Origin of the sequence: Ochrobactrum vermis (assembly GCF_002975205.1) — a bacterium.
GTDB classification, from domain to species: domain Bacteria; phylum Pseudomonadota; class Alphaproteobacteria; order Rhizobiales; family Rhizobiaceae; genus Brucella; species Brucella vermis.
Genome location: NZ_PCOC01000002.1, coordinates 1,440,862 through 1,671,547 on the forward strand (window position 1 = coordinate 1,440,862; position 230,686 = coordinate 1,671,547).

The window sequence follows — 230,686 nt, forward strand, 5'->3', positions numbered from 1 at the left end:
AACGCCCCAACAATTGTCGTTGGAATGATATTGCTCAGAAAGCCTGTAATGCTCTGCTCATGTGCCTTGGCGGCATAATTGGCAACGGCTTTCGGATCAAGCGACGCCGGGTCGATATGCATTCCTGCACCTGGCTGCACCACATTGGCGACGATAAGCCCGATGATCAAGGCAAGCGTCGAGAATGTCAGGAAGTAGATCATTGCCTTACCGGCAACCCGACCGACCTTCTTCATGTCAGTCATTCCGGCAATGCCGGTTGCAACGGTCAGGAATATAACTGGCGCGATAATCATCTTCACAAGCTTGATGAATGCATCGCCAAGCGGCTTCAGTTGCGTGCCCAATTCCGGATAGAAATGGCCGAGCAGAATACCGGCAGCAATAGCCACCAATACCTGTACATAAAGATGCTTGTAAAAGGGAATTGGCGCGCGCGGCTCGACCGCTGCCCCTGTCGGTATTGCAATCATGATGTCCTCCGTTTGGCCCAGCATGGAGCTTCGTCCAGCCTCCCGAGCCTTTCAGTCTCAAACCTCAGCGGTCCGACCCGCTGCTAATATTGTTGATTGCAATGTCCGTGCCAGTTTCCTGACCTTTTCTTAACTTATTGTTTTTATTTGATTTATCGTCATTCAAAATGATAGACGTACAAAAAATGTGCGATTATCCGCACATTTTTATTTCCGATTTGTGTGAAGTATTGCACAATGACAATAATGAGCTCGAGCCCTTCAACTGTGGACATCCAAACCCGCCCTGCAAGTTCCAACCGCCGCACATGGGCGTTGTTCGGATTGTTTTGGGCTGCAGTTTTCGCGCTTGCTTTCTGGATTGTCGGCGATATGGCGCGAGACAAAGCCGTCCTCGCGTTGAGCGAACAGGCAGGGATCGATGCCAACCTGAATACCGCTTTGTTACGCGCCGTTCTCGACAAGCAACGGGCGCTTCCTCTGGTGTTATCAAAAGATAGGGCGCTGGAAGCGGCGCTACAGGACAAAACACCTGCAACGATCGATCCGCTGAACGAGAAGCTAGAGACGCTGGCTGAAGGTACGCAAGCAGCCGTCATCTACCTTGTGGGCATGGATGGCATTGCCATTGCTGCAAGCAATTGGCGCGGGCCAGTCAGCTTCGTCGGCAACGATTATAAATTTCGCCCCTATTTCCACGACGCATTGAAAAATGGCGCTGCAGAATATTTCGCGCTCGGCAATGTCAGCAACCGTCCAGGTCTGTATATATCCCGCCGTATCGACGGTCCCGACGGCCCGCTCGGTGTGATCGTCGTCAAGCTGGAATTCGATCGATTGGAGAGCGACTGGAACGATGCCGGGCGACCGACCTTTGTAACGGATGAGCGCAATATCGTTCTGATTACAAGCCTGCCTTCCTGGCGTTTCATGACCATTGGTTCAATCGGTCAGGAACAGCTCCAGTCCATTCGTGATAGCCTTCAGTTCGGCGATGCTCCCCTGAGCCCCTTGCCGCTGTCGGTGAAATCAATTGATGGCGACGATGTTCTGCTGATTGATGCCTTGTTGCCCGGCAATGCCCGCAATACCGATTTTCTAGCTATCCGTTCGGCTGTACCGTCCACGCCTTGGCAAATGTACAGTCTCGCGCCAATTCGTCCGCAAATTCCTGCTGCCATCCGGGAAGCCCGATTGTTCACTTTCATCGCACTGGCTGCAGCGGCAATGGTCGGCGGACTGCTTCTAAGACGCAGACAAAAGATCGTGGCACGCATTGCCGATGCCCGGCGCACGCAGAGAGAACTGGAAGAACGCGTTGAAGAGCGTACCCGCGATCTCAGTCTGGCACGCGACAGACTGCAATCCGAGATCAGCGACCACCACCGTACCGAAACAATGCTGCAAGGTGTGCAGCAAGATCTTGTTCATGCCAACCGGCTTGCCATTATGGGACAAGTGGCGGCGGGCGTGGCACACGAAATCAATCAGCCAGTTGCAACCATTCGCGCCTATGCAGACAACGCAAAAACCTTCATCGAACGGAAACGCCTTTCAGATGCATCTGAAAATCTCAGCGAAATCGCCGCGCTGACAGATCGCATCGGCACGATCACAGGCGATCTGAAGGCGCTCGCGAGGAAAGGACGCTCACCCTCCGAGCCGACTTCGCTCCGTCAGGTTATTTCAGGTGCGCTGGTGTTGCTGCGGAGCCGTTTCTCCGGGCGCATGGATCAACTTGATATCGCTTTACCACCGCCCGAACTGCGCGTCATCGGTCATTCAATCAGGCTTGAGCAAGTTTTCATAAATCTGTTTCAAAATGCATTGGAAGCCATTGATTTAGAAAAGAATGATGGACGAGTAGAAGTTCGCACTCACGAAAGCGACGGCAAGGTAATTATAACGGTTTCCGACAATGGAGCGGGCATGCCGCGACATATTCGAGACAATCTGTTTTCCCCCTTCAATACTTCGAAAGAAAAAGGTCTTGGCCTTGGTCTTGTGATCGTCAAGGAGATCGTCACCGATTATGGCGGGACCATATCCGCCGAAAGCAGCGCCATGGGCACATCTTTCCGCATAGAACTGAGAAAAGCATGATGGATAAGTCACCCTCGGTCATTCTTGTCGACGACGACAAGGCGCTACGCCGCGCCACCCGTCAAACGCTTGAGCTTGCCGGTTTCGATGTTGCTGATTTTCCAAATGCCCTCGATGCCTTGAACAGCGTCACCTCCGAATATGAAGGCGTGGTCGTTACGGATGTCCGCATGCCGCAGATTGACGGCCTCCAGTTCTTTGCGCGGATCAAGGCGATTGATCCAGATATGCCTGTAATCCTGATTACCGGCCACGGTGATATTCCGATGGCCGTGCGGGCCATTCAGGACGGCGCATATGATTTCATTGCCAAACCTTTTGCAGCCGACAGGCTTGTGCACAGCATCCGCCGCGCATGGGAAAAACGCCAGTTGATCGTTGAAAACCGCGCGCTGCGCGAAGCGGCCAATAATGTGGAGGGTGATCTACCGCTGATCGGCCAGACACCCGCGATGGAAAACCTGCGCAGGACTTTGCGCGATATTGCCGACACGGATGTCGATGTGCTCGTGGCTGGTGAAACTGGTAGCGGCAAGGAAGTCGTCGCGCAATTGCTGCACAATTGGAGCCGTCGCCGCAAAGGCAATTTTGTGGCGCTGAACTGCGGGGCCTTGCCCGAAACGGTGATTGAAAGCGAGTTATTCGGTCACGAGGCAGGCGCTTTCACCGGGGCCCAGAAAAAGCGGCTGGGGCGTATTGAGCATGCAAGCGGTGGTACGCTGTTTCTGGATGAAATTGAAAGCATGCCCGCTGCGACACAGGTGAAACTGTTGCGCGTCATTGAAATGCGGGAGATCACTCCGCTCGGTACAAATGAGGTTCGCCCCGTCGATCTGCGCGTCGTGGCAGCAGCAAAAATCGACCTTGGCGACCCCTTACAGAGAGGTGATTTCCGAGAAGATTTGTATTACCGGCTGAATGTCGTCACGCTTTCCATCCCACCGCTGAGAGAAAGACGGGACGATATTCCATTGCTTTTCGCACATTTTCTGACGCGAGCTTCAAAGCGCTTCAATCGAGATGTGCCAGAAATCGATACCGCCACACACCGCCATCTAAAGCATCACAACTGGCCGGGAAATGTCCGCGAACTGGCGCATTTCGCCGACCGTGTGGCACTTGGCGTTGCCAAACAGACTTATTCGCCGCAGCCAATGATCAGCGATCAAGAACCCCTTCCAAAACGGCTCGAACGCTACGAAGAAACTCTTATCCGCGAAACGCTCGCCGCCAATAATGGCAATGTTCAGGAAACAATCGACGCGCTCGGTATTCCACGAAAGACCTTTTACGATAAGATGCAGCGCCATGGCATCAATCGTGCGGATTATCGCGCCAATGGTGATTGAAGTTCATCTGCCATCTGTCTGGGAGGACCATGATGACCTTGAAACTCTACCTTCATCCGTTCTCATCATATTGCCAGAAGGCGATAACAGCCTTCTATGAGAAGGACATAGCCTTTGAAATCAGAATGCTCGACGGTACGGAACCGGTAGCCAGCGAGTTCGCTGCACTTTGGCCCTTCGGGAAATTTCCAGTACTATCGGACAATGGAAAACTGGTGTTCGAAGCGACTGGTATCATCGAATATCTTGAGGCTGCCTATCCTCAAACCAAGCGATTGATCCCGTCCGATCCACTTGCCAGTGCAGATGTGCGAATGTGGGATCGATTCTTCGATAACTACATAAACTATCCACAACAGCGCCTTGTTTATATTGCACTTGGCCGAGAACACGATGACGGCGGGAACCGCTGGCGAGCGGCGTTCGATACAGCCTATGCATTTCTGGATCGGCATATGGAGCAGCGAGAGTGGGTCTCGGGCGATGATTTCAGCCTGGCCGACTGCGCTGCCGCACCTTCCCTGCTCTACGCAGACTGGACCTATGCCATTCCCCCCAAATTTACCAATGTTTGGGCCTATCGCAAACGCCTGCTTGCACGACCGAGTTATGCCCATGCGCTCGATGAAGCACGGCCTTTTCGTCAGCTATTTCCGTTGGGAGCGCCTGAAGAAGGTAGAGACTAGAGGCCTACCGTGGAGAGGCGATCAGCTGGCCTGTAGAGACGTGCTGCATGACTTCCATCGGAATACCATAGATTTCCTCAAGGCGTTCCGGCACCATGATCCCCTTGGGTGTCGATTGCGCAATCAACCTGCCGCTGTGAAGCGCGAACACCTCATCGCAAAAGCGTGCAGCCATGTTCACGTCATGCAGCACGACGAAGACGCTCAGTTCCTTTTCGTGTGAAAGCTTACGCACAAGCGATAGAACTTCGATCTGGTGCGCGATATCAAGCGCCGATGTCGGTTCGTCAAGCAAAAGGCATTCTGCGTCCTGAGCGACCAGCATGGCAAGCCAGACACGCTGACGTTCACCGCCTGAAAGCGTATCGACCAATCGGTCCGCGAAAGGGCCGATCCCGGTCAGCTCAATGGCCTCCTCCACTTTCTGACGGTCGGTTGCTCCGAAGCGGCCAAGGGCGCCATGCCACGGGTACCGTCCCAAAGCGACGAGTTCCTTGACCAGCATGCCTGCGGCAGGCGCCGTCTGTTGTGGCAGATAGGCGAGCTTACGCGCAAATTCACGGTCGCCCCATTCACCGAGTGCTTTGCCTGCAAAGCGTACAATGCCCCCCGAGGCTGGCTGTTGCCGGGCCAGGATTTTCAGAAGTGTCGATTTGCCTGACCCATTGTGCCCGATAAGCGCTGTCAGACTTCCCGCCGGTATCGACATTGTCAGCGGATGCAACAGGGTGCGTCCAGCGACTGAAAAAGTGACATTCTCAAGTTCGAACAGAGCGGAGGTCATCGATCTCATTCCTGATTTTGGTCAACTCTAGGGTCAGGACCTAGATATCTGCCCTGCAATAAAGCAGTTCATCAAAGGTTGATAGTAAAATATGAGAAAGATATACATGTTTTGAGAACCACCATCAGGAAGAAGAATTTGGGCTTCCATCCGCACATGAAGAGCCACATCGAGGACGTCAGCTTGCTGGACGATCTTCATTATCGCGTTTGGAACGGCGCAATAGCCGACGTATGGTCAGTCAATTGCGGGCCAGGCGCACGCGGAGAATATGTTTCAGAAGCGCCGCGCCTTTTTCTAGTCCTTGAAAACAGAGGCGAACTGGCCATCTGCCCTGAACAGACCAGTCGTGCGCTGGCCGATGCGCAACCGCAGCAAAGGCTTTGCTATATCCCCGCGGGCATGACGATATGGAGTCGTGTAACACGCCCGGGAAAACTCAAACATCTCGATCTGCATTTCGATATCGCCGCCCTGCAACAACGCTTCGGTTACGTGCTAAGCAGAGGCAGCATGGAGAAACCACGCCTGCTCTTCTCGAACCCGAAGATCGAACAGATCGGTTCCCTGCTGGCAGAAGAATGCATTTCCAAGGCACCTATGCACGACCTTTATGGGGAGGGTCTGCTAACTGCACTTGTTGCCGAACTCTTTGAATTGCAACTGGAACAACGGACCCGCAACAGCAAACTTTCGCCGCGACAGCTGCGCCGTGTGACCGAATTCATGGAAGTCAATTACGCACGTGTTATCCGCCTGCAGGAATTGGCAGCACTCGCCGGATTGTCCGAATCCTATTTCTGCAGCGCGTTCAAGGCTTCAACCGGCATTTCACCACACGCCTGGCAGATGCAGAAGCGCATCGACCGCGCCCAGATACTGCTTCTGCAACTGAGCGTGTCACTTCCGCATATCGCAGCACTCACCGGCTTTGCCGATCAGGCGCATTTCACACGTGTTTTCAAAAAACTGACCGGCATCACGCCTGCCGCCTGGGTCAGACAGCAGCTCCACTAGACTCGGATCAAGTGATATTCGAGCGGCATTATACATTAGCCAAAGATCATTCAATCAGGCGAAACAACGAGCAATCTTCCAGAAATATCTTGATGTAAACACTCATATTAATTCGCGCTGCGTCGCAGCGCTGACGCATTCGTCGCACCCGGCTATAGCCCTGACGGGCATCAACAAGCCGGAGCACATATGGGATTACTCGAGGGGCTTGCACCGGATGACGACATCGATAAAGCAACATTTCCTGACCCTGCTGGCCAGCGGCGCGGCGCTTGCAGTTCTGCCGCTTTCGACAGCCGGTGCACAAGACGCTAACAATGCGGTTCGCCTCGACACCGTTGTTGTGCAGACAGGAAATGGCCGCAGCGATGAAGGCGTTGCGCCCGTAAACGGCTTCGTACCGACGGCAACGACGACGGGTTCGAAAGACAGCGTTGCCATCGAAAAAATTCCGCAGGCTGTATCGGTCGTGGGCCGGGAGCAGATGGATGCCATCGGCGCGCAGAAACTGGATGAAGCGCTCCGCTATACACCAGGCGTGTTAGGACAGCCTTTCGGCGTCGATAACGACACCGACTGGCTCTATATTCGCGGTTTCGAAGCCACCCAGTACGGCACTTATCTCGATGGCTTGCAGAACTTCAGCTACGGCTTCGGCGGTTTCCTGATCGATAGCTTCGGCATTGAACGTATCGATGTTCTGCGCGGTGCGTCGTCTGCTCTTTACGGCGGCTCAAATCCGGGCGGTATCGTCAACTACATCAGCAAGCGCCCGACCGGCGAACGGTTGCGCTATCTCGAAACAGGCATCAATAGTTATGGCAACGCCTATCTCGGTTTCGACGTCGGCGACAAGGCCAGCGATACAGTCAACTACCGTGTGAACGGTAAGATCCAGGGCGGTGACAATTATACGGACTTCGCAAAGGAGTTTCGCGGCGTCATCTCGCCAAGCATTGAATACAAGCCAGACGAAGCGACAAAGCTGACCATTCTCGGCAACTACACCCATCTTGATCTGACCCACGATGGCGGTGGCTTTCTTCCCTATTACGGCACGGTCGTCCCCACAGAATTCGGCAAAATTTCGCGCAAGCGGAACTTCACCGAGCCTGATATCGACTCTTACAAACGCGAACAGGCTTCCATCGGTTATGAATTCGAACACCAGTTCGACAATGACTGGACTGTGCGCCAAAACGTCCGCTACGGCTTTTCCCATGTGAAAGAACACAGTCTCTATGCGTATGGTTACGAAGGCTTCCTGCCGCAACCAGCGCCAGGCAATCCGAATATTGCCCGCATCAATTTCAAGCACGATACGACGGTCAACACTTTCCTTGCTGACAATCAGCTTGAAGGAACGGTCGAAACCGACGCACTGACACACAACCTTCTGTTCGGTGTGGAGTACCGTTATTTCCGTATCGATCAGATGCAACAGACGGGCGCAGCGACCGTCATCGATGGTTTCAACCCGGTCTACGGTGAGCCGCAGGGGCCGATGTTCGATCCCTATATCGATCAGGATCTGCGACGTCATCAGATCGGCATTTATGCTCAGGATCGAATGGAGTTCGGCGATGGCTGGATCGCGACGCTCAACGGACGTTACGACTATGTTAAGACCGACGCGACAGGATTGCCGAGCTATGAATACAACAAGGGCAAGGCTTCCGGGCGCGCTGGTCTCGGCTATGAGTTCGACAATGGCATAACGCCTTACGTCAGCGTTGCCACTTTCTTTAACCCGATCATCGAAACGCTGGCTGACGGCAGCTACGCTCAACCGGAGACGGGAACGCAGTATGAAGTGGGTGTCAAATACCGTCCGGAACTTTTCGACGGATTGATTACCGCTTCGCTGTTCGACCTAACCAAAGAAAATGCCCTCACCGGTTCCAGTTTCGCTCGCGAACAGCTTGGCAAGGTCAACTCTCGCGGTTTCGAACTGGAGGTTCAGGCGAATATCACCGACGCATGGAAATTGACCGCTTCGGTAACTGCCTATGATCTGAAGATCAAAGAAAACGACAGCAACCCCGATATCATCGGTAATCGCCCCTATCTCCTGCCGGAACAACAGGCCAATGTCTTTGTCGAGTATAAAGTACCGGACGGTGCATTTCAGGGCGTGACCCTCGGTGGCGGTGTACGTTATCTCGGCTCATCCTATGCGGACGAAGAAAACACGCTGAAGGTGCCGGCTGTGGTACTGGCAGACCTGAAACTGGGTTATGAGAAAGACAATTGGGGCGTTGACCTCAATGTCACCAATCTGTTTGACAAGAACTATGTTGCAGGCTGTCAGGGCATCTATGTCTGCGGCTATGGTGAAGGGCGCAAGGCGCTCCTGAAAATCCATACAAAGTGGTGATCTAAAGGCTGGATTTCGAAGGGTGCCGCAGAGCTACGGCACCCTTCGGAGCTGCCTAGATAGTTTGCATGAACTCATGAAGGACGACTGCTTGATTGTGCTCTTCGTCCTTCGCGCCGTATAATAGTGTCAGTCGACCACCTCTTGCCTTGGCACCGGCGATCAAATCCTTCAGCGCTGGCTTTCTTCCTTCGAGTTCCTGGCGATATTTTTTCTGAAAATCATTCCATTTCGCGGGATCATGGCCGAACCATTTACGAAGATCGGTCGACGGCGCGATATCCTTGGCCCAAAGGTCTATATCCGCCTTCTCCTTCGTCATACCGCGCGGCCAGATACGGTCCACAAGTACGCGGTAGCCATCATCTGGCGAAGGAGCTTCATAAATCCGTTTCAATTCAATCGTTGTCATAGGAACCGCTCCTCAATGTCTTTCCGACACATATGGCGGCTGAAACACCTTCGGCAAGGCTAATCCGGCCTCCACGGATGGAAGAAAAAGGCCGCTGCGAATAGGACGATTAACGTCCGACAGGCAACGGCCTTTGATGGCTCAAGCGAAGACGGTCGCGACTGCCTTTTTCGTGGCGGCTACAACCTTGTCTGCTTCCTCGGGCGTGAGGCAGAGCGGCGGAGCAAATCCCAGAATATCTCCTTCCGGCATGGCGCGCCCAATAACATCATTGGCCAACAGCGCAGCAGAAACCTGTGCGCCGACCTTCAGCGACGGGTCGAAAAACTTGCGGTCGTCGCGATCATCGACAAATTCGATTGCCGCCATCAGACCTTCGCCGCGAATTTCGCCGACATGCTTGTGATCGCCAAGCGCATCCTGCAGCGCCTTGCGGAAATAAGCGCCTGTAGAACCGGCATTTTCCACGAGGTTCAGTTCATCTATCAGCTTGAGATTGGCGACACCTGCTGCTGCGCAAATCGGATGGGCGGAATAGGTCCAGCCGTGGCCGATCGGCCCCATCTTGTCTGATCCCTGCACCAGCACCTGCCACATGCGGTCGGAAACAATCGACCCCGAAAGCGGGGCATAGGCTGATGTAAGGCCCTTGGCGATGGTGATCAGGTCAGGCTTCATGCCGTAGTGATCAGAACCGAACATGCTGCCCAGACGGCCAAAGCCAGTGACGACTTCATCGGCAACGAGCAGAATGTCATAGCGATCAAGAACGGCTTGAATTTTCTGCCAATAGCCAGCCGGTGGAGGGACGATACCGCCAGTACCCAGAACAGGCTCGCCGATGAAGGCTGCAATGGTATCCGGCCCTTCTGCAAGGATCATTTCCTCGAGCGTGTCTGCGCAATGTTGCGAAAACTGCTCTTCGCTCATCGAACGGTCAGTACGGCGGAAATAATAAGGGGACTCCGTATGCAGGATCGGCGCGCGCGGCAAGTCGAATGCGTTGTGGAAAGTCGGAAGTCCGGTCATGCTGCCCGTCATCACGCCCGAACCGTGATACCCGCGCCAGCGCGAAATGATCTTCTTCTTCTCGGGACGGCCAAGAATATTGTTATAGTACCAGATCAGCTTGATGTTGGTTTCATTTGCATCCGAGCCCGAAAGACCGAAATAAACCCGGCTCATATGCTCCGGTGCGCGGTCGATAATCATCTTGGCGAGCGTGATGGATACTTCAGTGCCGTGACCGACATAGGCATGATAATAAGCGAGCTTGCGCGCCTGCTCCGCAATCGCATCTGCAATTTCCGTGCGGCCATAACCAACGTTGACGCAATAAAGACCTGCGAAGGCGTCGAGGCTCTTGCGGCCATTTACGTCGGCAATATACACGCCCTCGCCGCCTTCCAGCACACGCGTCGGCGTTTCACCACGGGCGTGCATGCCCATGTGCGTGGACGGGTGAAAGAAATGATCGCGATCCCAGGCGGTGAGTTCATTGCTATTGTTCAACATGGGTATGTTCCTTTCCTGTCGCCACGTTTTCACGCGGCGGTATCGATGCAGAGGTATTTGAGTTCGGTGAAGGCTTCGATACCCTGATGGGAACCTTCGCGGCCAAGCCCGGATTGTTTCCAGCCTCCGAAGGGTATCGGTGCGCCGGTGATCTTTGCGCGGTTGATGGCCACCATTCCGTATTCGAGCGCACGCCCCATGCGAAGCTGCCGTGCACCGTTTGCCGTTACAACGTAGGCAACGAGACCATATTGTGTGGCATTGGCACGTGCGATGACTTCGTCTTCATCATTGAAAACCGTGACTGCGGCTACCGGTCCGAAAGTCTCCTCATGCATGATCGCAGCGGCGTCTGGCACATCGACCAGCAATGTCGGCTCGAAGAACAGTGCATTTTCTCCAGGCCGTTTGCCGCCAACGAGTACCCTGCCGCCCCGCTTCTCGGCGTCATGCACCTGCTCTTCTACCTTGTCGACCGCACGACTATGCATCAGGGGCCCAATTTCTGTTGCCGGATCGAGCCCGTTACCGACCTTCAGCGCAGCAATGCGTGCAGCGAAGGCTTCGGTGAATGATTTCAAGATACCACGCTGGACAAAGATGCGATTTGCAGCAAGGCAATCTTGGCCGGAAGTGGCAAATTTTGCAGCCATGGCGACGTCGACCGCCCGCGTGACATCGGCGTCATCGAAGATGATCAAAGGTGCATGCCCGCCGAGTTCCATGACAAGCCGCTTCACGGTGTTGGCACATTTGGTGGCGATCAGCTTGCCAATTTCCGTTGAGCCCGTGAAGCTCAACGCCCTGACACGCTCATCGCGGCACATTGTGTCGACGATTGGCGCGGCCTTACCGGTTACTACATTGAAGATGCCCGCGGGCATTCCGGCACGTTCGGCCAACTCTGCCAGGGCAAGCGCTGAAAGCGGTGTTTCAGAAGACGGATGCACGACGACCGGACAACCGGCAGCAATCGCTGCGGCTGCCTTGCGCGTAATCATGGCATTCGGAAAATTCCACGGTGTAACAAGCGCCACAACACCAAGCGCCTCATGACGCACGAGCATCTCGGCATCCGCTAGATGGCTTGTTATGGTTTCGCCATTCAGCCGCTTGGCCTCTTCCGCAAACCATTCGATGAAAGATGCGCCATAGTCGATCTCACCACATGATTCTGTCAGTGGCTTGCCCTGCTCCAGCGTCATCAGCAATGCGAGATCCTCGCGATTTGCCGTAACCAGCTCAAACCACCGCCGCAAAACAGCGGCTCGTTCCTGCGGCAGCTTATTCCGCCATGCCGGAAAAGCCTTTACCGCAGCATCGATTGCAAGCGTCGTCTCCGCTTCACCAAGGCCTGCTACACGGGCCAGCCGTTGGCCCGTTGCAGGATCGATAACAGGGAAGGTTTCTGCCTTTTCTCCCGCTACCCAGCGTCCATCGGCATAGCCAAGTTCACGGAAAAGATGCTTGTCCCGAAGCCTGTTAAGCCCGTCATGTTGTATCGGATGATCCAGAACGGCGTTCATTGTTCTTCTCCCAATTCTGGAAGAATCTTGTCACAGGATCGCCCTGGATTCGGACCAAAGGTACATCGACAGACATGCGAGTTGGACTAAATTTTAAAGCCAGACAGTCTGTTTGGGCTAGTCCGTCACGTCCTTGAACAGCGACAAAGGCGCGCTCGCTTTTTCGTCTTTGACCAGCTTCGTCACGATATAGGTGAAGTATCGCTCTATGCCAATGTTCTGGTCCAGAAGGCGGTCGATCAGGCGCTGATAGCCATCGATATCGCGTGCAACGATCATCAAAAAATAGTCCACCCCACCGCCAACCGACCAGCAGGACACAATTTCCGGGATGGCCATGATAGCCCTCTCGAACCGGTCAAAATCGCTTTGACGATGATTACCCAGAGTGATCTGCACAATGACGTGCGCAATGGGGGCTATTTTTCGATAGGCAATGCGTGCGTGATAGCCAGTTACGATACCCGCCTCTTCCAGCTTGCGTAGTCGCAGCCAGCAAGGCGTTGCAGAAAGCCCGGCCTTTTCCGCCAAGGCAAGCTTGGTGATCCGCGCATTCTCCTGAACGGCTTCCAGAATACGCAAATCGACAGCGTCTAGCTTCAAGGAGGCTTTCATTTTGTTGATCCAGCATCTGCAAATATTCCTATTCTCATTGGCATGCCCATGCGTCACTGACAAGGCTGGGGCGTCGAAAAGTCGTTACAGATCAAAATTGTAATGATCCAATATAATTATTGACATGATCACAATGGTCTTTCACACATAGAGCCAAGAACAAAAATCAAGCATATGGGGAACGAGGATGCGGCCTTACGGTTTCGCACGTGGCGCATTATTGCGCCTTCCGTCTGCTCTTTTAGTGCAGCATACGGCGAAACCTGACGCAGTTCTCCCCATTGCATGACGCTATGAGAGGCGGCGCCGTGTCAAAGATGACTGCTGCAATGATTGGTCTTGCTGAAATCGAATCCGCTCGCGACAAGCTGAAAGGTCTTGTCGTGAAAACGCCGCTTACGCATTCTGAGTATCTCAGCGAACTTGCCGGAACTCCCGTTTATCTCAAGCTTGAAAATCGACAGACGACCGGCAGCTTCAAGCTGCGCGGCGCGACCAATGCCGTCCTTGGCCTGTCGCTGGAAGACCGTGAACGCGGAGTTGTGACTGCATCAACCGGCAATCATGGACGCGCCCTTGCACATGCTGCATCCGAACAAGGATTGACCGCTACCGTTTGCCTCTCATCGCTCGTGCCTCGTAACAAGGTCGATGCAATCCGCGACCTTGGTGCAGACGTGCGCATTATTGGGAAATCCCAGGACGATGCCATGGATGAGGTCGCGCGGCTGGCCCGCGAAGATGGAATGAACGTCATTCCGCCATTCGACGATCCCCGTATTATTGCCGGACAGGGCACAATCGGCTTGGAAATAATTGATGACAATCCCGACACTGAGACCGTTCTCATTCCTCTTTCAGGTGGGGGCCTTGCTGCTGGCATTGCGGCGGCGGTGAAAGCCCGGCGTCCTCATAGCCGCGTGATCGGGATTTCCATGCGTCGCGGCGCAGCCATGGATGCCAGCCTTAAAGCAGGCAAGCCGGTCAATGTCGAAGAACTGGATACGCTTGCGGATTCGCTGGGCGGCGGCATCGGGCTCGACAATCATTGGACTTTTGCGATGTGCCGCTCGCTGCTGGACGACGTGATCCTGCTCGATGAAGAGGAGATCGCAGCCGGGATAAGACATGCCGCGACACGGGAAGGTGAAGTCATCGAGGGTGCCGCAGCGGTCGGCATTGCCAGCTTGTTGAGCGGCAAGATCAGGCCAACCGGACCAACTGCGGTCATCTTATCCGGTGGCAATATTGATCCTGAACATCACCGCGCAATCGTGGAAAATCGCTATCGGAGGGCGGGCTGATGGCTGAGATGAGAATTCTGACTGAAGCCGACCTGCGACAGATCATAGCCCTCGACATTGAAAGCGTGTCTTGTGTGGAGGGTGCATTCCGCGCGCTCGCCAGCGGCGGCGTCAACATGCCGCCTATTCTTCGGCTGGACATCCCGGCCGAACGCGGCGAAGTCGACGTGAAAACGGCCTACATTCCCGGACTTGACAGCTTTGCCATAAAGGTTAGTCCCGGCTTTTTCAACAATCCCTCCATCGGCCTGTCATCCACCAATGGACTGATGATCCAGTTTTCGGCCAAGACCGGGCTTATCGAGGCGCTGTTGCTGGACAATGGCTACCTGACCGATGTGCGCACGGCTGCAGCCGGTGCCGTCGCTGCAAAATATCTGGCGCGGGAAAATGCCCGTGTCGCCACTATCTTCGGTGCTGGCATGCAGGCAGGAATGCAGCTTGAAGCGTTGACACTGGTGCGACCCATCAACGAAGCGCGGATATGGGCACGCAACGTCAATAACGCGCAAAAAGCGGCAAGAATCTTGAGTGAAAAACTCGGAATTTCAGTGAAGGCAGTCGCAGACGCACAAGAAGCTTGCAACGGCGCCGACATAATTGTCACGACAACCCCATCGGAAACACCGCTCGTCAAGTCCGAATGGCTGGTCCCCGGCCAGCACGTTACTGCGATGGGTTCGGATGCCGAGCACAAGAACGAGATCGATCCTGCCCTGTTCCGGCGTCCAATCATCTATGTTGCTGACAGCCTGTCTCAGACGCGCAGGCTTGGTGAGTTGCATCACGCAATTTCGGCAGGGTTTGTTGCGACGGATACCGTCTTCCCAGAACTCGGCCAAATTGCTCTCAATGTCCCAACATTCCAGCGAAAGGCAGAGGATATAACCTTCTGCGACCTCACCGGAACGGGTGTTCAAGATACGGCAATCGCTCATCTCGCGACGGAGCGCGCCAGCCTGCGCGATGCAGGCACAAAAATCGATTCAACCAAAACTGCAGGAGCCAGTCGATGAGTGTGGAACTCAACTTCACCCGCGCGGAATACGATCAGCGGATAGCCAAAACCCGTCGCGCCATGGAGAAGGCAGGCTTCGATATCATCATAGTCACCGATCCATCCAACATGCATTGGTTGACCGGCTATGACGGCTGGTCCTTCTATGTTCATCAATGTGTTGTGCTTTCAATGGACGGCGAACCGATCTGGTACGGTCGCGGTCAGGACGGTAATGGTGCGAAACGCACTGCATGGCTCAACCACGACAACATTATCGGCTATCCTGATCATTACGTGCAGTCGCTCGAACGTCACCCTATGGATCTTCTGGCATCAATGCTGGAGGAAAAAGGCTGGGGTAACAAGACAATCGCCGTCGAGTTCGACAATTACTGGTACACGGCTGCCGCTCATCACGCTTTGCAGAAGCACTTGCCAAATGCCCGGTTCAAGGATGCGCAAGGACTGGTAAACTGGCAGCGTGCCGTCAAAAGCCCGACGGAAATCGACTATATGCGCAAAGCCGGCCGCATAGTGGAAGCCATGCACCGGCGCATCGTCGACAAAATCGAGCCAGGCATGCGTAAATGCGATCTGGTCGCGGAGATCTACGATGCAGGCACGCGCGGCGTTGACGATTTCGGCGGGGATTATCCGGCCATTGTGCCGCTGCTGCCTTCCGGGCCCGACGCATCCGCGCCGCACCTGACCTGGAACGATCAACCGATGAAGACTGGCGAAGGCACCTTCTTCGAAATCGCTGGCTGCTATAAGCGCTATCATTGCCCGCTGTCGCGCACCGTATTTCTCGGCAAGCCGACACAAGCGTTTCTTGATGCCGAAAAAGCCACGCTCGAAGGCATGGAAGCGGGGCTTGCTGCCGCTCGACCCGGCAACACCTGCGAAGATATCGCAAACGGCTTCTTCGCTGTGCTGAAGAAATACGGGATCATTAAGGACAACCGCACCGGCTATTCAATTGGCCTGTCCTATCCGCCGGATTGGGGCGAGCGCACGATGAGCCTGCGCCCCGGCGACCGCACCGAATTGCAGCCAGGCATGACCTTTCATTTCATGACAGGTCTCTGGCTGGAAACCATGGGGCTGGAAATCACCGAGAGCATCGTAATCACCGAAACAGGCGTCGAGTGCCTGTCGAATGTGCCCCGCAAGCTCGTGGTCAAGGATTAGGACGCTGCGATGATGCACACGTCGCCTCCCTCACGTCCCTCCCCGATCACGCCGACCGTCGATCTCAACCGTGACGGCGTGCAGCACGGACATCTGCGACTGCCGTGGTCCAGAGACGATTCCGCATGGGGATCGCTGATGTTACCGATCTGCGTGATCCGGAATGGAGACGGCCCAACGGCTCTCCTGACAGGCGCCAACCACGGCGATGAATATGAAGGTCCGGTCGCGCTTTACGACCTCGCCGCCAATCTGAAACCGGAGCATATCAGCGGGCGCGTCATCATTGTTCCGGCAATGAACTATCCAGCCTTTCTAGCCGGGACGCGGACATCCCCTATCGACAAAGGCAATCTCAACCGCAGTTTCCCCGGTCGCCCGGATGGAACCGTGACGGACAAGATCGCGGACTACTTTACCCGCTATCTTCTACCCGCAGCCGATATCGTCATGGATTTTCACTCCGGCGGACGAACACTCGATTTCCTGCCTTACGCTGCCGCACATGCCTTGCCCGATACAGCACAGGAAGCGCGTTGCTTTGCCGGTGTGAAAGCCTTTTCGGCCCCCTTTTCCATGCGGATGATCGAAATCGACGCCGTGGGCATGTATGACACCACCGCGGAAGAAGCGGGCAAGGTGTTCGTGACAACCGAACTTTCCGGCGGCGGCACGATTTCAGCCCGCACGGCTTCAATAGCCAAACGCGGCATTCGCAACCTTTTGTGCCATGCGGGCATTTTGCATGGAGAGGTGGAGCTTTCCCCTACGACCTGGCTCGATATGCCATCGCAGGAATGCTTCGGTTTTGCTGATACCGAAGGTTTGCTCGAGCCATTGATCGACCTCGGCGCGGATGTACGCAAGGGCGATCTCATTGCGCGTGTTCATACTGTGGCCCGCACCGGCGTGGCTCCGCAGGAATATCGCGCCGCACTCGACGGGATTCTCGCTGCCCGTCATTTTCCTGGCCTTATCAAGATGGGTGACTGCCTGTCGGTCATTGCCACGATCAGCGAGGAACCGACCTCGGGATAAATCGAATAATACCAGCCAACTGACAAGCCGGACAACAAAACAACCGGCATTCAAAAAGAGGAGTGAACACGATGCACATGAAACTTCATACGATTTCCGCCCTGTTTTCGGCAGCGGCAGTCCTGGCTCTCACGCTTCCGTCCCAGGCCGTTACGGTCGATGATCTCAAGAGCGCGGGCTTCGTTCGTGGAGCCACCGCCAACGAAGTGCCATACGGTTACATGGATGAGAGCGGCGCGGCCAAGGGCATTGGTCCTGACGTCGCCGCTGCAATTTTCAAAAAGCTTGGCATTGAGGAAGTCGATTGGACAGTTACTCCATTCGGCTCGCTCATTCCCGGCCTGAAAGCCAAACGGTTCGAGTTTGTCGCGGCTGAGCAGAATGTCCTGCCGGATCGCTGCAAACAGGTGCAATTCACTGTTGCAAATTCGAGTTACGGCGAAGGTCTTCTGGTCCCCAAGGGTAACCCGAAGAAAATTCATTCCTATGAAGACATCAAGAAGGATCCGTCGCTGAAAGTTGCGATCGTTTCAGGTGCAGACCAAATCGATTTCCTGCATGGAATGGGTATCGATGAATCACAAATCGTCATGATCCAGGGCAATGCCGATGCGCCGTCGACGGTTCAGACCGGACGCGCTGATGCCTATGCCGCAACGGAGTTGACGGTGGCCAAACTGGTCGACAATTCGCCGGAACTGGAACAGGCGCATCCATTCACCGATCCTGTCGTCGACGGCAAGTCTGCGAGAAGTTTCGGCGCCTTCAGCTTCCGTCCGGAAGATAAGGAGTTCTACGAAGCCTTCAACAATGCGCTCATCGAGTTCAAGAAGACTGACGACTATAAGAAAATCCTTATGACCTATGGACTTAGCGAGGAAAGCGTAGAAGCTGCCCGAACTGTGGATACGGCCAGCCTCTGCAAGGCAAAGTAAGTTGAATTACAGCCCGCCGAACCGGTTAACGGCTCGGCGGGCCTTGTCTCATCTCAACCGGGAGACGAACATATGCACTGGACGGAATATCTTCCTGCCCTCTTCAAAGGGGCGCAAATCACCGTCGTTCTAGCACTCAGTTCGATGGCCATCGGGACTATATTGGCATTCGCTGCCGGGATTGCCCGATTTGCCGGTGGGCCGATCCTGTCAACGATTGCGGTGATCTATATCGAGATATTCCGCGGCACCTCGCTGCTCGTGCAGCTATTCTGGCTCTACTATGCCTTGCCATTGATCGGCATTTCATTTGATCCGATCACGACGGGCATCATGGGGCTTGGGTTCAATATTGGTGCATATGGCGCCGAAGTGGTGCGCGGTGCCTTGCAGGCTGTTCCGGAAGCACAGCATGAAGCGGCGCGTGCGCTCAACTTCAGCAAGAGCCATACCTTGTTTCATGTCATTCTGCCGCAAGCGGTGGTCGAAATGATGCCAGCGTTCGGTAATCTCGCCATCCACAATCTCAAGGATACCGCGCTTGCATCGCTGATCGCAATCAGCGACCTCACCTTCCAGGCCCAACGCCTGCGCAATCTGACACTCGACAGCGTGACGATCTATACATTGACCCTGTTTGGCTACTTCGCAATGGCACTCGTACTTGCTTCGGCTATTCGTTGGCTGGAACGGCGTCTGAAACGCCAGACCATGGCTGGAGGTTTCGCATGATCTACGGCTATGCCTGGGACACCTCGTCCACGCTTTCTTTCGCAATTTCCATTCTGCCAATTCTGGCGATTGGACTTACCGTAACTCTGAAAGCCGCTGCTACCGGCTTTGCAATTGCGCTGGTTCTTGGCCTCGTTTTCGCACTTCTGCGCCGCAGCCCTTACAAGATCATTTCATGGCCAACAGCAGTCGTGGTGGAATTTCTGCGTGACACGCCGCTGCTGGTGCAGCTGTTTTTCCTCTACTACGTGCTCCCGGTCTATGGCATTGTTCTGCCCGCTTTTCTAACTGGCGCTCTGGCACTTGGCCTTCAATATTCAGCCTATACGTCAGAGGTTTATCGCGGCGGCATAGAAGCTATTCCGCGCGGACAATGGGAAGCGGCACGCGCCCTGAACCTTACGCCATGGCGCACCTATCGCGATATTGTCATTCCGCAAGCCGTGCCCAGGATTATTCCAGCCATGGGTAACTACCTTGTCTCCATGCTCAAGGAGACCCCGGTTCTATCTGTCGTCAGCATTGTCGACATGCTGAACCTCGCCAATCTGATCGGCGACCGTACCTTCGAATATCTGGTGCCGCTGTCGATGGTCGGCCTGATCTTCCTCGTACTGACCATTATCTGTTCGACGCTGATACGCCTGCTCGAACGCACACTTCCAAAGAACGGGATCGCTCTGAAATGACCCAAGAAATTATCCGCTTTCAGGACGTAACCAAGCGCTTCGGGGCGCTGACGGTACTGGATCGCTTCAATTTTTCGGTCAAAACCGGTGAGAAGGTCACGCTCATCGGCCCATCGGGATCGGGAAAATCGACAGTGCTTCGCATCCTCATGACGCTGGAGCCCTTTCAGGAAGGCACGCTCGAACTCGCCGATATGTCCTATCACGAGCCAAACGGAAAAGGACAATTTCAGGCGAGCGAAGGCCATTTGCGCAAAATCAGATCGCATGTCGGCATGGTCTTCCAGAGCTTCAATCTGTTTCCGCACATGTCGGTGTTGCGCAATATCATCGAGGCCCCAATCCATGTTCTGGGCATGAAGCGTGGAGAAGCGGAGGCTCGTGCACTCGATCTGCTCTCGCTTGTGGGTTTGACAGACAAGAAGGATCACTATCCTTCACAGCTTTCAGGCGGTCAGCAACAGCGCGTAGCCATCGCACGTTCTCTGGCCATGCGTCCGCGCGTGCTCTTGTTCGACGAACCGACATCCGCGCTTGATCCGCAGCTTGTCGGCGAAGTTCTTTCCGTCATTCGCGGCCTGGCGCAGGAACATGACCTGACCATGCTTCTTGTGACACATGAAATGCGTTTTGCCCGGGAAGTATCTGACCGTGTTTGCTTTTTCGACAAAGGACGCATCTGCGAACAAGGCACACCGGAGCAGATATTTCAGGCACCCACCGAGGCCCGCACCAAGGAATTCCTCCAGTCCGTGCTTTAGGGCAACAACAGGTCAACCGCCTAAGCGATTGACCCCACATCATAGACAGGCGGCAATTGGGCGAAGGTCTCGCGGATCGTTTCGAGTGCCGTCTGCAGAGCGGAACGTGAGAGCCGCCCGCCAAGGCAGATGCGAATGCCGCCCTTACAACGATCGGCGCCTGCCACGAATGGATCGGACGGCGTGACCGCTACGCCTTTGTTGGCAAGCGCACGCACCAAACCATCCTCAGACCAGTTGTGAGGAATTTTCAGCCAGGCACACAGCGACAGCGGATTGCTGCCCGCCACATGCGAACCCAGAGTATCGGTAACTTGTGCTTGACGGGATCGCAGTTCACTACGCTGCATTTCAATCAGCTCGGCTGCAGTGCCATCTTCGATCCAGCGGCTGGCCATTTCACCCATAAGATTGACTCCACTCCAGCTTGTCACGCGCAAAATGGATGTAACCCGAATGGAATATTGGGTCGGCACAACGAGATAGCCAGTGCGCAAGCCGGTCATGACCGTCTTGGTGAAGCTTGTTACAAAGAAGCCCAATTCCGGCAAAAGTTCCGGCATGGAGGGCAGTTTCTCTTCGAGAATAGGTTTGTAGACTTCATCCTCGATAACGCATACCGCATATCGCCGCGCTATTTCAGCAATTGCAATTCGGCGTTCGGTTCCCATCAGGTGGCTGGTCGGATTACCCAGTGTCGGGATCATCACAAGTGCACGAATGTCGCCGGCCTTGCACGCGGTCTCAAACGCATCGGGGAGAATGCCTTGCTCATCAATCGGAAGCCCGCGCAGAGTGAACCCAAGTACATTCGCAAGACCGATAATACCATGGTCGGTCAGGCTCTCTGTGAGGACCACCTCCCCAGGTTGAACGACCGCAGCGACGGCGAGAAACAGCCCATGTGCGGCACCATTCGTGATGATGATCCGGCCAGGATCGACGTCCACTGATAAGCTGCGCAGCCAGTCCCGCGCGATCGCGCGATGCCGATCCAGCCCCGCGATCGGACGACACGGACGCATAAAGCTGGCATTGTCGGACTGACTCATTTGCTCTAGCAGGCGACGCGAGGCATTCTCATGCGCTTCAGTATAAACTGCACGAATGATGGACAGATCTGCGGTTCCGCTAGGATCCCGGTCAAGCATGAACCGATCGGCCCGTTCCGTCACACGGTTGCAGACATAGGTTCCTCGACCAACCTCACCACGTAAATAGCCACGTCGTTCCGCCTCTTTGTAGCTAATACTGACTGTCTGAACCGAAAGCTCAAGCTTGTGAGCCAGATCGCGATGGGTCGGCATACGCGTGGCGGGCAGAAGAACGCCCTTCTCGATATCGTCGACGATTTTATCCGTCAAAAGCCGGTGCTTGGTCACGCCTTTGCGCATTTCCAATATGGGTTCCCACATTTGTCAACCGACTCCATCATGACATATCCCGGATTGTCTTATTATACTGAAAATTCATCATGACAATCTAGTCAAAACAGTAAATATGGAGAAGTCTGTCTCGCTGGCGATGACCGACGCCGATAAGATATAAAACCCAATGAGCCGATCGCCCGTGAGTGTCTGAGATGTGCATAATACTGCACCCAAAATGGCGTTCGGAAACGCCTATGCAGCATCATAAAAGATGACAACACCTACAAAACAAGCTATTGATAGATAAAGATAATTCTATCTTTATCTATACACATCGCTCCTCGCTGCCGGTCGAAATGCGCATGAATGAAAAACGGAGCCCGCAGGCTTCCAAGCCGCAAAATCCAGCCAAACCGTTCCTCGAGAACGAACGCCCGACGCTGAAGACTATTGCATTCATGACCGGTCTCGGTGTGACAACCGTTTCACGCGCCCTGAAGGACGCACCGGAAATCGGTCCGGAAACACGCAAGCGGGTACAGTTGATCGCGCGGCAGATCGGCTATCGCCCTAATCGTGCGGGTGTGCGACTTCGGACCGGCAAGACGAATGTCATTGCGCTCGTCCTGAATACGCAGGACGAGATCATGGGCTTTACCAGCCAGGTCATTCACGGTGTTGCGGATGTTCTGGCTGAAACGCAATACCATCTTATTCTCACGCCCTATTTCCATTCACGGGCACCGATCGAGCCGATCCGCTACATCGTGGAAACGGGTTCAGCCGACGGAATTATATTCTCACGGACTGAACCAGATGATCAGCGCGTTCATTATCTGACAGAGCATGATTTTCCGTTCGCCACTCACGGTCGCACAGATACGGGCATCGAACACCCATATCACGATTTTGATAATTTCACTTTTGCGCTGGATATGGTCGGTAAACTATCCGCGCGCGGACGAAAGCGGCTCGCTTTGCTGACCCCGCCCGCGCATCTCACCTATTACCGGCATATGGTGAGTGGGTTTTATGAAGGGCTGCGGGCTTTTCATTGCAGCGGATCGCCACTTGAGGGCATTGATCTGGATACACCGCTTGAGGACTTGCGGCAGCATATTGCTCAGTTGATGAAAAGACCTGATCGACCGGATGGTATCATCTGCTCCGGCAGTGCAGCAGCGCTGGCAATCGTCGCCGGTGTCGAAGATGCCGGATTGAACATAGGCAATCAAGTCGATGTGGCAGCCAAACAATCGACGCAGATTTTGCATTGGTTTCGCCCAGGGCTGATTGTCGTCGAGGAAAGCTTCAAACTGGCCGGGCAACAACTTGGTAAAGCCATTCTGGGCCGGATCAATGGCGTCGATGTCAAATCCTTGCAGACAATCGGGTAAAAATGGGCGGAGGCCACTCCGATCCCGCAGGATCGGAGTGGCCTCCTATCGCTCGGGAGGAGCGATGCAAAGTCAGTTTGCCGCCCGCTTTTTTCTATTCTCTGCTGGCCGCAACAAGGATTCTGCTGCGGCAATATCGAGTGCTTCCGGGCGAGTGCAGCGTGTTTCAATATCGATGAAACGCTTTTCTTCGCCCGACTTTAGAATAGCCAGCATGACATCGACCCCATGCAGTGCGCGTTCCAGAGAACAACGCATATCGCGACCGTCGAGAACGGCAGCCGCCATATCCGCCAGACCCGCTGTTCTATAGTTGGCCATCATACCTTGCGAATGCTGTTCATTGGCAATACCAAAAGGGTGTTCCCAATTCTCGACAGGTTTAGCCGGCTCACCTGGCTTCGCCAGTTGCACTTCCCCTCCAAAAAAGTTGGGGTCCGGCAGATAGAGCGATCCTTCGGTGCCATATAGTTCCATATTCGCATGGCGGTGCGCCCAGACATCCCAGCTCGCTGAAAGGGTTATTGTTGCCCCCTGTTCGAATTCCAACAGTGCGTGAATGGTTGTCGGCGTCTCCACCGGCACGGTATCGCCTTTGCGCGGTTCCGAACTGATCGTGCGCGTGGGGGTAGCGGCAGAAGTCAAAGCTGCAACACGCTTCACTGGCCCGATGAGATTGACAAGATTGGCGATGTAATAAGGCCCAAGATCAAGGATCGGCCCCCCGCCCTGTCGGAAGAAAGAGTCAGGGTTCGGATGCCAGTGCTCCATGCCATGGCTCATGACGTGACATGTGCCCGACGTGATGCGACCGACATTACCGTTATCGATCTCACGGCGTGCCAACTGGTGTGCACCGCCAAGAAACGTGTCGGGTGCGCAACCCACTTTCAGATTCCGACCATCGGCAAGTGCCTTCAGTTCCAGCCCCTGTGCCATCGAGAGAACCAGTGGCTTTTCGGAATAGGCGTGCTTGCCTGCGGCGAGAATCTGCTTCGTAACAGCATAATGGGCATCGGGAACTGTCAGGTTGACGACAATATCGATATCGTCATTCTGAAGCAGCTCATCGATAGTCTGCGCTTTTATGCCAAACTCTTCCGCACGTAACTGGGCAGCGGCGGGATTAATGTCGGCGCATGTTCTTATTTCGATGCCTCGAAACATGGGAGACAGCCGCAGATAGGCTGCGGATATATTGCCGCAACCGATAATGCCGACACCAAATGTCTTGGTCATTTCGTTCTCCTACTCAGAAATTCCTGACAGTTTCGATAGAACGGCTCGCAAATCGGCTGTCATCCGACGGATTGTCGTGTTCCATGACGAAATAGCGGACAGGTGTCTTGTGCAAAGCCGTAAACAGTTCAGCCCAGTCGACAGTTCCGTGCCCAACATCTTCCCAGCCGTCTTCGTCTGCTTTTTCACCGGTTATAGCGATGTCCTTGACGTGGACCGCAAGAATGCGGTCGCCATAACGTCCGATCCATTCAAGCGGATCAGCACCACCCTTAATGATCCACGCAATATCCGCCTCCCAAGCGAGGTCGGGTGACGCGTCAAGAATGTGTTCCTGCGGCACCGAACCATCTGCCAAAGGACGGAATTCAAAATCGTGGTTGTGCCAGCCAAACGCATAGCCTGCCTTGCGATAAGGCTCACCGGCTGCAGTCAGGCGCTTTCCGAATTCCTGCCAACCGGCAACGCTATCCGGGCGGCGATCCGCATCAAGATAGGGGCAGAAAATCGCCTTCATATTGGCGACCCTGGCAATTTCCAGAACGCGGTCGACTTCGTTTTCCAGCATATCCAGACCAAAGTGCCCGGTAGGCATGGAGAGCCCCAAGGCGTCCAGGTCTTTCTTTAGCTGAACCGGATCACCGTAAATTCCGCCATAGCCCTCTACCCTACGATAACCGAGGTCACGCAGCATGGTGAGCGTGCGCTCCAATGGCTGGAAATTGCGGGAGCTGTAAAGTTGATAGGAATATCCGTTCATGTCCTCATCCTTCAAACTCTGTCCTGAATGGTGTCGGGCTTTCTTGCGGGCAAAATATTCCCGCACGGCCCGAAGCGATCTTCGTGCCATTCACTGAAAGCCAATAGCTTCGCCTCTTGCAGAAGGCTCTTATGGGGAGCGCTTTTCGTTATTCATCTAAAGTCTCTCCTCCGTATGGGCATCGAAAAGCGATAGGGCATCGGGTTTGAAGCCTATCCTGACCTTCTCACCTGCCCGGTAACGTTTACCGGCCTCCACCCTCGCCGCTAGCGGATGACCGTTCAAGCGAAGCCAGACCAGACTGTCGGCACCCATCGGCTCGTCCAGATCGACGGTGGCTTCAAAACCATTTTCGACGTCAAGCCTGATATGCTCTGGTCGAATACCGAGGGTCACCTTCTGTCCTGGCACCAGTCTCCCGTCATATCCATCGAGCCGCACGGCAGTCTCTCCGATATGGAATATGGGGCCGGCTTTGGCGGCCGTGATTTCTCAGGAAAAGAAATTCATCGACGGCGAGCCAAGAAAACCTGCGACGAAACGGTTCTTGGGGCGATGGTAGATCGTCAGCGGATCAGCCAGTTGCTGAACCACGCCACCCTTCATCACTGCAATGCGATCAGCCAATGTCAGGGCTTCGATCTGGTCGTGGGTGACATAGATCATCGTATTGCCAAGCTTCTGGTGAAGTCGCTTGATCTCGACCCGCAGTTCAGAGCGCAATTTTGCATCAAGATTGGAAAGCGGTTCGTCGAACAAAAACACATCGACGTCTCGCACCAGAGCGCGGCCGATCGCAACACGCTGACGCTGCCCGCCCGACAGTGCCGAAGGTTTGCGCTGCAGCAGGGATTCAATCTGGAGAATTTCGGCCGCACGCTTGATGCGCTTGTCGATCTCCGCTTTCGGCAAACCGGCAACCCGCAAGCCAAAGGAAAGGTTCTTTTCAACAGTCATCTGCGGGTAAAGCGCATAGGACTGAAAAACCATGCCGATGCCGCGATCCTTCGGCTCTTCCCACGTAACGTTACGCCCATTGATGAAGATGCTGCCTTCCGAGATATCGAGAAGACCCGCCACACAATTGAGCAGCGTCGACTTTCCGCAACCGGAAGGTCCGAGAAGCACGAGGAATTCGCCCTCCCCGATTTCCAAGTCGAGATTCTGCAACACGTTGACTGAGCCGAAGTCGAGTGAAAGATCCTGGATGGAAACGCTTGAACTCATAAACTCATCCCTTCACTGCACCGGCGGCGATACCGCGAACAAAATAACGGCCTGAAAGAAAGTAAACGAGTAGCGGCACGGCACCTGTGAGAATGGTGGCGGCCATATTGACGTTATATTCCTTCACACCCTGCATGGAGTTGACGATATTGTTCAGCTGGACAGTCATCGGAAAATTCTGCGTTCCCGCAAACACCACGCCGAACAGAAAGTCGTTCCAGATGCCGGTCACTTGCAGAATGATGGCGACGACGAAGATCGGCAGCGACATCGGCAGCATGATCTGGAAGAAAATGCGCCAGAACCCGGCACCGTCCACACGCGCAGCCTTGAACAGTTCCGGCGGCAGACCGGCGAAATAATTGCGGAACTACAACGTCAGGATCGGCATACCGAAGATGGTATGGATAAAGACAACGCCCGTCAGTGTGCCGAATATCCCAAGCTCGCGCGTAATTATAACGAGCGGATAAAGCATGACCTGATACGGAATGAATGCCCCAAACAACAGGACAGAAAAGAAGATTTCCGATCCTTTGAACTTCCAGTTTGCCAGGGCATAACCATTGACCGAAGCAATGGCGATGGAAACCATCACACTCGGCACGGTGATCTTGATGGAATTCCAGAAACCCGCGCTGATCCCCTCACAGTAAAGACCGGTACAAGCCTGACTCCATGCCTTGACCCATGGTTCGAATGTGACCTCGACCGGCGGTGAAAAAATATTGCCGAGCCGGATTTCCGGCATGCCTTTTAGGGATGTGACAACCATCACATAGAGCGGCAGCAGGTAGTAAACGGCTGCAACGAACAAAATGCTGTAGAGCATGATGGTAGCTGGCGCAAAACGGCGTTTTGGTTTGCGACCCCGAGGTTGCGAAGCCTGTCTCTGTGCCAGACGGGTCTGGGTTGCTCCCTCGATTTCGGTTGGCATCTTCCTGTTCAGGACAGCTTCCGTCATCGGGCTTTCCTCCGGCTATATTCTAGCATCGTCCACGGAACAAGGATGATCAGAACGGTGGTCAGCATGACTGTGGACGCGGCAAGCCCCTGCCCCAGATTGGCCCAGCCGAACATGAAGTCGTAGACATATTTTGCCGGTACTTCCGATGCGATGCCGGGACCGCCATTGGTCATGGCTACAACCAGATCATAGAGTTTGACGATGCCTGTCGCGATCAATACGACGGTCGTGACCAGAACTGGACGCATCATGGGCAAGATGATGAACAGATAGGTTTTCCACTTCGGAATTCCGTCAACGCGCGCGGCTTTCCAGATTTCATCGTCAACATTGCGTAGCCCGGCCAGCATCAGAACCATGACCAGACCCGTCATCTGCCAGAGCCCGGCAATGACAATGGCATAGATGACGTAGGTCCGGCTCGACAGGATCGCCATCTGGAAATTGTCGAAGCCGATGTCGCGAATGACCTTCTCCAGCCCGAGCTGCGGATTGAATATCCACTGCCAGACAAGACCAGTCACAATGAACGACAGGGCATAGGGATAAAGAAAGATCGTGCGAAACGTGTTTTCGAAACGGATTTTCTGATCCATCAGCGCTGCGAGCGCAAACCCCATCACAAGCGAGAAGCCCATGCAGAGGATGCCATAGATCGCCAGATTGCGGACAGACACGTACCAGCGGGTTGCGGAAAACAGGCGCGTATATTGGTCGAAGCCGACAAAGTTCCACGTCGGCAGCGATTTGGAAGACGTGAAGGAATAGAAGACCGTCCAGAGCGTGCAGCCGACGAAGACCACGAGAACGGTCGCGATCATCGGAAGCGCTGCAACCTTCGCATTGAGATTGCGAAATATTCCCAGTGGTTTTCGACGATTAGCCTCGTCCATGACGGCCATAATATTCCTCCCTGTCCCGGATTTCGGGCAACCTTGCACCGTCGTCTTCCGCGACGTGCAAGACCTGAACGAGACTATTGTGCCTGTTCGATAATCTCCGCAAAACGCTCCTGAATGTCATCGACCGTCATGTCGGGATTGGAGAAAAACTCAGCCGCCAGACTTTCGATCTGCCCCTGCGTATCCGGTGCGCGCAACTGCTCCACGGACGGGACGATATTGTCTGGATCTTTCAGAATATCGATACCGGCGCGCATGCAACTTGAAGCTGCATCAAGATCAACATCGCCACGGATTGGAAGCGACCCCTTGGCAAGATTGAAAGCAACCTGCGTCTCCTTGGAAACGAGCATGCTTGCCAGTTTGAGCTGCGCTTTGGTAACTTCCGGATCCTTATTCTTCGGGAAGTAGATCGCGTCGCCGCCGGTATCCAGATACTGGTGATTACCAAGGCCGGGCAGGCAGTCATAATCCTTGCCTGCAACCTTGCCCGCAGTACCGAACTCGCCCTGCGCCCAGTCTCCCATAATCTGGGTACCGGCGCGACCAGTCAGCACCATATTGGTTGCCTCGTTCCATGAACGACCGACATACCCCGGATCGGCCAATGATCGCGCCTCTGCCAGCGCTTCGAAGACCTTTTTCATTTCCGGGCCACGCGCTGCCTCGGCATCCTTATCCTTATTCACCTTCAGATAGAGATCTTTACCGCCAATTGCGGTTGTCAGAACGGTCAGCATGCCGTTCACCTGCCAACCGTCGCCGGTTGCCAATGGTACGATGTTCTTTTCCTTGAGCTTGGGACCGGCAGCGACAAGATCATTCCAGTTTTTCGGCGGCTCGGCTCCCGCATCACGGAATGCCTGCGGATTGATCCACATCCACTCCCAGGAGTGAATATTCAATGGCACGCAATAAAGACGCCCTTTATAAGTGCAGGATTCCAGAAGGCTCTTCGGGCGAACGAAGTCTGCCCAGCCTTCCTTCTCTGCCAGTTCCGTCAGATCGGTCATCAAACCGCCCTGAACCAGCTCTTCGGCCTGCCGTCCGTGATTGAGCTGCGTGGCCCCCATGGGATTGCCGCCAAGAATACGGCTGATAATGATCGGGCGCGCGGTGGCGCCGCTACCGGCAATTGCGCCATCAACCCATTTGTCGCCGCCGAGCGCGTTATACTTTTCGGCCAGCACCTTGACCGCAGCAGCTTCGCCACCCGATGTCCACCAATGCGTAACTTCGAGATCGGCAGCCGAAGCCGAACTTGTTATTGTCAACGTTGTCATAGCCAGACAAACGGATGCGGCGAGTACCTTTTCTCTTCCAGACAACATTTCATATCCTCCCAAATCTGAAACGTTACAGGTATGGAATTCAAAAAGACTTCTCTTGCAAGCCCTTAATTTTCGACAATCGAGATTTGGTACCAAAATGCCAAATAATTCATTGATTTATCTTGTTTTTCTCGAATCACGCTTCCTCATTGAATGGCTCTTTTTTACTCATTACCCCCATTGGAGCTCACCAATAAGTATCCAGATTTATATAATCTGTAACGTTACAGATTGTGATCACGCAAGAAAAAGGGCACCCATGAGGGTGCCCTTTTTCTTAATTCAGAATACCCTTGTATCAGGCTGCCTTACTCACGAGGCCATGCGGATCGAGAACGAACTTCTTCGCGGCACCCTGATCGAAGCTCTCATAGCCTTTCGCTGCGTCCTCCAGCGAAATGACCTGAGCATTGACAACTTCCGCGATATTCAGGCGCCCATGGAGAATAGCCTGCATCAGCTGACGATTATACTTCAGTACCGGTGTCTGGCCGGTATGGAATGACTGCGCTTTAGCCCAACCGAGACCGAAACGAAGTGACAGGCTACCCTGTTTCGCAGCTTTATCGACCGCGCCAGGATCTTCAGTGACATAGAGTCCTGGAATGCCGATAGCCCCAGCAGGACGGGTTATCTCCATCATCTGGTTCAACACGATAGCCGGTTGCTCGCCGCCGCTATGACCGCGCGCCTCGAAACCGACTGCATCGATAGCGCTATCGACCTCGTTGCTTCCTGTGACCTCTGCAATCATGTCGCCGAGACGGTCGCTCGCCGAAAGATCGATGGGTTCGAAGCCGACCTTTCGCGCATGATCAAGGCGCTCCTTGTTGAAATCGCCGATCATGACGACCGCAGCGCCCAGAATACGTGCGGATGCGGCGGCGGCAAGGCCGACTGGCCCCGCGCCCGCAACATACACAACCGAACCAACCCCGACGCCAGCTTTGACCGCACCGTGAAAACCTGTCGGCAGGATGTCGGAAAGCATGGTCAGGTCGCGGATTTTTTCCATCGCCTGCTCGCGATCAGGAAACTTCAACAGATTGAAATCTGCATAGGGAACCATGACATAGCGGGCCTGCCCGCCAATCCAGCCACCCATATCGACATATCCGTATGCACCGCCAGCGCGTGATGGATTAACCGTCAGGCAGACACCTGTGTCCTGTGTTTTACAGCAGCGGCAGCGCCCGCAAGCGACATTGAACGGCACCGATACGATGTCGCCGACATCGAGCATTTCGACATCACTACCCTTCTCAATGATCTCGCCAGTGATTTCATGGCCAAGCACAAGGCCCGGCATCGCTGTGGTGCGTCCGCGAACCATATGCTGATCCGAGCCGCAAATATTGGTCGAGATTACCTTTAGTATAACGGCGTGTCCCAGCTTCCTCCCGTCCGGTGCCGCTAACGCTGGATCTTCAATATCGCGCACTTCGACTGTCCCGGGCCGCAAATAAACGACGCCACGGTTCTTGCTCATGTCTACCTCCTCCAGGTCGAACAACACTGACAGATTTCAAACAATGCAATGATCGATGATTTTCGGGCATAAATAGAAAACACCCGTTTGAAGGAGGTTACAGACTGAAAGCAACGAGCTCAGTCTCAATCGCGACACGTCTCATTCTAATTGACCTTGGGACGATGGAGTACGACATCCTCAATGTACAGGAAGTTTCGTGTGCCCTGCACCTTCATCGAAAATGAAGGCTGGACCGACAACACGTACATTGCGGTCAGTTATCGGCGCAAAAGATGTTGTCGAAACACTGGCGTCGTCGTTGCGGGCCGGTCGCGTGTCCGGCATCGGAACAACGACGTTTCTCAACGCCCGGCCGCCTTTATTATTGGCGCGCAACTCGCTGATCTTGCCGACATAACCGGCCCAGTCGCATTTCCTGAAATCACTGCCCCCCTGGTAATTATAGGCCGTGGGCAACTCGATATAGGGCTTGCCACTTGAAACTGAGACCATATCCGCAGTCTCACCATTCGGATCGCTCAAAATATAAAGATCGACATTTTCGCCCTGACAAATGAAGCGACATTGCGCCATTGCTTCGGTCACGTTGTCGGATCTCTGAAACTGCGAATGCGGCGCCGGAAAAAGATAGCCATCCGACAAGCGCACACAGTAAGTCAAAGCACCTTTAATGCCGTTCGGCACCCATGGCTTGTTGTTTGTGGCAACGGACAAGGCTTTCGGTCGATCGAGTTTCACTTTTGTGGTTTGACTCGCCGCCGGTTGTTCAGCACATGACCTGGAAGAAAGCGAACTGGAGGAAAGCTGACGCTGGATTTCAGCAATCCGTTGAGCAAGATCACGGCATGGGTTGAAGAAACCTCCACGTCCATCGTCTCCCTTGCAACCACGACTGCGTTCCATCGCGCGTAACGCTGAAAGCTGGCGTTGCGTTATCAAATCCGCTGCACCGGCTGCTCGCGTACAGGACGCGGCAGCCAATTGCGGATAACAAAACAGTCCAATCAAAAGCAGTAAGGCGAAAGATTTTGCCACAACCAACACCTTTGAAACCTATGACTTCTGACGTTTATCTTGCCGACAAGAGGTGAAGTGGCCTTTCCATTTCTGAATTCCCGCGCTTGGAATTCAGCACTTTATCCGGATCCATTTCCGATACCAAAGCAGCCAGCGCCAGCCGCAGATAAAGAGGCGCGTCAGTGCGATCAATCGCCTTCAGCGCAACTCGCGAAATACCGAGAGAGTGGGCCAGCTCCTGCTCGGACGTGTTCAGGGATGCACAGATTCTCGCGAGCTTTTCATATGCGCGTCTACCCATTACCGTTGTTCCCTCCTCTGTAATTGGCGATCATTTTCGACAGCCTTTGTGCTTACCATTTTATGTTCAGTCCCAAATTGCCTTCCCATATCCGGTTGCGCTCGCCACCAAGATTGGTCGTATAATCCGCTGTCGCAAACAGACTGGCTTTCTCGGTAATATCCAAAGTCAGCCCGCCCCCCAGTTCCAGCGAAGTGCCTTTGAGGTCAGTTGCAATCGGATCGGTGGCAAAACGCACGGACTGGTCCGATGAAAAATTCTGCCAGAGATTGGCTTTCAGATATGGCCGCAGTTTTCCGACCGATGTTTCCTGTTTGCCCTGCAGTCTGAAGCCGATCCGTCCAGTCCATGCATCGTCTGTGTCGAACGATACCGAGGAATATTGATCAGCTTGATCGTCGAGCGAAAGACGTTGCCAGATCAGCTGCGCCTGCGGCTCCAATGTCCAGCTCTCGCTCAATGCGATAGGATAACCTCCTTCAAGCGAAGCCGTAACCCCATGCCCGTCAAGATCGATACTCTGGCCCTCGTTCGAGGCTGCATCTCCGCCGAACCAGGTTCCCATAAGTATGGCATCAAGATACCAGCCTTGCGGCCCGATATGAGTCCAGTACCCACCGAAACTCGTACCCGTAACTTCGAGATCGCCGACAGCGAGATCGTTCCAGCCGAGCGCTTGCCCGGTGACGTCGCCTGTTGCACGGGCATAACCGAAGAATAGGCCAAAACGGTCAAAATGCCCGTCGTCCGTTTCGCGCCCCAGAATATCCTGTCCAGCCTGAATACCAAAGAGCTTTCCGTCGAGACCTGGCGCGACAGTGCCTTTCCATTTCATATCGATGTCCTGTCCGAAAACTCTGGCCCAGCTGGCAGGCAGATACCCGGCAGTTTCCAGGAGATCCTGTTCACCGCGACGCTCATGAAAGGTCCCCAAGGTGGAAAGCGCCAGATGATGCGCTACTGGCGGCAAGGCAGAATAAACCGGCACTTCCACACGATAGAGCGGTATCACGTCGCCCTTGACCCGCGTTGCTCCCGGCGAAGGCGGGACTGCGCCATCAAAGGGAAGTGCAACCTCCTGTTGCTGACCCGTTGTGTTATCGGGAGGGTTGGGTGCTTCAGCCGACACTGGCGGTGGAGGTGCATCCGGCGCGGGAGTATCTTCCGTTACCGGAGTTGACGTATCGTCGGGGTTTCCTTCATTGGGATCGACCGGCAACACCGCTGGCGGTTGCTCAAGTGCAGGTGGTGGCGCGGTTGTTTCAGGCTCTTCCGGCGTGACGGCGGTTCCATCCGTCGCAGCAGGCGGTTCGCTCCCACGCACCAAAGTGGATCTCAAATACCAGTTCTCGGTCGTGTTCGCCGATACACCGCCCTTGAACAGAAAGTATTCATAGGCGCCGGCTGCAGCACGACCGTTCAGCGAGAACGCATTCTGGCTGGTAGAGCCACCATTCAGCGCTTCGACAACCATGATACCGTCTGCATTCGTCGCGGCACCCGCCCCACCGGCATTGGCGACCGCAATACTGGTACTTCCAGATGCGACGCCCGTATCGATCACGAGCTTATCAGAAGGCGAATTATCGGGGCCAAGAACGGTATCGACAAACAGAAGGCCGTTCTGCCCGACATAGTTGCCCTTGATCGTAAATGTATCGGCCGTGCTTGTCCCACCGTTGGTGAGATCAATGCGCCCAGCGTTGAAAACATTGGCTAACTGACCCGCAGTGAAGGGATTGACGCTGCTCTTTGCGGCACCACCATAAACCGTACTTGTCGCATCTATATTGAGTGTTCCCGTTCCGGTGCCAGCATCGCCCAATGTAAGAGCATTGTCGAAAACGAGCCGCGTGTCACTGGTAAGGTTGATCGCCTCCCAGCTGTCGAAACGGGCAACGTTTCCGGCTTTTACATTGCTGAATGTGAGAGCATCACTTCCCTCGCCGCCGGTAAGCTGTTTGGTCGCGCCTATATTGGCATCCGTCAGATTGGCTAGAACGGCAGTATCGTTATCAGGGCCGAGATCGATCTTCCCATAGATTATGCCACCGCCATTCCATGAGAACTGGTCATTACCGAAGCCGAGAAGAACATCGCCCGCAACCGTGCCACCCGTCATTGTTACACTGTCGGTTCCGCTACTGATGCTTATATTACCGCCAATCATCCCCCCCGAAACGATAATCGTATCGTTGCCCAGCCCGGCGATCAGGTTGCGGTCAATCGTTCCGCCAGACATGTTGAAGTAATTATTGTCGAGTTTGAGATTGACGCGCCCGATACGGCCATCCGTCATGACGGCATAATCGCCGTCGTCAAAGGCATCGACGATCCGCCCACCCGACATGAAGAAGCGGTCGTAACCGTTACCCTGATTAAGCGAACCAATTTCGCCGCCCGTTATCTGGAACTCGTCGATATCATTTCCCTGACGAACGTTGCCTGTAACGTTCCCGCCCGAGATAAGAAAACTATTGAGACCGTCTCCCTGATTGACGCTACCCACAATCGAACCGGAATGGACCTCCACGCGATCTACACCAGAGCCAAACGCAACATTTCCATTGAGGATCCCTGTTCCACCCGTTGGCAAAAGCAACGTATTGTTTCCGTTGAGATCTGTAAGACCGCCGGGTGATGTGCCGCTATCACAAATGAATGTATCGTCACCGAGTGTCGGCGAAAATGAACATGCGGCAGTGGCTGGAGTGCTATGCAACAAAACCGCGCCTAACGATATCAGCGCTGTACTGGATAGAAAATGGAACGCGCACGAACCGATGTTGCGACGACGCATTGAAACCCCTCAGCTACCTGCAATGATCTGCTCGCAACAATAGAAGGGCATTTTCTTTGATTAGGCAACGCAAAATATCAGTTAGAAAATGAAACTACTTCCACAAAAAAAAGATAATCAAGCAAACAAAGCAACCCTATCGATTGAGCCAATATGACGTCCATATTTTCCGTGTAAACCGTCATAGAATATATTTTAATTCGTAACCCACTATTTTTATTATAAGAATCTCTCTAACCCCCCTAAACACGGGGATAGCCTTATGCGTAATTCCTGCAATCCTTGATTGAATTAATGATTATATTCGAGCAGCGATTGCTGCCTGTCGAAGATTTCAAAAGTGAGACAAATATTAACTTTAACGGCGGGAAGCCTCCCTACCGGCAGCTCTTGAGCGCCTCTTGACCCAAAACAGAAGGCACAGATTGATTGAACTATAAAATGAGCGAAGATTCGCTGGTGCGGTAGGCGGTTGTGATATGACAAGCAAAATGGACGCGATCAGAATTCGACTGTTTCAGACAGAGGACACGGAAAGTGTTTTCGCTTTAATTCTGCCTATACAACAAAACGAGTTCGACATTGCGATTACCACGGGAGATCAACCGGACCTGCGAGACGTAGATGGTTTCTATCGTCAGGGTAACGGTGATTTCTGGGTGGCTGAAGCCGATGGTCACATCGTTGGCACCATAGCCCTCAAGGATATTGGGCAAGGTCAGGCCGCTTTACGAAAAATGTTTGTTGCTGAATCTTATCGTGGTTCCGAATTCGGTACAGCACGCAAGCTGCTTGCGACGCTCATTTCACACGCTCGCGAACACTCCATCACCAAGATACTGCTTGGAACGACAGATAAGTTTCTGGGCGCGCACCGATTTTATGAGAAGAACGGATTCTTCGAGATTTCACGTGAAGACCTGCCGCGAAGCTTCCCGCTCATGGCGGTCGACACAAAATTCTACGCGATAGAATTATTTTGACGCGCAACCGCTTCACGCGGCACGAGCTGCATGATCACGATCATACATATGCTTCTAGAAATCGTCCCTGTGGCGGATCGATTGTAGATAGGCATAGGCTGTGCCCACAAGCACAGGCACGATTACCAAAGCGGTCCAGAATAGAATGTTGCTCATCTCTGCCCTCCCTCCCACGGTGCGTAGCGATGTGCCTTCTGCATCTCTGCATGTTTTATTCTAACACGTAAAAAGCCGTTTTGTTCCGGATTCTTAACGAGGGGTTAATACCCTCCACCCTCAGAATATCCTAATAGTTGTAGATACTTCCTATTCGCCTTGACAGTTTGTCGCGGTGAGGCTTCACATGAGCCGGATTCTTTTCGCCTTTTCTAATAGAATTGGAATTGGCACCGTTCGTCGTGAGGGACGCAAATGCGTATTGGTTTTAACCGGCTTTTCTGGGCCTTTGCAGTTACCGCCTGCCTGTCGGCAGGTCCACACAGCACGCAAGCCGCCGAAACCCGGCGGATAGAGATCACCAAAGATAGCGATTATTTCGGTTTCGACTTGCGTACGGAAAAGAATGTCTCGCTTGAGCAATGCAAAAGCGCCTGTCTCGGTGACAATGCTTGCGGGGCCTTCACTTATAATCCGAAGGTCAAATGGTGTTTTCTCAAGTCGGATTTTAACACGCTCAATCATTCCATCGGCTCCATCGCCGGTAAGGTCGTGACGCAGCCTGCTGCTGCCCGCGAAGTTGAAGACATTGGCGCTCCGCCTTCGATCTCTTTCTTTGCCGCCAATCTGATTGACGAAGCACGTCGCCTGAAAAAAGATCTTGCTTCAACCGATAGCACAGAGGGGCTGAGCACACTGAAAAGCGAAGCCGCTGCTGCCGCTCTCAATGGCGATCCGCGCACGGCGATGGAAAAGTTTCGGTTAACGGCCGGCATTTCGCCGGATGAAAGTGAAAGCTGGGCCGGATATGCGCTTTCAGCGCTTGCGACCGAGCCGTCCAATGGCCAGGAGCGTTCCAAGTTCCAGCGCGATGCGACGTCGGCCTCGTGGTTTGCCTACCAGACCTCACGCACCAGGGACGAGCGCGCGCAAGCGCTTGCCGTCATGGCGCACGCGCTGGAAAAGCGCGATGCATCGCGCCCAGCCTTGCAGGCCTATGAAGCGAGCCTTGATCTCGTTAATTCCGCATCGGTTCGTGCTGCCTATGAAGATCTGAAAGCCCGCAAAGGCTTCCGCATCGTCAATAATACGGTCGATAATGACAATGCCGCGCCGCGCATCTGCGCGCAGTTCTCGGAAGAACTGGTGGAAAGCGGTGTCGATTATTCGAGCTTCGTTACACTCGATAATGGCGCGCCAAAAGCTGTTGACGCCAAGGACCGCCAGATTTGCGTCGAGGGTCTGGAACATGGCCGCAATTATACGGTGACGTTCCGTCAGGGTCTGCCATCGGCTGTTGGCGAAGTGCTGCCAGCTCCGGTCAATCTTTCGATCTATGTGCAGGACCGCGCGCCATCGGTACGCTTTACCGGCGACAGCTTCGTGCTGCCTGCGAAAGCCCGTCGCGGCATTCCGCTGGTCAGCGTCAATTTGAGTACAGCCAAGGTCAAGCTCTACCGCGTCGGCGACCGTTCGCTGGCACAGCTTCTCTCCGGCTATCAGTTCCTGCGCCAGTTGGACAGCTACGACATCAGCACGGTTTCCGATCAGATGGGTGCGCCTGTCTGGGAAGGTGAGATCGAGGTTGCAGGCAATGAGCTGAACAAGGAAGCGACGACCAGTTTCCCGGTTGATGAAGCGCTGCCGGAACGCAAGCCCGGCGTCTATGTGCTGACCGCTGAACCACTGGTTCAGAAGTCCGATGATGAATATGGCACCAAGGCAACGCAGTGGTTTGTCGTTTCCGACATCGGCCTTTCGACCTATACCGGACAGGACGGCATCAATGTGTTTGCCCGTTCGCTGGAAAGCGCAGAGCCGCTTAAAGGCGTGAAGCTGACGCTGCTTGCACGCAACAATGAAGTGCTGGGCGAAGCGACCACCGACAGCGATGGCCGTGCGACGTTTACGCCGGGACTGACACGCGGCACAGATGGCATGGTGCCAGCGGTGCTGATGGCAAGTAGCGATGATGAGGATTTCACATTCCTCGATATGGCGCGCGCCGGTTTCGATCTTTCCGATCGTGGTGTGACGGGCCGTGCCGTGCCGAAAGCGCTTGATCTTTATGCATGGACAGAGCGCGGTATCTATCGTGCTGGCGAAGTTGTGCATGTAGGCGCGCTTGCGCGTGACGACACCGCAACCGCAATCGATGATCTGCCGCTCACCTTCATCTTTACGCGTCCCGATGGCGTGGAAGATCGCCGTCTCGTTTCCGATAGCAAACTGGCCGGTGGTCATGCCATCGACCTGACCTTGCCGTCGAACGCCATGCGCGGCACCTGGAATGTTTCGGTCTATACCGATCCCAAGCAGCCAGCGATTGCCACGCAGATGTTCCTGGTTGAAGATTTCGTGCCGGACCGGATCGAGTTCGATCTGGCGTCTGACAAGCCGGAAATCGCTGTTGGCGAAACCGCCAATATCACCGTAGACGGTCGTTTCCTCTATGGCGCGCCTGCCGCCGGTCTTGCGCTTGAAGGCGAAGTCACGCTTTCGACCAAGCGTCAGTGGGACCGCATCAAGGGCTATTATTTCGGCCTCGCCGATGAAGAACAGGGCGAAGCCACGCGTCTGCCGCTCGATGGTCTGTCAAAAGTCGATGACAATGGCAAGGCGACTTTCCCGGTTACAATCGATGAAATGCCGTCAACAACGCGCCTCGTAAATGCAGCCGTGACTGTTCGTATGCGTGAAACGGGCGGTCGTGCGGTTGAGCGTAAGATCGATGTTGCCATTCAGCCGGAAACCGATCTGATCGGCATTCGCCCGGATTTTGCTGGCGATGAAGTTCCGCAGGGTGGCACTGCAAAGTTCAGCCTGATCGCCTCTGACAGCAAGGGTGATCGCAAGGCGCTTGATGGCGCACAATGGTCGCTGGTCAAGATCGAGCGTAATTATCAGTGGTATCGCAGCGGCAACAGCTGGAACTACGAACCAGTGACTTTCACCAAGGCGATTGCCAACGGCAAGATTGACCTTACAACCGATAGCGAGGCTGAAATCAGTCTGCCGGTCGATTGGGGCCGTTACCGTCTGGAAATCGAAACAGCTGATGCTTCCGGCCCGGCCACAAGCTATGAATTCGATGCGGGCTGGTTTGTCAGCTCAACCTCGACCGAAACACCGGAAGGGCTCGAAATCGCGCTCGACAAGGAACATTATGCGGCAGGTGACACGGCAGAACTGAAAGTGTCCCCGCGTTTTGCAGGTGAGCTGCTCATCACAATTGGTGCGGAAAAGCTGCTTAAGACAATCACCGCAAGCGTGCCGGAAGGTGGCACAACCATCGATATTCCGGTGGGTGAGGATTGGGGTGCGGGCGCCTATGTAACAGCAACGCTGTTCCGTCCGGGTGAGGCTATTGAAAGCCGTATGCCAGCCCGTGCGATTGGTCTTAAATGGCTGAAGGTCGATCCTGCCGACAAGCAGCTTGCTGTCAAGCTGACCCCGCCTGAAAAGATCACGCCGCGTTCCACACTTTCCATCCCGGTTTCGGTTGAAAATGCGGGTGGCGAGCAGGCCTATGTCATGGTCGCGGCAGTCGATGTCGGCATTCTCAATCTGACACGCTATCAGCCGCCGAACCCTGAAAACTGGTTCTTCGGCCAGCGTCAGCTGGGCCTTGAAATGCGCGATATGTATGGTCGCCTGATCGATGGTTCGCTCGGCGTCACCGGCAAGCTGCGCACAGGTGGCGATGGTGGCAATATGGCAGCGGAAGGCAGCCCGCCCACCGAAAAGCTGGTTGCGCTGTTCTCCGGCCCTGTTGAACTCGACAGCGACGGCAAGGCAACAATCACTTTCGACATACCGCAGTTCAATGGCACCGCGCGCGTCATGGCGGTGGCATGGACCAAGAAGGCAGTCGGCCATGCGGTGACAGATGTCATCATCCGCGATCCTGTGGTCATCACCGCTGGTCTGCCACGCTTCATGGCCCCTGGCGATCAGGCCAATATCCGCTTCGATATTGCCAATACGGATGCACCGGACGGCGATTATCGTGTGAGCCTTGAGACCACCGATAATCTCGGTGTTGAGGTTGGCTCTTATCCTGAAAGCATCGCGCTTAAAGGTGGCAAACGGCAGTCGATCACCGTTCCACTCAATGCTGTGGCCACGGGTGCGGGTGGTGTGACGATCCGGCTTTCCAACGATGCAGGTCTCAATGTTGAACAGGCTTTGGCATTGCCGGTGCGTCCGGTCGATCTGCCGGTCACGAGCCGCCATGTCGTCAATCTCACGGCCAATGGCGGAAGTGTGCGAGTCGATGGCGGACTTCTGTCTGAAAGCCTGCTTGATGGTGCTTTTGTCAGCGTTGGTGTGACGCGAAGTGCCGCATTTGATGTGCCAGCTTTGTTGATGGCGCTCGACCGCTATCCTTATGGCTGCACAGAGCAGACCACCAGCCGCGCACTGCCGCTGCTTTATTTGAGCGAAATGGCTGCAGGTACGGAAGCGGCAGCGGGTCTGGAAAGTCAGGAAGAACTTAAAAAGCGCGTACAGGATTCCATCTTCCGCGTGCTCAACAACCAGTCTTCAAGCGGGTCGTTTGGCCTCTGGTCGCCGGGATCGGGTGATCTCTGGATGGACGCCTATGTGACCGACTTCCTGACGCGTGCCCGCGAAAAGGGCTATGACGTGCCGCAGCAGGCGATGCTGTCCGCACTTTCTAATCTGCAAAATGCGCTCGGCTATACCACCGACGTCAAGGAACGCGGCAACGTCATTGCCTATGCGCTTTATGTTCTGGCACGCAACAAGAAGGCTTCTGTTGGCGATCTGCGATACTTTGCCGATACCCAGCTTGAAAACTTTGCAAGCCCGATGGCCGTTGCCCAGCTTGGTGCAGCATTAGCGCTTTATGGTGATCAGCCGCGTTCGGAACGCGTGTTCAATGCGTCGCTCCAGCTCGCAACCAGCCAGTCCAGCTATGACTATAATCGCTCCGATTATGGTTCGCCGCTGCGTGATGGCGCGGCAATGCTGGCTCTTGCGTCGGAAACCAAGCCTGCGCCGAAAGTGCTGCCATCGCTGATTACGCTGGTCGAGTTCCAGCGCGAAAAGGCACGCTATCTCAGCACGCAGGATCAGGCATGGATGCTGCTTGCAGCACGCGGGCTTCAGGATGACAATGGCGCAATCAGCCTCGACATCAATGGCACAGCGCATCAGGGCGCGTTCTCCGAGCGTCTCAATGGTGCAGCCCTTGAAACGCAGCCGCTGGTCGTCACCAACAAGGGGCAGGGTTCGGTTGATGCGGTCGTCACGGCTGTTGCAGCACCCGCTCAGTCACTGCCTGCGGGTGGAGAAGGTTTCAACATCGAGCGTACTTATTATACGCTCGATGGCGAGCCGGCCAATGTCACCGGGGTCAATCAGAATGAGCGCTATGTTGTTGTTCTGAAAATCGACGATCTGCAGGAATGGCAGTCGCGTCTGCTTGTGACCGATCTGCTGCCAGCTGGTTTCGAGATCGACAATCCGGGCCTTGTTTCCAGTGCCGATCTTGGCAATTTCCCATGGCTTGAAAGCACACAGGCAGCGCATCTCGAATTCCGCAATGATCGTTTTGTGGCCGCTTTCGACCGCTCTGCAGGCGAGAAGAAGCCGATCACGCTCGCTTATGTGGTGCGTGCAGTGACGCCCGGTCTTTACACCCATCCGGCAGCAACGGTTGAGGATATGTATCGTCCGCAATTTGCAGCGCGCACGGCGACAAGCATGATGGAGGTGGCTGCACCGTAAGCCATGATCCCGAAAAGTGGGAGCCGGTTTTCGGACAAGATCATGCTCAAACAAATGAAAAGGCGTTGGAAAATAGCGATTGGCGGTGCCGTGTTTCTCGGCATCGCTGCACTCGGAACCGTAGTCGATCTTGACTGGCTCGACCGCGCCTATCCTCCGCCTTTGCCGGAACGGCTGACCATTTCCACTGAAGTTATGGATCGCGACGGCGCTTTGCTGCGTGCCTATGCAACGCCGGACGGCTATTGGCGCTTGAATACGCGGATTGAGGATGTCGATCCGAAATTTGTGAAAATGCTGATCGCCTATGAGGACAAGCGTTTTTACGATCATGGCGGCATTGATTTCACAGCGCTTCTTCGGGCCGCGTATCAGCTTGCAGGGAGCGGCCGTATTGTTTCCGGCGGTTCCACACTTTCCATGCAGCTTGCACGCCTTATCGAGCCGCGCGAAAGCCGCAGCTTCGGCTCCAAGTTCCGCCAGCTGGCGCGTGCAGTTCAAATTGAGCGACGGCTGAGCAAGTCTGAAATTCTCGAACGTTATCTGACACTCGCGCCCTATGGCGGCAATCTGGAAGGCGTACGGTCGGCATCGTTAGCCTATTTTGGCAAGGAGCCGCTGCGCCTCACCATATCGGAAGCAGCGCTTCTTGTGGCTTTGCCGCAATTGCCGGAGCGCCGCCGCCCGGATCGCGAGATGGAAAACGCGGTTGCCGCGCGGGATCGCGTTCTAAAACGCATGGTTTCGTCTGATGTTTTCACGAGCGAAGAAGCCGAGCGGGCATCGCGTGAGCGCATATCCGCGACGCGTCATCCCTTGCCTTCATTGGCCGCTCACTTTGCCGATCTCGCTTTGAAACAGGCGCCGACCGAGGCCCGGCATCAGCTGACGCTTAAGAAGTCGGTGCAGGCTGGGCTTGAAGTTGTGGCACGCGAAGCTGCTGCGAAGCTTGGGCCAAAAGTATCGGTCGCCATGGTGCTGGCCGACAGTCGCAATGGCAATATCTTAGGCGAAGTCGGCTCCGCTGATTATTTTGATGGCAAGCGGCAGGGCTGGATCGATATGACCCGCGCCGTGCGCTCGCCGGGTTCCACGCTCAAGCCTTTCATCTATGGGCTGGCCTTCGAGCAGGGACTAATTGCGCAGGAAACCATCATCGAGGACCGCCCGCAGGATTTTGCAGGCTATCGTCCGCGCAATTTCGATATGAGCTATCAGGGCGATGTCAGCATCCGTCAGGCGCTGCAAATGTCGCTGAATGTGCCGACCATCAGCCTGCTCGATGCAATTGGTCCTGCGCGGCTCACCACGCGTATTCGACAGGCGGCGGTCAATTTGCAATTGCCGAAAGGTGAAGCGCCGGGACTGGCTATCGGCCTTGGTGGCGCGGGCATCAGCCTGCGCGATCTGGTGCAGCTTTATACTGGCCTTGCCAATGGCGGTCGCGGCGCAGCACTTCGTGACGGCACCGAAGGTTCAGAACCTGTGCAGCCATCGGCTCCTATTCTGAGCGAGCAGGCATCGTGGCAGATTGGCGATATTCTGGCCGGTGTCGTGCCGCCGCAAGGCGCGAAACGCCTCGGCCTCGCTTACAAGACCGGCACGTCCTATGGATATCGTGATGCTTGGTCGGTCGGCTATGACGGGCGTTATGTGCTGGGTGTCTGGGTCGGGCGAGCCGATGGCGGCTCGGTGCCGGGCCTTGCCGGTTATGTTTCGGCAGCGCCCATTCTATTTGAAGCCTTTGTGCGTTCGGGCGTTGCTTCCGTGCCGTTACCGCGTGCGCCTGCTGGCGCGTTTCGTACGGCGCGCGCCGATCTTCCTGTGACGCAGATACGTTTTTCGTCCGCGAGCGATCCTCTGCCGGTTCTCAAAGCCACGATTGAGCCAGCACCGCGCATCGTGTTTCCGCCTGATGGCGCGCATGTCGAACTGAAAGCCCTGACCGACAATGCCTCGCCGCTGGTGCTGAAATTGCAGGGCGGACGCGCACCGTTCCGCTGGCTTGCCAATGGCAAACCGATTGCCGAACCCAACCGCCGCCGCACGGCAAACTGGCAACCTGACGGAACTGGATATTCGACATTGACCGTGGTTGATGCTGCCGGACGGGCCACCAGCGTCAACATTTTTGTAGAATAGTGAACTATTGAGCAGCTTCCGATAGAACCGCGTTTGCTGCGGTTTTCTTCTCCAGCGACATGACTTTCAAGTTGCCGGAAAACAGGATGCCGGTGATCGGAAGCACCGGTTCGGCAGGCAGTTCCTCGTGGTGGGCGCTGTCTTTGGGAACATGCAGCTTGTGTTCCAACCCCTCTTCGGCGCTGGACAGCGTAAGCGCCACATTCCCGCGGGCTTCCAACAATTTTGTCCCATACAAAAACTCGAAGCTCAGCATCGACACCAGGAACTTGTAGGTTGCGTCGCGTACGCCACCCTTCATCATCGCAGCGCGATGCACTTCCCCGCCCATTGCCACATCAAGCGGTGGAATGCGCGGATCGCAGACATAACCAAGCGCCAGCAATTGCCCGTTGTCGACTTCAAAGCGCATTCTGTCCGAACCAAGATCGAGCGCCGAGATTGAGAAGCGACGATTGCTGTACTGGACCGGAACGCGTCCTAACCGCTTGCAAAGCTGCTCACCACTCAAGGCACGCGCATTGGCGAAATGGTCTGGATCGATGGCGAATGGCAGCGCCTTTGGACGATGCGGAACCGACAAGGCCGGTTCGAGAACATCCGCGATCAAATTCGCAACGATGGTTGTCGAAACAGGTCGCGCATAATGGCCCTGATCAAGATAGAAAGCCGGATTGCTCACAACGTCGCGGCCATATTGCTGCATCAGCATTCGCGAGACATCGGCTGAGATCGTTCCATACCATTGCGAGATGTAATTGATGCCTGCGTCAATCGAGGGAACAGAATTCAGAAACGAGCCATTGCGCGCGCCAAATACGAGCGTCGCTATGCGCAGGTTCGGATTGCGTTCAAGCGCGTAGCGAATAATTCCCTCGTAAAAACGTGCCCAATGACGGAATGGACGCCGTTCATCACCATAGACGAAAGCATCATTGATGGCATATTCGATCAGCAGCAGCTCGCAATCTTCGAGCTGTTCAAATTGCTTGAGCTGATAAAGACCAAGCGCGCTCGTCGTGCCACCCACTGCGAGATCGGCGACAATGTCGAGTTCCACACCGCGCCGCGCCATGGTTGACAGAAGCGTCGGCAGATAGCCGGGCAGCATGACCGTGTTGGAACCGCCAATAATTACAGTCTTGAGTTTCATTTTGTCACCGTTGCAGCCCTTGTTGCAGCTTTACCGGCCGGCGTCAGCGATCCGCAACGCCACACACCGTAAGTGCTCGCATCCCAATCAAAATAATAAGCGGCAGCGATCTGGCCGCTATCCATCATCTCGCGGAAGCGGTCGCGTGCCTTCTCGACCAGTTGTTCACGATTATTGTCATTGGCCGGGCAGGCCTTTGACGTATTGGCAAAGCCCCATTCCGTGATCCAGCAGGGCTTGCCATCCGCACCGCCGCAGAAAGATAGCGCGTTGCTGATGTGTTTCGCCCGCGCAGCCCGCGTGCCACTGCTGCCCGGATAAATGTGAATGCCGTAGCCGTCCGCAGCGTCATCCAGACCATATTTCTTGAGAAGATCGGTAAAGGCGGCGGGATCAACAGTGTCTATTCCGCGCCGGTCGGCATCGATAAAGGGAATATCGGACAAGCCCGCCGATACGACCTTTGCCTTGGCGCTTTGTTTGGTCTTCGCCAGTTCCACCCGCACAATACGCAAAAGTTCGACGTATTTTTTCGCGCCCTTTTCGACCAGAGGACGCTTTTCCATCTCGCTTAAAGAGCGTGCGGTCTTCATCTTTTCCTTGGGCAGAATGGCAAGATCGCCATTATAGGCGCCCCAGTTGATCTCGTTGCCCGGTTCGACGGCAAGCAAAGGCACCCCAAGTGCGTCAATCTTTTGCAAGGCATCTGCGGTCGCCTGCTGAAAGCGCTCGGGAGATATGTCGGAAAGCCGATACATATCCCAGATGCGGCCACGGCCGGATCGAGGCTTTGTGTCTTCCGGATAGAAATCTGCGTTGTTGAGCGAGATTTCGAGAAGGATGGCTAGGCCTTTTTCATGCGCGAGGCGCACGGCATCGATACTCTGATCGAGCGGTCGTGTTAGTGACAGCCGAACCGCCGCCACACCATTTTCCGCCATCTGATCGAAAATCTGTTCGCGCTCTGCGGCAGGCAACCAGGCCATATTGACCCGGTTGACGCCAAAGCGCGTGTCGGCAAGAGCACCACCGGGTGCGCTGACAACCAAGACAACGCCAAGCAACGCCGCCATTGCCCGTTTCGTGCCCCCGGCGCTCCTGACCGTCAGTTTCATCGGATACCGATATCCTTCAGCGCGCCGTTGAAGTTGGCTTCACATTCCGAATAGCGGTTGATGGCTGCGGGCACATCGATCTTCGAAAGGAAGTCACGCAGGTAAGCCTTCTTCTGCGGCTCGCGGTTCCAGACGCTGGCATCTATATGTGGAAAGCCGACAAAGCCCAGCATTTCGCGCATGCGATCATCGACCGCGATCATCAGCCCCGGAATACCGGACTGCATGCCGATGATCGTGCCATGGAAGCGACGGCTCAGGCCGAAATCCTGACTGGAAATCCAGCTGCGCCATTTGTGCGTATCGAAAAACACCAGTAGCTCGTTTTTGCGCTGCCATTTATCCATATGCTTGTATTCGACGGGGGCCGTGATGCGGCTTGCCGCCTGATCATAGGCTTCGGAGTGGTCTTCGCCCGCCATGTTCATGTTGTAGACGATCACCTCGTCCTGAAGGACATAGCTTGCGACACTGTCCTTTTCGAGCAGCGCATGCGCATCGACAATCGTATCGGCAACGCTGCCCAGATAGCCGCCGAACGAAATCTTCTGCGCATCTGCAAGGCTTGGATCAGCAAGACGGCTCAGCGAGCGCTTCATCTGATCCGGCGCGTAGTAGAGCGAAGGACAGCCTGTCGGACGGACATATTTCATGCCTGCATCTTTCAGGAACTCTTCCGTGAAATGGCCGCGTGTCAGGAAGAAACTCTCCTTGCGGCGCAGAATTTCAAGGAAGCGGCGCGTGCCTTCCGGCAATTCCGCCTTCAGATTTTCCTTCTTCTGGATGCCAATGCCCATAACCACAATCGGCATGTTCAGCTTTTCAAAGACGAAGGATTCCGTTGTTGCCGCATAACCGGGACGCAGAAGATTGGCCGATGCGAACAGACACAGATCGAAGCTTTCATTAAGCTTCGCATAGGTATCCGGCGAGTTGAGGCTATTAGCCAGATGCCAGAACGGAACATAGGTCACGTCGTGGCCGCGCACGGCGTTGGCTGCCCCTTCACCGATGAGATAATTGCCCGTATTGGCAATTTTCTTGACCTGATCGATCACGTCCTTCTTCGTGCGGATGGGTTCGAAATAGGGGCGATGCTTCACGCTCGCCCCGGAAACGCTTTCGACGGTCCGCATCAAATAGGACGGAATGCCGGTGATCATTATGCGCATGATGGTCCATCTTCGCTGGAGTTATAAAACGGTTTGGATTGGGAGTTATCCAATGCCGATTTCTGAAAGCACGCTTCGGAAATTGCGTTCGCGCGCCGAATATTTTTCCACCACGTCGGGGATATTCATTGCGGCGATATGATCGCTTACGAAGGCACGCCGGTCATTGGCTGCGTTGAGATCGCGAGCATCGATCTTTGGCAGACCGGAGAAATTAAGCATTTCGCGCATACGATCATCGACGGCCACCATCAGGCTCGGCACTCCAGCCTGCATGGAGATGATATTACCGTGGAAGCGGCGACCGAACGAGAAATCCATGGTCGAGCACCAGGCACGCCATTGATTGGTATCGAGGAAGGCGTGAACGCTGATCTTCTTCTTGAGATCGCCTGAACCTTTATAGGTCAGCGGGCCAACCAGTTCGCCCGTTGTCGAATCATAGGCGCGGCCATTGGCATCCGGCTCAAGCTGCATGTCAAAATGCAAAAGCTCATCCTGCACGACATAGGCCGAGCGTCCGTCATCGGAGCTGAGCGCATTCATGTCGCCGATAGTTTCCAGTTCTGCGCCCATGTAGCCGGTAAAGACGGTGCGGCCTTCGCCCACCTTCACATCCGGCAAGCGGTTGATCGCCTTGCGCATATTGTCAGGGCGGAAATAGAGCGACGGGCAACCGACCGGGCGGACGTAGGAAAAGCCCTGATCGCGAAGATAGCTCGCTGCATTTTCACCGCGGGTGAGGAAATAGTGTTCACGGCCTTTCAGCACTTCGAGCAATTTCTTCGTGCCCGCAGGCAAACCGTCTTCGCCCTCAATGTCGGGACGGTTCTGGATGCCGATACCGAGCATCACCACAGGCATGTCGAGCTTGGACAAAACAAGCGCTTCCGCATCTGCAGACAGGCCCTTGCGCAGAAGATTTGCGCAAGTGAAGACACAGATATCAAACTCCTTGTTAATCTCTTCGACGCCCGTTCCATTGTTCACGCAATTATAAAGATGCCAGAACGGAATATGCTTGGCTGATGGCAGAAGAGCGGTCATTGCCCCCTCACCGATCAGATAGTTGCCGGTATTGGAGATGTTCTTCAGCTCCTGGATAAAATTATCCCTGGATTCTGAATCTCGTTGCTTTTCCGAGTAATGAACCTGCGCCTTGTCCGCACGCTGGATGAGGCGCGTCAAATGGCTCGGAATGCCGGTGACGAGGATTCTTGGATTGGTTGGGCGGCTCATAGGTCGACCTTTCTGGTATAATCAGGCAACTGCACGGCCAGGGAGAATGGCAATCGTGCGGACATCGTCTGCAACATCCGGCTGGGACGACCGGGATTTCGGATAGACCGGGCTTATTTCATTGGCCCAATCGGTAAATTCGGAGAATGCCGCACTCCAGGTACGGTTCGCTGCGGAAGCGAGAGCGCCTTCTGCGGTGCGCATCAGGGCTTCGCGATCCTGTGCAAGAATGGTCAGGATGCGCGTCATATCGGCCACAATCTGCGCGTCGTTGCCATTGCGAATGAGAATGCCGTCACGACCATGATTGATCAGTTCATCAACGGCGCCAACCGCCGTCGCGACCGGCACGCAGCCAAGCTGCTGCGCTTCGGCAATCATCAACGGTGCGCCCTCCCAGCGCGACGGCATCAACAGCACATCGGCCCAGGCGAGATGGTTCGCAATATCCCTGCCATCAAAGACGGGAGGAGAAACTTTCACCCCTACATCTTTAAGCCGGGTCATCCACGAAGCACTTGGATCGTCGGAGAGGATCTCACCACCAATCGCTTGTGCCTCGAATGCGATGCCCTGTTCTTTGAGCTTGACGATGGCGTCATGCAGACGGTCGATCCCCTTTTGCCGGTCGAGACGCCCCATATAGAGCATCCGGATCGGCTCGCCTTTGCGGACCTGTTTACGGGCGGCTGTAACCTGTGCACGCAGTTTTGTATCGATTGAAAAACTGGCTCCGTTAGGCACAGAGAACACCTTTTCGTACGGTACGCCGAAACTGTGCAGATAGATTTTTAGCTGATCCGAACAGGTGAGAAAAGCATCATAGGCATGCTCAAAGGCAATCGCCGCATAGGGCTGTCCGGCCTGACGGCGGAAGACCGTTTCGTCCACCACATGCAGATAACAGGCCGTGCGTGTGCCTTCCGAACGCAGCTTGCCCATCAGTGGGTGTGCTGCCATGACGTGGTTGTTCACGACCAGATCGAAGCCCGAAAGCTGGCCACGCAGAATGCCCCAGTCAAGCGGGTGATCTTCGGTTATGAAATCCTGACCAAGGAAGCGGTTTGTGTCGCCCCAAGCAGGAATGCCGTCTTTCCAGAAATGCAAATAGTCGAAGGACTGGTCGAACTCGTCGAGCACATCCATGCGCTCATTGCCGAGAACAAAGAGGTGGGTTTCAAAACCCTGGTTCTTCAACTCGCGCCCGGCTGCATAAGCAACCTTTTCAGCGCCCCCGAACGAGGCATTGGGAACCAGTACTGCGGCCGTCTTTTTGCGTGCCGAATTATGTGCAAGCGGCAGAACCGGGCCGCCACCCATTTCATTGCGCAGAACCTGATACATTTCAGAAAGCGCAGGCAAGCGACGCGGACGCCAAGTCCAGCGCATGGCCGCGCTTTGCTTGAGCGGGCTCGTAGCGATTGACGTCACCAGATTGAGCATTGACTGCTCAGGCCGCGACAACGCCCGGCGTTGACGTACACGCGGGAACGGGAAGCGTACCTTCATGCGCGCGGAGGTCGGCCACAATTGCTGGGTGCCAAGCGATGCGAACCAGTCGAGCGCGTCATTTTCGATGATTTCGCGGAGAAGCCGGGTCGAAATAAAGATCAGATCGGCATGCGGCTGGCGGGTACCCGACGGCATGATTTCGGTATCGATACGCCGCTCGTCTTCAACGTTGCTCAGTTCCACGAAAATGATGTTGGCCTGTTCGGCCAGTTTCTCAAGCCGGGACAGGATATTGGGCAGCAATCGCGAACGCGCCAGAAGCTTCAACGTCTCGGTATTGGACGAGGCAAGAAACGGCGGAAAATGAAAATTGTCCGGTTCGGAAACGCTGCCCCAGAATGCGCGGATAGCATCATCGAACTTAAGATCGGTCGTGCCAAGGCTGAGGTCGGTGAAAAGGCTGACCGTCCCCTCACCTGCGCGGATCACGCCATAGCGTGGACATTCCTCATGCTCGAAGCCAACAAGTGTCGGGCGACGAAACAATGCCGTATGCCGCTTGCGAAGAAAATTAATCGAGCCGGAACGGTCGCGATTGGCTTCCTTGAAGCGGCTCTCAGCCCGCAGACGATATTCAAAGCCGGTATCATGGCAGGGTGCCCCAACAAAGCCCGCTTCAATGGCCGAGAGCCAGAACTCCCAGTCTTCAAAGCCATTCTGCCGGTCATCGTCGAAGCGCACACCACTGCGGAAGACGTCCGCTGAAATCATTGAGCCAGTATCACAGATATTGTCGGTGATGCAGTGGATGAGCCGCGAATACGTATCGCCATAATGCGCACGCCAGTTGACCGAGAACGTGTCGATATTGGTGTAAACCCAGCCTGCATTGCTTGCCAGAAGCTTGCGATAAAGTGTGTCGATTGTCTGTGGCTGCACGCGGTTATCGGCGTCCACGAAGTAGACTGCCTTCACCTCCGGCATCTCTTCGAGAATATAGTCGACTGCGCGATTGCGTGCACCGCCGGGGCCGGCATTCTCACCAAAGATGACATGAATATTGGGATGCGCTGCCGCATAAAGCGTCAGACTGTCAAAGACCTCGCGACGTGGATCACCGTCAACGGAGACGACAATCTGGGTTCGGAACACCGTTTCCGATGCCAGCACAGTTTCCAGTGCTTCAAGCGCGAGCGCCGCATGACCGTAAAGCGGCATGGCGACGACGATCAAATCCTTGGACCTATCGTACATTCGCGGCCTCTTTGGCTAATTCCTGAACGGGCTGTGCCTCAATGTGCTTGACCAGCCGGAAGTTGAAAACTTTGAGCCAGGAAAAGTCGACAGAATCTGCGGCTGCCTTACTCAGGACAACGAGATCCATCGTGCGACCGATCGGCTCTTCAAGCATGAAGTTGATGTCGATGGGGCGATTGGGTGCGACTTCCGACCAACCGCTGAACAGCACCTGCTGGCGACGGCGGTCGAGACTGGAAATCGCTTCGATTTCTTCCTTCACATCCGATGCCAGATTGACCAGTAACAGCCCCACCGCGCAGGGCTGGCCTTCGGGATGATCAATCACGGCCCGTGCAGAAACCCGCACGGTGCCTGGTGCAACCACACGGCGGATCGCCGCCGCAGTGATGCCCTCCTCAAGGGGGTGGCATCCGATGGCATCCTCATGCTCCAGAAAGCGAACCGTTGGGAAGTCAGGCGTCAGCGGAGTGACGGAAACGTTGGCCACGTTGCGCAACAATTCAATCGGCAGACGATAATCATCAACCTTGCGACCATCGATCAGCGAAGTCGGCACGATGGCGTTCGGCAGCGATGCTGGACGCACACCCGGCAGGCCCGTGAAAATCCGCAGCGCCAGCGGACGCATATCGAGATCGGCATGCGGAATTCGTGCACGCGCTGCATAACGCTCGTTGGCAATCACGTTACCGAGCGACAGTTCGGGGGGGACGCCGCCTGTTGCAGAGATGCGTAGCCGCAACGTACGATGGCTACCGTCACATGCCTTCGGGAGGGAGAAGAAGTTCCACTCCGAATGCAGCGCACCGTAAGGCACCAGCCATTCGGCAATTCCTTCACCATTTTCAAGATAGTCCAGCGTCACGATTAACTGGCCGTTGCGATTGGCGGGCAGATCGCGGAAATGCAGGGCAAAGCCAGAAACGGCGTAACTCGATACCGGGAAAAGCTGTTCGATCTCCGATTCGCGCAGCAGACGCGCAAAGCCTTCGTCCTTCGGATCAACCAGAGGGGCATGGCTGAAGATCTCCGTCGAAGAATCCCAGTTGCGAGCATGAAATGCATCCTCGATTGCCCGGTAATTCTCGAACATCGTTTCGCGTTCGCGACGCAGCATGGCAAGCTCGGTATGAACCTTGCTGACATGGCCGACGAGACGATCAAGACTGCTCTCAAGCAACTGCGTAACCAGCAACGGCACAGTTTCTGGCGTCGCATCATCGATCCGCACAACAGGAAGTTCTGGAATGGTGCTTAGACGATAAACCTGCTGCAGAATCGTCTGCAGCTCGTTTTCGCCTTCTTGCGAAGCGGCAACCGCGATGAGCGGAAATGTATTCGCCAGACGAAGGCGTTTGCCATCTCCTTCGACAAAGGTGGTCAGCTCGCCCAGAGACGTCGCTTCCAGCGCTTCACGATCACGCATCGAAGCAATGGCATATCGGCGGGATTTCCGCGCCGAGATCGCAGGAAGTGGTGTGCTCAACATAATCATCCATTGTGTGATAGCCGACTTGGGAGTCTCGGCCTGCGCCTACAATGAGAAAATACAGATCATGTATTGTCAACAGACATATAGCATCAACTATATGATAATATTACGAATATTTGGAATGGTTTTAATTCAAATTTTGAAACAATGTTCGTATATATTGTATCTACAGCGTAAACACGCAGAAATACGGTATTTTATATTTCATTATCGGCCTTTCCATGCCCGATTGTCGCCACATACTGATTATCGCCCGGTCAATACTGCATCGATCAAGGTTTTTTGCTGCTGTAAACAATCCGACAACCTGAACCGATTTTCGACAGTCCGGCGCGCCGCAGCCCGCATCTGAAGACACGCATCAGGGTCACGCAGGACGTTCATGATCACTTCCGCCAACACGTCCTTATCGAAAAACGGCACAAGCAGGCCGTTCTGCCCCGAGCGGATCACTTCCCGTACGGGCGGCGTATCCGAACCGATGATAAGCGCGCCGCAAGCCATCGCTTCCACAACTGACCAGGACAAGACGAACGGGTAGGTCAGATAGATATGCGCGGTCGATATCTGATAGAGCTTGCGCAACTGGGCATGCGGAATTGTGCCTGGAAATACGATACGATCCGGCGGCAGATCCAAATTCTTGACGAGATGCTCGCGCCAGGAGCCGCCGCCCGGCGGCGGCGTTCCATAGCTGACGCCATCGCCGCCGACAAAAACGAAAATCGCATCATCGTTCTGCCGAATGACCTTGGCGGCGGCTTCCAACGCTTGCGGAAATCCACGATATGGCTCGAGATCGCGGGCAACAAATGTAATGACACGCGATTCCCCTGCTTTCAACGTCCGTCCATCCGGCAATTGAATCGTTGCATGGCGATCAGGATAGAAGAGTTTTGTATCAACCCCTTCGTGCACCACGGCAATGCGATTCTGCACGGAACGCGGGTAGAGGCTTTTCTGCCAATGCGTCGGGCTAAACCCGCCATCGATTCCCTCAAGGGTAACGAGCTGCGCCATGTTGCGCAGGCGCAGGCGCTTGCGGGTCTCGATGTCCGGCTTGTCACCGGGAGCAAAACCCACATCCGCGCCATTGGCGCGGTAGAAAAACTCGCAGTAACCAAGAGCGGCAGCTGAGGGCAGCACGTCCTTGACGAACATCATGCTGCCCCAACCTATATGACCGACAACGATATCGGGCGCTTGACCGTGATGGGCCATGGATTCCAGGGTTTCGGCCACACGGTACCCGATCCTCGTATGATGATCGGGCACTTCAAGATATCTGGCCATCGCACCGCCGGTGCGAGGACCAGATTCTACTCTGTGACGGATGACGCGGACCGCTGGGAGGCGACGGTCCACTGTCTCGCAAATCAGGCTTACATCATGTCCGCTGGTAGCCAGATCCTCGGCTAACGCAGCGAACTGGCCAAAACCACGCCGGTGCACAAATGCTATACGCATGTTACAAAACGTGCTCGGCTGGTGACCGATAATCGTCGCAACGCATCAAATGCCAAATCGTGCGGCATTACCCCACACGAGTTCGAGTCTGTGCAACGTCTGATAGGCAATCTCAAGATTTCTGAGATCGTCGTCGTCTCGAGTGAGGATATGATTGTAGGCCCGGCTTGCATTCCGCAAGCTTGCACACAGCCGTTCACCCTTGTCCGTCAGACGGATACGTGCGGATCGTTTGTCCCTCTGCGAGGCGACGCGATCAACATACCCACCATCGGTAAGCTGTTTAAGATAATAGGAAATGTTGGAACCGACGTAATGTCCGCGATCCAGTAATTCACCCACAGTGAGTTCGACATCGCCGATAGCCATCAGAACCAAGGTCTGGGCCGGACCGATATCCTCCACGCCTAACTTCGTCAGCTCGGTTTTCAGCAAGCTCACAAAGCGGCGGTTCACTCGTTCTATCATCCGGGCCAGTTCGAAATGCGTGATAACGACTGTATGGACCGGATGTCTGCGTTCCTGTTTTTCGGCGGTAACTTCAGGAAAATCAACGGCAGTAAAGCCATCGACTGATGTTTCGACTTCCACTCCCTCGTGTAGAAGTTTTTGCATCTTTTGCTCTCCATTTTCAATTTTACTTCAAATTTTGAAGAAATTTGCAGTTATATTTTCTTTGCTCCTTTCGCATTTCCCCGCCGTAAGAACCTTTATTCTGTCACATTCTCTGCAGTATTACTTTACTGAACTTGAGAAGTAGCACACAGTTTTTAGGGATATCCGCCACCTGTGACCATACCAAGGCAGATAGCGTATGAATGATACTCGCGAAATCAAATCGATTGGCAAGAGCCCCACGCACAAAAAGGGGCAGGACGATTCGGTAACTACGCCCAAAGGCCTGATTTTCAAGGCCCGCCGCGTTTTCCTATCGGGACTACTTTATGCGGTACTGCTGAGTGCCTGTATCAATTTGCTACAACTCACTGTACCCCTCTATATGTTGCAGGTGCATGATAGGGTACTGAACAGCCGAAGCATGGACACGCTCACCATGCTGACGGTGCTTGCTATCGGTGCCATGCTGGTGTTCGGCGTGCTGGAATATATCCGCTCGCTGTCCTTCCAGGCCATGGGCAGTGCGCTAGTGCGTCGCCTGAACCTCGCGGTTCTGACAGCGGCAGTGCAAGCCTCCGTGAATCAGGGCATGCCGAAAGCGACGCAGACACTTCGCGATCTCAACGAATTGCGCAGTTTTCTTACATCACCGGCCATCAATGCTCCGCTTGACGCGGCATGGTCGCCGATCTTCCTCGGCGTGCTGTTCCTGTTACACCCGATGCTGGGTGTGATCGGCCTCGTTGCCGTCGTCATTCTTATCGCCTGCGGTGTGCTGACGGACCTCCTGACCCGCAATCTGATTCAGGAGGCGAATCAAGCCAACATCGAATCGGTTTCAAAGATCGGCAGCAGCTTGCGCCATGCCGAAGTCATCGAAGCCATGGGCATGCTCCCGGCGCTCGCTCGCCGCTGGCGCACGATGCAGCTCAATTCGCTCGAAGCGCTTGACCTTGGCGGAACCCGCGCCCGCGCTCTTTCCTCGATTGCCCGCACGGCCCGCTTCATCATCCAGATCGGATCGCTCGGTATAGGCACGCTCCTCGCCATGCAGCAGGAGATCACGCCTGGTGCGATGATCGCGACCAGCATCATCATCGGCCGTTTGCTGATGCCATTCGATCGTATTGTGGAAAACTGGCGTCAGTGGGTCAGTGCAATCGCAAGCTGGAAGCGCGTTCAGTCATTGCTGTCTGAAAATCTGGCGGTACGCCAGACGATGCCGACGCCGAGGCCCAATGGCGATCTCGTGATCGACAAGCTGATCTATGCAGCTCCCGGCGTTGATGTTCCGATCATCAAGGGTATCTCTTTCTCGATTTCGCCAGGTGAAGTACTGGGCGTCGTCGGCCCCTCGGCAGCGGGCAAATCGACACTGGCCCGATTGTTGATCGGGATTGTGAAACCATCTTCAGGCGGCGTTTTCCTCGACGGTAATAACGTTTATCTCTGGGAACGCGGTTCGTTCGGAGAGATTGCCGGCTACCTGCCACAGTCCGTCTCCCTGCTTGATGGAACGATCAAGGACAACATCGCCCGCATGGGCGACAGCGACCCGCACCGAGTGCTGGAAGCCGCACGCCTTGCCGATGTCCATGAAATGATCGGACGCATGCCGCTCGGCTATGATACGCCGGTTGGCGACGGTCGCCTGACACTGTCCGGTGGCCAGCGTCAGAGAATCGGATTGGCCCGCTGCCTCTACAACCGCCCTCGCCTCATCGTCCTCGATGAGCCGAACTCGAATCTCGACGCCGTCGGCGAACGTGCACTGATCCGCGCCGTCGAACACGCTCGTGACGATGGCGCCATTGTCATCATGATCGCACATAGACCATCTATCATGCAGGTCGCCGACAAGCTGCTCGTACTCGACAACGGGCGTATCTCGCAGTTCGGCCCACGCACCGATGTCGTCGCTTCACTGACACCTGCCAGTAACGGCCCGCAAATGGGAGCAGCAACCGCATGATGGGTAAATCTGTTATTCCTCGTCGTGTTTCCAGTCTGCTCGCGCCGCGTGCAGAATCGTCGGATCACAAGGCCCTCACCCGTTTCGGTAGTGTAAAGCCTGAATGGGCGCTCGATCTTGAGCGTGAAGATTCAAGATCGCCTTTGCGTGGCCTCATCATTGCGGGCCTGGCCACAATCGCTGTCGCTTTCGGTGGCTTCTTCGCCTGGGCCTATTCCGCCAATCTGGGAAGTGCTGCGGTCGCAATGGGCACGGTGATCGTTGATTCCAAACGCAAGACAATCAGCCATCTCGAAGGCGGCATTCTTGATCGCCTGCTCGTACAGGAAGGCGATATAGTCAAGGTCGGCCAGCCGCTCCTCCGGCTTGACGACACCAAAGCCCGCTCCGATCTCCAGTCACTGGAAAGCAGACGCGTCGGCTTGATTGCTAAACTGGCTCGCCTGCGGGCCGAACAATCGGGTGCGAAGGAAATCAGCTTTCCCGATGGCTTTGCAGATGACGGCGAGAACGCGCAGAACGCCATCCGCGCCGAAAACATCTTTTTCCAGAAGCGGCTTGCGCAGAAATTGAGCAAGATCGATATCCAGCAGAAGACCATCGAGCAATATACCGAGCAGGCAAAGGCTTCCACATCGCAGATAGCGGCCACAGATCGGCAGATCGAACTCATCAGCGATCAGCGTAAAGCCATCGCCAGCCTCGTTGCAAAAGGCTTTGCCCAGAAATCGAAACTCACGGAAATCGATACACGTCTCAGCCAGCTTGCTGGCGATCGTGGTGAATATGCCGGTGACAAGGCAAAGGCCGAACAGGCAAAAGCCGGAGCGGAATTCGCCCTGACGGGAATCGAAAGCGATCTCCAGTCCGAAATCGCCGGCGAAATCACGTCAAGCCAGGTCGAACTTTCGGACGCACAGGAGCGTATCGTTGCGGCCAAGGATGTGATGCGGCGCGTGGAAGTTCGTTCGCCGCAGGATGGCATCGTCGCAAATATCCGGCTACGCACACCGGGCGGCGTTATCGCGCCGGGCGAAGCGATCATGGATATCGTTCCCGAAAACGAACCTCTCGTGGTCGAAATGAAAATCAGCCCGCGTGATATCGACAGCATTTCGGTTGGTGCAGGCGCACAGATCCGGTTGACTGCCTATAATCAGCGCTCCATGGCACCGCTCGACGGCAGATTGACCTATATCGCCGCGGATCAGTCGCTCGACGAGAAGACGGATACTGCATTTTTCGTAGCACGTGCCGAAATTACTCCGGCGTCACTTGCTGCAAATCCGACTGCCCGACTTTATCCTGGTATGCCCGCTGAAATAATCATCGTGCACAAGGAACGTCGCGCTATCGATTACTTGGTTTCACCTATCACAGATAGTTTGAACCGGGCGTTCCGCGAGGATTAGACGCAATAGTATTTTATAGTAAAACTCAAATCTAGGTTGAAATTCTGAAAAACTATATAGCCACGCATGAAACCTCATGCGTGGCTTCATCTTATTGAAATTAATTCACATTTTTGTCACAATCTGCATTTCATTCAAATTTTGAAGCAATTTCATTACAAATACAATATAAATATAAATTATAATGACGATAAATATATTTCATATTTCTGTTTACATAACTGCAATATAAATTAATGGTAATAATTTGTTACTTACAAGCGCCCAAATTATACCAATTACTGATGTTGCAATTCCAGTTAATGCAGAGCAGACTACTAAGAGCATAATGGTCGGAGCATTCCGGCTTGTGGAAACCCCATACAGGAACACAAGGAGAAGCAGATGGCCACTTTAGAAGGCGGCGCCTACGACGACGTGTTGTTCGGCTCCCGCTTTGACGATTTCATCCGCGCCCATGGCGGTGATGATCTCGTATTCGGAGGCGATGGTAACGACACTGTCTTCGGCGGTAACGGGAGTGACATCCTTTTCGGCGGCACGGGTAACGATACCCTGTTCGGCGAAAACGGGAACGACATTCTCTTCGGTAATGAAGGAAACGACGTCCTGAGCGGCGGCAATGGCAGCGACGTGCTGTATGGCGGCAATGGAGATGACATTCTCCAGGGCGGCAACGGCTCCGACCTGCTCTATGGCGGCGCACATAATGACATTCTCTACGGTGGGAACGGCAACGACATCCTAGATGGCGGCGCTGGAAACGATGTTCTCATCGGCGGAAATGGCAGCGATACATTCCTGTTCAATGGTGGCGGCGGAAACGACGTCATTCTCGACTTCAATCCCGGCGAAGACATTCTGCAGATTCAGAAGGGCATTAATGGCCTTGATGTCTCTTCCGCAGACGATCTTGCCGATCGTGTCACGCAGGTTGGTGGCAATGTCCTTGTCGATCTCGGCAATGGCGACACCGTTACCCTCGTGAACACCAATGCAGACGACGTACAGGCTCATCCGGACCAGTACTTCACTGTTCACTAATTGAACAATTGAGAGCGTGCCCGGCAATCCTCCCGCCGGGCATGTTTCGTCTTCACCGGGCACGCATCTTCCCCATTTTTGCGTGCCCGGACCTTCCGGCAAGCTAGATCTTCCTGCAAGCCGGATCTTCCTACAAGAATGAAAGGGCCTCACATTGAACCTCGACCATTCGGCGGACACTGAAAGCAAAACCGAGAACCTCTCCATTTGCCGTCTTTGCGCCGATGTCGCTGTAGTCATCTGGGATATCCCAGGCCCGGCTCGCACGACTACCAAATGCACATTTGAAATGCCGGTTCAGCCGGTTCCCCTGCTAAGCGTTGGCATTCCGCTCGAAAATGGCGGTCTACGCATGTTCTGGGCAATGCGTACTGGCAATGAGCCCGTTGAACTTTCGCTCTCCGCGGGTTCACTTGGCCCGACGGCTCAGGCTATCGTGTATCCGGCCAACGAACTTGCTCCCTTCGACGTTGAATATGTCGTGAGCGAACTCACCCTGCCCGGACATATCAAGCTTCTCACAAATATTCTGACCACGTGGCGCAGCGCTTTCCGTCTTTCGCGAAACCAGACTTTCGCATCCCTCGTGCGGGACCTGACTTTCGCGTTGACGCCGGAACCGCGCGAGGCCCAGCATTGCGGCGAACCGGTTCAGGGGCACCATCTCCTTGAAACAGCGGTCGACCCGATGCTGGGCGAGATTTCGGCCATCTACGGCATCACTTCCGGCAGCGTCATGGTCATTCCGCCGAGATTTGTGGTGGGCAAACAGGCCCGTAACGCCTGGCAGCCATGTCACTTTCTACTGGAAGCGGCGCAAGATCTGCCATCGTCGCTGTTGCTGGTACTCACCGGTCCGAAAGGCGTTGCCGTTCGCAAACTTGCCGCGACGACCGGCGAACAAACGGATTTTGCCAAGTGGTGGACCAAATGGCAGGGCAATGGCGCGTTGCGGGAGTTTCTCGTTCGCCAGCTCGGCAAGCTAAGTCCCGCCGGTGCAGCAGTCGCCATTGATCTGCAAACGCGCGCTCCGCTGCCCATTCGCCAGATCGCGCAGTCCGCCACCCACCCGGCGGCGGAAATTGATCTCGCTCTGGCGCTTGACGGCGGATTGATCGTGGGCGGATGGATGCACGATCCGGCCACCATGCTTGCAGATATCGAATATCTACCGGAAGGCGGTAGCGCATTGTCGTTGAAGCCCAACTTTCATAAATTTCCGGCCAAAATTGCAAAACGGGAAGATGCACCTCAGCAGGATGTGACAGGCTTTGTCGCCTGGCTTCCCTCGGTGCAGAATCTTGGCCCTCTCTTGCAGCCGCGATTTCAGATGCGTCTTGCGTCCGGCACGACCGCGCCCCTGATACCCGCACCGCAGCCCTTCGAGCCGTCGGCGCAGCGTAACCGCATTTTGCGGTCTGTACCGCCCCAACAGGCGAAGCCGCACATCTTTTCCCATATTCTGGGACCGGCTCTCACCGAAGTCGAAAAGAAGCTCGCTACAACCGTGCGCATATCCGAAGTGAAGGATTACGGAACGACGCCAGCCTCCCCGCTCGCATCCATCGTCATTCCACTTTATCGCAATCTCGACTTCCTACGGTTCCAGTTTTCATCGATGGCGACGGACCCTTGGCTGGTGGAAAATGCCGAGTTCATCTTCGTGCTGGATTCGCCCGAGATTCAAGACGACACCGAACATATGCTGGGCGGGCTGCACATTCTGCACGACATGCCGTTCAAGCTCGCCATCATGAACCGCAATAGCGGATATGCCCGTGCCTGCAATGCAGGTGCAAGTATTGCAACCGGAACGACCATTGTAATGCTAAATTCCGACGTTGTTCCGGCAGAACACGGCTGGTTGCAGCAATTGGTACAACCGCTGTTCGACCAGCCCAAGCTGGGAGCAATCGGCCCTCGCCTTCTGTTTGAGGACGGCTCGCTTCAACATGCGGGGCTTTACTTCGCCCGCGACCGCCAGGGCATCTGGCTGAATCACCACTATTACAAGGGTATGCCGGGCAACTATCCGCCTGCGCTCCGTTCGCGCGAGGTGCCCGGCGTCACCGGTGCCTGCCTCGTCACGCGCAAGGATATCTACGATCTCGTCGGTGGCTATACTGAAGACTATGTCATCGGAGACTACGAAGACAGCGATCTGTGCCTGAAGATCAGACAGCTTGGCTTCCAGATATTCTATGAGCCTTCTGTAGCACTTTACCATTTCGAGCGCCGCTCGATCCGCCGCAGCGCGGACTACATGCGCGGGCTCGCCAGCCAATATAACTCCTGGCTCCACACACAGCGCTGGGATGATGACATTACCGAATTGATGGTCCTGCCGCAGGAACAGGAAGGCACTGCCGATCTGTCGAACGTGATCATGACCAAATCTGAAAGGAGCGCCGCTTGACGGACGTGGTAGCGCTGAAACAGCCAGAACCTGAAGCCAAACCAGCAATACCGGATGCACAGATCGACTGGCTGATGCAGTCGGTTCTGAAGAACCGTTTTCTGCCTTCACCCGACCCGAACAATGTGTTCGTCGGCGACGGTGACTATCGTGCAGTTGGTGCCGAGTTTCTCGGTCATTTCATTCGTAAGGGCGGGCTTCGTCCGGATGCGCGCGTGCTCGACATCGGTTCGGGGATCGGTCGCATGGCTGTGCCGCTGACGCAGTATCTTGATTCAGCGAAGACACGCTATTCCGGGATTGATCCCGTGGTAGGTGGCGTGAACTGGTGCCGCCAGAACATCACGTCGCGCTATCCGAACTTCGAGTTCCGCCACATCGATATTGCCCACGATCTCTATAATCCCAAAGGTTCGGTCAGCGGGCTTAGTCTTGTCCTGCCGTTCGCAGACAAGAGCTTCGATTTCGTCATCATGACATCAGTGGTCACGCATTTGCCGTCAGATGAAGTCAAAACCTATCTCGATCAGGTTTCTCGCGTTCTCGCTCCCGGTGGAAAGCTGTTCATGACAGCTTTCGTGGTGGATGACGTGGCCGCGCGTGACCGCCACGGCAAACGCGACAAGCGACTTGCATTTGAACGCCACGGCAGCGGACCATGCTGGTTTGTTCCGGAATTGCCACCGCTTGCAGCAGTGGGATTTGAAAACGGTTTCCTGGATCGCGCGCTCGCCGGTGCAAAACTGACGCTCGACACCAAATCCTTCGGTCACTGGCGCGGCATCGAGGCGGATCACTATCAGGATATTTTCATCGCCTCGCGAGGTGTTGCCTGATGGCTCAACGTGTCCTCATTGCAGCACATAACCATCCGTCACTGCATCCCGGCGGAACGGAAATTTTCGCACACGACCTGTTCCGGGCCTATCAGCGCGCCGGTTGCGAAGCCATGTTCATGGGCGCTACCAACAAGGTGCATCGTGAGGCCCGACCCGGCACAAGCTTTCAGAGCATCGGCAATGGCGGCGACGAGATCCTGCTCTGGTCTGGCCATTTTGACCGTTTTTACATGAGTCAGATCGACCTTTATGGGATCGTTCCCGACATCGTTGAGCTATTGCAAGATTTCCGGCCCGATGTTGTCCATCTGCACCATCTGCTTTTGCTTGGTGCCGAATTCCCGCATATCGTGCGGCGCACTTTACCAGATTGCCGTATCGTTCTGACTTTGCACGACTATTACCCCATCTGCCATCATGACGGATTGATGGTGCGCACCACTGGCAAGGAACTGTGCCATGGGGCCGATCCAGACCGGTGCCATGCCTGTTTCAAGGACATAGCCCTGGATAAATTTGTACTGCGCGAGCGGCATATTAAATCACTCCTCACTGCAGTCGATGCATTCGTTTCACCGAGTGAGTTTCTGAAGCAACGTTATGTCGAATGGGGCCTTGATGAAGAACTGATCAGCGTCATTCCCAATGGCCAGCCGGAACGGCCTGTGGTCGAAGCGCAGCAGGTTGAACGCAGCAAGCCGGTCTTCGGTTACTTCGGCAATCTTAATCCGTGGAAGGGTGCAACAGTCCTGCTTGAAGCAGCGCAGCAGCTTATTTCAGAGGGTTTCGATTTCGAACTTCGCGTGCATGGTGCAGCACCATTTCAAAGCGAGAGTTTCGTCAGTGAAATCGAGCGGCTCTTTGCCGAAACATATCCCTTCGTCCAGCGCCGGGGCGCCTATCGGCGGAATGACATCGCCCAGCTTATCCAGGCAGTCGATTGCGCCATCATGCCGTCGATCTGGTGGGAAAATGCCCCGCTTGTCATTCAGGAAGCACAGGGACAGAACCGCCCTGTCATATGCAGCAATATCGGTGGAATGGCCGAGATGATCGAAAATGAGGTGAATGGCCTCACCGTTCCGCCGAATGATCCGCTCGCGCTCGCCCAGGCGATGCGTCGAATGGCGGAGAACCCGGATTTGCGCCAATCGCTCAGCGAGAACGCGCGTCATCCGGACACCATCGACACGACCGCCGAACGCTATCTCGATCTGATCGGGACATTACGTATCGCCCGTGTCGAGGCAGCATAAGAGGTAAATCATGAACATCGCGACCAAAGTTCCATCCGAGGGGGAAACAAAGCAGGCAGCGGCACCCAATGCCTCTGCCGGGCCTCAAAGGACCGAAGCCATGAAAGGACGCGTTGACGCCATTGAGGAAGGCCGTCTCTATGGTTGGGCCTTCGATCCTTCCGTTCCAACGGAAAGGCTTCTGATCCGCGTTCTGCTGGACGACAAGCCTATTGCCGAGGCGCCTGCCGATAAGGATCGTCCCGACCTGAAACGCAACGGCATCGGCGACGGCAAGCACGCTTTCGAAGTGATGCTGCCGCAATTTGCTGCGGCTCGTGCAGGCGAACTCGTCGTTGTCGCCGCCAATCCGTCCGGCGCGGAGCAGAAGCTGCGCGTGCCTAAGCCCGATGAACAGGCCGCCGAAGCGCTTATCGCTGCCCCGATGACGCGCATTCTGGACAAGCTCGACATGCTGATGGCAGCGCAACGCCAGTTGCAAGTCAACCAGCGATCGTTGCAGCGTGTCGCGCCAACCCTTGATGCGTCTGGCAATGCCGCCCCCGCCGAACTGCTTGACATTGCAAGTTCCGTCGACGGACTGCGTACTGATCTCCATCAGCGCATGACCGAACTCGACGTGCATATAATGCGCATGGACGGCGTTGTTGCAGGGCTGGAACAACGCATGGACGAAGTGCGCAAGCGCGGCGGCGGCGACCTCAAGTTCCTGTTCTTGCTGGCTGCCGTTTTGGCCGGTTTCGTCGCCGGTGCCCTACTCACCCTTGCGGTTATGCCCTGAGGAAACATCTCATGGCGCAAGACGAAAGACCTATTACGCAGCAGCCGACCGCCCGACCGACCCGGTCACCGGATCGTCCCCCCATGATGATGGAGGGCGAGATGGTCGTTGGCAGCGTGATCGAAGACACGCTGGTACTGGTGCTCGGCATCGGCAGTGCCACAAACGATCAGGTGACGGCTTTTCTCAATGGCGATCCCGCCATGAGCGTAAAGACAAGTCTGATTACATGGCCACTCAAAGAGCCTTCACCAGCCGGGACGCATGGCTTTGTCGCCATCGTACCAACAGGTGCTTTGCGCCGCGGCACCCTCAAGACGATTATGTTCCAGCACCGGGCAAAGGTTGCACGCTACAATTTCGCGTCACGTTCCGCTTCCATCGCAGATTTTGTCGCTATGATAGGCGATCTTGCCGGACCGAGCTTGCCGGGTGTCATCGATGAACTCGTGGAAGGACTGATTTCCGGCCCTATCAGCCGAAAGAAACTTTCGGCCATCACCGTCCTGTTGCAGGCTGGAGCCCGTTCCGACGGCTGCATCGAACTCATCGGCGGTAGCGATGAAGGCGAGATTTTTGTGCAGGGCTGGGCACAGGATCTGACACCCTCGGTTACCCGCCTGTTGATCAGCGGTAAGAACCCATCGCTTGCAGAATGTGCAGTCAGTGTTTTTGCGCGGCCCGATCTCAATGATGAAGCGTCCGGATTTGCAGGCCTTCTGCTTGCCAATGAGCCGGTCGAACCCACCGATATCGAACGGCTTTTGTTTCGCGGACGACGGGGCTGGCGATTTACCGAAGTCTACGATCGCAGACTGCTGTCCGGTTCCCGGGAAACGCCGAGCCATATCCGGGCGATCCTGCCGCGGGTACGCAGCTCGACCGACATCCTGCTGCGCATGCGTTCCGCCGCAAATCGCTTCGATGGCGCCGACACGGTATCCGGCCTGCCCTTTCCCGTCAGGATGGGGATAGACAATGTTTTCCGGGTTGAAGGCAGCGGTATACTGGTTTCTGGCTGGCTGCTTGATCCCGACAGTCATGTGGAAAGCGTGAAGCTGCGCCGTCATCGCGGTGAAATCCAGATCGATAACACCTGGACTCGCATCGACCGACCGGACGTCACCCGCGAATTCGACAATCAATCGCCCTTCAATGCAGGTCTTGATCCCAGCCGTCACGCTCATGGCTTCGTTGCTTTTGCGCCGGAACTTGCCGGTGACAGCACCTCGCCATTCTATCTCGAACTTGCGATCAGTGATGGACGGCGTGCCTTCTTTCCATTGACGCCGACCCGCCTCACGTCACGTGACGCCATCGTCCGGCAAATCCGGGCAACCGATCCGAATGCATGGGCTCTGCGCCATATTGTCGATCAGCAGCTCGTGCCTTTGCTGCGCGGCGTCAACCGTCCTGCGCCGGAAGTCTTTGGCGTGGTCGATCTCGGCCCCTTCGAAGACGCGATCGGACCTGCGGTCATCATCGGCATCGACGAACGCGTCGAGGAAATCGAACCATTGCTCGCGCTTCTTGCGCTCGATCCCGAAACCCGGATCGCGCCGATTGTGATCGCGGCTGCGACCGAGATTATTGATCGCGTCGGCGTACAGATCAGGCGTCTTGCAGATTTCTATCGCCTGCGTATCCGTCTCGTTTCCGCTACAGGCTCGGAAGACCTCTACGATGCGCTGGAAGTCGGCGCCCGCACAGTTTCAACGGATCAGGTTATATTTCTGGCCGGATCGCTGCTGCCGCGCCGCTCCGGCTGGCTCAACAAGCTCATCAGCGCCTACGAAGCCCACAAGGATTGCGTTCTGTCTCCCACTCTTGCCTATGAGGATGATTCAATCCGCTGGGCCGGAACCTGGGTAGCCGGGCCGCAATCTGACCGCGCCCTGATCAGTCGCTATGCCGGTTATCCCATCGACGCCGTTTCGGGCATGTCATTGACGGAAGTGGCAACGGCAACGTTCGAGTGCTGCATTCTTCCGCGTGAAGCCCTGTTTTCCGTGGGCGGTTTCACGCGCGGTTATCTCGGTACCCATGAAAAGGGATTGGATCTCGGGTTGAAACTGAAACAATCGGGCTTGCGCTCCTACTGGTTGCCTTCAGCACAGATGCTGGGAGCTGACGACACATCCGTAACCGACAGGGCATCGACCATTGCCTTGATCGAACGCATCGACCGGCAGGTCTTCGACGCACGCTGGTCCTCCATTCTCGCTGGCCGACGCAAGATAGAAACGGAGGAACCCGCATGAGCGACAAACTTCGTGTTCTCGTGATCTCGCACGCTCACCCTTCGATCTCGCTCGGGGGCGGTGAAATCGCTTCCTACAATCTGCACAAGGGGTTGAACGCTGTTCCCGGTGTGCAGTCGGTCTATCTGGCACGGGCCGCTCACCCAATCCCGCGGCACGGCACGACAGCGCTGATGAGCATGCGGCGCGCCAGCGACGAAATCCTGTTCCATGCCGACGAGTACGATCATTTCTATCTGTCGAACAAGAACACCGATGAAATCCGCCGTGACCTGTTGCGCTTTGTCCGCGACTTCGACCCGGACATCGTGCATTTTCATCATGTTCTCGGGCTCGGGCTTGAAACTCTCTATGCCATCCGCGAGGCGCTGCCAGATCGCGTCATTCTGGTGACGTTTCACGAGTTTCTATCCATCTGCAACAATGACGGCCAGATGGTCAAGGCTGGCACGTCCAAGCTCTGCAACGAGGCATCACCCATCGATTGCCACGCCTGTTTTCCGCAGATACCACCAGCACGTTTCCTGAAACGAGAGCGTTTCGTACGCGGCATGCTGGAATTGGCCGACGCCTTCGTCTCGCCGAGCGAGTTTCTTGCCAACCGCTATCTCGATTGGGGCCTCAACCCGGACAAGATGGCCGTTATCGAGAATGGCATCGCCATCCGCGACGTCACGCCCGCACGTGAGTTGACCGGCCCGAACCCACGTCGCAGCCGCTTTGCGTTCTTCGGTCAGATCAATCCGTTCAAGGGCATAGATGTGCTGGTCGATGCCGTATCGCGTGTACCAGAACAGGTTTGGGGTGAAGATTCTCGCCTGATGATCTTCGGTGGCAATCTGGAAAAGCAGCCGCCCGCCTTTCAGGAACGCATGCAGAAACTGATCGAAGAAGCCGGCCCGCGCGTACGGTTCTACGGCGCCTACCAGAATGCTGAAATGCCACGTCTGATGCAATCAGTCGACTGGGTAGTTATGCCCTCGATCTGGTGGGAAAACTCACCCATTGTCATTCAGGAGGCGCTGCACCATCGCCGTCCGGTCATCTGCTCGAATATAGGCGGTATGGCTGAGAAGATCCGCGACGGCGAAGACGGCCTGCATTTCCGTGTTCGCAGCGCCGAGGATCTGGCCGACCGCTTTACAGAAGTGCTCAGCGAGCCGAGCATATGGGACGGGTTGCATCATTCCATCCGCAATCCGGTCCACTATGTTGATTGCGCGAAGGAGCACCTCGATCTTTATAAACGGCTGCGTGAGTCAAAACCTCGCAGACAGAAACCGGCAGTTACGCAAACTGCTCTTTCTCAGGCAAGCTGAGCCTGGCTTACCTGTATCTTTAGAAGAAGGAAGACCGTATGGCACGCGCCCTCGTCATGATCCCTGCGGGAGAAGTGTACGATCACGACAATGTCCGCTGGTATCGTCACACCGACGTTCAGGGCAGCATCAATCACTATCACAATATCGGCGATGCCTTCGTCTTCGAGTCATCACTGAAGCTGATGAATTACGAAAAGGCTTCCGAACTCCCGATCACCAATTTCTCACCGGAGAAAATCGATCAGCTTCGTGAAGAATATGATTATGTGATCCTGCGTGGCTCGAATTATATCAACAAGGATATGAACTGGCGTGACACGATCCCGGTATTGCAGCGGCTGAAACTGCCGGTCATCGCATTCGGCGTCGGAGCGCAAGCGCCGGTCAGAGGGGAAATACAGCTTTCCGAAGAGACGAAGGCGGTCCTGCGCATCATTGCAGACTCCACGACGTCCATCGGTGTGCGCGGCGCTTACACGGCCCAGGTGCTGAACGATATCGGCATCCGCAATGTGCGCATCATCGGTTGCCCGACCGCGTTTCGTCGCAACAACCAGCATTTGCGTATCAAGTTGCCGCCGCTGGAAAACGTTGCCCAAGTCGGCGTTACGGTTCGCCGCGAGGTTTCCCCCGCCTATGCGCAGGACATCGAGCAATATCTGACCCGTCACCGCGACCTCATCAAATCCATGGCCGGACGCTTCGATGTAACATTGATGGCGCAGGGCGAGATCGACGAAAAGAAGATGGTCTTCGGCACAGCGGAGCAGAAGGAAGAGGCTATCGCAGCCCTCAAGAACCACCGCTGGACAGCGGACTGGTATTTCGATGAAACGATAGAAAACCTCTATCGCAATCGCATGTTCTATTCGGACGTCGTCGCCGATTACGAGGAACTGGTGCGCAGGCAGCAGCTCGTCCTTGGTTATCGTCTGCACGGCAATCTGATGGCGCTGGCCAATGGCGTGCCGTCCATCTATTTCACCTATGACAGCCGCACAGCAGAATTCGCTGAAACCTACAAGATACCGAGCTATGACGTCTTCAGCGACAAGCCTTTCCGGCTGGAAGACTATTGGGATCAGTCGCTGTTCGACAAATATAATCGGGCATGGTTCGAGACCTATGCCGAGATGAAGCAGTTTCTCGATGAAAACGGCGTCGACAACAAGATGACCGAAACCGGCATTCCCATCGCCGAACTGAAAGTCGCTTAGAGATTTAGTCTTTTGGCAGTTGCGCAGAACCCTTGCTCTTCTGCTCTTCTGCCAGAAGCGACCAGGCAGCAATGAACATCGCAGCAATCAGCGGTCCGACCACAAAACCGTTGATCCCGATCAGTGAAATGCCTCCAACCGTGGAGATCAGGACAACATAATCCGGCATCCGGGTGCCTTTTCCGACGAGCGGCGGACGCAGGAGATTATCAACTAGTCCGATCACGAATACGCCGACGAAAACCAGAATGCTTCCACTGATCCATTCCCCGCTTGCGAAGAACCACGCGGCGGCAGGCACCCAGACAAGTGCGGCACCGACGGCTGGCAGCATGGAAAGGAAAGTCATCAACACGCCCCAGAGCAAGGCTGCTTCCAAGCCCAGGAACCAGAAAGTCACGCCACCTATCGTGCCCTGAATGATGGCAATGATGATATTGCCCTTCACTGTCGCACGAATGACGGCGGTAAACTTTTCCAGAAACTGTCGTGTGTAATCGTCATTGAGCGGAATGGCCTGCCTGATCTTCCGTCCGAGATCCGCACCGTCGCGGAACAGAAAGAACAAGAGATAAAGCATGATGCCGAAGCCGATGAAGAATTGCAGTGTGTTCTGGCCGAAACTGACCAGCTTTCCGGCAAAAAGCTGACTGCCCTGCATGATCGCAGTCGATATGCGCGAACGCCATTCCGCAAAGTTACCCAGTTCGAACCGGGTCAGCCATTCCTCCAGTGAATCCGGCAGGGCGCTGAGAATACGTGAAATATAGCTGTTCAGATCGAACTCGCGGCTGCTCAGGCGTTGATAGAGAGAATTCCCCTCCTGCACCAGCGAACCGAAAATCGCCAGCATTGGAATGATGACCAGACATATGCACATCAAGACCGAAAGCAGAGCCGCGATGTTCTTTCTACCGCCGAGCAGACGTTCAAGGCGCTGCTGTACCGGTGAGAAGACCACGGCGAGAATGACTGCCCAAAGAACTGCCGAATAATAAGGCAGCAGCAGCCACGCAAAAGCGATGGTGACCAATGCCAGTAGAATATAGAAGCTCGCGCGCTGGACGGACATAATTACCTGCTGCAGATTTCCGGGGCCAGGAAACCCTGCCCGGAAAACCATCCCACTTCAATAGAGAAGCATAATCCCGGCGGGTTATGCTGCTTTCAGAGGCATCAGCTTTTCATTGGGAAGAGAACGGGCAAGCGTGCTCAGAAGATCGCTCTGTGACACCAGACCGATGATGCGACACATTTCATCGATGACCACGACAGCGTGTGCCAATCCATCGGTCAGGCTGGGTAAAAGGCTCATTACCGGATCGGCCTGCGAAGCGGTTGGAGCCTCCACGATATAATTTCTGAAATCATCGCCCGGATGCATCAACTCGCGCAAACCGATCACGCCCTTCAGGCGACCGTCAGCCGAGTGTACCGGCAAGGTCATGAGATTGTGTCGCAAGATCAGGTCTCGTGCCTGGCTGGCGGTTGCCTCCTCATCGATACTGATGACATCGCGAGACATAATGTCGGCGCATGTCAGGTCGCCATGCGAGCGAATGGACACTTCCAGTTCCACTTGCCGCAGCAAACGTCCAAGATCGTTGCGATCGATATCGAAGCTTTCATCCAGCGCAAGCAACGCACGGTCGATGTCTTCCTCACGGATACCCATGCGGACCGAAGGCGGCAGATCGACTGTGCTGTGTTTGTTTACCGGCACGGCGGCAGCCACATGCGGGTATTTCCTGCGTGACAATTTGTGAAACAGGATACCCACCCCAACGAGAAGGCACGAATTCAGAGCGACTGGTATAAGCGGAAAAAGGAACCCCCACTTGGCGACCGCCGAGCCGCCCAGAACCGCCGTCAGGGCCGCAGCGCCACCGGGCGGATGAAGGCTGCGGGTAACGGACATCGCCGCGATGGCGAGAGCAACGCAAAGACCAATAGCCAAAGCCGGATCGTCGACAAACTGGGTGACGGCCAGTCCCACAAAGGCAGAAATTGTGTTGCCGCCGATGATCGACCATGGCTGAGCCAGCGGGCTGGTCGGAACTGCGAAGAGCAGAACCGCCGACGCGCCGATCGGTGCAACGATCAAAGGCAAATGCGGACCGTTTCCCAGTAGCAAACTCGATATGAAGCCAGTCAGCGCAATACCCATCAAGGCGCCGAGGCAGGCAATCGAACGTTCTCGCAAAGTTGCTCCGGCAAGCACCGGTTTGAACAGTCGCAACGCAAGAGACTGGTGTTGTTCAGGATTTCTCTGGGTCATTCCGTCAATCAGGCCGATAATAGGGGAACTTCAGCGGAAAACCCGTTGAAGCAAAAGACTGTTCCCATGGGGGTGAGACACTATCCTGCCCTTGCCGGATTCGAACAAGAAAGCAAATCCGTATCAGCTTGCCGGAACGGAAAAAACATTCTCCGTTCATCAACTCATCGAGAACAACGGTCTCAAGGCCATCTCGAGGCCAAGAATCATGAGGCCGATCAGAAACCATCGGCGAAAGTTTTCTGGCCTGATCCTGCGACGACAAGCCTGCCCCATGAACATGCCGACCAGTGCCGGAACGATAGCCAGAACAGATGCCAGCAGGAGATCTCCCGAATAGGCCTGCCTGCTCGAAAGCCCAATAGCGAGCGCAGCAGTCGAAACCGTGAAGGAAAGCCCGAGTGATTGCACAAGATCGTCTTTGTGCAGCCCCAGCGCCTGCAAATAGGGCACAGCCGGGATCACGAATACGCCTGTCGCACCTGCGATCAAGCCGGTCAACGTTCCGGTCACGGGAGATAGCAGGTGCTCAAGTCTTGCAGGCACCCTCATCTGGCGAGCGAACAGTGCATAGGTCGCATAGATAACAAGTGACAGACCCAGCATCGACGTGGTGACTGCAATATTCCCGCCGACCAGAACCGCAGTACCCGCTATGGTCCCGATCGCAATGGCCAGCATCATGCTCCAAAGGCGAAAGACAAGTTTACCGAAACTTGGCCCCGCCAGTAACTGCCAGAGGTTGGTGATGAAGGACGGAATAATCAGCAGGCTTGCCGCTGCAAGCGGCGATATCAGCGCGCCCAATATGCCCATCGCAACCGTGGGCAGTCCCATTCCGGTCACGCCTTTGACAAAGCCGGCACCGAGGAACGTAATTGCAATCGTCAGGATCAAGGAGAATGAATAAGTCATGCTTCCCCTATAACGACCTGACTGTCGGACGAAATGCGGAAGGTCAATATCGAGCCTTCGGCTTTTCCATAGGCAGAATTCGCGCTAACATCACTTATGCGTTTTGATCTCACAGACCTCCGCCTGTTTCTCGCCGTAGCCGATACCGGCAGCATTACCCATGGCGCGGCCGAAGTCGGCCTGTCGCTTCCCGCCGCGAGTGAACGCCTGCGTGACATGGAAGCCACGGGGCAAGTGTTGCTTCTGGAACGAGGGCGCCGCGGCGTTGCCCTCACGGAGGCGGGCGAAGCGCTCCTCCATCATGCGAGGGTTGTTATGCGCCAAATGGCCGACATGCATACCGAGTTGGGCTTGCATGCCAAAGCGATGCGAACGGCTATTCGCATCGCAGCCAACACCGCCGCCGTGACAGAATATCTTCCGGTGCGACTTGCAGCCTGGATGGCGGAAAATCCCCGAATTGATGTGGAACTGAAGGAACGACAGAGCAACGATATCGCTCGCGCTGTTTTGCGTGGTTTTGTTGAAATCGGAATTTTATCGGATGCCGCAGAAACCACAGAATTGGATCTGGTTCCGTTTGCGAAGGATCAGTTGTTGCTGATCACGGCCAGACACCACCCACTGGCCGAACATAAATGTGTGAGTTTCTCGGATGTCCTGCAGGAACAATTCGTCGGCCTGTCGGCTGGTGCCCTGCAGGAGCACATTGAGCTTCAGGCAACCCGGCTGGGGGCGCGGCTCAAAATTCGAACCCGACTGCGCACCTTCGAGGCAATCGGCAATATGGTCGCCGCTGGAGTGGGTATTGCAATCATTCCACTGACGGCTGCTCAGCGTCTCAGAAAAACTGTACCAATTGCTACAGTCACACTTGCCGACACCTGGGCAGGAAGAAACCTGGTGATCGCTGTGCGATCTCTGGAAGACTTAAGCGCCCCTGCCGGAAATCTTGTCCATTACCTCGCCTCGAATATTCAACCTCCCACAAGCAGAACTGCGAGAGGTTGAGCCGTAGAACTCTTACGAGTTGAGATCGGCGAGCAGGTCGTCATAGACCTTGCAAGCGCCTTCAAGATCGCTCGTTGCCTGCGTCTGGGCGCCACTCATTTTCTGAGCGATTTCCTGAGCTTTCTGCGGATTGGCAGCAGCAACTTCCTGCATTTTCGTGGCGACTTCCATAGCCTTTGCCTGGACTTCCTCAGCCGTGCAGGCGAAGGATGGGGTTGCCAGAACAACGAACAACGCGCTTAGAAGATACTTCTTCATATTATTCCTCTCCAAATCGAATTCTCATAAATGCGCTTCGCATCTAGCAAGATTTCCGATTTATCTCTAGCTAAAACAACAAATGACGAAAATACTTCACAGAATAGAAATATATCCAGATCAACATACTGTTAGTGAAGCTCTGGATCGACACCCATATCTACTAGTGGCCCCAGTAGGAATGTGGCCTTTCAGATGGTGATTTGACGTGCACCTCCAGCGCGACCAATGGGCTACCCAGACTTTGGTAGTATAAACGTTTTCATTGAAGCTCAGGCATTGGCAATCCGCCGGGATGCATCTACATTCTTTTTAAAGAGCGCTGGATAACCATGCCGATTCAAGAGGGAATTCGGTGTCTAGGCGCTTTGTAAGCGACTGGATAATAATGCCCGAAGCGCCCGAAGAGGTGTGGGGAATGCAATTCAGAATACGGGCTTGCCCGTCGCAACATAGTCTGGGAGGACGCTATGATGAAACTTATCGCCGCTCTGGCGACGACACTTGCTGTTTCCACCGCCGCTTTCACCGCACAGGCACAAAATTATCCGGAACGGACGATCACCATGGTCGTGCCTTTCGCAGCGGGTGGGCCTACCGACACCGTAACGCGGCTTGTTGCGGAATCCATGTCCAAGGATCTCGGACAACAGGTTATTGTCGAAAATGTCGGTGGCGCCGGCGGAACGCTGGGCGCAGGGCGCGTCGCATCCGCCGATCCGGATGGCTATACGCTATTGCTTCACCATATCGGCATGGCGACAAGCGCCACACTTTATCGCAAGCTCGCATACGACACGCTGAATGCATTCGAGTATGTCGGCCTCGTCACAGAGGTTCCGATGACCATCGTTGCCCGCAAGGACCTCGAGCCGACCGATCTCAAGGGGCTGATCGACTATGCCAAGGCAAACAAGGATACCGTGACAGTCGCCAATGCCGGTATCGGCGCGGCCTCGCACCTTTGTGGCATGCTGTTCATGAGCGCGATTGAAACTCCGCTTGTCACAGTTCCATACAAGGGAACCGGCCCGGCTATGACAGACCTTCTCGGTGGCCAGGTCGATATCATGTGCGACCAGACCACCAATACGACCAAGCAGATTCAGGCCGGCACGATCAAGGCTTATGCTGTCACCTCGCCCGAACGCCTGGACGTGCTGAAAGACCTTCCGACAACGAAGGAAGCCGGTCTGGACGGCATGGAAGTGGGTATCTGGCACGGCATCTACGCGCCCAAGGGAACCCCGGCGGAAATCACCGAACGTCTGTCGAAGTCGCTTCAGGTTGCGCTGAAAGACCAGAACGTGGTTGCCCGTTTTGCCGAACTCGGAACAACGCCTTCATCGGAAGCTGACGCGACACCGGCGGCGCTGAAAGCCAAGCTGGAATCGGAAATTGCACGTTGGAAACCGATTATCGAGGCCGCCGGACAATACGCCGACTGATCGCATAACAAGCAATCAGGGTGCGTCATCCGGCATGCTCTGATTGCTTTCCCGTCAGCTGCTTGCAAACGCCACAGCCGACGGAATACGCGACTGACCTCATTTGCCAGACCACCGGCATAGCCCTTTCAACGGCAAATCCGAAAGACGATTGGCCCATGAATGAGCCCTCCAGTAAATTCAAAATAGATCCGACCAACGGATTGTGCGGTGCACTTCTCACATTGACCGGCGCTTTTTTCGCTTATCAATCACTGGGTCTGGACCTCGGCACCTCGCTGCGGATGGGACCGGGATACTTCCCGCTTGTCCTGTCCGGCGTCCTGATCCTGCTTGGACTGGTCATCCTTGTACAGGCAACCCGTGTCTCCGGCGAGCCGATAGGCCCGATCGCGTGGCGCGGCCTGTTCTTCATTCTGCCAGCCCCGATATTCTTCGGCCTGACAGTGCGCGGCCTCGGCTTCGTACCGTCACTGTTCCTCACCTGTCTCATCGCCTCCTTCGCCTCGATGCGTATGAAGCCGCTTGCAGCGCTTGTTCTGGCTGCTGCAGTTACCGTTTTCTCCGTCGTTGTTTTCAGCTATGCGCTCGCGCTGCCATATCAGCGTTTCGGGCCCTGGTGGCCATTCTAGGGAGCGCGGATATGGATCTTTTCAGCAATCTTGCACTTGGTTTCTCAACCGCATCAACGCTCGCAAATCTCGGCTTCTGCCTGATCGGCGTGTTGCTCGGCACATTGATCGGCGTCCTGCCGGGCATCGGCGCGACCGCGACCATCGCCATGCTTCTGCCGATCACGTTCCAGATTGGTGACCCCGTCTCTGCTCTGATCATGCTCGCGGGTATCTACTATGGTGCCCAGTATGGCGGCTCGACGACCGCAATTCTCATCAACATGCCGGGAGAATCCTCGTCCGCCGTAACAGCCATCGACGGCTATCAGATGGCACGTCGCGGACGCGCCGGTGCAGCACTTGCAATCGCGGCAATCGGTTCGTTTTTTGCCGGTACCGTCTCCACCTTTCTGGTTGCAATCTTTGCTCCCCCGCTCACGGAAATTGCCCTGAAATTCGGCTCGGCCGAGTATTTCTCTTTGATGGTCGTCGGGCTCGTATCCTCCGTTGCATTGGCACACGGTTCGATCGTCAAGGCTCTGGCGATGGTTGTTCTGGGACTTCTGCTCGGCATTGTCGGAACCGATATCTATACCGGCACACCACGTTTCACGCTCGGCATCACGGAATATGCGGACGGTCTCAATTTCGTCGCCGTTGCAGTCGGTGTGTTCGGCATCGCCGAAATTCTGCGCAACCTTGAAAGCGAGCATTCGCGCGAAGTGCTGATGGCGAAAGTCACGGGACTGATGCCGACGCGAGATGATTTCAAACGCATGACCGCGCCGATCCTGCGCGGAACTGCCATCGGCTCAGCCCTTGGCATTTTGCCCGGCGGCGGTGCCATCCTCGCATCCTTCGCGTCCTACACAGTGGAAAAGCGCATTTCCAAAACACCGGAGGAATTCGGCAAGGGCGCGATTGCAGGTGTCGCAGGGCCGGAATCCGCCAACAATGCGGGAGCGCAGACATCCTTCATTCCCATGCTGACGCTCGGCATTCCTGCCAATCCGGTCATGGCTTTGATGATCGGTGCCATGATCATTCAGGGCATCGTGCCGGGCCCGAATGTGGCAACGGAACAGCCTGCATTATTCTGGGGTGTGATCGCCTCGATGTGGATCGGCAATCTCATGCTTATCATCCTGAATCTGCCGCTGATCGGCCTATGGGTGAAGCTCCTTACAGTGCCTTACTATGTGCTGTTCCCGATTATCATGACGTTCTGTTCAATCGGTGTTTATAGCGTCAACTCCAATGTCTACGATCTCTTCGCGGTCGCCTTCTTCGGTTTCATCGGCTACCTGTTGGCCAAACTGCGTTGCGAACCTGCTCCCTTGCTGCTGGGTTTCGTTCTCGGTCCGTTGCTGGAAGAGCATCTGCGTCGCGCCATGATCCTGTCTCGCGGTGATCCGGCGACGTTCGTCACTCGGCCGATCAGCGCCAGTCTGCTTGCTCTGGCTGCTGCGGTTCTCGTGGTCGTGCTGCTTCCATCGGTGCGCAAGAAGCGCGACGAGGTGTTCGTCGAGGAGAATTAACACAGGTTAAGCTGAAAGATGACGATGGAACATTGACGTGCTATAGAAGCCGGGGGCTTGGATTGTCGTTTGAATCGCCAGCACAGAGGGAGGTGTCATGGCGGACGAACAGCGTCGAAGCTTTCGGCAGCGACTGGCTGCCATCATCATTGCGGGTATCGGCACGGCCGCCGCAAGCGTGTTTTCCTATGCAACAGCAATCTATGAAGCGGCTAATCCCAACACCGTGCGGGAAGTAAGCACAGGCGAGACGGTCGACACCGGACGCTGGTATGTGGCTGTGACCGGCGCGCGCTTTGGCTCTGTTCCGCCAACCGGCGTAAAACCTTACGAGCCCAAAAACTATCTCATGGTTGATCTCAATCTGGACAATCGTTCGGCATCTTCAGCCTATGCATCGCGAAAACTCCTGACCCTCGATCCACAAAATCCGGCCCTGACCGATCCGACCTTCTATATTGTTCGGGACAAATGGATTGCGAGCCCGATCAATCCGGGCATGCCGGAAAAGCTGACTGCAGCTTGGGAATGGCCGCAAGGTACGCCCCCGCCACAGGAAGTGCGTCTCCTCATCGGTAGTGAAATCTATAAGAAGCGCGATAATCTCTATGGGGCCTCGTCATGGCTTGATCGGGATCCTGTCGCCGTCATCCAATTGCCTGTTCAAATGCCATCTACCGAGGGTGACGGATGATGGGCTGGCTCAAAAGTGCAGTCATGTTGTGTCTGGCCATTGCCGCTCTTTATGGCATGCAGCATTCCACCCCTTATTACAGCGAAATTTTGTCTCCCGTATCGATCAGGGGACAGCAGGGAAAACCTGCCGAGACCAGCCGTTTTGCTGTCGGCGTCGCGAATGTTCATCGGACGCGACAACTGACGACACCCGGAATAGCAAGCACCCGCACCTACAACACGGACGGCGAATGGCTCGTCATTGAGGCAGCAGCGAAAGCAAAGCTTGAAAGCCTCAATCTCATGTCTGTCGAATGGCTCGGGCCGAACGGTATCCGTTACGCCATGAGCAAACGCTTGAGCAATGCATCAGGTATAATCGGCTCCGAGCGGCTGGAGCCGGGCATTCCGCGCCCTGTGCTGATTGTGTTCGAGTTGCCACCCGACCAGATCGCGGGCGGCTCCCTGCTCATCGCCGAAACGGCGATGGTCCCCCTCTCTGAACAGGTGCAGATCAGCATGAATTCGGCTGCACAGGGCAATGTCAGTCCGTCGGTCGCGATCAAGCGTGGCGGGCGCATCATGCCCTGGCAACTGGAGGTAAGCCAATGAGTAAAGCGATCTCGTCAGGCGAGCGGAAATCCTTCTGGATATGTCTCGCCTTGTTGGCTATCGCCTTGCCGCTTGCCATTTTCGTTCATTCCGATGGCGGGCTATTGCGATGGATTGAGCAGAAACTGCGAGAACCGACCATTGTTGCACGAGGTGAAATCCAAACCTACGCAGGGGGCAACTGGAAACTGGTCGCACTGGACAAGTTTCCAGGCACATTACCGAAGACCAATGTGGTGCTTGCCGAAATCGAAGTGGCCATTCAGGACCCTGATCGGTTGAAACAGTCAATGCCCTGTTCGCTGACTGCGATGGACGAACAAGGGCGCAACTGGTCGACACTGTATTTATCCGGGCGCATTATCAAGGAGCTGAAACCGGAAGCGGCCGACAAGCCGCAATGCTTCAATCTTGCCAGTGAAAATGGCGATGGCCCGATTCATCTCGTTGAAAGTTTTCTTGTCCCCGAAGATGTTGGAGAGCTTTCACTGTCGCTCTCTATGCTTGGGGAACAGCCTGAGCGTCTGGTTCTGAAGTAGCCCTGCTTCTCTGGCTCACCAACGCATATTCGAGGGCAGCGGCAAGAAGAGCAATGCGGATGGCATCAAGAACAATGCCGCCATCGAGCTCTGTCGGGCTCCCGACCAGAATAGCCAGAATATTGCCGATCCGCTGCCATGTTTCAATGTCGTGTGGCCCGAGATAATGGGTCGTACCGTACCAGATCCACGCACCGATCCAGTTGGTGGCGCGGTAGAGAACGATAAAGGACAGCAAGGTTCCAAGCCCTGCCCCAACGACCAGTCTCAGGCAAGTCCAGACAGGACGATAGCGGCTGCGATAACCGCCCAGATAATGTGCTGCGAAATCGCTCAACCATTTCCGGAAGGTTGTTCCACGTGATGGGGCCGGCGGAACCGGCGCTTTCTTGGCTGACAGATCATAGCCGTAAATGATTGCAGCCATCACCAGCCAGACCATCGGCAACAGTGCATAGAAGAACAGATTCTGCGCCTGTACCCAAAAGCTCGGCTGCCGGAACTCTACCGGCACAAAATTTTCGGCTGCGTAAGCGCTCATCGAAAACCACGCGGCACTCACATCGAAACCGTCGAGCAAAGCCCCTGCTCCGATCCAGTGAATGAGGTCATCCTTCCATTTATCGAGCGCAAACAGACCGATGAAGATCCAGCTCGCATCTGCAGCCACGATCAGCAGACGAAGCCACGGCGAATGGACCCTTTCATTGGCACGTTTGGCAATCCAGCGGATCAGCCAGCAAACGAGAATTGCTGCGATCAGGCTACCCGAACGCACAAGGTCGAATATCTGCATCTTCTCGCCGAAGGCCGTTCGCTCGAATGCAAGCCGCGAATATTCGCGTACCGTATCGCCGAGAAATCCCCATGCCGCGTAATAAGCAAAGAACGGCAGGATGACGGCTGCCGTCACCATCAGCATACGGTCGGCCTTGCGATTGTCGGGCGAGGATGCCGTGCCTCCCGCAGCAGTCTGGCGCAAGGTGGCAAGGGCTGGCAATCCGGGGCGCAAAGTAGCGAACATCGTCACCACGACGAGCAGCTTGACCAGAACGACAAGCGAGAGAACGACCATTCCGGCCAGCGGAAAATATCCGCCTGCGCGCACCGCAGCATCAAGCAGAAGGTCGCGCGCAATATAGCCCAGTGCGCCGATCAGCAGCAACTGGGGCCAGAAGCGAGCCAGAAGACGGGCTGTCAGAGCGATCAGACCGCCTATATCCTTGAGCATCGTCATGGCCGCAGTTTAGCCAGCTGAATGGTAGGGCTCAACATATTTTATTTGTCTAATATATACTCATTCACTCATCCGCGCCGCGCACCGGACGAAACAATGTCGAGATAGACGGCCAGAACAAGAATGCTCCCCTTGATGATCTGCTGCCAGAACGTATCGACGCCCAGCATGGACATGCCGTTGTCGAGGCTCGACATAATGAGCGCGCCAACCAGTGCACCGAGCACCGAGCCGACACCGCCACGCATGGAAGTCCCGCCGATGAAGCAGGAGGCAATGGCGTCGAGTTCGCCGCCCATGCCTGCCGATGGCGTTCCTGCCGCGAGGCGCGAGGTTGTCGTCAGGCCAGCTACTGCCGCCATCAGCCCCATAAGCGCAAAGACCGCCATCTTGACGAAGTTTACATTCACGCCTGAAAAGCGGGTCGCTTCGGTGTTCGAACCAACCGCATAGATGTGACGACCGAACACCGTTTGTTTCGCGATGACGGTGAAGACACCAAGGATCACCAGCAGGATCAGGACCGGGACCGGTACGCCCTGATAGCTGTTGAGGATCAGGATGAAGCCGAGGATAAGGATTCCGATACCAAGAAGCCTTCCGACTTCCATACCGGATGAAAGCGTCTGGAGATTATGCTTGCGCTTGCTTGCCCGCGTGCGCAGCGTCATCAGGATCAGCACGCCGAACAGGGCAATGGCACAGAGATTGCCAAGCCAGCCCGGAAGATAGCCCTGCCCGATATATTTGAACCCCGGCGATATCGGCGCGATGGTGACGCCGCCCATAATGCCCAGCACGATACCGCGAAAGACGAGTTGGCCGCCGAGCGTGACAATGAAGGACGGTATGCCGAGATAGGCGGTCAACCATCCATTGAAAGCGCCAAGCGCCACACCGAGAACGAGAACCGTACTGATCGTCGCCCACAACGGCCACCCATAAATCACGTCGAGAACGGCGGCGATACCGCCCAGAAGCCCCAGAAGTGCACCGACCGAAAGGTCTATTTCACCGGCAACAATGACGAACACCATCGCGGATGCGAGCATTCCGGTAATGGCCATCTGGCGCAGGAGATTGGAAAAGTTGCGCGCGGTCAGAAACTGCGAACGGCCCATCTCGGGATCGTAAGTGAGGATCGCAAACAATGCCCAGATGAGGGCAACCACGATCAGCAGAGCGACGATCTTGTATTCCGCCAGAAACTTTCGAAGGCTTTTGCCCGTCAATGTCATATCATGCACCGGTCAAATTAGAGCATTTCCAGCAAAGGCGTGAAACGGTTTTGCGTTCGGAAAATGCTTGAAAACAAACAGTTAATCGAGGGTCAGGCTGCATTGGTTATCGGCTTGCCGATTGCGGCAGCAAGCACCTTCTCCTGGGTAAGGTTTTCATTGGGGAAATCGCCGCGCAGCCTGCCCTCGCCGATCACGAGAACACGATCGCTGATGCCGAGAACTTCCGGCATTTCGGAAGAGACCATCAGCACAGCAACGCCCTGTTTCGCGAGCGCGAAGATCAATTTGTAGATTTCATATTTGGCGCCAACGTCGACACCACGTGTCGGCTCATCCAGAATGAGCACCTTGGGGTCTGGCAGCATCATTTTCGAAAGCACCGCTTTCTGCTGGTTGCCGCCCGACAGGGAAGCAATTTCCAGCATCGGGTCTGCCGTCTTGACCTTGAGGCGCAGAATTTCGCGCTGGATCGTGGCCAGCTCCGCTTCCTTGTTCAGCAGTCCGCGCAAGGAAAACCGGTCCAGCACCGAGACCGTCATATTGTAGCCCACCGGCATGATGGGCAGGATGCCATCCTTCTTGCGGTCTTCCGGCACCATGCAGATACCCTGACGGACCGCATCGCGCGGTGTGCGGATTTTCAGTTCTTTGCCTTCCAGAAAGACCTGGCCCTCATGCGCTCCGGGCCAGACACCGAACAGGCTGGACACCAGTTCCGTCCGTCCCGCACCGACCAGCCCGGCAATGCCGAGGATTTCCCCCCGCCGAAGTGCGAACGAAACATTGTCGACCACCTTGCGATCCGGGTTGGTCACATCCCAGCAATTGATGTTGCGCGCCTCGAAAATGACCTCGCCAATATCATGTGGTTCTCGCGGAAACAGGTTCTTCATCTCGCGACCCACCATCATGGTGATGATGGCAGGCGTGCTGAGTTCTGCCATCGGCTTCGTACCGATATGCGTTCCGTCACGAATGACGGTCACCGTGTCTGAAATTTCCGCCACTTCATCCAGCTTGTGGGAAATGTAGACGCAGGCCATGCCTTGTGCCTTGAAGTCCTTGATAAGATCGAGAAGGACACGCGTTTCGGATGCCGTCAGCGCGGATGTCGGCTCATCCAGAATGAGCAGCTTCGCATTCTTGTTGATTGCCTTTGCAATCTCGATGAGCTGCTGCTTGCCGCCCGGATAATGATAGACCGGGAGCGCAACGTTGATGTCGTGGATCTTGAGACGCGCCAGAAGTTCCGTCGCGCGTGCATTCATCTGGTCATAATCGATGAAGCCGCCGCTTGTCGGCTCCGATCCCAGAAAGATGTTCTCCGCGACCGACAGATGCGGCACCATCATCAGTTCCTGATGGATGATGACGATGCCTGCGGCCTCGGTATCGCGAATGCCCGCCGCCTTCAGCTCCTGTCCTTCCCAGAAAATCTCGCCGGTCCAGGTGCCATGCGGATAGACGCCAGAAAGCACTTTCATCAGCGTGGATTTGCCTGCGCCGTTCTCGCCGCACAGACCAACACACTCGCCCGCGCGCACCTTCAGGTAAATACCATCAAGCGCTTTCACGCCGTTGAAGTCCTTACCGATATTACGCATCTCTAGAAGATATTCGGACATCGCATATGACCTTGCGGTGATGCTACAGACAGCGCTGTCAGCAGCAGTCTCAACAGTTCGGTAGGGCCAGAAGCCGGACTTTGATTTCCAGACTTCCGGCCCCACTATTCTTGACATTCCATCGCCGACGTCACGCCCGGCGATGCCCGTCAGGATGGCTTACTTCCCTTCAATTTGTTCCTTGGTGTAGAAGCCGTCCTGAATATAAATGTCGATATTGTCCTTGGTCACGGCAGTCGGCGTCAGCAGAAGCGTGTCGACCTGCTTGCCACCATTATCCAGCTTGGAATTGAATTCAGGCGTTTCGCCCTTGACCATCTGGACAGTCAGCTTGGCGGCTTCCGACGCGATGAGCTTCAGCGGCTTGTAGACCGTCACGGTCTGCGTACCGTCGATCAGACGCTTGACGGCGGCAAGGTCGCTATCCTGTCCGGAAACAGCGGTCTTTCCGGCCAGTCCCTGCGCAGCAAGCGCCTGGATAGCGCCGCCAGCGGTACCGTCATTCGAAGCCACAACGGCATCGATCTTGTTCTGCGCAGCCGTCAGAGCGTTTTCCATAATGGAAAGTGCTTCTGTCGGGCTCCATTCCTTGACCCATTGCGAGCCGATGACCTTCACCTTGCCGGAATCGATGGCTTCCTTGAGGGCCTTTTCCTGCCCGGCACGAAGCAGCTTGGCGTTGTTATCCGTCGGCGAGCCACCGAGGAGATAATAGTTGCCTTCCGGCTTAGCCTTCAGAACGGCTTCCGCCTGCATGAAACCGACGCGCTCATTGTCGAACGAGATATAGGCATCGATATCGGCATTGAGTATCAGACGATCATAGGAGAGAACCTTGATTCCGGATGCCTTGGCGTCAGCAACAACCGCATCGAAAACCTTCGAGTTCATCGGCACGATGACGATGGCGTCAACGCCCTGCGCAATCAGGTTTTCAACCTGCTTGACCTGCTTTTCCTCGTTGCCGTCAGCCGACTGCACATTGACTTTGGCACCCAGCTTCTCAGCCGCTTCAATGAAATAATCGCGGTCACGCGCCCAGCGCTCGACGCGAAGATCGTCGATGGAAAAGCCGATGACCGGATTTTCCGGCGAAGCATAGACCGGCGTTGACGCCATGGCACCAATACCCAAAGCAGCGGCAACCAGCGCGCCGGTCAGAAAATTACGACGTTTCATGCAAATCTCCTCCAAACACCACCGGCTTGCTACCGGCTGATACCAAACCTCGCCCCCGAACGTATTCCGCCCCCGGAGTTCGGCACAACAAAACAGCCCTCTTCAGAGCCGCTTATTCTTGAATGGCTGATCCTCCCAAAGGCGCTACGCGCCAAGATCACTCCATCAGGACAACGTGCAAAAGACACACTGCCCCATCCTCGGAAAACATTGATACGTGAAGAAAAATGAATAGCAAGCATTTTTTGATTTACGTACCTCATTTTTGATCTTATGGTCCGCGTCGAGGAGCGAGGATGAAACCTACAGTCCATGATATAGCCAGAACAGCGGGTGTCAGCCTTGCCACGGTCGACCGTGTGCTGAACGAACGTCCGGGTGTAAGAGCGAAGACGCGCGACCGGGTTACGGCGGCGATGAACACGCTCGGCTACGTGCGAGATGTGGGTGCTGCCAACCTTGCACGCGGCAGGCTTTATCAGTTCGATTTTATTTTGCCGGACAATGAAAATACCTTCATGCTGAGCCTGCGCGCGGAACTGCAATCCGCAGCCGAACGGGCATTGGCCGAGCGTGTTCTAATCAACATCGTGCTTGTTCCCGCATTCGATGAATCTGCACTTGTCGCAGCGCTCGACGAGTGTGCCACACGTAAGCCCGATGGCGTTGCGTTCGTGGCAGTAGACACCAATCCTGTGCGAGAGGCCTGCGCCCGACTGGACGAACAAGGCGTTCATGCAGTCACGCTTGTATCGGACCTCGGACATTCCACACGGACGCATTATGTCGGCGTCGATAACGGTGCGGCTGGGCGTACGGCAGCGCGGCTTTTGGGGCTTTTTGCCAACGGAACGGAGGGCGCGCTAGCAGTCGTCGCCGGTTCATTGAAAGTCCGCGACCATCAGGAACGTTTCGACGGTTTTACAGCGGCCATGAAAGCGGACTTTCCGGGCCGCGAGATATTGCCCGTGCTGGAAGGCTTCGACGAAGGCCCGCGTGTGGAAAAACTTGTCGGCAAGCTGCTTGATGAACGCAGTGACATTGCCGGGATCTATAGCCTTGGTGCGGGCAATAGCGGCCTGGTGAAGGCATTGGTAAAACAAACTTCCAACCGACCGCTTGTCATTGCACATGAACGCGACAACGTGACCTCGCAAGCGTTGACCGATGGGATCATCCATGCGGTGCTGGCGCAGGATGCGGGACATGAAATCCGTAGCGCCATCCGGGTTCTGAAAGCATCGGCGGACCGTTTGGCAATCGTTCCGGGGCAGGAACACATCCGCATCGAAATTTTCCTCAAAGACAACCTGCCGCACTTCGACTGACGCGCGGGCGACAACGCCTTTCCAACAGGAGCAAATATGTATCTCGGACTCGATCTAGGAACATCCGGTGTCAAGGCGCTGTTGATCGATGACGGGCAGACAGTGATCGGCTCAGCCCATGGCGAGCTGGACGTTTCGCGACCTCATCCCGGCTGGAGCGAGCAGGACCCTGCGCAGTGGATCAAGGCTTGCCGCACGGCAATTGATGGCCTGCGCTCTGCCCATCCGAAAGAATTCTCGGCGATTGCCGGCATCGGTCTTTCTGGCCAGATGCACGGTGCTACCCTGTTGGATGAACAGGACCAGGTGCTTCGCCCTTGTATCCTCTGGAACGACACCCGCAGCTATCGCGAAGCCGCCCAGCTCGATGCCGATCCGGCATTTCGCACCATAACCGGCAATATAGTCTTTCCGGGCTTTACCGCCCCAAAACTGGTCTGGGTTGCCAATAACGAACCCGATATTTTCGCGCGCACTCGCAAGGTTCTGTTGCCGAAAGACTATCTGCGTCTCTGGCTGACCGGCGAATATGTCTCGGACATGTCGGATTCGGCAGGCACAAGCTGGCTCGATACCGGTGAACGCCGTTGGTCGCGCGAACTTCTGGACAAGACGAACCTCGACGAGAGCCAGATGCCGCGTCTTGCCGAAGGTACAGACGCAACCGGGCGGCTGCGGGCCGAACTGGCCGCAGAATGGGGCATTGCCGGTCAGCCCGTTGTGGCTGGAGGCGCTGGCGACAATGCGGCCTCGGCCTGCGGCATGGGTACGGTCAAACCCGGCCATGCTTTTGTTTCGCTCGGCACCTCGGGCGTGCTCTTCGCCGCAAACGGCGCCTATCAGCCGAAGCCGGAAAGTGCGGTTCATGCCTTCTGTCACGCCCTGCCCGACACCTGGCACCAGATGGGCGTCATTCTGTCCGCGGCAAGCGCGCTCGACTGGTATGCGCGGCTTGTCGGCAAAACGGCCCATGAACTTGATCAGGGACTCGGCGACACGTTGAATGCGCCAGGCAGCGCAACGTTCCTGCCCTACCTCTCTGGCGAGCGCACTCCGTATAATGATGCGAAGATACGGGGTGTTTTCACCGGTCTCGATCATGAATCGGATCAGCGGGCATTGGCTCAAGCAGTGCTTGAAGGGGTCGCCTTCGCAATCCGTGACAATCTCGCCGCACTGCAATCGGCTGGCACAGATATCAAGTCACTCACCGCAGTTGGTGGCGGCTCGCGCTCCATTTATTGGCTGAAAGCAATCGCGACCGCTTTGAATGTGCCGATTGCATTGCCGGAGGAAGGCGACTTCGGCGGCGCATTTGGTGCGGCGCGGCTGGGTCTCATCGCCGCTACAGGCGCAGATCCGTTCGCAATCTGCACACCGCCACGCACAGAACGCACGATAGAGCCGGAAGCCACCCTGCTCCCGGCCTATGAGGAAGCCTATCAGCGCTATCACGCTCTTTATCCGGCACTTCACGCCCTCGCCGGTCAGTGATGCTGCCGCACGCAATCAGACATGACGACATTCGAACGGGAGGACACAAATGAGCACCGGATTTTTCGGCGACATTCAGAAGGTTAAATACGAGGGGCCTGACAGCGACAACCCGCTGGCATTCCGTCACTATAATCCGGATGAAATCGTGCTGGGCAAACGCATGGAGGATCATCTGCGTTTCGCAGTCGCCTACTGGCATAGTTTTGCCTGGGAAGGTGGCGACCCGTTCGGCGGACGCACCTTCGACCGTCCGTGGTATTCCAACGAACTGGATGCGGCGAAGCTCAAGGCCGACGTGGCTTTCGAGTTCTTCTCCCTGCTCGGTGCGCCCTATTACTGCTTCCATGATGCCGATGTGCGGCCTGAAGGGCGCAACTTTGCTGAGAACACCCGACATCTCTACGAAATCGTCGATATTTTCGAAAAGAAGCAAGCCGAAACTGGTGTAAAGCTTCTCTGGGGCACAGCCAATTTGTTCTCCAACCGCCGCTATATGGGCGGAGCTGCAACCAATCCCGATCCGGATGTATTCGCATTCGCTGCAGCGACCGTGAAAAGCTGCATCGACGCGACGAAACGGCTTGGTGGCGAGAACTACGTGCTCTGGGGCGGTCGGGAAGGCTATGAAACGCTGCTCAATACCGATCTTGGGCGCGAACTCGACCAGATGGGCCGGTTCCTCAATCTGGTGGTCGAATACAAGCACAAGATCGGCTTCAAGGGCACGATCCTCATCGAACCGAAGCCGCAGGAACCGACCAAGCATCAATATGATTACGATGTCGCGACGGTTTATGGCTTCCTGAAGCGCTACGGCCTCGAAAACGAAGTGAAGGTCAATATCGAGCAGGGCCACGCCATTCTGGCCGGTCACTCATTCGAACACGAATTGGCGCTTGCCCGTGCACTAGGCATTTTCGGTTCCATCGACATGAACCGAAATGACTATCAATCGGGCTGGGATACGGACCAGTTCCCGAACAATGTGCCGGAAATGGCGCTTGCCTATTATCAGGTTCTGCTCGCAGGCGGTTTCACCACCGGCGGCACGAATTTCGACGCCAAGCTGCGTCGTCAGTCAATCGATCCGCAGGATCTACTGATCGGCCATATCGGCGGCATGGATTGCTGCGCGCGCGGGCTGAAAGCTGCCGCCGGAATGCTCGAAGACGGCGCATTGTCCAAGCCCCTTGACGAGCGTTATGCGGGCTGGAACGGCGATTTCGGCAAGAAGCTTTTGACCGGACTTTCGCTTGACCAGATCACCGCTGAAGTCGAAGCAAAGGACATCAACCCGCAGCCGAAATCCGGCCGTCAGGAATATCTTGAGAACGTCGTCAATCGTTACGTCTGAAACGATAAATCAATGGATACAAAAAGGGCGCCACCGGCGCCCTTTCTTTTATTGCATGTCAATTTCTAGAGCTTGACCCAGCCACCGTTTTTCTGTGACGAGCGCACGCAGGCATCAATGAAAGCGACGCCCTTCAACCCGTCATCGACGGTCGGATAGATCACGGCGCTGTCCGGCTTTTTGCCGTTACGACGGGCCTCGATGGCATTGGCCGCTTCCGAATAGATCGTAGCGAAAGCCTCCAGATAGCCCTCCGGGTGTCCGGCCGGCACGCGCGTCACGCGGGCCGCAGCAGGACCGACGCCGGCACCGCCCCGCGTGATGAGCCGCTTCTGCTCACCAAAAGGGGTAAACCAGAGATAGTTCGGGTCTTCCTGCGCCCATTCAATGCCGCCCTTCGTCCCGTAGACACGCAGGCGCAGCGCATTTTCATTGCCCGGCGCAACCTGACTGCACCAGAGCATGCCCTTCGCGCCGTCTGCAAAACGCAGCATCACATGCGCATTGTCGTCCAGACGACGCCCTTCGACAAAACTGTCGAGATCAGCTGCAAGGCTGTCGAGCGTCAGCCCAGTCACGAACGAGGCGAGATTGAAGGCGTGCGTACCGATATCGCCGGTCGCACCGCCCAACCCCGATTGCGCCGGATCGGTGCGCCAGACAGCGCCCTTGGCACCGGTCGCTTCAACCGCTTCGGTCAGCCAGTCCTGCGCATATTCCACCTGCACCACGCGCAAATCACCCAGCTCGCCATTGGCAATCATCTCTCGGGCCTGTCGCACCATCGGATAACCGGTGTAATTATGCGTCAGTACGAACAAGGCACCGCTTTCATCCGCGGCTTTTTTCAGCTTCTTCGCATCGGCAAGCGTCGAGGTCAGCGGCTTGTCGCAGATGACATGGATGCCGCGTCGCAGAAACTCCTTGGCAGCTTCATAGTGAACGTGGTTCGGCGTCACGATAGAAACGGCTTCGATCCCGTTCTTCAGCCGCGCCTCGCGAATAGCCATGTCCTTGTAGCTGGAATAGATGCGGTCTTCGGCCAGTCCCAGTTCACGCCCCGAGGCTTGCGCCTTTTCCGCTGATGACGACAAGGCGCCTGCCACCAGTTCAAACCGGTTGTCGAGCCGCGCCGCCATACGGTGAACGCCGCCGATAAACGCACCTGCGCCGCCGCCTACCATGCCGAGGCGGATACGGGGAGCAGCTGTTTCCGTGGTTTTAGCTTCGATGGTCATGTCAATCCCTATGTCTTACAAGCCAAGCATACGACGATTGGCAGCGTCATCGGTGCCACCGGCTGCGAAATCGTCAAATGCCTTGTCGGTGACGCGAATGATGTGCGCCTTGACAAATTCAGCGCCCTCACGCGCACCATCTTCCGGGTGCTTCAGCGCGCACTCCCATTCGACCACGGCCCAGCCGTCAAAGTCGTTCGCGGCCATCTTGGAGAACACCGCGCCAAAATCCACCTGACCGTCGCCGAGCGAGCGGAAGCGGCCTGCACGGTTTACCCAGCCCTGATAACCGCCATAGACGCCCTGCCGTCCGGTCGGATTGAACTCCGCATCCTTGACGTGGAACATCTTGATACGGTCCTTGTAGATGTCGATATTGTCGAGATAATCGAGGCACTGCAGGACATAATGCGACGGGTCGTAGAGCATATTGGCCCGCGGGTGATTTTTGACCTGCTCCAGAAACATCTCGAAGGTCACACCGTCGTGCAGATCTTCGCCCGGATGGATTTCATAGCAGATATCGACGCCATGTTCGTCGGCGTGATCGAGGATCGGCTTCCAGCGTCGGGCAAGTTCCTCGAACGCGGTTTCCACCAGACCGGCAGGACGCTGCGGCCACGGATAAACAAACGGCCAGGCCAATGCACCGGAGAAGGTTGCATGCGCACCGATACCAAGATTGCGCGATGCGCGGATCGCCATCTTTACCTGCTCGACCGCCCAGGCCTGACGCGCTTTGGGATTGCCGCGCACTTCGGGCACCGCGAAGCCGTCGAAAGCTTCATCATAGGCCGGGTGCACCGCAACGAGCTGGCCCTGCAGATGAGTCGAAAGCTCGGTTACTTCGACACCGTTCTGGCGCGCCACACCGGCGAATTCGTCGCAATAATCCTTCGATTCAGAAGCTTTCTTCAGATCGATCAGCTGGCTCGCCCATGTGGGAACCTGCACCCCGGCATAACCCTTTTCGGCAGCCCATTTGGTGATGCCATCCCATGTGTTGAACGGCGCTTCATCGCCTGCGAACTGCCCAAGAAAAATGCCGGGGCCCTTGATCGTCTTCATCAAATTTCTCCTGAATATGCTCGGACCCCGCCATCAACCGGCATCGAGCAATTTGAGAGCGCGTTTCGCGCTGCATATCGGGAATGAAAAGAAAAACCGTGCGCCTGCTCAGGCAGGCGCACGGTATTTGAACACCTTAGAACGGCGAATCCGGGAAATAGAAATCCTTCGCATTGTCCTTGGTGACGAGCGTTGCATCGAGGATGTAATTACCGCTCACCGGGATCTGGTCATAGAAATGACCGGCAGCGAGTTCCATAGCCGTCGAAACCATCGCTGGCGGATAGAGAACGTCGACCGGCACAAGCTTGTCGCCATCCATCACCTTCTTGATCATGTCCTTGGAACCTGCGCCGCCCACGACATACTGAATGTCGCTGCGGTTTGCCTGCTTGATGGCTTCGAGCACACCGACAAGCATGTCGTCATCCTGTGCCCAGACCACATCGATCTTCGGATATTTGGTCAGGAAGTCCTGCATGACGCGGAAAGCATCGTCGCGGTTCCAGTTGCCGTACTGGCGGTCCAGAACCTTCACGTTGGCGCCTTCAATGCCCTTGTCAAAACCGTCCTGACGCTGCTGATCGATCGGAATCGGCAGACCGCGAATGACGACGACCTGCGCATCCGGCGTGGTCTTCTTGATATATTCGCCAGCCACCTGTCCGAGCGCCGGGTTGTTGCCAGCCACATAGAGATCGCGGATAGAGTTGTCGTTGCTGCTTGGCGCACGATCAACCAGAGCAACGAAGGTTCCCTTGTCCTTGATTTCCTTGATGGCGTTGACGAGCGGATCAGGATCGGTCGGCAGAACGACCAGCCCATCGAGGCCCTGAACGGCCAGATCCTGCAACGCATTGGCCTGCGATGCCGCATCGGGCGACGTCTTGACGATGACGTTGAGGCCCGGATGCTCGGCCATCAGAAGCTTCGCCACGCGTTCGGCGTGATAGACGACGCCTGCCGTCCAGCCGTGATCGGCAGCCGGAATCGACACGCCGATCGTCACTTTCTTGTCCTGTGCGCTTGCCGCGCTGCCAAAGGCCAGCGCACCCGCCGTCAATGCGGCGAAAGCAAGCTTCATCAAATTCCCTCGCATAGTCTTCCTCCCAGTAAACGCGGGGCTCTCATTCCTCTCTGGCTGGAATCGCCCCACCAATCCCGCCAACCTCGCAAATCCGGAGTGGTAAACCGCTCCGTCTCTTCTCTTTGTTTCCAGGCATGTCTCCCGAAGCCCGTTCCTGCTTCCGGGAGACATGCTCTATCGCCGCGACAGCGAACGCTGCACCAGCATGGCGATAATGATGATCGCGCCCTGAATGGCTCCGAGCAGATATTCGCTGACGAAGCTCGACAGCAGCATGATGTTGCCGATGATCTCCAGAATGAACGCGCCGCAAATCGTGCCCCAGATACGGCCCACGCCGCCGCGCAACGCTGTGCCGCCAACCACGACAGCAGTAATCGCTTGCAGTTCCCACATCAGGCCGGTCGTGGCCGAAGTCGAGCCGAGGCGCGGCACATAGAGAAGCACGGCCACAGCGACGCAAAGTCCCTGGATAACGAAGGCAATGGTGCGCACCTTCTTGACCGAAATGCCGGAATAGCGCGCCACGTCCTCGTTCGATCCGACCGCAATGACATGGCGGCCATAGCGTGTCCGATAAAGAACGAATGCCGCAAGCGCCGCCGTCACGAAGATCACGATGACCGGCACGGGCACGCCAAGAACGGAACCGAAATAGGCCGGGCGATAAAGTGCTTGTATGTCCGGGTTGCGCAAGGTGATCGCGCCGCCCTGCGATAACCATGTCGTCAGACCGCGATAGATGCCCATCGTGCCAAGCGTGGCGATAAAGGGTTCAATGCCGCCAACCGTCGTTATCAGGCCGTTCAACAGACCGCAGGCCGCACCGACGATCAGTGCCAGCATCACGGCGGCAATCAGCATCATCACCGGATCGGCAATCACCCCGCTATTCATGAACAGGATCATGATACTGGCGACGAATGCCACCATCGCGCCAACCGACAGATCCAGCCCGCCGGATGAAATCACATAGGTCGCGCCAAGGGCTATGATGGCTATAAATGCGCTGCGTGTTGCGACATTGAGAAGATTATCGACACTGATGAAGTTCGGGCTCGCAATCGCGCCCAGAACAAGCAGCAAGGCGAGCGCGATAAACGGGGCAATTGCCCGTAGATCCCAGTCCTTGGACGTCCTCGGCACTCTGCTTTTATCGGCTGCAACCTGTGTCATCTACTTCCCACTTTATTGTTCTTATGCGGCATTTTCGCCTTCAACGCCGGTTGCAAGCACGACGATGTCGTGTTCCGTCATGCGGTCGCCTGTCACCTCACCGGCAATCCGCCCTTCCCGCATCACGACGATGCGGTCGCAGATACCGATCAGCTCCGGCATTTCCGACGAAACGACGATGATCGACTTCCCCTCATCGGCCAGATTGGCGATGAACTGATAGATCTGCTCCTTCGTGCCGACATCGATGCCACGTGTCGGTTCATCGATGATGACGATGGACGGATCGAGCATCATCATCTTGGCAAGCAGAAGCTTTTGCTGGTTGCCGCCCGAAAGCTGGCCCGCCAGAATATCCTTGCGACCGGTACGGATATCGAACTCGCGAATTGCATCATCAAGCGCAGTGCGCTCCCGGGTGCGATCGATCTGCAGCCCGCTGACGAATTTCTTCAATGAAGCAAGTGTCAGATTGACGCCGAGATCCTTGGACAGGAGCAGTCCTTTGCCCTTCCGATCTTCGCTGAGATAAACGATCCCCGCCTTCTGGCTTTCATGCGCATTGCGAAAATGAACCGGCTTGCCATTGTGGTGCGCGTCGCCCTTGCCGGGTCGCAGACCAACAATGCCTTCCATCAGTTCCGTGCGTCCCGCGCCGACCAGACCGGCAAAGCCGAGTATCTCGCCCCGGTTCAGATGGAAGCTCGCACTTTGCACATAGCCGGGTACGCTGAAACTATCGATTTCAAGAATGGCAGCGTTGTCATGCCTGCTTGCGCGGTCAGGATAAAGCTTTGCAACGTCACGACCGACCATCAGGCGGGCCATATCGGAAGGCTGCAATTCTGAAGCCAGATGCGCCGAAACGAGCTTGCCATCGCGAAGCACGGTCACGCGATCAGATATTTCCTTCACTTCCGGCAGGCGGTGCGAGATGTAGAGAACAGCGACACCCTTCGCACGAATATCGCGGATGACTTTCAGCAGCGCTTCCGTCTCGAATGGCGTCAGCGAAGCGGTCGGCTCGTCGAATATCACCACACGATGCGGCACCAGCAGCACGCGGGCTATCTGGACAAGCTGGCGCTGTGCTATCGACAGGGAACCCACGACCGCATCCGGATCGATATCCGCGCCGAGGTCACGGATAGCCTTGCGTGCACCCTCGCGCATCGACTTGTCATCGACGACCAGGCCACGGTTGAGCTCGCGACCGAGATAAATGTTCTGCGCGACTGTCAGATCGGGCGCGAGGAGAATTTCCTGATGCACCAGCACAATGCCCTGCGCTTCGGCCTCCACCGGTCCCGAGAAGGACACAGGTTTCCCGTCAATGCGGATTTCCCCGCTCGTAGGACGTTCATTGCCTGCGAGCAGCTTCATCAGCGTCGATTTTCCGGCGCCGTTCTCGCCGATGATGGCGTGAACTTCACCACCGAAAATGCGCAGATCGATATTTTTCAGAACCTGAACAGGACCGAATGATTTGGAAAGCGACACAGCCTCCAGCAGTGCATGCCTGTCGTCTTTTTCCGGCGCGCTCATAGGCAACCGCCTACAGCGAACTGCCGAATCTGGCGCTCGCTAAATTTGCTCTTTCCAGATGCTTTCGGCGATATTTCTGGCTGCACGTGAACTCCTCCCAAAGCGTCACAATAAAAAGCTTAGCTTTCGTTTTGAGGTACGTAAAGCAAAATATGCACTCCAAGACATTATCAAACCGGAGAAGCCCTGCCCTTGCAAGGCTTCTGTCTATACATGGAACAGCCCAATCAATCGTCCTGATGGATCGGTTCATCGACAAATGTTCCGCCCTGATAGAGCGCGAGCGCCGAATCCGGTGCAGGCCGGGGCGTTGTCTTCTCGAGCCCGGCCCGGAAACGTTCGGCATTGTCCTTTGGGTGCCAGCCGAGAAAACGGGCCGGACTGTTGTCCCACCACATCGAATCGTTGTTCGATACACCCCAGATGACGGGACACCCAAGCATCGGTGCCCGGAAAACACACTCGATCAGGCTGGCAAAATCGTCATATGACATCCAGGTGGAGAGCATGCGATGATTGCGCGGTTCTTCGAAGCAGGAGCCTATGCGGACGATTGCCGTCTCCTGCCCGAATTTGTCGTGATACAGGCTGGCGATGGACTCGCCGAAGCATTTTGAAACGCCGTAAAGACCGTCGGGTCGCGTGGGCACCATTGCGTCGATATGCTCGTCCTGCCGATAGAAGCCGATCGTGTGGTTTGAGCTGGCGAAAATAATGCGCGGATGGCCGTGCACCCGCGCCGCTTCATAGAGATTATACATCCCGACGATATTCGCGTTGAGTATCTTGCTGAAAGACGCCTCGGTCGAAATACCGCCGAGATGCAGAATACCGTCACAGCCCTCGACAAGGCCCATGACGGCATCCAGATCGCCGAGGTCGCATTGAACCAGCTCTTCATTGGGTTTGGCTTCGCCCAGATCGGCAACGTCGGAAAGGCGCAGCAGCTCGGCCTGGCCGACCAGCTTTTCGCGCATCACGCGCCCCAGTCCACCCGCTGCACCGGTAATCAGAAGTCTTTTCACGAAAATCTCCATTCGGACGGGATAGGGCAAAATTCGACCGTTCGGCTTGCGGGCGTCAACCCACGTCAACGGTGATCCTATGGATGGAAAGCAGCGTCCCCTCCCAGGTATGTCGCCGCAACTGCATCATACATGTCCGAAGGTGACGGTCAACGCCGGCCCAGCCCTCAGCCTATCCTTTGCGTCCCAGCGCCCAGGCGAGATACGGCGCCCCCACCAGCGCCGCGAAAAGACCAAGAGGCAGTTCATAGGGGAAGGTCGCATTGCGTGCGCCAAGGTCGGCTATCGTCATCAACAATGCACCGAGGAGTGCCGATGCCAGCACGTGGCCTGCCGCACGGTCGAACCCCATGCGCCGCGTCATATGTGGCGCCATCAGGCCAACGAAACTCAACGGGCCGACGAGCAGCGAGGCAGCCGCGCTTGCAATACATGCGACCACGATGGTCGATACGCGCGCCACGCCAACAGGAAGTCCCAACGCCACTGGTGTCGTTTGTCCAAGCGGCAGAATTGTCAGCCAGCGTGACAAGAGTAGTGCCATGAAGGCAACGCAGATGCCCAAAACCATAAGAAAAATGGCCGTACCAGCTGTTGCCGACGCCGACGAACCGCCGAGCCACGCGAGAATTTGCCATGAGCGCTGATCGCCAATAGCGAGAAAAGCACTCAGTACGGCAGACGCGAATGAACCGACGGAAATGCCCGCCAAAAGCAGGCGATTGGGCGAAAGATGTCTCTGGCTTGCAAAGCTCAGGACGACGATCATCGCCGCAAAAGCACCTATAGCGGCACACAGCAACAGTTGAAAATTGTTCGGTGCGGCAAACAGCGTCAGAGCAATTGCAAAACCGATGCCAGCGCCACCGCTGATGCCGACGACTTCCGGACTGGCCAGTGGGTTGCCGGTCAGGCGCTGGAGAATAGCGCCTGCCATCGCCAGCAGGCTTCCGGCCGCTGCTGCTGCCAGAAGACGCGGCCAGCGCAAAGGCAGAAGTTCGGCAAAATCCCGGCCTGTCAGCAACGACCAGCCATCGGGTGTCCGTACAAGTGAAAGAGCGAAGAACGCAGCGATTGCAAGCAGTGCCAGCAACAACATTGCTTTGGCGGTCGAGGCGCGCGCGAATAGTGCTGAGCCGCCTCCAGCCGATGCGGAAGAGCGAACACGCGGGACGAGCCACAGAAGAAGCGGCCCACCGATCAGAGCCGTCACCGCACCGGTCGGGAATGTCTCACCGAGACCGGAACCGAGCATTTGAACGCCGCCGTCGCAAAGCCAGAGCAGAATTGCGCCAGCGAGCGGCGCAGCGACCAGCACAGAACCGGGCTTGCGGACGCCAAGCCCCCGCACGATTGCTGGCGCCGCAAGGCCGATGAAGCTGACAAGCCCAACATTGGCGGCAACACCTGCAGTCAACGCCACCGAAACCACCACGACCGCAACACGCAGCCATGCCAATGGCACGCCGAGCGCCCGTGCGCTGCTATCGCCAAGCCCTACCAGCGTCAGCGGGCGGCTCAACATGATCGCCGCAACTAGACCGAGTAGAAACTGCGCGGCCAGCACTTTTGCGGAGGACCAATCCTGCTGGCTGAGCGAACCGCCGTTCCATGTCACCAGCGACATCAGATACTCGCCTTGCGAGAGCGTCATGGCGGCGGAAACCGCACTGCAGGTTACGCCAACAAGCAGGCCGGAGATTACCATCGTCACCGGCTCGAGACGGCTTCGCCATCCGAGCAGAAAGACGATGGCAGTCGCCAGTCCCGCCCCTGCAAACGCCACGGCCCAGCGAAACTCGTCGAGCATTGCCGGGAAAAACAACGTCGCCGTGATGATGGCAAGCTGCGCGCCGGACGAGACGCCAAGCGTTGACGGATCGGCGATTGGATTGCTTAGAAGTCTTTGCAGAAGCGCACCGGCAAGTCCCAGGGCAGCGCCAGCGAAGATGGCGACAGCGGCACGCGGCAGCACTGCATAGGCGAGAATAACCTGCTGCGTATTCATGCCATCCGGATTGAACGGAACGGACGGCCATTGCGCGAATGGCAGAAAAGCGCTCGCGTTCCAGAGGCACAGCGCCAATGTGACCACGATGCCGACGACAGCCGCAACGACAAATTTCGTTTGCGTCACCGGCTGTCCTCCGGCTGTTCCAGCAGGGCATTTTTCAAAAGGCGCGCAAAGCGCAATCCCGCAGTGATGCCGCCATAAGGATTGACGTTACCCAACTGATGAACGCGCCCTTCGCGCACTGGCTGGAGCGAACGCCAGATCAGGCTATTGCGCAGGCTGCTGCGGGCTTCGACCGGAACATCGGAGATGATGACGATCCGCGCCTCCGGCTTTTCCGCAAGAGTTTCCAGCGGCACCGGAGCTGCAAACGTAAAGCGCGAACGGTCCGTCCACGCATTGGGAAGCCCTAACCTCGACAAAATATCGCCGAACATGCTGTCATCGCCGAAGGCACGAAAATGGCGCGCATCGCCGATATTGATCAGATATGTCGGACGATTACCGAAAGGCTTCAGCGTATCCGTTGCTTGTTCGAGAAAAATTTCCTGTTCACGCAAAACGGCTTCAGCTTTCGCTTCAAGCCCCAGCTTGCGTCCCAGTTCCGATACCGCCGCAAGCGCCTTCTGGTAAGGCGGTTCTCCCTGCACATAAAACGGCATGGACAAAACCGGCGCGATAGCCTTCAGCGCTGCTTCATGCTGCGTGTAGAACGGCGAACTCAAAATGAGATCCGGCTTCAAAAGATAGAGAAGTTCAAAATTCGGCGAGCCTCTAAGACCAAGATCGGTGACTGATTCCGGGATGACGGGCTCGACCGCAGCTTTGCGAAACTGAATCAGTTCCGTCGCAGCAATCGGCGTGACGCCGAGCGCCATTATTGTTTCGAGCATAGCCCAGTCGATGGCTGCGATGCGCAGCGCCGGATTGGCGCGCGCACCCTGCGGCAAAGCCAGAGCCGCCAGAAGGCCCAGCGCTTTCCGCCGGCTGATCTTAAGGGACGAGAAACCCGCCCCGCGTTGCGGGTATTCTACCATGAAACGGTCGGCGTACTCTTATAGGTTCTGCCGTCACCATAGTTACATCCGACGGAACTTCAACGTATGACGTACCCCTATCCGCAATATTCTTGACAGTGAGCATCTTCTTTTAAGATTTCTTCCGGACAAGGGCGACTGCGCCCGCCAGCGCTACCCGCATCAAGGTTATGATTACGGGACCGGCAACAAGCTTATCAGGTTGTCGATGACCGGAGAGCGATTGCTTTTCATCGAAACCAGCCCCAGCCGCGCCAGAAGCGGTTCTCCCTCGATGGGGCGGTATGTGACACCCGCCAGCTTGATCTGCGCGATGGCGGCGGGAACAATCGAGACTCCGAGATCGGCAGCAACCAGATTGACGACAGATGGCATCTGCGGCGCTTCCTGCGCCACGATCATTTCAAAACCTGCATTTCGACAAGCTTCGACGACATCGTCATACAGGCTCAGTCCCACAATGCGCGGGAAGAGCACAAAAGCTTCATTTGCCAGAGCAGCAATTGGCAGTTTGGGGTAAACCGCAAGTGGATGATGGCTCGGCAACGCAATCAACATCGGCTCATCTGCCAGCCGCCTCATGCGCACATCCTTGGGGTTTTCCAGACCCGGCCGAATGAAGGCGGCGTCCAATTCCCCCCTGACCAGCTTTTCCATCAGAAGATGACTGTTCATCTCTGTCAGGGTCAACCGGACATCCGGCCATCTGGCCCGAAATTTACGGATCGTGCCACTAACGGTCGGGTTGAATGCAGACGACGCGGTAAAACCCAAAGCAAGCCTGCCGGTCTCGCCCCGTGCCGCACCTTGCGCTGCGAGCCTCGCCTTCTCAGCGGCAGCAAGAGAAGCCTTCGCCTCACCGAGAAAAGCCGTGCCTGCTGCGGTCAGTTCGGCTCCATGCGGCACGCGATGAAACAGCGCCACACCAATCTCGTTTTCAAGATCGCGTATCTGCTGGCTGAGCGGCGGTTGTCCGATCCCGAGCTTCGCAGCCGCGCGTGTAAAATTGCCCTCTTCGGCGACGGCCATAAAATAACGCAGATGGCGCAGTTCCATTGCTATATCCAAAAGCTATTGCAATCGTCACTTCCATATATTGGACAAATGGAGTGCATTTGACTAGATCAAAAAGCGGGAGGATTTGAAAAGGCAAAGTCATGTCACGCCTCGCAGAACGCAGTCTCGACAGCGTCAGAACACCGGAAAGCCAGCTCAAGCTCGTCTCAGCTCCCACGGCACCTGAACAGAAGCACTATCTCGTCAAGGGCACACCGGCATTTCGCAATGCGAGTATTGCCCTGTTTTTGTCCGGCTTCGCGACCTTTTCCCTGCTTTACTGCGTCCAGCCGCTTATGCCGCTTTTCGCACATGATTTTAACATCACGCCTGCGGCCAGTTCCCTGTCGCTTTCGGTTTCGACCGGCTCTCTCGCTTTCGCGATCTTCTGCGCCGCCGCTATATCGGAGCGTTTTGGACGCCGGACATTGATGTTCGTTTCGCTTCTCGGCTCCGCATTGTGCACAATCGCCAGCGCATTGGTGCCTGACTGGCATATGCTGCTCGCCATTCGTGCCTTGCAGGGCTTGTTGCTGGGCGGGGTTCCGGCGGTCGCCATGACCTATCTGGCGGAAGAAATCGACCCGCGCGGCCTTGGCGCGTCGATGGGGCTCTATATTGCAGGCAACGCCTTCGGCGGCATGGCAGGCCGTGTCATCGCTGGAACACTTGCGGAATATTTCTCCTGGCGCGTCGGCCTTGCTGGCATGGGCCTTCTCGGGCTTGCAGCATCCATCGGCTTCCTCTTTCTTCTGCCCGCTTCGCAAAATTTCATCCCGCGTCCCGGCTTCAATGCACGGTTTCACCTCGGCGCATGGATCGGCCACATCCGTAACCCGGCCTTGCCGCTGCTCTTTGCTATTGGCTTTCTGGTGATGGGTTCGTTCGTCACCATCTATAACTATATCGGTTTTCGCCTTGTCGCGGCGCCTTATAGCCTCAGTCAGACGGCGCTCGGCGCCATTTTCACGGTTTACCTGTTCGGCATCGCAGCGTCCTGGCTCGCTGGCAGGATGGGCGACAGACTAGGCTATTTCACCGTCCTTCCCATCGGGCTTGCCATACAGGCTGCAGGCTGTCTTTTGACCCTGTTTGCGCCACTGCCAGTCATCGTTGTGGGCATCATCCTCGTGACTGTCGGCTTCTTCGTCAGCCATTCGGTCGCCAGCGCTTTGGTCGGACGACTGGCACTCCACACCAAGGGGCATGCGTCCTCGCTCTACCTGCTCGCCTACTATCTGGGTTCCAGCGTTGCAGGTGCTGCGGGCGGCTATTTCTGGGTTGCCGACGGATGGTCAGCGGTCGCCGAATTCACCTTCGTCATGCTCGCCATTGCGTTCGCGGCGTCACTGGGAGCAGCCCGCTTGTCAAACAAGAACAAAGCTCAGACAAGACGATAAAATTGTATGGAAGCTCGTTTCGAGAGCTCATGCCAATATGCCGCCGCGCACGGCCTATGGTGCGGCATTCATCGGTATCCTATCGGCCCACAAGTCAGCCCAGTGACCCCACCAGATTGCGGGGCATTTTGTGTCTGTTGATCTTGCCTTTATGAACCGGTTTGGGATTGATATCCTTCTGAAAATTGCCTAGCTGCTTGACAGGAGCGAGGCAAATCGACGGAGGCTCGGGCATGAGCGAATTGGCCGACTGGCTATCGGACACACGTCCGATCACACGAAAGAATGCGGCAGAAGTCGTGTTCGACGATATTCGCTCAGCCATCACATCCGGTCGCCTTGCCGTGGGGACCCGTCTGCCTTCCGAAGCCCAGCTCGCGGGCCGGTTCGGGGTAAGTCGTCCAATCGTGCGCGAGGCGCTGCGGTCGCTACAAACGTTGGGGCTCACCCAGACCCGCACGGGCAGCGGCACCTATGTCCTGAATGTTTCCCCTGCGAGTGAACTGAGTTACGGCGGCTACTCGGCACGTGATCTCATTGAGGCGCGTCCCTTCATTGAGGTACCAGCGGCAGGCTGGGCAGCACTGCGCCGCAACGCCGGGCAACTAACCCATCTTCTCGAACTTTGCGACAAGATGGACCGGCAGACGGATCCCCAGAAATGGGAACTGCTCGATTCCGAATTTCATTGTGCTATTGCCGAGGCATCTGGAAACACGGTCTTTACCAAAATCGTCGCCGATGCCCGCGAGGCGCTGATCCAGCAATCCGAACTCGTCAATCTGATGTCTGGCCGCCGCGAAGCATCGAATGACGAGCATCGCCGTATCGTTGAAGCCATCGAGGCAGGATCGGAAGCCGAAGCCCGCGCTGCAATGGAAGCCCATCTGAGCAAGGTCAAGACCGCCGTGACCACGATCATCGGCAAGGACGAAGTCTGAAATCTAATTTCATGTGACGGGCTGCTCTTCCGCTGGATTCGCACGGATTAGGCGCGCCATTTCAACTTGGCGCGCCATTCTCGTGCCAGATAAGCACAAGCCGGTAACACTTTCTTCCTGCTGATTTTTTCCCTGCCAGCCTATTCCGGAAATGCGTGCGAAGCTTCCCATGTGAAGCCGAATACTTGACGTGCGTTCTTCGATATGCGTTAAAACTGCCTCAAAAATCTGTCATGCAGCTTTACAGAATACCCATCAAATAGGGATGAATTCCATACCCTCATTGAATGGTCAACGGCGCGCCCTAATTGGGCTTTCGTGCCGAATGGTCGACTGTAGAAATAGCGCTCTCAGGGAGGAGCAATGCCGATCAAAACCATGAAGGCCACCCCGGCCGAACGCGAAGTGTTCATTGACGAGGACCGCGGTTATCACAAAGCCCTGAAGCCGAGACAGATCCAGATGATCGCCATCGGCGGCGCAATCGGAACAGGGCTGTTCCTTGGCGCGGGCGGACGTTTGGCGATGGCAGGCCCGGCTCTGGTCTTCGTCTATGCCTTGTGCGGCTTCTTTGCGTTTCTGGTTCTGCGCGCATTGGGCGAGCTGATCATGCATCGCCCCAGCTCCGGCTCCTTCGTCTCCTATGCCCGCGAGTTCTACGGCGAAAAACTGGCTTTCGTGGCAGGCTGGATGTACTGGCTCAATTGGGCCATGACGTCGGTAGCCGACGTGACAGCAGTCGCGCTCTACATGAATTTTTTCAAGCACTATGTGCCGTGGCTGCAGGGCGTCGACCAATGGGTGTTTGCCCTGACAGCACTTGTCATCGTGCTGTCGATGAACCTTCTTTCGGTGAAGGTGTTCGGCGAACTGGAATTCTGGTTCAGCCTCGTCAAGGTCGTCGCGCTCGTCACGTTTCTGGTAATCGGTATTTACTTTGTCGTTTCAGGCACGCCGATCGACGGTCACCCGGCGGGATTCAGCATCATCACAGATAGTGGTGGCTTGTTCCCGAATGGCATATTGCCTGCCTTCATCATCATACAGGGTGTGGTTTTCGCCTATGCATCCATCGAGTTGCTGGGCACTACGGCTGGAGAGACAGAAGATCCGCGCAAGGTTATGCCACGAGCAATCCGCACCGTGGTCTTCCGCTTGCTCGTTTTCTATGTGGGTTCAGTTCTGCTGCTCTCTCTGCTTCTCCCCTACACGGCCTATTCGGCAGGCGAGAGTCCGTTTGTGACCTTCTTCAGCAAGATCGGCATCGAGGGTGCGGATGTCATTATGAACCTCGTTGTTCTGACGGCCGTTCTGTCATCGCTGAATGCCGGGCTCTATTCCACCGGGCGCATCCTGCATTCAATGGCTGTATCCGGTTCTGCCCCTGCCTCTCTGGCCAAGATGAACAAGAATGGCGTTCCCTATATGGGCATCGCGGTTACCGCCGTTGTCACCGTCATTGGCGTCATTCTCAATGCCGTCGTGCCAGCGGCAGCGTTCGAAATCGCACTCAATCTCTCCGCACTCGGCATCATCACGGCATGGGGCGTCATCGTCCTTTGCCAGTTGAAACTGTGGCAACTTGCGCATCGCGGCGAAATCGTGCGCCCAGATTTCCGCATGTTCGGCGCACCCTATACCGGCATCCTCACACTCGCATTCTTGCTCGGCGTGCTTGTCCTGATGGCGCTCGACTATCCGGTCGGCACCTGGACGATTGCTTCGCTGGCGATTATCGGCCCTGCCCTCATCCTCGGCTGGTATCTGATGCGTGAACGCATCCATCGACTTGCTGCCGAACGTGCTGTAGACGCCAGCATTTCTGGTAAGTGAGAGGATTCGGAAATATGTCGCTTGCAAAGCCTTCCATAGTGCTGATCGCCACTGGCGGCACCATCGCCAGCAAGCGCGGGGAAGACGGAGCAAGCACACCGGTCCTGACCGGTGAGGATCTGCTAGAATTCGTGCCGGGCCTTGAAGCGGAGCTTCGTCCGGTCGACATGATGGCGAAGGATTCTGCAAGCCTTACCCTGTCGGACATGCAGCGCATCAGCGATACCGTCGATGCCAGCCTGAAGGATGGCGAAGTCGATGGCGTCGTTGTCCTGCACGGGACCGACGCTATGGAAGAAACGGCGCTGCTGGTGCATCTGCAACACCGCATCGGCAAGCCGGTGATTTTCACCGGTGCGCAATTTACTGCCGATCACCCTCAAGCCGATGGGCCGGAAAACCTCGCCACCGCCATTCGCCTTGCCTGCGATCCGGCCAATACCGACAAAGGCGTCCTTATCGCCTTCGGCGGGCGGATCGTTCCTGCCTGGGGAGCCTATAAGTTCAGCAGTGACAGTGCCGATGCTTTCCGTTCCGCACGGTCGATCCAGACCCAAAGCCCGGCGCTTCCAGCTTCTGTCGGTGACCGCCGGATTGATACGATTGCCATTTATCCGGGTTGCGACGCTGTTCATATCGAAGCGAGCATAGCAGCCGGTGCCAGCGGCATTGTGCTCGCAGCGCTCGGCTCGGGAAACACCACGCCATGCGTTGTCGAAGCTGTCCGCGAATGTTCGCGTCGCAATATTCCTGTTGCCGTTTCAAGTCGCGTACCGGAAGGTTTGCTGACGCCTGGTTATGGCGGCGGCGGCGGCGGACATGATCTCGGCGAAGCCGGAGCCATTCACGCGCATACGCTTCGTCCTGGTCAGGCCCGCATCCTGCTGGCTGCACTGATTGCCAGCGGCAGCCCCAGAGATGCCATGATCCGCGCTTTCAGCGACTATCGATAAATTGGATCAGCTCGGAAACTGGCGATAGCATTCTTCAGCCACCTGCCGTAGCCGCTCGCGCGATATCTCGCCGCTCACCGCATAACCAAGATCGTTGTCGATCCAGTAGAAGGTTTCCACACCATCGCTTGAGGCAAACCGGAAGCTTGTGTCGCGGTTGTCCGGATTGCGCCCGACGATCACCGAAAGCCGCTTGCCTGCTTCGTCCTCATACATGAAGAAAGCACCCGCCTTGCCGTCGACCGGCAACAGGCGACCGCCGACGAGCTGGAAGCCAAGCGAGCGGAGATCGGGAACGCGGAGATCGGGTATGTTGAGCCTTTTGCCAAGCCATGTCGCCAGATGCGCCTCCTCGTTGGAAAAGACCTCTACCGGGTGTCGCACTTCGCTGGCATAGATGAGATAAGCCGCCTGTGCCTGTTCCGGCAGGGTTTGGGCACTCGCCATTTGCGGCTCGGCTTCCGCGAGCAGGCGCGAACCTGCAAAGCCGCCAGCGCCGCCAATCACAAGTGCCGCGAGAACAGCCGCTGCAACCGCTCCCTGATAATTTCGCGACTGACGCATTCCCGCTGAACGGATCAATCCGGGATCGGCATTCTTTGCCTCGGCAAAACCGGAAAAGAGCTGCCTAATACCCTCGTTTTGCCTGCTCCAATCCGCAGCCAGTGCCGCCTGTTCGGGATCGCTCTCAAGAATTCCGGCGATGCGGGCATGCTCTTCCTCGGACAATTGACCGTCGACATAGGCGTGCAGTTCCGCTTCGGTTAAGGGAGAATTGTGTTCTGTCATCGGTTTCTCCGAAGCGTTACGATATTCGAGCCGCTCATATGTTCGGCGAGGCGATGTCTTGCCCGTGACAGCCGCGACATAACCGTTCCGACAGGTATGCCCAGCATGTCCGCCGCCTCGCCATAGCTGTAGCCTTCGACGACGATGAGCATCAGCACTGCGCGGTTGTCTTCCGGCAGCGTGTTGATCGCCTCTTCAAGCTGCTGCAACTGAAACGGATCGGTTTCGGTCGCTGCGACACTGACATTTTCCGCAGCGTCGAGTGTTTCATGCCGGGTACGAGCCCGGCTTTTATAGCCATTGCGGTAAAGGTTGGTCATCATCGTGAGTATCCACCCACGCAGATTGAGCCCACGCCACTGGCCGCGCCGGGACAGCGCCTTCGCCACACAGTCCTGCAGGAGGTCCTCGCCTTCGGCGTCGGACTTTGCAAGGCTGCGCGAGTAACGCCGCATGACCGGCAGGAGGGCCAGAAGCTGGCCCTCGAAACTTTCAGGGGCGGGATGGCTCACATCGGCCTCATGGCTTTGCGGCGTGCCAGACTCCATTAACGCCGTCTCCGGTCACGTCGCCGGGCTTCTTGTCCTTCACCCAATAATAGAGCGGCATTCCGTCTTTTGCCCATTGCTCGCTGCCATCCTTGCGCTTGACCAGCGTATATGCACCAGAAGCTTTCGCTCCACTCATCGCCATGAAGGGCGGCCAGTTCTTGGCGCAAGTATCATAGCAGTTGGATTCGCCCTTGCTATCCTTGTCGAATGTATAGAGCGTCATGTCCTTGACGCCTGCAAGAACCTGCCCCTTCGAGCTTTCCATCGTCTTGACGGATGGCGCCGCCAGAGCAGCTGACGCGGCCACGGTTGCGATTGCCAGTACGGACATAAAACCAAACGTTTTCATGATCTGCCTCACGAGGGTTCCAATCGCGACATGCGATATGGAGGTAAGACAATCGAAGACCGCGATTTATTCCCGGCGCCGCAAATTATTTTTCCAATCCCGGATTTGAGAACCGCAAAACCCATTGATTAGCGGGCAAGAATTATTATATGTATAGCTACACATATAATAGATAGCTATACAATGTCCCAGTCAAAACATAATCTCGAAGCGGCTTTCACGATGGAGCTTTCCACGGCCGCGCGCAAAATGCGCAACCTGTTCGATTCCCGCGTCCGCGAACGCGGGTTAACGTTGGCGCGCGCCCGGCTACTCCTGCTTCTCACCCAGCAGCGCCGCTGGAACCAGCGTGAACTGGCGGATGCTCTGGAAATCGAGCATCCATCCGTGGTGCGCCTTCTGGACGGCCTTGAAAAGCAGGGCTTGATCTACCGTGCTGCGGTTGAAGACGACCGCCGTGCGAAGCGCATCGAACTGACGGATGAAGCGCAGGCGCAGGTGCGCGAGCTGCAGGAAATCACCCGCAACATCCGGTCGGAGCTGCTGCAACGCATAGACATGCAGTCGCTGGAAACGGCGCTCTCGGTGCTTCAGGAAATCAGCCAGACGATGGAGACGACACTCGCGGACAAAGACCGCTAGAAACATGTCGGAAGAGAATAAAGATCAGCAGGTGCAACAGGCCTCCACGGTAGACCAACCGGATGAGAAGCCGACTGCGCCCGCACAGGCAAGTGCGCCCGCTCGTCATATGCCGGTTTACATGTCGGCGATCTACATCGCGGCATCTGTTTTGATGTGGTCGACGCGCGGTCTCAGCATGTACTTCATCTCCGCCAATACGCAGCAGATACAGGGCTCGCTTGGCGCAACACTGACCGAGACCTCATGGCTGATCGCAGCCTATATGGCTCCTTATGCCAGCCTGACGATCCTTCTCGTCAAGATCCGCACGCAGTTCGGCCTACGGCGCTTTGCGGAAATTGCAATCGCCGTCTTCCTGATTTCCTCTCTGCTGCACTTGCTGGTCTATGACATCTGGTCGGCGATACCGATCCGCTTCATAGCGGGTGCTGCCGCAGCACCGGTATCGACCATCGGCTTTCTCTACATGCTTGAAGCCTTTCCGCCCGCCAAGAAGATGACGTGGGGCCTCAGCCTCGCGCTGACCTGTTCGGCTGCGGCAGGCCCGCTCGCCCGCGTCATCTCGCCAATGCTGTTCGAAATCGGGCAATGGCAGCAGCTCTATATGGTCGAGATCGGCCTGTCGCTTACAGCCTTCGCCGTCGTTTATGTCCTGCCATTAACGCAAGTCCCGCGCGCAAAAGTGTTGCACTGGCTGGATTTCGTCGCTTATGCACTGATTGCCATCGGTTTCGGACTTCTTGCGGTTATTCTGGTTCAGGGAAAGAACTACTGGTGGTTCGAAGCCCCGTGGATCGGCGTGTGCCTTGCGATCTCGATAGCCGTCCTCGCCTGCGCTGCCGCAATCGAACTCAATCGCGAACAGCCGCTGATGAATCTGCAATGGTTGTTCTCTCCCGAAATTCTGCGCTTCACGCTGATCCTGTTCATCTTCCGCATCGTGCTTGCCGAGCAGACGACTGGCGCAGTCGGTCTTTTTCAGGCATTCGGTCTGCAGGATGGTCAGAGCCGTGGCCTCTACCTCGTCATTCTCGCAGCTTCGCTGGCAGGCGGCATTGCCTGCGGCATGTGGATGAAGCTTGAACGCGTATCGTTCATATTCGGGCTGGCGCTGATCTTCATCGCAGCCGGTGCCTTTTTGGACAGCCATGCAACGAACCTGACCCGTCCACACGACGCTTACCTTAGCCAGGCTCTGATCGCCTTTGGTGGCGCCCTGTTTCTGCCCCCGGCCATGCTGGCGGGCATCACCAAGGCCCTGAAACAGGGACCAACCTATATGACGAGCTTCATCGTCATCTTTCTGTTCACCCAGAATATCGGCGGCCTTATCGGTTCAGCGGTGTTCGGCACGTTCATCGCGATCCGCGAAAAGTACCATTCCGCCTATCTTGTGGAACAATTGGTCATGGCCAATCCCCTGGTCGCCCAGCGCGTTCAGGCACTTTCCGGCACCTATGCAAAGGTTTTGGCTGATCAGGGACTGACCAAGGCCGAAGGGCTGGCGCTTCTCGGGCAACGGGTCACGAAGGAAGCGACAGTGCTGTCCTATAATGATGCTTTTCTCGCGATCTCGGTCATTGCGGTCCTCTCGCTCGCTTGCCTGATCGCCTATCGCCTCTATGAAAACATACAAGCGCGCCGCCATAGCGCGGCGGCAACCAGTTAGAGCGCGTTTCGATCTGATACAATCAGATCGGCGCTCTGGATATTTGTTCTAACGCGCATCTAGTCCGAAAACCGTTTCATACTTTTCGGGATGCGCTCTAAATCGACGAGTATTTGAAAATGACAGTTGGAAAACAATATATACGCGGCGGTCTAGCCCTCATCATCGGCCTTGCAGGCGTTCTGATGGTGCTGTGGGCGTGGCAGCTGCCGCCTTTCAAACACAGCGTCGAGACCACCGATAATGCCTATATCCGTGGCCAGGTGACCGTTATTAGCCCGCAGGTTGCCGGCTATGTCACCAAGGTCAAAGTCAGGGACTATCAAATGGTGAAGCAGGGCGATCTCCTGATAGAGATCGACGGTCGCAGCTATCAGCAGAAGCTGGATCAGGCGCTGGCCGCTCTCAATAGCAAAAAGGCAGCCCTTGCCAATTCGGAACAGAGCCAGCATTCGGCTGAAGCGACGATCCAGTCGCGGCAGGCGCAGATTTCCGGCGCCAAGGCCGCTCTCGAAGTGGCCGAGGCCAATGCGAAGCGTGTCGAAGCCCTGCTGCCGCGCGGCGTGACCACGCAAAGCTCTGCCGATACCGCACATGGAACCCTGCTTCAGGCACAAGCCTCTGTTGACGAAGCTCAAGCCGCACTGGCTGTTGCCCAACAGGACCTGCAAGCCATTATCGTCAATCGCGACAGCCTCAATGCCGACATCGCCAATGCGGAAGCAACCGTCGAGCTGGCACGGATCGACCTGCAGAACACCCGCATCGTTGCACCGCGCGACGGCACACTCGGCGAAGTGGGCGTGCGGCTCGGCCAATATGTGACGGCAGGAACGCAGCTCGTCTCCGTCGTACCGAAGACCAAATGGGTGATGGCGAATTTCAAGGAAACACAGCTCTACGGCATGAAGGTCGGCCAGCCGGTTACTTTTACCGTCGATGCCTTGCGTCACGCGCAGCTCACAGGTCGCATAGAAGCCTTTGCACCCGCAGCGGGTTCAGAGTTCAGCGTCATCAAGTCCGACAATGCGACCGGCAATTTCACCAAGATTACGCAGCGCCTTTCCGTCCGCATCGCTATTGATGAAGATCAGCCGGATGCGGCACGTCTGGCACCCGGCATGTCGGTCGTGGTCCGTGTCGACACCAAAACTGAACCCGTTACAAACTAGAACAGTCGCAGTTTTCTGGCATGAAAAGCTTCGGCGTAGGTCTCAGGTGCGCGGCATTCCATGCCGCGCAGCCGGGCAAGCCCACGAAAGGTTTCCGGGTCGAACCAGTCCTTCGAACGCTGGGTGCCGAAGTGCTTCATCAACAGATCGATCTTGCGATCCATGATCGCAGCCGGTAGCGCCGAATAGGCGTTGGGCTGCCCAAGATCGCCATCCCATTTTGGAATTTCGTATTCAAGGATCACCTGATCGCGGAAGAGATTCCATGTCAGTTCGTTGATGGTGCGGTGATCCTGATGGGCGTCGCCATGGCGATGGGTGAAGACCATATCCGGTTGCCCGCGCCCGCGCTGTTCGATCAGCCATTGCTTTATTGCGCGGCTCTGTGCCGGGAAATAGCTATCCTCGAATGAAGCAAGATGGATGTTGAAACTGTCTATCCCACGCAGGAAATCGCGTGCCGAAGCTTCTGCCTCCGCACGCCTTTGCTCATTGCCTGACAGAACGCACCACTCCACATGCAGCGGCGTGCCGCTCTCGATCAGGCTCAGAAGCGTACCGCCGCAACCGATCTCGATATCATCCGAATGCGCGCCCAGACAAAGCAGCTGAAGCGGACGACTGTGATTTGCGAGCGAACGCAGATCGATCATAGCGCTATCGCGACATTGGTGGCCCGGCGTTCCGCCTGCTCCGCCTTGTGCTTCTTCCAGGGCATATCGCCCTTTTCGACCATATCCTCAAGCGTCTGCCAGTCGCGCAGCGTATCCATCGACCGCCAGAAGCCCTCATATTTATAGGCCATAAGCTGGTTCTCGGCGATCAGACGGCCGAAGGGCTCAAGCACCAGTTCCTCGCCTTCGCGCATATAGTCAAAGATTTCCTTGCGGAAGAGGAAATAGCCGCCATTGATCCAGATGTCCGACGTGTTCGACGTCCGGAATGCGCGCACATCACCACCTTCGCCAATGTCGGCAAGGTGATAGGTCAGCGGAGGACGGACTGCGAGAAAGCAGGCAATCTTGCCGCTGGCACGAAAGCGTTCGGTCATGTCATCAAGGTCGACATCGCTGAGACCGTCGCTGTAATTGGCGAGGAACATATCCTCATTCGCCACATGCGATCGGGCACTCCAGAGCCTCTCGCCGATATTGCGCCAGATCCCCGTATCGAGCAGCGTCACACTCCAGTCGCGATCCACTTCCTCAAGCAATTGCACGTTGCGCCCTCCGTCCGAAACCACGCAGTCGGCGAAGGTCTGCGGGCGGATCGTCAGGAAGAAATCCTTCACGACATTGGCCTTGTAGCCCAGACACAGAACGAAGTCGTTGTGCCCGTAATCGCTGTAATATTCCATGACGTGATGCAGGATCGGCTGATGGCCGAGCGGGATCATCGGTTTCGGGATATTCTCCGAATATTCGCGGATTCTGGTTCCAAGACCGCCGCAGAACAAAACGACTTTCATGATTTACCGCTCCTCTGTGAGTAGTGCCGGGTCAATCAACGTGACGTGCGGGATGGGAATGATGAACTTCGCGCCCCATTCGACCACGTGCTGCATCTGCCGGATGATCTCGTCCTTGAAATTCCATGGCAGGATGAGGATGTAGTCGGGACGGTATTTGTCGATTGCCGACACGTCGTAGATCGGAATGTGCATGCCCGGCGTGAAACGCCCGTGCTTGTAGGGATTACGGTCGACCGTGAAATCCAGGAAATCCGTGCCGATGCCGCAATAGTTCAGAAGCGTATTGCCCTTGCCCGGCGCGCCGTAGCCGCAGATGCGTTTGCCGGCATTCTTGGCAGCGATCAGGAAGGACAGAAGATCGCGTTTGGTTCTCCGGGTCTTTTCGGCAAACTGTTCATAAGTCGAAATCTCGTTGAGGCCGAAACTCTCTTCGCGCTTCAAAAGTGCGGCGACACGCGGTCCCGCCTTCCGCTTGCTGCTGTTATGCGCAAGGTACACACGCAGCGACCCGCCGTGGGTTGGCAATTCCTCCACATCGATGATCTTCAGGTGATGGCGGTGCGCCATGTACCGGATCGTCAGCAACGAGAAATACGAGAAATGTTCGTGATAGATCGTGTCGAACTGGTTCTGCTCGATCAGATTGGCAAGGTGCGGAAACTCCAGCGTAATGACGCCTTCCGGTTTCAAGAACAGTTGCAGACCGCGCACAAAGTCATTGAGATCAGGGACTTGCGCCAGAACGTTGTTACCGATCAGGAGGTCGGCCTTGCGCCCGGCACCGACGAGTTCGACGGCAAGCGTCGAGCCGAAGAAATCCACGCGCGTCGGCACACCCTTGGCAATTGCCGCCTCCGCCACATTGGCGGCCGGTTCTATGCCGAGGATCGGGATGCCCTTCGGCAGAAAATGCTGCAGCAGATAACCGTCATTGCTTGCGATCTCGACCACGAAGCTGTTTTCGTTCAGCTCCAGCCTCTCGGTGATCTCGTCACAATAGGTCTTCGCGTGGCTAACCCAGCTCGTGGCGAAGGACGAGAAATAGGCATACTCGGTGAAAATTTCCGCAGGTGAGAAATACTCCTTCAGCTGCACCAGGTAACAATGATCGCAGACGAGCGCATAGAGCGGGTAGTAAGGCTCCATGCGGTCGAGGCGATCCGCCGTGATGAAGCTCTCGCAAGGCGGTGACATCCCAAGATCAACGAAGGTATGCTTGAGTAGTTTACCGCACAGGCGACAGCCGGTCTGCTCTTGCGCCATGCTCGTGCTCCGCGAAATATCCGGCGTCTGGATGGTCATACGTCATTCCTCGCCTCATCGAACCTTCAGGGCCGGTCCGTATGGGTTGATAGAGTTGAACTCCGATCCGCGTCGGATAACCAAAACTACTAAGCGGCCTAAAAATTGCCGAGACTGTCATCAGGGGCGAGCCGTACATACGATAGGGCGCGACATTCACCGGACGGACTACGAGGAGTAGATACCCAATCTTCACCCTACGGCGGCGGGGGCGTAGAAACCTACCTCATTCGGACAGGTTGGGCTCATCCGAAGGGCCATTCGGATGCATCGAAGAAGGTTCTATCGCCGGACTGCCCTCCTGTCAGAATGCTGATGTACTGCAATCCGGGGCAAAGACATGCGTTTCACTTCACTCAACATCGATGGAGCCTGGTCTATCGAGCCGGAAAGGCTTGAAGACGAGCGCGGCTGGTTCGCACGGGTCTATTGCGAGGCGGCTTTCACCGAGCGACAGATGGAAACCCATTTCCCGCAGCACAGCCTCTCCTTTTCGCGCGAGGAAGGAACCCTGCGCGGCCTTCATTTCCAGAGCGAACCGCATTCCGAGACGAAGCTTGTCACCTGTTTGCAGGGTGTGATCTGGGATGTTCTGGTCGATCTGCGTCCGCATTCTCCAACCTATCAGCGCTGGACCGGAGTGGAACTATCCGCAGAAAATGGCGTGCAGCTCTATATCCCCGAAGGATGCGCGCATGGCTTCCAGACCCTGACGCCCGACGTCCTCGTGCGCTACATGATTTCCAGGCCCTATGCGCCTGATTATGCGACGGGTTTACGCTACGACGATCCGTCTCTCGGCATATTGTGGCCGAACAAGCCGAGCGTCATTTCCGACAAGGATCTGGCCTGGCCGCTACTTTAACTCTGCACCAGCAACCCCGCTTCGCGGAGCCGGTCAGCAGCGTCGGCAAGCGTTGAAAAGGGCAGTTTCGCACGCTCTGCCATATCGAGGATGGAATGTTCGCCATCCGCCAGATTAAGCACCCACAACAGCGCCATGGCATTTTGCGCAGCACGGCTGTCGCCACCCATGTTTCCATAGAGACCACGGCGTCCAAGCTGCGGCTCTCCCTTTGGCGACGTGTTCAGCGGCCACCAGTTTCGTTCAGCGATTTCAATGGCCTGCAAGACCATGTTGAAAGACTGTTCGAGATAGTCCGGCTTGATGAAATCGAGATTGTCGGCCGATGTGTGATATTCTGGAAACGTGCCATAAAGGCTGCGCTGAAACATGCCGACAGGCAGATTGAATCCCGGCGAGCAGAACTGGCGCTCGTCATAGCCATAGGGCCAGAAATCATGCATCGTCGCATGGACAAGGCCGCAATCGCCAAGAACATGGCTCATGATACGGTCTATTTCCGCATTGCCGCGACGGCTGCGCTTGTAATGCGGCCCGCCGGCATCCCCGACGCAGGACACAACCAGCCCGTGCCGGACCAGCCCCAGTTGTTCCTCGTTCTGCCTGAGCCATGCAAGAGCGCCGAAAGTCGCCGGGCCGAAAAGCAGGCGATATGTGAGGTGCGTGTCCCGCGATTGCAGCACTTCGCCAAGACGGGTCAAAAGCGCCAGTCCGGAGCAATTGTCGTTGGCCAGCGATGGATGGCAAAGATGGGCCGACAGGATGAATGTCTCGTCGGTTTCTCCCCGGTGAATGAATTCGCCGAAGGTCAGAAAACCGTCGCGGCGCTCAGCATCGATCACGACGTCATAATCACCGTCCTGCATTAACAGAAACGCCTTATGCGTCATGCAGAAGCCCCAGCCCTCCGCGTGATAGCAGGTGCGATAGGGAATGAGGTCCGGCTGGTCGGGCAGCGTGTGAATATGCTCCCTCAGCGCATTGAACGGCATTCGCGCTCGCACTGGCACGCTGAAATTCACCACATGCAAATTATGCCAGGCAAAATCGACGATGCGATTGCCGTTCACATCCGCAATATAGGCTTCGCGGATGATCCATTCCTGCGGCGCTTTCCAGTCGTAAAGCGGTGTACCCGTCGGGACCTGATGGATGGTAAGCGGCAGATGTTCCCCGATGATGCCAAGCGTTTCGCGCACGCCATCACCGGCGAGACTACGGCAGACCGGATAAAGGCGGGCCGCAAGATCGTAGATTGCCGTCCCGTTCGACAAGGGAGGAACGGCAATTTCAACGCCTTTGTGCCCCGCCCCTGTATCCATCACGCTGTCGCCCGAAGCGGTTGGGCTTGCTCGTCAGCACGGCGCAGATCGGCATCCAGCACGCCTTCCGCAATCAGCTTGCGGATGTGAGCGATGCGCTGGAAGCGCGGTCCTTCGAATTCCTCAAGCGTCAGCGTAGAGCGGCTATAGGCGGCAAGCAGTTCACGCGTACCGGCAACGGCGTCCCATTCCAGCTTTGCCTCCGGCAGCACCCGTGCCAGCTTCTCGAAGCTGACGCGGTAGGAGCGCGTATCAGGCCCAGCATCGTCCGCATATTCGATGCGGCAATCGGGAACATTGTCGGCAACAATGCCCGCAATGTCCCGGATGCGGTAATTGTGCTCCGTCGAGCCCACATTGAAGGCCTCGTTCCAGACTTTCTCGCGTGGTGCTTCCATAGCCGCCATGAAGGCGCGGGAAATATCGCGGATGTGCACGATGGGTCGCCAGGGCGTACCGTCGGACTTGAGATAAATCAGCCCTTTCGTCACCGCCCAGGCCACGAGATTGTTGAGTACGATATCGAAACGCAGGAAAGGCGAAACACCGTAAGCCGTTGCAGGCCGCAGATAGACCGGGCAGAAACTTGCATCCGCCAGTTCCCGGATTTCCTGTTCTGCCCGCACCTTGGACCGGCCATAGGCCGTCACCGGTTTCAGCTCGCCGCTTTCATCAATCAGATCGGCATCGCTGATACCGTAATTGCTGCAGGATGAGGCGAAAAGAAAGCGCCCCACACCGGCGCGTTTGGCGGCTTTCGCCACGGCAACGCTCGCCCGATGATTGATGTCGTAGGTCAGTTCCTCGTTGAGATTGCCCAGCGGATCATTGGAGAGTGCCGCAAGATGAATAACCGCATCAAACCCCTCCAGATCGCGTGGCGATACATCGCGCACGTCCTTTCGGATGGTCGGCACGTTCATGACGGCGCCGCCTTCTTCGAATAGACAATGTTCGTAGAGGCCAATGTCATAGCCGGACACGTCATGTCCCGCATTCATGAGGACCGGCACCATGACCGACCCGATATAGCCCTGATTGCCCGTAACCAGTACTTTCATGTCCGACTCCTCAAGCTTCCATAAATGCATGTTAGCCAGAGAGGGCCGGAGCGACGACTTGACCGAAGGCATGTCCGGTTAGGACAACCGTTTATAAAAAAGCGTGAAACGGCGTATCGCCTACCTCTTTTGGATGTCCTGCAAGCGCGCAGCACTGCCGATCAACAAAAGCCAGTCGGCTCCGCCGCCGTCATTTTGTGCCTGCTTCGGCATGTAGCTCGCAATTGATCCGTCGACCTTCGGCTGGCCCGCATCCGCGAACGTGCCGGAAACCGGATCGTACCAGACTGCCTTCCAGCCTTGTTTGACCACCGCTTTCTGCACCGCAAAACCACCGGCGTCGCCATAGATCACTGACAATGTGCCGTCAGGCAGTGATGCGGCATAGTTTTCCGCGCCTGCCAAAATAGCTCCTTCGCTATCAGGCTGGAGCTGCGGCCATGGCAGCTTATCGAAGAGCCTCTTTAACGCGGTCATCGACCGCGCGCCGGGGCTGTCGAGCGCTTCCTGCCAGGTGCGATCAGCCGTGGAGATCCCCGGCCCGGTGAAATGCCAAATGGGGTTATTACCAAAGAACTGCCCGGCGGCACCCGCCAACAACGCGCCATAGGCATTACGACGGATCGTCCGCGCAGTCGTCTCCCGCTCGAACTCATAGCCCGATTCCAGCAAAATAACCGGCATCTTTGCCGCTTTTCGCCGTGCGGAAATCGCTGCATGAACATCGTCATACGTATAAACCGTATCGAAACTCAGCCAGGGCTGATCGGCCCAGAGTTCCGCCGTATTGGTCTTGCGACCAGAGTGCACGGTTTGGAGGGCGCCTGGAGCAACAAGCGCTATGCCTTCAGCCAGATCAGAGACAAGCCGCCGATCCGGCGCATCAAAATCTCCGCCCAAGACCCAGACAATATTATGAAATTCCGCAAATCGCCGAGCAATCGTCTGACCATAGACACGCATTTTTTCCGGACCGGCAGCCTGCGCCTTGGAGAACCAACCCTGGTTGCCGCCGTTCACCCCAAGGTAGGCGGGAGCAAGAAAAACGACGAAGCCGAGTTCTTCCGCACGCCCGATCACCCAGGCGGCGTGATCGAAATATTTCGGGTTGAGTTCGCCGAAGGCATCGCCCTTGAAAGGCTTTTCGCCATAGGCGTTGGCGGGCGGATGGCTCGAGAAGTAGTGCTCAACAAGACTGACCAGAATTGTATTGAAGCCACGTTTCCTGCGATCCTGAAGATAGGTCTCGACATCCTCGCGCTTCAATTCTGCGATCAGAGACCACGCGGTATCGCCTTGCAACAGGAACGGCTTGCCCGTCGCATCCTCGAATATGCGCCGTTCCTGTCCGATCTTGATTGGAAACAGATCCGCAGCATATGTCGGCTTCACTACCGTCGCCAGCAGGCTTGCGGCGATCAAGGCCGCTGCGAAGTGCTTCATCGCATCGTCGGCGGATAGGTCGGTGCATTGTTGAAGCGGCGATAGACCACCTGCGACGGACGCCCCGTCAGATAGGAACTGACGCCGTCGTTCAAGGCGCGAACATAAATGCCGAGCGCGCCATCAATTGCATCCACCGTGCGTGCAATATCGGTATCGCTGTGGGTGTAGCTCACGACCAGCGACGGCATCAGCACGCCGCGCCGGATCGTCTCCTGAAGAAACAGAGTACGAAATGCCTGCGACGGCTGGCCATTCTCGTCGAACGTGCCATAGGCGAGACAACACGGACGTCCGAAGAGCCGGACGTGGTTCTGCAGCCCGTGACTGGCAATCACCGCATTCACACCCTCTGCCAGTTTGGAGCCTTGCTCGTGGAGCCTTTCGATCACCGGTTCGTCGCGATAGATCGTCATGGTGGCAATCGCCGCAGCCAAGGCATGGGTTTCCGCGCCATGTGTGGTCGAAAGCAGGAATACGCGAGGATGGTCAGTCTGGGTCAGACCGCCGAGCTGCATATATTCCGCTTTGCCTGCGAGTGCGGAAACCGCAAAACCATTACCCAGCGCCTTGCCGAAACAGGAAAGATCAGGTTCGACATCATAAAGCTTCTGCGCCCCGCGCATATGCCAGCGAAAACCGGTAATCATCTCGTCCAGAATGAACAAAGCGCCGTTTTCATGGGCGATACGTTTTGCTTCCTGCAGGAAATTATTCTGCGGTTCATCTGCACGTGCCGGTTCGAGGATGATGGCCGCGATACGGCCCGGATAATCCTCGAACAAGGCTTGTACGCTCGCAATGTCATTGTAGCGGAACGTCGCCGTCAGAGCTGAAACCGATGCAGGAATGCCTGCATTCATCTTCGTCGTTCCGATGAACCAGTCATCGCTGGAAAAGAACGGATGATCGGCGCAGCAGGCAACCATGTCGCGTCCCGTATAGGCGCGTGCGAGCCGTACCGCGCCAGACGTCGTATCCGAGCCGTCCTTGCAGAATTTCACCATTTCCGCGCCGTCGATCAACTCCAGAAAGCTTTCCGCGCATTCGACTTCGATGGCGCTTGGCCGCGTGAAATTGCATCCGTCCTGCAAGGCGTCGCGCACGGCACGCACAACGGGCGGATAGGCGTGGCCAAGTCCGACGGCACGATTGCCCATGCCATATTCGATATATTCATGGCCATCGACGTCGAAGACATGCGAGCCGGAACCGCGCTGGATAAAACCTGGCGCCAGAACCGGATACTGGTCGTCGCCCTTGGCATAGGTGTGACAGCCGCCCGGAATAAGCGCGTGCGCCTTGCTGGCAAGCAATTGGGAATTGCGGAACTGCGATGTGAAAAGGTTCATGCCCCTTCTCCTTTGTTATTCACGGTTCATGCTGCAGACCATCTTGTATGCAGACGCTCGCGCACTTGGCGCAGCCAGTTCTTGACCGGTTTCGGCAGGCGGCTGCGCAGACTTGAATGAAGTGCGTTCGGCATCGCCCATTGCGAAAGCGCCAGCGGCGCGGCAATGGCGGGCCGATCCTCGGCCAGATTCTCAAGAAGGCCCGCATAAGCGCGCCCGGCAATATCGTTATCAAAGACCGTTTCAACTTTCCGCTGAGCGGCACTTGCCATGCCGGCCAGCAGTTCGCGGTCATGTGCAAGCCTGTTGATGTGACGTGCCGCCTGACGGAAATCGCCCACGGGGAACAGAAGTCCATCTTCGCCATCGGTGACGATAGTATCGGTCACACCGGCAATCTTTGAAACGACGGCTGGGCATCCCTGGCTCATCGCCTCGATGAGTGTCAGACCGAACCCTTCAAAGCGCGACGGCATGACCATGACGTCATGCTGGCTCACCAGCCAGGGCACATCGGAAGGCGCAACCCAGCCGGTAAAACTGACTTTGTCGCCGAATGGCGCAAGGCGATTGCGCAACTCTTCCAGATCGGGACCATTTCCCGCAACGGTCAGGTGATAATGGCAGTCGAGCCCGCGCAGAATGTTCGGCAACCAGAAAATGCCCTTGGAATTATCCTCCATCCGTCCCAGATAAAGCAGCCGTAGCGGGCTGCGCTCATCCAGTCGTACGACGTTGCGCGACAGATGAATGTCACGGTTCAGCCCGTGCGGAATGACCAGCGTGCGCGCCGCATCGAAACCGTGCTGACGCACCAGATCGTCGCGGCAGCGTTTCGAGACGCCGACCGTCGCGTGGACATGATCGCGGATCGCTCTTGCCGCAGCATAGGTGCCGGGCGTGATGTTATGCACGATCATGACGCGCAGGATATCGGCTGGCAAATAGCGTACCAGATTGGTTTCAAAACGGTTCGAGAGAACATTGACGAAAACGGCGTCGAAACGGTTTTCCCGCAGAAAGCCGATCATATGCCTGGCGCGCGTTTCTTCATCCAGCACGCCCATACGGTCGATGGCATCGCCCTTGCGAAGCGCATCCTCTAGTCCCTGTCCAGCGGGCACGCTGATGGTGTCGCCCGCCGCACCTGCGGCAAGCCAGCGGAGCTCCACACCCGACTGGCCGAGCGAAGAGCGCAGCCGTGTGAAAACCGAATAGGTCCCGCCGATGTGGGGACGGACAAAGTAAGCACATTTCATCGCCAGAACCTTGTTACCACATGGACATTTCAAGGGAGACAAGACTTCGAGGGAACAACTCCCTCGAAGCCTTACTCCGGTATATCGGGGGGCAATGGATATACCGCTGGCCAGTGTATCGAAATTGCGATGACGCGCATTTCGGCTATGAGGGGTACACCCCCTCCTACAATAGAGGATGGTGTTCACCCTTCTGCCAGTTTTCCTGACGAGGCGTCCGGCATTAGCCTGTCGCTGTAATGGGAGAAACGCATATGAGAATAGGTCTTCTCGGGCAGTTCGGTTCCGGCAACACCGGCAATGACGGTTCGCTGGAAGCCATGTTGCAGCTCCTGAAGCGCAACTGTCCCGATGCACAACTCGTTTGCATCTGCTCCAAACCAGACGTCGTCACGCAGACATTCGATGTTCCGGCCCAGCCTGTCTCCCGCCCGGATCCATCAAATTGGATACTCAGGGCAATCAACAAGGCATTGTTGCATTTTCCCCGCCGAATAGTCGGCTTTTGCTGCGCGCTTCTGCTTGCCTCTCAGCTCGATCTCATTGTTGTGCCGGGCACCGGCATACTGGATGATTTCAACGAGAACCCCTTCGGCTGGCCATTCGCAATGTTACGGTGGTCCCTGGCGGCAAAGCTTGCCAGCACGCGTCTGATTTTTGTGTCGATCGGTGCCGGACCAGTCGCGCATCCGTTGAGCCGGGTCTTCATTCGTTGGGCTTCCATGCTGGCGGCTTTCCGTTCCTATCGAGATCAGGTTTCCCATGACTTTATGAAGCGGCTGGGCGTAAACAACGCCGGGGATTTCGTCAGTGCAGACATCGCCTTTGCTCTACCGACGGTTCCAGATGAACATCGGACCGGCTCGGATCAATGCGTGGGCATCGGCGTCATGATCTATCGCGGATGGAAAAAGAACGAGAATGACGGCGATGCCATCTACGCTGAATACCTCGCCAAAATGACAACGCTTGTAAAAAAACTTGTGACCGGCGGTCGTCAAGTCCGTCTGCTGATTGGCGGCAAGGGCGATATAGAGGCGGCAGGCGATATACTGGAGCGACTTACCCCGGCTGAAGCGGAAAATGTCGTATTTGAACCGATCGCATCCCTGCATGAGCTCATGCAGCAGATCGCCAAGACAGACATCGTCATCGCCAGTCGCTACCACAACATCGTCTGCGCTCTGGCTATGAAGCGCCCGACAATCTCGCTGGCTTATGCGAGCAAGAACGATGCATTGTTGCAGGATACCGGGCTCGAGGCATTCTGCCACCAGATCGAAAGCTTCGATCCTGCAACCATCCTCTCCCAGGTCGATCTTGCTTTCGAGCAACGAACAACATTGGTCAGGAAAGTGCAGGCCGGAGTGGAGCAGTATCACAACCGGTTGGCGAGGCAGGAAGAAATTCTCCGCGCCACTTTTCTCGATAGTGTCAGGCAGGCGACTGATCCCGCAATTCAGTCACCGCGCGCACTTCGCCAGGCAGACCGTTTCAACAGATAGTCGAAGGGTGGAATGACTGCCAGCAATGGCTCCCGCTTCAGCGCGAACGCCATCAGCGAACCCGCCACCTTCGGTCGCCGTGCCAGATTGGAGATTGCAGACCAATAGGCGCGCTTCGTCAGGCAATCCTGAACCATTGCAAACAAACGATGCCGGTGCGGCAGGCAGGCGCCCTCATGATCGAAGAATGACCGAAAGCCAGCCTCGAATTCCCGATTCCAGGACAGGATGCCATTCACCATCGCCGATTGGTTCTGGGGGTGCGAACGCGCAAAAGCCTGGGTCTGGCTGGTTGAAGCAATGGAACCGCGTGTTGCGATGCGCAACCACATTTCAAGATCGTCGGTATGGGAAAGTGACGTGCGGTAATAACCCACCTCTTTCTGGATCGCAGTTCTGACGACCGCCGTCGGGCCGGTAATGGGATTGAACGCATGCCGGCAGGCAAATTCAATAAACTCTTCCCCGGATGATATTCTCCACTCATTCGACACCAGCCCGCTGGCCGTCAGGCGGGGCGCGCTGTCTTCAGCTTTTATCCTGCCTGTCGCACCATGCGCGAGGTGAATATCCGCATGGTGCGACAGCACTTTTGTCGCCCTCTCCAACGCACCTTGCGCCAACAGGTCATCCGAACACAGGATCAGGAAATAGTCGGATGCGGCCCAGTCTATGGCTTCGTTGAATGAAGCATGTGGCCCCAGATTTTTCGGACGAAGCAGCAACTCGACGCGGCTGTCGCTGGCTGCAAGCCCCCTTGCCACCGCAACGCTGTTGTCAGTTGAGGCATTGTCGATGATGAGCAGACGGACATTGACGCCCGATTGCTGCAAAACGCTGTTGGCGCAGGCGGAAAGATAGCGACCGTAATTGAAGTTGGGAATGGCAACATCGATCGTCGGCGGTTCCAGTTTGCATTCGTTCATGACAAACCGTCCTATTCTGCGGGGGTCGGGGCCGACGGGTGCACACGCCGCATCCATAGTTTTCCGGAAATCCAGCCCAGCATCGGTGTGAGCTCGGCGGCGAAGGGGTGTCGCACTAGAAACACCGCGCCTAGCCAACTGAACGCTGCGATGAGCCCCATCGAAACGCCGGTGGTCCAATGAATTTCCAGTGAGAAACCGTTCACCGCCACCATCGCCAGCGGTATGGCCAGTGTGAACAGGGTAACCAGTCCGCTCTTCAACAACGCCCGTCCAAGCACAGCGTAGGAAAAGGCCACATGCCTGCGCACGAATACGATGGCTATAACCATCTGTATCGGCAGGCTGATGAACTGACCAAGTGCAACGGCCAGCAGGCCGTAAAATGCAGCGGTGCTTATAACGGTGAGCGCAACCAGTCGCGAGAGCAGATTGGACAGGAAAGCCTCTCGGTTCGCACCCAATGCCATCAGCAAAGGATAGGTCAAGATCACCGGAAACCAGAAAAGGCAGGCGAGGCTCAGTATCGCTACGATCGGCGCCGCTTCGGACCAGCCGGGGCCAAGAACGATATGTACGGCCGGATATGCAAGCAGCGCGAGCAATGCCTGCGCTGGCCAGTAAGCGACGGTAATATAGGACAAAGCGCGGATATAGGACTGGCTGATGTCTGCTCCAGAGCGGACCTGCGCCGAAAGCATCGGGAATGCGACGGTAAAAACAGCCGAGAGGATGACGCGATCCGGCAAACCGCTCAGCGTATCGGCCCGGTTGTAGATTCCGACTGCCGATATGGGCATGAAGCGCCCGAGCAGAAGCTGCGGAAGCGTCATGCAGATCTTGTTCAGCCCGGCATTTCCTCCAAGATAAATCCCGAACCTCCAGGCCGTATCGAAACTGGCCAGTGATGGGCGCAACAGACTTCTCAAAGGATGGATCGCGACAGCGAGTCCCGTCGTCATCAGCGCGCTTGCCAGCAGCCCGAAGGCAAAACACATATGTCCGAACCCGCAGAAGGCCATGGCAATGGTCGTCAGTGCGCCCAAACCGGATCCGGCAGTGCGGATGCGCGCCAATGTTCCAAAGGCCATTTCGCGTCTCAGCAAGGCGACAACCGGCAAGGAGAGGCTTTCGACCAATGCGGCAACAATCGTGATGCTGAGAAACAGCTTCAGTTTCGGATCGTTATAAGACTCGGCGAAGTACCCAAGTGTACAATAGAGGACCAGCGACAGCAGAACCGTCACGCCCATCAGGAACGTAAGCGACGTCTGGACGTCCTGATCGCGTACCTTGTCGATCTTTATCAGGAACTCGGGACTGGCAAATTCGCGCAGCGAAAACACTATTGCCGTAAGGCTCAAGCCGATTACGCCCATTCCGGTTTCGGCCGGCCCCAGAATACGAGACACCGCAGCGACAGTCACAAAGTTGAAGAGCAGTCCTGCATACTGCTCAAGCGCCGCCATGAGAAACCCTCTGCGACTGCCATTCATGATCCGCTCCAACGAGTAATCTCAGGCATGGTCGGCGTTTTCCGCATTACCATTTCGTCCCCCAAACACAGCAGCACGGGCAAAAGCGTCCGCAGGCGCAATTTTCCAGACCACGCCCAGAATAGTCCTTTGTCACCGGCACGAAATGTCGCCCTTGGTGTTAGCACCTGACCTGAAAGGAGTATGGGGCACGCTCTAAAGCCAAGTCGTGGACAGCAGCGTCAGTGCGTAAAAATTTCCAGAGTTTGATCTTTGTGAACGCGCCTCGGAGGAGACATGACGAGTCTTTCCTGGATAACGCTTCTGGCCTTCGCCCTTTCCGTTGCTTTCTGCCTCGGTTTTCGCGGGCTGGCACGCGAATGGTATCTCATCGACATCCCGGATGCCCGAAAGAGACATGATGGAAACGTCCCGCTTTGCGGTGGTATTGCCATTTTTCTCTCGTTTTCCGTAGCTGCGTTTCTAACGCTCGGCGTTTCAGGCCATGCAAATGCCATGGCCTTGCTGCCGGGGCTCGTGCTGATCCTTGTCACGGGCGTTCTCGACGACCGTTTCAATCTGCCCGTCGCACCGCGTCTCGCGATTCAGTTGCTTGCAGCCTTCCTGATGATAGGCATCGCCGGTATCCGTCAAACCTATCTCGGGCTTGCGTCCGAAGGCATCGAGCCATCGGGGATGACCACCCCCGAAATGTTGATGCAAGTCCTGACCGGGCCGCTTTTCCTGATCATCGCGCTTGCTTTCATTGTCGGCCTTGTCAACGCGGTCAATATGAGTGACGGCGTTGACGGACTGGCGGGCTCGGCAAGTGCTGCCGCCTTCTTCTGGCTGGCCGTCATCGGTTTTGGTGTCGGCGAGCATCGCATCGGGTTGCAGGCGCTCGCCCTTGCAGCCGCATGTCTCGGCTTTCTCGTCTTCAACATGCGGCATCGATGGCGTGCAAAGGCAAGCCTCTTCCTTGGTGACGGCGGCAGCACACTTCTCGGCGCGGCCCTTGCAGGTTTTATCCTCATTCTTGCGAGCGGAACCGCCGCTGTCGCCTTCCCCATCCTGATCTGGATCGTCATCGTTCCCGTCATCGATACGTTAAGCTTGATCGTGCGCCGCATGTCGGCGCGCAGAAGCCCGTTTTCACCGGACAGACAGCACCTGCATCATCTGCTGATGGATGCAGGACTTTCCTGCGGGCAAACTGCCGTAGCAATTATGGCACTCAACCTCACGGCAGGAGCCATCGCCTATATCGCCATCCGGTTCGACGTACCGGTCTGGACGATGCTTCTGGCGCTGGCGATCCCGGCCGTAGCGCACACGCTTTTCGTGCTGCGAATGACCAGAGGCATGCGTCAGGCTGTTGCCGCTTCGATGGCCGAGGGCAATTCAAACACCAAACCGAACATCACTTATCCCGGGGCAACTTCATGAACGTTTCCGTACTCATCATGACGCTGAACGAAGAGGTCAACCTGCCTACCTGCCTGGCTTCGCTGGACTGGTGCGACGATATCGTCATCCTCGATTCCTACAGCTGCGACCGCACGGTCGAAATCGCAAAAGCGGCAGGCGCTCGCGTTTTCCAGCATGCCTATGACACCGAAGACCGCCAGCGCATGTATGGCCTCACGGAAATCAAGTTCAAGCATGACTGGGTCTACACACCTGATGCCGATGAGATCACACCGCCGGACCTGCGCGATGAAATGCTGGCAATCGCCTCCGATCCCAAGCGGCCCGAAGTCTTCTTCAAGGCGCGTTACAAAAACATGTTCATGGGGCGGTGGATTCGTCATGCAAGCCTTTACCCAACCTGGATCACCCGACTGGTAAGACCTGACCGGGTTCGGTTCGAACGCTCGGTGCATTCACGCGCCAGCGGCGGACCGGAAGGTGCCTTGCAAGCCCATTTCATCCATTACAGCTTCAACAAGGGCCTCGAAGCCTGGTACGACAAGCACAACCGCTATTCTTCCGCAGAGGCTGACCTATCCGCCTCACGCCTGCTCGAACGCAAGATCGATTGGGGTGGCATTCTTTCGACGGTTCCGGAGCGGCGGCGGCGGGCATTGAAATCGCTCTCCTATCACATGCCGTTCAGGCCGAGCCTGCGCTTCCTCTATATGTATCTGCTGCGCCGCGGCTTTCTCGACGGCAAGCCCGGTTATCTCTATTGCCGCCTGCTTTCGGCTTACGAGTTCATGATCGTCGTCAAGACAGAAGAGCAGCGCCAGCGCCAGTCCGCGCTCCACGGGAGCACTCCGTCAGTCAGGCACCCGCTGGAAACCGACGCAACGGAACGGCGTTTGATATGATGATGCTCATCATTCTGCCTTGTGCCGTTCTGTTCGGGATTGCCGCGATGTTTTTCTCGGAGCCGGTTTTGACCTTGCAGGATGATGGCGGCAGAGCGGATGTGATCGTCGTCCCCGGCGGGGATGGCCCGCCTCGCGCGGCACAGGCGGCTCGCCTCTGGAAGGAAGGCCGCTCGCCCGTGATCCTCGTCACCGGTGACGGTGACTGCCTCTACAACAAGCGGATCATGATACGTAAGGGTGTGAAGCCGTCGGCTATCTTCGTGGAATGCCAGTCGGGCAGCACATGGCAGAATGCCCGATTTTCAGCACCCGTCCTGCGCGAAATACAGGCCAGAAGCGCCCTAATCGTGACCAACTGGTATCATTCGCGCCGCGCTATAGCGAGCTTTCGCGCCGCCTGTCCGCAGATGCGCTTCATCTCGTCTCCCATCGGCGGTGATGACGGTCGCCCCGGTTTTCCGGCGACATCCGCAGATATGGAGCTGGTCGCCAAAGAATATGTAAAGCTCGGCTGGTATCTGCTTTCAGGCCGCATCTTCCCGCACGATCTATCCGCGAGCGAACCGGCGCCTGATCTTTCAGATGTATGCGCTGCTGCGGGGGTTACCCAATGAACCTCTCGCTCACCTGGATCTTCACAGGCTTCGTCCTCTGCTTTCTGGCTGGCGGCCTCTTTTTCCGTCCGGAACGAATGTATCAGTTTCCGTTCCTGGCAGGCGTGATGACCTTCGGTTTCCTGCTGCCGCAATTGCCCGCCCTTGTTTACGATCAGTTTCTGCCTTCCGGCGCCTATGCCAAGACAATGATCATGGGCATTCTGTCATTTGCAATGCTGGCGCTCGGTTGGCGCATGGCGAAAAGGCCGATCGGATTTCTCAGCGTCAGCTTCAGCGAGCGCAGGTTGATTTGGGCCGCTGCCGGCCTGTCGGTTTTCGGCGCCGTGTTCTACTTCCTCTTGAGCCGTCTGCCCGGAGATGTTTCCATCGGCATGCAAATGACCGGCATGCCAGTCGTCTATCTCTTCTTCGCGCAGCTCATGCCCTACGGACTGGCCATCGCAGTGCTCTGCTTTGTGCGTCGGCCGTCATGGTTTGCGCTGGCAGTCATCCTGTTCGACCTGGTCTTCTACCTCGACCGTATTCTCGTTACCGGAAAGCGCGCAGAGACCATCCAGCTTGTCCTCATGTTCCTTCTGCCCCTCTGGTTCTACCGACGCATTGTCGTTCCTCGCACGATCATGGCAATCGGCATTCTGGCTGGCACGTTTCTGATGACAAGCATGGGCGACTATCGGCAGGTTACGCGCACGGATGCTAGCTTCGTCCTCGATGAGATTCTGGAAATCGACTATGCAGCCAATTTTCGCAGCACCCTTGAGCGCGGTGGCCCGGAAATGCGCAATGCCGTGCAACGTATTGATGAAATCGATCGGCGGCTGGAATTCGACTACGGCAAATATCACTGGAACCGTATCGTCTTTACATTCATTCCGGCACAACTCGTCGGGGGCGATATCAAGGAAGCGCTCTATCTCGACGTCCCCGAACCCGGCCGGGATTATAATCCGCTGACTGGCACGACAGAAACAGGATTGGTCGATGCATTCTCGTCATTCTGGTATTTCGGGGCCCTGAAATTCCTGCTGCTTGCCTGGGCCATGCGCAGGCTTTGGGAAACCGCGATGGCGGGCGAGATGCTGGGGCAACTGGTCTACATGCTGTCTATCGTTCCGGCCATGCATTCCATCTCTCATCACACGGATTGGGTCGTGCCGGTCTGGATTCACATGTCCTTGTTCCTCGTTCCCATTCTGTCGTTCTGCGTAATCCGCAATCGGTCGATACACCTCCCGCTTCCGCCGTCACAAAGCGGCTCAATGATGATCCGGGGCCCCAACCTTCAGAAAGGATGGTCATCATGACCGTGACGTCGGACAGCGAGATACCGCTCGCCAGAGAAATTGGCCATTCTCGACAACAAGAAGGCATTACCGGTAGAATGAGCGCGTCACGCCCCCTTGAGGGCGGCGCGACCTTCACATTGGGACACCGCATCCAGCGTCTGTGCTGGCAGGCGAGCTGGCTCGTGCTGGCGGCGTGGACACCATCCTTCCTGTGGCGCTGGCGCGGCGCGGTGCTGCGCATCTTCGGCGCGAATGTTCACAGAACAGCCATTGTACGCGGCAGCGCACGCATCTGGTGGCCGGGCAATCTGACCATGGGCGCGCATTCATCGCTCGGGCCAGGCGCGCTTTGCTACAACGTGGCCCATGTGACGCTTGCACCCTTCGCCATCGTCTCGCAGCGCGCGCATCTTTGCACGGCGGGGCACAATATCGATCAGGCCGATTTTCCGCTTACTGCTGCTCCCATTCACATCGGACCTTATGGCTGGGTTGCAGCCGAAGCCTTCGTGGGACCGGGCGTAAGCATCGGTGAAGGCGCGGTTCTCGGCGCGCGCGGGGTCAGTTTCCGCGATATGGACCCATGGATGGTCTATGCCGGCAACCCGGCCAAGCCGGTACGGCCACGGCGAAAGCCTTGACAGTCAGGCTGCCGGAACGGATCGAAGCGCCTTGCGACCTGCAGCGGCGTCGGTCTTTTGCAGCTGGAAGCTTTGATAGGCCGCAATCGTCTGAAGTGCGATACGCGGCCAGGTGTAATTATCCCGCACGAGTTTGGCACCGGCCGCACCCATTCGCTTCGCGCGATCCGGATCTTCGAGAATCCGTTCAAGCGCGGAAGCCACTGCCATCGGATCGAGCGAGCAGACCACCCCGGCACCGGCTTCGGCAACTTCCGGGAAATGGCATGCATCGGTAATCGCCACCGGCACGCCGCAGGCAAGTGCCTCGGTTATGGCAACGCTGAAGCCTTCCTGACGGCTCGGCAGGCAGAAGCATGCCGATTGCTTCAGGGCGGCGATCTTGGCCGGACCGTACAGCCCGCCTGTCATGTGCACCCGCGCTGCAAGTCCGTATTGACGAATACGCTGGCGGAATTCTTCTTCGGCCCCTCCGTCAGGGCCTGCGACTACCAGATCCACATCTGGACATAGAGGAGCGACCCGACGGAAGGCATCAGCAAGAATATCGAGCCCTTTCTTGTAATGAAGTCGCGACAGAAACAGCACATATCGCCGCTTTGGCAAACCGCGAACGACAATATTCCCGTCGCCCTCGACCTCATTGAGAAAAATTCCATTCGGGATGATCATCGACGGCGGCTTCAAACCAAGAGGCCGCATCAAGTCGATCTCGTCTCCGTTCAGCGCGTGAATAAAGGCCGCGCCGTCAAGCATTCGTCGGAAGCCGAGCTTGAGGGCAAGCTTTTTCTTCCAGGCGCTCTGCTGCATGCTCCATACGTCGAGCATCCCGCAACAGCATATGCAGTAGGGCATGCGATAGCGACGGCATAACATGGCTGCACGCAGGAGATTTGTTTCCCATACGCCATGCAGATGGACAAAATCCGCACCACGGATCAAGCCGGTCATCGCCTGCGCAGCACGATAGCCGAGCAGCATCTCAACCGTATCGGGCATGGGCAGAAGCAGTGTCTGCACCATCTCGAAACCGGGAATTGATGCTGTCGCGGTTACGGCTCGTCGATTGATTTCTTCATCGCTGTAACTGACAATCGTCACGTCATGACCAAGCGAGGCCTGCGCCGCTGCCAGCCGCACAACCACGGCCTGCGGACCGCCTTTGGCCGGATCGTAGGAACCGATGACATGAACTATGTTCATACCGGCTTCTCCTGAAATATTGCTGAAACCAGCCGTTCGCCGTAACGCGATAAAGTAAAGTCAGCAGCGCGTTCCCGCGCATTCTCTCCCATCCGTTCCAGCATCGCCGGATTGCCTGCCAGTTCCTGCAGGATTTCGGCTGTCTCCATGACGTCGCGGATCGGCACGATGTAGCCATCGACGCCGTTGCGAACGACACTGCCTGTGTTTTCGGTACAAATGACGGGCAGCCCGGCGGCCAGCGCTTCATAAACGGAGATCGCCGACCCCTCGCATAATGACGGGAGCAGAAAAACATCGGCCCATTCGAATTGCTGGCGCATCTCGCTGCGGGGAATTGGGCCTGCCAGTTCGACGGAAGCCGCAAGTCTGGCCTGTGCTTCCGGCAACAGGTCCAGCGGGCCGACCATCCGGAATTCTACCTTCCCGGCTAAAAGGCGCGAAACCTCGCCGACATATGGCGAGCCTTTGCGCAGTCCGACAGCCCCCACCGTCAGCACGCGTAATTTACCTGGAGCCCGCGCTTTCCGCTCGATTTGAAAGCGCGTATCGACCCCTGTCGGCACCATGACGACCTTTTCCGGTGCGCAACCTTCTTCAATCACATGATGGGCAACAAAGGGCGACGGGCACAAAACCACATCGGCCAACTGCCATTCGGTTCGTTCACGCTCGGCAAAAGCCTCGGCATATCCGTCGTTCTCCACCGGCAATTGCCAGCCCGGATTCAACAGTTCCTCTTCATATCCAAGCTGTTCAACGATAGTGCGCGGCGCAATCACCTGATCCACGACGGTCCACAGACCCATTTTTCGTGCGGCCGACAGCACTTCCACTGCCTCGCCGCTGAAAGCATACACCCCGCCTGCACCATGAAACCCGCCTTCGGCCACCAAACGCCCAAAGGTCTCCCCCGCCCATATCGCATTGGCGGTGGATTTCGGCCCGGTCTGGTTGGCCAGCCTGCGCACTGCGGAATGCAATCCGAAACCTGGGAAACTCGTCATCTGTTCCAGCGGAATGCCCTGGGGCTTGCGTCCAACCAGCCTCCGCACAGAGGACGGCAGCGCCGTGGGAGGCAAGCTGCTGAGAAAACGCGGCCATCCCTGAAAAGCGCATATATCTGTATAGAAATGCGCCAGTTTCTGATTGCTCGCAAAAATACGCGGGACGGCATAGTGCCGCCGCGCACCCAACTGGCTGACGACAACCGACCCGTCCATCACAATTCCCTCGGCTGGAACTGCCGATCGAGAACCGGCATGACTGCTGGCACCGCCTTTTCCTCAAGCCGCGAAATGGCCGATTGCCAGACGGCAGCGCCATATTCGCGCGAATAGGCCGTTTCCATCAGGTAACGCGCATTATTGCCCATCGACATGCGTCCCACAGGAGAATGACGCAGATGCAGGATCGCGTTGACCAACGCATCGACATCGCCCGGCCTCAGCGCCACGCCACATTGAAAATCGCGGACAATCGTGCCGATTTCGCCCTGCGTATCGCCAATGAAGATGGTGGGGCGGGCGGCGGCAAGCACGCCGTAGAACTTGCTGGGCACGATGCAATGTTCCAGCTCCGGCTTCAGGGAAACCAGATGCACATTGGCCGCGCCAAGGCTTTCGGAAAGCTTTTCCACGGGCTGAAACGGTTTCATCATCACATTGGTCAATCGCCGCCGTTTGACTTCGCTTTCGACGAAGCCGCGCTGCTGCCCCTCGCCTATCATCAGAAAAACGATGCTTTTCATATGCCGGAGCCGTTCGGCAGCATCGAGAACCGTCTTGAACTCATGCGCGCGGCCGAAATTGCCCGAATATCCGATGACAAATTTCCGGCCGAGCCCCCAGGCGCGACGCAGAGGGTTTTGCGCAGGTTCCACCGGAACGATCTCGTTGCGGTCAGCCCAGTGGTGAACCACACTCATGCTTTCCGCCGGTATGTCCCTTGTCGAAAGATAATGGGCCATGCGCTCTATCGGGCAAATGGTCAGCGCGGATTGGCGCATCGACCAGTTGCGCAGGATCATGGCGAGCTTGCCGGAAACGGTGTCGGACTTGATGAGACCAAGTTCAATCGCCGTTTCAGGGAAAAGGTCCATCACCCAGTTGACCAGCTTTGCCCGGCGCAGGCGGATCGGCAGCGCTGCCGAAACCGACAGAAGCGGCGGATCGGTACAGACCACGCAGACATCGTCCTTGCGGGCATTGGAAGCGAACCACGCCGCCGCTGACAGATGAAAAGTCGCATAATCGACTGCTCGCCCGACAAGCTTTCCACGACCGAAGCCGGAGGTCCATATGCGATGCACATCGATACCGTCGATAGTCTCCCGCGCGGGCAGAACGTCCTTCCGCTTGTCGTGATAGCTGCGGCTTGCCAGCACTGTCGTTTCGATGCCCTCGCGCGCAAGCGTATGGGCAAGGCTCGTCACCATCCGGCTGGTCGCCGACTGGTCCGGGTAGAAGTAACGATTGGCAAGCACCACACGCATGATTTCACTTCCTATTGCTCGATCCCGTTGATCAGAGGATCGCAACAGCGCGGCAGATACCGCAAGAAACCCAAAGGCATGGCCGACACAGACAGCGGGCGAACTGCCTACCTCTTTGGGTGAAACCGGCCATACCGGGTGCGCTTCAAGCCTCATCCGAAGAGGGATGTTCCGGCTCGCGATTGCCGTTTTGGAGCCGTTCTGTCTGCGCGGAAAATAGCTAACATGGTTTCATCAAAACTCTGGTCGGAGGGAACACCTTGCAGGAGAAAACAGCTCTCATCGTCGGCGTGACCGGACAGGACGGCGCTTATCTAAGCGAGCTTCTGCTCAATAAAGGCTATCGCGTGCATGGTCTGAAACGACGGTCTTCCTCGTTCAACACGGCTCGCATCGATCACCTCTATCAGGACCCCCATGAGGAGGACATTCGTTTCCGCCTGCATTTCGGCGACCTGACGGATGCAACCAATCTGTGTCGTGTCATTCAGGAAGTGCGGCCCGACGAGATCTACAATCTCGGCGCCCAAAGTCATGTGCAGGTGAGTTTCGAAACGCCGGAATATACGGCGAATGCCGATGCGCTCGGTACGCTGCGGCTGCTCGAATCCATGCGTATTCTGGGGCTCGGCAAGACATGCCGTTTCTACCAGGCTTCCACATCGGAACTCTTCGGCAACAGCTCGCCCCAGGCGCAGAACGAACAGACGCCTTTCGCGCCGCGCAGTCCCTATGCGACGGCAAAGCTCTATGCTTACTGGACGACTGTGAATTACCGGGACGCCTATGGTTTTCATGCCTCCAACGGCATTCTGTTCAATCACGAAAGCCCGCTTCGCGGCGAAACCTTCGTCACCCGCAAGATCACCCGAGCTGTCGCTGCCATCGAGCGCGGCCTTCAGGACAAGCTTAGGCTCGGCAATCTCGATGCCCGCCGCGACTGGGGTCATGCCCGTGATTATGTCGAGGGCATGTGGCGCATCCTGCAGGAAGACACCGCCGACGATTACGTGCTGGCAACCGGCGAAACGCATACAGTGCGGGAATTTGTCGAACACGCATTCAAGGCTGTCGACAAGGATATCGAATGGCATGGCGATGGAGCGGAAGAAATCGGCATCGACCGAAAATCGGGCAATTGCCTGATCGAGATCGATCCCCGCTATTTCCGTCCGAACGAGGTCGACTTCCTTCTCGGCGATGCTTCCAAGGCGAAAAATCGCCTCGGCTGGCAGCATACAACGGGCTTTGACAATCTCGTTACCGAGATGGTCGACTGGGATTTGCGCAACATCATGCGGGAGGTTGGACGCAATGACTTCTATGGCTGAAATCACGCCTGCCCCCGTCTATTCGCTCGAAGACAAGAAGATATTCATTGCCGGGCATACGGGCATGGTCGGGTCGGCCATACTGCGTCGCCTGCAGGGCACGGATTGCGACATCATCACCGCAGCGCATAGCGCGCTCGATCTGACCCGGCAGGGACTGACCGAGAATTTCATCAGCGGTCGCAAGCCGGATGTCATCATCATCGCTGCCGCCCGCGTTGGCGGCATCCTTGCCAATTCTCAATATCCGGCGGATTTTCTCTATGACAATCTCGCCATTGGCATGAACATCATTCGCGCGGCCCAGCAGAGCGGCGTCGAGCGCCTGTTGTGGCTTGGCTCAAGCTGTATCTATCCACGCGATGCGGCGCAGCCTCTGACAGAGGAAGCCTTGTTGACAGGGCCTCTGGAAGCCACCAACGAAGCTTATGCCATCGCCAAGATCGCAGGGCTGAAATATGCGCAGGCCTGTGCACGGCAATACGGCAGCCATTTCATGACGGCGATGCCGACCAATCTTTATGGTCCAAACGACAATTTCGATCCCAACAGCTCGCATGTCCTGCCGGCGCTGATCCGGCGGATCCACGAGGCCAAGGTGCGCGGGATCGACCATGTCACGCTTTGGGGCAGCGGCAAGCCCTTGCGAGAGTTCCTGCATGTGGACGACCTCGCCGATGCCTGCCTGCACATGCTTCGTTTCTATGACGGCATCGAGCCAATGAACATCGGGACTGGTGACGAAATCTCGATCAAGGAGCTGGCGCTGACGGTCGCCCAGGTTGTCGGTTACGAAGGTCGTTTCGAACATGATCTCAGCAAACCCGACGGCACCCCGCGCAAGCTTCTCGATACATCGCGAATGCGGGCGCTCGGCTGGAGGCCACAAATTCGTCTGGAGGACGGCCTGCGTGAAGTCTATCGTGATTGGTTGGAGGAAACCGCCGATCCTGTCGCGGCTTAAAACATGCCCCTGGAAAAGCGGACTCCACTTTTCCAATTAAGGCGCGACGTTTCTCTTCGACATTTTCAATCCGGGACAAGTCTCCTCAGCTTCCCTCAAGCTGGGGAGACGCGTAGCGTCGTCTCGAAGCAGGAAGAGACGCAGTGCCTTCCTGAACCTATGAAGGTGAAGCGCCGCCGATCCTGCTCATGTCCAGTTCGACGCGCAGGATGTCGCCCGGCCTGATTTCGGTGCGCTCATCGGCGGTGATGTCCTGGAAATTGCCGTTAACATTACGACTGATCGACAAGACCAGTTTCTGGCGCAGGGTGGAGGCGGAGATATTGCCGGACGACTTGGCGATCTCTGCCATGCTCTGGAGTTGTGAGTTGCTGCGATGCTCCATGCGGGCGATATTGAGATCTATGTCCTGCAAAGTGGTGGCCGCTTCGCTCTTGCGGATTTCTTCCAGACTGGCAATGCGCTGCTGCATGGCGAGCTGGTTCTGCCTTGCCCGCGCGAGAAAGGAAGCAAGCTCCAGCGCAGCACGCCGTGTAGCCGACAAATCGCGCTCCATGTCGCGAAGGTTGGATTTTGCCGCAAGCCCGCGATCCACCAGCGACTTGCTGGAATCCACATTCTCCTGCAGCAACCCGATTTCGGCATCGTGCAGCTTGATACTCTGCTGCAGTGTCTCGATTTCATCGCCGTAACTTGCCACCTGCGCCTCAAGTGCCTTGCGCTCGGCTGCGAGATTATTGCGGCGAACGTTGAACACGGTCTTTTCGCCTTCCAGCATCTTCTGCGTCAGGGCTACTGTTTCCTTGTTTGCGGCGGCCTGCTCCGGCAGGGCATAGTTGAACTCCGTGCCGTTGAGTTCGGCCTCGAAGCGGGCACGCCGGATCACCATGGCGGTTAGCTGGAGCTGCAGATCTGCATATTCCTGCTGCGCGGAAATAAGCTGCATGCCAGCGGTCAGAGCCGGAGATTCAGCTTTTCCCGCTCCGCCACCCAGCGCCATGAGTTCAAGCACCACCATGCCGGGCCGAAACTGGTATTTGCCCGGTACTTTCACATCACCGACGACAAACACCGGCGCATACTGATTGATCGTTGCAGTAACCGTCAGCCCCGGAATGTGCTGGGAGAGTGATCCCGCAATCTTCTCGCTGATCTCATTGGTGGTCAGCCCGTCAACCGGAATATTACCCACGATCGGATAGCCGATATTGCCGTCCACATCGACAGGATAGAGCCCTGTGAGAGACGGTTGCCCATAGACGGTTACCTGAAGCACGTCATTGGCGCCGACACGATAGGGTTGCCCATCGCCAAGCGCCCCGAAACTTCCGCCAAAGAGCAGAAGCCCCGAAAGCACTGTTGCGCGAAGAAATTTGCCGCGACCGCTGATCACTTTACTTGACATGACCTGTGCCCCTTTAAGCCTGTTCTTGTGCGCCGTCCGCAGCCGGTTTGCGCCGCCGCGAGAACACGCCGCTTATGCTTTGTCTTGCTTTCTGCAAGCCCAGCCCGCCAAGCGCTATGGGGAGCGTTAGCCAGCTGCGATAGGAAGAAGCGTTGTGGTTCACGACAGCAAGCGCGGGCTTTCGCCCGAAGGATGCCATCGTCTGGATCAGCGCGTTGGCCGCATTCTGGTCCTGGCGGTCGGACTGCATCACGAGAAGCGCTGTATCGGTTGCCCGTGACAGGAGAACCGAGCGCTTGTCTTCCATGACCGCCGGAAGGTCGACGAGGATGATCTTGTGATCGGCCCGCAACTGGGCGATCAGTTCGGCCAGCCAGTCTCCCTGGCGCATCTGTCTGTTGGGCGTGATGATATCGATTCCCGAACCATGGTCATGCACGAGCGTGGCGCCGGTAAGCGGACGCCCGGTCGACACAACGCTGTAATCACTATGCGGAACCCCGAAAGCCTCCGACAGACCCGACCGCTTGTTCGTCGCATCGATAACCGCAACCGTTACGCCAGTCGCGGCGATCTGCTGTGCGAGCGCGGTGATCAGCAAGGTCTTCGTCTCTCCATCGGACATGGAAACGACGGAGAGCGCGAGTGAATCGCGACCGCGTGTCAGCACCCGCAAACGCTCATGAACGGACTTGATCGCGCGACCGAAAGGACTTGCCGGATCGAGGCCGCGATTGACGAGGAGCGGCACGGTGAGCTGTGACGAAACCGGAAGCAGTGTTGCCGCAGGTATGCCGGGCAGCACGAGAGATGCCGTCTGCGCTGGCCTGATCTTGTCGAATGTTTCCTTCAGCATGGTGCCCACAAGCGCAACCAGTCCGCCCAGCCCCAGACCGAGCAGCAGCCAGTTCGCGAGGTTCGGGCTTGCCTTGGCCATTGCCGGTTCCGCTGGGGAAATCATCTGTGCTTCGGCCGCAGCAATGCCGTCCTGTTCGATGAGCTGCTTGTAACGCGTCAGATAGCTTTCATAGACCGTGCGGCTGGCATTGGCTTCACGATCGAGCTGTCCGGCCTTGACTTGCGCCTGATTGGCTTCGGCAAGGTCGGCTTCCGCACTCTTCAACGCATTTTCCAGACCGCTGCGCCGCTGGCGCGCGATCTGGATTTCATTGCCGAGACTCTTGATGATTTCTCCGACCTGGCTCGAAATCTGTTGTTTCAGCGCTTCCTGTTCAGCCTTCAGCACCGGAATTTCGGCGCTCTTCAGCGCGCCGTTCGACTGCAACTCGTCAAGCTGGCGCTCGACACGTGCTGCCTCGCCGCGCAAGGTCTGGATCGCAGGCGAGGCCAGAACTTCGGCCAGCGCCGGTGCTTCATTGTTGCTTTTCAGTTCCTCCGCCGTGCGCAACCGTGCTTCGGCAAGCGAGACTGCGCCCGTCGCGGCGACGATCTCGTTGTTCAGTGCCGCCACCCGCTGGGCCTGGAAACTGATCTGTCCCTGATCGCCTGCAAGCCGTGATTTCTGGCGAAATTGTTCTGCGGCACTTTCAGCGCCTTCAAGATCGCTGCGCAGGGTAACCAGCTTCTCGCCAAGCCATTCGCTGATCCGCCGTGTGGCCGACTGCTGCACATCGATTTGGTGATCGAGATAGGCGGTAGCAAAGGCGTTGGCGACCTGAGCCGCATAAACCCGGTCGGAAGCGCGATATGAAATGAAGATCGTGTAGGAGCGACCGTCATTGGTAACCCGCAACCGCGAAAGAAGAAGATCGATCTGCTGGCGTTCCCGCATGGCCGGATCGACATCGCGGGCGCCTTTTGTCTGCGAGCTTGCATCGGAAGCAGACGACAATACCGTGCGCGAACGGAATTCCGTTGGCACGACAATGTTTTCCGCTTGCAGAATGTCGATGACCTTGCGCGCCATCATGCGTGAATTGATGATATCGAGTTCGGAACGCAGGACCGGGCTGTCCTGCGGCAGCGGTGTGATCGCGCTTTCATTGGGAAGCGCCTGCAACCGCCGCATGTCCAGCACCAGAACGGACTCCGAAACATAACTGACCGGCGCTGTAAGATAGCCTGCAAACCCGACACCAATGCCTGCGAGCACCGGCACAATCAGCATCATTCTTCTACGTTTTATAGTGTCGAGCAGGTCAGCAACCGGCTGCCGCCCGTTTCCTGATGAAACGTCGGAGATAATCACCAAAATTCTCCTTCACGGAACAATTCAATCCGCCGGCTTGCGGCTCCCGCCAGAGCATTTCCTGTTTCCCCGAAACAATCGAAATGCTCGATCTATTCGCTTTCACGCATGTCCCCTAAAACCGGTTCCCGCTTTCGGGCGACATGCGCTGGTCTCGGTTCCGCCCTACTGCAAATCGGAAAAGGATGTTTCCGATGGGAACAGCTCGTTGATGATACAAGCCACCTCGGTGCGGTTGGACGCCTTCAGTTTCTTCATGATGTTACGGATATGAACCTTCACGGTGCTTTCCCGCAATTTCAGTTCGTAAGCGATGATCTTATTCGCCTTGCCCCGACGCAGTGCATTGACCACTTCGGCCTGACGCTGGGTGAACATGCCGCCAAGCGGTTGCAGGCGCTGCGAATTCGGATCGGTGGCGTGACGCAGGGCGAGCACACTGCTAGCCGGAACAAAGGTTCCACCCGCCATGGCAAGACGCAGTGCTTCAACGCAGACATTCACATTCACGGATGTTGGAATATACCCCTTCACGCCATGATCGAGCGCCTTGAGGACCTGCGAGATTTCTTCCTTGTCAGCCAGAAGAATGACAGGCGCCGGGGCGCAATCGGTGACAATGCGATTGAGATAGTTACCGACGGTAGGGTCCGAAACCTTCTGACCGCCGATGTTGAACAACACCGCGCCCGCCGTGCGACCACGACGCTGATGCTGCCACTGCTCGAACGAGCTGAATGTGGCAATCGCCATTTCAATGCTGTGGTTCGTCAGTCCATGTGCGAGGCATTCGCGATCCAACGCACGGTTGTCTATGATGACCAGCAGCGGCAACATGCTATCGCTCGGCTGTTCAGGTTTAAAGGAAGCGTCTTTTGATGCCCCAAAGCCGTTATTCTTTAATTCACTCGTCCTGCTACTGAATTGTGGAGAAATGTTCATTTGCTCGCCCTCTAATCCGACTTATGCGCACGACCTCATTGTTTGCACATCGCAATCAAGGAAGCGCATCGGTTGCCTGTTTTTATTTATCTTCATGAGATCTAGTTATAACCCCGGAAGCAATTCTTGTTTTTGTTCTTGATTTGATAAAAAGACTGCCCGAAAATTCTTTTAGTGTCATTAACCTAGATTAAGGGGTTCGGCAAAATATGGTTTAGGCGAAGCTAAGATATATACCCAATTAGTGGTAGAAGTTACTACCTTGCCAAAACAATTGCCCTCGCTGAAACTCTTTCGAGGCCCAGTCTCTTGGGGAAGAGCTGGGAAAACGAATCGCGGGGGGCCAGACTTAAAACTTATCTTCTCTTGTGCTGGGCGAAACGGCAGGTAGGCTCTATGGTGGTAAATGCCGACGAAGCAAGAACGCTGCGCCATTTTCTGGAAAGCGCGCCCATTGGCGCGGTTTTCGATGAGAATGATCTCAGCGTGCTCGCCGTTCTGCCAATTTCCTCCAAAACCTACGCGCCTCACACGGTTGTCAGCAGTCAGGGAGACTGGGCCAACTCGGTTCATATTATAAAGAACGGCTGGGGCTGCATCTATCGCGACCTCCCCGAAGGTGACCGCCAGATCCTCGACTTTCCGATGAAGGGCGACTTCCTGGGTTTCCGAACGGGACTCGGCTTCAACTACTACACCCTGATCTCGGTTACGGAGCTTTCCGTTCTCGAAATCTCCCTGGATCATCTTACCGAAAGCCTGCTCAAATCGCCCCGTCTCGCCATGACATTCATGGAACTGATGGCGAGGCAGCGGGCCATCCTGATCGAGCATCTCATCAGCATCGGCCGTCGAAGTGCGCTTGTACGCATTGCCCACCTTCTGCTCGAACTGGGGCACAGGGCCCGGATCAATGGAACCGGCGACGAGAACCGCTTTTTCTGCCCACTGACGCAGAGCGAACTTGCAGATGCGCTGGGGCTTACGCCAATCCACATCAACCGAATGCTGCGCGAACTTCGCGAGGACGATCTTCTGATATTCCGCAACAATGAGGTCGAATTTCTGAACCGCTCGGCGCTCGTTCATATATCGAGCTTCGATGAGCACTATCTGACGATGGAAATTTTCCCACGGGTCCGGATCAGTCGCTGAGTTGCGCCGGTTGAATGGAACACCTTCTAACTGATTGTTGTAACGAAACTCTTTGCCAATGCTCCTTTGTACATTTCAGGCATTGTTCCCGTTCATATACGCAAATCTCACGCATTATTACAGATAGATATAATCGTTGATAATATACTAAAACTCGCATACTAAAAATATTATTCACATATAAATACAATAACGATCCCGGCGTCGGTTCGAGGAATAAAGTAGCCGCCACGGCACCGGGCATATCGGTAAAGCCTCAAATACGTCCGGCATTATTCATATATGCGCTATGTATTTATCAGAGAATTGTAGCTAGTTTCCGCTTCACCATCGCGCCCAGAGGGGCAGCATTGAGGAGGAGGCTCAACGATGCAAGACAAACTCGTCGGTTCCGCCGTCGACAAGGCGACGAAGCGACTTTTACCGTTTCTGGCGATCATGCTGATCCTGGCATTTCTGGATCGCGCGAATATCGGTTTCGCCAAATCCGAATTTCAGGCAGATACAGGCTTGAGTGATGCGGCCTATGCGTTCGGGGCAGGCATATTCTTTATCGGATATGCGCTTTTTGAGGTTCCCAGCAACATCATCATGCACAAGGTCGGCGCCCGCCTCTGGCTAAGCCGTATCATGATTTCGTGGGGCATCGTCTCCGCCGCCATGATGTTCGCTCATACGGAAGGTGTTTTCTATACACTTCGCTTCCTGCTCGGCGTTTGCGAGGCTGGTTTCTATCCCGGTGTCCTGCTTTACCTGACCTACTGGTTCCCCGCAAAACAGCGCGCCCGCGCGACGGGCATCTTCTATCTCGGTGTTCCGCTGGCGCTTGTTCTGGGAAGCCCGCTTTCAGGCTGGTTGCTGACCCACCACGGCATTTTCGGCCTTACCAACTGGCAGTGGATGTTCGTGGTCGAGGGGCTTGGCGCAACACTGGTCGGGATCATCGCGCTTTTCTACCTGACGGACCGGCCGGAAAAAGCGCGCTGGCTTTCGGCTGAGGAACGCGACGCCCTCACCCAGGTCATCGCTGCGGAAGAAGCAGCAAAAGAAACGCAAGCTGCACATTCGGCCATGTCTGTGCTGAAAGATCGCCGCGTCTGGGCTTTCATCGGCATCTACTTCTTTCTGCAGATCGGCACGGCGCCCCTGACATTCTACTTCCCGTCACGCTTTGCGCAGGCCGCATCGAATGGCGAGATGAACCTGCTGATCGGTTCGCTTCTCGCCCTGCCTTGGCTGTGCTCGGTCATTGCGACCCGCTATTTCACGGTTCTTGCCGATCAGACCAACCAGCACCGGCTCGTCTGTTTGGGCATGGTCGTTGCAGGAACGATAGCGCTTGCCGTTATCGGCCTTACCGGCAACCCATGGCTGATGCTTCTTGCCGCCTGTATTGCAGTACCAGGTCTTACGGCTTCGCAACCTGTATTCTGGAGCCTGCCTACCCGTTATCTGGGCGGTATTGGTGCTGCGAGCGGCATCGCCTTCATTGTCTCGATCGGAAATCTGGGGGCGTTTTTCGCACCACAGATCAAGAACTGGGCCGATGTCGCTGCGGGCAATCATGATGCCGGTTTCTATACGCTTGCAGCGCTTTGCGGCATCGCCATTCTGCTTCTTGCCGGTGCCCGCAAGGCCGCTCCGGGGGAACGACTGGCCGCTGCAAAGTAAGGTTCATCTTCGAGAAATTATTGAAACAGAAACCCCGCTCCGGCGGGGTTTTTCTGTCGTAAATCCATAAAATCACTCTATGCTCATGGACGGAAAACAACCTTCGAAAGGATAGCATGATGAGGATAAGCGCCCGTAATCGACTGAAAGGAACAATTGTCGAGGTCACCAAAGGTGCAACCACATCCCACGTCCGGGTCGATATCGGCAATGGTGTGATTGTTACCTCGTCCATCACCAACGAAGCTGTCGACGAACTCGGCCTGAAGGCGGGAGGCTCCGCTTATGCTGTGGTGAAAGCATCCGACGTGATGATTGCTGTAGATTAATGTCAGCCTTCCGCGTGCGGAGGACTTTTTCTTCGCACGCAATTTCCCTTCTTCAACAGTTCGTCAATTGCTGCGGACTGGAATAGTTGCTCCCTTCGTCCTAGATTCAGGATACGCATCAAGGGAGCGCACATCATGACCTACAACAAGAATCCGGAAGCGATTGCGAAGCTCACGCCGGAGCAATATCGCGTCACGCAGGAAAGCGGCACCGAGCGCCCCGGAACCGGCGAATATCTCTATAACAAAGAGACAGGTATCTATGTCGATATTGTCTCCGGAGAGCCGTTGTTCGCCTCCGCCGACAAGTATGAGTCCCATTGCGGTTGGCCCAGCTTCACCAAACCGATTGAGCCTGCCAATGTCGCGGAACTGAACGACATCTCGCATGGCATGGTGCGGACGGAAGTGCGCTCGGCGCATGGTGACAGCCATCTGGGACATGTCTTCCCTGATGGCCCGGTCGACCGTGGCGGTCTTCGCTATTGTATCAATTCGGCATCGCTTCGTTTCGTTCCGAAAAACCGGATGGAGGCGGAAGGATATGGTCAATATCTCGATCAGGTCGAGGATATCAGCTGATATCGACTTCAGGCCCGGACAGGTTTCGGGCCTGAATACTCTCGAACGATAGAGGCGATTTTGGCAGAAGAACCAACAAACTCCGTTTGTACTTCCACCTTGAAAATGGCGCGACCTGAGCTGAAAGTCGAGATCGTAGGCATGGCCGCACGAAGTAATTGAAATAAAATACATGCGACATGGAACTAATTTGGGTCCAAATCAATTGATCCACAGGCATTCCATGGGCCAATTAAGTAAGACTTCTTTCTGTCGCAATGATCATTAATCTGATCGGGCGCATCGCTTCGGCGGAATCAAACAAATGCGCAGCCTCGGTATGATTATGCTATCACCACACATACCGGGGCTTTCCGGGGCTTTTGGCCAGTATGCCTTGCATAGACCACCCCATTCAAGACCACTTTCCTGCACGACTAGTTAAATCACCTGACATGACGGTTGCAGTCTGCGTGTGAATTCTATTGCAAATAGCGGGTAATTATATTCAATATACTGTCCTGCTATTACAAGATGACGGATTTCGATCACGCAGCGTTTTGGGAGGCGGCTTGGACAGCGCGGTTGGAGCCTACCGTATCTATTCCGAAAAGGAGTGCGCGGAAGCACCGGCACTTGACTGGCCCTATATTTGTGCCCTGCATCTGCTCCGGAAACCTGTCGAAAACGCCATTTCGGAATTCCTCGCTTTCGTCGGCCATGCATCGAAAGCTGACCGGGCATGGATGATCGAATATGCGCCCGATCTTCTGCGGTTTCGCAATACCCATGAATGGTGCAAGGGCGATACAACGGCCTATATTGGCGAACTGCAGGAAGCTCCCACCACATTGATCGCCTGGCTGCATCGCCATCTGACCGAGGGACAGGCCGTCGCAGTCCACGATGTCAGGGGGTTGCCGCGCACTGCACGCTCCATTCAGGCAGAATTTCTGCGACAGGGAAATCAAAGCATTTTGAGCATACCGGTCTTTTACCAGGACCGGCTGCGGGGGATAGTAGGTTTCGACACGACGGTGGAAACCAGACGCTGGTCGCGCACGGAAATCAAAGCCATGTTCCAATGTGCCAGCCTGATCGCTCAGGCAAAATATGCGACGCTCGATGATGAACCGGTATCGGACGACGAAACCGACCCGACATCAGTGCTTTATGTTAATAAACGCGGTGTCATGCGCGGAATTTCACCAGAAGAGATCATTGGCTTGCGTTCGGCAGGCAATTACAGCGAGATCTGGCTTGGCGACGGTTCCATGGTTTTAGACTCCCGTCCGCTTGGCATATGGGCGGGTATTCTGCCGGCGAACCTCTTTTCCCGCATTCACCGCACGACATTCATTAATATCCTGCACGTCTCGGACATAGACAGAAGCATAACCGACAAATGGCTTGTCAGGATGCGCGGCATCGGCCAGTCATGGCCCGTCTCGCGATCCTATCGGAAAGCATTGCGAGAGCGCCTGGGCTTCTAGCCTTTATTTCGCCTTATTTTTGTCCGCCCTTCGCCGCAAAATTCCATGCGAAATACGCAGGCTTTCTTCCTGGAAACAGCGTTTCGGTACAAAACAGGTTCAAATCCCGGATTTGCCTTAATTTGAAATCGACGCTTACGACAGGTCCAGATGTGCCTTGAGCGGCATGTCGTCATGAACCGGAACCGTCTGCCTTTCGATCATGCGATGGACGAGTGGCGGCTTGTCTCCCTTGTGCAAGGCAAGGAGCCGTTCCGACACTTCCGCATCGGCCTGTGTCCGACGCTGGTTATGGCGGACATATTCAACCCAGGTCGGTACATGATAACTTTCCGTCCAGGTTTCCGGGTTCTCCAGATCGCGCAACAGCACCCATTGCCGGGCACCGTCGCGGATACGCATGCGCCGCCGCAAGGCCATGGCGGAAAGGAACGCCGGAACATCTCCCTGTGCGATCTTGTAGTCGACCATGATCATGATCGGACCACTACGCGAACGCAGATCCAGCCGAAGCTGTGGCTCGCTGAAACGGTTGAGCGGATCGAGATTGAGGGATTCAAATTCAGGCTGCGGAAGGAGGAGACCGATCAGCGCGCCGAACATGAGTACGACAGCAGCAGCCAGAAGCGCGCCCGGCACGCCATATTCATCCGCGACAGCGCCCCAGAGCCAGCTACCCGCTGCCATCCCGCCAAAGGTTGCCGTCTGATAGAGCGCCAGCGCACGTCCCACTACCCAGCGCGGCGTGGAAAGCTGCACGGTGACGTTGAACAGCGATAACGCAAGAACCCAGGAAACACCGGCTGGCAGCAGGAAAATGCAGCTCAGCCACATATTCCGGCTGATCGATAGCAGGGCGCAACTGACCGCAAAGGCCACGAAGGCACCACGCACCAGCCATTCATTGCCGAGAACCTCCCGGAGCCGGGCGCTGAGCAAGGCCCCGCCAATGGCGCCAAGTCCGAAGAAACCCAGCATGATACCGTAGGTAAGCGCTGTCCCATGAACAAGATCGCGCGCGACCAGCGGCAAAAGCGCCAGAATAACAATAGCGGACAGGCCGAACAGAAAGCCCCGGAACATCACTTTCAGGAGGTTCGGCGACATGGCGACATAACGCAGCCCCGCCACCATGGCTGGTCCCAGCGTTTCGCGCGGCAGAGTGGATTTGACCGTTTCCGGTTTCCACCGCCACAGCGCCAGAATGAGCGCACAATAGCTGAACGCATTGAAAATGAAGGCAAAAGCAGCACCGGCCGTCGCAACGATGATACCGCCGATGGCGGGACCTATGCTGCGCATGAGGTTGAAGCTCATGCTGTTGAGCGCCACAGCCGCAGGCAGATCGGTGCGGGGCACGATGTCCCCCATCGATGCCTGCCATGACGGATTGTGCAATGCGCCACCGCAACCGATCAGGAAGGTGAAGCTGAGCAGCATCCATGGTGTGAGAATGCCAAGATAGGCAAAAGCCGCCAGCGCGACCGAAATAATCAGCAGCAAAACCTGCGCAGTCAGCATGATGCGGCGACGGTCGAAATTATCGGCCAAGGCGCCAGCAGCAACTGAAAAGATCATAACAGGCAGGGTTGTCGAAGCCTGCACCAGTGCAACCATATCGTCCGAATGGGCGATAGTTGCCATCATCCAACCAGCACCGACCGTCTGCACCAGACCGCCGAGGTTGGAAACCAGTGTAGCTGACCAGAGCGCCCGAAAAGTTTTGTATTGGAAAGGCGCCAGGGGGGAAAGTCTCTGCGGCACCGGACGACCTCCCGTTCCATCTGCCTAATTAAGCGGATACGTGAATCTCTCCCTAGGGACAAGGGGTTAAAACCAAAACCGGCGTAGAACTTTTCCTCGGCTGAAGCTTCCAAACGATTTTCGTCCCCCGATTGACTCCATCCCTCAATTAGGTAGACTGGTCTACCTAATTATTTGGGCATAACAAGATGAACGATCCCGCGACAACAAGTTCAAGACCTGCACGCGAGCGGCTTTTAGAAGCCGCAGCGGAACTGTTTTACGATGAAGGCATTTCGGCGACCGGGATCGACGCGATCATTCAGCGTGCCGGTGTGGCAAAGCAGAGCCTCTACAACAACTTCGCATCCAAGGCGGAGTTGGTGGCCACCTATCTGGAACACCGCCATGCCGAATGGCTGGGCCTCTATGACAAGCGACTGGAACAAGCCGCAAACCCGATGGACAGGATACTGGCGGTCTTCGACGCTTATCGCGATCACGCGGAATTTGCCTACGAGCACGGGTTTCGAGGCTGCGGCCTCCTCAATGCGGCAGCCGAACTGCCCGCTGGCGATCCGGGCCGGGAGGCGGTGAGAAAACACAAGGAAGAACTCGAAGGCCTGCTTGTGACACATCTCACCGGCTTGATCCCCGACGATCCACCTCGGGTCAGCCAGTTGGCTGTGCAGCTCTCTTTCATTCTGGAAGGAGCAATCATGCGGGCTGGCCTTGAAGGCAACAGTGCACGTCTTGGCGAAGCCAAGGCGATGGTCGCGACGATTTTGAAACCGGCATAAAATGCAATCATCGAAAAGCTATCTTCTGGGAGTGACGGCCATCATCGTCGCTTCCATCATCTGGGGCACGACAGGCACCGCAGCGACCTTCGCGCCGGAAGTCGGCGCGGCGGCGATTGGCGCCGCCGCAATGGGCCTTGGCGGTCTGGCTCAGGCGGCAATCGCCTGGCGCGGGCTAATCGCCTCGCGAAAAGCGCTCGCCGATCAATGGCGCGTCCTGATGGTGGGGGCGATCTGTGTCGCGATCTATCCCCTCGCCTTTTATGCCTCGATGCGAATGGCCGGTGTGACTATCGGAACGGTCATTTCACTCGGCTCCGCCCCGCTTCTTTCGGCCGGGATCGAATATAGGCAAAGCGGCTTTCGCCCGTCGCTGCGCTGGCTGGCAGGTGCAATCATCGGCATCATCGGCATGATCCTGCTCAGCATCTCTGAGGAGGGCGGCGGCCATGCCGCGTCTGCAGAAGGCTCTACGCTGATCGGTTCCCTGCTCGGCCTCGTCGCAGGCTTTACCTATGCGCTTTATTCCTCATGCGCGCGCCAGCTCATGCAGGGCGGCATATCGTCGACAACCGCCATGGGCGCAACCTTCGGCATAGGCGGTCTTCTGCTGATGCCGGTTCTGATCGCAACCGGTGGGCCGTTTCTCGCCTCGTGGAACAATGCGGCTGTTGGGCTATACATGGCTTTCGTGCCGATGTTCCTCGGTTATGTCTGCTTCGGCTACGGGTTGAGCCGCGTCGAAACAAGCGTGGCGACGACGATCACCCTGTTCGAACCGGTTGTCGCTGCGTTCTTTGCGGTGGTGATTGTCGGGGAGCGGCTTTCTGCCCTCGGCTGGTTTGGTGTTCTTCTGGTCGTCATCTGCCTTGTCTGCATCACCATGCCGACCCGCAGTCAGAAAACCCGGCTGGAAGTGCCAGAACCATCAACTTGATGCGTTTTTTACATTTACGCGCATCTTATCCGCAAACCGTTTCACACTTTTCGGGATGCGCCTTGTTTACATTTACGCGCATCATGTCCCGAAAACCGCTTCACACTTTTCGGGCTGCGCTTTTCAGCCAATCCTTCACAGCGGCAACAGATTCCGGATGGCGCGGCTTTTTCAATGAAACCGCATAGAAATCTGCGCCCACCCGCAGTTCTGTAGCCAGCGGCTGGACAAGACTGCCCACCGCAACTTCCTTTTCCACGAAAAAACGGCTTGCCAGCGCCAAGCCCTGCCCGGCAATCGCCGCATCGATGGCAAGCGAAGTCTGGTTGAAGCGCATATTTTTCGGCAAAGTCGACACGCCGCCCGGAAAAGCCCTTTCCAGATAGTGCGGCCAGAAATTATGCGCATCGTGCAGCAGCGGATAACGCTCCAGATTTTCCGGTAGCCCCGGATCGCCGAGCCTGCCGACCAGCACCGGGCTTGCGACGGCGACAATCACATGCTCGAAAAGCAGCTCCGCATTCAGCCCCGGACCGAATGGCGGCTCGCCATAGCGTACCGCCAGATCGACCGCATCGGTCTGGAAATTGGCGACCTTGTCGCTGGCAACGATGCGCAACTCGATATCAGGATGCGCACGCGTGAATTCGGCCAGTCGCGGGATCAGCCATTTCGATGCGAAGGTCGGCGTCACGCTGATCGTCAGGTGCTGCGGCTCAGGCCGCAGCATCTCCGTTGCCTCCGAAAGCAGGTCGAACGCCCGTCGCACATTGGCAATGTATGAACGGGCCGGTTCGGTCATGGCCAGCGTACGGGGTTGGCGTTCGAAGAGTTTCAGTCCAAGCTCTGCCTCAAGCCCGCGTATCTGCTGGGCCACTGCCGCCTGTGTCACGCCAAGCTCTTCCGCCGCCAGCCGGAAATTCAAATGCCGCGTGACGACTTCGAACACACGCAAGCCATTGAGCGAGGGAAGTCTTTTCATGAGCCTAACTCGATAGATTTTCTACTGCATAACGTTACGTATTCTCGTTCGTCAGAATAATGGATCTCCGATATAACGTCAAAGAATGGTTATCGACAGTTGCGGCATCGCGCAACATTCCCGGAAAAAGGAACGCATCATGACAGTAGAAAAAGTAGCGATTGTAACGGCTGGTGGAAGTGGCATGGGCGCGGCCGCCGCGCGCAGGCTTGCACAGGACGGCTTCAAGGTTGCAATCCTCTCATCCTCCGGCAAGGGCGAAGCTCTGGCGCAGGAACTGGGTGGCATCGGTGTCACCGGCTCAAACCAGTCGAATGACGACCTGAAGCGCCTCGTCGACCTTGCTCTGGAGAAATGGGGCCGCATCGACGTGCTGGTGAACAGCGCTGGCCATGGTCCGCGTGCGCCGATCCTCGAAATTACAGATGAAGACTGGCACAAAGGCATGGATGTCTATTTCCTGAATGCGGTTCGCCCGTCCCGTCTCGTCGTGCCGACGATGCAGAAACAGAAATCGGGCGTCATCATCAATATCTCGACCGCATGGGCATTCGAGCCGAGCGCCATGTTTCCGACTTCGGCGGTGTTCCGCGCCGGACTTGCCTCTTTCACCAAGGTTTTCGCCGACACCTACGCAGCCGACAATATTCGCATGAACAATGTGCTTCCAGGCTGGATCGACAGCCTGCCGAAGACGGAAGAGCGCCGGGCGAGCGTTCCGTTGCAGCGCTATGGCACGAGCGAGGAAATCGCAGCGACGATCTCCTTCCTGGCATCGGACGGCGCGGCCTACATCACCGGCCAGAACCTGCGCGTGGATGGCGGCCTGACCCGCGCTGTTTAAACTAAGACTCTACGGTGAGCCGCCGCATGGCGGCTGCCGTCTCCTCACTGGCGGGGAAGAAGGTTTCGATCACCACTTCCGACAGCGTGATATCGACGGCGGTGCCGAATACCGTTGTCGCGCTCAAAAACTCCAGGGGACCTTCACGGCTTTCGATCCTGAGCGGAATGGCGACCGGATTATCGGTGACAGTTCCCCCACCCTGAGAAGCCGCGCGTGGGGGAACCGGATAGGACTTCAACTCATCGAGAAGTGCTGCCAGACGCGGATCGGCGGAATTGTCCGCATCGCGGGCAAGACGCGCAAGAATATGGCTGCGCCACTGCCGGAAGTTCAGGATGCGCGGCGCAAGCCCTTCGGGATGCAGGCTGAGGCGAAGCGCATTCACCTCCCCTTGCAGAAGATGTTCCGCCACGCCCTCGGTTAGGACGCCCACCGCCCTGTTCGCCAGAAGCAGGGTCCAATGCCTGTCTATGGCAAGGGCAGGATGTGGGTTGTGTCCGTGCAGCAGGGTTTCAATCACGCTTCGCGCGGCGGCAAATTCCGGCGCTTCCAGCCCCCGCTCGCCGTGAACCGGGGCATATCCGGCAGCGACAAATATCCGGTTGCGCTCCCGCAGCGGTACGTCCAGATGCTCGACCAGACGCAGAACCATGTCGCGGCTGGGCGCCGAGCGCCCGGATTCCAGAAAGCTCAGATGACGCTGCGAAATCTCGGCCTCGACCGCCAATGATAGCTGGCTGAAACGGCGACGCTGCCGCCACTCCTTAAGAAGCGATCCGACTGTCTGTTGCGTTTCGGTCATAAGCAACCCCCTCCGGCAATTTGCTCTGCGCGTCATGGCTAGCAGATGCATTCTGGAATGCACCGCAAAATTCATAGCGACAATTACCTCTCACGTAATCGACCCCAGAACGCAACACGGCAAATATGCAGCCAGCCCGAACAACGGGAAGCCAACACGAAAGGTCGATAGGATGAAAACCCCACACCCCGTATTAGCCCTCAAGCCCCTTGTCGCCATCGACGCCATCACTTGCGCTGCGATGGGTGTCGCCCTTGTCGCAGCCTCGGCACCAGTCGGTGAACTGACCGGAATTCCGGCGCCGCTGCTTTACTGGGCAGGCGTGCTGTTGCTGCCAATAGCGGCCTTCATGGCTTGGGTATCGCGGAGTGCAAATCCACCAGCATGGGCGGTGAACTTCATCGTGCTAGGCAATGGCGCATGGGTTGCAGCCAGCCTCTTCCTGCCAGTTGCCGGGATGATTGCCCCCAATCTTCTCGGCTGGCTCTTTCTTGTCGGACAGGCGGCGGCTGTGACGGTACTCAGCTGGCTTGAAGTCCGTGCCGCCCGTACCCTTCAAACCGCATTCTGATCGAACGGAGATTTCAAATGGCCGCTTATGCAATCGCACAGCTTCGCAATGTCCGGGTCAATCAGGGCATTGTGGATTATCTGAAAGCAATCGATGGAACTCTGGCACCGTTCGACGGACACTTCATCATTCACGGCGGGCCGAAGGATGAACTACTGGAAGGTCTGTCGCCGGATGATCTGATCGTCATCGCTTTTCCCGATCTGGCGACAGCGCGCAACTGGTATGCCTCGCCCGCCTATCAGGCGATTATCGAGTGGCGTCGGCAGGGATCGGAGGGGGAGATGTTTCTGATCGACGGCGTCGATAAGGATCACCGCGCCGCCGATATTCTATGAACCAGACCAGTCCGGCGACAGCATGAAAACTGCCGCCGGGCTATTTCGGTCACGCCGAATAACGCTTGCTGCCATCCATCCAGGTTTCGCTCACCTTGATCTGGCTGATCTTCACATCTGGCGTGGTCGGATCTTCTTCCAGAATGGCGAAGTCCGCGAACTTTCCGGTTTCCAGCGAGCCGATCTGATCTTCCATATGGCACTGCCATGCCGCATCGATGGTGACGGCGCGCAGCGCTGCATCCACCGGGATACGCTCTTCAGGGAAGAACACCTCGCCGCCCTCGTTCATCACGCGGGTGACGGCATCCTCGACATAGCGCAGCGGCTCGATCGGCGTCACATTCCAGTCGGAATGAAGCGAAATCTTGAGGCCCGCCGCCAGAGCCGACGCGCACGGATCGTAGAAGCGCGCGCGCTCAGGCCCCAGAAGACGGTCGCGGAACGCCTTGCCCCACCAGCGCACATGGCCGATCAGGAATGATGGCGAAAGCCCCATCTCCTTCATGCGCGCCATCTGATCCGGATGGAAGACACTGCAATGTTCGATACGATGGCGCAGATCGCTGTTCGAGGACTTGCCGAGAACCGCTTCATAAGCATCCAGAACCATGTCGATCGCTGCATCGCCATTGGCGTGAACGCCAACCTGCCAGCCACCTTCATGTGCCCGGCGGATGACTTCCGTCACCTGCTCGAGGCTGTAGTTCAGGGCGCCGCGTGCATCGGTGCCCAGATAATTCTCACGCTGATAGCCGGTCTGCGCCTGATTGGATCCATCGGCCCATGCCTTGATGCCATCGACGCGGAAAAGATCGTTGCCGCGACCGGGCTTGATGCCTTCCTTTTCCCATTCGTCGAAGATCGTCGACACCAGCATGCCGCGATAACGCACCGGCGCCTTGCCGTCGCCGAGAACCGCATCGAGAATTTTCAGATCCTGCGCACCAGCCATGATGCCAATGCCGCAATCGTGCAGCATGGTGCAACCGACGGAACTTGCGTGATCCAGAAAGCGATGGACGCGCCCGACCATATCGGCCGCCGTCGGAGACGGCATGACGGCCAGGAAAATCTGCTGCGCTGCCATTTCTTCAAGACGCCCGCTCAGGTTACCATCAGCATCCCTGACGAAACGCGCACCGGATGGGTTCGGCGTATCTTTGGTGATACCGGCAATCTTGAAAGCGGCACTGTTGGCATAGGCGTTATGGCCGTTGCTTTCCTGCATGAAGAACGGATTGTTGGGCGCAAGGGCATCCAGTTCGGCCAGCGTCGGAATTTTGGCGTCCTTCGTGATGCTGGCATCGAACTGCTGCGCGCGCACCCATTCACCCGGCTTGGCGTCAGCGACGCCCTTCTGCAACTTCGACCAGACGGTCGCATAATCCGGCGTCGTGATCGGACTGACGTCGATCCAGTCCTCGAAAGCCGTGAACACGAAATGCATATGCGGATCGATCAGGCCCGGCATCAGGGTGCGCCCCTGAAGGTCCACCACCTGCGCCCCGGAAGCGATGGCAGACTGCACGTCATCCAGCTTGCCGACGGCCAATATCTTGTTGCCGCGCACGGCAATCGCTTCGGCACGTGGTGCCTTGTCATTCATGGTGAGGATCGTTCCACCCTTGAAGATGACATCGCCCGCAGGGGCCGCAGCCTGCTGCGCAAACGCCATGCCCGTCGAGGAACAGGCAAAGGCCGAAGTCGCGGCGGCAGCGCCCAGATATTTGAGAAAATCGCGCCGGGAAGCCGTGGACCGCAGATAGGCCACCATACCAGGATTACAGGCTATACACATCCGAATACCCCTTCTTTACCACAGAACTTAAATATCACCGATCCGGCAATAACTAATTTTAGTAGCAATAGTATAGCGCAACAGCATTATAAAATATTTAATACATTTCATTATTATGTTTATTAGGCATTTCTAATTTAGATACTTATTCAAAGATGAATTACAGATGCGAAGACGATCCATCATACCCTTATCTTTATGTTTTTTCTTCCCGATTTCATGTGGTCGCAATTTTGAACAGCAGCGCGAAGTTTGCAGAAATATGAAATGGCGGTATGATCGCATCGATACACGCATAAAAAAAATCCGCCGAAAATCGACGGATTCTGCAAGGAAAACCACGATATCACGACGAATGGTCAGCCGCTTTTGGATTTTTTGCGCGCATGCTTGGCTTCGTTATGCGCAATGGCAGCATGAACAAGCGCGATGAAGGCATCTTCGTTGACCTCTTCACCTTCTCCTATATCCAGCGCCCGGCGCGTATTGCCTTCAAGACTGGAGTTGAAGATCCCGGTCGGATCGTCCAGTGCCGCACCGTTGGCGAAAGTAAGCTTGACGACTTTCTTGTAGGTCTCCCCGGTGCAGATAATGCCGTCATGCGACCACACGGGGACGCCGCGCCATTTCCATTCCTCAACCACTTCAGGATCGGCCTGTCTTATGAGCGCGCGCATCCTGGCAAGCGTCTCTCCGCGCCAGTCGCCGAGTTCGGCAATACGCCCATCTATGAGCTTTGAAGCATCGTCATTGCCTGCCATGAAATTCCTTCCTCGACCTTGGGCGCGTTTCGATCTGATTGAATCATATCGGCGCTCCAGCGGTTTGATTGAACGCCCATCTTATCCGAAAGCCGTTTCACATTTTTCGAGATACACCCTACATTTTCTCGCCCGGCAACTGGCTTGCCTGCCTGATCCAGTCCGCGAGCTGGGCTTCGTCCACCTTGTCCTGTTCATGGATATGGAAATAACGCGTGTCCTGACTCTTGGATTCGACCGGCGGCATCGGCTTCAGCTTTGCCCCGCGAAAGAACGCAACCTTTATATATTTCTCGAAACAGTGATAGCTGAGAAACCAGCCCTCTCCCCTCATGCCATAGAACGGAGAGTTCCATTTCACCGCTTTATGCACACCGGGAACCGTGCGCTCGACAAGAGCGTCGAGGCGGCGGCCTGCTTCGCTTTTCCATCCCGGCATGGCCGCGATATAGGCCTGAACCGGCGCATCGCCCTTGCCCTTGGCGATCTGGGGATTGCCGCCCGATAGAAGTACCGGGCCATCAGGTTTTTTATCGGTCATTCAGTTTCCTCCGCAAATCACCTCTTCCGCCATCCCCTCATTGAAGTGACCATAACATCTCGTTTTGTATACGACCAAGCTTTGGGTGACGGGACAGAGCAACTGCCGTTTCGGTCTGGACGAGACCGAAACGGCTCTAGCGGACAGCCTGATCGAGCTTTGCCCCGGCGCTCGATCTGGCAAGGGCATCCAGAGCCGTGTTCATCGGCAGAGCTGGCGCAAACAGGAAGCCCTGTCCGCTGTTGCAGCCCAGTTTGCAAAGGGTGTCGCGGTCTTCCTCCGTTTCGATCCCTTCGGCGGTGACCTTGATACCGAGAGCGTCTCCCAGCTCCACCATGGCGCGCACGATGTGCTGATCACCTTCGGATTCGGCAATGCCTCGCACAAATACCTTGTCGATCTTGATCTTGGTGATGAGCCCCTTCTTCAAGGAAGCAAAAGTGGCAAAGCCGGTGCCAAAATCGTCAAGCGCAATGGAGACACCGGCATTCGACAAGGCACCGAGGCTGTCATTCATCCCGCGCTGATCGAAGGGAGCCTCCTCCGTAATTTCGATTTCAAGCATGGAAATCGGCAGATCGCGTTTTTCCATCTGGGACAGGATTTCGTGCGGAATCCGTCCGCCCGCCAGTTCGCGAGGAGAAAGGTTCATGGCGACAGTCAGATCGTTGCGCCCGCCCTCGGTGAGCTTGTCGATCATCTCGCAGCAATTGAAGAGCACATTGTGCGTAAGCTGCCGCACCACGCCCACTTCACAGGCAACGTCGATGATCTCCGGCGGAGGGATTGCGCCGTGCTGTGGATGATCCCAGCGCAGCAGCGCCTCGAAACCGATCGTGCGCCCGCTGGAAAGCTCAACCACCGGCTGGAAGTAAGTTTGTATTTGTCCGGTTTCGATCGCGATACGCAGATCACGCTCGATGCTCTGTTTACGCTCCCACTCGTGCTGAAGCCGCTTCTCGAAAAAGTAATATTCGTTGCGACCGCGCTTTTTGGCGGCATATAGCGCGAAATCGGCCCGCAGCAGCATTTCAACCGGATCAAGCCGCTCAAGCCGGCAGACGCCGACACAGGCACCAATCTCGACCGACAGAATTCCCTGATAATGAGCAGTCAAACTGCCGATAATACGCGTCGCCACCAGTCCGGCCTCGATCTTCGCCGCCGGTTCGGGGTAAAGAAGGATGAATTCATCGCCGCCAATGCGCGCCAGAACGGATCGCTCCGGCGAAACCTGACGAATGCGCTGCGCAATTGCGACAAGGAGGTCATCGCCGATCTTGTGGCCGTAAGTATCATTGACGGATTTGAACCCGTCGAGATCGATCAGCATGACGATGAACGGACCGTCTTTTACCGGAAACAGGCGGATAGACGTTTCAAGACCGCGCCGGTTGAAGAGCCCGGTCAGCGGATCTTCCTGGGACTTGAGCGCCATTTCATCGGCCGTCTGCTTGGCTTCGTGCTTCAGTCGGCTGGTTTCGATAAACCTGTGCTGTCCAAGCAGTGCCCCGCGGGTGATCCCGAACCAGAAAAGAACGACCGAGAAAGCAAGCACGCCGTGCTGCAGGTCAGCCTGCAAAGCCAGGCAAACCGCCGTCACGACAAGCGGCAGCGTTATGAAATTGATTGCCACGGCAGCGTAGGAGGAACCGTAGGTAACGGCGCCCGCGCAAATACCGGCAAGAATGACCAGATATACCGACGATTGCGGGTCCGTGAACCCATGGGAAAGGACGGCAACGCCAGCCCATAGCAGGCCCGACAAGGCCGCGAGGGACTGGAACCGCGAGAGCTGGCGCTGCAAGACAGCAACATCTTCAACCGGCGCAGCCGGGCTCCGGTAGTACGCTATCGCATCGATGAAGCGCAGCGCGTTGACGATGTTGACCAGCACAAACCAGACAATAGGTACCCAGAAGTGCCCTCCCGCCACCTGAACCAGCAGAATGAGCATGGACAGAATCGTACTGATGGGCATCGAAAAGCGCGTGCCCTCGCAAATATCCCTGAGCTGATCCGCGAGTATCTTGCCGGTTATCGGGCTGTTCTGCCTGCCATAGGCAGATCTGGCCAGTTGAAGCCAATATGCTGTTCTCGACCCCATTTATACGCCACCACTGGTCAGAGCACCTTCAGCTTTTTCCAATCGGGAACGCCCCTCCAGTTCCTGGTCGAAAAGGAATGACAGCAAACCTGCCCCCCGACTGGCAAGTATAACATGCATGCAATCTAAAATGCCAATAGCGTAATGGTTCAATCAATACGATTACTTCGGCCAATACGATACTTCTGCGGAGGCGGCACATCGCCCGACGTGCCGCTTTCAGAGCATCTCCAATAATCCAAACAAAACCGGAACTGCTCCCGTGCAGAATTATTCGGTCTGTGAGACTTCCGCCGTCAGCAGCAGCTTGTCGATGCGGCGCCCGTCGAGGTCAACAATTTCGAAAACCCAACCGTTCTTGACGAAGGTTTCGCCCACATCCGGCAGATGCTTCATTTCCTCAAGCGCCAACCCGGCGACAGTGTTGTATTCTGCATCCTCATCGACAGGGAAACGCAGGAATTCCGAAAACTCGTCAATCGGCATCCAGCCCGAGACGAGGTAAGAACCATCCGCCCGGCGCACGATTGCCTTTTCCTCGACGTGGTCCTCCTGCATGGCACCGATGATCGCTTCCATCACGTCGCCTGCGGTGATCACCCCTTCAAAATGACCGTATTCGTCATAGACGAGCACCATATGGGTGGGCGTGCCGCGAATAGCCTCCACCACGTCAAGCGCATCGGAAAAGTCCGACACGACCGGAACGTCCCTGACGATCTCGCGCAGATTGACACTGCCCTTGGAGGATAGCTGGTTGAAGAAGTCGCGCACCTGCAGAACGCCGATCACTTCGTCGGAATTCTCGCCGCGCACCGGAAGACGGGAGCGACCCGTATTCCGCAGCTGCTCGCGGATTTCCTCGAAACTGTCGTCCACATCGACCATTTCGACATCCATGCGCGGCGTCATAAGCCCGCGCGCCGTTCGGTCGGCCAGGCGCATCACGCCTGCAATCATGCGGGATTCCCCGGTCTCGATCACACCTGCGCTATGGGCTTCGGCCAGGACTGACTTGATCTCTTCGTCCGTCATGCCGTCGCTCGACTTGCCCGACTGACCGAGCAGCTTCAGGACCAGACGTCCCGACGTATCCAGAAGCCAGACCAGAGGTGCGGCCGCCTTGGACAGCAGCGCCATCGTCGGGGCGACGCGGCTTGCAACCGCTTCCGGTTCACGCAGCGCAATCTGCTTCGGCACGAGTTCACCGACGATCAACGACAGATAGGTGATAACCACAACCACCGAACCGACACCAAGCGCATCGGCAAGAGCAGGCGAGAGCCCCTGCCCCAGAAGCCAGCCGGAAAGGCGGGCGCCGAGCGTTGCGCCGGAAAACGCACCTGACAGGATGCCTACCAGCGTAATGCCAATCTGGACGGTGGAGAGAAAACGACCGGGATCGTCAGCAAGCTCAATGGCCATGCGGGCACCCCGGCTGCCCTTGTCGGCCATTACCCTCAGTCGTGCCGGGCGGGAGGACACCACTGCGAGCTCCGACATGGCGAGTACACCATTGAGGATCGTCAGCAGCACGACCGTAATTATTTCAAAATACAAAACTGCCCCTCAGGATCAGATAATCGGAATATAATGATAGAAAGGAACCGCACCTCTTTCCAGAGGCCACCGCATAAAATACTGCGATACTGTGAGATTTGCAGTAGTGATACGCCCTTTTCTAGCCCTTGGCGAAAGCCTTTTCTCTTCATTCCAGTAAATGATTCACAATGAAGCTCAAACTTCAAAATCGCCGTTTGGTCAGGCCAATTGCGCTCAATCGCAGCAAATCTGCGAATTCCATTGGCTGACACATGGTATTTTTGCCGCATACGTAAAATTGGCTTGACCAGAAACCGGCAGCCTTCTACTTCTTCCATCCATAGGTGACGAAACTTTGCGCGAGGGAGGAAGCGTGATGGGAGGATTGCCGTCAGCGACAGCGCGCGCGGATACCGCGCCTATACTGCTGAAGCTGGATTCAGTTTCCAAAGAATTTCCGGGCGTCAAAGCCCTGTCGAATGTCAGCTTCGAATTGCGGGCGGGTGAAGTCCATGCCGTCTGCGGCGAGAATGGCGCTGGCAAATCGACCCTGATGAAGATCGTCAGCGGCGTCTATCAGCCGGACGGTGGGACGATCCATTATCGCGATCAGCCTGTCCGCTTTGCTTCCACGCTTGAATCGGAAGCTGCAGGCATCGCCATCATCCATCAGGAACTGAACCTCGTTCCGCACCTGAGCGTGGCCGAGAACATCTATCTGGCTCGCGAGCCGAAACGCGGTTTTTTCGTCGATCGCCGCAAGCTGAAGGAAGACGCACAACGCTGCCTCGACCGGCTTGGCGTCAAGATTGATCCGTCGGCACAGGTGCTGAACCTGTCGGTGGCCCAATGTCAGATGGTGGAAATCGCCAAGGCTCTTTCGCTCAATGCATCCGTCCTCATCATGGACGAGCCGACCTCCTCGCTGACGGAACAAGAAGCACAGCTTCTGTTCAAGGTCATCCGCGATCTGAAGGCGCAAGGCACCGGCATTGTCTATATTTCGCATCGTCTCGATGAAATGGCGGAGATCGTCGACCGCGTCACCATACTGCGCGACGGGCGTTATGTCTGGACCAGGGATTTTGACGATGTCACCGTCGATGAAATCGTGGCCGGCATGGTCGGACGCTCGCTTGACGAGAAGTTTCCCGAACCGACACGAAAGCCGACGGACGAAGTCATTTTCTCCGTTGCCGGGCTGACGCGGAGCGGCGTCTTCGAGAATATCGGTTTTGAACTGAAGCGCGGGGAAATCCTCGGCTTTGCCGGGCTGATGGGCGCGGGACGCACGGAAGTGGCCCGCGCGATCTTCGGCGCCGATCCGCATGACACCGGAACCATCGTGCTTGAGGGCGAGACGCTTTCCATTTCCAGCCCGCGCGACGCTATCGAAGCGGGCATCGCCTATCTGTCGGAAGACCGCAAGGCGCAAGGACTGGCCGTCAAGATGCCGGTCGATGCCAATCTGACTCTCGCCAATATGGAAGCGGTCAGCAGCGCTTATGGCGTCATCGATTTCGAGCGCCAGCGGCAGGCCAGCCAGCGTTATGTCGATCTCCTCAATATCAAGACGCCGGGACTGGCCCAGCCAGTTCGGCTGCTGTCGGGCGGCAACCAGCAAAAGATCATCATCGGCAAATGGCTGTTCCGCGAGCCGCGCATCATGTTCTTCGACGAACCGACGCGTGGCATCGATGTCGGCGCGAAATTTGCGATCTACCAGATCATGGACGAATTGGCGGCACGCGGCATCGGCATTGTGCTGATCAGCTCGGAACTGCCGGAAATTCTCGGACTTTCGGACCGCGTGGCGGTCTTTCACGAGGGACACATCACGGCTGTCCTGAACACTGCGGCTACATCGCAGGAAGAAATCATGACCTATGCCTCCGGTCGGGGCCGGCAGGACAAATGAGGACGGAGTAATGGCCGAAATCACTACGGACAAGCCCCAGCAGACAGAAAAATCCAAGGGGCTGAGCGATCGTCAGAAGGATATCATCCAGAAATTTGCGGCTGTCGGCAGCCTGATCATTCTGGCGGCGATCTTTTCGGTCACCAGCAGCGCCTTCATGACCGTCAACAATGCGATGACCATCGCATTGCAGGTGACCTCGATCGCATTTCTCGGCATCGGCGCGACCTATGTCATCATTACGGGCGGCATTGATCTTTCGGTCGGTTCGGTTCTGGCGCTTGCCGGTGTCGTAGCGGCACTGGCGGTCAAGGAGCTTTCGCTGCCCATCCCGCTCGCCATGCTGCTCGGCATACTGACAGGATCGCTCTGCGGCCTCATCAACGGCTTCGTCATCACCAAGCTCAAGCTGCCGCCCTTCATTGCCACGCTCGGCATGATGCTGATCGCGCGCGGTGTAGCACTGCAAATCACTGGTGCACGCGCCGTCTCCGGCCTTGGCGAATCCTTCGGTGTGTTGGGCAACGGCTCGCTGTTCCGCATCGAGAGCATCGACGAACAGGGCTTTCCGGTCGTCACCTTCCCCGGCATCCCGTACCCGGTGGTGCTGATGATCGTGATCGCGATTGCGGCAGCACTCGTATTGAACCGAACGGTACTCGGTCGTCATATCTATGCCATCGGCTCGAATGCCGAGGCCGCACGGCTTTCAGGCGTCAATGTCGCCCGCGTGACAGCATTCACCTATGTTGTTTCGGGAACGCTGGCGGGTCTGACGGGCTGCGTTCTCATGTCCCGCCTCGTGACGGCACAGCCCAACGAAGGCGTCGCCTATGAGCTGGACGCCATTGCAAGCGCGGTCATCGGCGGCACATCGCTCATTGGAGGCGTCGGTACGATTTCGGGCACGTTCATCGGCTCGTTCGTCATCGGAATCTTACGGAACGGCCTCAACATGAACGGCATTTCCGCTTTTACACAGCAGATCATCATCGGCCTCGTCATTCTGGTCACCGTATGGATCGACCAGATGCGCAACCGCCGATGAGAGGGGAGACGGAATGCGTCAGGCATTCCGTAAAAGGGTAGAGCCAAGAGCTCGATAACAGGAGGAAAGCATGCGTAAACTGGTGTCTGCATTGATGGCTTCGGCCTTTGTTCTTGCCGGAGCGGCAAGTGCTTCGGCTGGTGAAATCGCCGTTATCGTGAAGACCGTGAATTCGACTTTCTGGCAGAACGTCCAGAAGGGTGCAGAAGCTGCGATCAAGGATTCCAAGGATCACACCATGACCTTTCAGGGTCCTGCGGCTGAATCGGCCATCGCCGATCAGGTGAACCTGGTGGAAAACGCCGTGAACCGTAAAGTGGACGCGATCCTGCTTGCTCCGTCCGACCCGGATGCATTGACGCCCGCCGTGAAAAAGGCCTGGGAAGCCCGCATTCCGGTCGTCATCATCGACTCGCAGCTCGCCGACGGTGCCGACAAATACTACCAGTCGTTCCTCGCCACCGATAACCGCAAGGCCGGTGAAGCGGCAGCCAAGGCCCTGATCGACAAGGCAGGCACGACCGGCAAGATCGCCGTCATGTCCTATGTTGCAGGTGCCGGCTCGGAAATCGGGCGCGTCGGCGGCTTCGTGGATTACATCAAGGCCAATTCCAAGCTGGAAGTCGTCGGCCCTTATTACTCGCAGTCGCAGATGGCGACGGCGCTCAACCAGACCACCGACGTTCTGGCGGCTAATGGCGATCTCGTCGGCATCTTCGGTGCCAACGAACCGACCGCCATCGGCATGGGCCGCGCGATCAAGCAGGCAGGCAAGGCCGGCAAGCTCGTCGCCGTCGGCTTCGACGGCAATCAGGACCTGCAGGAATTCGTCAAGGACGGTACACTCAACGCCATCGTCGTTCAGGGTTCCTATCAGATGGGCGAAAAGGGCATTGAAACCCTGCTGAAGGTGCTGAACAAGGAAAAGGTCGAGAAGTTCGTCGATACGGGTGCCGTTGTCGTCACCAAGGACAATGTCGACCAGCCGGAAGCCAAGAACGTGCTTTACTAAGCCGGGACGGCTCAAAAACAGGAAAGGGAGGCAAAATGCCTCCCTTTTTTTACGCATTATCCAACGCAAAACCGCTTCGCAATTTTGCTGGAAATGCTCTGTCAACGACCGTTCTGCTCGCGCCAGTTCTGGAACTTGCGCTCGGTCTCTTCCTTCGTGCACGGATAGAGGCCGACAATGGTGGCACCGTTCAGCACTTCTTCCAGCACGAAATCCTCATAGGTTTCCATACCGATACATTCCGCTGCAATTTCATCGGCAAGATGAGCCGGAATGACCATCACACCGTCGGCATCGCCGAGCAGCACATCGCCCGGAAACACCGCCGCATCACCGCAGGCGATGGGCACATTGATGTCCACCGCCTCATGCAACGTCAGATTGGTCGGTGCGGAAGGCTTTGCGCAATAGGCAGGCATATCAAGCTCGCCGATCCCGCTGACATCGCGAAAGCCGCCGTCAGAAACAATCCCCGCCGCGCCGCGCAAGGCGAGCCTTGTCACGAGGATCGACCCGGCTGTCGCCGCGCGCGCATCCTTGCGCGCATCCATCACCAGCACCCAACCGGGCGGACAGGTTTCTATCGCGACGCGCTGCTTGTGGTCCGGATTGCGGAAAACCGTGATGGGATTGCGGTCCTCACGCGCCGGGATGTAGCGCAACGTGAAGGCCTGACCGACCATATTTTCGCGCTTGCGCCCCACCGGCAGCACGCCCTGAATGAACTGGTTACGCAGGCCGCGCTTGTAAAGCGCCGTTGCAACAGAAGCCGTCGAAACCGTCTTCAGCTTCGTCCGTGTTTCCTCGGAAAGCACATAATCTGACATCGAGGCTGCCTCTCAATAAATGACCGGTTCGTCGACTGGACGGCCGAAATCGGTTTTCAGGAAGTCGAAATCGCAGCCCTTGTCGGCCTGTTCGACATGTTTGGAAAAGACAAAGCCGTAGCCGCGCTCATATTTGGGTGGTGGCGTTTGCCAGGCCGCACGCCGTGCCGCCAGCTCCTCATCCGAAACCAGCATGTTGAGACTGCGGGCTGGAATGTCGAGCTCGACCATATCGCCGGTCTTCAACAGGGCAAGCGGACCGCCGATGAAGGATTCCGGCGCGACATGCAAAACACACGCGCCGAAACTGGTTCCCGACATGCGCGCATCCGAAATGCGCACCATATCGCGCAGTCCAAGCTTCAGCAGCGCTTTTGGCATCGGGATCATGCCCCATTCCGGCATGCCCGGCCCGCCCTGCGGACCGGCATTGCGCAGCACCAGAACCGTGTCCGGCGTCATCGGATAATCGGGATCGTCTATGATCTTCTTCAGGTCCGGGTAGCTGTCTGCAACGAGTGCCGGACCTTTGTGACGGTGAAAGCGGGGGTCGCAGGCTGCAGGCTTTATCACCGCGCCATCGGGACAAAGATTGCCTTTCAGCACCGCAAGCGAACCCTCATGATAGACCGGATTGGAAAGCGGACGGATCACGTCCTCATTCCATATGTTGACGTCTTCCAGACCATCGGTCAGCGGCTTGCCGGTCACAGTCACTGCGGAAGGATCAAGCTTGTCGCCAAGCTGCTTCATCAACGCCCGCAGCCCGCCTGCATAATAGAAATCCTCCATCAGATAGGTCGTGCCGGAAGGCCTGATATTGGCGATCACAGGTGTCGTGCGTCCGATACGGTCCAGATCGTCCAGTTCCAGCGGCACGCCTGCCCGGCGTGCCATCGCGATCAGATGAATGATGGCATTTGTCGAACATCCCGTCGCCATCGCAACAGTGACGGCATTGGTTATTGCGGCGGGCGTCATGATCTTTTCCGGCGTCAGATCCTCCCAGACCATCTCGACGATGCGGCGACCGCATTGCGTGGACATGCGCTGATGGTTGGCATCCGCAGCCGGGATCGATGATGCGCCGGGAAGCGTCAGCCCCATGGCTTCGGCAATCGCGGTCATGGTCGACGCAGTTCCCATGGTCATGCAATGGCCGTAGGACCGCGCGATACCACCTTCGATCCCCTGCCATTCCTCCTTGGAAATGGTGCCTGCACGGCGCTCGTCCCAATATTTGAAGCCATCCGTACCGGAGCCCAGATATTTACCGGCATAATTGCCGCGCAACATTGGTCCGGCGGGCAGGAAGACGAACGGCAATCCCATGCTGACCGCACCCATGACGAGGCCGGGCGTGGTCTTGTCACAGCCACCCATCAGCACCGCGCCGTCGATCGGATGCGAGCGCAGAAGCTCCTCGGTCTCCATCGCCAGCAGATTGCGATAGAGCATGGTTGTCGGCTTCACGAAATTTTCCGACAGCGACAATGCAGGCAGTTCCATCGGGAAGCCGCCCGCCTGCAGGATGCCGCGCTTGACCCATTCCACCCGATCCTTGAAATGCATGTGGCAAGGCTGGGCCTCGGACCATGTATTTATGATGGCGATGATCGGACGGCCTTCCCAGTCGACCGGATCGTATCCCATCTGCATGGTGCGCGAACGATGGCCAAATGATCGTTGATCATCGGGCAGCATCCAGCGCGCCGAGCGCAGGTCACCATAGGTCTTTCTCGTCATTTCCCTACCTTCCCGATCAGAACGTATTCCAAAGGGCGCGAAACGCGCCTTCGGAAAAAATGCAATTCAAAACGAATATTCATGAGGGGATTAGCGACCACGCTACGCTCCCCTCATCCGGCCCACCGGCGCCCCGACAACCGAAGCTTGCGCCAGAAACACGCCACCCGACCGGGGGGCCGCCTCCAAAGCTACTTCCGGCAACTGGCGATGCGAGGTGATGGCCAGAAGCGTCAGATCGGGCCCGCAAAAGCAGGGCATCGTCGGGGCCGGAACCGGCACCGGAACCTTTTCAAGCAGATTGCCCTCGCGGTCGAAGCGGTTCAGGACACCCGCAGATACGCCCGCGCTCCAATAAGCGCCCTCGGCATCGCAGGCACCGCCATCCGGCCTGCCGCTCAGTTCATCGAGATCGCGAATGCGCTTGCGCCCGCCTATGTCGCCTGTCTCGGGGTCGAAGTCGTAACGGTCGATCCATGGCCCGCGGGAATCCGTATGAAACATGGTTCTGCCATCCGCCGTCCACGCCAGACCGTTCGAAATCTCGAAGCCTTCGGCCTTCACGGATGCGTTGCCGTCGCCTGTTACCCGGTAGAGCCGCGATATGGTTTCGCGCTGCGGACGGCCATCCATGCTGCCGATCCAGAACGCACCGTCTGGACCGACCTTGCCGTCGTTGAGGCGGGAGGTGGCAGGCTCGTCATAGGCGGACCACAGCGGTTCCTGACTGCCGGTTTCTGGATCGAACAGAATGACCTGACGTGACAGCGCCACCACGAGACGCCCGCTGTCGGTCAATCCGAAGCTTGCCACCTGACTTGCAAAGGACCATTCACGAAGCACACCCCTATCGGCGTCAATGTCTATTTCATATATGCGGCGCCCATAGATATCGCAGGCGAAAAGTGCCCCCCTGCGGTCATCCCAGACCGGACTTTCCATCAGTTGACCGCGCAGATCGGCTATGCAGCGAAACGGTCCCATCATTCAGCTTCCGTCTTTCGCCGGATGACATCGGGATGATCGAACACGAAATCGGAGAGTTCCAGTCCGAGACCTGCCCCCTCGAAAGGATAGATCACGCCGTTCTCGATACGGGGCATCACAGTCACCAGATCGCGGTACCAGGACGTGTAATAGGCACGGACCGATTCCTGATAGATCGCATTGGGCGCATTGAGAGACAGGTGAATGGAAGCGGCAAACACCACCGGGCCGGTGCAGTCATGCGGGGCGATGGGGCGCTGGAACGCCTCGGCCATGGTGGCGATCTTTTTCGCCTCTGAAAGCCCGCCGCACCATGAAATGTCGAGCATAACATAATCGGAGGCATCGGCGCGCAGGACATCCAGAAACTGCGCGCGCGTCGCCATGGTTTCACTGGCGCAAACCGGAATGCCGGACTGGCGCGCATAAACAGCCAGCGCCTGCGGGTTCATCATCTTGATCGGGTCTTCCGACCAGAAAGGCCGGAAGGCTTTCAGTTCACGCGCAATAGCCAGCGCCGACGTCAGGTCCCACATGGAATGGAACTCGACCATGATTTCCATCCGGTCGCCAACCGCATCGCGTATCTGGCGAAACGGTTCCAGCGCCTTGTCGAGATCACCGGCATGGATAAAGTTTCCGCCGGATGCGACGGCAAACGGGTCGAAAGGCCAGATTTTCATGGCCGTGATACCTTCCGACAAAAGGCTTTCTGCAAGTGCGCCTGCATCCCTGTGAAAGGCAAGCTGATCCTCGTAGGGCCCTTCCTTCGCCTCGTCGGCATCGCCAATATAACGGCGTGCGCCGCTCTTGTTATAGGTGTAACCGGCGCAGGTATTGTAGGTCCGGATCGATTGCCGCGACAGGCCGCCGAGCAACTGGTGGATCGGCTGGCCGGTCACCTTGCCGAATATATCCCACAGCGCGATGTCGATTGCCGAGGCGGCACGAATTTCCACCCCCGACGAGCGAAAACCGACATAGGGTTCCAGCAGCAGTTTGGAGATGCGGTCGATCTCCAGCGGGTTCTGGCCAACGAGCAGCGGCGCTATATCGCTATGGATATAGGCTGCGACCGCATTTGCGCCGCGAAATGTCTCGCCAAGGCCGACAATGCCTTCATCTGTATGGACCTGCACCCACACTATGTTGTTGAGGTGCGGAAGCTGCACCGTTTCGATAGCCGTGATTTTCATTCTATTATGCCTCAATGCGCGGATGGTTGACGGTTGCGCGCAACGATCTGCGTCGGATTGACGAAGCGCAGTGCCAGAAGCAGCCATACCAGCGAGGTGACCATGTAAATGACCGCCATGGCGTCGATGGACTGGACGGAGCGGACCCCGGCAGCGAACACCGAATAATAGAGCGCGACGACGAGTGTTTGCGATGTCGGCCCTGCAGTCAGGAAGGTCAGCTCGAACATCGCAACCGTGCGCACCAGAACTAGCAGCATGGCCGCAAGCACGCCCGGCATCAGCATGGGCAGAAGCACATGGATGAAGAGCTTGAACGTGCCTGCGCCGAACACGCGCGCTGCCGCCTCGACCTTCGGGTCGATCTGCTCGATGAAGGGTATCATCACCAGAATGACAAACGGCACCGTCGGCACGAGATTGGCCAGAACGACACCCCAGAACGTGCCGCCCACGCCGAACTTGTAAAGCACGGTCGCCAGCGGAATGCCGAAGGTTATCGGCGGCACCAGAAGCGGCAGCAGGAAGATCAGGAGCACCAGCTTCTTGCCCCGAAAATCACGGCGCGCCATGGCATAGGCTGCCGTGACGCCCAGAATGCCTGACAGGATCACCACGGCAAAGACGACCTGAAAGGTGACCACAAGTACCTGATCAAGCTGGAATTCAGCCCAGGCCGCCGCATACCAGCGCGTGGTAAACGCATCCGGCAGCCATGTGCCGAGCCAGCGCGTGCCGAAACTCGAAACCACCACGGCTGTGATGACCGCCAGAACATTCAGCACGAAGAAGCCGGTCACAAGCCAGACAAGGGTGATCCAGAGCTTGGAAAGTATGGAAGTATCGCGGATCATGACCTATCCCTTTCCGCCGGCGGTGGAACCGCGATAAAAGAGCGAACGCACCCCGAGCAGCGCACCGACCACCAGCAATTGCACCGCTGCCATGATCATGGCGATGGATGAAGCCATGGAGTCGTCATATTGCTCGAAGGCCGCCTGAGCTGCGGCAATCGAGATCACGCGCGTCGGCCCGGATGGCGCTCCCAACAGGACTGCGGAGGGAAACACGGCAAATGCCTGCACGAAGGTGAGGCAGGCCGCGACGACCAGCCCCGGCACCAGCAGGGGCAGCATGACATGGCGGAAGCGCTGCCAGCTATTGGCGCCATGGGTGGCGGCGGCGCGTTCGAGCGCGGGATCGATGCCGGTTATGTAGGAAAGCGTCAGCAGGAAGGTGAACGGAAACACCGTAATGACCAGCGATGCAAAGACGCCCCAGTAATTATTGGTGAGCTTCAATGGATTGTCGATCAGGCCGATGGTGATCAGCGTGCGGCTGAACCAGCCCTGCGGCCCCAGATAATTCAGCAGACCTTCCGCAATCAGAACCGTGCCGAGTGTTACCGGCAGAACGAGGATCGTCGTCAGCAGGCGCTGGCGCGGCATCAGACGCACGCGCATGGCAATGGGAACTGCGAAAAGAACACTGATGACGGTGACGGGAACCGCCAGCCACAGTGTCGCGCCGATAGTCTTGTAGAGGTAAGGATCGGAGAAGAACTTGCGATAATTGGCCAGCGCTCCGCCGCCGTCGAGCGGATTGAATGACAGAACCAGCCCGTAGAGAAACGGATAAATGAAGACGCCCACCACAAACAGCAGCGCGGGCAGGATCAGAAGGGTGACGCCGTCGAAGCCGCGATTGGCGAGCCGTTGTCGCAAGCTGGGCTTGAGCGGCGCATCTGCATAGGTCTCAACCGCCATTGATCAGCCCTCCGCCGGGAAAACCAGCGCATGGCCAGCATCGACGCCCAGCACGATACGGCTGCCGGGCTCCACGCCCTGCGGCCCGTGAAAGACCAGTTCCATCCCGGTTTCGGTGCGGGCTGTGCCGACATATTCGCGCCCGCGATATTCGATGGTCTCGACGGTCGCCTGCAGATCGTTGCGATGGCCCGAACCGGATACGACATCATCGCCGCGCGCCATCAACACGGCATCGTCGCCCGGCTCAAGCTCATCCATCGCCCGGCCAACGAGTTCGCTTCCCGCGACGGCAATAGTGGCCTGCCCGTTTTCGACACGCACGACTTTACCCGGCAAGGCGTTGCGGAATCCCATAAAGGCGGCGACATCGCGATAGCGCGGCTCTTCGTAAAGCTCATGCGGCTTGCCGACCTGGCGGATTTCACCATCGCGCAGGACCACGATGCGGTCGGCGAGCGACAAGGCTTCATCCTGATCGTGGGTCACATAGATCGTTGTAGAGCCAAGCTGGTTATGGATACGGCGGATTTCGGCTCGCATCTCAAGACGCAGCTTCGCATCGAGATTGGAAAGCGGCTCATCCATGAGAACAACCGGCGGCTCAATGACAATGGCGCGGGCAATTGCGACGCGCTGCTGCTGACCGCCGGAGAGCTGTCCGGGCAGTTTTTCTTCCTGTCCCTGCAGGCGCACCAAGGCCAATGCGGCCCGCGCGCGCTTTTCGATCTCGCTTTTTGCCAGACCGCGCATCTTGAGGCCGAAACCGACATTCTGCAGCACGTTCATATGCGGAAACAGCGCATAGTTCTGGAAGACCATACCGAAACCGCGATCTTCCGGCTTCAGCTGGTCGACGCGACGGTTATCGATATAGATACCACCGCCCGTCGTACCTAGAAGACCGGCAATGCAATTGAGAGCCGTCGACTTTCCGCAGCCGGAAGGGCCGAGAAGTGCGATAAATTCGCCTTTCCGGATGGTGAGGCTGACTTCCCTCAGCGCATTAAACGTTCCGAATGATCGGCTCATCCGGTCTAGCCGGAGTTCTTGAAAGGACATTGACGCAAACACCATGATTTAGAATTGGCGACTATCAGCGGCTAGTGGCGAGCCGTTCACGGCCCACCACTCAGCCTTCGGTCAATCAACCAGCGGCGACGTCTTCGTCCCAACGGCGGAATGCAGCGACCAGCGCCTCCGGCTCAAGCGGCAGCTCGATCGGATTGTTGGCAATCCACTCGGCATATTCCGGACGGCCAAACTCAGCGATGATGCTCTGGCTTTCCTTTGGCGCCATTTCGATGGTGACGTCCTTCACCGCAGGGCCCGGATAGAAATAGCCGGCATCGTAGGAATAGGCCTGCTGGTCTGGCTTGAGCGAGAACTTGATGAACTCCATCAGCACAGCGATCTTTTCCTCGGACACACCCTTGGGAATGGCGAAGTAATGCGCATCGCAAACCCAATGGAAACCTTCCAGCTTGCTGACGCCCATCTCCTTCGGCACCACGCCGAGCGCGCGCGGATTGATGTCCCAGCCGGTGGTCGTCACTGTCATGTCGCGCGTGCCTTCGCCCAGTTCCTTCATGAGCGCGCCCGTGCCTGCCGGGTAATATTCGATATTCTTGTGCAATTCCTTCAGATAGGCCCAGGTCTTGTCCCAGCCCTTGACCGGGTCTTTTGGATCGCTGTCGCCCAGAAGATAGGGAAGCCCCATCAGGAAGGTGCGTCCCGGACCGGAATTGGCCGGGCGGGCATAGATGAACTTGTTTGGATTTTCCTTCGCCCAGGCCAGCAGTTCTTCAGCTGTCTTGGGCGGCGTCTTCACCTTGTCGGGGTGAAATTCAAGCAAAGGACCGGATGGATAATAGGACACCACGACGCCCTTGCCCTTCGACATTTCCTGCATGCGCCATGCGGGTTCCAGATAGATATCCTGGAGCTTTGGCAGGCCGTTATCCGGCAGCGCAATGATGTCGGTCCATATATCGTCGGCAAGTCCAGCAGAAAGCGCATCCGGCCCAACGATCACCATATCAATATCGATGCGGTTGGCGCGCTGCTGCGCCTTGATCTTCCCCGGCAGTTCGGGCGCCGGTGCCTTGTTGAAGGTAAAGCGCGAAACAAGCGCTTTCTGTTCAGCCGCGAAATTGTCGAAAATCGGCTGGGTCAGAGCCAGATTGCCAGCGGCATCGATAACGTTGAGCGACACCGGCGAAGACGGCAGTTTCGCCGACTGTGCCCAAACACCTTTCGGCAGCATGATACCCATGCCAGTCGCAACGCCCGCCCCCGCCATGAACGTGCGGCGTGAAATTCCCTTATTCATGTTCTCCTCCACTTTTTGGTTTTCCGGTGCGCCCCTCTTCTCCCTGTCAGGACGCCCGGGTTTCATTCGTCAGACAATGCCATCAGTCTCCCAACCCGAGACGATTTTCTGGAGCGTCTCGCGATCATTCGTTTCAAGCTGCGGCAATCCGGGAAGTCGCACTTTACCGACCTCAGACCCTTGAATTTGCAGCGCTTCCTTCACCACGGTCACATTCGCGCCGTTACGGTACTTGGTGCGCATGGTCTCGAAATCGGCAATGCTTTCAACCACTGCCCGCGCCCTTGCAAAATCTCCCGCCTCCAGCGCATTCCAGACGGCGAGCGAACGCTTTGGTGCAACATTGACGAGGCCCGAGGTAAAACCGCGCCCGCCAAGGGCATAGAAAGGCAAGGCCCAGCTTTCGGCCAAACCGCAAATCCAGGTCGCGTCCATGCCCTTTGTCGCCCTGCAGCACTCGAAGAAAAGCATCGTGTTCTGCGAAGCGAACTTGACGCCTGCGACCTTCGGATGAGTGGCAAGGCGCACCATTTCATCGAGCGGGATCAGGTCCGAACGGATATAGGCGACGATGGGCAGGTCGATGGCTTCGGCAATCGCAATGAAATAGTCCACCTGCGCATGGGGCGCGGCGAAAGGATCGAGCGGGTGGTGAATCATCACACCATCGGCACCGGCATTGCCTGCCGCCCGTGCCACCTTGATCGCCTCGCGCACCGAACGACCGGCAGCAGCCGTCACAGCGGCCTTTCCATCGACCGCGGCAATGGCAATCGCCTGCAGGCGAATGACTTCTTCCTCTGTCAGACTGTAGAATTCGCCGGTGTTTCCACCAGTGACGATGTTATGAACGCCGGCTTCGGCAATGCGGCCGACGATTTTACCAGTCAGCTCGGCATCGATCTCGCCCGTTGTGTCATAGGCAGTCGCATGCACGCCCGAAATGCCTCGAAGCACCCGGCGGTAGCCCGCTAAATCCATCATTTCCTCCCAATGTACCGGTCAGAAGACCAGCTCGATATGCGTGTCTCCCGCCTTCACGATGTGTTCGCGCATCAGCCGCTCGGCCAGATCGCCATTGCGTGCGGTAATTGCCTGCATGATTGCTTCATGCTCATTGAATGACTGACGACGCACATCTTCGCGCGACAGGACAGTCACCCTTGCGGCGTGGTCGTACATGCGTTGTGCATTCTGCAACCGGCGCAGATACTCGCATCCCGATGCCTCATGGATGCCATCGTGAAACTTCTCGTTCAGTTCGATCAGCAGATCGACATTGCCCGCCTCGACCGCCGCCCGCATCTCCTCGATAACGGCGCGAAGAAAGCCAAATGCCTCCTCGTCGCCATGCTTGGCCGCCTGCCGCGCAATGATGCTTTCCAGCGCAGCGCGAGCGAGCGTCATCTCTTCAGCCTGCCGCGCATTGAACGATACGAACGTGCCGCGACGCGCCTCCGTTCTGACCAGCCCTTCCCCTTCCAACTGGCGCAGAGCCTCTTTCAAAGGGCTCGTGCTGATACCGAGATCGGACGCCAACTGCCTCTCGTTCAGCTTTTCGCCGGACTTGATCCGGCCGGAAATAATCGCTTCCCGCAGATTGTCATGCACGTGGTCTCTGAGGCTCTTCACCTTGATCGGAGAAAGGGGGGAAACGTTATCACCCAAGGCAACACCTGTTTGTCGTGAATTAACACTGCGATCCTGAAACAGCGAATCTGATATGTCAATATCTGATACATCAGATATCAAATGAAATTCTCCGGTCGCCGTCAGAAAACAAAAAAGACGGCCAAAGGCCGTCTTTCGTAAGTCCATCCTGATAGCCGATCGGCCTATTCCACCGCTGAAAAGAGCATAATCCGACCAGAGTGAACCGAGCGTCGATCTGATTCAATCAGATCGAAATGCGCTCGAATACCCCCTGATCCAGACCGGCCTGTGCAATATGCAGGCGCTTGTAGCGTCCATCCTTCATGGCCAGAAGCTCGGCATGACTGCCCTGCTCGGCAATCCGCCCGCCCTCCACCACCAGAATACGGTCGGCATTGACGATGGTTGCCAGGCGATGCGCAATCACCAGCGTCGTGCGGCCTTGTGAAAGCTCCGCGAGCGATTGCTGGATGGCGCGTTCGGTTTCCGTATCGAGCGCGGAAGTCGCCTCGTCCAGTATCAGGATCGGCGGATTTTTCAGGAATATGCGCGCAATGGCCATACGCTGCTTCTGCCCGCCGGAAAGCTTTACGCCACGCTCACCGATAACCGTGTCATAACCTTCCGACAGATTGGCGATCACGCCGTCAAGCCTCGCACGGCGCGCAGCCTCGACGATTTCCGCGTCGGTCGCATCAAGACGTCCATAGGCGATGTTTTCCCGGATGGTTCCGGCAAACAGAAATACGTCCTGACTAACAATGCCGATATTGGACCGCAGAGACTTCAGGGTCATATCGCGAATATCGATACCGTCGGCAAGAATGGCGCCCTGCGTCACGTCATAAAAGCGCGGCAGCAGCGAACAGATTGTCGTCTTGCCCGCACCTGACGGGCCAACGAAAGCAATCGTTTCACCAGCACGAATGGAAATATCGAGACCATCGACAATGGGGCGTTCCGTGCTGTAGCCGAAACTGACATTCCGGTATTCGATATCACCGGCCAGACGGGCAACGGTCCGCGCACCAAGGCGGTCGGCGATATCCGGGCGGGTATCGAGAAACTCGGTATAGCGCTGAAAACCGGCAATGCCCTTGGGATAGGTTTCAATGACCGAATTGATCTTTTCAATCGGGCGGAAGAACACATTGACCAGCAGCAGGAAGCCGACGAACCCGCCAGCCGTCAGTTCGCCGCGCACCACGAACCATGCGCCTGCCAGCATCACCACGACCTGCACGAAACGCATCGACAGATAGGACAGTGACATCGACGCCGCCATGATCTTGTAGGCAGCCAGCTTGGTGGTCAGATATTTATCGTTGCTCTCTGCGAAAAGCTGGCGCTCATGGTCTTCATTCGTAAAGGCCTGAACAACGCGGATACCGCCGACATTTTCCTCAATCCGGGCGTTGAAATCGCCAACGCGCCGATAAAGCGCATGCCATGTGTGCGTCATGCGTCCGCCATAGCGGGCAGTGACATAGGCCGAAAGCGGAACGATGACCGCAGTAATCAGCGCAAGCTGCGGATGCACCCACAGCATCAGGATGAATGCGCCGATCAGGGTCATGATTGCGATGAAGACATCTTCCGGCCCGTGATGCGCCACTTCGCCGATCTCTTCCAGATCCTTGGTCAACCGCGCCACAAGATGGCCGGTCTTCTGGTTGTCGAAGAAGCCGAAAGAGAGTTTCTGCAGATGATCAAAGGCCTTGCGGCGCATCTCCGTCTCGATCTTGATGCCGAGCATATGCCCCCAATAGGTCACGATGACCTGCAGGAACGCATTGACGACATAGATGGCCAGCAGACCGACCGCAGCAATGGCGATCATGCCAAGCTGGCCCGTCGGCAACAGCTTGTCGATGAAAAGCGTAACCGCGACCGGAAAAGCAAGCTCAAGCAGGCCGGACGCCACCGCACTGGAAAAATCTAGCGCGAACAGCCCGCGATGCGGACGATAATATCCGGCAAAGCGTTTCAGCAATCCAGCCATGGCGCGGCTCCCTCAAGATCAATCACAGGGTGCCTAACTCATTCAACTCCCTATTAAAAGGGTAATTTGACCAAACAATTCAAGATTTGAATGCTTCTGCTGTCATTTGTCCAGAATTTCGCTGCCCGGAATGTTTTTCTTATGTGGCTCGCGTCATGATGCGGTCGTGGAAAATCATTCCCAGAACCATCATGGCGACGAAGAGCCAGACCTGCGGCAGTCCCATGGAAAGTGCGGACACGACCGGACCGGGACAGAACCCCGCCAGCCCCCAGCCTGCGCCGAAGATGGCAGCACCCGTGATCAGCCGCCGGTCGATTTCAGTATTCTCCGGCAACTGGAAAGACTGGTCCAGCACAGGCCGCGCCATACGCCGCTGCAACATCACACCGGGGATCGCCACCAGCAGAGCGCCGCCCAGCACAAAGGCAAGGCTCGGGTCCCAATGACCGCTGGTGATATTCAGGAAGCCCGTCACGCGCGACGGATCGATCATGCCCGACAGCGACAGGCCGAAGCCGAAGATCGCACCCGCAAGCAGGGTCATGGCCAGACGTGCATATGCCGACTGTTTCATAGCAATGCTCCAGAAATACTGGCAACCACGATGCCGGTTACGAGGAAGGTGAATGTTGCGGCTATTGAGCGTTTGGAAAACCGCGCCATGCCGAGAATGCCGTGACCGGACGTGCAGCCCGACCCCATGCGGGTTCCGATACCGACCAGAAGCCCGGCGACAACAATAACAGGCCAGGACATAGCCATCGTTACCGGAGGAAAGGAACCATAAATCGCAGCATAGATAACCGGTCCCAGAACGAGGCCGACAACGAAGATCGCATTGGCTGATATCTGTTTGCCACCCAGAAGCCGTCCGACGATGCCGCTGATACCGGCGATGCGTCCGTTGAAGACGAGAAGCAGGACTGCGGAAAGGCCGAGCAGCATGCCGCCCGCCAGCGATTGCAGATAGGTTGCGATCATGCCCGTCCCTCCGGTGCGCAGAAAATGCCGTAAAGCGCCTCGATCAGTTGGGCGGCCTTGGCTTCCGTCAGTCGATAGAAAATCTGCTTCGCTTCGCGACGGGTTTCGACGATGCCCGCTTCACGCAGCACACCTAGCTGCTGTGACAGCGTCGGCTGGTGAATGCCAAGCGCGTCCTCCAGCTCTCCGACCGAATATTCGCGTTCTGAAAGAGTACAAGCCAGCATGAGGCGCGCCGGATGCGACAGCGTCTTGAGGAGTTCCGCAACCTCGGTGGCCCGTCCCTCCATTTCCGCACGCGTCATCTTGTTTTCATGGGCGGGCGCACTGCCCGAAATCGCATCCATCATGGCACCTCATCATCAATATACAATTAAGTATAATATATATTGAGAATTACAAGAGGGACCAGAACAAAAATGCCGCCATTCAGGATCGAATGGCGGCATTAAGCTTATTTGCCGAGAAGTGACTGAACGGCGGCCAGTTCAGTCTGGCGCAATTCGTGCCCGCCCGGATGCCAGACAAGCTCGACAGCGGCTTTCTGGCGCTCGAAATAATGGGCGAGCGCTTCTGTCAGATCCGGCGGACAGATCGGGTCCATCCGCCCGGCAGTCATGAGTATTTTCGCACCCTCAAGCACAGGATTGTCCTTCGGCCTGAACGGCACCAGCGGATGCAGAAGTGCCGCCTTGTCGAACACTCTGCCTTTCTCGATCAGCAGGTTCGCCATGATATTGGCGCCATTGGAATAGCCGAGCCCGATCACTTCGGACGGCTTGTGTTCAGCCACAAGGCCACCAATGAAATCAGCCATCTTGTCAGTGGCGCGAGCAAGGTCTTCCATGTCGTAAACGCCCTCGCCCGTGCGACGGAAGAAACGTGCAGCGCCATATTCCGAAACGTCACCGCGCGGCGACACGATGGTCGCATCCGGCAAGAGCTGTTCTGCCAGACCGAAAAACTGGTTCTCATCGCCGCCCGTGCCGTGAAACACGATGAAGAGCGGGGCTCCGTTCGCTCCGGCCTTCAGCCGGTGCTCATAGGTTTGGATGGTCATGTTCGATCTCCTGTCCCGACATCCTCAGATCTTGTCGAGATGTTCTTCGAGATAGTTACGCAAATGCTGGTGCTGCGCCGGCAGCTTCAGCGCTTCACCAAGATGCGCCGTATCCTCGTCGCGGTCGAAACCGGGTTCGTTGGTGGCCACCTCGAACAGCACACCGCCCGGCGTGCGGAAATAGATCGCCCAGAAGTAATCGCGGTCGATGACCGGCGTGACGTGATAACCCGTATCCATCAGCGCCTTGCGCACTTCCAACTGCTTCTCGCGATTTTCGACGGCGAATGCCACATGGTGCACGGAACCCGCTCCCTGCTGGTTGCGACCGAGTGCTGGCAAGGTTTCCAGATCGATGACACCCGCACCATTGCCTTCCGGCATGATCAGGCGGGTGGTGCCGTCTTTCGCATCGAGCTTCTGGTAGCCCATATATTTCAGCAGTTCGGATGTAGCGCCTTCGTCGCGAAGCCGCATCGAGACCGAATGAAAGCCCCGGATAGCGTGGTCGGCATCGATCCCTTCATGCGCCCACGGCGCACGCGGATCGTCCTTCACTTCCACCAATGCAAAGCTGTCGCCGTCCGGTCCACGGAAATGGATACGCTTTTCGCCAAATGCCTCGTCTTCGGATTCAACCTTGACGGCGGACTGTTCGAAACGATCCTTCCAGAAGCCGAGCGAGCCTTGCGGCACGGCAAAAACCGTAGTTCCCACTTCACCTGTACCGCCGCGCCCGCGCTGAATACCCGGAAACGGGAAATAGGTCATGACGGTGCCAGGCGTTCCGACTTCATCGCCATAATAGAGGTGATAGACACTCGGCTCATCGAAATTGACCGTCTTCTTGACGCGGCGCAGCCCCAGAACATCGGTGAAGAACTGGTTGTTGGAACGCGCATCGGCGGCAAGCGAGGTAACGTGGTGGAGGCCCTTGATCTGATTAAGCATGGCGATCTCTCCTGTTGTGTTACCGTCAATATAACCATCGGCATGAGCATTGAAATATTGACAATCATGCACAGATTGTATCCGTTCATGAGACAATCACAGTCGTGTATTTTCCATCTAGACGTAGTGCCCATTCAAAGTTTAGCTACTTACAACAGCACCATAGAAAGGTTTCCCATGGCGTCCGGTTTGTTTGCGCTTCTCGATGACGTCGCAGCCATTGCGAAAATGGCGGCAGCTTCACTCGATGATGTTGCAGGACAAACCGCAAAGGCCAGCGCCAAGGCGGCAGGTATTGTCATCGACGACACGGCAGTTACGCCGAAATACGTCGTGGGCCTGAAACCGGAGCGCGAATTGCCGGTCATCTGGAAAATCACCAAGGGATCGCTGCGCAACAAACTCATTTTCCTGCTGCCACTGGCGCTTATCCTCGGCTACTTCGCACCGTCCTTCATCATGCCGCTTCTGATGATCGGCGGCGTCTATCTGGCCTTCGAAGGAACGGAGAAGCTGGTGGAGTTCTTCATTCCGCACGAGGAAGCGGAACACGAGGAAACCAAAGGCGCGACCGCCAAGGAGATCGAGCAAACGACCGTCAACGGCGCGATCCGCACAGACTTCATCCTGTCGGCCGAAATCATGGCGCTGACGTTGGCGGGACTTGCCCCGTCAAGCATCTATACGCAGGCCGCCATCCTCGCGAGTGTCGGCATATTGATCACTTTTGCGGTCTATGGCGTGGTTGCCATCATCGTGAAGCTCGACGACATGGGCGTCTCGCTTGTGCGCAACAGCCATACGGCTTTCGGCAGGCAGCTCGGCAAGGGGCTGGTCGCAGGCATGCCCATCATATTGAAGGTTCTAAGCACCGTCGGCACCATCGCCATGCTCTGGGTCGGTGGCAGCATCATCGTTCATGGCCTTGATTCAATCGGCGTCCACAGCGTTGAAGCCTTCATCCATTCCATCGTTTCTCATCTGCCGAGCGAAGGCACCCGGTTCTCATCCGCCTTCGAATGGATCGCAACATCGTTTTTGCAGGCAGTGTTCGCCATCCTGATCGGCATCGTCGTCGTGATTGCCGTCAACACTTTCAGATCGTTAAAAGCGAAGGCCTGATTTCAGACCAGATAGCGCTTGAACCACTCGATGGTCCGGTCCCAGGCGAGCTTTGCCGCCGCCTCGTCGTAACGCGGCGTGGAATCGTTATGGAAGCCGTGATTGACGCCCGGATAGATATAAGCCTGGTAGGTCTTGCCGTTCTTTTTCAAGGCCTCTTCATAGGCTGGCCAGCCCTCGTTGATGCGCGTGTCCAGTTCAGCATAATGCAACAGGATGGGTGCCTTGATGCGCGGCACTTCATCCGTCGGGGCCTGCCTGCCATAGAAGGGCACGGCTGCTGCCAGTTCCGGAAAGGCAACTGCCACCGCATTGGCAACACCGCCGCCATAGCAGAAGCCGGTAATGCCTACCTTGCCGGTCGTCAGATCGCTTTTCATCATGAAATCGACCGCCGCAAAAAAGTCGTTCATTAGCTTGGTCGGATCGACCTGCTGCTGCAATTCGCGGCCCTTGTCATCATTGCCCGGATAACCACCGACCGAAGTAAGGCCATCAGGCGCGAGCGCGATGAAACCGGCCTTTGCAACGCGGCGGGCCACATCTTCGATATAGGGATTGAGACCGCGATTTTCGTGCACCACGACGACGGCTGGCAGCTTGCCCTGCAGCTTGGCCGGTCGCACCAGATAGGCTCGAACCTCTCCGTTTCCCTCCGGTGAGGGATAGGTGATGTATTCGGGATGGATATCGGGATCCGTGAACTCGACCTGTTGCGCCATCGCATAATCAGGACTGAGCGATGCCAATATGGTTGTTGCAGTCATGGTGCCCACCGCAAATTTTGCGGCCCGGTCCAGAAACTCGCGTTTGGTTATCCGGCCATGGGCGTAGAAATCATAGAGTTCGAGAAGTTCTTGCGGGAAATCCTTCGCCGTCAGACGTGTCATGGTCAGCCCTTCCTCTCAAAGAAGGACAGTTTAGCACAGGGCGAAACAGCGTAAACGCCGGATGTCCCGCTCCGAAAGGTGCGGGACATCCGGCGATATAGCAGAAAACAGGGCCTTTTCGACGGATTCTATCCGAGAGGTCAGATGTTCGGCTCGATCTTGCCCGTTTTGGCTCCGCCCTTATCCTTGACCGTCAGCTTGTCGATATAAGCAAGAAACAGCGCCGAGAACACGAATGCCAGATGGATGATGGTGAACCACATCAACTGGTTCGATGTGTAGGTGGTGGCATTGAGGAATATCTGCAGGAGATGGATCGACGAGATCGCAACGATAGTCGAGGCAACCTTGATCTTGAGTGAACCCGCATCGATGGTGCCGAGCCAGTGCACCTCGTCGCCTGCCTGATCGAAGCGGCTGACAAAATTCTCATAGCCCGAGATGATGACCATAACCACGAGGCTTGCGATAAGTGCGGCATCGATGAGACCGAGGACTTTCATTATCGTGTCGGTATCATTCAGAGCGGTAACTTTCGTTGCAAAATCGAACAGCTTGCCCACGAAGGATACGGCATAGATCGCCAGCGCAACGGCAAGGCCGAGATAGAAGACTACCAGCAGCCAACGCGATGCCAGAATGATATTTTCGATCAGAAGTTCAATTCGTTTCATCGATCCGTTTCCAGGTAATCTTGCCGGTATCTCTTAGAAAGTCTCGCACTTTTGGCAAGCGCCGCAGACATTGAATGATGTGCAAAAATAGGATCGCGATCGCTTTCTTACAATATCAGCTTTCGTCCGTTTCCCCGAGCAGCTCCAGCGCAAGCTTCCGCGCCCCGGCGGAAATATCCGGATTGAAAATCAGCCAGTAGCCCTTGTCGCTTGTCTGCGACACCTCGCAGGCATGGACAAGCTGTCCGCGCTGCACAGCCCCGTCGATCAGTCCGGCCCAGCCGAGCGCCACGCCCTGATCGGCGATGGCTGCCTCGATCACCAGATTGTAGGTGTTGAAGACCAAGCCGTAATTGCCGTCGTCTATGTCTTCACCGATAGCATCGAGCCATGACTGCCACGTGAACCAGCGGTCACCCTGCAAAGTATCGAGATGCAGGAGCGAGGCCGTACCGAGCCGTTTCCCGCCCGGAAACGGGCCATGTTCCGCAAGATAGGCCGGGGAGCAGACCGGCACGACTTTTTCGCCGATAAAGGCGATGGCGTCCTTCGGGAAATCCTCGCGACCGCCGAACAGGATCGAAATATCCGCGTCACGACGGTCGAGCGGCTGGAGCATGGACGATGCCGTGATACGGACATCCACTTCCGGATGTTTCGGACGAAATTGCGCGACACGCGGCATCAGCCAGAACGTCGCGAAGCCATAGTCGGTGGCTATGCGTAATCCCGGCGCGCGCTGGCGGCGCTTGATCTGCTGCACGGCCTCATCGATTCCATCGAGACCGGAGCGCACCGCTTCATACAAAATGTGGCCCTCCGGCAATATCTCGACGCCGCGGGCCCGCCGGGCGAACAATGCAACGCCCAGGCGCTCCTCGATGCGTTTTATCTGATAGCTGACCGCCGGTTGCGTCATGCCGAGTTCACGCGCTGCGAGGGTCAGATTTTCCAATCGTCCCACAGCTTCGAAAACGCCAAGACTGCCAAGGTCCCAGGATGGAGAAACCATAAAAATTCTCTATAGCTTCGATAAAAAATGAATGGGTTTTTCCTTAGCCTAAATGATGTTCTCCTTAAAGTAGGAATACGAGACATAACCGGTCTTAATTCATAAGAGGGGTCACCAAATGCGCTATTTGAAGATTGCGGCACTGGCGTTCACGGCACTGGCGGGGCTTTCAGGAACGGCTTCCGCCGCCGATCCCGCCGCCTGCAAAACCATCCGTCTGTCCGATCCGGGCTGGACCGACATCACCTCCACCAACTCCGTCGCCAGCGTGCTGCTGGAAGGTCTCGGCTATAAGCCTGACGTAAAAACCATGTCCGTGCCGATTGGCTATGAGGCGCTCAAGACCGGCAATCTTGACGTTTTCCTCGGCAACTGGATGCCCGCACAGCAAAAATTCCGCGACGACCTCGACAAGGCGAAGGCCGCCGAAGTCATCGTGAAAAACCTCGAAGGGGCGAAGTTCACGCTGGCCGTTCCGGATTATGTGGCAAGCGAAGGTGTGAAGAACTTTGCCGACCTTGCCGCCCATGCCGACAAATTCGGCAAGGAGATCTACGGCATCGAGCCGGGTGCGCCTGCCAACCAGAACATCCAGAAGATCATCGAGGACCAGAAATTCAAGCTCGATGGCTGGAAACTGGTGGAATCGAGCGAGCAGGCCATGCTCGCGCAGGTGGACCGCAAGAACAAGGACAAGGCTTGGGTCGTGTTCCTGGCCTGGGCGCCGCACCCGATGAACAACAAGCTCAAGATCGAATATCTGGCGGGTGGTGATGACTATTTCGGCCCGAATTTCGGCGGTGCGGAAGTCTATACGCTTGGCCGCACCGGCTGGGCCGCACAGTGCCCGAATGCTGCAACGTTCTTCAAGAACCTCACTTTCACCGTCGACATCGAGAACGAGCTTATGGGCAAGATTCTGGATGAAGGCGCGGAAGGCCCTGCAGCCGCCAAGGAATGGCTGAAGGCGCATCCAGAGCAGATCGACAAGTGGCTTGCGGGCGTTACCACGTTCAAGGGCGAACCGGGCGCGGAAGCCGTCAAGGCAAGCCTCGGTCTCTGACCGTCAACAACGAGACTTAAAAGGCGGGCGTTTCAACGCCCGCCGCTTCGCGTTCCCACATTTGCCAATGGTCCCGCAAAATGAAAAAGCCGAATATCCTCGTTCTCATGGTCGACCAGCTGAACGGCACCTTCTTTCCAGATGGCCCGGCCGAATTCCTTCATGTCCCCAATCTGAGAAAGCTTGCCGAACGCTCTGCCCGTTTTGCCAATTGCTACACGGCAAGCCCACTTTGTGCCCCGGCGCGCGCGTCATTCATGTCGGGCCAGCTGCCGTTTCGGACCGGTGTTTATGACAATGCAGCGGAGTTTTCGTCTGAAATTCCGACCTATGCGCATCACCTGCGCAATGCCGGCTACCAGACCGCCCTTTCCGGCAAGATGCATTTTGTCGGACCCGATCAATTGCATGGCTTCGAACAGCGGCTCACCACCGATATCTATCCGGCGGATTTCGGCTGGACGCCGGATTATCGCAAGCCCGGTGAGCGCATCGACTGGTGGTATCACAATCTCGGTTCGATCACCGGGGCGGGTTCGGCAGAAATCACCAATCAGCTCGAATATGACGATGAAGTCGCCTATCAGGCCGAAGCGAAGCTTTACGACCTTGCGCGTGGCCACGACGAACGGCCTTGGTGCCTGACTGTCAGCTTCACCCATCCGCATGACCCTTATGTCGCGCGCAAGCGCTTCTTCGATCTCTATGCGGACATTCCCGAGCTTGACCCGAAAATCGGACCGCTGCCTGAAAGCGAGATCGATCCGCACACCGAACGCCTGTTGCGGGCCTGCAAGGCCGAAGACTACGACCTGCCCTGCGAACAGGTTCGCACGGCACGTCAGGCCTATTTCGCCAATATCTCCTATGTGGATGAAAAGATCGGCTCTCTGCTTGACGTGATAGAGCGCTGCGGCATGGCGGATGACACGATTGTCGTCTTCACCTCCGATCACGGCGACATGCTTGGCGAACGCGGACTGTGGTTCAAGATGAGCTTCTTCGAAGGTTCGGCACGCGTCCCGTTGATGATCGCTGCACCGCAATTGAAGGCTGGTCGTGTGGACCAACCCGTCTCGACGCTCGACGTCCTGCCGACACTGGCCGACCTTGCTGGCATCGACCTCAAGGGTATCATGCCATGGACCGACGGCGTTTCATTGGCTGGCGTTGTATTTGGCACCGCCGAACGCGGGGCCGTGCCGGTCGAATATGCCGCCGAAGGCACCATCGCCCCGATGGTCTCGCTGCGTGACGGCGACTGGAAGCTCAACCTTTGCCGCATCGACCCGCCGCAATTGTTCAACCTTGCCGACGATCCCGACGAGCGGCGCAATCTGGCGGAAAATCCAGACTTCAAGACTGTGCTGAACGACCTTCTGGCCAAGGCGGAAAAGCGCTGGAATCTGGACCGCTACGATGCCGATGTCCGTGCCAGCCAGGCGCGCCGTCACGTCGTCTATCCGGCATTGCGCAACGGTGCCTATTATCCATGGGACCACCAGCCGCTGCAAAAGGCGTCCGAGCGCTACATGCGCAACCACATGGACCTGAATGTGCTAGAAGAAAACCAGCGCTTTCCGCGCTGAACATAATGAGCGGGGCCTCGCAGCCCCGCCTGCTTAAACACTTACTGTTCCGAAAATTCCAGAACCGTACCGCTGGCATTTTCCGGCAGTACGGCGATACCCGCTGATGTCTTCACATGGGAAACGCCATTGGTATCGAGAACACCGCGCGCCTTGTCCAGCGAAGCCACCCGGATGCGCAGAACGGCGAAAGCCTTGCCGGGCGTCTTGGCAAAATCCACACCGGGATAGATTTCCGCAGCTTTTTCGTCGCTTACAACCAATATGTCCGCCGAGCGTGGGCCGGTTGAAACCTTCCAGCCGCCATCCTGTGTCTCGGCCTTGCCATTAGCGTAGAGGCGGGCAAAACCTCTGGCGGCGGTTTCCGGCTCGGATGAAATGGCAACAATGGCCGAAAGGCCAATTGCACCGTTTGCATGTTCGATCAGTTCCGGCAGCCAGACTGTCTCGCGGGTCTTGTGCTGGCACATGAACACCATGCCCTGCGGCACTTCGCTTTCCGCGAAGGATACAGTTTCAAAAGCTGCGACACCCTCACCGCCACCCGGCAACTGTACCGGACGCTGGAACACGCCGACCTCGCCTGTCTTGATGCCAAGTGCGCCCAGTTCCGCCTTGGCATCGCGCGCTTTGTCGATCCGGCAGGCGATGGCATGGAGACCTTCTCCCTGCACTGTCAGTTTCTCGCGCTGGTGCAGATTGCCCGGCGTCTCGGCGACAATGCCAAGCAGCTCGAAATAATCCTCCGGAAACATGATGGTGTAGTTGCCGGTCCCCTTCTCCTTGCTGTGGAGCCCGCGCGGGCTCAGCGTGAATCCGAAGCGACGATATTGCGCAGCACTTTTCTCAAGATCGCCGACCAATAGGAAAACATGATCGACGCCTTTGACAGGATGAGACATACAAATTTCCTTTTCTATTTTTTCGTCGGGGCCAGAACGATCTCGTGGATCGTAACCTTGGGATTCATATTGGCAACATAAAGCGCGGTTTCGGCCATATCCTCGGGCTGGATGACATCATCCATGCGGGAGAGATCGAAGCCGGGCCGACGCGCGAGCAGCGGCGTCGCCACCTCACCGGGGCACAGCACTGTCGACCGGATGCCATTCGGGCCTTCCTGCGCATTCAGGCTGGCACTCAGATCGTTGAGCGCATGTTTGGACGCGCCATAGGGAACGCCGCCGCCGGGTGACGAGAACCGCCCCGCCCAGGACGATGTATGGATCATCAGGCCTCCGCCCTGCGCGCGCATAGGCGTCAAGGCAGCGGCAATCACGTTTATCGCCCCTTTGATGTTGATGTCGATGACATCGTCCCACGAATCAAAATCGATATCCGCCCAGCTACGGCGCGGAATATTCAGACCGGCATTGTTGCAGAGCACGTCCAGACGGCCGGCCCATTCCACGATGGCTGCGGCTGTAGCGGCAACTGCCCCGCGGTCGAGAACGTCCGCCGGAAATATCTGTGCCTCGCCACCATTGGAGACGATTTCTTCGGCAATGGATGCAAGCGCATCCGCCTTGCGGCCCGTCAGCGCCACCCGCCAGCCTTCGCGCGCAAACCGTCGCGCCATGGCAGCGCCGATGCCCGACCCGGCACCGGTTATCCAGACCGCACCACGTTCGTTTTTGCCCGAATTTGCGTTCAGCTCGGGGGAAATCTGGCTCATCAACAAACTCCGTCGTAGAAAATCGACACTTATTAACGCAGGCTGGTCGAGAAATTTTACCAATTTTGCTCGACATATTAGTTTATCTTGACAATATCGTCACGGATTCTAGCATATCAATGCTTGCATACAATAAAGACCCTCTGAAGTGGCATTTTGTTGCGATTTCAGGGGCTTGAACAATATTGGGACGTGCGGGAAAAGAGGCTCGAAAGCCCTCCCTCAACGTCCTTCAGGGGAACAGAGAATGCATATCAAAAAAGTTGGCCTTGGCCTGTTTCTTGCGGCGTTTTCGCTTGCGGCAGCGCCTTCGCACGCCGAAGACGTAAAGCGCGGCGGCACTGTCATCGTCCATATGAACACCGAGCAGGGTGTGCTTAACCCTGCGCTGCGCGCCTCAACCGGCGTCTATCAGATCACCGGCCGCATCATGGAGCCGCTGATCGACCGCACTTATGAGGGCTATGTGCCGGTTCTGGCGACGAGCTGGTCATCCTCGGAAGACGGCAAGGCCATCACCTTCAAGCTGCGCGAGAATGTGCGCTGGCATGACGGCCAGCCTTTCACCTGCGATGACGTTTCGTTCAGCGCGATGAACCTCTGGAAGAAGCTGCTCAACTATTCGACCACGCTTCAAGCCAATCTCGAAGCTGTCGATTGCACCGATCCGCATACGGCAGTGTTCCGCTATTCCAAGCCGATGCCTCTGGAATTGCTGGTCGCCGCCATGCCCGATCTTGGCCATCCGGTGCCGAAGCATCTTTATGAAGGCACCGATATTCTGAAGAACAAGTACAATTCCGCGCCGGTCGGTACGGGTCCGTTCAAGTTCGTCGAATATGAGCGTGGCCAGCATATCATTGCCGAGCGCAATGACGATTACTGGCGCGGCAAGGAATATCCTTATCTCGACCGCGTGATCTGGCGTTTCATGCCGGACAAGGCAGCCGCTGCTGCTGCCCTTGAAGCAGGCGAGATGATGGAAACCGGCTTCAACGGCATTTCCATGTCGGATACCGAGCGCCTCCAGAAGGATGGCCGCTTCGATACCGGCACCAAGGGGTTCGAGAACAACGTCGCCCACTCGACGGTCGAGTTCAACCTGCGCAATCCGATCCTTGCCAATCTGAAGGTTCGCCAAGCAATCTATCATGCGCTCGACATCGACTTTGCGATCAAGACCATCATGCGCGGCTATGCCAAGCCGGGCCGTGGCCCGATCCCCAGCACTGGCGGCGCCAATTATACGGATCAGGTTCAGACCTACCCGTACGATGTTGAAAAGGCCAAGAAACTGCTCGACGAAGCCGGTTATCCGGCTGGCCCGGACGGCATCCGCTTCAAGCTGCGCCATCGTCCGGCTCCATGGGGCGAATATACACAGCTCTGGGCTGAATATTATGCGCAGGCCATGAAGGAAGTCGGCATCGACGTTGAAATCCTGACCAATGACGCGCCGGGCTTCCTGAACGGCGTCTATCGCGATCATGACTTCGACACGGCAAGCGGCTGGCACCAGTTCCGCTCCGATCCGGCTGTTTCCACCACTGTCTGGCTGCGCTCCGGCGCTCCGGTTGGCACGGCATGGTCCAACCAGTTCGACTACAAGTCTGACGAGATGGACAACCTGATCGACAAAGCCGCGAGCGAACTGGACCCGGCCAAGCGCGCCGATCTTTATCACCAGATCCAGCAGCTTGAGATGAAGGACCTGCCGGTCATCTTCGCCATCGAACATCCGTTCGTCGGCGTGACCAACAAGGTGCTGAAGAACCACCACAACACACCGCGCTGGGATTCTTCGAGCTGGTACGATCTCTGGATCGACCAATAAGCGATACATAGCCGCTGCCTGTCATCCGGTAGCGGTTCCTCTCTTCGCTATTAGAGCGGGATGTTTGTAAATTGAATCGTCATCCCGCTCTAAGTTTTTGTTTGAGCATGATTTTATCCGAAAACCGGTTCCCACTTTTCGGAATCATGCTCTAATGCTGAAATGAATATCTTGCAGGATAATCCGCAATGTCCCTGCCCCCGATCCTGACTTTCGCGCTGCGCCGCATCTTGCAGGCGATCCCCGTCATTCTTCTCATCATGATCGGGGCGTTTCTGCTGATCAAGCTTGCGCCCGGAGACACGGTGGACGCACTTGTCGGCGACATGGGTGGCGCAGACCCGCAATTCGTCGCCAATCTGCGCGCCGAATATGGTCTCGACCAGCCGGTCTGGACGCAGCTCTGGATCTACATGACCAAGCTGGCACGGTTCGATTTCGGCTGGTCCTATGTCTATGAACTGCCTGTGCTGGATGTGCTGATGGCCCGCCTTGTGCCGACGCTCCTGCTGATGGTTTCGTCCTTGTCAGTGGCGTTCATTTTCGGCATCACGCTCGGGGCTTTCGCCGCACGCAAGGCTTATTCGCTGACCGACAATGTCATCTCCACGCTCGGCCTCGTCTTCTACGCCATGCCAAGCTTCTTCCTCAGCCTCATTTTGATGTTCATCTTTTCCGTCAAGCTCGGCTGGCTGCCGGTCGGCGGTTACAAGACGCTGGGCGGCTTTTATACCGGCTGGAAAAACGTCTGGGATATTGCGGTGCACCTCGTCATGCCGACGACAGCGCTTTCGCTCATCTATCTCGCTTTCTACATGCGCCTGATGCGCACCAGCGTGCTGGAAGTAGCCGACCTCGATTATGTTCGCACAGCCCGCGCCAAGGGTGCCAGCGGCGCAAGGCTGATGTTTCATCACATCATGCGCAACGCTTTCCTCCCCGTGGTGACACTGCTCGGCCTCCAGTTTTCCACCGTGCTCGGTGGCTCGGTTGTGATCGAAACGATCTTCTCGCTGCCCGGCCTTGGCCAGCTTGCCTATACCTCCGTGATCAAGCGCGACCTCAACACACTGATGGGCATCATCTTCCTGTGCTCGGTGCTGGTGGTGATCGTCAATTTCATCACCGATCTCATCTATGCGCGGCTTGATTCCAGGATCGAACTGTCATGACATCTCAGGACCTCTCCCTCACCCGCCCGCAAGTTTCCCGCACAAAAATTCTGTGGCAGCGTTTCAGTCGCAACCGCGCTGCCGTGCTGGGCCTTATCCTCTTCATCGCCGTGGTTCTGATCGCGCTGCTGGCCGATGTCATTGCACCCGGTGACCCGCTGCGGCGCGCTGGTGATCCGCTCGTCTGGCCGTTCATCAATACAGCAACGCCGCTCGGCACCGACCAGCTCGGACGCGATATCATGGCGGGTATTTTCCATGGCGCGCGCATCTCGCTTCTGATCGGCGTGGTCGCCACCCTGATTTCCATCGTGATCGGCATCATCATCGGCGCGCTTGCCGGCTATTATGGTGGCTGGGTGGATGATGTTCTGATGCGCATCACCGAAGCTTTCCAGACCATTCCGAGCTTCGTTCTGCTTCTGACGCTGGTGGCAATCTTTGGTTCTTCCATCGAAAACATCATCATCTGCATCGGCATCGTGTCATGGACTGCGCCTGCCCGCATGGTGCGCGCCGAATTTCTGGCACTGCGCAAGCGCGAATTCATCGATGCAGCGCGCAATCTGGGCGTCGGCAACATGTCGATCATCTTCCGCGAAATCCTGCCCAATGCCCTGCCACCGGTGATCGTGTTCGCATCCGTGGTTATGGCCACCTCCATCCTGATGGAAAGCGCGCTCGCCTTCCTCGGCCTCGGTGACCCGAACTATGCAAGCTGGGGCAATATGATCGGCCAGGGCCGCGCCGTGCTGCGCACCGACTGGTTCTGCTCCGTCATTCCCGGCATTGCCATTCTGCTCACCGTGCTTTCCTTCAGTCTGCTCGGCGAAGGCCTGAACGACGCGCTTAATCCGAGGCAGAAGAAATAATGACCGCTGCACCCGTTCTTGAAATCAAAAACCTGCAAATTGCGCTGCCGAAGGGCGCCGACCGTCCCTATGCCCTGCAGGATCTGACACTGACCATCAATCCCGGCGAAATCGTTTGCCTTGTCGGCGAAAGCGGCTCCGGCAAATCGCTTTCTGCAGGTGCGATCATGCGCCTTCTGCCGGAACCGCATGTGCATGTGACCCACGGCACGATCAAGCTTGAAGGCACCGATCTTTATTCGCTCAGCGAAGCCGATATGAAGAAGCTGCGTGGCGATCGCATCGGCATGATTTTTCAGGAGCCGATGACTGCGCTTAATCCGCAGAAGACAGTCGGCTGGCAGATCGATGAAGTGCTGCGCCTGCACACGAAACTTGGCCGCAGGGAGCGCCGCGCTACCGTACTGGACATGCTGGCAGAGGTGAAAATTCCGGACCCGGAATCCGCCTATAACGCCTATCCGCACCAGATTTCGGGCGGGCAGCGCCAGCGCGTGATGATCGCCATGGCGTTGATCCTGAAGCCGCGTCTCATCATCGCCGACGAACCGACCACCGCGCTCGATGTTACCACGCAGGCACAAATCCTGAAGCTGATCCGTGACCTGCAGCGCGAACACAATACCGGCATCCTGTTCATCACGCATGATTTTGGCGTGGTGGCTGAAATTGCCGACCGCGTTGCCGTGCTGCGGCTTGGCGAACTGGTCGAAGACGGCCCGGCAAACGACGTGCTGAACCATCCGCAGCACCCCTATACAAGGGCGCTGATCGCATCCGTTCCAGCCCTCACCCCACCTGAACCCAAGCCGTCAGTGGAGGCGCAGCCGGTCATTCTCAAGGCCGAAGCCTTGCGCAAGACATTCAAGGCACGCGGCGGCTTGCTTACCGGCAAGCGCAGCGCCGTTCCTGCCGTCAAGGATCTTTCATTCGAGCTGCGTCGAGGTGAAACACTCGGTGTCGTCGGCGAAAGCGGCTCGGGCAAGACGACCGTTTCCCGCATCGTCACCCGTCTGCTGGAAGCCGATAGCGGCAAGGTCGATGTGAATGGCAGAGATTTTCTGAGTGCCAGCCCGCGTGAAGTGCGCGCCATGCGCAAGGACATCCAGATGGTCTTTCAGGACCCGATGGCCTCGCTCAATCCGCGCCGTCGCGTCGTGGACCTGATCGCGCAAGGCCCAATCGTCCATGGCGTGCCGAAAGCACAGGCGCACGAAAAGGCACGCGAATTGCTGGAACTGGTCGAGCTTTCGCCCGCTGCGGCCGACCGTTTCCCGCACGAGTTTTCCGGTGGGCAGCGCCAGCGCATCGGTATCGCCCGCGCACTTGCACTTGAGCCACGCATCATCGTCGCGGACGAACCGGTCTCGGCGCTCGATGTCTCGGTGCAGGCACAAGTCCTGCGCCTTCTCGCCGACTTGCGCGAGCGGCTCAACCTGTCGCTGCTTTTCGTAACGCATGATTTGCGCGTTGCCGCGCAGCTCTGCGACCGCATCATCGTCATGTCGAAGGGCGAGATCGCCGAAGCCGGTTTGACGGCGCAGGTCTTCGCCAACCCGCAACATGAATATACGCAGCGCCTGCTTGCCTCCATTCCCGGCAAGGGCTGGACACCGCCTCGTTTTGAAACCGCGTGAAACCATGCAGAACATAGTCTTTCCACCTTCCATCTGGGCTGCCACCGCCCCTGCCCGCATACCGGCCAAGCCGCTGACCAATGACGCGGAAGCCGATGTCGCCATTGTCGGCGGCGGTTTTACGGGGCTTTCGGCAGCACTCCATCTGGCAAAACTCGGCAAGCGCGTCATCCTGCTGGAAGGCAATGCGGTTGGCTGGGGCGCATCGGGGCGCAACAATGGACAGGTCATCCCGACCATGACCTCGGCGGAACCCGATGCCATCGCCAAGCGCTATGGCACTTCCGGCGAACGCTTTGCCAGACTGATAGGCAATAGTGCCGACATTCTGTTCTCCATCGTGCGCGATGAAAACATCGAGGCCGAGGCCGAGCAGAATGGCTGGTTCCAGCCCGCTCATTCGCCAGGCCGGGTAAAGCTTTCGCAAACCCGCGTGGATGCATGGAAGCGCTTCGGCTTCCCGGCAGAGTTTTTCGACCGTACGGCGACGTCGCGGCTGTTGGGCAGCGACTTCTGGTATGGCGGCATGTTTAACCCGACGGGGGGCCATATCAATCCGCTGGCTTTTGCGCGTGGGCTTGCCGCCGCTGCCGAACGCCACGGCGCAATCATCCACGAGCAAAGCCCGGTTATATCCTACGCCCATACCGGCGACCATTGGGAAGTAAAGACTGCCAGCGCCACTGTGCGCGCCAAAGGCTTTCTGCTGGCGACCAATGCCTATACGGGCGAGCTGCGCGAAGGGCTTGCGCCGCGCCTTGCCCGCACCATCGTGCCGGTTCTCTCCTGGCAGATGGCGACCGCGCCAGTCAGCGATAATCTGCGCGCAACGATTTTGCCCGGAAGACAGGCGGTTTCCGATACGCGTGGCGATTTGCGTTTCTTCCGCTACGATGCCCGCAACCGGCTGATTACCGGCGGTGTGGTGATGGGCGATTTCAACATCGCCGAACGCGTCAAGCGCAAGACGGCGCGCAACATGGCGGAAGCCTTTCCCGCGCTTGGCGAACCGGAAATCACCCATGTGTGGAGCGGCTATATCGGCATGACATGGGATCGCTTTCCACGCGTTCATCAGCTCGGCCCCAATGGCTGGGCATGGATCGGCTGCAACGGGCGCGGTGTCGCACTCGGGACATCGCTCGGACGTGAATTCGCACGCGCCCTCGACGGCGAGCCTGTGCAGGAGCTTGCCCTCCCCGTCTCGGAACCGGCCCCGCTGCCTTTTCATAAAGTCGCGCGGAAGATCGCGCCGTTCTATCTCGCATGGCTTCGGCGCAAGGATCTCTCCGAGCCAAATCTCTAACTCGTCTCATTCAACGTTCATGTGAAAGGTCAGGTCCATGAATCAAATGTCAATTCTCGAACGTCGCCGCATCGAAGCGCTGGTTCTCAAGAACGTCTACGAAGTAATTCGCGAACGCTCCGGTGAGGAAGAAGCGCAGGCAGCAATCGGCGAAGCCGTCAGCCGCTCGGCCATCGAACAGGGCAAGAGCTTTGCCGACGAGCTGGGCCGCGCGCCGACAATACAGGACTTTGCCGACATCCAGCCGCTCTGGACGAAGGAAAACGCGCTGGAGATCGACGTGATTTCGCAAAGTGAAAATCATTTCGATTTCAACGTTACGCGCTGCCGTTATTCGGAGATGTATCGCGAGATGGGCCTTGGTCATATCGGTCACCTGCTCTCCTGCAATCGCGATGGCGATTTCTGCATCGGCTACAATCCCGCAATGAAGCTGGAACGCACGCAGACCATCATGAAGGGTGCAAGCCATTGCGATTTCCGCTACCGCCTCGACACGACCGAAGACAACACAAAAGGAGCCTGACATGCCGGTTGAAAACTGGACATCGAACCAGCTGGACGAACTCGTCGCGTTTCGTCGCGACCTGCACGAGAATCCGGAGCTGCTTTACGATGTGAACCGGACGGCGGACAAGGTTGCCGAAGCGCTGCGTGCTGCTGGCGTCGATGAAGTCGTGACCGGCATCGGACGAACCGGCGTCGTCGGCGTCATTCGTGGCCAGTCGAACCGTTCGGGACGCACCATCGGTCTGCGTGCCGACATGGATGCGCTGCCGATCCTCGAAGAAACCGGCACTGAATGGTCATCGAAAGTGCCGGGCAAAATGCATGCCTGCGGTCATGACGGTCACACAACCATGCTTCTGGGCGCTGCCCGCGAGCTGGCGCAAAGCCGCGCCTTCGACGGCACGGTCGTCGTGATCTTCCAGCCTGCCGAAGAAGGTGGCGCAGGCGCCAAGGCGATGATCGACGACGGGCTGTTCAAGCGCTGGCCGGTCAACGAAGTTTACGGCATGCACAACCGTCCAAACCTTGCGGTCGGGCATTTTATCATCAATTCCGGCCCGATCATGGGATCGGTCGATGTTCTCGACATCTCCATCGAAGGCGTCGGCGGACATGCGGCCTCGCCGCACCAGACCATCGATCCCATCCCGGTTACAGCCGCTCTCATACAGGCAATCCAGACCCTGACCGCGCGCACCATCGACCCGCTGGATTCCGCTGTGATCTCGATCACGACCATTCATGGCGGCGACGCGTTCAACGTTATTCCGCAGAAAATCCGGCTGACCGGCACGGTTCGTACCCTTCGCGAGGAAGTGCGCAACCACGTCGAGGAACGTTTGACCCGCGCCGTACAGGGCATTGCCGATGCTTTCGGAGCCAAGGCCACGCTCGACTACCAGCGCAGCTACCCTGTCACCGTCAATCACGAGCGGGAAACAGAGCTTGCGGCAATCGCTGCAGAAGCTGTCTCCGGTTCCGACCGTGTGACGCGCGACATGCCGGCGACGCTGGGCGGTGAAGACTTTGCCTTCATGCTGAACGAAGTGCCGGGCGCGATGATCAATATCGGCAACGGCCCGAGCGCCAATCTCCATCATCCGAAATATGACTTCAACGACGATGTCATTGCCTGGGGTTGCTCGTACTGGACCACACTGGTTCGCCATCGGCTGCCGACCGAGAACTGATTGCTGCCGACATATGTAAGGGGCGGCTCCCATGAGGAGCTGCCCTTTTTCACCTTACGTAAAAGCGAAGTTTTTAAACAATAAAACCTCTAGTTTATCTAAGCCTCTCGTAATATAACGCGCTCCCAGCAATCCATCGCGGCTTTTCCCGATGGGAAAAGCGAATCTGGCTTGGAAACATATCCTGAATGGTTCTGCGTTCGGAAATGCGAAAAGCCAAATGGTAGAGCGGGAAATCCATGAATATCGAGTCTGCCTTGAGCGATAGTGCCAATATTTTTGACCTTGCGCCAATCTCACTGTGGCTCGAGGATTATAGCGGCCTGCACAAGCAGTTCGAAGAATGGCGTGCGCTTGGCGTTACCGATCTCAAGACCTTCCTGCACGAAGACACGACCCGGCTGCGCATATGCACCAGTCATATCCGGGTTCTGAAGGTCAATCGCAAGACGCTTTCGCTTTTCGAGGCGGAGAGTGTCAGCCATTTGGTGGCCAATCTCGAACGCGTGTTTCGCGACGACATGCTGGACCCGCATATCGACGAGATGGTCCAGCTCTGGAACGGTGGCAATGCTTTCTCAAGCGACACCATCAACTATTCGCTCGGCGGCAAGCGGCTCGATATCCAGCTCAAGGGTGTCGTTCTGCCCGGCTATGAGCACACGTGGGAGCGCGTTCTGCTTTCTATTGAGGATGTGACCGCCCGTGAAAATGCCCGTCGGGAAGAGGACCGGCACAAGCAGCACGCGCAGGGCCTTTTCGAGCATTCGCCAGTCTCGCTCTGGGTTGAGGATTTCAGCCGCATCAAGCAGCTGATGGACGATGTGCGCCAGCGCGGCATCGTTGATTTTCGTGTGTTTACCGACGTGCATCCGGAATTTGTGCGCCAATGCATGAGCGAAATCCGGGTTCTCGAAATCAACACCGAGACGACTGCGCTCTTCCTTGCACCCGACAAGAAGGCGTTGCTGCAAAATTTGCCACTCGTCTTCAAGGACGAAATGGAATCATCGTTCCGCGAACAGCTCATCGATCTGTGGAACGGCGTCCTCTTCCAGCGGCGTGAAGTGGTGAATTATGCACTCGACGGCTCCGAGCGGCATGTCCTTCTGCAGCTCTCGGTTCTGCCGGGGCACGAAAAGGACTGGTCGCTGGTGCAGATCGCCCTCACCGACATCACCGCGCGCAAGAAGGCCGAAGCCTATCTGGAATATCTGGGCAAGCATGACGTGCTGACCAAGCTGCACAACCGCGCTTTCTATGTGGACGAGTTGAACCGCCTGGAACGCAAGAACCATGCGCCGGTTTCGATCATCATCATCGATCTCAACGGCCTCAAGGCCGCCAATGATCAATGGGGGCATGCGACAGGCGACGGGTTGCTGCGGCGTATCGGCGAAGTGCTGAACGAGGCTGTGAAACAGCCGGGACATGTCGCGCGTATCGGCGGTGACGAATTCGCAGTCGTGCTGCCTTATGTGGACGAACGTGGCGCCGAGGCGATGGTCGAGGACATTCAGCGACTGGTCGATATCAACAACCAGTATTATTCCCAGTTGAAGCTCAATCTTTCCATCGGCGCGGCAACGAGCATGCCGGGCGAGAAGCTGGAAACAGTCGCCAAACGCGCCGACCTGCTGATGTATGAGAACAAGCGCCAGCAATATACGACAGGCATGAGCTAATCATCGAATGCGATAATCGTTTTGCCGCGCGTCAGATCGGTGACGAGGCGGGATAATTCGTCCCGCGCGGCGATGGGCATGGCGCCCGCCATTTCCACGCCGGTGCCGGTGAAGTTCTCTTCGGTAATGGCAAGGTTTTCCACCGCTGTCAGGCGTGCTTTCAGCAGTGCATGATCTGAAAAATCACAGGCAAACTGAAACCCCACCAGCGGGATGACCTCGGTTTTTTCCGCCTGCCGCAGACAGGTCGCAGCCGTGCCGCCATAGGCTCGCATCAGGCCGCCGCTTCCCAGCAAAATACCGCCGAACCAGCGCGTAACCACAACAGCTATATTGTCCAGTTGCTGGCCGTCGATTGCCAGCAGGATCGGCTTTCCCGCCGTGCCGCTTGGCTCGCCATCGTCGCTAAAACGATAATTCTGCCCTATGCGCCACGCCCAGCAATTATGGCTCGCTGACAGGTCGGATTGCTGGCTCAAAAAATCCTTCGCCGCCTGCTCGCTCGCAACAGGCGCGGCAATGGCCAGAAACCGACTTTTCTTGATCTCCTGATTATAGGTTTCGACGCGACTGATGGTGAACATGGCAATCCCGAAAATAATATCTTTTGCGCCCTAACACTTTCTGTTGCGGATGACGACCCCTGCCGGCCTTTCCCGGCATTGCGCCCACCGGATATAGGGTATAAGGCAATTGAAAAATGAGCCCATCTTTTTGGGCTCGGTTCTTGCATACCAAGAGCGGGATGCGCTCACATAGGTTCGCGCTACCGCTCTATCTGTTTGTTTTTACCGCATTTGTGCAACGTCAGGCGATTCCACCTGACCGCAAGATGCTCTAGACGAAAGGTCCCGCCTATGTTCGATTTGATCGTGAGAAACGCCAATCTCCCCGACGGTCGCGAGAAGCAGGACATTTTGGTCAAGGACGGCAAGATTGCCGATATTGTGCCTTCCAAGGGAGAGCATCAGGCGGCTCAGGAAATTGACGCAACCGACCGGCTCGTAACCCCGCCTTTCATTGATCCGCATTTCCACATGGATGCCACCCTGTCGCTCGGCCTGCCGCGCCTCAACCGTTCCGGTACCCTTCTTGAAGGTATCGCGCTCTGGGGCGAGCTGAAGCCGATGCTGACCGTCGAAGCCATGGTCGAGCGCGCGCTGCGTTATTGCGATCTGGCGGTCAGCCAGGGCTTGCTCGCCATTCGCAGCCACGTCGATGTCAGTGACCCGCGCCTCCTCACCGCTGAAGCGATGATCGAAGTGCGCGAGAAGGTGAAGCCTTACATCGACCTGCAGCTCGTGGCCTTCCCGCAGGACGGATATTATCGTTCGCCGGGCGCGGTCGATCTCGTCAATCGTTCGCTCGATATGGGCCTCGACGTCGTCGGCGGCATCCCGCATTTCGAACGCACCATGGCCGATGGTGCAGCTTCGCTGGAAGAACTCTGCCGCATTGCCGCTGAACGCGGCCTGCCGGTCGACATCCATTGCGACGAAAGCGATGATCCGATGTCGCGCCATGTCGAAACGCTGGCCGCCCAGACCGTGCGTTTCGGTCTTCAGGGCCGCGTTTCCGGCTCGCACCTGACCTCCATGCATTCCATGGACAATTATTACGTCTCGAAGCTCATTCCGCTGATTGCGGAAGCGAAGATGAATGCCATTCCGAACCCGCTCATCAACATCACGCTTCAGGGCCGTGCTGACAGCTATCCGAAGCGTCGCGGGATGACGCGCGTGCCTGAGCTGATGGCGGCGGGTATCAATGTCGCTTTCGGCCACGACTGTGTTATGGACCCCTGGTACTCGATGGGTTCCGGCGACATGCTGGAAGTCGGCCATATGGCGATCCATGTCGCACAGATGACCTCCATCGAAGGCAAACGCCAGGTTTTCGACGGGCTCACCGTCAATTCCGCCAAGGCACTGGGCCTCGAAGGCTACGGCCTTGCAAAGGGCTGCAATGCCGACTTCGTGGTACTGCAGGCCCGCGATACGCTGGAAGCCTTGCGGCTCAAGGCAAACCGCCTGAAGGTCGTGAAGCGCGGCAAGGTCATTGCTGAAACGCCGCAGCGCGTCAGCGCGCTCAACCTTGACGGTCGTCCGTCTTCGGTTGACGGGGCTGATTACGCGCCAATCAGCCAGCTTTAGAATCTGCTTGAATTAAAGGTGGTTTGGGCAATGATGGAAATCGTTGCTCAAGAAATCCGCACGTCAAAACGAAGCAACCGGCTGCGCGCGCCCGCGCGCCGAAAACACTCAAGAGGGGTCCTATGACTAAAATTATCAAAACATCGAACTTTACCCGTCGCGACATTCTGGCAATGTCCGCAGCACTTGGCGCAACGGCAATTACAACCCGCGTCTTCGCAGCGGACGAAAAGCTGAAAGTCGCAGGCATCCACGCCTCGCCGGTCGAGAATGCCTGGAATTCCCGCCTCCACGATGCACTGAAACAGGCAAATGACGAAGGCGTCATCGAATATGTCTTCTCCGAAGGAGTTTCGGCGAGCGACTATCCCCGCGCCATGCGCGAATATGCCGAACAGGGCATCAAGCTGATCGTCGGCGAATCCTATGCTGTCGAACGCGAAGCGCGCCAGGTCGCGGGCGATTACCCGCAGACGACTTTCGTGATGGGCTCCTCCGGCAAGCCACAGGGCGATAATTTCGGTGTTTTCGGCACCTGGAACTTCGAGGCTGCCTATCTCGCAGGCATGCTGGCAGGCGCAATGAGCAAATCCGGCACCTTCGGCTCGGTCGGCGCCGTACCGATCCCGGAAGTCAATATGCTCATCAATGCCTTTCAGGACGGCGTGAAGGAAACTCGCCCCGACGCGAAGTTCATCGCGTCTTTCATCGGCACCTTCTTCGATCCGCCAAAAGCACGCGAAGCTGGCCTTGCCCAGATCGACTCGGGCGCAGACATTCTGTTCGGTGAGCGCATCGGTACGGCAGACGCCGCGAAGGAACGCGGCATCAAGGCCATCGGCTCGCTGATCGACTATACGCCGCGTTATCCGGATACGGTTTTTGCCAATGCAATCTGGAATTTCCGTCCGGTCCTGAATGCAGCCATCGCCGACGTGAAGGCCAGTCAGGCAACAGGCAAGGATTACACGCCGTTCAGCCTGATGAAGGAAGGCGGCAACGACATTATCTACGTCAAGGGGGTTGCCCCTGCCGAGGCAGAAGCCAAGATGGAAGCCCGCCGTGTGGAACTGAAGGAAGGCAAGTTCGAGTACAAGCCGAACCCGGCCGAACCGAAGTAACCATTCAGGACGGGCAAGCATATCGTGGCAATTGACATGAACAAGCAGGATGCAACCGCTCTCGCGCAGGCGATTGCGGAAGGAATCCTCAGTGCCGAACAGGCCATGGATGCCGCTCTCGAAGCAGCAAAAAAATGGCGCCCTCTGGGCGCCATTGCATATCTTGATCGCGATCTTGGCCGCGCCGGTGCCATTGCATTCGATGCCGCGCCATCCAAAGCGGCATTTGCAGGCGTTCCTTCCCTGTTCAAGGATCTGGGTGGCCCCTGTGCAGGTCTGCCGATCCGGCTCGGTTCGCAGGCATTCCTCAATGCCTCGCCGCAGATGGATTCTGAACTCGGTCGCCGGCTGCGCGCGGCAGGGCTCAACTTTTTTGGCACCACCACCGTGCCCGAATTCGGTCTGGCGCTCGCGAGCGAGCCAGCGGAGGCACCTCCGGCCCGCCATCCCTTTGATGAAACGCTTTCACCCGGCGGATCATCCGGCGGGGCGGCAGCAGCCGTTGCAGCCGGGATCGTCGCAATCGCCCACGCCACCGACGCGGGCGGTTCCATTCGTGTGCCAGCAGCGACGTGTGGTCTTGTCGGCCTGAAACCCAGTCGTGGCGCGATACCGGCGGGTCCGCATTTCGGCAATTATCTCGCAGGCATTGCGAGCGAGTTTGCACTTTGCCGTTCAGTACGCGACGCGAACGCGCTTCTGCCGCTTGTCGAAGGCAACACGGAAGGCTTTCTGCCCGACCCTGCGATGCAAGCTGGCGAACTGCCGGAACGCCTTCGTATTGGCATCGTCACCGGCGACCTCCCTGCCTATCCGGTCGCGCCCGAGCGCCTGCAAGTTGTGGCAGATGCGGCGCATTTCCTTGAGGCGCAAGGTCACACGATCCGCGAAATCCCTGCTCCGGAATTCGGCCCGATGATCGCTGCCAGCGCACGCGCGTTCGACCGCATCATTTCCGTCAATCTCGCGGCTGCTATCGATTTTCTGGCCATCGATGAAGACAAGCTTGAACCGCTCACCCGCGCGGTTGCGAAGCGCGGGCGGCGCATGGAAGCCACCGCTCTTTACCGTGCGATGAACGGAGCCGTCAGCACCGCACATATGTTGTGGCAGATTTTCCGCGACATCGACGTGTTGATTACACCCATGCTGTCGCGCGCGCCGATGCCGCTCGGCTCATTTCCGATGGATCACGGCGATGTGGATGCGCACTGGCAGAAAATGAACGCCTTCGCGCCATACGCGGCGCTCGCCAATATTTCCGGTTTCCCGGCACTCTCGCTTCCCTTCGGAACGGACACCGATGGCATGCCGGTCGCCTTGCAGCTTGTAGCGCCGATGGGCGCTGATCGGCTGCTTCTGAAGCTTGGCCAACGTCTGGAGGAGGACCAGCGATGGCAACACAGATTTCCCGTTGCGGGGTTGAACATATGACGACGACCGTTCTTGAACTACAGAATATAACCAAGCGGTTTGGCCAGCTTACCGCCAATGACGATATTTCATTGAAGCTTGACCGCGGCGAAATCCTCGCTTTCCTCGGCGAGAACGGCGCGGGCAAAACCACGCTGATGAATATCCTGTTCGGTCATTATGTGCCCGACGAAGGCCGCGTTTTCGTCAAGGGTGCCGAAATCCCGCAGGGCAAGCCGCGCGCCGCCATCGATGCGGGTGTGGGCATGGTGCACCAGCATTTCACGCTGGCCCCCAATCTTACTGTTCTGGAAAACATCATCACCGGCACTGAAAGCCTATGGAAACTGAAATCAGCGCATAGTGCGGCTCGCACCAAGATCGCCGGAATTGCCAAGCGCTTTGGCCTTCAGGTCGATCCCGATGCGCGGCTTGGCGATCTTTCGGTCGGCGAGCAGCAGCGCGTGGAAATTTTGAAAGCGCTCTATAACGACGCCGATATTCTGATCCTCGACGAGCCGACTGCCGTTCTGACTACGCAGGAAGCGACAAGCCTCTTCGCGACGCTGAAAGAGATGGCGCGTCAGGGCCTGTCGCTGATCTTCATCTCGCACAAGCTGCATGAAGTCATGTCGGCAGCCGACCGGGTGATCGTGCTGCGCGGCGGAAAGCTCGTGGCCGAGCGCAAGGCTTCTGAAACCTCCAAGGAAGAACTGGCCGAACTGATGGTCGGTCGGCGTGTCTCGCGCCCCTCCCGTGCTGCGGCCACCCCCGGCGAAACCTTGCTGGAAGCCAGGAATGTGACAGTGGTGGAAGATGGCGCAACCCGCCTGACTGACCTCGACTTTCACCTCCGCGCAGGCGAAACGCTTGGCATCATCGGCGTGTCGGGTAATGGGCAGGCCGCGCTCGGACGTCTCGTTTCCGGCCTCAGCCAACCCGCGAACGGTTCGCTCGTCATGTTCGGGCAGACCGTCACCAAATTCGACCCTCGCCAGTTTGTGGCGGAAGGAGTTGGCCGCATCCCGGAAGATCGCAATGCAGAAGGCGCAATCGGCGACCTGACACTTTGGGAAAATGCTGTGCTTGAACGCGTGCGCGATCCGCAGTTCTCCAATGGCATTCTGGTCAACCGCACGGCTGCGCGTGAATTTACCGACCGCATCATCAAGGACTTCGATGTGCGCGGCGGAACGCCCGACAGCCGCATTCGTCTGCTGTCCGGCGGCAATATGCAGAAGCTCATTCTGGGCCGCAATCTGGAAACCGCCCCGCGCATCCTGATCGCGGCACAGCCGACACGCGGGCTGGATGAAGGTGCTGTTGCAGCCATTCATGCCCGCATTCTGGAAGCGCGCGCCAAGGGAGCGGCGGTACTGCTGATTTCGGAAGATCTGGATGAAGTCATCGGTCTTGCCGACCGGGTTCAGGCCATTGTCAAGGGCAGGCTGTCGCCACCGATTGATGCCGGGGAAGCCAATGCGCAACGACTGGGCCTGATGATGGCCGGTGAGTGGCCGACAAATACCAAGAAGGGGCTGAACTGATGCGTATTGAACGACGCGAAACACGGCCCGCGGTGCTGGTGGCAACCGCGCCGGTTCTGGCCGTATTGACCGCCTTCGTGCTTGCCGGGTTACTGATCGCCGCCGCCGGTGCGCCGGTTCTCGAATCCTTCCGCCAGATCGCCATCGGCGCTTTCGGCAACAAGCTCTCGATCACCGAAACGCTCACCCGCGCAACGCCGCTGATGCTGACCGGTCTTGCCGCCGCCGTCGCCTTCCGTTCCAAACTCTGGAATATCGGTGCCGAGGGCCAATTCTATATGGGTGCTCTTGCGGTCGTCGCCTGTGGCACACAATTGCAGCTTCCGGCGGCAATACTTATTCCGCTGCTGCTCATCGTCGGTGCGATTGCAGGCATGATTTTCCTGCTCATTCCGCTCGGCCTTCGTCTGCGCTTCGGTGTCGATGAAGTGGTGACGACGCTACTCTTGAACTTCGTTGCCGTGCTCATCGTCTCAATGATGATCGAGGGGCCGATGAAAGACCCCCTCGCCTTCGGCTGGCCGCAGTCCGAGCCTGTGCCCGATGCCGCAGTGCTGCCGAAAATCATGGCAGGCATGCGGCTGCACATCGGCATCATTATTGCCATCGCCTTGGCTCTCATCATCGCCTATGTGCAGAAGCGGACGGTGTTCGGCCTTGAAACCAAGGCAGCGGGGCTTAATCCACAAGCCGCACGTTTCGCAGGCGTTCCGCTTGGCAAGACGCTGGTGAAAGTCGCCTGCATTTCCGGTGGCCTCGCTGGTCTCGCCGGTGCGATACAGGTCATGGGCGTGAAAGGCTATGTGACGACCGATCTCTCGCCGGGCTTTGGCTATTCCGGCATCATTGTCGCCATGCTGGCCAATCTGAACCCGATCGGTGCGATCTTCTCTGCACTGTTTGCAGCCGCCATGTTTGTCGGGGCCGACGGCATGAGCCGCGCCATCGGCATTCCAAGCTTTATCGCCGACGTCACCGTGGCGCTGTCGCTTCTCACCATGCTGGTTGCTCTGTTCTTCACACAATACAGGATCGCCCGATGAACGAGTTGATGGATATCCTGCTTTCCGCGGGCCTCTGGGTCTCGGTCCTGCGCATTGCAACGCCGCTGATCTTCGGTACGCTTGGCGCGCTTTATTGCGAACGTGCGGGCGTTCTCAATCTCGGCATCGAAGGCATCATGACCTTTGGCGCGATGATCGGCTGGCTGACTGTCTTTAACGGCGCGGACCTTTGGGTGGGTGTGCTCGCCGCTGCCGCTTCCGGCGCGCTGTTCGGCCTGCTTCATGCGGCACTCACTGTGCCGCTCGGCCTGTCGCAGCACGTGGTCGGTCTCGGCATCACACTCTTTGCGTCGAGCCTCAGCTATTTCCTGTTCAGGCTGCTGGTGCCGCTTTCATCGACACCACCAACCATTACGCCATTCCAACCTGTCAATCCGTCCTGGCTTGCGGATGTTCCATTTTTCGGACAGGTGTTCGGAACACAGACAGCATTGACATGGATTGCCATTCCGCTGGCGCTGCTGCTTGGCTATGTGCTTTTCCGCACGCCGCTGGGGCTTGCCATTCGCATGACCGGCGAAAACCCGCATGCCGCCGAAGCGCAAGGCATCAACCCGATCCGCGTCCGCGTCTTTACGATCATGTTCGGCAGCGCCTTGATGGCTGTCGGCGGCGCTTTCCTCACGCTCTCCGCCTTCAACTCGTTTTTCCCGACCATGATGCAGGGACGTGGCTGGGTCTGTATCGCGCTTGTCGTCTTCGCTTCGTGGAAGCCTGCCCGCGCACTTCTGGGCGCGCTTCTATTCGCGCTGTTCGATGCTTTCCAGCTACGCCTGCAGACGGTCTACGGCAAAATCGTGCCTTACCAGCTCTTTCTGATGATCCCTTACATCATGTCGATTGTGGCGCTCATTGTCATGGCGCGGCGCGCACGCGTTCCACAGGCTCTGATGCAGCCCTATCGTCGGGGAGAGCGATAAGAATGCAAACAAAAACGGCGCCCGAAGGCGCCGTTTTCTTTTATGCTGTCGAGCTTATGCAGCGCTTGACTTGCCGCTCTTTTCGAAGCGCTTGCGCTCATTCGGGTCGAGGTAGAGCTTGCGAAGACGGATCGACTTCGGCGTCACTTCAACCAGCTCGTCGTCCTGAATCCACGACAGAGCGCGTTCCAGCGTCATCTTGATCGGCGGCGTCAGCTTCACGGCTTCGTCCTTGCCCGAGGCGCGAACGTTGGTGAGCTTCTTGCCCTTCAAGACGTTGACTTCAAGGTCGTTGTCGCGCGAGTGGATGCCAATCAGCATGCCCTGATAAACCTTGACGCCTGCGTCGATGATCATCGGGCCGCGATCTTCAAGGTTGAACAGCGCGTAAGCAACAGCCTCGCCCTGATCGTTGGAAATCAGAACGCCATTGTTACGGCCCGAGATTTCACCCTTGTAAGGCTGATAATCGTGGAACAGGCGGTTCATGATCGCCGTGCCGCGCGTATCGGTCAGAAGTTCCGACTGATAGCCGATAAGACCACGGGTCGGCGCATAGAAAACCATACGGACGCGATTGCCGCCCGAAGGACGCAGCTCGACCATCTCGGCCTTGCGCTCGGACATCTTCTGCACGACCGTGCCGGAATATTCTTCATCGACGTCGATGACGACTTCTTCCACCGGCTCCAGCTTTTCGCCGTTCTCGCCATCCTTCATGACGACGCGCGGACGGGAAACGCCAAGCTCGAAGCCTTCACGGCGCATGTTTTCGATCAGAACCGCAAGCTGCAATTCGCCACGACCGGAAACGAAGAAGGAATCCTTCTCGCTCGATTCTTCGATCTTGAGCGCGACATTGCCTTCAGCTTCCTTGAGCAGACGGTCGCGGATAACGCGGCTCGTCACCTTGTCGCCTTCGGTGCCCGCATAAGGGCTGTCGTTGACGATGAAGGACATGGTCACGGTCGGCGGATCGATTGGCTGCGCTTCAAGCGGAACACTTACCGATGGATCGCAGAACGTGTCGGCGACGGTACCCTTGGAGAGACCGGCAATTGCAACGATGTCGCCTGCCTGTGCTTCGTCAATGGCCTGACGCTCGATACCGCGGAAAGCAAGGATCTTCGAGATACGGCCAGTTTCCAGAAGCGAACCGTCCTGACCCAGAACCTTGACGGCCTGGTTCGACTTGATCGAGCCCGAATGAATACGACCGGTGATGATACGGCCGAGGAACGGATCGGCTTCAAGGATCGTGCCGATCATGCTGAACGGGCCTTCGGCAACCTTCGGTGCCGGAACATGCTTGAGAACCAGATCGAACAGCGGAGCCAGACCTTCGTCCTGCGGACCTTCCGGGTTCAGCGCCATCCAGCCGTTACGGCCTGAACCGTAAAGGATCGGGAAGTCGAGCTGTTCGTCGGTCGCGTCGAGATTGGCGAAGAGGTCGAACACTTCATTGATGACTTCTTCATGACGGCCATCGGGACGGTCAATCTTGTTGATCGCAACGATCGGACGCAGGCCAACCTTAAGCGCCTTGCCAACGACGAACTTCGTCTGCGGCATCGGGCCTTCAGCAGCATCAACGAGAACGATAGCGCCGTCCACCATCGAAAGGATACGCTCAACTTCGCCGCCGAAATCGGCGTGGCCAGGCGTGTCGACGATGTTGATACGGGTATTTTTCCAGACAACCGAAGTTGCCTTGGCGAGAATGGTGATGCCGCGCTCGCGCTCGATATCGTTGGAGTCCATCATGCGTTCTGCAACGCGCTGATTGTCACGGAAAGAGCCGGACTGCTTCAGCAGTTCGTCGACCAGTGTGGTTTTGCCATGATCGACGTGTGCGATAATAGCGATATTACGCAATTCCATATGGAGATCACTTCTATATGAGTTGGGAGCCGCGCCAACAGACACGCGCGGAAAAACAATGCGGCGCTCTTACAGGTTTTTTTGCATTTTTGAAAGGGGCAGCGCGAAACTGCCCCTCAATTAACCCGAAAAACCCGGATTTATTTGCGTTTCTACACTGTCATTCTGACAGTTTTTTGAATTCTTCCTGGGCATGTCGTTATCGAAAAACCGGTTTTCACTTCTTCGCAACATGCCTGAGCCCTACAAGAGCGTGCCCGACAAAATAACCAGCGCAACGCTGAAATAGATCACAAGCCCCGTCACATCGACCAGTGTGGCGACGAAAGGCGCCGATGCGCTGGCCGGATCGAATCCGAGCCTTTGCAATATGAAGGGCAGCATGGACCCGGTCAGCGAACCGAACGTCACGATACAAACCAGCGCCATGCCGACGGTTGCCGCCACCAGAATCCAGTGTTCGCCATAGTCGTAGATGCCGAGCGTCTGCCATATGGCAATGCGTATGATGCCGATGATGCCGAGGAAACTGCCGAGCGCCAGTCCCGTTGGCAATTCGCGCAGGGCGACACGCCACCAGTCCTTGAGCTTGATTTCCTGCAGGGCAAGCGCGCGGATAATCAGCGACGTTGCCTGCGAGCCGGAATTACCGCCCGAAGACATGATGAGCGGGATGAACAATGTCAGCACGAGTGCCTTTTCAAGCTCCAGCTCGAAATGCTGCATCGCACTTGCAGTCAGCATTTCGCCGAGGAAAAGGATACCGAGCCAGCCGGCACGCTTTTTCAGCATCTCGCCGAATCCGATGCGCATATAAGGCCTGTCCAGCGCCTCCATACCGCCAAAACGGTAGGCATCCTCGCTTGCCTCTTCCGTCATGGCGTCGAGCACGTCATCAACAGTCACGATGCCGATGATGTGGCGGCTCTCGTCCACCACGGGCACAGCCAGAAGGTCGTGCTTTCGGAACAGCCGAGCCACTTCCTCGCGGCTCGCCAGCGGCGAGATGGTGATCGGCTCTTCGTCGCGAGCAATCGACAGGATCGGCTCGTCGGGCTGGCGGATGATGAGGCGGCGCAAGCTGACCACGCCCAACAGAACGCGGCTGACCGGATCGACGACATAGATGGCATAAACCGTTTCGCGCGTGCGTTCGACCTTGCGGATATGCTCCAGCGTCTGGCCAACGTTCCAGTTGGAAGGCACAGCGATGAATTCGATGGTCATGAGCGAACCTGCCGTATTCGGCGGATAGCCCATCAGTTTCTTCAGCGCAATCTTGGTCTCAGGCGCGAGAATGGGAAACAGGCGCGCACGGTCGTCGTCTTCCAGTTCCTGAAAAACGTCTGTTGCACGGTCCGCCGACATGCCGTCGAGCAAGAGACTTGCGAGGCCGGGAGGGAGGGTCGCGATGATTTCGGTTGCACGATGCAGTTCCGGCTGGTCGAGCAGGCGGATGGCATCTTCGTGCGAAAGCTGTGCGATGACGGCGACTGCATCATCGGCATCGAGTTCGTTAACGAGTTCGACTGCGTCGCCGGTACGCATGTCCGCAATGCGGCTTGCGATGGCAGCAGCAGGGAGGTCGGCAACATCAAGTACTTCCGGGAAGAAGTTGTTGTCGGTCATGGGCTTGCCTTTCTGTCGATCCGCCGTCGAAGGCAGACCGTGCAAGCCGACCGCAAGCGATCAGATCACGAACTGCCTTGACGGCTGAAACAATCGACTGTGACTGTCGCTTGGCATAAGAGAATAAAACTCCGGTTGAAATTGCTGCCGCAGAGAATTCGGCTGCGAGCGTGATGTGCGCTGGGTCGCCAACAAAGTCAACCCCCGCAAGACGATGTCGAACGCTTTTTCGTCAAGCCATCAGACTGCATGCGGCAAGCGCCGCCACAGCAGAAAGGAACCGGTGGCGATGAACCCCATGGTGGGGATGAGCGTTGCGAAAGCGACCAGCGGATCACCCATCAAGGCGGCGATGGCTCCCCCGACGAGACCGCCCCCCATCTGGAAAAAACCCATCAACGCCGAAGCGGCACCCGCCATGCCGGGAAATGGAGCCATGCCTGCCGATGTCATCACGGGCATGACCAGTGCAATCCCGAAAGCAAAGAACGCCATCGGCGCCATGACGAGAAGATAAGACGGTTCAAAAGAGCTCAGCAAGACGATGATGCCGATGCTGGCAACCACAATCGCCAGATAGCCCGCCATGGCGAGCTGTCGCGGATTGTAGAAGGTCATCAGACGGCGAAACAGCAATCCACCGGCAAGATAGCTGCCTGTCTGCAACAGAAGGCCCACGCCGAAATGCGTGGCCGACATTCCGATCCGCCCCATCAGAATGAAAGGCAGAATGGTTGCAGCCGTATAGAGCGCTCCCGTAGTGCCACCCACACCCAGACTCGCATAAACGAAATGACGGCTCGTCAGCAAGGTTCCGTAAGAACGAACCAGCTCGCGCGGACGGATACGGCTGAGGTCGCGCGCCACCGTTTCCTTGATGACGAACAGCGCCATCAAGACGACCAGCAATCCAAGGATCACCATCACCACGAAAATGGCATGCCAGCCAAAGAACTCCATGGTGAAGCCGCCGAGCGTTGGTGAAATCGCAGGGCCAATGGCGATTACGATGCCGATAAGATTCATCACGCGCGCCGAGGCTTCATGGGTGAAAAGATCACGCACGATGGCACGCGAAACCGTAACGCCAACGGCAGAACCCACACCTTGCAGAAAGCGTGCGGCCAGCAGAACCTCTATCGATGCTGAAAACAGCGCCAGGATGCTGGCGACCAGATAAATGCCCATGAACGCGATGGTGATGGGCCTGCGCCCAAAACCATCGGATAGCGGGCCGCAGACGAGCTGGGCAAAACAGAACCCGGCGAAGTAGATCGAGAGTGTGAGCTTGACCAGCGCGTCCGTCGTACCGAAGGCATGAACAATCTCGGTCATGGCAGGTGTGTAAAGCGACATCGACATCGGGCCGATGGCGGCGAGCAATCCACCCACGATACCGACGCGCAGCTCGCTCATCACCGGACGCTGGTTTTCCTGTTCCGGGCGATGCTGCGACTGGACGTTCATGGATTGTGATGCTCGAATTGCGACCGCCAAGGGCCTGCGAGGAAAATATAGCCCGCGATATTGGCGATCCGCGCGCAGGCAATCCTTATTCGCAGTCCGGAACAGGGTCAAGCAAACGCCACTTCTCGTTTTATTTGACTGAACAGACCCTTGCTCCACAGACAACTAAATCCTAAGTCTGGTTCACCTCGAATGCATCTGAACCGGAGTTTCATCATGTCCGACAAGACCGCCCACAATCACGCGCTGACTGAATGGAACGGACCGCTGGGCCTGCCGGATTTCACCGCTTTCACCGATGATGATTTTGCGTCTGCATTCGACGTCGCATTAGCTGCGGACTTCGCGGAAGTGGAATCCATCGCCAAGGCGACCGATGAGGCAACCATCGACAATACGCTCAAGGCCCTGCAGCTGACCGGCAAAGCGCTCGACCGCGTATCGGCTATTTTCTGGATGCGTGCCGGCGCACATAGCAATGACACGATCCAGGCTCTGGAACGCGAGATCGCGCCGAAAATGTCGCGTCACTATTCGCGCATTATGATGGACCCGGCGCTTTTCGCCCGCATCGACGCGCTTTATGAAAACCGCGATATGCTTGACCTCGACACCGAGACCAAACGCGTCCTTGAGAAGACATGGAAAGGTTTTGTCCGGTCGGGCGCGAAGCTCGACGAAGCGGGCAAGACGGAGCTTGCAGGCATCAATGAGAAGCTGGCCGGGCTTGGTGCACGCTTCGGCCAGAATGTCCTGAAGGATGAATCGAGCTGGGCCCTGTTCATCACCGATGAAGCTGATCTGGCTGGTCTTCCTGACTTCCTGAAAAACGCCATGCAGAGCGCCGCCGCGGAGCGCGGCAAACCGGATGCCTGGGCGGTTACGCTGTCGCGCTCGATTGTCGAGCCGTTCCTTTCCTTCTCGCAGAATCGCACCTTGCGCGAACAGGCGTTCAACGCCTGGGCAAAGCGCGGCGAGAATGGCGGCGAAAGCGACAATCGTGATATCGTGCGCGAGATGGTGGAACTGCGCGAACGCAAGGCACATCTGCTCGGCTATGCCAACTTTGCCGCCTACAAGCTCGACGACACCATGGCCAAGACGCCGAAGGCGGTTTTGGACCTGCTTGAGCCTGTCTGGGACAAGGCACGCGCCAAGGCCCACGAAGAAGAGGTCGAACTGGAGCGCCTGATCGTGGCCGACGGCGGCAATCACAAGGTCGCGCCATGGGACTGGCGCTTCTATGCCGAAAAACTGCGTGCCGAACGCTTCGCCTTTGATGAAGCGGAACTGAAGCCCTATCTTCAGCTCGAAAAGATCATCGAAGCCGCTTTCGACGTAGCAGGCCGCCTGTTCGGCATCCGCTTCGAGGAAAAGAAGGGAATCGCCGCGTGGCATCCCGACGTACGCGTGTTTCAGGTGTTCAACGCGGACGGCGGTGAACGCGGTCTTTTCCTCGGCGACTATTTCGCCCGCACCTCGAAGCGCTCGGGTGCCTGGATGAGTTCGCTACAATCGAGCCACAAGCTTGGTGATGGTCAGAAGCCGATCATCTACAACGTGATGAACTTTGCGAAGCCAAAGGCCGGTGAACCTGCCCTGCTCTCGCTGGACGACGCACGCACGCTGTTCCACGAGTTCGGCCACGCGCTGCATGGGATTCTGTCGGATGTGACCTGGCCCGCCGTTTCGGGCACTGCCGTTTCGCGCGATTTCGTGGAATTGCCATCACAGCTTTACGAACACTGGCTGACCGTCCCGGCCGTTCTCGAGAAATACGCCGTGCACTATCGCACCGGCGAAACGATGCCCAAGGCCTTGCTCGACAAGGTACTCTCAGCCCGCACTTTCAATGCAGGTTTCAACACCGTCGAGTTCACCTCATCGGCGCTCGTGGACATGGCGTTCCATACCGGCAAGGAAAAAATCGCTGATCCGCTCGCTTTCGAGGTAAAGACACTGGAAAAGCTATCCATGCCGGATGCGATCATCATGCGCCATCGCACACCGCATTTCACCCACGTCTTCTCCGGCGACGGTTATTCCGCTGGCTACTATTCCTACATGTGGTCGGAAGTTCTGGACGCTGACGCTTTCTCGGCATTCGAGGAAACCGGCGACGCGTTCAACCCGGAACTGGCAGCAAAGCTGAAGCAGCATATCTATGCCGCTGGCGGCAGCCGCGACCCGGAAGAACTTTACAAGGCCTTCCGCGGCAAGATGCCGACACCGGACGCGATGATTGAAAAGCGCGGACTGAACTAAAAGCATGTCTCCCGAAAGTGGAAACCGGTTTCGGGATAACGACATGCACCAAAGAAAAAGGTCGGTTTCCCGGCCTTTTTCAACTCTTGTGGGTCAGAATATTCACAAGCCGTCCATAGGGATCGCGCACGAAGAAGCGGCGTACGCCCCATTCCTCATCCGCCGGGCCGTATTCGATCGGAAATCCGGTAGCAATCGCGCGCTCCAGCACTGTATCGACGTCATCGACCTCAATGGAAAGATCGGGCACCGGAGTGCCCGACCCGCCTTCACTCATGATGCTGACCTGCACCAGCGCCTGCGCATCGGCAGCGTAGGTTACGATCCAGCCATGATCCATCACCACATCGAGACCCAGCACATCTCCGTAGAAACGCTTTGCCGCCGCAAGATCGGCGGCAGCTATATTGGCAACGATGCGGCGGACGGTCATCAGTATTCGCCGAGCTTGATGTCCGGCGTGTAATCGACGCCGTCGACTTCCTTTACCACCGGCTGGCCGCAATGCATGACGCCCGTAGCAGCGTTGAAGGCATAGGTAGGCGAACCATAAAGCTGCCAGCCCTTGTTGAGCGCTGCGGTGACGCGATGACAGAAAGCGGAATCGTCCGGGCCTGTGATGAAACGGTATAATTTCATGCTGTTACTTCCTCTGTTATAATTTGACGCCCGCCTTGGCGAGCACGCGCCCGGCCATTTCAAGATGCAAACGTTCGACCATCTGTCCATCAAGTGAGGCGACACCCTTGTCGACATTTTCAGGTCGGGCGAAAACTTCAACGACTGCGCGGGCATGCGCCACTTCGTCCTCGGTCGGCGAGAATGACCGGTTCGCCGCTTCGATCTGGCCCGGATGAATCAACGTCTTGCCGTCGAAACCCATGGCAGCACCTTGCGCGCATTCTGCCTCGAAGCCAACGTTATCACGAAAATCGTTGTAAACACCGTCGAGAACTGTGACCCCGCCCGCACGCGCCGCAAGAATGACCTGCATCAGCCATGGGATCAGATATGGCCGCCCCGGTTGCGGGCGCACACCGGTTTCCCGCGCAATATCGTTCGGCCCGACGACGAAACAGGCAAGACGCACTGCCGAACGGTGTCCGAGAACTGCAATTTCATCGGCATTGAGAATGCCACGCGCGGTCTCGATCATCGCCCAGACACCAACTGACGGATCGGCATCATGACGATCAAGCCGGTTGGCTGCGTCGATTATGTCCTGCGGGCGTTCGGCCTTGGGCAGAAGGATCGCATCGGCCCCCATCTTCGCTGCCGCCGCAACATCGTCCTTGCCCCACGGCGTTTCTGCCGTGTTGACCCGCACAATCCGCTCGAAACCGACCTTCGGATGGCTTGCGAAATGCGCTGCCAGCGCATCACGCGCAGCGACCTTTGCCTCTGGCGCGACGGAATCCTCCAGATCATAGATCACGCAATCCGCTGAGAGGGTCAGCGTTTTTTCCAGAGCGCGAGCATTGGCAGCAGGAACGAACAGGACGGAACGGTGGGGACGAACAACGGTTTTCATATCCCGATTTGTGCACGGAACCACGAAAAGGTGCAAGGTCTGAACGCCTTGGACAGGGGACTTGAAATCTGTATCATGACTGCTTATTTTCCGGCCTTCGGTTGAATGCACCGGCCGCCCGCAGCTTCCAAGCCACGGTAAAGCATTCTGACTACAACTCGTTCCTGTTCCGTTTGACGGCAGAAACGGCAACGCGGGCACCCGTTCATGAAAATGCCGCTCACAACCAGGAGCGAAAACAATGACCACAGCTATCATCGCTGGGACCAATAACGCTGACTTCAAGCATCAGGCCCGCCGTCTGCGGCAGGCTTTGAGCGAGGAAGGCATCACCATCAGCCACGGCAAGGCACTCGACCTTGTGGCTCGCCAATCCGGCACACGCGACTGGAACACACTTGCTGCCAATGGCAGCAAGGTGGAGATCACAGCCGTTGAGGAAGATACCGCGCCGTACCGTGTCGGGCAGCGTGTCACCGGCATGTTTCACACCACGCCGTTCGACGCGCGCATCATCGCTGTCGAGGAAACGATCAAGCCTGAACTGTGGCGTATCACGTTGCAGTTCGATCCGGCCATTGATGTGGCCGTTTCGCCCAATCTCTCGATGCGGCGCAGGCGTTATACGATTGTTGTCGGCACCGACGGCAAATCCCGCCGGCTGACTGGCAGTGAGACCGGTGGCGTCGCTTTAGACGTTCAATAATTACGCAAACCGCGTCAACGACGCACGATCCGGAAAACTTGACGCGGTTTCCTGACAGGATTATGCGCATTGCCCGACAGATGAATTACCCGGCGCACTTTTGAGCGCGCCGGGTAATTCGCGAAACGGGTCGGGAGTTGCGACCTATTGGGCAGTTATGGCCTCAAACGTTGACTCTCGGTCAAGCTGATGTAAACCAGTTTGCAAATTGCAAATTCCCAACCGACAGGTTCAGGACATGGATAAGTTCACCAAGCTCACGGGCGTCGCCGCCCCCCTGCCCATCGTCAATGTCGATACGGATATGATCATTCCGAAGGACTATCTGAAGACGATCAAGCGCACGGGTCTGAGCAAGGGTCTTTTCGCCGAAATGCGCTTCAATGAAGACGGCACGGAAAACCCGGATTTTGTCCTGAACAAGCCCGGCTATCGCAACGCGCAGATTCTTGTTGCAGGCGACAATTTCGGCTGCGGCTCCTCGCGCGAGCATGCGCCATGGGCCCTGCTCGATTTCGGCATTCGCTGCGTGATCTCGACCTCGTTCGCCGACATCTTCTACAATAATTGCTTCAAGAACGGCATCCTGCCGATCAAGGTCACCCAAGAAGATCTGGACAAGCTGATGGACGACGCTTCGCGCGGCGCCAATGCTACGCTGACTGTCGATCTCGAAACCAAGGAAATTCACGGCCCCGATGGCGGCACCATTTCCTTCGATCTAGACGATTTCAAGCGCCACTGCCTGCTCAACGGCCTGGACGATATCGGCCTGACCATGGAAAAAGCCAAGAGCATCGACACTTTCGAGGCCAAGCGCGCCGAACAGCGTCCCTGGGCATAATGTCGGTATCTACTATATATACTCGACCAGAATGTCTGGTTGCAGGTCTGGCGGCCTGTGCAAGTGAATAGGACGCGATTGGCTGGAATGGCCCGAGAAGATCAAAGCGGCGACTGGGCGGGACGTCTCTCGCCCTCGCTGGACGAAATCGAATCCATTGCGATCGAAGCTCTTGCGCATCTGCCGCAGGAGTTTCGTGCGTTGTGCGGCGATATCATCATCCAGATCGCCGATTTCCCTGACGATCAGATCATCGAGGACATGGGGCTGGAAACGCCTTTCGACCTGCTCGGTCTTTTCGAAGGCCGCGGCATCGGCGAGCGCTTCAGCTTGCAGACCGGCGAAGGCCCCAACCGCATCACGCTCTATCGTCGCGCCATCCTCGATTACTGGTCTGAAAATGAGGAAACGCTGGGCGACATTATCACCCATGTATTGATCCACGAGATCGGCCACCATTTCGGCCTGTCTGATGACGATATGGAAAATATCGAGGCGCAGGCGGAATAAAGAAGCTGCACAGTTGAGATGAATGCTTCTTGCTGGCGCTTGATCATACCGATGACATTTCTGGCATTTCCTCAAGGGATTCTATCTGCTCTAACTCACTTTCAAGGCCGTGCCCGCTACTGAGACAAAAGCGTTTTTGCACGGTCTTCAGTCTTGCCGATATCCGTCTGCTTCTATCGCGCTGAACCCGTTTGAGAAATGAGCACCATGAAACTCTTCAAAGGTCTTTCTGCCTTTCCGCTCACACCAATCGACGCCGCAGGCAAACTTATGGAGGACGCGCTCGGCGGTTTACTTGAACGTATACAGGAGGCGGGAGCGGATTCGATCGGCCTTCTGGGAAGCACAGGCAGCTATGCCTTTCTTACACGCGAGCAGCGACTTCATACACTCAAGACTGCCGTCAAATGCATCGACGGCAGAACGCCGATCATCGTCGGCGTCGGCGCGTTGCGGACGGATGACACGCAGGCGCTGGCGCGGGATGCTGCAGATGCAGGCGCTGACGGACTGTTGCTGGCACCTGTTTCCTACACTCCGCTCACGCAGGAAGAGGTTTTCCAGCACTTCAAGGCCGTTGCTGCGACGACTGATCTTCCCCTTTGCGTATACAACAATCCCGGTACGACAAAGTTCATCTTCAGCGACGAACTGATTGCGCGGCTTGCCAATGTGAAGAACATCGGCGCGATCAAGATGCCCCTGCCTGCAAATGGCGATTACGTGGGCGCAATATCAAAGCTGCGTGCGGAAGCACCGTCAAGCTTTGCCGTCGGCTATAGCGGCGACTGGGGTGCAGCAGATGCGCTGCTGGCTGGTGCTGATGCCTGGTACAGCGTGGTTGCAGGTATTCTCCCGGCACCAGCCTTGGCGTTGACTCGTGCAGCTCAAAGCGGAAACAAGGCTGACGCAGAACGCATCAATGCGGCTTTCGCGCCGCTCTGGGATCTGTTCAAAACCCACAGCAGCTTCCGTGTAATGTATGTCATCGCCGACCTTCTTGGCCTGGCAAGAATCGCGCCGCCACGCCCGATCCTGCCATTGGGAACCGAGGTGTACGGGCAGGTCGAGAAAGCGCTCGAGCACCTGACGGTTGAAATGACTTCCCGATAAAATTCGCTGAACAGTATAAGATAAAGGCGCCCATCAGGGCGCCTTTTGCATTTCTTGATTAAGCCACGCTCAGACGGACATCGATGTTGCCCCGCGTTGCATGCGAATATGGGCAAACGATATGCGCGGCCTGAACCAGCTCGTCTGCCTTCGCCTTGTCCACGCCCGGCAACGCGACTTCCAACGCGACATCGAGCCCGAAACCTGTGCCGTCTTCACGCGGACCGATACCGACTGTCGCGGTCACCGTGCTGTCTGCGGAAATGGCAACTTTTTCCTTGGCGGCAACGAATTTCAACGCACCGAGGAAGCAGGCGGCATAACCGGACGCGAAAAGCTGTTCCGGATTGGTGCCCTCACCGCCCGAACCACCGAGTTCCTTCGGCGTATCGAGAACGACGCTGAGCCGACCGTCGGCAGTCTTGGCACTGCCAGTGCGGCCGCCGGTTGCTGCCGATTGCGTAGTGTACAGAATTGGCATTTGAGTTTCTCCTTTGGCTTATCTTCGCGATCAAACTTGCAGATTACTAAATTGTGCGCAATCTAATTTTGCAAAATACAAAATCACAATTATGTGACGCGCAACCCAATTGCGCATGATGTATATAGTTGCCAAGGAGTTATCTCGATGAAGCGCGACGATCAGCAATCCAGTCTCGGTCTTTCCAACATGGTCTGCTTTGCCATCTATTCGACCGCAAATGCGCTGACACGCGCCTATCAGCCGATCCTCAGTAAGCTCGACCTCACCTATCCGCAGTTTCTGGTAATGATCGTGCTCTGGGAACAAGATGACCGGACGGTTTCGGAGATCGGCGCCAAACTCAATCTGGATTCGGGCACGTTAACCCCGCTGCTGAAACGTCTCGAAGTTGCCGGACGCATCATACGTCGGCGCGACCCGCAGGATGAGCGACAGGTTCGCATCACATTGACCGATGAAGGACGGGCCTTGCGCAAGGAAGCCGAAAGCATCCCCGAACAGGTGTTCTGCGCACTTGGTCAGCCCATTGATGAGCTACAAGATTTACGCGCCCGATTGCTCGATATACGCGGCAATCTCGCAGAGAGCATTTCCCGCTAACAAAAAAGCGCCGGTCTCCCGGCGCTTTTCATTATCGTTATTGAATACAACAGATCAGGCAGCAAGTGCCTTCGGCTTGATGAGGCCGCGTGCGACCAGCAATTCAGCGATCTGGATCGTGTTGAGAGCGGCGCCCTTGCGCAGATTGTCGGAAACAACCCACAGTGCCAGACCGTTTTCAACCGTGATGTCTTCGCGAATACGGCTGATATAGGTCGCATCTTCGCCAGCAGATTCATAAGGGGTGATGTAGCCACCATCTTCATGCTTGTCGACAACCTGGCAACCCGGCGCTTCACGCAGGATTTCACGGGCTTCTTCAGCCGAAATCGGGTTTTCAAACTCGATATTGACGGCTTCCGAGTGACCGATGAAGACAGGAACGCGAACAGCAGTTGCCGTGAGCTTGATCTTTGGATCAAGCATCTTCTTGGTTTCGGCCACCATCTTCCATTCTTCCTTGGTATAGCCATCTTCCATGAAAACATCGATATGTGGAATCACGTTGAAGGCAATACGCTTGGTGAACTTCTGAGCCGTGACCGGATCTGCCACGAAAACCGCACGCGACTGCTGGAAAAGCTCGTCCATACCTTCCTTGCCGGCGCCCGAAACCGACTGGTAGGTCGAGACCACAACGCGCTTGATCTTGGCCGCATCGTGCAGAGGCTTCAAAGCCACGACGAGCTGTGCGGTCGAGCAATTCGGGTTTGCAATGATGTTCTTCTTGCGGAAGCCTTCGATCGCGTCAGGGTTCACTTCTGGAACGATAAGCGGCACGTCCATATCATAGCGCCACGCAGAAGAGTTATCGATAACAACGCATCCCTGCGCACCGATCTTTGGCGACCATTCCTTGGAAATGTTTCCACCTGCGGACATAAGGCAGATATCGGTATCGGAGAAATCATACTGATCGAGCGGCTTAACTTTCAGCGTCTTGTCGCCATAGGACACTTCCGTGCCCTGGCTGCGACGCGATGCAAGCGCAACAACTTCATCAGCCGGGAAGCCGCGTTCTTCGAGGATATTGAGCATTTCGCGCCCGACATTTCCGGTGGCGCCGACAACTGCAACCTTGAAACCCATTTTTCGTCTCCTGTCCCTCTCCGCTTCCAGATCCGGAACCCCGCAGGCCACGCGGGACTTCCGCCCCGGGCCAGACCCGGGGAGAGGGCGAGCAGGCCAAGGGAATCAGACCGTTTTCGTGGTCGTTTTTGTGATGGCCGTGAGTGTTTTGGAAATCGAAGGCATGCGCGCTGCCCCGGCAAAAATGCCGGCAGTTCCAAGCGAAACTGACGCTACGTTGACGCGATCCACGCGGGTTCTCCTTCGTTCGCCACTGCTTTTACGCGGTTTATAGATGGAGTCAATTCTCCAATCCTTCAAGGAGCGCATTTTTTGGCGCTTTATTAAATTTCCCTAGTATTTCAAGCCGTCAGTTCTGTCTCATACTAAAGACTACTGCACGAATCCCCTTTTTCGGTTCATCATGCAAGTGTGAGGAGAGCGCCCGGACAGTTGAGAGGAACTGTGCCCGGCGCATCAGGCGAACTTCATTTACCCGGTGAAGAAGGATCGCCTTACATTTGCCCGTCAGGGGCTCTGTTTGGGAGGACAGATTAATGGCAGTCTCGTCAAGTGCCGATGTCGGCACGCAGAAAATGACGAGCGAAGAACGCAAGGTCATCTTTGCGTCATCGCTTGGCACCGTCTTCGAATGGTACGATTTCTATCTCTATGGAACGCTTGCAGCCTTCATCGGCGCAACCTTCTTCAATGAGTATCCTGAAGCAACCCGAAATATCTTCGTTCTGCTGGCCTTCGCGGCAGGCTTTCTCGTGCGTCCGTTCGGCGCCCTCGTCTTCGGACGCATCGGCGATCTTGTCGGCCGTAAATACACGTTCCTTGTCACCATCGTCATCATGGGCGCCTCCACGTTCCTCGTGGGTGTCCTGCCCGGCTCAGCTACACTTGGCATTTTCGCCCCGATCATCCTGATCGCTCTGCGTATGCTGCAGGGTCTGGCACTTGGCGGTGAATATGGCGGTGCAGCAACCTATGTCGCGGAACATGCTCCGAACAATCGTCGCGGTTTCTTCACGTCATGGATCCAGACCACCGCAACGCTGGGCCTGTTCCTGTCGCTGCTGATCGTCCTTGGCATTCAGGCTATGATGAGCAAGGAAGCCTTCGCTGCCTGGGGCTGGCGCATTCCGTTCCTCGTCTCCATCGTTCTGCTCGGAATTTCCGTGTGGATCCGCATGCAGATGAGCGAGTCGCCAGCATTCAAGCGCATGAAGGAAGAAGGCAAGACCTCCAAGGCTCCGCTTTCAGAAGCATTCGGCCAGTGGAAGAACGCCAAGATCGCGCTCATTGCATTGTTCGGCCTTACTGCCGGTCAGGCTGTCGTTTGGTATTGCGGTCAGTTCTATGCCCTGTTCTTCCTGCAGAACGTTCTGAAGGTCGAAAACCAGTCGGCCAACATCATGGTGGCTATTGCGCTTCTGCTCGGCACCGGTGGTTTCGTGTTCTTCGGCTGGCTGTCGGACAAGATCGGTCGCAAGCCCATCATCATGGCAGGCCTTCTGCTCGCTGCCGTGACCTACTTCCCGCTGTTCAAAGCACTGACCGGTGCTGCGAACCCAGCTCTGGCTCAGGCTGAACAGACCGTCAAGGCAACCGTCACGGCTGCACCTGGCGACTGTAACTTCCAGTTCAATGCCACGGGCACGTCCAAGTTCACCACGTCTTGCGATGTCGCGACAAGCTTCCTCGCCAAGAGCTCGGTGCCTTATGAAATCGTGCAGACGGCAGCAGCAGGCACACCGGCAACCATTACGCTCGGCGACAGCACGATTACGTCTTACGACGCAGTTCAGGCTGGAGCAGGCGCCGCAGCCAAGCAGTCGGCACTGTCTCACGACGTGAACCTTGCCTTGCAGAAGGCTGGTTTCCCGCTCGTTCGTGACACTGCAAAAGTGCCGGACAGCAAGCTCGATGCATTTGTCGCTGCCAATCCGGAACTTCAACTCAATGCAGAAGCTATCCGTGGTGGAGACAAGACCATGGCTCCAGCTGCCGATCTGGTGAAGCAGAAGCTTCTCACCCAGACCGAAGCTGACGGCCTTGGTGTCAGCACAGACCAGGCGGTCTACGCCATCCCGAATGCAGGCGCATTCAAGATGGTTGCCGACCCCACGCAAGTGAACTGGGTCCTGACGATCGCCATCCTGACCATCCTCGTCATCTACGTGACGATGGTGTACGGCCCGATCGCCGCGATCCTCGTCGAGATGTTCCCGACCCGCATCCGTTATACCGGCATGTCGCTGCCATATCACATCGGCAACGGCTGGTTTGGCGGGCTGCTTCCGGCTGGCGTGTTCGCACTCAGCGCTGCCAAGGGCGACATTTATTACGGCCTCTGGTACCCGATTATCATCGCCTCCGTCACCTTTGTGATCGGCATGATCTTCGTCAAGGAAACCAAGGGCGTCGACCTGCACGAGCTCGACTAGTCCTTGTCAACTGAACAACACAGAACGCCGCCCGATGGGCGGCGTTTTTGTATTCGTCTGGCATTCTATCGCCGATATTGCGCTTCAATTTCGATCAGTTTCTGCTTGCGCCACAGGCCACCGCCATAGCCGGTCAATGATCCGTCTGCGCCGATCACACGATGGCAGGGAATGATAACGGCAATCTGGTTCGCGCCATTGGCCCGCCCCACAGCACGCACGGCGAGCGGCTTTTCCATGGCCTGCGCAAGTTCACTGTAGCTGCGTGTCTCCCCTGCCCTTATATTCTGAAGCTCGCGCCAGACATGCTGCGTAAAAGCGCTGCCATGCAGCACCAGCGGCAAATCGAATGCCGGCAAGCGTCCGTCGAAGAAGGCTACAAGCTGCCGCTCGACGAGATCATGCGTCTCGAAACGGCCAATCCCCAGATTACCGTGACAAGTGGCATAAAGCTTCTTCAGCTCCGCTGGCAGCGCCTTGCGATCGACAAACTCAAGAAGATGCAGACTTCGCGCATCACAGATTGCGATCATCGTGCCAAGCGGCGACTTGATCCAATCGGCACGCAACAGGCCATCACCACGTAATTTTGCGGGTGGAAGCCCGAGAATGCGCGCAAAGGCGGTGCGAAAAGCTTCGGGAGATTCAAAACCGGCATCGATCTGTGCATCGATCACTCGCCCGCCATCGGCAAGCACCTGAAACCCGTGTCGCAAGCGTTCCTGCCGCGCCATTTCCAGGAATGTCATCCCAAAATGACGCCGGAAACTGCGGCGAACCGTCGACAGATCAAGCCCCATCCGGACAACATCATCCTCATTCCAGCGGCGTTCGGGATCAGCCTCAAGCGCATCGAGAAGCTTCTTGACGGAAGGTTCAGCCTCGGCAGCAGGCTGTAGCGGATGGCATCTTTTGCAAGGCCGAAAACCGTCGGCCATGCATTCTGCAACCGATGCAAAGAAGCGGCAGTTCTCCTGTTTCGGTTTCCGCGCCGGACAGGTCAGGCGGCAGAAAATTCCGGTCGAGGTAACGCCGACATAAGCCCTGCCCTCGTAAGCGGCATCGCGGGCGACAAGTGCATCGTAGAGTTTGTTTTGGTCTGGGAGCGTGAACAACATGCCGCTATTCTTAAGCAGCGCAGTTTGAATTTACAGCCTCAAATCAGGCATCTATTCAAAAAAGAAAAAGCCCGTCACGCTGACTGCATGACGGGCTTTCATCAAATAATGCTATCTCGCTTACTCAGCGGAAAGCTTCGAGAACTTGTCGAGAATGGCATCGCCCATTTCGACGGTACCGATCTTGGTCTTGCCTTCAGACCAGATGTCAGCCGTGCGCAGACCGTCATCGAGAACCTGCGCAATTGCTGCTTCCAGACGATCCGCCTCGGTAACGAGGTTGAACGAATAACGCAGGCACATGGCAAGCGAAGCAATCATTGCAATCGGATTGGCGACACCTTTGCCAGCAATGTCTGGCGCAGAGCCATGAACCGGCTCGTAAAGCGCCTTGCGTTTGCCGGTCAAAGCATCGGCTGCGCCGAGCGAAGCAGATGGCAGCATGCCGAGAGAACCAGTCAGCATTGCGGCAACATCCGACAGCATGTCGCCGAACAGATTGTCCGTTACAATAACGTCAAACTGCTTCGGCCAGCGTACGAGCTGCATGCCGCCAGCGTCGGCCAGCATATGCTCCAGCTCCACATCAGCATGCTTGTCCTTGTGACGCGCGGTGACGACCTGATTCCACAGGACACCCGACTTCATCACATTGCGTTTCTCCATCGACGTAACCTTGTTGCGGCGCGTGCGCGCCAGCTCGAAGGCGACATCGGCGATGCGCTCGATTTCGTAGGTGTCGTAGACCTGCGTATCAATACCGCGCTTCTGGCCATTGCCGAGATCGATGATTTCCTTCGGTTCGCCAAAGTAAACACCGCCGGTCAATTCACGCAGGATGAGGATATCCAGACCTTCGATCACTTCAGGCTTCAGCGACGAAGAATGAGCCAGCGCAGGGTAGCAAATGGCCGGACGCAGATTTGCGTAAAGCTGCATATCCTTGCGCAGGCGCAGAAGACCAGCTTCCGGACGCACTTCATAAGGCACGCTGTCCCACTTCGGACCGCCGACAGCGCCAAAAAGCACAGCATCGGCAGCCAGAGCCTTCTCCATGTCAGCATCGGAAATCGCCTGACCATGCGCGTCATAAGCCGAGCCGCCAACCAGACCTTCTTCGGTTTCGAAACCAAGATTGAGTCCCGAGTTGAGGAAAGCGATAATCTTGCGGACTTCCGCCATCGCCTCTGGACCGATGCCGTCGCCGGGCAGGAGAAGGAGTTTTCTGGATGCCATAATGCCAAGCCTCTGTTTTTTACCGCATATTTCAGAAAACGGAGGCCCGTTTCCCAACAATATTGCGCTCAAATTCACAACAGCCGCGAACAGCGTGACGCCGTCCGTTACTGTCCTTTTCAAGTTCCGCGAGGGTTATAGAGCCCCGTTGTCCGACAAGCAATAATGCGCGTGGCTGAAACTTATGAAAAAGATAGAGGCTTGTGCAGAAATTATATAACAGCCATTAAAGTGGAAGCAGTTCGACGTTTCAGGCTTCCAGCGGCTGGTGAAATGACCGTAATGATCAATCCGTCAAACTGCGCGCTTCTGACGGCAACATGATGGGAATTCCGCCGCGAACAGGATAGGCAAGCTTTGCCTTGCGCGAGATCAGCTCGCCATGTTCCGCATCATACTCCAGCGGCCCCTTGGTGAGCGGACATACGAGGAGTTCCAGAAGGCGCACATCGATATTGCCAGTTTCCGTCTTGTCGTCCATTGCATCATTCCTGAAGTTTACTGCAGCCGCGAACCGAAATCATCGTCCTTCACTCTGGCCAATACCATTTCGGTGATGGCAATCAAAGTTGCTGCACGCGTCTTCAAATCAGGGGCCTCCAGAAGGGCCTGTTTTTCAGCCGGACCGAAAGGTGACATGATGGAAAGCGCATTGACCAGAGTTTCATTGTTCGCGCGCGCAATACTGTCCCAGTCCGCTTCCAGATTGTGCGCTTCCAGATAATCACGGAAAGCACCCAGCAAAGCATCCCGGTCGATATCGGACGAATCCCGCGCCTCCTCCAGATCGGCCAGAAACGGCATGATGCGGCATTGCCGATAAGGCTGACGGCAATTGACTTCCTCACGCACGCGAAAACGGCAGATGCCCTGCAGGGTAATCAGCAAGCGACCGTCGCCAGTCTCGGCAAAGGTCGTGATGCGACCAAGACAACCGACATTGCTCAATTGAGGACGAAGGCTCTCATCCAGTTCATCCATCGTTTCGTCGTCGTCACCTTCGATCTTCGGCTGGATCATGCCTATTATACGCTTGCCCGCCAAAGCATTCTCGATCATCGCAAGATAGCGGGGTTCGAAAATATTGAGCGGAAGCTGGCCGCCGGGCAGAAGCAGCGCCCCTTTCAACGGGAAAACCGGTACAGTCTCCGGTATATCGGCGCCCGTTCTGTAACGGGCATTGCCCACCTGCATTGCAACCTCCCTTTAGGGCTTACCGAATGTGTGGCCCTAACAGTTGGATTTCGCATGGCGCGCAAAGCAAAATTTGCCGCCATGCTCCCGACCTGTCGCGATCAAGAAAAGAGAAGAGACGACAGTTTGCGCCGTGCACCGAGCGTCGCCGGATCGGCATTCCCCCAAGCCTCAAAAAACTGGAGCAGTTGCTTGCGCGCTCCATCTTCATTCCACTCACGGTCGGCCTTCATGATGAAAAGCAATTCATTGGCTGCATCTTCACGCCGCCCCTGCGCATTTCGCACCTGTGCAAGGTCAAACCGAGCCTGATAATCCTTTGGATCAGCCTGAATTCGCTTCTCAAGTTCAATCGGATCACCGATGAGTTTGACCTGATCAGCCAGTGCAAGACGCGCTTCAAGCGCACGAACGGCAGGCGCACTTTGCTGTTCAGCCGGTAGCTGGGCCAGAATTTCTCGCGCCTTTTCTGCATCGCCGGATTCAAGAAGGCAGGTTGCAAGACCGACAACCGCATCGATATTATCCGGGACCGCATGAAGGATAGAAGAGAAAATCTCCGATGCCTGAACGAAATCACCGGCTTCCATCAGTTCGTTTGCGGCAGTGATTGCCTCGGCAAGTGCTGCTTCCGCATCGCTTGGACCACCGATCTTGGCGATGAATTCTTTCACCTTCGATTCCGGTACAGCCCCCATGAAACCGTCAACCGGCTGACCGTTGACGAAAGCGATGACCGCAGGAATGGATTGAATACCGAGCTGGCCTGCGATGGCCGGATGTTCGTCGATGTTCATCTTGACCAGCTTGACGGCACCGGCTGCATCGCGGACCGCCTTCTCGATGATCGGGGTCAGCTGCTTGCAAGGTCCGCACCACGGCGCCCAGAAATCCACCAGCACCGGCTGATTGCGGGATTCAGTGATTACATCGGCCTGAAAACTTGCCGTCGTCGTGTCCTTGACAAGATCCGCTCCTCCAGCAGCCGCTGGCGCCGAACCGAAAGAGACATTCGCCGTCATCTGGCCACCTGCACCGGCATAAGGATTGTTCTGGCTGGTCATAAGGAATTCCTTCGTAATTTCCGAGCGATGCGACGGTCCGCATGCAAGCCGGTGTCGATCTTTCAGTTCGTATCTTCGACGGCCAATTTCAAGTCGACTGGTCTAGCAAATTGCGCAGTAATCTAGTGCTCCTGCTTCCTACTTCAATCGCTAATTCATACCTGGAAAAGATCGTCTGGTTCGAAAATCAGTTTATACCGAAGCGTCTGCCTTCGCATCCTCGGAAACGGCAAGAACACGCGGTTCGTGGCCGGTGGACTTCAGGAAGGCAACAAGGTCTTCACGTTTAATCGAAGTCGTTGCTTCATTGGTCAACGGGTGTCCATTGATGACTTCATACTTCATCAAACTGGCATCCAGAACGACCTGTACATTGCGCGCGGTATCGTTGGCCGCACCAAACACGGTGACCGAGCCGGGGATCACACCGAGATATTCCATCAATTTTTCCGGCTTGCCGAATGAAACACGGCTTGCCGCGCCTATCACGTGATGAATCGACTTCAGGTCAACAACGGCATCCTCCTCGACTGTAACCAGAAAGAAATTGTCTTTCTTGTCTTTCAGGAAGAGATTCTTCGTATGGCCGCCTGGAATTTCGCCCCGCAGGCTTTGGGAATCGGTAACCGTGAACAAGGGGGGGTGTTCGACCGTTTTCACTTCGATACCGAGTTTATGAAGATAGTCGTGAAGCTCGCTCGGCGACAAAGGCATGATTCCACCCATTCTGTTCGGCATTGGAAATGTTGCGCATGTCACCACGCTCCTCAGTTTCGACGACATGCATCAGCGCTTATAGACCATGGCTGCAGGCTTAGAAACCATGCAAAACAAATTGGGTTATCCGCGCGAAACGCCGCAACCTGACTCGCATCCCTGTCACCCGATTCCGTTATCGGTGGAGGCGCGTTCTTCTTGTTTTGCAAAAAAATCACAGCCTGAATCGTGGTTCGCTATCCAGAAAATATAACATTTACAGTCAGTTATTATTTAATCGGCAGCTAATCTCGTTGAAACGACATTTTCGTGCAATTTCCCTGTTGCAATCTCCGAAGCGTTAGTTCATATAGCGCCTGCCTGACGGAAACGACTGGCGCGAGCGGGTGTAGCTCAGGGGTAGAGCACAACCTTGCCAAGGTTGGGGTCGAGGGTTCGAATCCCTTCGCCCGCTCCAGTTTTCCGATCAGATAAGCAACAAAATCCCGGCTTTGTCCGGGATTTTTGCTTTTCAGGCGTTTTTTCCTCAGCAAAGAGCCGCAGTTCGCCAGCGCAGCTATCGCAGGATGTGAGCTCAGCCGACTTGAGATCGGCAGCCGGCTGAGCCTTTGGCTTGCGGATATCCGATGCCGTTCACGTCACCACTTTTTCTTCATAAGCTTTTCTAACCCCTGGCACACAGAGACAGACAGGCACGATCAACACGGCGATAAGCAGCATCGCCACGAACGTTGCGTGCAGCGCGTGTTGAAGGGCCAGCCGAAGCTGCTGCTGGTCAATCAACATCTCCGCACCATTAAGCAGGTCCCGAAGTTGTTCTGACGTAATCGCCTCACCATGATTGGCGTTCGCAAGACCGTAGGTCAGCACCGCCCCCAGAATGGCCGCTCCGAGCGTACTGCCCAAATTGCGTGAGAAGACGTTCGATGCCGTGGCGCTGCCGCGCTCCGACCAACTCACGCTGTCCTGTGTCAGGATCAGCGCGCCAATGTTGAGCAACCCCATGCCGAATCCCATAATCAAAGAACCAGCTCCGGCCTGCGTAGCTGAACTTGCGGGGGTAAGCATGACAAGCAGAACCGTCCCAATCGGAATGCAAATGCTTCCGGCAATCATAATTGGACGCAAACCGAAACGCGTAAACTGTCGCGAAGCAATCGTTGCTCCACATGGCCAACCGAGCAGCAACATGGTCAGGGCGAAGCCCGCAACCACCGGCGAGCGGTCGAGAACTGTCTGCACATACATCGGCAGGAATGTCGTCAGCCCCATGATCGACATGCTGGCCAGAAAAACCGCCAGATTGGAGAATGCGATCGGCCGCTTCAGCCAAAGGTCGGGCGCGACCATGGGCTCCTTGGTGCGGCGCTCCTGCCAGATGAAGGCAATCAGCGAAAGTCCGAAGAGAATGAACGCCAGAATTCCCTCCAGCGAAACCCTACTCTCCATCAAGGTGAGAGCAATCATCAGAGAGGAAATGGAGACGGCGAAAAGTGCCGCGCCAAGCACATCAACCGATACTGGCTTGGATCGCTTTTCCTCATGGAGAAACAGAAGAAAACCTGATGCCGCCAGAATCCCGACCGGCACGTTGATCCAGAATACCCATGCCCAGCTCAAATTGTGAATTATCAGGCTGCCAAGCAACGGACCGACAACGGCTGACAATGCCCAAACGCTGGCAAGATATCCCTGAACCTTGCTGCGCTGCGCGCCCGGAAAAAGATCCGCCACAACGGTCATGGCCGCAGGCTGGATCGCCCCAGCCCCAATGCCCTGCAATAGCCGAAAACCAATCATCGAAGGCATCGACCAAGCGAAGCCGGCTAGGACTGAAGCGACTAGGAACAGAACAATGCCAAAAACAAGAACCGGCTTGCGCCCGTAAATATCCGCGAGTTTGCCAAACACAACGGTCGTTGCTGTCTGAGTCAAAAGGAATGACGAGAAAACCCAGGAATACAGATTGAGCTGGCCCAGTTGCGCTGCGATCTGCGGCATTGCGGTCGACACAATCGTTGCCTCGACAGCGATCATGGCCATACTTGCCATGATCGCGGCGACAACAAGCCCGCGATGAGAGTGTTTTTCTGTCATGGATGGCTTTCAGATCAGAGCTGATCGTCGTTGGGGGGAAGAAGCCTCCTCGCTTCCGGCTAGTTTCTTAGACCTGCTCGACCACCATCGCAATAGCTTGCCCGCTCTGTGAATTCACATTGTTGCTATCTCACTTGAGTCGGTTAGTAATAAAGTTTGGCAAGCCCAATCGCTTCAGTTGCTTCTGGCGTACAGCCAAGGGCATTTCGTGTTCAGTTTGCATCAGTGCAATGCTCGCTCTGCTTGTTTTTACGCCCAATTTGTTTGAAAACCGCTTCGCACTTTTCGCGATGACTTCTAACCCCTTGGAGAATGACCATGACAAACAGCACGGCCCCCTATTTCCTGGAGGATACGGACGAAAGCGAGATTTCTTCCGATGTCGCAGGCATCGGCAATTTTCTGGTAACCACCCATATTCCCATCCGGGCAGATGGCTCCATGGAAACCGGCGACATAACGGCCCAAAGCGAATGCACGCTGAACAGCCTCAGAACATCGCTGGAGAAGGCCGGCAGCAGTCTGGCGAATGTCATTCACCTGACAATCTATCTGACGGACATCAACGAACGCCCTGCCTTCAATGAAGTTTACCTGCGCTTTTTCAAAAAGCCATTTCCGGTTCGTTGTGCCGTTGGCGTTGCAGGGCTCGCGTCCCCCGAGATGCGGGTTGAAGTCACAGCGATGGCGGTGCGCAATCAATAATCGGAAACACCGACGATCAGACGAACTCGTTCGCCATATCGGGATCCTTTCCCCATCGCCTTAGACACTTCCATGCCGCCATGTTTGCCTTTCCAGTTATCGAGTATTGCGTCTGCCACCCGTGCCTTCGGCAAACGTCGGCCGTCGTCTGACCTGCCTCCTGCTCCTTCAGAATCTCTGATGACCTGTTCTTCCGTGGACCGTGAACTCTTCATTTCATCTATCTCCTGATGTTAACGGACTCTACCAAAATCTGGAGGCAGTTCTGGGGCTCAGATCAGTGTGTTTTTTTGTCTCTTTTCTGGGAGGTTGGGAGTTTTGATGAGGGGTGCTGCCAACATAAAACCCCGGGGCATATGCCACGGGGTTTTATGTTTTGTTGCGGAGCCGGATTTGATCCGTTTGTCGGGGAACTGGTTCACGGGATCAATTCCTTGTCGTCGTCCCGCTTCGGCTTGTGATCCTGCTGGGGTGAGAGCAAAAAAAAATCGATCCAGAGGATCGATTTGCGGTCGAACGTGCCGCTCGATGCAGCTTGCACGAGCCGTACAGCTACGACCAGGATGGCATATGCATCAGAGCTTTTAGTGATTTAAGGGGATTTGGTTGCGGGGGCAGGATTTGAACCTGCGGCCTTCAGGTTATGAGCCTGACGAGCTACCGGGCTGCTCCACCCCGCGTTATGGGTGTTATATTGTAACCGGTTTTGGTATTTTTTTGCGTATATCGCTTAAATGATCTGTTTTGTATGGGATTTGAGAAGATGTTTTGATTTGTGTGCTTAGCAGACCTGGCAGCGACCTACTCTCCCGTGTCTTAAGACAAAGTACCATTGGCGCTGGAGCGTTTCACGGCCGAGTTCGGAATGGGATCGGGTGCAGCCGCTCCGCCATAACCACCAGGTCGGCGAAGAACACAAATTGAGAAGCTGGTTGTCTTTCGTGCTGATTGTAATG

At 56.6% G+C, this 230,686-nt stretch carries 197 protein-coding genes, 2 tRNA genes, 1 rRNA gene and 2 pseudogenes (1 of these 202 cut by a window edge); 92 read left to right on the forward strand and 110 right to left on the reverse strand.

The window, feature by feature from the left end; all coding sequences use genetic code 11:
• Nucleotides 1-473, reverse strand: the beginning of a protein-coding gene (locus CQZ93_RS21045) for a dicarboxylate/amino acid:cation symporter (protein WP_105545248.1). It extends 862 nt beyond the left edge of the window; 473 of the gene's 1,335 nt are visible here — the first part of the coding sequence; it begins with the start codon at nt 471-473; its stop codon lies off the left edge, out of view.
• A gap of 237 nt (nt 474-710) precedes the next feature.
• Between CQZ93_RS21045 and CQZ93_RS21050 the strand changes: the two genes are divergently transcribed.
• Genes CQZ93_RS21050 through CQZ93_RS21060 form a run of 3 tightly spaced genes read left to right on the forward strand, consistent with a single transcriptional unit; the run spans nt 711 to nt 4,611 of the window.
• A complete protein-coding gene (locus CQZ93_RS21050; RefSeq protein WP_105544494.1) occupies nt 711-2,576 on the forward strand; it encodes an ATP-binding protein in 1,866 nt (621 codons plus the stop codon).
• Entirely contained in the window at nt 2,576-3,925 is a 1,350-nt protein-coding gene (locus CQZ93_RS21055) for a sigma-54-dependent transcriptional regulator (protein ID WP_105545249.1), read from the forward strand. Before CQZ93_RS21050 ends, CQZ93_RS21055 begins: the two co-directional genes overlap by 1 nt.
• Before the next feature lie 32 nt (nt 3,926-3,957).
• Nucleotides 3,958-4,611 carry a glutathione S-transferase family protein gene (locus tag CQZ93_RS21060; RefSeq protein ID WP_105544495.1) on the forward strand — a complete coding sequence of 218 codons (654 nt, stop codon included), beginning with the start codon at nt 3,958-3,960 and terminating at the stop codon, nt 4,609-4,611.
• A 4-nt stretch (nt 4,612-4,615) separates the two neighbouring features.
• Here the strand turns inward: CQZ93_RS21060 and CQZ93_RS21065 are convergent, their stop codons facing one another.
• On the reverse strand, nt 4,616-5,395 hold the full coding sequence (locus CQZ93_RS21065) for an ATP-binding cassette domain-containing protein (RefSeq protein WP_105544496.1): 780 nt from the start codon (nt 5,393-5,395) through the stop codon (nt 4,616-4,618).
• A gap of 156 nt (nt 5,396-5,551) precedes the next feature.
• Here CQZ93_RS21065 and CQZ93_RS21070 point away from each other — a divergent pair, with 156 nt between their 5' ends.
• Both CQZ93_RS21070 and CQZ93_RS21075 read left to right on the forward strand, forming a co-directional pair.
• Nucleotides 5,552-6,412: a helix-turn-helix transcriptional regulator gene (locus CQZ93_RS21070; RefSeq protein ID WP_286154234.1), complete on the forward strand. Its 861-nt coding sequence runs from the start codon at nt 5,552-5,554 to the stop codon at nt 6,410-6,412.
• Nucleotides 6,413-6,629: 217 nt separating this feature from the next.
• Nucleotides 6,630-8,789, forward strand: coding sequence for a TonB-dependent siderophore receptor (locus CQZ93_RS21075; protein WP_105544498.1), 2,160 nt, complete (start codon nt 6,630-6,632; stop codon nt 8,787-8,789).
• 55 nt (nt 8,790-8,844) lie between these two features.
• Here the strand turns inward: CQZ93_RS21075 and CQZ93_RS21080 are convergent, their stop codons facing one another.
• From CQZ93_RS21080 to CQZ93_RS21095, 4 genes are all read right to left on the reverse strand, one after another.
• Entirely contained in the window at nt 8,845-9,201 is a 357-nt protein-coding gene (locus CQZ93_RS21080; RefSeq protein ID WP_105544499.1) for a DUF488 domain-containing protein, read from the reverse strand.
• Between the two features lie 141 nt (nt 9,202-9,342).
• Nucleotides 9,343-10,716: an aspartate aminotransferase family protein gene (locus tag CQZ93_RS21085; protein WP_105544500.1), complete on the reverse strand. Its 1,374-nt coding sequence runs from the start codon at nt 10,714-10,716 to the stop codon at nt 9,343-9,345.
• 29 nt (nt 10,717-10,745) lie between these two features.
• Nucleotides 10,746-12,242, reverse strand: a complete 1,497-nt coding sequence (locus CQZ93_RS21090; RefSeq protein WP_105544501.1) for an NAD-dependent succinate-semialdehyde dehydrogenase — start codon at nt 12,240-12,242, stop codon at nt 10,746-10,748.
• 117 nt (nt 12,243-12,359) lie between these two features.
• Nucleotides 12,360-12,845 carry an Lrp/AsnC family transcriptional regulator gene (locus CQZ93_RS21095; RefSeq protein ID WP_105545250.1) on the reverse strand — a complete coding sequence of 162 codons (486 nt, stop codon included), beginning with the start codon at nt 12,843-12,845 and terminating at the stop codon, nt 12,360-12,362.
• A gap of 341 nt (nt 12,846-13,186) precedes the next feature.
• On the opposite strand from CQZ93_RS21095, the gene eutB reads away from it, so the two are divergent.
• From eutB to ehuA, 8 genes are all read left to right on the forward strand, one after another.
• Nucleotides 13,187-14,161, forward strand: a complete 975-nt coding sequence (gene eutB, locus CQZ93_RS21100) for a hydroxyectoine utilization dehydratase EutB (RefSeq protein WP_105545251.1) — start codon at nt 13,187-13,189, stop codon at nt 14,159-14,161.
• Nucleotides 14,161-15,177, forward strand: a complete 1,017-nt coding sequence (locus CQZ93_RS21105) for a cyclodeaminase (protein ID WP_105544502.1) — start codon at nt 14,161-14,163, stop codon at nt 15,175-15,177. The genes eutB and CQZ93_RS21105 overlap by 1 nt, the downstream gene beginning before the upstream one ends.
• Nucleotides 15,174-16,352 (forward strand): ectoine hydrolase DoeA, encoded by a 1,179-nt coding sequence (doeA, locus tag CQZ93_RS21110; protein WP_105544503.1) that lies wholly within the window; start codon nt 15,174-15,176, stop codon nt 16,350-16,352. The genes CQZ93_RS21105 and doeA overlap by 4 nt, the downstream gene beginning before the upstream one ends.
• Nucleotides 16,353-16,361: 9 nt before the next feature.
• Nucleotides 16,362-17,390, forward strand: coding sequence for a N(2)-acetyl-L-2,4-diaminobutanoate deacetylase DoeB (gene doeB, locus CQZ93_RS21115; RefSeq protein ID WP_105544504.1), 1,029 nt, complete (start codon nt 16,362-16,364; stop codon nt 17,388-17,390).
• A gap of 71 nt (nt 17,391-17,461) precedes the next feature.
• Entirely contained in the window at nt 17,462-18,325 is an 864-nt protein-coding gene (ehuB, locus tag CQZ93_RS21120) for an ectoine/hydroxyectoine ABC transporter substrate-binding protein EhuB (protein ID WP_105544505.1), read from the forward strand.
• Between the two features lie 72 nt (nt 18,326-18,397).
• Nucleotides 18,398-19,057 (forward strand): ectoine/hydroxyectoine ABC transporter permease subunit EhuC, encoded by a 660-nt coding sequence (gene ehuC / locus CQZ93_RS21125; protein ID WP_105544506.1) that lies wholly within the window; start codon nt 18,398-18,400, stop codon nt 19,055-19,057.
• Nucleotides 19,054-19,746, forward strand: coding sequence for an ectoine/hydroxyectoine ABC transporter permease subunit EhuD (ehuD, locus tag CQZ93_RS21130; RefSeq protein ID WP_105544507.1), 693 nt, complete (start codon nt 19,054-19,056; stop codon nt 19,744-19,746). Before ehuC ends, ehuD begins: the two co-directional genes overlap by 4 nt.
• Nucleotides 19,743-20,507, forward strand: coding sequence for an ectoine/hydroxyectoine ABC transporter ATP-binding protein EhuA (gene ehuA / locus CQZ93_RS21135; protein ID WP_105544508.1), 765 nt, complete (start codon nt 19,743-19,745; stop codon nt 20,505-20,507). The genes ehuD and ehuA overlap by 4 nt, the downstream gene beginning before the upstream one ends.
• A 20-nt stretch (nt 20,508-20,527) precedes the next feature.
• Here the strand turns inward: ehuA and ehuR are convergent, their stop codons facing one another.
• Complete coding sequence (gene ehuR / locus CQZ93_RS21140) at nt 20,528-21,922, reverse strand: MocR-like ectoine utilization transcription factor EhuR (protein ID WP_105544509.1); 1,395 nt, start codon at nt 21,920-21,922, stop codon at nt 20,528-20,530.
• A gap of 317 nt (nt 21,923-22,239) precedes the next feature.
• Here ehuR and CQZ93_RS21145 point away from each other — a divergent pair, with 317 nt between their 5' ends.
• On the forward strand, nt 22,240-23,274 hold the full coding sequence (locus CQZ93_RS21145) for a LacI family transcriptional regulator (RefSeq protein ID WP_181153445.1): 1,035 nt from the start codon (nt 22,240-22,242) through the stop codon (nt 23,272-23,274).
• A gap of 72 nt (nt 23,275-23,346) precedes the next feature.
• Here CQZ93_RS21145 and CQZ93_RS21150 read toward each other — a convergent pair whose 3' ends face one another.
• From CQZ93_RS21150 to CQZ93_RS21195, 10 genes and pseudogenes are all read right to left on the reverse strand, one after another.
• Nucleotides 23,347-24,513, reverse strand: coding sequence for a Gfo/Idh/MocA family protein (locus tag CQZ93_RS21150; protein ID WP_105544510.1), 1,167 nt, complete (start codon nt 24,511-24,513; stop codon nt 23,347-23,349).
• Nucleotides 24,514-24,526: 13 nt separating this feature from the next.
• On the reverse strand, nt 24,527-25,273 hold the full coding sequence (locus CQZ93_RS21155; RefSeq protein WP_105544511.1) for a sugar phosphate isomerase/epimerase family protein: 747 nt from the start codon (nt 25,271-25,273) through the stop codon (nt 24,527-24,529).
• Between the two features lie 156 nt (nt 25,274-25,429).
• A pseudogene (locus CQZ93_RS21160) lies at nt 25,430-26,500 on the reverse strand (ABC transporter ATP-binding protein).
• Between the two features lie 4 nt (nt 26,501-26,504).
• Nucleotides 26,505-27,437, reverse strand: a pseudogene (locus CQZ93_RS21165) (carbohydrate ABC transporter permease).
• A 23-nt stretch (nt 27,438-27,460) separates the two neighbouring features.
• A complete protein-coding gene (locus CQZ93_RS21170; RefSeq protein WP_105544512.1) occupies nt 27,461-28,369 on the reverse strand; it encodes a carbohydrate ABC transporter permease in 909 nt (302 codons plus the stop codon).
• A 74-nt stretch (nt 28,370-28,443) separates the two neighbouring features.
• Nucleotides 28,444-29,700, reverse strand: coding sequence for an ABC transporter substrate-binding protein (locus CQZ93_RS21175; protein ID WP_105544513.1), 1,257 nt, complete (start codon nt 29,698-29,700; stop codon nt 28,444-28,446).
• 298 nt (nt 29,701-29,998) lie between these two features.
• Nucleotides 29,999-31,189, reverse strand: coding sequence for a formaldehyde dehydrogenase, glutathione-independent (gene fdhA / locus CQZ93_RS21180; protein WP_105544514.1), 1,191 nt, complete (start codon nt 31,187-31,189; stop codon nt 29,999-30,001).
• 180 nt (nt 31,190-31,369) lie between these two features.
• The gene (locus CQZ93_RS21185; protein WP_286154235.1) at nt 31,370-32,227 is read right to left on the reverse strand and encodes a DUF2865 domain-containing protein; all 858 of its coding nucleotides are present in this window, start codon (nt 32,225-32,227) and stop codon (nt 31,370-31,372) included.
• Nucleotides 32,228-32,261: 34 nt separating this feature from the next.
• Nucleotides 32,262-32,510 carry a hypothetical protein gene (locus tag CQZ93_RS21190; RefSeq protein WP_105544515.1) on the reverse strand — a complete coding sequence of 83 codons (249 nt, stop codon included), beginning with the start codon at nt 32,508-32,510 and terminating at the stop codon, nt 32,262-32,264.
• 52 nt (nt 32,511-32,562) lie between these two features.
• Nucleotides 32,563-35,310 carry an autotransporter family protein gene (locus tag CQZ93_RS21195; protein WP_105544516.1) on the reverse strand — a complete coding sequence of 916 codons (2,748 nt, stop codon included), beginning with the start codon at nt 35,308-35,310 and terminating at the stop codon, nt 32,563-32,565.
• 491 nt (nt 35,311-35,801) lie between these two features.
• On the opposite strand from CQZ93_RS21195, the gene CQZ93_RS21200 reads away from it, so the two are divergent.
• From CQZ93_RS21200 to pbpC, 3 genes are all read left to right on the forward strand, one after another.
• Nucleotides 35,802-36,293, forward strand: coding sequence for a GNAT family N-acetyltransferase (locus tag CQZ93_RS21200; RefSeq protein ID WP_210201132.1), 492 nt, complete (start codon nt 35,802-35,804; stop codon nt 36,291-36,293).
• 411 nt (nt 36,294-36,704) lie between these two features.
• On the forward strand, nt 36,705-42,203 hold the full coding sequence (locus CQZ93_RS21205; RefSeq protein ID WP_105544518.1) for an alpha-2-macroglobulin family protein: 5,499 nt from the start codon (nt 36,705-36,707) through the stop codon (nt 42,201-42,203).
• Between the two features lie 42 nt (nt 42,204-42,245).
• Nucleotides 42,246-44,345, forward strand: coding sequence for a penicillin-binding protein 1C (pbpC, locus tag CQZ93_RS21210; RefSeq protein ID WP_105545253.1), 2,100 nt, complete (start codon nt 42,246-42,248; stop codon nt 44,343-44,345).
• Between the two features lie 4 nt (nt 44,346-44,349).
• Here pbpC and CQZ93_RS21215 read toward each other — a convergent pair whose 3' ends face one another.
• The 8 genes from CQZ93_RS21215 to CQZ93_RS21250 form a co-directional block, all read right to left on the reverse strand.
• A complete protein-coding gene (locus CQZ93_RS21215) occupies nt 44,350-45,498 on the reverse strand; it encodes an SGNH/GDSL hydrolase family protein (protein ID WP_105544519.1) in 1,149 nt (382 codons plus the stop codon).
• The gene (locus CQZ93_RS21220) at nt 45,495-46,613 is read right to left on the reverse strand and encodes a glycoside hydrolase (protein WP_105544520.1); all 1,119 of its coding nucleotides are present in this window, start codon (nt 46,611-46,613) and stop codon (nt 45,495-45,497) included. Before CQZ93_RS21220 ends, CQZ93_RS21215 begins: the two co-directional genes overlap by 4 nt.
• On the reverse strand, nt 46,610-47,785 hold the full coding sequence (locus CQZ93_RS21225; RefSeq protein ID WP_105544521.1) for a polysaccharide pyruvyl transferase family protein: 1,176 nt from the start codon (nt 47,783-47,785) through the stop codon (nt 46,610-46,612). Before CQZ93_RS21225 ends, CQZ93_RS21220 begins: the two co-directional genes overlap by 4 nt.
• A 45-nt stretch (nt 47,786-47,830) precedes the next feature.
• Entirely contained in the window at nt 47,831-49,024 is a 1,194-nt protein-coding gene (locus tag CQZ93_RS21230) for a polysaccharide pyruvyl transferase family protein (RefSeq protein ID WP_105544522.1), read from the reverse strand.
• A gap of 21 nt (nt 49,025-49,045) precedes the next feature.
• The gene (locus CQZ93_RS21235) at nt 49,046-51,730 is read right to left on the reverse strand and encodes a glycosyltransferase (protein WP_105544523.1); all 2,685 of its coding nucleotides are present in this window, start codon (nt 51,728-51,730) and stop codon (nt 49,046-49,048) included.
• Nucleotides 51,720-53,225 (reverse strand): DUF6212 domain-containing protein, encoded by a 1,506-nt coding sequence (locus CQZ93_RS21240; RefSeq protein ID WP_105544524.1) that lies wholly within the window; start codon nt 53,223-53,225, stop codon nt 51,720-51,722. Before CQZ93_RS21240 ends, CQZ93_RS21235 begins: the two co-directional genes overlap by 11 nt.
• A gap of 249 nt (nt 53,226-53,474) precedes the next feature.
• The gene (locus tag CQZ93_RS21245; RefSeq protein ID WP_105544525.1) at nt 53,475-54,695 is read right to left on the reverse strand and encodes a glycosyltransferase family 4 protein; all 1,221 of its coding nucleotides are present in this window, start codon (nt 54,693-54,695) and stop codon (nt 53,475-53,477) included.
• Between the two features lie 45 nt (nt 54,696-54,740).
• Nucleotides 54,741-55,310: a MarR family winged helix-turn-helix transcriptional regulator gene (locus CQZ93_RS21250; RefSeq protein ID WP_010658636.1), complete on the reverse strand. Its 570-nt coding sequence runs from the start codon at nt 55,308-55,310 to the stop codon at nt 54,741-54,743.
• 199 nt (nt 55,311-55,509) lie between these two features.
• On the opposite strand from CQZ93_RS21250, the gene CQZ93_RS21255 reads away from it, so the two are divergent.
• From CQZ93_RS21255 to CQZ93_RS21300, 10 genes are all read left to right on the forward strand, one after another.
• Complete coding sequence (locus CQZ93_RS21255) at nt 55,510-57,285, forward strand: type I secretion system permease/ATPase (RefSeq protein WP_105544526.1); 1,776 nt, start codon at nt 55,510-55,512, stop codon at nt 57,283-57,285.
• A complete protein-coding gene (locus CQZ93_RS21260; protein ID WP_105544527.1) occupies nt 57,282-58,697 on the forward strand; it encodes an HlyD family type I secretion periplasmic adaptor subunit in 1,416 nt (471 codons plus the stop codon). Before CQZ93_RS21255 ends, CQZ93_RS21260 begins: the two co-directional genes overlap by 4 nt.
• 384 nt (nt 58,698-59,081) lie before the next feature.
• Nucleotides 59,082-59,741 (forward strand): calcium-binding protein, encoded by a 660-nt coding sequence (locus CQZ93_RS21265; RefSeq protein WP_105544528.1) that lies wholly within the window; start codon nt 59,082-59,084, stop codon nt 59,739-59,741.
• A gap of 154 nt (nt 59,742-59,895) precedes the next feature.
• Nucleotides 59,896-62,157: a glycosyltransferase family 2 protein gene (locus CQZ93_RS21270; protein ID WP_105544529.1), complete on the forward strand. Its 2,262-nt coding sequence runs from the start codon at nt 59,896-59,898 to the stop codon at nt 62,155-62,157.
• Complete coding sequence (locus tag CQZ93_RS21275; protein WP_105544530.1) at nt 62,154-62,993, forward strand: class I SAM-dependent methyltransferase; 840 nt, start codon at nt 62,154-62,156, stop codon at nt 62,991-62,993. The genes CQZ93_RS21270 and CQZ93_RS21275 overlap by 4 nt, the downstream gene beginning before the upstream one ends.
• Nucleotides 62,993-64,252, forward strand: a complete 1,260-nt coding sequence (locus CQZ93_RS21280; RefSeq protein WP_105544531.1) for a glycosyltransferase family 4 protein — start codon at nt 62,993-62,995, stop codon at nt 64,250-64,252. Before CQZ93_RS21275 ends, CQZ93_RS21280 begins: the two co-directional genes overlap by 1 nt.
• 10 nt (nt 64,253-64,262) lie before the next feature.
• The gene (locus CQZ93_RS21285) at nt 64,263-65,033 is read left to right on the forward strand and encodes a hypothetical protein (protein WP_105544532.1); all 771 of its coding nucleotides are present in this window, start codon (nt 64,263-64,265) and stop codon (nt 65,031-65,033) included.
• Nucleotides 65,034-65,044: 11 nt separating this feature from the next.
• Nucleotides 65,045-67,294 carry a glycosyltransferase family 2 protein gene (locus tag CQZ93_RS21290; protein WP_105544533.1) on the forward strand — a complete coding sequence of 750 codons (2,250 nt, stop codon included), beginning with the start codon at nt 65,045-65,047 and terminating at the stop codon, nt 67,292-67,294.
• A complete protein-coding gene (locus tag CQZ93_RS21295; protein ID WP_105544534.1) occupies nt 67,291-68,613 on the forward strand; it encodes a glycosyltransferase family 4 protein in 1,323 nt (440 codons plus the stop codon). The genes CQZ93_RS21290 and CQZ93_RS21295 overlap by 4 nt, the downstream gene beginning before the upstream one ends.
• Nucleotides 68,614-68,651: 38 nt before the next feature.
• Nucleotides 68,652-69,833: a polysaccharide pyruvyl transferase family protein gene (locus CQZ93_RS21300; RefSeq protein WP_105544535.1), complete on the forward strand. Its 1,182-nt coding sequence runs from the start codon at nt 68,652-68,654 to the stop codon at nt 69,831-69,833.
• 4 nt (nt 69,834-69,837) lie between these two features.
• Here CQZ93_RS21300 and CQZ93_RS21305 read toward each other — a convergent pair whose 3' ends face one another.
• From CQZ93_RS21305 to CQZ93_RS21315, 3 genes are all read right to left on the reverse strand, one after another.
• A complete protein-coding gene (locus tag CQZ93_RS21305) occupies nt 69,838-70,905 on the reverse strand; it encodes an AI-2E family transporter (RefSeq protein WP_105545254.1) in 1,068 nt (355 codons plus the stop codon).
• A gap of 84 nt (nt 70,906-70,989) precedes the next feature.
• Nucleotides 70,990-72,111, reverse strand: a complete 1,122-nt coding sequence (locus CQZ93_RS21310; RefSeq protein ID WP_105544536.1) for an HPP family protein — start codon at nt 72,109-72,111, stop codon at nt 70,990-70,992.
• A 159-nt stretch (nt 72,112-72,270) separates the two neighbouring features.
• Nucleotides 72,271-73,026: a sulfite exporter TauE/SafE family protein gene (locus CQZ93_RS21315; protein ID WP_105544537.1), complete on the reverse strand. Its 756-nt coding sequence runs from the start codon at nt 73,024-73,026 to the stop codon at nt 72,271-72,273.
• A gap of 96 nt (nt 73,027-73,122) precedes the next feature.
• On the opposite strand from CQZ93_RS21315, the gene CQZ93_RS21320 reads away from it, so the two are divergent.
• On the forward strand, nt 73,123-74,037 hold the full coding sequence (locus CQZ93_RS21320) for a LysR family transcriptional regulator (protein ID WP_105544538.1): 915 nt from the start codon (nt 73,123-73,125) through the stop codon (nt 74,035-74,037).
• A gap of 12 nt (nt 74,038-74,049) precedes the next feature.
• Here the strand turns inward: CQZ93_RS21320 and CQZ93_RS21325 are convergent, their stop codons facing one another.
• Complete coding sequence (locus CQZ93_RS21325) at nt 74,050-74,295, reverse strand: hypothetical protein (RefSeq protein WP_105544539.1); 246 nt, start codon at nt 74,293-74,295, stop codon at nt 74,050-74,052.
• A 470-nt stretch (nt 74,296-74,765) separates the two neighbouring features.
• Here CQZ93_RS21325 and CQZ93_RS21330 point away from each other — a divergent pair, with 470 nt between their 5' ends.
• The 6 genes from CQZ93_RS21330 (at nt 74,766) to CQZ93_RS21355 (ending at nt 79,721) form a co-directional block, all read left to right on the forward strand.
• The gene (locus tag CQZ93_RS21330) at nt 74,766-75,743 is read left to right on the forward strand and encodes a tripartite tricarboxylate transporter substrate-binding protein (RefSeq protein WP_105544540.1); all 978 of its coding nucleotides are present in this window, start codon (nt 74,766-74,768) and stop codon (nt 75,741-75,743) included.
• A gap of 158 nt (nt 75,744-75,901) precedes the next feature.
• Complete coding sequence (locus CQZ93_RS21335) at nt 75,902-76,375, forward strand: tripartite tricarboxylate transporter TctB family protein (protein ID WP_105544541.1); 474 nt, start codon at nt 75,902-75,904, stop codon at nt 76,373-76,375.
• 11 nt (nt 76,376-76,386) lie between these two features.
• Entirely contained in the window at nt 76,387-77,895 is a 1,509-nt protein-coding gene (locus CQZ93_RS21340) for a tripartite tricarboxylate transporter permease (protein WP_105544542.1), read from the forward strand.
• A 97-nt stretch (nt 77,896-77,992) separates the two neighbouring features.
• Nucleotides 77,993-78,589, forward strand: coding sequence for a hypothetical protein (locus CQZ93_RS21345; RefSeq protein ID WP_105544543.1), 597 nt, complete (start codon nt 77,993-77,995; stop codon nt 78,587-78,589).
• Nucleotides 78,589-79,182 carry a hypothetical protein gene (locus CQZ93_RS21350; RefSeq protein ID WP_422616113.1) on the forward strand — a complete coding sequence of 198 codons (594 nt, stop codon included), beginning with the start codon at nt 78,589-78,591 and terminating at the stop codon, nt 79,180-79,182. Before CQZ93_RS21345 ends, CQZ93_RS21350 begins: the two co-directional genes overlap by 1 nt.
• Entirely contained in the window at nt 79,179-79,721 is a 543-nt protein-coding gene (locus CQZ93_RS21355; protein WP_105544545.1) for a hypothetical protein, read from the forward strand. Before CQZ93_RS21350 ends, CQZ93_RS21355 begins: the two co-directional genes overlap by 4 nt.
• Here the strand turns inward: CQZ93_RS21355 and CQZ93_RS21360 are convergent.
• The 4 genes from CQZ93_RS21360 to xylF form a co-directional block, all read right to left on the reverse strand.
• Nucleotides 79,681-80,958 carry a hypothetical protein gene (locus CQZ93_RS21360; protein WP_105544546.1) on the reverse strand — a complete coding sequence of 426 codons (1,278 nt, stop codon included), beginning with the start codon at nt 80,956-80,958 and terminating at the stop codon, nt 79,681-79,683. The two genes, CQZ93_RS21355 and CQZ93_RS21360, sit on opposite strands and share 41 nt — an antisense overlap.
• Nucleotides 80,959-81,026: 68 nt before the next feature.
• Nucleotides 81,027-82,196, reverse strand: coding sequence for a sugar ABC transporter permease (locus tag CQZ93_RS21365; protein WP_105544547.1), 1,170 nt, complete (start codon nt 82,194-82,196; stop codon nt 81,027-81,029).
• A 92-nt stretch (nt 82,197-82,288) separates the two neighbouring features.
• Entirely contained in the window at nt 82,289-83,824 is a 1,536-nt protein-coding gene (locus tag CQZ93_RS21370) for a xylose ABC transporter ATP-binding protein (protein WP_105544548.1), read from the reverse strand.
• A gap of 159 nt (nt 83,825-83,983) precedes the next feature.
• Complete coding sequence (xylF, locus tag CQZ93_RS21375) at nt 83,984-85,003, reverse strand: D-xylose ABC transporter substrate-binding protein (RefSeq protein WP_105544549.1); 1,020 nt, start codon at nt 85,001-85,003, stop codon at nt 83,984-83,986.
• Between the two features lie 296 nt (nt 85,004-85,299).
• Between xylF and CQZ93_RS21380 the strand changes: the two genes are divergently transcribed.
• Genes CQZ93_RS21380 through xylA form a run of 3 tightly spaced genes read left to right on the forward strand, consistent with a single transcriptional unit; the run spans nt 85,300 to nt 89,182 of the window.
• A complete protein-coding gene (locus tag CQZ93_RS21380) occupies nt 85,300-86,331 on the forward strand; it encodes a LacI family DNA-binding transcriptional regulator (RefSeq protein ID WP_105544550.1) in 1,032 nt (343 codons plus the stop codon).
• Nucleotides 86,332-86,367: 36 nt separating this feature from the next.
• Nucleotides 86,368-87,825, forward strand: coding sequence for a xylulokinase (gene xylB / locus CQZ93_RS21385; RefSeq protein ID WP_105544551.1), 1,458 nt, complete (start codon nt 86,368-86,370; stop codon nt 87,823-87,825).
• A gap of 49 nt (nt 87,826-87,874) precedes the next feature.
• Nucleotides 87,875-89,182 carry a xylose isomerase gene (gene xylA, locus CQZ93_RS21390; RefSeq protein WP_105544552.1) on the forward strand — a complete coding sequence of 436 codons (1,308 nt, stop codon included), beginning with the start codon at nt 87,875-87,877 and terminating at the stop codon, nt 89,180-89,182.
• Between the two features lie 65 nt (nt 89,183-89,247).
• Here the strand turns inward: xylA and CQZ93_RS21395 are convergent, their stop codons facing one another.
• The 9 genes from CQZ93_RS21395 to CQZ93_RS21435 form a co-directional block, all read right to left on the reverse strand.
• Complete coding sequence (locus CQZ93_RS21395) at nt 89,248-90,420, reverse strand: Gfo/Idh/MocA family protein (protein WP_105544553.1); 1,173 nt, start codon at nt 90,418-90,420, stop codon at nt 89,248-89,250.
• A 15-nt stretch (nt 90,421-90,435) separates the two neighbouring features.
• Nucleotides 90,436-91,488 (reverse strand): sugar phosphate isomerase/epimerase family protein, encoded by a 1,053-nt coding sequence (locus CQZ93_RS21400; protein ID WP_105544554.1) that lies wholly within the window; start codon nt 91,486-91,488, stop codon nt 90,436-90,438.
• Nucleotides 91,489-91,624: 136 nt separating this feature from the next.
• The gene (locus tag CQZ93_RS21405; protein ID WP_105544555.1) at nt 91,625-92,587 is read right to left on the reverse strand and encodes a substrate-binding domain-containing protein; all 963 of its coding nucleotides are present in this window, start codon (nt 92,585-92,587) and stop codon (nt 91,625-91,627) included.
• 162 nt (nt 92,588-92,749) lie between these two features.
• Nucleotides 92,750-93,751: an ABC transporter permease gene (locus CQZ93_RS21410; protein ID WP_105544556.1), complete on the reverse strand. Its 1,002-nt coding sequence runs from the start codon at nt 93,749-93,751 to the stop codon at nt 92,750-92,752.
• Nucleotides 93,752-93,772: 21 nt separating this feature from the next.
• Nucleotides 93,773-95,296, reverse strand: coding sequence for a sugar ABC transporter ATP-binding protein (locus CQZ93_RS21415; RefSeq protein WP_105544557.1), 1,524 nt, complete (start codon nt 95,294-95,296; stop codon nt 93,773-93,775).
• A 227-nt stretch (nt 95,297-95,523) separates the two neighbouring features.
• On the reverse strand, nt 95,524-96,321 hold the full coding sequence (locus CQZ93_RS21420; protein WP_105545255.1) for an NAD-dependent epimerase/dehydratase family protein: 798 nt from the start codon (nt 96,319-96,321) through the stop codon (nt 95,524-95,526).
• A gap of 172 nt (nt 96,322-96,493) precedes the next feature.
• Nucleotides 96,494-98,458 (reverse strand): Fe(3+)-hydroxamate ABC transporter permease FhuB, encoded by a 1,965-nt coding sequence (gene fhuB, locus CQZ93_RS21425; protein ID WP_105544558.1) that lies wholly within the window; start codon nt 98,456-98,458, stop codon nt 96,494-96,496.
• Complete coding sequence (locus CQZ93_RS21430; protein WP_105544559.1) at nt 98,455-99,372, reverse strand: iron-siderophore ABC transporter substrate-binding protein; 918 nt, start codon at nt 99,370-99,372, stop codon at nt 98,455-98,457. The genes fhuB and CQZ93_RS21430 overlap by 4 nt, the downstream gene beginning before the upstream one ends.
• 174 nt (nt 99,373-99,546) lie before the next feature.
• A complete protein-coding gene (locus CQZ93_RS21435) occupies nt 99,547-100,428 on the reverse strand; it encodes a LysR family transcriptional regulator (RefSeq protein WP_105544560.1) in 882 nt (293 codons plus the stop codon).
• A 101-nt stretch (nt 100,429-100,529) separates the two neighbouring features.
• Here CQZ93_RS21435 and CQZ93_RS21440 point away from each other — a divergent pair, with 101 nt between their 5' ends.
• The 4 genes from CQZ93_RS21440 (at nt 100,530) to CQZ93_RS21455 (ending at nt 105,555) form a co-directional block, all read left to right on the forward strand.
• Complete coding sequence (locus CQZ93_RS21440) at nt 100,530-101,828, forward strand: MFS transporter (RefSeq protein WP_105544561.1); 1,299 nt, start codon at nt 100,530-100,532, stop codon at nt 101,826-101,828.
• Between the two features lie 233 nt (nt 101,829-102,061).
• Nucleotides 102,062-102,769, forward strand: a complete 708-nt coding sequence (locus CQZ93_RS21445) for a FadR/GntR family transcriptional regulator (protein ID WP_105544562.1) — start codon at nt 102,062-102,064, stop codon at nt 102,767-102,769.
• Between the two features lie 363 nt (nt 102,770-103,132).
• Nucleotides 103,133-104,602, forward strand: coding sequence for an amino acid permease (locus tag CQZ93_RS21450; RefSeq protein ID WP_105544563.1), 1,470 nt, complete (start codon nt 103,133-103,135; stop codon nt 104,600-104,602).
• A 14-nt stretch (nt 104,603-104,616) separates the two neighbouring features.
• Complete coding sequence (locus CQZ93_RS21455; protein WP_105544564.1) at nt 104,617-105,555, forward strand: asparaginase; 939 nt, start codon at nt 104,617-104,619, stop codon at nt 105,553-105,555.
• 6 nt (nt 105,556-105,561) lie between these two features.
• Here the strand turns inward: CQZ93_RS21455 and CQZ93_RS21460 are convergent, their stop codons facing one another.
• Genes CQZ93_RS21460 through CQZ93_RS21470 form a run of 3 tightly spaced genes read right to left on the reverse strand, consistent with a single transcriptional unit; the run spans nt 105,562 to nt 107,244 of the window.
• Nucleotides 105,562-106,344, reverse strand: a complete 783-nt coding sequence (locus tag CQZ93_RS21460; RefSeq protein ID WP_105544565.1) for an anti-sigma factor family protein — start codon at nt 106,342-106,344, stop codon at nt 105,562-105,564.
• Complete coding sequence (locus CQZ93_RS21465) at nt 106,341-106,892, reverse strand: sigma-70 family RNA polymerase sigma factor (protein ID WP_105544566.1); 552 nt, start codon at nt 106,890-106,892, stop codon at nt 106,341-106,343. Before CQZ93_RS21465 ends, CQZ93_RS21460 begins: the two co-directional genes overlap by 4 nt.
• Complete coding sequence (locus CQZ93_RS21470; protein ID WP_105544567.1) at nt 106,864-107,244, reverse strand: COG4315 family predicted lipoprotein; 381 nt, start codon at nt 107,242-107,244, stop codon at nt 106,864-106,866. Before CQZ93_RS21470 ends, CQZ93_RS21465 begins: the two co-directional genes overlap by 29 nt.
• Before the next feature lie 183 nt (nt 107,245-107,427).
• On the opposite strand from CQZ93_RS21470, the gene CQZ93_RS21475 reads away from it, so the two are divergent.
• From CQZ93_RS21475 to CQZ93_RS21485, 3 genes are all read left to right on the forward strand, one after another.
• Nucleotides 107,428-107,886 carry a MarR family winged helix-turn-helix transcriptional regulator gene (locus tag CQZ93_RS21475; RefSeq protein ID WP_105544568.1) on the forward strand — a complete coding sequence of 153 codons (459 nt, stop codon included), beginning with the start codon at nt 107,428-107,430 and terminating at the stop codon, nt 107,884-107,886.
• A 4-nt stretch (nt 107,887-107,890) separates the two neighbouring features.
• Nucleotides 107,891-109,558 carry an MFS transporter gene (locus CQZ93_RS21480; RefSeq protein ID WP_105544569.1) on the forward strand — a complete coding sequence of 556 codons (1,668 nt, stop codon included), beginning with the start codon at nt 107,891-107,893 and terminating at the stop codon, nt 109,556-109,558.
• A 119-nt stretch (nt 109,559-109,677) separates the two neighbouring features.
• Entirely contained in the window at nt 109,678-110,730 is a 1,053-nt protein-coding gene (locus CQZ93_RS21485) for an HlyD family secretion protein (RefSeq protein WP_105544570.1), read from the forward strand.
• On the opposite strand, the gene CQZ93_RS21490 is transcribed toward CQZ93_RS21485, so the two are convergent.
• The 3 genes from CQZ93_RS21490 to CQZ93_RS21500 are packed head-to-tail and all read right to left on the reverse strand — an operon-like array spanning nt 110,727 to nt 113,503.
• Nucleotides 110,727-111,383 (reverse strand): PIG-L deacetylase family protein, encoded by a 657-nt coding sequence (locus CQZ93_RS21490; RefSeq protein WP_105544571.1) that lies wholly within the window; start codon nt 111,381-111,383, stop codon nt 110,727-110,729. The two genes, CQZ93_RS21485 and CQZ93_RS21490, sit on opposite strands and share 4 nt — an antisense overlap.
• Nucleotides 111,380-112,198 carry a sugar phosphate nucleotidyltransferase gene (locus tag CQZ93_RS21495; protein WP_105544572.1) on the reverse strand — a complete coding sequence of 273 codons (819 nt, stop codon included), beginning with the start codon at nt 112,196-112,198 and terminating at the stop codon, nt 111,380-111,382. The genes CQZ93_RS21490 and CQZ93_RS21495 overlap by 4 nt, the downstream gene beginning before the upstream one ends.
• 3 nt (nt 112,199-112,201) lie before the next feature.
• Nucleotides 112,202-113,503: a class I SAM-dependent methyltransferase gene (locus tag CQZ93_RS21500; RefSeq protein ID WP_105544573.1), complete on the reverse strand. Its 1,302-nt coding sequence runs from the start codon at nt 113,501-113,503 to the stop codon at nt 112,202-112,204.
• A 340-nt stretch (nt 113,504-113,843) separates the two neighbouring features.
• Between CQZ93_RS21500 and rfbC the strand changes: the two genes are divergently transcribed.
• Nucleotides 113,844-114,368 carry a dTDP-4-dehydrorhamnose 3,5-epimerase gene (gene rfbC / locus CQZ93_RS21505; RefSeq protein WP_105544574.1) on the forward strand — a complete coding sequence of 175 codons (525 nt, stop codon included), beginning with the start codon at nt 113,844-113,846 and terminating at the stop codon, nt 114,366-114,368.
• On the opposite strand, the gene CQZ93_RS21510 is transcribed toward rfbC, so the two are convergent.
• The 5 genes from CQZ93_RS21510 to CQZ93_RS21530 form a co-directional block, all read right to left on the reverse strand.
• Nucleotides 114,365-115,690 carry a DUF4910 domain-containing protein gene (locus CQZ93_RS21510; RefSeq protein WP_105544575.1) on the reverse strand — a complete coding sequence of 442 codons (1,326 nt, stop codon included), beginning with the start codon at nt 115,688-115,690 and terminating at the stop codon, nt 114,365-114,367. The genes rfbC and CQZ93_RS21510 overlap by 4 nt on opposite strands.
• A complete protein-coding gene (locus CQZ93_RS21515; RefSeq protein WP_105544576.1) occupies nt 115,690-116,751 on the reverse strand; it encodes an NAD-dependent epimerase/dehydratase family protein in 1,062 nt (353 codons plus the stop codon). The genes CQZ93_RS21510 and CQZ93_RS21515 overlap by 1 nt, the downstream gene beginning before the upstream one ends.
• A gap of 120 nt (nt 116,752-116,871) precedes the next feature.
• Nucleotides 116,872-118,194, reverse strand: coding sequence for a glycoside hydrolase family 140 protein (locus CQZ93_RS21520; protein WP_105544577.1), 1,323 nt, complete (start codon nt 118,192-118,194; stop codon nt 116,872-116,874).
• Nucleotides 118,191-119,546, reverse strand: a complete 1,356-nt coding sequence (locus CQZ93_RS21525; protein WP_105544578.1) for a glutamate-1-semialdehyde 2,1-aminomutase — start codon at nt 119,544-119,546, stop codon at nt 118,191-118,193. Before CQZ93_RS21525 ends, CQZ93_RS21520 begins: the two co-directional genes overlap by 4 nt.
• Nucleotides 119,547-119,572: 26 nt before the next feature.
• Nucleotides 119,573-120,805, reverse strand: a complete 1,233-nt coding sequence (locus tag CQZ93_RS21530) for a glycosyltransferase family 4 protein (protein WP_105544579.1) — start codon at nt 120,803-120,805, stop codon at nt 119,573-119,575.
• Between the two features lie 254 nt (nt 120,806-121,059).
• Between CQZ93_RS21530 and CQZ93_RS21535 the strand changes: the two genes are divergently transcribed.
• The gene (locus CQZ93_RS21535; RefSeq protein WP_105544580.1) at nt 121,060-122,310 is read left to right on the forward strand and encodes a polysaccharide pyruvyl transferase family protein; all 1,251 of its coding nucleotides are present in this window, start codon (nt 121,060-121,062) and stop codon (nt 122,308-122,310) included.
• Here CQZ93_RS21535 and CQZ93_RS21540 read toward each other — a convergent pair.
• The gene (locus CQZ93_RS21540) at nt 122,265-123,236 is read right to left on the reverse strand and encodes a glycosyltransferase family A protein (protein ID WP_105544581.1); all 972 of its coding nucleotides are present in this window, start codon (nt 123,234-123,236) and stop codon (nt 122,265-122,267) included. The two genes, CQZ93_RS21535 and CQZ93_RS21540, sit on opposite strands and share 46 nt — an antisense overlap.
• A gap of 11 nt (nt 123,237-123,247) precedes the next feature.
• A complete protein-coding gene (locus CQZ93_RS21545) occupies nt 123,248-124,732 on the reverse strand; it encodes an oligosaccharide flippase family protein (protein ID WP_105544582.1) in 1,485 nt (494 codons plus the stop codon).
• 276 nt (nt 124,733-125,008) lie between these two features.
• On the opposite strand from CQZ93_RS21545, the gene CQZ93_RS21550 reads away from it, so the two are divergent.
• The 5 genes from CQZ93_RS21550 (at nt 125,009) to CQZ93_RS21570 (ending at nt 129,588) form a co-directional block, all read left to right on the forward strand.
• Complete coding sequence (locus CQZ93_RS21550) at nt 125,009-126,157, forward strand: MraY family glycosyltransferase (RefSeq protein ID WP_105544583.1); 1,149 nt, start codon at nt 125,009-125,011, stop codon at nt 126,155-126,157.
• A complete protein-coding gene (locus CQZ93_RS21555; protein ID WP_105544584.1) occupies nt 126,154-127,041 on the forward strand; it encodes a glycosyltransferase family 2 protein in 888 nt (295 codons plus the stop codon). Before CQZ93_RS21550 ends, CQZ93_RS21555 begins: the two co-directional genes overlap by 4 nt.
• Nucleotides 127,041-127,658 carry a YdcF family protein gene (locus CQZ93_RS21560; RefSeq protein ID WP_422616114.1) on the forward strand — a complete coding sequence of 206 codons (618 nt, stop codon included), beginning with the start codon at nt 127,041-127,043 and terminating at the stop codon, nt 127,656-127,658. The genes CQZ93_RS21555 and CQZ93_RS21560 overlap by 1 nt, the downstream gene beginning before the upstream one ends.
• A complete protein-coding gene (locus tag CQZ93_RS21565; protein ID WP_105544586.1) occupies nt 127,655-128,965 on the forward strand; it encodes a hypothetical protein in 1,311 nt (436 codons plus the stop codon). Before CQZ93_RS21560 ends, CQZ93_RS21565 begins: the two co-directional genes overlap by 4 nt.
• Nucleotides 128,966-129,042: 77 nt before the next feature.
• The gene (locus CQZ93_RS21570; RefSeq protein ID WP_181153507.1) at nt 129,043-129,588 is read left to right on the forward strand and encodes a putative colanic acid biosynthesis acetyltransferase; all 546 of its coding nucleotides are present in this window, start codon (nt 129,043-129,045) and stop codon (nt 129,586-129,588) included.
• Between the two features lie 3 nt (nt 129,589-129,591).
• Here CQZ93_RS21570 and CQZ93_RS21575 read toward each other — a convergent pair whose 3' ends face one another.
• Genes CQZ93_RS21575 through CQZ93_RS21585 form a run of 3 tightly spaced genes read right to left on the reverse strand, consistent with a single transcriptional unit; the run spans nt 129,592 to nt 133,285 of the window.
• A complete protein-coding gene (locus CQZ93_RS21575; RefSeq protein WP_105544587.1) occupies nt 129,592-130,791 on the reverse strand; it encodes a glycosyltransferase in 1,200 nt (399 codons plus the stop codon).
• Nucleotides 130,788-132,014, reverse strand: a complete 1,227-nt coding sequence (locus CQZ93_RS21580) for a glycosyltransferase family 4 protein (protein WP_105544588.1) — start codon at nt 132,012-132,014, stop codon at nt 130,788-130,790. Before CQZ93_RS21580 ends, CQZ93_RS21575 begins: the two co-directional genes overlap by 4 nt.
• Entirely contained in the window at nt 132,014-133,285 is a 1,272-nt protein-coding gene (locus tag CQZ93_RS21585; RefSeq protein ID WP_105544589.1) for a glycosyltransferase family 4 protein, read from the reverse strand. Before CQZ93_RS21585 ends, CQZ93_RS21580 begins: the two co-directional genes overlap by 1 nt.
• Nucleotides 133,286-133,545: 260 nt before the next feature.
• Between CQZ93_RS21585 and gmd the strand changes: the two genes are divergently transcribed.
• Together gmd and CQZ93_RS21600 are read left to right on the forward strand one after the other, a co-directional pair.
• Nucleotides 133,546-134,616, forward strand: a complete 1,071-nt coding sequence (gmd, locus tag CQZ93_RS21595; RefSeq protein WP_105544591.1) for a GDP-mannose 4,6-dehydratase — start codon at nt 133,546-133,548, stop codon at nt 134,614-134,616.
• Entirely contained in the window at nt 134,600-135,580 is a 981-nt protein-coding gene (locus tag CQZ93_RS21600) for a GDP-L-fucose synthase family protein (RefSeq protein ID WP_105544592.1), read from the forward strand. The genes gmd and CQZ93_RS21600 overlap by 17 nt, the downstream gene beginning before the upstream one ends.
• Before the next feature lie 157 nt (nt 135,581-135,737).
• Here CQZ93_RS21600 and CQZ93_RS21605 read toward each other — a convergent pair whose 3' ends face one another.
• The 3 genes from CQZ93_RS21605 to CQZ93_RS21615 all read right to left on the reverse strand — a co-directional run bounded on the left by CQZ93_RS21605 (nt 135,738) and on the right by CQZ93_RS21615 (nt 140,136).
• Nucleotides 135,738-136,985, reverse strand: coding sequence for a polysaccharide biosynthesis/export family protein (locus tag CQZ93_RS21605; protein ID WP_105544593.1), 1,248 nt, complete (start codon nt 136,983-136,985; stop codon nt 135,738-135,740).
• A gap of 13 nt (nt 136,986-136,998) precedes the next feature.
• On the reverse strand, nt 136,999-139,194 hold the full coding sequence (locus CQZ93_RS21610; RefSeq protein WP_105544594.1) for a GumC family protein: 2,196 nt from the start codon (nt 139,192-139,194) through the stop codon (nt 136,999-137,001).
• Between the two features lie 165 nt (nt 139,195-139,359).
• The gene (locus CQZ93_RS21615) at nt 139,360-140,136 is read right to left on the reverse strand and encodes a response regulator transcription factor (protein ID WP_105544595.1); all 777 of its coding nucleotides are present in this window, start codon (nt 140,134-140,136) and stop codon (nt 139,360-139,362) included.
• Between the two features lie 396 nt (nt 140,137-140,532).
• Between CQZ93_RS21615 and CQZ93_RS21620 the strand changes: the two genes are divergently transcribed.
• The 5 genes from CQZ93_RS21620 to CQZ93_RS21640 all read left to right on the forward strand — a co-directional run bounded on the left by CQZ93_RS21620 (nt 140,533) and on the right by CQZ93_RS21640 (nt 145,345).
• Nucleotides 140,533-141,291, forward strand: coding sequence for a Crp/Fnr family transcriptional regulator (locus tag CQZ93_RS21620; RefSeq protein ID WP_105544596.1), 759 nt, complete (start codon nt 140,533-140,535; stop codon nt 141,289-141,291).
• A gap of 369 nt (nt 141,292-141,660) precedes the next feature.
• Nucleotides 141,661-142,962, forward strand: a complete 1,302-nt coding sequence (locus CQZ93_RS21625; RefSeq protein ID WP_105544597.1) for an MFS transporter — start codon at nt 141,661-141,663, stop codon at nt 142,960-142,962.
• Between the two features lie 119 nt (nt 142,963-143,081).
• Nucleotides 143,082-143,291: a TOBE domain-containing protein gene (locus CQZ93_RS21630; protein WP_105545257.1), complete on the forward strand. Its 210-nt coding sequence runs from the start codon at nt 143,082-143,084 to the stop codon at nt 143,289-143,291.
• Nucleotides 143,292-143,426: 135 nt separating this feature from the next.
• Nucleotides 143,427-143,873: a peptide-methionine (R)-S-oxide reductase MsrB gene (gene msrB / locus CQZ93_RS21635; protein ID WP_105544598.1), complete on the forward strand. Its 447-nt coding sequence runs from the start codon at nt 143,427-143,429 to the stop codon at nt 143,871-143,873.
• A gap of 551 nt (nt 143,874-144,424) precedes the next feature.
• Complete coding sequence (locus CQZ93_RS21640) at nt 144,425-145,345, forward strand: GAF domain-containing DNA-binding protein (RefSeq protein WP_105544599.1); 921 nt, start codon at nt 144,425-144,427, stop codon at nt 145,343-145,345.
• 135 nt (nt 145,346-145,480) lie between these two features.
• Here the strand turns inward: CQZ93_RS21640 and CQZ93_RS21645 are convergent, their stop codons facing one another.
• On the reverse strand, nt 145,481-147,109 hold the full coding sequence (locus CQZ93_RS21645; RefSeq protein WP_105544600.1) for an MFS transporter: 1,629 nt from the start codon (nt 147,107-147,109) through the stop codon (nt 145,481-145,483).
• Nucleotides 147,110-147,297: 188 nt separating this feature from the next.
• Between CQZ93_RS21645 and CQZ93_RS21650 the strand changes: the two genes are divergently transcribed.
• Together CQZ93_RS21650 and CQZ93_RS21655 are read left to right on the forward strand one after the other, a co-directional pair.
• The gene (locus CQZ93_RS21650; RefSeq protein ID WP_105544601.1) at nt 147,298-147,888 is read left to right on the forward strand and encodes a TetR/AcrR family transcriptional regulator; all 591 of its coding nucleotides are present in this window, start codon (nt 147,298-147,300) and stop codon (nt 147,886-147,888) included.
• Nucleotide 147,889: 1 nt separating this feature from the next.
• Nucleotides 147,890-148,825 (forward strand): DMT family transporter, encoded by a 936-nt coding sequence (locus CQZ93_RS21655; protein WP_105544602.1) that lies wholly within the window; start codon nt 147,890-147,892, stop codon nt 148,823-148,825.
• 100 nt (nt 148,826-148,925) lie between these two features.
• On the opposite strand, the gene CQZ93_RS21660 is transcribed toward CQZ93_RS21655, so the two are convergent.
• Complete coding sequence (locus tag CQZ93_RS21660; protein WP_105544603.1) at nt 148,926-149,807, reverse strand: LysR substrate-binding domain-containing protein; 882 nt, start codon at nt 149,805-149,807, stop codon at nt 148,926-148,928.
• Nucleotides 149,808-149,946: 139 nt separating this feature from the next.
• Here CQZ93_RS21660 and CQZ93_RS21665 point away from each other — a divergent pair, with 139 nt between their 5' ends.
• On the forward strand, nt 149,947-150,651 hold the full coding sequence (locus CQZ93_RS21665; RefSeq protein ID WP_105545258.1) for an SDR family oxidoreductase: 705 nt from the start codon (nt 149,947-149,949) through the stop codon (nt 150,649-150,651).
• A gap of 1 nt (nt 150,652) precedes the next feature.
• On the opposite strand, the gene CQZ93_RS21670 is transcribed toward CQZ93_RS21665, so the two are convergent.
• Nucleotides 150,653-151,456 carry a helix-turn-helix domain-containing protein gene (locus CQZ93_RS21670; protein WP_105544604.1) on the reverse strand — a complete coding sequence of 268 codons (804 nt, stop codon included), beginning with the start codon at nt 151,454-151,456 and terminating at the stop codon, nt 150,653-150,655.
• Between the two features lie 172 nt (nt 151,457-151,628).
• On the opposite strand from CQZ93_RS21670, the gene CQZ93_RS21675 reads away from it, so the two are divergent.
• Nucleotides 151,629-152,027 (forward strand): hypothetical protein, encoded by a 399-nt coding sequence (locus tag CQZ93_RS21675; RefSeq protein ID WP_105544605.1) that lies wholly within the window; start codon nt 151,629-151,631, stop codon nt 152,025-152,027.
• Nucleotides 152,028-152,044: 17 nt separating this feature from the next.
• Nucleotides 152,045-152,365: a DUF1330 domain-containing protein gene (locus tag CQZ93_RS21680; RefSeq protein ID WP_105544606.1), complete on the forward strand. Its 321-nt coding sequence runs from the start codon at nt 152,045-152,047 to the stop codon at nt 152,363-152,365.
• A gap of 49 nt (nt 152,366-152,414) precedes the next feature.
• On the opposite strand, the gene CQZ93_RS21685 is transcribed toward CQZ93_RS21680, so the two are convergent.
• From CQZ93_RS21685 to CQZ93_RS26430, 6 genes are all read right to left on the reverse strand, one after another.
• The gene (locus tag CQZ93_RS21685) at nt 152,415-154,166 is read right to left on the reverse strand and encodes an amidohydrolase (RefSeq protein WP_105544607.1); all 1,752 of its coding nucleotides are present in this window, start codon (nt 154,164-154,166) and stop codon (nt 152,415-152,417) included.
• A 359-nt stretch (nt 154,167-154,525) separates the two neighbouring features.
• The gene (locus CQZ93_RS21690; RefSeq protein WP_105544608.1) at nt 154,526-154,927 is read right to left on the reverse strand and encodes a DUF1801 domain-containing protein; all 402 of its coding nucleotides are present in this window, start codon (nt 154,925-154,927) and stop codon (nt 154,526-154,528) included.
• Between the two features lie 118 nt (nt 154,928-155,045).
• The gene (locus CQZ93_RS21695) at nt 155,046-155,468 is read right to left on the reverse strand and encodes a DUF1801 domain-containing protein (protein WP_105544609.1); all 423 of its coding nucleotides are present in this window, start codon (nt 155,466-155,468) and stop codon (nt 155,046-155,048) included.
• A 136-nt stretch (nt 155,469-155,604) separates the two neighbouring features.
• Entirely contained in the window at nt 155,605-157,449 is a 1,845-nt protein-coding gene (locus tag CQZ93_RS21700) for a putative bifunctional diguanylate cyclase/phosphodiesterase (RefSeq protein WP_286154236.1), read from the reverse strand.
• A 396-nt stretch (nt 157,450-157,845) separates the two neighbouring features.
• Entirely contained in the window at nt 157,846-159,135 is a 1,290-nt protein-coding gene (locus CQZ93_RS21705; protein ID WP_105544611.1) for a hemolysin family protein, read from the reverse strand.
• Complete coding sequence (locus CQZ93_RS26430; RefSeq protein ID WP_146114479.1) at nt 159,120-159,455, reverse strand: hypothetical protein; 336 nt, start codon at nt 159,453-159,455, stop codon at nt 159,120-159,122. The genes CQZ93_RS21705 and CQZ93_RS26430 overlap by 16 nt, the downstream gene beginning before the upstream one ends.
• A gap of 38 nt (nt 159,456-159,493) precedes the next feature.
• Here CQZ93_RS26430 and CQZ93_RS21710 point away from each other — a divergent pair, with 38 nt between their 5' ends.
• The 3 genes from CQZ93_RS21710 (at nt 159,494) to CQZ93_RS21720 (ending at nt 163,095) form a co-directional block, all read left to right on the forward strand.
• Entirely contained in the window at nt 159,494-161,035 is a 1,542-nt protein-coding gene (locus tag CQZ93_RS21710; RefSeq protein WP_105544612.1) for a sugar ABC transporter ATP-binding protein, read from the forward strand.
• A gap of 10 nt (nt 161,036-161,045) precedes the next feature.
• Nucleotides 161,046-162,083: an ABC transporter permease gene (locus tag CQZ93_RS21715; protein WP_105544613.1), complete on the forward strand. Its 1,038-nt coding sequence runs from the start codon at nt 161,046-161,048 to the stop codon at nt 162,081-162,083.
• A 70-nt stretch (nt 162,084-162,153) separates the two neighbouring features.
• A complete protein-coding gene (locus CQZ93_RS21720) occupies nt 162,154-163,095 on the forward strand; it encodes an ABC transporter substrate-binding protein (RefSeq protein ID WP_105544614.1) in 942 nt (313 codons plus the stop codon).
• A gap of 101 nt (nt 163,096-163,196) precedes the next feature.
• Here the strand turns inward: CQZ93_RS21720 and CQZ93_RS21725 are convergent, their stop codons facing one another.
• The 16 genes from CQZ93_RS21725 to CQZ93_RS21800 form a co-directional block, all read right to left on the reverse strand.
• Nucleotides 163,197-163,922, reverse strand: coding sequence for a ribonuclease activity regulator RraA (locus tag CQZ93_RS21725; protein ID WP_105544615.1), 726 nt, complete (start codon nt 163,920-163,922; stop codon nt 163,197-163,199).
• A 12-nt stretch (nt 163,923-163,934) separates the two neighbouring features.
• Nucleotides 163,935-165,668: an L-arabinonate dehydratase gene (gene araD / locus CQZ93_RS21730; RefSeq protein ID WP_105544616.1), complete on the reverse strand. Its 1,734-nt coding sequence runs from the start codon at nt 165,666-165,668 to the stop codon at nt 163,935-163,937.
• Between the two features lie 102 nt (nt 165,669-165,770).
• Nucleotides 165,771-166,655 carry an SMP-30/gluconolactonase/LRE family protein gene (locus tag CQZ93_RS21735; RefSeq protein ID WP_105544617.1) on the reverse strand — a complete coding sequence of 295 codons (885 nt, stop codon included), beginning with the start codon at nt 166,653-166,655 and terminating at the stop codon, nt 165,771-165,773.
• A complete protein-coding gene (locus CQZ93_RS21740; protein WP_105544618.1) occupies nt 166,652-167,851 on the reverse strand; it encodes a mandelate racemase/muconate lactonizing enzyme family protein in 1,200 nt (399 codons plus the stop codon). The genes CQZ93_RS21735 and CQZ93_RS21740 overlap by 4 nt, the downstream gene beginning before the upstream one ends.
• Before the next feature lie 11 nt (nt 167,852-167,862).
• A complete protein-coding gene (locus CQZ93_RS21745; protein WP_105544619.1) occupies nt 167,863-168,705 on the reverse strand; it encodes an ABC transporter permease in 843 nt (280 codons plus the stop codon).
• A gap of 3 nt (nt 168,706-168,708) precedes the next feature.
• Nucleotides 168,709-169,617 (reverse strand): ABC transporter permease, encoded by a 909-nt coding sequence (locus CQZ93_RS21750; protein ID WP_105544620.1) that lies wholly within the window; start codon nt 169,615-169,617, stop codon nt 168,709-168,711.
• Between the two features lie 3 nt (nt 169,618-169,620).
• Nucleotides 169,621-170,694, reverse strand: a complete 1,074-nt coding sequence (locus CQZ93_RS21755) for an ABC transporter ATP-binding protein (RefSeq protein WP_181153446.1) — start codon at nt 170,692-170,694, stop codon at nt 169,621-169,623.
• A gap of 70 nt (nt 170,695-170,764) precedes the next feature.
• A complete protein-coding gene (locus tag CQZ93_RS21760; protein ID WP_286154286.1) occupies nt 170,765-171,919 on the reverse strand; it encodes an extracellular solute-binding protein in 1,155 nt (384 codons plus the stop codon).
• A gap of 99 nt (nt 171,920-172,018) precedes the next feature.
• A complete protein-coding gene (locus CQZ93_RS21765; protein ID WP_105544622.1) occupies nt 172,019-172,930 on the reverse strand; it encodes a dihydrodipicolinate synthase family protein in 912 nt (303 codons plus the stop codon).
• A 21-nt stretch (nt 172,931-172,951) separates the two neighbouring features.
• Nucleotides 172,952-173,560, reverse strand: coding sequence for a GntR family transcriptional regulator (locus CQZ93_RS21770; RefSeq protein WP_105545260.1), 609 nt, complete (start codon nt 173,558-173,560; stop codon nt 172,952-172,954).
• A gap of 286 nt (nt 173,561-173,846) precedes the next feature.
• Nucleotides 173,847-175,604, reverse strand: coding sequence for an ABC transporter ATP-binding protein (locus CQZ93_RS21775; protein WP_105544623.1), 1,758 nt, complete (start codon nt 175,602-175,604; stop codon nt 173,847-173,849).
• A gap of 139 nt (nt 175,605-175,743) precedes the next feature.
• Nucleotides 175,744-176,181 carry a YeeE/YedE family protein gene (locus CQZ93_RS21780; RefSeq protein ID WP_105544624.1) on the reverse strand — a complete coding sequence of 146 codons (438 nt, stop codon included), beginning with the start codon at nt 176,179-176,181 and terminating at the stop codon, nt 175,744-175,746.
• Nucleotides 176,178-176,588 carry a YeeE/YedE family protein gene (locus CQZ93_RS21785; RefSeq protein ID WP_105544625.1) on the reverse strand — a complete coding sequence of 137 codons (411 nt, stop codon included), beginning with the start codon at nt 176,586-176,588 and terminating at the stop codon, nt 176,178-176,180. Before CQZ93_RS21785 ends, CQZ93_RS21780 begins: the two co-directional genes overlap by 4 nt.
• On the reverse strand, nt 176,585-176,935 hold the full coding sequence (gene bigR, locus CQZ93_RS21790) for a sulfite-sensing transcriptional repressor BigR (protein ID WP_105545261.1): 351 nt from the start codon (nt 176,933-176,935) through the stop codon (nt 176,585-176,587). Before bigR ends, CQZ93_RS21785 begins: the two co-directional genes overlap by 4 nt.
• A 107-nt stretch (nt 176,936-177,042) precedes the next feature.
• Nucleotides 177,043-177,648 (reverse strand): alpha/beta hydrolase, encoded by a 606-nt coding sequence (locus tag CQZ93_RS21795; protein WP_105544626.1) that lies wholly within the window; start codon nt 177,646-177,648, stop codon nt 177,043-177,045.
• Between the two features lie 24 nt (nt 177,649-177,672).
• Nucleotides 177,673-178,599 carry a VOC family protein gene (locus CQZ93_RS21800; protein ID WP_105544627.1) on the reverse strand — a complete coding sequence of 309 codons (927 nt, stop codon included), beginning with the start codon at nt 178,597-178,599 and terminating at the stop codon, nt 177,673-177,675.
• Nucleotides 178,600-178,776: 177 nt separating this feature from the next.
• On the opposite strand from CQZ93_RS21800, the gene CQZ93_RS21805 reads away from it, so the two are divergent.
• Nucleotides 178,777-179,721 carry a DUF808 domain-containing protein gene (locus CQZ93_RS21805; RefSeq protein WP_105544628.1) on the forward strand — a complete coding sequence of 315 codons (945 nt, stop codon included), beginning with the start codon at nt 178,777-178,779 and terminating at the stop codon, nt 179,719-179,721.
• Between the two features lie 2 nt (nt 179,722-179,723).
• Here CQZ93_RS21805 and yghX read toward each other — a convergent pair whose 3' ends face one another.
• The 3 genes from yghX to CQZ93_RS21820 form a co-directional block, all read right to left on the reverse strand.
• On the reverse strand, nt 179,724-180,611 hold the full coding sequence (yghX, locus tag CQZ93_RS21810; RefSeq protein ID WP_105544629.1) for a YghX family hydrolase: 888 nt from the start codon (nt 180,609-180,611) through the stop codon (nt 179,724-179,726).
• A 140-nt stretch (nt 180,612-180,751) separates the two neighbouring features.
• Nucleotides 180,752-181,285: a TIGR00645 family protein gene (locus CQZ93_RS21815; protein ID WP_105544630.1), complete on the reverse strand. Its 534-nt coding sequence runs from the start codon at nt 181,283-181,285 to the stop codon at nt 180,752-180,754.
• 115 nt (nt 181,286-181,400) lie between these two features.
• On the reverse strand, nt 181,401-182,297 hold the full coding sequence (locus CQZ93_RS21820) for a LysR substrate-binding domain-containing protein (protein WP_105544631.1): 897 nt from the start codon (nt 182,295-182,297) through the stop codon (nt 181,401-181,403).
• Nucleotides 182,298-182,415: 118 nt separating this feature from the next.
• Between CQZ93_RS21820 and choX the strand changes: the two genes are divergently transcribed.
• The gene (gene choX, locus CQZ93_RS21825; RefSeq protein WP_105544632.1) at nt 182,416-183,360 is read left to right on the forward strand and encodes a choline ABC transporter substrate-binding protein; all 945 of its coding nucleotides are present in this window, start codon (nt 182,416-182,418) and stop codon (nt 183,358-183,360) included.
• Between the two features lie 80 nt (nt 183,361-183,440).
• Nucleotides 183,441-184,949, forward strand: a complete 1,509-nt coding sequence (gene betC, locus CQZ93_RS21830) for a choline-sulfatase (protein ID WP_105544633.1) — start codon at nt 183,441-183,443, stop codon at nt 184,947-184,949.
• A gap of 41 nt (nt 184,950-184,990) precedes the next feature.
• On the opposite strand, the gene CQZ93_RS21835 is transcribed toward betC, so the two are convergent.
• Together CQZ93_RS21835 and CQZ93_RS21840 are read right to left on the reverse strand one after the other, a co-directional pair.
• On the reverse strand, nt 184,991-185,851 hold the full coding sequence (locus CQZ93_RS21835) for a VOC family protein (RefSeq protein ID WP_105544634.1): 861 nt from the start codon (nt 185,849-185,851) through the stop codon (nt 184,991-184,993).
• Between the two features lie 14 nt (nt 185,852-185,865).
• Nucleotides 185,866-186,624 (reverse strand): SDR family oxidoreductase, encoded by a 759-nt coding sequence (locus CQZ93_RS21840; protein WP_105544635.1) that lies wholly within the window; start codon nt 186,622-186,624, stop codon nt 185,866-185,868.
• Nucleotides 186,625-186,871: 247 nt separating this feature from the next.
• Here CQZ93_RS21840 and CQZ93_RS21845 point away from each other — a divergent pair, with 247 nt between their 5' ends.
• The 8 genes from CQZ93_RS21845 (at nt 186,872) to CQZ93_RS21880 (ending at nt 196,830) form a co-directional block, all read left to right on the forward strand.
• The gene (locus CQZ93_RS21845) at nt 186,872-188,458 is read left to right on the forward strand and encodes an ABC transporter substrate-binding protein (protein ID WP_105544636.1); all 1,587 of its coding nucleotides are present in this window, start codon (nt 186,872-186,874) and stop codon (nt 188,456-188,458) included.
• 188 nt (nt 188,459-188,646) lie between these two features.
• Nucleotides 188,647-189,630: an ABC transporter permease gene (locus tag CQZ93_RS21850; RefSeq protein WP_105544637.1), complete on the forward strand. Its 984-nt coding sequence runs from the start codon at nt 188,647-188,649 to the stop codon at nt 189,628-189,630.
• Nucleotides 189,627-190,502: an ABC transporter permease gene (locus CQZ93_RS21855; protein WP_105544638.1), complete on the forward strand. Its 876-nt coding sequence runs from the start codon at nt 189,627-189,629 to the stop codon at nt 190,500-190,502. The genes CQZ93_RS21850 and CQZ93_RS21855 overlap by 4 nt, the downstream gene beginning before the upstream one ends.
• The gene (locus CQZ93_RS21860) at nt 190,502-192,139 is read left to right on the forward strand and encodes an ABC transporter ATP-binding protein (RefSeq protein WP_105544639.1); all 1,638 of its coding nucleotides are present in this window, start codon (nt 190,502-190,504) and stop codon (nt 192,137-192,139) included. Before CQZ93_RS21855 ends, CQZ93_RS21860 begins: the two co-directional genes overlap by 1 nt.
• Nucleotides 192,140-192,143: 4 nt before the next feature.
• Complete coding sequence (locus tag CQZ93_RS21865; protein ID WP_105544640.1) at nt 192,144-193,445, forward strand: NAD(P)/FAD-dependent oxidoreductase; 1,302 nt, start codon at nt 192,144-192,146, stop codon at nt 193,443-193,445.
• Nucleotides 193,446-193,482: 37 nt separating this feature from the next.
• A complete protein-coding gene (locus CQZ93_RS21870; RefSeq protein WP_105544641.1) occupies nt 193,483-193,971 on the forward strand; it encodes an L-2-amino-thiazoline-4-carboxylic acid hydrolase in 489 nt (162 codons plus the stop codon).
• 1 nt (nt 193,972) lies between these two features.
• On the forward strand, nt 193,973-195,145 hold the full coding sequence (locus CQZ93_RS21875; RefSeq protein ID WP_105544642.1) for a M20 aminoacylase family protein: 1,173 nt from the start codon (nt 193,973-193,975) through the stop codon (nt 195,143-195,145).
• Between the two features lie 239 nt (nt 195,146-195,384).
• Nucleotides 195,385-196,830, forward strand: a complete 1,446-nt coding sequence (locus CQZ93_RS21880) for a sensor domain-containing diguanylate cyclase (protein ID WP_105544643.1) — start codon at nt 195,385-195,387, stop codon at nt 196,828-196,830.
• Here CQZ93_RS21880 and CQZ93_RS21885 read toward each other — a convergent pair.
• Nucleotides 196,827-197,414, reverse strand: coding sequence for an IMPACT family protein (locus CQZ93_RS21885; protein WP_105544644.1), 588 nt, complete (start codon nt 197,412-197,414; stop codon nt 196,827-196,829). The genes CQZ93_RS21880 and CQZ93_RS21885 overlap by 4 nt on opposite strands.
• A gap of 273 nt (nt 197,415-197,687) precedes the next feature.
• Here CQZ93_RS21885 and CQZ93_RS21890 point away from each other — a divergent pair, with 273 nt between their 5' ends.
• The 6 genes from CQZ93_RS21890 (at nt 197,688) to CQZ93_RS21915 (ending at nt 205,048) form a co-directional block, all read left to right on the forward strand.
• Nucleotides 197,688-198,983: an amidohydrolase family protein gene (locus CQZ93_RS21890; protein WP_105544645.1), complete on the forward strand. Its 1,296-nt coding sequence runs from the start codon at nt 197,688-197,690 to the stop codon at nt 198,981-198,983.
• A gap of 122 nt (nt 198,984-199,105) precedes the next feature.
• Nucleotides 199,106-200,104 (forward strand): BMP family protein, encoded by a 999-nt coding sequence (locus CQZ93_RS21895; RefSeq protein WP_105544646.1) that lies wholly within the window; start codon nt 199,106-199,108, stop codon nt 200,102-200,104.
• Between the two features lie 36 nt (nt 200,105-200,140).
• Nucleotides 200,141-201,538, forward strand: coding sequence for an amidase (locus tag CQZ93_RS21900; protein ID WP_105544647.1), 1,398 nt, complete (start codon nt 200,141-200,143; stop codon nt 201,536-201,538).
• Nucleotides 201,535-203,064 carry an ABC transporter ATP-binding protein gene (locus CQZ93_RS21905; RefSeq protein ID WP_105544648.1) on the forward strand — a complete coding sequence of 510 codons (1,530 nt, stop codon included), beginning with the start codon at nt 201,535-201,537 and terminating at the stop codon, nt 203,062-203,064. The genes CQZ93_RS21900 and CQZ93_RS21905 overlap by 4 nt, the downstream gene beginning before the upstream one ends.
• The gene (locus tag CQZ93_RS21910; RefSeq protein ID WP_105544649.1) at nt 203,064-204,107 is read left to right on the forward strand and encodes an ABC transporter permease; all 1,044 of its coding nucleotides are present in this window, start codon (nt 203,064-203,066) and stop codon (nt 204,105-204,107) included. The genes CQZ93_RS21905 and CQZ93_RS21910 overlap by 1 nt, the downstream gene beginning before the upstream one ends.
• A complete protein-coding gene (locus CQZ93_RS21915) occupies nt 204,104-205,048 on the forward strand; it encodes an ABC transporter permease (protein WP_105544650.1) in 945 nt (314 codons plus the stop codon). Before CQZ93_RS21910 ends, CQZ93_RS21915 begins: the two co-directional genes overlap by 4 nt.
• Nucleotides 205,049-205,102: 54 nt before the next feature.
• On the opposite strand, the gene typA is transcribed toward CQZ93_RS21915, so the two are convergent.
• The 3 genes from typA to CQZ93_RS21935 all read right to left on the reverse strand — a co-directional run bounded on the left by typA (nt 205,103) and on the right by CQZ93_RS21935 (nt 210,025).
• A complete protein-coding gene (gene typA / locus CQZ93_RS21920) occupies nt 205,103-206,929 on the reverse strand; it encodes a translational GTPase TypA (RefSeq protein WP_105544651.1) in 1,827 nt (608 codons plus the stop codon).
• 243 nt (nt 206,930-207,172) lie between these two features.
• Nucleotides 207,173-208,558 carry a magnesium transporter gene (mgtE, locus tag CQZ93_RS21925; protein ID WP_105544652.1) on the reverse strand — a complete coding sequence of 462 codons (1,386 nt, stop codon included), beginning with the start codon at nt 208,556-208,558 and terminating at the stop codon, nt 207,173-207,175.
• 240 nt (nt 208,559-208,798) lie between these two features.
• Nucleotides 208,799-210,025 carry a multidrug effflux MFS transporter gene (locus tag CQZ93_RS21935; protein ID WP_105544653.1) on the reverse strand — a complete coding sequence of 409 codons (1,227 nt, stop codon included), beginning with the start codon at nt 210,023-210,025 and terminating at the stop codon, nt 208,799-208,801.
• A gap of 216 nt (nt 210,026-210,241) precedes the next feature.
• Between CQZ93_RS21935 and CQZ93_RS21940 the strand changes: the two genes are divergently transcribed.
• Nucleotides 210,242-212,290, forward strand: a complete 2,049-nt coding sequence (locus CQZ93_RS21940) for a M3 family metallopeptidase (protein ID WP_105544654.1) — start codon at nt 210,242-210,244, stop codon at nt 212,288-212,290.
• 79 nt (nt 212,291-212,369) lie between these two features.
• On the opposite strand, the gene CQZ93_RS21945 is transcribed toward CQZ93_RS21940, so the two are convergent.
• Genes CQZ93_RS21945 through CQZ93_RS21955 form a run of 3 tightly spaced genes read right to left on the reverse strand, consistent with a single transcriptional unit; the run spans nt 212,370 to nt 213,821 of the window.
• Entirely contained in the window at nt 212,370-212,723 is a 354-nt protein-coding gene (locus CQZ93_RS21945) for a VOC family protein (RefSeq protein ID WP_105544655.1), read from the reverse strand.
• Complete coding sequence (locus tag CQZ93_RS21950) at nt 212,723-212,929, reverse strand: DUF1737 domain-containing protein (protein WP_002965766.1); 207 nt, start codon at nt 212,927-212,929, stop codon at nt 212,723-212,725. The genes CQZ93_RS21945 and CQZ93_RS21950 overlap by 1 nt, the downstream gene beginning before the upstream one ends.
• Nucleotides 212,930-212,945: 16 nt before the next feature.
• A complete protein-coding gene (locus tag CQZ93_RS21955) occupies nt 212,946-213,821 on the reverse strand; it encodes an HpcH/HpaI aldolase/citrate lyase family protein (RefSeq protein WP_105544656.1) in 876 nt (291 codons plus the stop codon).
• A 241-nt stretch (nt 213,822-214,062) separates the two neighbouring features.
• Here CQZ93_RS21955 and CQZ93_RS21960 point away from each other — a divergent pair, with 241 nt between their 5' ends.
• From CQZ93_RS21960 to CQZ93_RS21975, 4 genes are all read left to right on the forward strand, one after another.
• Entirely contained in the window at nt 214,063-214,527 is a 465-nt protein-coding gene (locus CQZ93_RS21960) for a glyoxalase superfamily protein (protein WP_105544657.1), read from the forward strand.
• Between the two features lie 238 nt (nt 214,528-214,765).
• A complete protein-coding gene (gene leuD / locus CQZ93_RS21965; RefSeq protein ID WP_105544658.1) occupies nt 214,766-215,371 on the forward strand; it encodes a 3-isopropylmalate dehydratase small subunit in 606 nt (201 codons plus the stop codon).
• An 87-nt stretch (nt 215,372-215,458) separates the two neighbouring features.
• Nucleotides 215,459-215,881: a metallopeptidase family protein gene (locus tag CQZ93_RS21970; protein WP_105544659.1), complete on the forward strand. Its 423-nt coding sequence runs from the start codon at nt 215,459-215,461 to the stop codon at nt 215,879-215,881.
• A gap of 198 nt (nt 215,882-216,079) precedes the next feature.
• Nucleotides 216,080-216,994 (forward strand): dihydrodipicolinate synthase family protein, encoded by a 915-nt coding sequence (locus CQZ93_RS21975; protein ID WP_181153447.1) that lies wholly within the window; start codon nt 216,080-216,082, stop codon nt 216,992-216,994.
• Nucleotides 216,995-217,052: 58 nt separating this feature from the next.
• Here the strand turns inward: CQZ93_RS21975 and CQZ93_RS21980 are convergent, their stop codons facing one another.
• Nucleotides 217,053-217,475, reverse strand: a complete 423-nt coding sequence (locus CQZ93_RS21980; RefSeq protein ID WP_105544661.1) for an organic hydroperoxide resistance protein — start codon at nt 217,473-217,475, stop codon at nt 217,053-217,055.
• Nucleotides 217,476-217,622: 147 nt separating this feature from the next.
• Between CQZ93_RS21980 and ohrR the strand changes: the two genes are divergently transcribed.
• Nucleotides 217,623-218,078, forward strand: coding sequence for a transcriptional regulator OhrR (gene ohrR / locus CQZ93_RS21985; protein ID WP_105544662.1), 456 nt, complete (start codon nt 217,623-217,625; stop codon nt 218,076-218,078).
• A 54-nt stretch (nt 218,079-218,132) separates the two neighbouring features.
• On the opposite strand, the gene CQZ93_RS21990 is transcribed toward ohrR, so the two are convergent.
• Complete coding sequence (locus CQZ93_RS21990) at nt 218,133-219,167, reverse strand: aspartate-semialdehyde dehydrogenase (RefSeq protein ID WP_105544663.1); 1,035 nt, start codon at nt 219,165-219,167, stop codon at nt 218,133-218,135.
• Between the two features lie 536 nt (nt 219,168-219,703).
• On the opposite strand from CQZ93_RS21990, the gene CQZ93_RS21995 reads away from it, so the two are divergent.
• Entirely contained in the window at nt 219,704-221,599 is a 1,896-nt protein-coding gene (locus CQZ93_RS21995; protein ID WP_105544664.1) for an MFS transporter, read from the forward strand.
• 65 nt (nt 221,600-221,664) lie between these two features.
• Here CQZ93_RS21995 and CQZ93_RS22000 read toward each other — a convergent pair whose 3' ends face one another.
• From CQZ93_RS22000 to CQZ93_RS22025, 6 genes are all read right to left on the reverse strand, one after another.
• Nucleotides 221,665-222,717, reverse strand: coding sequence for a bifunctional transcriptional activator/DNA repair enzyme AdaA (locus CQZ93_RS22000; protein WP_105544665.1), 1,053 nt, complete (start codon nt 222,715-222,717; stop codon nt 221,665-221,667).
• 120 nt (nt 222,718-222,837) lie between these two features.
• Nucleotides 222,838-223,953 carry a 3-isopropylmalate dehydrogenase gene (gene leuB / locus CQZ93_RS22005; protein WP_105544666.1) on the reverse strand — a complete coding sequence of 372 codons (1,116 nt, stop codon included), beginning with the start codon at nt 223,951-223,953 and terminating at the stop codon, nt 222,838-222,840.
• Nucleotides 223,954-224,239: 286 nt separating this feature from the next.
• A complete protein-coding gene (locus CQZ93_RS22010) occupies nt 224,240-224,434 on the reverse strand; it encodes a Trm112 family protein (RefSeq protein WP_105544667.1) in 195 nt (64 codons plus the stop codon).
• 17 nt (nt 224,435-224,451) lie between these two features.
• On the reverse strand, nt 224,452-225,147 hold the full coding sequence (locus CQZ93_RS22015) for an LON peptidase substrate-binding domain-containing protein (protein ID WP_105544668.1): 696 nt from the start codon (nt 225,145-225,147) through the stop codon (nt 224,452-224,454).
• A 101-nt stretch (nt 225,148-225,248) separates the two neighbouring features.
• Nucleotides 225,249-226,211: a thioredoxin gene (gene trxA, locus CQZ93_RS22020; protein WP_105544669.1), complete on the reverse strand. Its 963-nt coding sequence runs from the start codon at nt 226,209-226,211 to the stop codon at nt 225,249-225,251.
• 192 nt (nt 226,212-226,403) lie between these two features.
• Entirely contained in the window at nt 226,404-226,925 is a 522-nt protein-coding gene (locus CQZ93_RS22025) for a prolyl-tRNA synthetase associated domain-containing protein (protein ID WP_105544670.1), read from the reverse strand.
• A 385-nt stretch (nt 226,926-227,310) separates the two neighbouring features.
• Between CQZ93_RS22025 and CQZ93_RS22030 the strand changes: the two genes are divergently transcribed.
• Nucleotides 227,311-227,385: transfer RNA gene (locus CQZ93_RS22030), tRNA-Gly, on the forward strand.
• Between the two features lie 176 nt (nt 227,386-227,561).
• Here the strand turns inward: CQZ93_RS22030 and CQZ93_RS22035 are convergent.
• Entirely contained in the window at nt 227,562-229,025 is a 1,464-nt protein-coding gene (locus CQZ93_RS22035; protein WP_105544671.1) for an MDR family MFS transporter, read from the reverse strand.
• Nucleotides 229,026-229,343: 318 nt separating this feature from the next.
• Between CQZ93_RS22035 and CQZ93_RS22040 the strand changes: the two genes are divergently transcribed.
• On the forward strand, nt 229,344-229,730 hold the full coding sequence (locus CQZ93_RS22040; protein WP_105544672.1) for a RidA family protein: 387 nt from the start codon (nt 229,344-229,346) through the stop codon (nt 229,728-229,730).
• Here CQZ93_RS22040 and CQZ93_RS22045 read toward each other — a convergent pair.
• The 3 genes from CQZ93_RS22045 to rrf all read right to left on the reverse strand — a co-directional run bounded on the left by CQZ93_RS22045 (nt 229,724) and on the right by rrf (nt 230,633).
• On the reverse strand, nt 229,724-229,945 hold the full coding sequence (locus tag CQZ93_RS22045; RefSeq protein ID WP_105544673.1) for a hypothetical protein: 222 nt from the start codon (nt 229,943-229,945) through the stop codon (nt 229,724-229,726). The genes CQZ93_RS22040 and CQZ93_RS22045 overlap by 7 nt on opposite strands.
• 388 nt (nt 229,946-230,333) lie before the next feature.
• Nucleotides 230,334-230,410: transfer RNA gene (locus CQZ93_RS22050), tRNA-Met, on the reverse strand.
• Nucleotides 230,411-230,518: 108 nt separating this feature from the next.
• Nucleotides 230,519-230,633 (reverse strand): 5S ribosomal RNA (rrf, locus tag CQZ93_RS22055).
• Between the last annotated feature and the right edge of the window lie 53 nt (nt 230,634-230,686).

What these genes read in the sequence shown, in the direction of transcription:
- CQZ93_RS21050 (WP_105544494.1), top strand. Translation starts at nt 711, where the DNA reads ATGACAATAATGAGCTCGAGCCCTTCAACTGTGGACATCCAAACCCGC.
- CQZ93_RS21055 (WP_105545249.1), top strand. Translation starts at nt 2,576, where the DNA reads ATGGATAAGTCACCCTCGGTCATTCTTGTCGACGACGACAAGGCGCTA.
- CQZ93_RS21060 (WP_105544495.1), top strand. Translation starts at nt 3,958, where the DNA reads ATGACCTTGAAACTCTACCTTCATCCGTTCTCATCATATTGCCAGAAG.
- CQZ93_RS21065 (WP_105544496.1), bottom strand. Translation starts at nt 5,395, where the DNA reads ATGACCTCCGCTCTGTTCGAACTTGAGAATGTCACTTTTTCAGTCGCT.
- CQZ93_RS21070 (WP_286154234.1), top strand. Translation starts at nt 5,552, where the DNA reads ATGAAGAGCCACATCGAGGACGTCAGCTTGCTGGACGATCTTCATTAT.
- CQZ93_RS21075 (WP_105544498.1), top strand. Translation starts at nt 6,630, where the DNA reads ATGACGACATCGATAAAGCAACATTTCCTGACCCTGCTGGCCAGCGGC.
- CQZ93_RS21080 (WP_105544499.1), bottom strand. Translation starts at nt 9,201, where the DNA reads ATGACAACGATTGAATTGAAACGGATTTATGAAGCTCCTTCGCCAGAT.
- CQZ93_RS21085 (WP_105544500.1), bottom strand. Translation starts at nt 10,716, where the DNA reads ATGTTGAACAATAGCAATGAACTCACCGCCTGGGATCGCGATCATTTC.
- CQZ93_RS21090 (WP_105544501.1), bottom strand. Translation starts at nt 12,242, where the DNA reads ATGAACGCCGTTCTGGATCATCCGATACAACATGACGGGCTTAACAGG.
- eutB (WP_105545251.1), top strand. Translation starts at nt 13,187, where the DNA reads ATGATTGGTCTTGCTGAAATCGAATCCGCTCGCGACAAGCTGAAAGGT.
- CQZ93_RS21105 (WP_105544502.1), top strand. Translation starts at nt 14,161, where the DNA reads ATGGCTGAGATGAGAATTCTGACTGAAGCCGACCTGCGACAGATCATA.
- doeA (WP_105544503.1), top strand. Translation starts at nt 15,174, where the DNA reads ATGAGTGTGGAACTCAACTTCACCCGCGCGGAATACGATCAGCGGATA.
- doeB (WP_105544504.1), top strand. Translation starts at nt 16,362, where the DNA reads ATGATGCACACGTCGCCTCCCTCACGTCCCTCCCCGATCACGCCGACC.
- ehuB (WP_105544505.1), top strand. Translation starts at nt 17,462, where the DNA reads ATGCACATGAAACTTCATACGATTTCCGCCCTGTTTTCGGCAGCGGCA.
- ehuC (WP_105544506.1), top strand. Translation starts at nt 18,398, where the DNA reads ATGCACTGGACGGAATATCTTCCTGCCCTCTTCAAAGGGGCGCAAATC.
- ehuD (WP_105544507.1), top strand. Translation starts at nt 19,054, where the DNA reads ATGATCTACGGCTATGCCTGGGACACCTCGTCCACGCTTTCTTTCGCA.
- ehuA (WP_105544508.1), top strand. Translation starts at nt 19,743, where the DNA reads ATGACCCAAGAAATTATCCGCTTTCAGGACGTAACCAAGCGCTTCGGG.
- ehuR (WP_105544509.1), bottom strand. Translation starts at nt 21,922, where the DNA reads ATGTGGGAACCCATATTGGAAATGCGCAAAGGCGTGACCAAGCACCGG.
- CQZ93_RS21145 (WP_181153445.1), top strand. Translation starts at nt 22,240, where the DNA reads ATGAATGAAAAACGGAGCCCGCAGGCTTCCAAGCCGCAAAATCCAGCC.
- CQZ93_RS21150 (WP_105544510.1), bottom strand. Translation starts at nt 24,513, where the DNA reads ATGACCAAGACATTTGGTGTCGGCATTATCGGTTGCGGCAATATATCC.
- CQZ93_RS21155 (WP_105544511.1), bottom strand. Translation starts at nt 25,273, where the DNA reads ATGAACGGATATTCCTATCAACTTTACAGCTCCCGCAATTTCCAGCCA.
- CQZ93_RS21170 (WP_105544512.1), bottom strand. Translation starts at nt 28,369, where the DNA reads ATGGCCGTCATGGACGAGGCTAATCGTCGAAAACCACTGGGAATATTT.
- CQZ93_RS21175 (WP_105544513.1), bottom strand. Translation starts at nt 29,700, where the DNA reads ATGTTGTCTGGAAGAGAAAAGGTACTCGCCGCATCCGTTTGTCTGGCT.
- fdhA (WP_105544514.1), bottom strand. Translation starts at nt 31,189, where the DNA reads ATGAGCAAGAACCGTGGCGTCGTTTATTTGCGGCCCGGGACAGTCGAA.
- CQZ93_RS21190 (WP_105544515.1), bottom strand. Translation starts at nt 32,510, where the DNA reads ATGGGTAGACGCGCATATGAAAAGCTCGCGAGAATCTGTGCATCCCTG.
- CQZ93_RS21195 (WP_105544516.1), bottom strand. Translation starts at nt 35,310, where the DNA reads ATGCGTCGTCGCAACATCGGTTCGTGCGCGTTCCATTTTCTATCCAGT.
- CQZ93_RS21200 (WP_210201132.1), top strand. Translation starts at nt 35,802, where the DNA reads ATGGACGCGATCAGAATTCGACTGTTTCAGACAGAGGACACGGAAAGT.
- CQZ93_RS21205 (WP_105544518.1), top strand. Translation starts at nt 36,705, where the DNA reads ATGCGTATTGGTTTTAACCGGCTTTTCTGGGCCTTTGCAGTTACCGCC.
- pbpC (WP_105545253.1), top strand. Translation starts at nt 42,246, where the DNA reads ATGCTCAAACAAATGAAAAGGCGTTGGAAAATAGCGATTGGCGGTGCC.
- CQZ93_RS21215 (WP_105544519.1), bottom strand. Translation starts at nt 45,498, where the DNA reads ATGAAACTCAAGACTGTAATTATTGGCGGTTCCAACACGGTCATGCTG.
- CQZ93_RS21220 (WP_105544520.1), bottom strand. Translation starts at nt 46,613, where the DNA reads ATGAAACTGACGGTCAGGAGCGCCGGGGGCACGAAACGGGCAATGGCG.
- CQZ93_RS21225 (WP_105544521.1), bottom strand. Translation starts at nt 47,785, where the DNA reads ATGCGCATAATGATCACCGGCATTCCGTCCTATTTGATGCGGACCGTC.
- CQZ93_RS21230 (WP_105544522.1), bottom strand. Translation starts at nt 49,024, where the DNA reads ATGAGCCGCCCAACCAATCCAAGAATCCTCGTCACCGGCATTCCGAGC.
- CQZ93_RS21235 (WP_105544523.1), bottom strand. Translation starts at nt 51,730, where the DNA reads ATGTACGATAGGTCCAAGGATTTGATCGTCGTCGCCATGCCGCTTTAC.
- CQZ93_RS21240 (WP_105544524.1), bottom strand. Translation starts at nt 53,225, where the DNA reads ATGTTGAGCACACCACTTCCTGCGATCTCGGCGCGGAAATCCCGCCGA.
- CQZ93_RS21245 (WP_105544525.1), bottom strand. Translation starts at nt 54,695, where the DNA reads ATGCGTATAGCATTTGTGCACCGGCGTGGTTTTGGCCAGTTCGCTGCG.
- CQZ93_RS21250 (WP_010658636.1), bottom strand. Translation starts at nt 55,310, where the DNA reads ATGCAAAAACTTCTACACGAGGGAGTGGAAGTCGAAACATCAGTCGAT.
- CQZ93_RS21255 (WP_105544526.1), top strand. Translation starts at nt 55,510, where the DNA reads ATGAATGATACTCGCGAAATCAAATCGATTGGCAAGAGCCCCACGCAC.
- CQZ93_RS21260 (WP_105544527.1), top strand. Translation starts at nt 57,282, where the DNA reads ATGATGGGTAAATCTGTTATTCCTCGTCGTGTTTCCAGTCTGCTCGCG.
- CQZ93_RS21265 (WP_105544528.1), top strand. Translation starts at nt 59,082, where the DNA reads ATGGCCACTTTAGAAGGCGGCGCCTACGACGACGTGTTGTTCGGCTCC.
- CQZ93_RS21280 (WP_105544531.1), top strand. Translation starts at nt 62,993, where the DNA reads ATGGCTCAACGTGTCCTCATTGCAGCACATAACCATCCGTCACTGCAT.
- CQZ93_RS21285 (WP_105544532.1), top strand. Translation starts at nt 64,263, where the DNA reads ATGAACATCGCGACCAAAGTTCCATCCGAGGGGGAAACAAAGCAGGCA.
- CQZ93_RS21290 (WP_105544533.1), top strand. Translation starts at nt 65,045, where the DNA reads ATGGCGCAAGACGAAAGACCTATTACGCAGCAGCCGACCGCCCGACCG.
- CQZ93_RS21295 (WP_105544534.1), top strand. Translation starts at nt 67,291, where the DNA reads ATGAGCGACAAACTTCGTGTTCTCGTGATCTCGCACGCTCACCCTTCG.
- CQZ93_RS21300 (WP_105544535.1), top strand. Translation starts at nt 68,652, where the DNA reads ATGGCACGCGCCCTCGTCATGATCCCTGCGGGAGAAGTGTACGATCAC.
- CQZ93_RS21305 (WP_105545254.1), bottom strand. Translation starts at nt 70,905, where the DNA reads ATGTCCGTCCAGCGCGCGAGCTTCTATATTCTACTGGCATTGGTCACC.
- CQZ93_RS21310 (WP_105544536.1), bottom strand. Translation starts at nt 72,111, where the DNA reads ATGACCCAGAGAAATCCTGAACAACACCAGTCTCTTGCGTTGCGACTG.
- CQZ93_RS21315 (WP_105544537.1), bottom strand. Translation starts at nt 73,026, where the DNA reads ATGACTTATTCATTCTCCTTGATCCTGACGATTGCAATTACGTTCCTC.
- CQZ93_RS21320 (WP_105544538.1), top strand. Translation starts at nt 73,123, where the DNA reads ATGCGTTTTGATCTCACAGACCTCCGCCTGTTTCTCGCCGTAGCCGAT.
- CQZ93_RS21325 (WP_105544539.1), bottom strand. Translation starts at nt 74,295, where the DNA reads ATGAAGAAGTATCTTCTAAGCGCGTTGTTCGTTGTTCTGGCAACCCCA.
- CQZ93_RS21330 (WP_105544540.1), top strand. Translation starts at nt 74,766, where the DNA reads ATGATGAAACTTATCGCCGCTCTGGCGACGACACTTGCTGTTTCCACC.
- CQZ93_RS21335 (WP_105544541.1), top strand. Translation starts at nt 75,902, where the DNA reads ATGAATGAGCCCTCCAGTAAATTCAAAATAGATCCGACCAACGGATTG.
- CQZ93_RS21340 (WP_105544542.1), top strand. Translation starts at nt 76,387, where the DNA reads ATGGATCTTTTCAGCAATCTTGCACTTGGTTTCTCAACCGCATCAACG.
- CQZ93_RS21345 (WP_105544543.1), top strand. Translation starts at nt 77,993, where the DNA reads ATGGCGGACGAACAGCGTCGAAGCTTTCGGCAGCGACTGGCTGCCATC.
- CQZ93_RS21350 (WP_422616113.1), top strand. Translation starts at nt 78,589, where the DNA reads ATGGGCTGGCTCAAAAGTGCAGTCATGTTGTGTCTGGCCATTGCCGCT.
- CQZ93_RS21355 (WP_105544545.1), top strand. Translation starts at nt 79,179, where the DNA reads ATGAGTAAAGCGATCTCGTCAGGCGAGCGGAAATCCTTCTGGATATGT.
- CQZ93_RS21360 (WP_105544546.1), bottom strand. Translation starts at nt 80,958, where the DNA reads ATGACGATGCTCAAGGATATAGGCGGTCTGATCGCTCTGACAGCCCGT.
- CQZ93_RS21365 (WP_105544547.1), bottom strand. Translation starts at nt 82,196, where the DNA reads ATGACATTGACGGGCAAAAGCCTTCGAAAGTTTCTGGCGGAATACAAG.
- CQZ93_RS21370 (WP_105544548.1), bottom strand. Translation starts at nt 83,824, where the DNA reads ATGTCCGAATATCTTCTAGAGATGCGTAATATCGGTAAGGACTTCAAC.
- xylF (WP_105544549.1), bottom strand. Translation starts at nt 85,003, where the DNA reads ATGAAACGTCGTAATTTTCTGACCGGCGCGCTGGTTGCCGCTGCTTTG.
- CQZ93_RS21380 (WP_105544550.1), top strand. Translation starts at nt 85,300, where the DNA reads ATGAAACCTACAGTCCATGATATAGCCAGAACAGCGGGTGTCAGCCTT.
- xylB (WP_105544551.1), top strand. Translation starts at nt 86,368, where the DNA reads ATGTATCTCGGACTCGATCTAGGAACATCCGGTGTCAAGGCGCTGTTG.
- xylA (WP_105544552.1), top strand. Translation starts at nt 87,875, where the DNA reads ATGAGCACCGGATTTTTCGGCGACATTCAGAAGGTTAAATACGAGGGG.
- CQZ93_RS21395 (WP_105544553.1), bottom strand. Translation starts at nt 90,420, where the DNA reads ATGACCATCGAAGCTAAAACCACGGAAACAGCTGCTCCCCGTATCCGC.
- CQZ93_RS21400 (WP_105544554.1), bottom strand. Translation starts at nt 91,488, where the DNA reads ATGAAGACGATCAAGGGCCCCGGCATTTTTCTTGGGCAGTTCGCAGGC.
- CQZ93_RS21405 (WP_105544555.1), bottom strand. Translation starts at nt 92,587, where the DNA reads ATGCGAGGGAATTTGATGAAGCTTGCTTTCGCCGCATTGACGGCGGGT.
- CQZ93_RS21410 (WP_105544556.1), bottom strand. Translation starts at nt 93,751, where the DNA reads ATGACACAGGTTGCAGCCGATAAAAGCAGAGTGCCGAGGACGTCCAAG.
- CQZ93_RS21415 (WP_105544557.1), bottom strand. Translation starts at nt 95,296, where the DNA reads ATGAGCGCGCCGGAAAAAGACGACAGGCATGCACTGCTGGAGGCTGTG.
- CQZ93_RS21430 (WP_105544559.1), bottom strand. Translation starts at nt 99,372, where the DNA reads ATGGTAGAATACCCGCAACGCGGGGCGGGTTTCTCGTCCCTTAAGATC.
- CQZ93_RS21435 (WP_105544560.1), bottom strand. Translation starts at nt 100,428, where the DNA reads ATGGAACTGCGCCATCTGCGTTATTTTATGGCCGTCGCCGAAGAGGGC.
- CQZ93_RS21440 (WP_105544561.1), top strand. Translation starts at nt 100,530, where the DNA reads ATGTCACGCCTCGCAGAACGCAGTCTCGACAGCGTCAGAACACCGGAA.
- CQZ93_RS21445 (WP_105544562.1), top strand. Translation starts at nt 102,062, where the DNA reads ATGAGCGAATTGGCCGACTGGCTATCGGACACACGTCCGATCACACGA.
- CQZ93_RS21450 (WP_105544563.1), top strand. Translation starts at nt 103,133, where the DNA reads ATGCCGATCAAAACCATGAAGGCCACCCCGGCCGAACGCGAAGTGTTC.
- CQZ93_RS21455 (WP_105544564.1), top strand. Translation starts at nt 104,617, where the DNA reads ATGTCGCTTGCAAAGCCTTCCATAGTGCTGATCGCCACTGGCGGCACC.
- CQZ93_RS21460 (WP_105544565.1), bottom strand. Translation starts at nt 106,344, where the DNA reads ATGACAGAACACAATTCTCCCTTAACCGAAGCGGAACTGCACGCCTAT.
- CQZ93_RS21465 (WP_105544566.1), bottom strand. Translation starts at nt 106,892, where the DNA reads ATGGAGTCTGGCACGCCGCAAAGCCATGAGGCCGATGTGAGCCATCCC.
- CQZ93_RS21470 (WP_105544567.1), bottom strand. Translation starts at nt 107,244, where the DNA reads ATGAAAACGTTTGGTTTTATGTCCGTACTGGCAATCGCAACCGTGGCC.
- CQZ93_RS21475 (WP_105544568.1), top strand. Translation starts at nt 107,428, where the DNA reads ATGTCCCAGTCAAAACATAATCTCGAAGCGGCTTTCACGATGGAGCTT.
- CQZ93_RS21480 (WP_105544569.1), top strand. Translation starts at nt 107,891, where the DNA reads ATGTCGGAAGAGAATAAAGATCAGCAGGTGCAACAGGCCTCCACGGTA.
- CQZ93_RS21485 (WP_105544570.1), top strand. Translation starts at nt 109,678, where the DNA reads ATGACAGTTGGAAAACAATATATACGCGGCGGTCTAGCCCTCATCATC.
- CQZ93_RS21490 (WP_105544571.1), bottom strand. Translation starts at nt 111,383, where the DNA reads ATGATCGATCTGCGTTCGCTCGCAAATCACAGTCGTCCGCTTCAGCTG.
- CQZ93_RS21495 (WP_105544572.1), bottom strand. Translation starts at nt 112,198, where the DNA reads ATGAAAGTCGTTTTGTTCTGCGGCGGTCTTGGAACCAGAATCCGCGAA.
- CQZ93_RS21500 (WP_105544573.1), bottom strand. Translation starts at nt 113,503, where the DNA reads ATGACCATCCAGACGCCGGATATTTCGCGGAGCACGAGCATGGCGCAA.
- rfbC (WP_105544574.1), top strand. Translation starts at nt 113,844, where the DNA reads ATGCGTTTCACTTCACTCAACATCGATGGAGCCTGGTCTATCGAGCCG.
- CQZ93_RS21510 (WP_105544575.1), bottom strand. Translation starts at nt 115,690, where the DNA reads ATGGATACAGGGGCGGGGCACAAAGGCGTTGAAATTGCCGTTCCTCCC.
- CQZ93_RS21515 (WP_105544576.1), bottom strand. Translation starts at nt 116,751, where the DNA reads ATGAAAGTACTGGTTACGGGCAATCAGGGCTATATCGGGTCGGTCATG.
- CQZ93_RS21520 (WP_105544577.1), bottom strand. Translation starts at nt 118,194, where the DNA reads ATGAAGCACTTCGCAGCGGCCTTGATCGCCGCAAGCCTGCTGGCGACG.
- CQZ93_RS21525 (WP_105544578.1), bottom strand. Translation starts at nt 119,546, where the DNA reads ATGAACCTTTTCACATCGCAGTTCCGCAATTCCCAATTGCTTGCCAGC.
- CQZ93_RS21530 (WP_105544579.1), bottom strand. Translation starts at nt 120,805, where the DNA reads ATGAAATGTGCTTACTTTGTCCGTCCCCACATCGGCGGGACCTATTCG.
- CQZ93_RS21535 (WP_105544580.1), top strand. Translation starts at nt 121,060, where the DNA reads ATGAGAATAGGTCTTCTCGGGCAGTTCGGTTCCGGCAACACCGGCAAT.
- CQZ93_RS21540 (WP_105544581.1), bottom strand. Translation starts at nt 123,236, where the DNA reads ATGAACGAATGCAAACTGGAACCGCCGACGATCGATGTTGCCATTCCC.
- CQZ93_RS21545 (WP_105544582.1), bottom strand. Translation starts at nt 124,732, where the DNA reads ATGAATGGCAGTCGCAGAGGGTTTCTCATGGCGGCGCTTGAGCAGTAT.
- CQZ93_RS21550 (WP_105544583.1), top strand. Translation starts at nt 125,009, where the DNA reads ATGACGAGTCTTTCCTGGATAACGCTTCTGGCCTTCGCCCTTTCCGTT.
- CQZ93_RS21555 (WP_105544584.1), top strand. Translation starts at nt 126,154, where the DNA reads ATGAACGTTTCCGTACTCATCATGACGCTGAACGAAGAGGTCAACCTG.
- CQZ93_RS21560 (WP_422616114.1), top strand. Translation starts at nt 127,041, where the DNA reads ATGATGCTCATCATTCTGCCTTGTGCCGTTCTGTTCGGGATTGCCGCG.
- CQZ93_RS21565 (WP_105544586.1), top strand. Translation starts at nt 127,655, where the DNA reads ATGAACCTCTCGCTCACCTGGATCTTCACAGGCTTCGTCCTCTGCTTT.
- CQZ93_RS21570 (WP_181153507.1), top strand. Translation starts at nt 129,043, where the DNA reads ATGAGCGCGTCACGCCCCCTTGAGGGCGGCGCGACCTTCACATTGGGA.
- CQZ93_RS21575 (WP_105544587.1), bottom strand. Translation starts at nt 130,791, where the DNA reads ATGAACATAGTTCATGTCATCGGTTCCTACGATCCGGCCAAAGGCGGT.
- CQZ93_RS21580 (WP_105544588.1), bottom strand. Translation starts at nt 132,014, where the DNA reads ATGGACGGGTCGGTTGTCGTCAGCCAGTTGGGTGCGCGGCGGCACTAT.
- CQZ93_RS21585 (WP_105544589.1), bottom strand. Translation starts at nt 133,285, where the DNA reads ATGCGTGTGGTGCTTGCCAATCGTTACTTCTACCCGGACCAGTCGGCG.
- CQZ93_RS21600 (WP_105544592.1), top strand. Translation starts at nt 134,600, where the DNA reads ATGACTTCTATGGCTGAAATCACGCCTGCCCCCGTCTATTCGCTCGAA.
- CQZ93_RS21605 (WP_105544593.1), bottom strand. Translation starts at nt 136,985, where the DNA reads ATGTCAAGTAAAGTGATCAGCGGTCGCGGCAAATTTCTTCGCGCAACA.
- CQZ93_RS21615 (WP_105544595.1), bottom strand. Translation starts at nt 140,136, where the DNA reads ATGAACATTTCTCCACAATTCAGTAGCAGGACGAGTGAATTAAAGAAT.
- CQZ93_RS21620 (WP_105544596.1), top strand. Translation starts at nt 140,533, where the DNA reads ATGGTGGTAAATGCCGACGAAGCAAGAACGCTGCGCCATTTTCTGGAA.
- CQZ93_RS21625 (WP_105544597.1), top strand. Translation starts at nt 141,661, where the DNA reads ATGCAAGACAAACTCGTCGGTTCCGCCGTCGACAAGGCGACGAAGCGA.
- CQZ93_RS21630 (WP_105545257.1), top strand. Translation starts at nt 143,082, where the DNA reads ATGAGGATAAGCGCCCGTAATCGACTGAAAGGAACAATTGTCGAGGTC.
- msrB (WP_105544598.1), top strand. Translation starts at nt 143,427, where the DNA reads ATGACCTACAACAAGAATCCGGAAGCGATTGCGAAGCTCACGCCGGAG.
- CQZ93_RS21650 (WP_105544601.1), top strand. Translation starts at nt 147,298, where the DNA reads ATGAACGATCCCGCGACAACAAGTTCAAGACCTGCACGCGAGCGGCTT.
- CQZ93_RS21655 (WP_105544602.1), top strand. Translation starts at nt 147,890, where the DNA reads ATGCAATCATCGAAAAGCTATCTTCTGGGAGTGACGGCCATCATCGTC.
- CQZ93_RS21660 (WP_105544603.1), bottom strand. Translation starts at nt 149,807, where the DNA reads ATGAAAAGACTTCCCTCGCTCAATGGCTTGCGTGTGTTCGAAGTCGTC.
- CQZ93_RS21665 (WP_105545258.1), top strand. Translation starts at nt 149,947, where the DNA reads ATGACAGTAGAAAAAGTAGCGATTGTAACGGCTGGTGGAAGTGGCATG.
- CQZ93_RS21670 (WP_105544604.1), bottom strand. Translation starts at nt 151,456, where the DNA reads ATGACCGAAACGCAACAGACAGTCGGATCGCTTCTTAAGGAGTGGCGG.
- CQZ93_RS21675 (WP_105544605.1), top strand. Translation starts at nt 151,629, where the DNA reads ATGAAAACCCCACACCCCGTATTAGCCCTCAAGCCCCTTGTCGCCATC.
- CQZ93_RS21680 (WP_105544606.1), top strand. Translation starts at nt 152,045, where the DNA reads ATGGCCGCTTATGCAATCGCACAGCTTCGCAATGTCCGGGTCAATCAG.
- CQZ93_RS21685 (WP_105544607.1), bottom strand. Translation starts at nt 154,166, where the DNA reads ATGTGTATAGCCTGTAATCCTGGTATGGTGGCCTATCTGCGGTCCACG.
- CQZ93_RS21690 (WP_105544608.1), bottom strand. Translation starts at nt 154,927, where the DNA reads ATGGCAGGCAATGACGATGCTTCAAAGCTCATAGATGGGCGTATTGCC.
- CQZ93_RS21695 (WP_105544609.1), bottom strand. Translation starts at nt 155,468, where the DNA reads ATGACCGATAAAAAACCTGATGGCCCGGTACTTCTATCGGGCGGCAAT.
- CQZ93_RS21700 (WP_286154236.1), bottom strand. Translation starts at nt 157,449, where the DNA reads ATGCCCATCAGTACGATTCTGTCCATGCTCATTCTGCTGGTTCAGGTG.
- CQZ93_RS26430 (WP_146114479.1), bottom strand. Translation starts at nt 159,455, where the DNA reads ATGGAAGAAGTAGAAGGCTGCCGGTTTCTGGTCAAGCCAATTTTACGT.
- CQZ93_RS21710 (WP_105544612.1), top strand. Translation starts at nt 159,494, where the DNA reads ATGGGAGGATTGCCGTCAGCGACAGCGCGCGCGGATACCGCGCCTATA.
- CQZ93_RS21715 (WP_105544613.1), top strand. Translation starts at nt 161,046, where the DNA reads ATGGCCGAAATCACTACGGACAAGCCCCAGCAGACAGAAAAATCCAAG.
- CQZ93_RS21720 (WP_105544614.1), top strand. Translation starts at nt 162,154, where the DNA reads ATGCGTAAACTGGTGTCTGCATTGATGGCTTCGGCCTTTGTTCTTGCC.
- CQZ93_RS21725 (WP_105544615.1), bottom strand. Translation starts at nt 163,922, where the DNA reads ATGTCAGATTATGTGCTTTCCGAGGAAACACGGACGAAGCTGAAGACG.
- araD (WP_105544616.1), bottom strand. Translation starts at nt 165,668, where the DNA reads ATGACGAGAAAGACCTATGGTGACCTGCGCTCGGCGCGCTGGATGCTG.
- CQZ93_RS21735 (WP_105544617.1), bottom strand. Translation starts at nt 166,655, where the DNA reads ATGATGGGACCGTTTCGCTGCATAGCCGATCTGCGCGGTCAACTGATG.
- CQZ93_RS21740 (WP_105544618.1), bottom strand. Translation starts at nt 167,851, where the DNA reads ATGAAAATCACGGCTATCGAAACGGTGCAGCTTCCGCACCTCAACAAC.
- CQZ93_RS21745 (WP_105544619.1), bottom strand. Translation starts at nt 168,705, where the DNA reads ATGATCCGCGATACTTCCATACTTTCCAAGCTCTGGATCACCCTTGTC.
- CQZ93_RS21750 (WP_105544620.1), bottom strand. Translation starts at nt 169,617, where the DNA reads ATGGCGGTTGAGACCTATGCAGATGCGCCGCTCAAGCCCAGCTTGCGA.
- CQZ93_RS21755 (WP_181153446.1), bottom strand. Translation starts at nt 170,694, where the DNA reads ATGGTGTTTGCGTCAATGTCCTTTCAAGAACTCCGGCTAGACCGGATG.
- CQZ93_RS21760 (WP_286154286.1), bottom strand. Translation starts at nt 171,919, where the DNA reads ATGGCGGGGGCGGGCGTTGCGACTGGCATGGGTATCATGCTGCCGAAA.
- CQZ93_RS21765 (WP_105544622.1), bottom strand. Translation starts at nt 172,930, where the DNA reads ATGGATTTAGCGGGCTACCGCCGGGTGCTTCGAGGCATTTCGGGCGTG.
- CQZ93_RS21775 (WP_105544623.1), bottom strand. Translation starts at nt 175,604, where the DNA reads ATGGCTGGATTGCTGAAACGCTTTGCCGGATATTATCGTCCGCATCGC.
- CQZ93_RS21780 (WP_105544624.1), bottom strand. Translation starts at nt 176,181, where the DNA reads ATGAAACAGTCGGCATATGCACGTCTGGCCATGACCCTGCTTGCGGGT.
- CQZ93_RS21785 (WP_105544625.1), bottom strand. Translation starts at nt 176,588, where the DNA reads ATGATCGCAACCTATCTGCAATCGCTGGCGGGCGGCATGCTGCTCGGC.
- bigR (WP_105545261.1), bottom strand. Translation starts at nt 176,935, where the DNA reads ATGGATGCGATTTCGGGCAGTGCGCCCGCCCATGAAAACAAGATGACG.
- CQZ93_RS21795 (WP_105544626.1), bottom strand. Translation starts at nt 177,648, where the DNA reads ATGACCATCCAAACCTATGAGCACCGGCTGAAGGCCGGAGCGAACGGA.
- CQZ93_RS21800 (WP_105544627.1), bottom strand. Translation starts at nt 178,599, where the DNA reads ATGCTTAATCAGATCAAGGGCCTCCACCACGTTACCTCGCTTGCCGCC.
- CQZ93_RS21805 (WP_105544628.1), top strand. Translation starts at nt 178,777, where the DNA reads ATGGCGTCCGGTTTGTTTGCGCTTCTCGATGACGTCGCAGCCATTGCG.
- yghX (WP_105544629.1), bottom strand. Translation starts at nt 180,611, where the DNA reads ATGACACGTCTGACGGCGAAGGATTTCCCGCAAGAACTTCTCGAACTC.
- CQZ93_RS21815 (WP_105544630.1), bottom strand. Translation starts at nt 181,285, where the DNA reads ATGAAACGAATTGAACTTCTGATCGAAAATATCATTCTGGCATCGCGT.
- CQZ93_RS21820 (WP_105544631.1), bottom strand. Translation starts at nt 182,297, where the DNA reads ATGGTTTCTCCATCCTGGGACCTTGGCAGTCTTGGCGTTTTCGAAGCT.
- choX (WP_105544632.1), top strand. Translation starts at nt 182,416, where the DNA reads ATGCGCTATTTGAAGATTGCGGCACTGGCGTTCACGGCACTGGCGGGG.
- betC (WP_105544633.1), top strand. Translation starts at nt 183,441, where the DNA reads ATGAAAAAGCCGAATATCCTCGTTCTCATGGTCGACCAGCTGAACGGC.
- CQZ93_RS21835 (WP_105544634.1), bottom strand. Translation starts at nt 185,851, where the DNA reads ATGTCTCATCCTGTCAAAGGCGTCGATCATGTTTTCCTATTGGTCGGC.
- CQZ93_RS21840 (WP_105544635.1), bottom strand. Translation starts at nt 186,624, where the DNA reads ATGAGCCAGATTTCCCCCGAGCTGAACGCAAATTCGGGCAAAAACGAA.
- CQZ93_RS21845 (WP_105544636.1), top strand. Translation starts at nt 186,872, where the DNA reads ATGCATATCAAAAAAGTTGGCCTTGGCCTGTTTCTTGCGGCGTTTTCG.
- CQZ93_RS21850 (WP_105544637.1), top strand. Translation starts at nt 188,647, where the DNA reads ATGTCCCTGCCCCCGATCCTGACTTTCGCGCTGCGCCGCATCTTGCAG.
- CQZ93_RS21855 (WP_105544638.1), top strand. Translation starts at nt 189,627, where the DNA reads ATGACATCTCAGGACCTCTCCCTCACCCGCCCGCAAGTTTCCCGCACA.
- CQZ93_RS21860 (WP_105544639.1), top strand. Translation starts at nt 190,502, where the DNA reads ATGACCGCTGCACCCGTTCTTGAAATCAAAAACCTGCAAATTGCGCTG.
- CQZ93_RS21865 (WP_105544640.1), top strand. Translation starts at nt 192,144, where the DNA reads ATGCAGAACATAGTCTTTCCACCTTCCATCTGGGCTGCCACCGCCCCT.
- CQZ93_RS21870 (WP_105544641.1), top strand. Translation starts at nt 193,483, where the DNA reads ATGAATCAAATGTCAATTCTCGAACGTCGCCGCATCGAAGCGCTGGTT.
- CQZ93_RS21875 (WP_105544642.1), top strand. Translation starts at nt 193,973, where the DNA reads ATGCCGGTTGAAAACTGGACATCGAACCAGCTGGACGAACTCGTCGCG.
- CQZ93_RS21880 (WP_105544643.1), top strand. Translation starts at nt 195,385, where the DNA reads ATGAATATCGAGTCTGCCTTGAGCGATAGTGCCAATATTTTTGACCTT.
- CQZ93_RS21885 (WP_105544644.1), bottom strand. Translation starts at nt 197,414, where the DNA reads ATGTTCACCATCAGTCGCGTCGAAACCTATAATCAGGAGATCAAGAAA.
- CQZ93_RS21890 (WP_105544645.1), top strand. Translation starts at nt 197,688, where the DNA reads ATGTTCGATTTGATCGTGAGAAACGCCAATCTCCCCGACGGTCGCGAG.
- CQZ93_RS21895 (WP_105544646.1), top strand. Translation starts at nt 199,106, where the DNA reads ATGACTAAAATTATCAAAACATCGAACTTTACCCGTCGCGACATTCTG.
- CQZ93_RS21900 (WP_105544647.1), top strand. Translation starts at nt 200,141, where the DNA reads ATGAACAAGCAGGATGCAACCGCTCTCGCGCAGGCGATTGCGGAAGGA.
- CQZ93_RS21905 (WP_105544648.1), top strand. Translation starts at nt 201,535, where the DNA reads ATGACGACGACCGTTCTTGAACTACAGAATATAACCAAGCGGTTTGGC.
- CQZ93_RS21910 (WP_105544649.1), top strand. Translation starts at nt 203,064, where the DNA reads ATGCGTATTGAACGACGCGAAACACGGCCCGCGGTGCTGGTGGCAACC.
- CQZ93_RS21915 (WP_105544650.1), top strand. Translation starts at nt 204,104, where the DNA reads ATGAACGAGTTGATGGATATCCTGCTTTCCGCGGGCCTCTGGGTCTCG.
- typA (WP_105544651.1), bottom strand. Translation starts at nt 206,929, where the DNA reads ATGGAATTGCGTAATATCGCTATTATCGCACACGTCGATCATGGCAAA.
- mgtE (WP_105544652.1), bottom strand. Translation starts at nt 208,558, where the DNA reads ATGACCGACAACAACTTCTTCCCGGAAGTACTTGATGTTGCCGACCTC.
- CQZ93_RS21935 (WP_105544653.1), bottom strand. Translation starts at nt 210,025, where the DNA reads ATGAACGTCCAGTCGCAGCATCGCCCGGAACAGGAAAACCAGCGTCCG.
- CQZ93_RS21940 (WP_105544654.1), top strand. Translation starts at nt 210,242, where the DNA reads ATGTCCGACAAGACCGCCCACAATCACGCGCTGACTGAATGGAACGGA.
- CQZ93_RS21945 (WP_105544655.1), bottom strand. Translation starts at nt 212,723, where the DNA reads ATGACCGTCCGCCGCATCGTTGCCAATATAGCTGCCGCCGATCTTGCG.
- CQZ93_RS21950 (WP_002965766.1), bottom strand. Translation starts at nt 212,929, where the DNA reads ATGAAATTATACCGTTTCATCACAGGCCCGGACGATTCCGCTTTCTGT.
- CQZ93_RS21955 (WP_105544656.1), bottom strand. Translation starts at nt 213,821, where the DNA reads ATGAAAACCGTTGTTCGTCCCCACCGTTCCGTCCTGTTCGTTCCTGCT.
- CQZ93_RS21960 (WP_105544657.1), top strand. Translation starts at nt 214,063, where the DNA reads ATGACCACAGCTATCATCGCTGGGACCAATAACGCTGACTTCAAGCAT.
- leuD (WP_105544658.1), top strand. Translation starts at nt 214,766, where the DNA reads ATGGATAAGTTCACCAAGCTCACGGGCGTCGCCGCCCCCCTGCCCATC.
- CQZ93_RS21970 (WP_105544659.1), top strand. Translation starts at nt 215,459, where the DNA reads ATGGCCCGAGAAGATCAAAGCGGCGACTGGGCGGGACGTCTCTCGCCC.
- CQZ93_RS21975 (WP_181153447.1), top strand. Translation starts at nt 216,080, where the DNA reads ATGAGCACCATGAAACTCTTCAAAGGTCTTTCTGCCTTTCCGCTCACA.
- CQZ93_RS21980 (WP_105544661.1), bottom strand. Translation starts at nt 217,475, where the DNA reads ATGCCAATTCTGTACACTACGCAATCGGCAGCAACCGGCGGCCGCACT.
- ohrR (WP_105544662.1), top strand. Translation starts at nt 217,623, where the DNA reads ATGAAGCGCGACGATCAGCAATCCAGTCTCGGTCTTTCCAACATGGTC.
- CQZ93_RS21990 (WP_105544663.1), bottom strand. Translation starts at nt 219,167, where the DNA reads ATGGGTTTCAAGGTTGCAGTTGTCGGCGCCACCGGAAATGTCGGGCGC.
- CQZ93_RS21995 (WP_105544664.1), top strand. Translation starts at nt 219,704, where the DNA reads ATGGCAGTCTCGTCAAGTGCCGATGTCGGCACGCAGAAAATGACGAGC.
- CQZ93_RS22000 (WP_105544665.1), bottom strand. Translation starts at nt 222,717, where the DNA reads ATGTTGTTCACGCTCCCAGACCAAAACAAACTCTACGATGCACTTGTC.
- leuB (WP_105544666.1), bottom strand. Translation starts at nt 223,953, where the DNA reads ATGGCATCCAGAAAACTCCTTCTCCTGCCCGGCGACGGCATCGGTCCA.
- CQZ93_RS22010 (WP_105544667.1), bottom strand. Translation starts at nt 224,434, where the DNA reads ATGGACGACAAGACGGAAACTGGCAATATCGATGTGCGCCTTCTGGAA.
- CQZ93_RS22015 (WP_105544668.1), bottom strand. Translation starts at nt 225,147, where the DNA reads ATGCAGGTGGGCAATGCCCGTTACAGAACGGGCGCCGATATACCGGAG.
- trxA (WP_105544669.1), bottom strand. Translation starts at nt 226,211, where the DNA reads ATGACCAGCCAGAACAATCCTTATGCCGGTGCAGGTGGCCAGATGACG.
- CQZ93_RS22025 (WP_105544670.1), bottom strand. Translation starts at nt 226,925, where the DNA reads ATGCCTTTGTCGCCGAGCGAGCTTCACGACTATCTTCATAAACTCGGT.
- CQZ93_RS22035 (WP_105544671.1), bottom strand. Translation starts at nt 229,025, where the DNA reads ATGACAGAAAAACACTCTCATCGCGGGCTTGTTGTCGCCGCGATCATG.
- CQZ93_RS22040 (WP_105544672.1), top strand. Translation starts at nt 229,344, where the DNA reads ATGACAAACAGCACGGCCCCCTATTTCCTGGAGGATACGGACGAAAGC.
- CQZ93_RS22045 (WP_105544673.1), bottom strand. Translation starts at nt 229,945, where the DNA reads ATGAAGAGTTCACGGTCCACGGAAGAACAGGTCATCAGAGATTCTGAA.